At 68.3% G+C, this 222,560-nt stretch carries 208 protein-coding genes and 3 tRNA genes (1 of these 211 only partly in view); 86 read left to right on the top strand and 125 right to left on the bottom strand.

The features are described 5' to 3' along the window. The 5 genes from ABNQ40_RS13240 to deoA all read left to right on the top strand — a co-directional run. Window positions 1-162 carry the final stretch of an ABC transporter permease gene (locus tag ABNQ40_RS13240; RefSeq protein WP_109048150.1) on the top strand. Its footprint begins 813 nt before the window's first position, so 162 of the gene's 975 nt are visible here — the last part of the coding sequence; the start codon falls outside the window, past its left edge; its stop codon occupies window positions 160-162. A 4-nt stretch (window positions 163-166) separates the two neighbouring features. Continuing rightward, a complete protein-coding gene (cdd, locus tag ABNQ40_RS13245; RefSeq protein WP_109048149.1) occupies window positions 167-586 on the top strand; it encodes a cytidine deaminase in 420 nt (139 codons plus the stop codon). A 15-nt stretch (window positions 587-601) separates the two neighbouring features. Beyond that, entirely contained in the window at window positions 602-1,435 is an 834-nt protein-coding gene (locus ABNQ40_RS13250; RefSeq protein ID WP_109048148.1) for a purine-nucleoside phosphorylase, read from the top strand. Between the two features lie 83 nt (window positions 1,436-1,518). Next, the gene (gene deoC, locus ABNQ40_RS13255) at window positions 1,519-2,259 is read left to right on the top strand and encodes a deoxyribose-phosphate aldolase (RefSeq protein WP_391347431.1); all 741 of its coding nucleotides are present in this window, start codon (window positions 1,519-1,521) and stop codon (window positions 2,257-2,259) included. A 3-nt stretch (window positions 2,260-2,262) separates the two neighbouring features. Continuing rightward, window positions 2,263-3,582: a thymidine phosphorylase gene (gene deoA, locus ABNQ40_RS13260; protein WP_109048146.1), complete on the top strand. Its 1,320-nt coding sequence runs from the start codon at window positions 2,263-2,265 to the stop codon at window positions 3,580-3,582. 208 nt (window positions 3,583-3,790) lie between these two features. On the opposite strand, the gene ABNQ40_RS13265 is transcribed toward deoA, so the two are convergent. After that, complete coding sequence (locus ABNQ40_RS13265; RefSeq protein ID WP_109048145.1) at window positions 3,791-4,984, bottom strand: nicotinate phosphoribosyltransferase; 1,194 nt, start codon at window positions 4,982-4,984, stop codon at window positions 3,791-3,793. A gap of 432 nt (window positions 4,985-5,416) precedes the next feature. Here ABNQ40_RS13265 and ABNQ40_RS13270 point away from each other — a divergent pair, with 432 nt between their 5' ends. The 4 genes from ABNQ40_RS13270 to ABNQ40_RS13285 all read left to right on the top strand — a co-directional run bounded on the left by ABNQ40_RS13270 (window position 5,417) and on the right by ABNQ40_RS13285 (window position 9,204). After that, complete coding sequence (locus ABNQ40_RS13270) at window positions 5,417-5,911, top strand: flagellar basal body-associated FliL family protein (protein WP_247879584.1); 495 nt, start codon at window positions 5,417-5,419, stop codon at window positions 5,909-5,911. A 118-nt stretch (window positions 5,912-6,029) separates the two neighbouring features. Beyond that, window positions 6,030-7,397 (top strand): glutathione-disulfide reductase, encoded by a 1,368-nt coding sequence (gene gor, locus ABNQ40_RS13275; protein ID WP_109490735.1) that lies wholly within the window; start codon window positions 6,030-6,032, stop codon window positions 7,395-7,397. A gap of 152 nt (window positions 7,398-7,549) precedes the next feature. Continuing rightward, window positions 7,550-8,032, top strand: coding sequence for a hypothetical protein (locus ABNQ40_RS13280; protein ID WP_109048143.1), 483 nt, complete (start codon window positions 7,550-7,552; stop codon window positions 8,030-8,032). A 275-nt stretch (window positions 8,033-8,307) separates the two neighbouring features. Next, complete coding sequence (locus ABNQ40_RS13285; protein WP_109048142.1) at window positions 8,308-9,204, top strand: manganese catalase family protein; 897 nt, start codon at window positions 8,308-8,310, stop codon at window positions 9,202-9,204. Window positions 9,205-9,253: 49 nt separating this feature from the next. On the opposite strand, the gene ABNQ40_RS13290 is transcribed toward ABNQ40_RS13285, so the two are convergent. Then, the gene (locus ABNQ40_RS13290) at window positions 9,254-10,618 is read right to left on the bottom strand and encodes an AmpG family muropeptide MFS transporter (RefSeq protein WP_109048141.1); all 1,365 of its coding nucleotides are present in this window, start codon (window positions 10,616-10,618) and stop codon (window positions 9,254-9,256) included. 320 nt (window positions 10,619-10,938) lie between these two features. Here ABNQ40_RS13290 and ABNQ40_RS13295 point away from each other — a divergent pair, with 320 nt between their 5' ends. Next, on the top strand, window positions 10,939-12,330 hold the full coding sequence (locus ABNQ40_RS13295) for a class II 3-deoxy-7-phosphoheptulonate synthase (protein WP_109048140.1): 1,392 nt from the start codon (window positions 10,939-10,941) through the stop codon (window positions 12,328-12,330). A gap of 78 nt (window positions 12,331-12,408) precedes the next feature. Here ABNQ40_RS13295 and ABNQ40_RS13300 read toward each other — a convergent pair whose 3' ends face one another. The 7 genes from ABNQ40_RS13300 to ABNQ40_RS13330 are packed head-to-tail and all read right to left on the bottom strand — an operon-like array spanning window position 12,409 to window position 19,302. Beyond that, complete coding sequence (locus ABNQ40_RS13300; RefSeq protein WP_109048139.1) at window positions 12,409-13,470, bottom strand: ABC transporter substrate-binding protein; 1,062 nt, start codon at window positions 13,468-13,470, stop codon at window positions 12,409-12,411. 46 nt (window positions 13,471-13,516) lie between these two features. After that, window positions 13,517-14,635, bottom strand: a complete 1,119-nt coding sequence (locus ABNQ40_RS13305) for an FAD-binding oxidoreductase (RefSeq protein WP_109048138.1) — start codon at window positions 14,633-14,635, stop codon at window positions 13,517-13,519. Continuing rightward, window positions 14,635-16,176 (bottom strand): FAD-dependent oxidoreductase, encoded by a 1,542-nt coding sequence (locus ABNQ40_RS13310; RefSeq protein ID WP_391346827.1) that lies wholly within the window; start codon window positions 16,174-16,176, stop codon window positions 14,635-14,637. Before ABNQ40_RS13310 ends, ABNQ40_RS13305 begins: the two co-directional genes overlap by 1 nt. Beyond that, window positions 16,173-16,463 (bottom strand): (2Fe-2S)-binding protein, encoded by a 291-nt coding sequence (locus ABNQ40_RS13315; RefSeq protein ID WP_109050150.1) that lies wholly within the window; start codon window positions 16,461-16,463, stop codon window positions 16,173-16,175. The genes ABNQ40_RS13310 and ABNQ40_RS13315 overlap by 4 nt, the downstream gene beginning before the upstream one ends. Window positions 16,464-16,503: 40 nt before the next feature. After that, window positions 16,504-17,298: an ABC transporter permease gene (locus ABNQ40_RS13320; RefSeq protein WP_109050149.1), complete on the bottom strand. Its 795-nt coding sequence runs from the start codon at window positions 17,296-17,298 to the stop codon at window positions 16,504-16,506. A gap of 7 nt (window positions 17,299-17,305) precedes the next feature. Beyond that, a complete protein-coding gene (locus ABNQ40_RS13325; protein WP_109050148.1) occupies window positions 17,306-18,211 on the bottom strand; it encodes an ABC transporter permease in 906 nt (301 codons plus the stop codon). Beyond that, window positions 18,208-19,302, bottom strand: a complete 1,095-nt coding sequence (locus ABNQ40_RS13330; protein WP_109050147.1) for an ABC transporter ATP-binding protein — start codon at window positions 19,300-19,302, stop codon at window positions 18,208-18,210. The genes ABNQ40_RS13325 and ABNQ40_RS13330 overlap by 4 nt, the downstream gene beginning before the upstream one ends. Before the next feature lie 189 nt (window positions 19,303-19,491). Between ABNQ40_RS13330 and ABNQ40_RS13335 the strand changes: the two genes are divergently transcribed. From ABNQ40_RS13335 to ABNQ40_RS13365, 7 genes are all read left to right on the top strand, one after another. Continuing rightward, a complete protein-coding gene (locus ABNQ40_RS13335) occupies window positions 19,492-20,379 on the top strand; it encodes an IclR family transcriptional regulator (RefSeq protein ID WP_247879819.1) in 888 nt (295 codons plus the stop codon). After that, window positions 20,376-20,555 carry a DUF2256 domain-containing protein gene (locus ABNQ40_RS13340; RefSeq protein WP_109050146.1) on the top strand — a complete coding sequence of 60 codons (180 nt, stop codon included), beginning with the start codon at window positions 20,376-20,378 and terminating at the stop codon, window positions 20,553-20,555. Before ABNQ40_RS13335 ends, ABNQ40_RS13340 begins: the two co-directional genes overlap by 4 nt. 317 nt (window positions 20,556-20,872) lie before the next feature. Beyond that, window positions 20,873-21,868, top strand: a complete 996-nt coding sequence (locus tag ABNQ40_RS13345; RefSeq protein ID WP_109050145.1) for a BMP family protein — start codon at window positions 20,873-20,875, stop codon at window positions 21,866-21,868. Window positions 21,869-21,885: 17 nt separating this feature from the next. Then, on the top strand, window positions 21,886-23,454 hold the full coding sequence (locus ABNQ40_RS13350; RefSeq protein WP_109050144.1) for an ABC transporter ATP-binding protein: 1,569 nt from the start codon (window positions 21,886-21,888) through the stop codon (window positions 23,452-23,454). Further along, on the top strand, window positions 23,444-24,493 hold the full coding sequence (locus tag ABNQ40_RS13355) for an ABC transporter permease (protein ID WP_109050143.1): 1,050 nt from the start codon (window positions 23,444-23,446) through the stop codon (window positions 24,491-24,493). The genes ABNQ40_RS13350 and ABNQ40_RS13355 overlap by 11 nt, the downstream gene beginning before the upstream one ends. A 6-nt stretch (window positions 24,494-24,499) precedes the next feature. Beyond that, window positions 24,500-25,423, top strand: coding sequence for an ABC transporter permease (locus tag ABNQ40_RS13360; RefSeq protein WP_109050142.1), 924 nt, complete (start codon window positions 24,500-24,502; stop codon window positions 25,421-25,423). Beyond that, on the top strand, window positions 25,423-26,703 hold the full coding sequence (locus tag ABNQ40_RS13365; RefSeq protein ID WP_109050141.1) for an amidohydrolase family protein: 1,281 nt from the start codon (window positions 25,423-25,425) through the stop codon (window positions 26,701-26,703). Before ABNQ40_RS13360 ends, ABNQ40_RS13365 begins: the two co-directional genes overlap by 1 nt. 63 nt (window positions 26,704-26,766) lie before the next feature. Here ABNQ40_RS13365 and hisC read toward each other — a convergent pair whose 3' ends face one another. Then, complete coding sequence (hisC, locus tag ABNQ40_RS13370; protein ID WP_109050140.1) at window positions 26,767-27,858, bottom strand: histidinol-phosphate transaminase; 1,092 nt, start codon at window positions 27,856-27,858, stop codon at window positions 26,767-26,769. A gap of 151 nt (window positions 27,859-28,009) precedes the next feature. Next, window positions 28,010-28,906, bottom strand: coding sequence for a chorismate mutase (gene pheA / locus ABNQ40_RS13375; protein WP_098737531.1), 897 nt, complete (start codon window positions 28,904-28,906; stop codon window positions 28,010-28,012). A 177-nt stretch (window positions 28,907-29,083) separates the two neighbouring features. Here pheA and ABNQ40_RS13380 point away from each other — a divergent pair, with 177 nt between their 5' ends. The 4 genes from ABNQ40_RS13380 to ABNQ40_RS13395 all read left to right on the top strand — a co-directional run bounded on the left by ABNQ40_RS13380 (window position 29,084) and on the right by ABNQ40_RS13395 (window position 31,956). After that, entirely contained in the window at window positions 29,084-30,304 is a 1,221-nt protein-coding gene (locus ABNQ40_RS13380) for a homoserine O-acetyltransferase (RefSeq protein WP_391346837.1), read from the top strand. 26 nt (window positions 30,305-30,330) lie between these two features. Beyond that, complete coding sequence (gene metW / locus ABNQ40_RS13385; RefSeq protein ID WP_109050138.1) at window positions 30,331-30,939, top strand: methionine biosynthesis protein MetW; 609 nt, start codon at window positions 30,331-30,333, stop codon at window positions 30,937-30,939. A gap of 76 nt (window positions 30,940-31,015) precedes the next feature. After that, entirely contained in the window at window positions 31,016-31,285 is a 270-nt protein-coding gene (locus ABNQ40_RS13390) for a DUF3072 domain-containing protein (RefSeq protein WP_109050137.1), read from the top strand. A gap of 74 nt (window positions 31,286-31,359) precedes the next feature. Beyond that, window positions 31,360-31,956, top strand: a complete 597-nt coding sequence (locus ABNQ40_RS13395; RefSeq protein ID WP_109050136.1) for a PRC-barrel domain-containing protein — start codon at window positions 31,360-31,362, stop codon at window positions 31,954-31,956. Between the two features lie 4 nt (window positions 31,957-31,960). Here ABNQ40_RS13395 and ABNQ40_RS13400 read toward each other — a convergent pair whose 3' ends face one another. From ABNQ40_RS13400 to ABNQ40_RS13410, 3 genes are all read right to left on the bottom strand, one after another. After that, window positions 31,961-33,376 carry an MFS transporter gene (locus tag ABNQ40_RS13400; protein WP_247879818.1) on the bottom strand — a complete coding sequence of 472 codons (1,416 nt, stop codon included), beginning with the start codon at window positions 33,374-33,376 and terminating at the stop codon, window positions 31,961-31,963. A gap of 136 nt (window positions 33,377-33,512) precedes the next feature. Beyond that, a complete protein-coding gene (cueR, locus tag ABNQ40_RS13405) occupies window positions 33,513-33,899 on the bottom strand; it encodes a Cu(I)-responsive transcriptional regulator (protein ID WP_109050134.1) in 387 nt (128 codons plus the stop codon). 8 nt (window positions 33,900-33,907) lie between these two features. After that, window positions 33,908-36,361, bottom strand: a complete 2,454-nt coding sequence (locus ABNQ40_RS13410) for a heavy metal translocating P-type ATPase (RefSeq protein ID WP_109050133.1) — start codon at window positions 36,359-36,361, stop codon at window positions 33,908-33,910. A gap of 163 nt (window positions 36,362-36,524) precedes the next feature. Between ABNQ40_RS13410 and ABNQ40_RS13415 the strand changes: the two genes are divergently transcribed. Together ABNQ40_RS13415 and ABNQ40_RS13420 are read left to right on the top strand one after the other, a co-directional pair. Beyond that, window positions 36,525-37,085 (top strand): hypothetical protein, encoded by a 561-nt coding sequence (locus tag ABNQ40_RS13415; protein ID WP_109050132.1) that lies wholly within the window; start codon window positions 36,525-36,527, stop codon window positions 37,083-37,085. A 99-nt stretch (window positions 37,086-37,184) separates the two neighbouring features. Continuing rightward, entirely contained in the window at window positions 37,185-37,829 is a 645-nt protein-coding gene (locus ABNQ40_RS13420; protein ID WP_109050131.1) for a trimeric intracellular cation channel family protein, read from the top strand. Between the two features lie 138 nt (window positions 37,830-37,967). Here the strand turns inward: ABNQ40_RS13420 and ABNQ40_RS13425 are convergent, their stop codons facing one another. Continuing rightward, window positions 37,968-39,230 (bottom strand): ABC transporter substrate-binding protein, encoded by a 1,263-nt coding sequence (locus tag ABNQ40_RS13425; protein ID WP_109050130.1) that lies wholly within the window; start codon window positions 39,228-39,230, stop codon window positions 37,968-37,970. A gap of 154 nt (window positions 39,231-39,384) precedes the next feature. Here ABNQ40_RS13425 and ABNQ40_RS13430 point away from each other — a divergent pair, with 154 nt between their 5' ends. The 3 genes from ABNQ40_RS13430 to ABNQ40_RS13440 all read left to right on the top strand — a co-directional run bounded on the left by ABNQ40_RS13430 (window position 39,385) and on the right by ABNQ40_RS13440 (window position 42,314). After that, window positions 39,385-40,839, top strand: a complete 1,455-nt coding sequence (locus tag ABNQ40_RS13430; RefSeq protein ID WP_109050129.1) for a tetratricopeptide repeat protein — start codon at window positions 39,385-39,387, stop codon at window positions 40,837-40,839. 98 nt (window positions 40,840-40,937) lie between these two features. Next, window positions 40,938-41,726, top strand: a complete 789-nt coding sequence (locus ABNQ40_RS13435) for a metallophosphoesterase family protein (protein WP_109050128.1) — start codon at window positions 40,938-40,940, stop codon at window positions 41,724-41,726. Between the two features lie 171 nt (window positions 41,727-41,897). Continuing rightward, window positions 41,898-42,314: a carboxymuconolactone decarboxylase family protein gene (locus ABNQ40_RS13440; protein ID WP_158282115.1), complete on the top strand. Its 417-nt coding sequence runs from the start codon at window positions 41,898-41,900 to the stop codon at window positions 42,312-42,314. 73 nt (window positions 42,315-42,387) lie between these two features. Here the strand turns inward: ABNQ40_RS13440 and ABNQ40_RS13445 are convergent. The 3 genes from ABNQ40_RS13445 to ABNQ40_RS13455 all read right to left on the bottom strand — a co-directional run bounded on the left by ABNQ40_RS13445 (window position 42,388) and on the right by ABNQ40_RS13455 (window position 43,939). Next, window positions 42,388-42,464: transfer RNA gene (locus ABNQ40_RS13445), tRNA-Pro, on the bottom strand. Window positions 42,465-42,698: 234 nt separating this feature from the next. Continuing rightward, window positions 42,699-42,775: transfer RNA gene (locus ABNQ40_RS13450), tRNA-Pro, on the bottom strand. A 147-nt stretch (window positions 42,776-42,922) separates the two neighbouring features. Then, window positions 42,923-43,939, bottom strand: a complete 1,017-nt coding sequence (locus ABNQ40_RS13455; protein WP_109490959.1) for a polyprenyl synthetase family protein — start codon at window positions 43,937-43,939, stop codon at window positions 42,923-42,925. 117 nt (window positions 43,940-44,056) lie between these two features. Between ABNQ40_RS13455 and ABNQ40_RS13460 the strand changes: the two genes are divergently transcribed. The 3 genes from ABNQ40_RS13460 to ABNQ40_RS13470 are packed head-to-tail and all read left to right on the top strand — an operon-like array spanning window position 44,057 to window position 45,993. Further along, window positions 44,057-44,263 carry a DUF2007 domain-containing protein gene (locus tag ABNQ40_RS13460; RefSeq protein ID WP_109050126.1) on the top strand — a complete coding sequence of 69 codons (207 nt, stop codon included), beginning with the start codon at window positions 44,057-44,059 and terminating at the stop codon, window positions 44,261-44,263. 44 nt (window positions 44,264-44,307) lie between these two features. After that, entirely contained in the window at window positions 44,308-45,042 is a 735-nt protein-coding gene (locus ABNQ40_RS13465; protein ID WP_391346846.1) for a tRNA1(Val) (adenine(37)-N6)-methyltransferase, read from the top strand. Between the two features lie 60 nt (window positions 45,043-45,102). Continuing rightward, window positions 45,103-45,993 carry a S49 family peptidase gene (locus tag ABNQ40_RS13470; RefSeq protein WP_109050124.1) on the top strand — a complete coding sequence of 297 codons (891 nt, stop codon included), beginning with the start codon at window positions 45,103-45,105 and terminating at the stop codon, window positions 45,991-45,993. Window positions 45,994-46,006: 13 nt separating this feature from the next. On the opposite strand, the gene oxlT (ABNQ40_RS13475) is transcribed toward ABNQ40_RS13470, so the two are convergent. After that, a complete protein-coding gene (oxlT, locus tag ABNQ40_RS13475; RefSeq protein WP_109050123.1) occupies window positions 46,007-47,302 on the bottom strand; it encodes an oxalate/formate MFS antiporter in 1,296 nt (431 codons plus the stop codon). 386 nt (window positions 47,303-47,688) lie between these two features. Between oxlT (ABNQ40_RS13475) and ABNQ40_RS13480 the strand changes: the two genes are divergently transcribed. Beyond that, a complete protein-coding gene (locus tag ABNQ40_RS13480; RefSeq protein ID WP_109050122.1) occupies window positions 47,689-47,904 on the top strand; it encodes a hypothetical protein in 216 nt (71 codons plus the stop codon). Between the two features lie 38 nt (window positions 47,905-47,942). Here the strand turns inward: ABNQ40_RS13480 and ABNQ40_RS13485 are convergent, their stop codons facing one another. The 8 genes from ABNQ40_RS13485 to ABNQ40_RS13520 form a co-directional block, all read right to left on the bottom strand. Then, window positions 47,943-48,350, bottom strand: a complete 408-nt coding sequence (locus tag ABNQ40_RS13485; protein ID WP_109050121.1) for a hypothetical protein — start codon at window positions 48,348-48,350, stop codon at window positions 47,943-47,945. A 194-nt stretch (window positions 48,351-48,544) separates the two neighbouring features. Continuing rightward, window positions 48,545-49,033, bottom strand: a complete 489-nt coding sequence (locus ABNQ40_RS13490; RefSeq protein ID WP_109050120.1) for a YajQ family cyclic di-GMP-binding protein — start codon at window positions 49,031-49,033, stop codon at window positions 48,545-48,547. Between the two features lie 141 nt (window positions 49,034-49,174). Continuing rightward, window positions 49,175-49,897 carry a hypothetical protein gene (locus ABNQ40_RS13495; RefSeq protein WP_109050119.1) on the bottom strand — a complete coding sequence of 241 codons (723 nt, stop codon included), beginning with the start codon at window positions 49,895-49,897 and terminating at the stop codon, window positions 49,175-49,177. A 131-nt stretch (window positions 49,898-50,028) separates the two neighbouring features. After that, window positions 50,029-51,054, bottom strand: coding sequence for a peptide ABC transporter ATP-binding protein (locus ABNQ40_RS13500; RefSeq protein WP_247879816.1), 1,026 nt, complete (start codon window positions 51,052-51,054; stop codon window positions 50,029-50,031). Next, complete coding sequence (locus tag ABNQ40_RS13505; RefSeq protein WP_109050118.1) at window positions 51,054-52,043, bottom strand: ABC transporter ATP-binding protein; 990 nt, start codon at window positions 52,041-52,043, stop codon at window positions 51,054-51,056. The genes ABNQ40_RS13500 and ABNQ40_RS13505 overlap by 1 nt, the downstream gene beginning before the upstream one ends. Window positions 52,044-52,047: 4 nt before the next feature. Next, window positions 52,048-52,971, bottom strand: a complete 924-nt coding sequence (locus ABNQ40_RS13510; RefSeq protein WP_109050117.1) for an ABC transporter permease subunit — start codon at window positions 52,969-52,971, stop codon at window positions 52,048-52,050. A gap of 9 nt (window positions 52,972-52,980) precedes the next feature. Continuing rightward, window positions 52,981-53,991 carry an ABC transporter permease subunit gene (locus tag ABNQ40_RS13515; RefSeq protein ID WP_109050116.1) on the bottom strand — a complete coding sequence of 337 codons (1,011 nt, stop codon included), beginning with the start codon at window positions 53,989-53,991 and terminating at the stop codon, window positions 52,981-52,983. Window positions 53,992-54,212: 221 nt separating this feature from the next. Beyond that, on the bottom strand, window positions 54,213-55,811 hold the full coding sequence (locus ABNQ40_RS13520; RefSeq protein ID WP_109050115.1) for an ABC transporter substrate-binding protein: 1,599 nt from the start codon (window positions 55,809-55,811) through the stop codon (window positions 54,213-54,215). A gap of 398 nt (window positions 55,812-56,209) precedes the next feature. On the opposite strand from ABNQ40_RS13520, the gene ABNQ40_RS13525 reads away from it, so the two are divergent. Next, window positions 56,210-57,160, top strand: a complete 951-nt coding sequence (locus ABNQ40_RS13525; protein ID WP_247879815.1) for a DMT family transporter — start codon at window positions 56,210-56,212, stop codon at window positions 57,158-57,160. A gap of 97 nt (window positions 57,161-57,257) precedes the next feature. Continuing rightward, window positions 57,258-58,121 carry a ChbG/HpnK family deacetylase gene (locus ABNQ40_RS13530; protein WP_109490957.1) on the top strand — a complete coding sequence of 288 codons (864 nt, stop codon included), beginning with the start codon at window positions 57,258-57,260 and terminating at the stop codon, window positions 58,119-58,121. A gap of 5 nt (window positions 58,122-58,126) precedes the next feature. Here ABNQ40_RS13530 and ABNQ40_RS13535 read toward each other — a convergent pair whose 3' ends face one another. Together ABNQ40_RS13535 and ABNQ40_RS13540 are read right to left on the bottom strand one after the other, a co-directional pair. Continuing rightward, entirely contained in the window at window positions 58,127-59,761 is a 1,635-nt protein-coding gene (locus ABNQ40_RS13535) for an AMP-binding protein (protein WP_109490956.1), read from the bottom strand. Window positions 59,762-60,116: 355 nt separating this feature from the next. Then, a complete protein-coding gene (locus tag ABNQ40_RS13540; RefSeq protein ID WP_109050113.1) occupies window positions 60,117-60,620 on the bottom strand; it encodes a hypothetical protein in 504 nt (167 codons plus the stop codon). Between the two features lie 946 nt (window positions 60,621-61,566). Here ABNQ40_RS13540 and ABNQ40_RS13545 point away from each other — a divergent pair. Next, window positions 61,567-62,370: a response regulator gene (locus ABNQ40_RS13545; protein WP_109050112.1), complete on the top strand. Its 804-nt coding sequence runs from the start codon at window positions 61,567-61,569 to the stop codon at window positions 62,368-62,370. 28 nt (window positions 62,371-62,398) lie between these two features. Here ABNQ40_RS13545 and purU read toward each other — a convergent pair whose 3' ends face one another. Continuing rightward, a complete protein-coding gene (purU, locus tag ABNQ40_RS13550; RefSeq protein ID WP_109050111.1) occupies window positions 62,399-63,265 on the bottom strand; it encodes a formyltetrahydrofolate deformylase in 867 nt (288 codons plus the stop codon). 223 nt (window positions 63,266-63,488) lie between these two features. Between purU and ABNQ40_RS13555 the strand changes: the two genes are divergently transcribed. Beyond that, window positions 63,489-63,875 carry a hypothetical protein gene (locus ABNQ40_RS13555; protein ID WP_109050110.1) on the top strand — a complete coding sequence of 129 codons (387 nt, stop codon included), beginning with the start codon at window positions 63,489-63,491 and terminating at the stop codon, window positions 63,873-63,875. A 334-nt stretch (window positions 63,876-64,209) separates the two neighbouring features. Here the strand turns inward: ABNQ40_RS13555 and ABNQ40_RS13560 are convergent, their stop codons facing one another. Next, window positions 64,210-64,377 (bottom strand): hypothetical protein, encoded by a 168-nt coding sequence (locus ABNQ40_RS13560; RefSeq protein ID WP_199235334.1) that lies wholly within the window; start codon window positions 64,375-64,377, stop codon window positions 64,210-64,212. Between the two features lie 257 nt (window positions 64,378-64,634). On the opposite strand from ABNQ40_RS13560, the gene ABNQ40_RS13565 reads away from it, so the two are divergent. The 3 genes from ABNQ40_RS13565 to ABNQ40_RS13575 all read left to right on the top strand — a co-directional run bounded on the left by ABNQ40_RS13565 (window position 64,635) and on the right by ABNQ40_RS13575 (window position 67,772). Next, window positions 64,635-65,477: an N-acetylmuramoyl-L-alanine amidase gene (locus ABNQ40_RS13565; RefSeq protein ID WP_109050108.1), complete on the top strand. Its 843-nt coding sequence runs from the start codon at window positions 64,635-64,637 to the stop codon at window positions 65,475-65,477. A gap of 108 nt (window positions 65,478-65,585) precedes the next feature. Beyond that, window positions 65,586-66,305: a BON domain-containing protein gene (locus ABNQ40_RS13570; RefSeq protein WP_391346859.1), complete on the top strand. Its 720-nt coding sequence runs from the start codon at window positions 65,586-65,588 to the stop codon at window positions 66,303-66,305. A gap of 12 nt (window positions 66,306-66,317) precedes the next feature. Next, the gene (locus ABNQ40_RS13575; protein ID WP_391346862.1) at window positions 66,318-67,772 is read left to right on the top strand and encodes a hypothetical protein; all 1,455 of its coding nucleotides are present in this window, start codon (window positions 66,318-66,320) and stop codon (window positions 67,770-67,772) included. 18 nt (window positions 67,773-67,790) lie between these two features. On the opposite strand, the gene ABNQ40_RS13580 is transcribed toward ABNQ40_RS13575, so the two are convergent. From ABNQ40_RS13580 to ABNQ40_RS13610, 7 genes are all read right to left on the bottom strand, one after another. After that, window positions 67,791-68,789 (bottom strand): NAD(P)H-quinone oxidoreductase, encoded by a 999-nt coding sequence (locus ABNQ40_RS13580; RefSeq protein ID WP_391346864.1) that lies wholly within the window; start codon window positions 68,787-68,789, stop codon window positions 67,791-67,793. A 423-nt stretch (window positions 68,790-69,212) separates the two neighbouring features. After that, complete coding sequence (locus tag ABNQ40_RS13585) at window positions 69,213-70,130, bottom strand: IclR family transcriptional regulator (RefSeq protein WP_109050104.1); 918 nt, start codon at window positions 70,128-70,130, stop codon at window positions 69,213-69,215. A 124-nt stretch (window positions 70,131-70,254) separates the two neighbouring features. Next, on the bottom strand, window positions 70,255-71,130 hold the full coding sequence (sucD, locus tag ABNQ40_RS13590; protein WP_391346867.1) for a succinate--CoA ligase subunit alpha: 876 nt from the start codon (window positions 71,128-71,130) through the stop codon (window positions 70,255-70,257). 1 nt (window position 71,131) lies between these two features. Beyond that, a complete protein-coding gene (gene sucC / locus ABNQ40_RS13595) occupies window positions 71,132-72,331 on the bottom strand; it encodes an ADP-forming succinate--CoA ligase subunit beta (RefSeq protein WP_391346869.1) in 1,200 nt (399 codons plus the stop codon). A gap of 259 nt (window positions 72,332-72,590) precedes the next feature. Beyond that, window positions 72,591-73,865, bottom strand: coding sequence for a formyl-CoA transferase (gene frc / locus ABNQ40_RS13600; RefSeq protein WP_391346871.1), 1,275 nt, complete (start codon window positions 73,863-73,865; stop codon window positions 72,591-72,593). 45 nt (window positions 73,866-73,910) lie between these two features. After that, entirely contained in the window at window positions 73,911-75,674 is a 1,764-nt protein-coding gene (gene oxc, locus ABNQ40_RS13605; protein ID WP_391346873.1) for an oxalyl-CoA decarboxylase, read from the bottom strand. Between the two features lie 43 nt (window positions 75,675-75,717). After that, entirely contained in the window at window positions 75,718-76,407 is a 690-nt protein-coding gene (locus ABNQ40_RS13610; protein WP_085083968.1) for a GntR family transcriptional regulator, read from the bottom strand. A gap of 293 nt (window positions 76,408-76,700) precedes the next feature. Between ABNQ40_RS13610 and ABNQ40_RS13615 the strand changes: the two genes are divergently transcribed. Beyond that, a complete protein-coding gene (locus ABNQ40_RS13615; RefSeq protein WP_109048362.1) occupies window positions 76,701-77,534 on the top strand; it encodes an IclR family transcriptional regulator in 834 nt (277 codons plus the stop codon). 53 nt (window positions 77,535-77,587) lie between these two features. On the opposite strand, the gene ABNQ40_RS13620 is transcribed toward ABNQ40_RS13615, so the two are convergent. Together ABNQ40_RS13620 and ABNQ40_RS13625 are read right to left on the bottom strand one after the other, a co-directional pair. After that, on the bottom strand, window positions 77,588-79,303 hold the full coding sequence (locus ABNQ40_RS13620; protein ID WP_109048361.1) for a PAS domain-containing methyl-accepting chemotaxis protein: 1,716 nt from the start codon (window positions 79,301-79,303) through the stop codon (window positions 77,588-77,590). Between the two features lie 214 nt (window positions 79,304-79,517). Beyond that, the gene (locus ABNQ40_RS13625; protein ID WP_109048360.1) at window positions 79,518-80,438 is read right to left on the bottom strand and encodes a LysR family transcriptional regulator; all 921 of its coding nucleotides are present in this window, start codon (window positions 80,436-80,438) and stop codon (window positions 79,518-79,520) included. A 263-nt stretch (window positions 80,439-80,701) separates the two neighbouring features. On the opposite strand from ABNQ40_RS13625, the gene ABNQ40_RS13630 reads away from it, so the two are divergent. Then, window positions 80,702-81,538, top strand: a complete 837-nt coding sequence (locus ABNQ40_RS13630) for a hypothetical protein (protein WP_199235245.1) — start codon at window positions 80,702-80,704, stop codon at window positions 81,536-81,538. Window positions 81,539-81,620: 82 nt separating this feature from the next. Here the strand turns inward: ABNQ40_RS13630 and gcl are convergent, their stop codons facing one another. Further along, window positions 81,621-83,390, bottom strand: coding sequence for a glyoxylate carboligase (gene gcl, locus ABNQ40_RS13635; RefSeq protein WP_109048359.1), 1,770 nt, complete (start codon window positions 83,388-83,390; stop codon window positions 81,621-81,623). Window positions 83,391-83,513: 123 nt separating this feature from the next. After that, window positions 83,514-83,864, bottom strand: a complete 351-nt coding sequence (gene uraH, locus ABNQ40_RS13640; protein WP_109048358.1) for a hydroxyisourate hydrolase — start codon at window positions 83,862-83,864, stop codon at window positions 83,514-83,516. Window positions 83,865-84,052: 188 nt separating this feature from the next. On the opposite strand from uraH, the gene puuE reads away from it, so the two are divergent. Continuing rightward, window positions 84,053-84,970, top strand: coding sequence for an allantoinase PuuE (gene puuE / locus ABNQ40_RS13645; protein ID WP_109048357.1), 918 nt, complete (start codon window positions 84,053-84,055; stop codon window positions 84,968-84,970). Between the two features lie 11 nt (window positions 84,971-84,981). After that, the gene (gene uraD, locus ABNQ40_RS13650) at window positions 84,982-85,491 is read left to right on the top strand and encodes a 2-oxo-4-hydroxy-4-carboxy-5-ureidoimidazoline decarboxylase (protein WP_109048356.1); all 510 of its coding nucleotides are present in this window, start codon (window positions 84,982-84,984) and stop codon (window positions 85,489-85,491) included. Window positions 85,492-85,586: 95 nt separating this feature from the next. Here the strand turns inward: uraD and ABNQ40_RS13655 are convergent, their stop codons facing one another. From ABNQ40_RS13655 to oxlT (ABNQ40_RS13685), 7 genes are all read right to left on the bottom strand, one after another. Then, window positions 85,587-86,981: an NAD(P)(+) transhydrogenase (Re/Si-specific) subunit beta gene (locus ABNQ40_RS13655; RefSeq protein WP_391346878.1), complete on the bottom strand. Its 1,395-nt coding sequence runs from the start codon at window positions 86,979-86,981 to the stop codon at window positions 85,587-85,589. Between the two features lie 4 nt (window positions 86,982-86,985). Continuing rightward, the gene (locus ABNQ40_RS13660; RefSeq protein ID WP_391346880.1) at window positions 86,986-87,420 is read right to left on the bottom strand and encodes an NAD(P) transhydrogenase subunit alpha; all 435 of its coding nucleotides are present in this window, start codon (window positions 87,418-87,420) and stop codon (window positions 86,986-86,988) included. A 13-nt stretch (window positions 87,421-87,433) separates the two neighbouring features. Continuing rightward, the gene (locus ABNQ40_RS13665; RefSeq protein WP_391346883.1) at window positions 87,434-88,615 is read right to left on the bottom strand and encodes a Re/Si-specific NAD(P)(+) transhydrogenase subunit alpha; all 1,182 of its coding nucleotides are present in this window, start codon (window positions 88,613-88,615) and stop codon (window positions 87,434-87,436) included. A gap of 154 nt (window positions 88,616-88,769) precedes the next feature. Beyond that, window positions 88,770-89,267 carry a CBS domain-containing protein gene (locus ABNQ40_RS13670; protein ID WP_109046923.1) on the bottom strand — a complete coding sequence of 166 codons (498 nt, stop codon included), beginning with the start codon at window positions 89,265-89,267 and terminating at the stop codon, window positions 88,770-88,772. A 103-nt stretch (window positions 89,268-89,370) separates the two neighbouring features. Beyond that, window positions 89,371-90,399: a 2-dehydropantoate 2-reductase gene (locus tag ABNQ40_RS13675; RefSeq protein WP_109046922.1), complete on the bottom strand. Its 1,029-nt coding sequence runs from the start codon at window positions 90,397-90,399 to the stop codon at window positions 89,371-89,373. A 226-nt stretch (window positions 90,400-90,625) separates the two neighbouring features. Further along, window positions 90,626-91,369, bottom strand: a complete 744-nt coding sequence (locus ABNQ40_RS13680) for a sulfite exporter TauE/SafE family protein (protein WP_109046921.1) — start codon at window positions 91,367-91,369, stop codon at window positions 90,626-90,628. A 286-nt stretch (window positions 91,370-91,655) separates the two neighbouring features. After that, entirely contained in the window at window positions 91,656-92,960 is a 1,305-nt protein-coding gene (gene oxlT / locus ABNQ40_RS13685) for an oxalate/formate MFS antiporter (protein ID WP_098737469.1), read from the bottom strand. A 476-nt stretch (window positions 92,961-93,436) separates the two neighbouring features. Here oxlT (ABNQ40_RS13685) and ABNQ40_RS13690 point away from each other — a divergent pair, with 476 nt between their 5' ends. After that, window positions 93,437-93,880, top strand: coding sequence for a GNAT family N-acetyltransferase (locus tag ABNQ40_RS13690; protein ID WP_085084000.1), 444 nt, complete (start codon window positions 93,437-93,439; stop codon window positions 93,878-93,880). 86 nt (window positions 93,881-93,966) lie between these two features. On the opposite strand, the gene ABNQ40_RS13695 is transcribed toward ABNQ40_RS13690, so the two are convergent. Next, window positions 93,967-94,188: a hypothetical protein gene (locus ABNQ40_RS13695; RefSeq protein WP_098737466.1), complete on the bottom strand. Its 222-nt coding sequence runs from the start codon at window positions 94,186-94,188 to the stop codon at window positions 93,967-93,969. A 429-nt stretch (window positions 94,189-94,617) separates the two neighbouring features. On the opposite strand from ABNQ40_RS13695, the gene ABNQ40_RS13700 reads away from it, so the two are divergent. Together ABNQ40_RS13700 and ABNQ40_RS13705 are read left to right on the top strand one after the other, a co-directional pair. After that, complete coding sequence (locus ABNQ40_RS13700) at window positions 94,618-95,073, top strand: CBS domain-containing protein (RefSeq protein ID WP_109046920.1); 456 nt, start codon at window positions 94,618-94,620, stop codon at window positions 95,071-95,073. 99 nt (window positions 95,074-95,172) lie between these two features. Further along, a complete protein-coding gene (locus ABNQ40_RS13705; protein WP_109046919.1) occupies window positions 95,173-96,102 on the top strand; it encodes a histone deacetylase family protein in 930 nt (309 codons plus the stop codon). Between the two features lie 52 nt (window positions 96,103-96,154). On the opposite strand, the gene ABNQ40_RS13710 is transcribed toward ABNQ40_RS13705, so the two are convergent. From ABNQ40_RS13710 to ABNQ40_RS13720, 3 genes are all read right to left on the bottom strand, one after another. Continuing rightward, the gene (locus tag ABNQ40_RS13710) at window positions 96,155-97,873 is read right to left on the bottom strand and encodes a pyruvate, phosphate dikinase (RefSeq protein ID WP_109046918.1); all 1,719 of its coding nucleotides are present in this window, start codon (window positions 97,871-97,873) and stop codon (window positions 96,155-96,157) included. Continuing rightward, a complete protein-coding gene (locus ABNQ40_RS13715) occupies window positions 97,870-98,436 on the bottom strand; it encodes an NAD(P)-binding domain-containing protein (RefSeq protein ID WP_109046917.1) in 567 nt (188 codons plus the stop codon). The genes ABNQ40_RS13710 and ABNQ40_RS13715 overlap by 4 nt, the downstream gene beginning before the upstream one ends. Window positions 98,437-98,590: 154 nt before the next feature. Beyond that, a complete protein-coding gene (locus ABNQ40_RS13720) occupies window positions 98,591-99,409 on the bottom strand; it encodes an NUDIX hydrolase (RefSeq protein WP_109046916.1) in 819 nt (272 codons plus the stop codon). A gap of 200 nt (window positions 99,410-99,609) precedes the next feature. Between ABNQ40_RS13720 and pyk the strand changes: the two genes are divergently transcribed. After that, entirely contained in the window at window positions 99,610-101,076 is a 1,467-nt protein-coding gene (gene pyk, locus ABNQ40_RS13725) for a pyruvate kinase (RefSeq protein ID WP_109046915.1), read from the top strand. A gap of 73 nt (window positions 101,077-101,149) precedes the next feature. Here the strand turns inward: pyk and ABNQ40_RS13730 are convergent, their stop codons facing one another. Beyond that, window positions 101,150-101,839 (bottom strand): GntR family transcriptional regulator, encoded by a 690-nt coding sequence (locus ABNQ40_RS13730; protein ID WP_098737452.1) that lies wholly within the window; start codon window positions 101,837-101,839, stop codon window positions 101,150-101,152. A gap of 154 nt (window positions 101,840-101,993) precedes the next feature. Further along, entirely contained in the window at window positions 101,994-102,644 is a 651-nt protein-coding gene (locus ABNQ40_RS13735) for a thiamine phosphate synthase (RefSeq protein ID WP_109046914.1), read from the bottom strand. Between the two features lie 390 nt (window positions 102,645-103,034). On the opposite strand from ABNQ40_RS13735, the gene oxlT (ABNQ40_RS13740) reads away from it, so the two are divergent. Beyond that, window positions 103,035-104,342 carry an oxalate/formate MFS antiporter gene (gene oxlT, locus ABNQ40_RS13740; RefSeq protein ID WP_109046913.1) on the top strand — a complete coding sequence of 436 codons (1,308 nt, stop codon included), beginning with the start codon at window positions 103,035-103,037 and terminating at the stop codon, window positions 104,340-104,342. A gap of 82 nt (window positions 104,343-104,424) precedes the next feature. Here oxlT (ABNQ40_RS13740) and ABNQ40_RS13745 read toward each other — a convergent pair whose 3' ends face one another. The 4 genes from ABNQ40_RS13745 to ABNQ40_RS13760 all read right to left on the bottom strand — a co-directional run bounded on the left by ABNQ40_RS13745 (window position 104,425) and on the right by ABNQ40_RS13760 (window position 106,613). Then, on the bottom strand, window positions 104,425-104,835 hold the full coding sequence (locus ABNQ40_RS13745; RefSeq protein ID WP_109046912.1) for a flagellar basal body-associated FliL family protein: 411 nt from the start codon (window positions 104,833-104,835) through the stop codon (window positions 104,425-104,427). Between the two features lie 203 nt (window positions 104,836-105,038). After that, window positions 105,039-105,947 (bottom strand): pantoate--beta-alanine ligase, encoded by a 909-nt coding sequence (gene panC, locus ABNQ40_RS13750; RefSeq protein ID WP_109046911.1) that lies wholly within the window; start codon window positions 105,945-105,947, stop codon window positions 105,039-105,041. Between the two features lie 209 nt (window positions 105,948-106,156). Then, on the bottom strand, window positions 106,157-106,321 hold the full coding sequence (locus ABNQ40_RS13755; protein ID WP_098737443.1) for a sugar tyrosine-protein kinase: 165 nt from the start codon (window positions 106,319-106,321) through the stop codon (window positions 106,157-106,159). A 217-nt stretch (window positions 106,322-106,538) separates the two neighbouring features. Continuing rightward, window positions 106,539-106,613, bottom strand: a tRNA-Val gene (locus ABNQ40_RS13760). Between the two features lie 331 nt (window positions 106,614-106,944). Here ABNQ40_RS13760 and ABNQ40_RS13765 point away from each other — a divergent pair. Further along, window positions 106,945-107,712 carry a DUF3108 domain-containing protein gene (locus ABNQ40_RS13765; protein ID WP_391346896.1) on the top strand — a complete coding sequence of 256 codons (768 nt, stop codon included), beginning with the start codon at window positions 106,945-106,947 and terminating at the stop codon, window positions 107,710-107,712. On the opposite strand, the gene ABNQ40_RS13770 is transcribed toward ABNQ40_RS13765, so the two are convergent. Then, a complete protein-coding gene (locus ABNQ40_RS13770) occupies window positions 107,657-107,923 on the bottom strand; it encodes a hypothetical protein (protein WP_109046909.1) in 267 nt (88 codons plus the stop codon). The genes ABNQ40_RS13765 and ABNQ40_RS13770 overlap by 56 nt on opposite strands. 502 nt (window positions 107,924-108,425) lie before the next feature. Here ABNQ40_RS13770 and ABNQ40_RS13775 point away from each other — a divergent pair. From ABNQ40_RS13775 to glmS, 3 genes are all read left to right on the top strand, one after another. Further along, a complete protein-coding gene (locus ABNQ40_RS13775; protein ID WP_146255354.1) occupies window positions 108,426-108,836 on the top strand; it encodes a hypothetical protein in 411 nt (136 codons plus the stop codon). Between the two features lie 810 nt (window positions 108,837-109,646). After that, window positions 109,647-110,999: a bifunctional UDP-N-acetylglucosamine diphosphorylase/glucosamine-1-phosphate N-acetyltransferase GlmU gene (gene glmU / locus ABNQ40_RS13780; protein ID WP_391346898.1), complete on the top strand. Its 1,353-nt coding sequence runs from the start codon at window positions 109,647-109,649 to the stop codon at window positions 110,997-110,999. 65 nt (window positions 111,000-111,064) lie between these two features. Next, window positions 111,065-112,891 (top strand): glutamine--fructose-6-phosphate transaminase (isomerizing), encoded by a 1,827-nt coding sequence (gene glmS / locus ABNQ40_RS13785; protein ID WP_377810993.1) that lies wholly within the window; start codon window positions 111,065-111,067, stop codon window positions 112,889-112,891. Between the two features lie 273 nt (window positions 112,892-113,164). Here the strand turns inward: glmS and ABNQ40_RS13790 are convergent, their stop codons facing one another. The 9 genes from ABNQ40_RS13790 to ABNQ40_RS13830 all read right to left on the bottom strand — a co-directional run bounded on the left by ABNQ40_RS13790 (window position 113,165) and on the right by ABNQ40_RS13830 (window position 121,178). Continuing rightward, window positions 113,165-113,773 (bottom strand): phosphatase PAP2 family protein, encoded by a 609-nt coding sequence (locus tag ABNQ40_RS13790; RefSeq protein WP_391346902.1) that lies wholly within the window; start codon window positions 113,771-113,773, stop codon window positions 113,165-113,167. A 496-nt stretch (window positions 113,774-114,269) separates the two neighbouring features. Next, window positions 114,270-115,364: a LacI family DNA-binding transcriptional regulator gene (locus ABNQ40_RS13795; RefSeq protein ID WP_391346905.1), complete on the bottom strand. Its 1,095-nt coding sequence runs from the start codon at window positions 115,362-115,364 to the stop codon at window positions 114,270-114,272. Window positions 115,365-115,405: 41 nt separating this feature from the next. After that, entirely contained in the window at window positions 115,406-116,440 is a 1,035-nt protein-coding gene (locus tag ABNQ40_RS13800) for a succinylglutamate desuccinylase/aspartoacylase family protein (RefSeq protein WP_391346907.1), read from the bottom strand. 105 nt (window positions 116,441-116,545) lie between these two features. Beyond that, window positions 116,546-116,890 (bottom strand): RidA family protein, encoded by a 345-nt coding sequence (locus tag ABNQ40_RS13805; RefSeq protein ID WP_109046903.1) that lies wholly within the window; start codon window positions 116,888-116,890, stop codon window positions 116,546-116,548. Between the two features lie 33 nt (window positions 116,891-116,923). Further along, window positions 116,924-117,727 carry a transporter substrate-binding domain-containing protein gene (locus tag ABNQ40_RS13810; RefSeq protein WP_109046902.1) on the bottom strand — a complete coding sequence of 268 codons (804 nt, stop codon included), beginning with the start codon at window positions 117,725-117,727 and terminating at the stop codon, window positions 116,924-116,926. A gap of 95 nt (window positions 117,728-117,822) precedes the next feature. Next, window positions 117,823-118,551, bottom strand: a complete 729-nt coding sequence (locus tag ABNQ40_RS13815) for an amino acid ABC transporter ATP-binding protein (RefSeq protein WP_109046901.1) — start codon at window positions 118,549-118,551, stop codon at window positions 117,823-117,825. After that, a complete protein-coding gene (locus ABNQ40_RS13820; RefSeq protein WP_109046900.1) occupies window positions 118,538-119,188 on the bottom strand; it encodes an amino acid ABC transporter permease in 651 nt (216 codons plus the stop codon). The genes ABNQ40_RS13815 and ABNQ40_RS13820 overlap by 14 nt, the downstream gene beginning before the upstream one ends. 14 nt (window positions 119,189-119,202) lie before the next feature. Further along, on the bottom strand, window positions 119,203-119,871 hold the full coding sequence (locus ABNQ40_RS13825) for an amino acid ABC transporter permease (RefSeq protein WP_109046899.1): 669 nt from the start codon (window positions 119,869-119,871) through the stop codon (window positions 119,203-119,205). A gap of 20 nt (window positions 119,872-119,891) precedes the next feature. Further along, window positions 119,892-121,178 (bottom strand): alanine racemase, encoded by a 1,287-nt coding sequence (locus ABNQ40_RS13830; protein ID WP_391346913.1) that lies wholly within the window; start codon window positions 121,176-121,178, stop codon window positions 119,892-119,894. Between the two features lie 188 nt (window positions 121,179-121,366). Here ABNQ40_RS13830 and ABNQ40_RS13835 point away from each other — a divergent pair, with 188 nt between their 5' ends. After that, window positions 121,367-122,164 carry a phosphodiesterase gene (locus tag ABNQ40_RS13835; protein WP_391346916.1) on the top strand — a complete coding sequence of 266 codons (798 nt, stop codon included), beginning with the start codon at window positions 121,367-121,369 and terminating at the stop codon, window positions 122,162-122,164. Between the two features lie 13 nt (window positions 122,165-122,177). Here ABNQ40_RS13835 and ABNQ40_RS13840 read toward each other — a convergent pair whose 3' ends face one another. Then, window positions 122,178-124,595 carry a PAS domain S-box protein gene (locus ABNQ40_RS13840; RefSeq protein ID WP_391346918.1) on the bottom strand — a complete coding sequence of 806 codons (2,418 nt, stop codon included), beginning with the start codon at window positions 124,593-124,595 and terminating at the stop codon, window positions 122,178-122,180. Between the two features lie 324 nt (window positions 124,596-124,919). Further along, a complete protein-coding gene (locus ABNQ40_RS13845; protein ID WP_391346921.1) occupies window positions 124,920-125,201 on the bottom strand; it encodes a DUF4167 domain-containing protein in 282 nt (93 codons plus the stop codon). Window positions 125,202-125,407: 206 nt separating this feature from the next. Here ABNQ40_RS13845 and ABNQ40_RS13850 point away from each other — a divergent pair, with 206 nt between their 5' ends. From ABNQ40_RS13850 to ABNQ40_RS13865, 4 genes are all read left to right on the top strand, one after another. Then, a complete protein-coding gene (locus tag ABNQ40_RS13850) occupies window positions 125,408-126,403 on the top strand; it encodes a LysR family transcriptional regulator (protein WP_109046941.1) in 996 nt (331 codons plus the stop codon). A gap of 207 nt (window positions 126,404-126,610) precedes the next feature. Continuing rightward, window positions 126,611-127,606 carry an HlyD family secretion protein gene (locus tag ABNQ40_RS13855; protein ID WP_109046894.1) on the top strand — a complete coding sequence of 332 codons (996 nt, stop codon included), beginning with the start codon at window positions 126,611-126,613 and terminating at the stop codon, window positions 127,604-127,606. A 1-nt stretch (window position 127,607) separates the two neighbouring features. Then, window positions 127,608-128,834: an ABC transporter permease gene (locus ABNQ40_RS13860; protein ID WP_391346923.1), complete on the top strand. Its 1,227-nt coding sequence runs from the start codon at window positions 127,608-127,610 to the stop codon at window positions 128,832-128,834. Continuing rightward, window positions 128,831-130,012: an ABC transporter permease gene (locus ABNQ40_RS13865; RefSeq protein WP_109046892.1), complete on the top strand. Its 1,182-nt coding sequence runs from the start codon at window positions 128,831-128,833 to the stop codon at window positions 130,010-130,012. The genes ABNQ40_RS13860 and ABNQ40_RS13865 overlap by 4 nt, the downstream gene beginning before the upstream one ends. Here the strand turns inward: ABNQ40_RS13865 and ABNQ40_RS13870 are convergent. The 22 genes from ABNQ40_RS13870 to ABNQ40_RS13975 form a co-directional block, all read right to left on the bottom strand. Then, a complete protein-coding gene (locus ABNQ40_RS13870; protein WP_109046891.1) occupies window positions 129,991-131,757 on the bottom strand; it encodes a nitric oxide reductase activation protein NorD in 1,767 nt (588 codons plus the stop codon). The genes ABNQ40_RS13865 and ABNQ40_RS13870 overlap by 22 nt on opposite strands. A 41-nt stretch (window positions 131,758-131,798) precedes the next feature. Continuing rightward, window positions 131,799-132,599 (bottom strand): CbbQ/NirQ/NorQ/GpvN family protein, encoded by an 801-nt coding sequence (locus ABNQ40_RS13875; RefSeq protein ID WP_109046890.1) that lies wholly within the window; start codon window positions 132,597-132,599, stop codon window positions 131,799-131,801. A gap of 84 nt (window positions 132,600-132,683) precedes the next feature. Continuing rightward, window positions 132,684-133,724, bottom strand: coding sequence for an aliphatic amidase (locus ABNQ40_RS13880; RefSeq protein WP_109046889.1), 1,041 nt, complete (start codon window positions 133,722-133,724; stop codon window positions 132,684-132,686). A gap of 116 nt (window positions 133,725-133,840) precedes the next feature. Next, window positions 133,841-134,536: an urea ABC transporter ATP-binding subunit UrtE gene (gene urtE / locus ABNQ40_RS13885; protein ID WP_391346927.1), complete on the bottom strand. Its 696-nt coding sequence runs from the start codon at window positions 134,534-134,536 to the stop codon at window positions 133,841-133,843. Continuing rightward, the gene (urtD, locus tag ABNQ40_RS13890; RefSeq protein WP_391346930.1) at window positions 134,529-135,278 is read right to left on the bottom strand and encodes an urea ABC transporter ATP-binding protein UrtD; all 750 of its coding nucleotides are present in this window, start codon (window positions 135,276-135,278) and stop codon (window positions 134,529-134,531) included. The genes urtE and urtD overlap by 8 nt, the downstream gene beginning before the upstream one ends. Before the next feature lie 14 nt (window positions 135,279-135,292). After that, window positions 135,293-136,564, bottom strand: coding sequence for an urea ABC transporter permease subunit UrtC (urtC, locus tag ABNQ40_RS13895; RefSeq protein WP_391346933.1), 1,272 nt, complete (start codon window positions 136,562-136,564; stop codon window positions 135,293-135,295). A gap of 14 nt (window positions 136,565-136,578) precedes the next feature. Beyond that, a complete protein-coding gene (gene urtB, locus ABNQ40_RS13900; RefSeq protein ID WP_109046886.1) occupies window positions 136,579-137,448 on the bottom strand; it encodes an urea ABC transporter permease subunit UrtB in 870 nt (289 codons plus the stop codon). Window positions 137,449-137,503: 55 nt separating this feature from the next. Continuing rightward, a complete protein-coding gene (locus tag ABNQ40_RS13905) occupies window positions 137,504-138,751 on the bottom strand; it encodes a transporter substrate-binding protein (protein WP_109046885.1) in 1,248 nt (415 codons plus the stop codon). A gap of 540 nt (window positions 138,752-139,291) precedes the next feature. Then, window positions 139,292-139,897, bottom strand: coding sequence for an ANTAR domain-containing response regulator (locus ABNQ40_RS13910; RefSeq protein ID WP_109046884.1), 606 nt, complete (start codon window positions 139,895-139,897; stop codon window positions 139,292-139,294). Window positions 139,898-139,919: 22 nt separating this feature from the next. Continuing rightward, entirely contained in the window at window positions 139,920-141,089 is a 1,170-nt protein-coding gene (locus ABNQ40_RS13915; protein ID WP_109046939.1) for a transporter substrate-binding domain-containing protein, read from the bottom strand. A 298-nt stretch (window positions 141,090-141,387) separates the two neighbouring features. Continuing rightward, a complete protein-coding gene (locus ABNQ40_RS13920; RefSeq protein ID WP_109046883.1) occupies window positions 141,388-141,930 on the bottom strand; it encodes a histidine phosphatase family protein in 543 nt (180 codons plus the stop codon). Beyond that, window positions 141,924-142,616 carry a phosphoglycolate phosphatase gene (gene gph, locus ABNQ40_RS13925; protein ID WP_109046882.1) on the bottom strand — a complete coding sequence of 231 codons (693 nt, stop codon included), beginning with the start codon at window positions 142,614-142,616 and terminating at the stop codon, window positions 141,924-141,926. The genes ABNQ40_RS13920 and gph overlap by 7 nt, the downstream gene beginning before the upstream one ends. Window positions 142,617-142,628: 12 nt before the next feature. Next, a complete protein-coding gene (locus ABNQ40_RS13930) occupies window positions 142,629-143,747 on the bottom strand; it encodes an ABC transporter ATP-binding protein (RefSeq protein WP_109046881.1) in 1,119 nt (372 codons plus the stop codon). A 14-nt stretch (window positions 143,748-143,761) separates the two neighbouring features. Beyond that, window positions 143,762-145,474 carry an iron ABC transporter permease gene (locus tag ABNQ40_RS13935; RefSeq protein ID WP_109046880.1) on the bottom strand — a complete coding sequence of 571 codons (1,713 nt, stop codon included), beginning with the start codon at window positions 145,472-145,474 and terminating at the stop codon, window positions 143,762-143,764. 87 nt (window positions 145,475-145,561) lie between these two features. Next, window positions 145,562-146,929 carry an extracellular solute-binding protein gene (locus tag ABNQ40_RS13940; protein WP_109046879.1) on the bottom strand — a complete coding sequence of 456 codons (1,368 nt, stop codon included), beginning with the start codon at window positions 146,927-146,929 and terminating at the stop codon, window positions 145,562-145,564. Window positions 146,930-147,093: 164 nt separating this feature from the next. Further along, complete coding sequence (locus ABNQ40_RS13945) at window positions 147,094-148,449, bottom strand: sigma-54 dependent transcriptional regulator (RefSeq protein ID WP_109046878.1); 1,356 nt, start codon at window positions 148,447-148,449, stop codon at window positions 147,094-147,096. A gap of 11 nt (window positions 148,450-148,460) precedes the next feature. Next, complete coding sequence (locus tag ABNQ40_RS13950) at window positions 148,461-150,965, bottom strand: ATP-binding protein (protein WP_247879425.1); 2,505 nt, start codon at window positions 150,963-150,965, stop codon at window positions 148,461-148,463. Beyond that, complete coding sequence (locus ABNQ40_RS13955; RefSeq protein WP_109046877.1) at window positions 150,962-152,389, bottom strand: ABC transporter substrate-binding protein; 1,428 nt, start codon at window positions 152,387-152,389, stop codon at window positions 150,962-150,964. The genes ABNQ40_RS13950 and ABNQ40_RS13955 overlap by 4 nt, the downstream gene beginning before the upstream one ends. A 100-nt stretch (window positions 152,390-152,489) precedes the next feature. Continuing rightward, window positions 152,490-152,990, bottom strand: a complete 501-nt coding sequence (locus ABNQ40_RS13960; RefSeq protein WP_109046876.1) for a thioesterase family protein — start codon at window positions 152,988-152,990, stop codon at window positions 152,490-152,492. Continuing rightward, window positions 152,987-154,492, bottom strand: coding sequence for a malonyl-CoA synthase (locus ABNQ40_RS13965; RefSeq protein ID WP_109046875.1), 1,506 nt, complete (start codon window positions 154,490-154,492; stop codon window positions 152,987-152,989). The genes ABNQ40_RS13960 and ABNQ40_RS13965 overlap by 4 nt, the downstream gene beginning before the upstream one ends. Before the next feature lie 54 nt (window positions 154,493-154,546). Further along, window positions 154,547-155,458, bottom strand: a complete 912-nt coding sequence (locus ABNQ40_RS13970; protein WP_391346943.1) for a LysR substrate-binding domain-containing protein — start codon at window positions 155,456-155,458, stop codon at window positions 154,547-154,549. A 137-nt stretch (window positions 155,459-155,595) separates the two neighbouring features. Next, window positions 155,596-156,798, bottom strand: coding sequence for a CaiB/BaiF CoA-transferase family protein (locus ABNQ40_RS13975; RefSeq protein ID WP_247879424.1), 1,203 nt, complete (start codon window positions 156,796-156,798; stop codon window positions 155,596-155,598). A gap of 431 nt (window positions 156,799-157,229) precedes the next feature. Between ABNQ40_RS13975 and ABNQ40_RS13980 the strand changes: the two genes are divergently transcribed. The 8 genes from ABNQ40_RS13980 (at window position 157,230) to ABNQ40_RS14015 (ending at window position 165,003) form a co-directional block, all read left to right on the top strand. Next, entirely contained in the window at window positions 157,230-158,399 is a 1,170-nt protein-coding gene (locus ABNQ40_RS13980) for an acetyl-CoA acetyltransferase (RefSeq protein ID WP_109046873.1), read from the top strand. 8 nt (window positions 158,400-158,407) lie between these two features. Then, entirely contained in the window at window positions 158,408-158,839 is a 432-nt protein-coding gene (locus ABNQ40_RS13985; RefSeq protein ID WP_109046872.1) for a Zn-ribbon domain-containing OB-fold protein, read from the top strand. Next, window positions 158,836-159,297, top strand: coding sequence for a MaoC/PaaZ C-terminal domain-containing protein (locus tag ABNQ40_RS13990; protein ID WP_109046871.1), 462 nt, complete (start codon window positions 158,836-158,838; stop codon window positions 159,295-159,297). Before ABNQ40_RS13985 ends, ABNQ40_RS13990 begins: the two co-directional genes overlap by 4 nt. Continuing rightward, window positions 159,294-160,052: an SDR family oxidoreductase gene (locus tag ABNQ40_RS13995; protein ID WP_199235180.1), complete on the top strand. Its 759-nt coding sequence runs from the start codon at window positions 159,294-159,296 to the stop codon at window positions 160,050-160,052. The genes ABNQ40_RS13990 and ABNQ40_RS13995 overlap by 4 nt, the downstream gene beginning before the upstream one ends. Before the next feature lie 60 nt (window positions 160,053-160,112). Beyond that, complete coding sequence (locus tag ABNQ40_RS14000) at window positions 160,113-161,168, top strand: extracellular solute-binding protein (RefSeq protein WP_109046869.1); 1,056 nt, start codon at window positions 160,113-160,115, stop codon at window positions 161,166-161,168. 117 nt (window positions 161,169-161,285) lie between these two features. Further along, window positions 161,286-163,052, top strand: coding sequence for an iron ABC transporter permease (locus ABNQ40_RS14005; protein WP_199235179.1), 1,767 nt, complete (start codon window positions 161,286-161,288; stop codon window positions 163,050-163,052). Beyond that, window positions 163,049-164,116 (top strand): ABC transporter ATP-binding protein, encoded by a 1,068-nt coding sequence (locus tag ABNQ40_RS14010; RefSeq protein ID WP_109046868.1) that lies wholly within the window; start codon window positions 163,049-163,051, stop codon window positions 164,114-164,116. The genes ABNQ40_RS14005 and ABNQ40_RS14010 overlap by 4 nt, the downstream gene beginning before the upstream one ends. Before the next feature lie 53 nt (window positions 164,117-164,169). Beyond that, the gene (locus tag ABNQ40_RS14015) at window positions 164,170-165,003 is read left to right on the top strand and encodes an enoyl-CoA hydratase (RefSeq protein WP_109046867.1); all 834 of its coding nucleotides are present in this window, start codon (window positions 164,170-164,172) and stop codon (window positions 165,001-165,003) included. A 21-nt stretch (window positions 165,004-165,024) separates the two neighbouring features. Here ABNQ40_RS14015 and ABNQ40_RS14020 read toward each other — a convergent pair whose 3' ends face one another. Then, a complete protein-coding gene (locus ABNQ40_RS14020) occupies window positions 165,025-165,960 on the bottom strand; it encodes an AraC family transcriptional regulator (protein WP_109046866.1) in 936 nt (311 codons plus the stop codon). 97 nt (window positions 165,961-166,057) lie between these two features. On the opposite strand from ABNQ40_RS14020, the gene ABNQ40_RS14025 reads away from it, so the two are divergent. Further along, window positions 166,058-166,807 carry an SDR family oxidoreductase gene (locus ABNQ40_RS14025; RefSeq protein WP_109046865.1) on the top strand — a complete coding sequence of 250 codons (750 nt, stop codon included), beginning with the start codon at window positions 166,058-166,060 and terminating at the stop codon, window positions 166,805-166,807. Window positions 166,808-166,947: 140 nt separating this feature from the next. Then, window positions 166,948-167,430 (top strand): hypothetical protein, encoded by a 483-nt coding sequence (locus ABNQ40_RS14030; protein WP_146255353.1) that lies wholly within the window; start codon window positions 166,948-166,950, stop codon window positions 167,428-167,430. Window positions 167,431-167,467: 37 nt separating this feature from the next. On the opposite strand, the gene ABNQ40_RS14035 is transcribed toward ABNQ40_RS14030, so the two are convergent. From ABNQ40_RS14035 to ABNQ40_RS14045, 3 genes are read right to left on the bottom strand one after another with little or no spacing between them, the layout of a single operon-like run. Next, window positions 167,468-168,352 (bottom strand): efflux RND transporter periplasmic adaptor subunit, encoded by an 885-nt coding sequence (locus ABNQ40_RS14035; protein WP_109046863.1) that lies wholly within the window; start codon window positions 168,350-168,352, stop codon window positions 167,468-167,470. Further along, on the bottom strand, window positions 168,349-168,564 hold the full coding sequence (locus tag ABNQ40_RS14040; RefSeq protein WP_109046862.1) for a DUF1656 domain-containing protein: 216 nt from the start codon (window positions 168,562-168,564) through the stop codon (window positions 168,349-168,351). Before ABNQ40_RS14040 ends, ABNQ40_RS14035 begins: the two co-directional genes overlap by 4 nt. Next, window positions 168,561-170,741, bottom strand: coding sequence for an FUSC family protein (locus tag ABNQ40_RS14045; RefSeq protein ID WP_109046861.1), 2,181 nt, complete (start codon window positions 170,739-170,741; stop codon window positions 168,561-168,563). The genes ABNQ40_RS14040 and ABNQ40_RS14045 overlap by 4 nt, the downstream gene beginning before the upstream one ends. 108 nt (window positions 170,742-170,849) lie before the next feature. Between ABNQ40_RS14045 and ABNQ40_RS14050 the strand changes: the two genes are divergently transcribed. Next, entirely contained in the window at window positions 170,850-171,659 is an 810-nt protein-coding gene (locus tag ABNQ40_RS14050) for a helix-turn-helix domain-containing protein (protein WP_109046935.1), read from the top strand. A 45-nt stretch (window positions 171,660-171,704) separates the two neighbouring features. Here the strand turns inward: ABNQ40_RS14050 and ABNQ40_RS14055 are convergent, their stop codons facing one another. The 4 genes from ABNQ40_RS14055 to ABNQ40_RS14070 form a co-directional block, all read right to left on the bottom strand. Continuing rightward, entirely contained in the window at window positions 171,705-173,135 is a 1,431-nt protein-coding gene (locus ABNQ40_RS14055; RefSeq protein WP_109046860.1) for an MATE family efflux transporter, read from the bottom strand. 129 nt (window positions 173,136-173,264) lie between these two features. Beyond that, a complete protein-coding gene (locus ABNQ40_RS14060; RefSeq protein ID WP_109046859.1) occupies window positions 173,265-174,071 on the bottom strand; it encodes an aspartate/glutamate racemase family protein in 807 nt (268 codons plus the stop codon). A 76-nt stretch (window positions 174,072-174,147) separates the two neighbouring features. Further along, the gene (locus ABNQ40_RS14065) at window positions 174,148-175,395 is read right to left on the bottom strand and encodes a D-amino acid dehydrogenase (RefSeq protein WP_109046858.1); all 1,248 of its coding nucleotides are present in this window, start codon (window positions 175,393-175,395) and stop codon (window positions 174,148-174,150) included. A 40-nt stretch (window positions 175,396-175,435) separates the two neighbouring features. After that, window positions 175,436-175,786: a RidA family protein gene (locus tag ABNQ40_RS14070; RefSeq protein ID WP_109046857.1), complete on the bottom strand. Its 351-nt coding sequence runs from the start codon at window positions 175,784-175,786 to the stop codon at window positions 175,436-175,438. Window positions 175,787-176,038: 252 nt separating this feature from the next. On the opposite strand from ABNQ40_RS14070, the gene ABNQ40_RS14075 reads away from it, so the two are divergent. The 7 genes from ABNQ40_RS14075 to ABNQ40_RS14105 all read left to right on the top strand — a co-directional run bounded on the left by ABNQ40_RS14075 (window position 176,039) and on the right by ABNQ40_RS14105 (window position 185,179). Then, window positions 176,039-177,172: an ABC transporter substrate-binding protein gene (locus tag ABNQ40_RS14075; RefSeq protein ID WP_199235178.1), complete on the top strand. Its 1,134-nt coding sequence runs from the start codon at window positions 176,039-176,041 to the stop codon at window positions 177,170-177,172. Between the two features lie 92 nt (window positions 177,173-177,264). After that, the gene (locus ABNQ40_RS14080; protein ID WP_158285493.1) at window positions 177,265-178,182 is read left to right on the top strand and encodes a branched-chain amino acid ABC transporter permease; all 918 of its coding nucleotides are present in this window, start codon (window positions 177,265-177,267) and stop codon (window positions 178,180-178,182) included. Then, on the top strand, window positions 178,175-179,074 hold the full coding sequence (locus tag ABNQ40_RS14085; RefSeq protein ID WP_109046855.1) for a branched-chain amino acid ABC transporter permease: 900 nt from the start codon (window positions 178,175-178,177) through the stop codon (window positions 179,072-179,074). The genes ABNQ40_RS14080 and ABNQ40_RS14085 overlap by 8 nt, the downstream gene beginning before the upstream one ends. After that, entirely contained in the window at window positions 179,058-179,891 is an 834-nt protein-coding gene (locus ABNQ40_RS14090) for an ABC transporter ATP-binding protein (protein WP_109046854.1), read from the top strand. Before ABNQ40_RS14085 ends, ABNQ40_RS14090 begins: the two co-directional genes overlap by 17 nt. Further along, complete coding sequence (locus ABNQ40_RS14095) at window positions 179,888-180,613, top strand: ABC transporter ATP-binding protein (protein WP_109046853.1); 726 nt, start codon at window positions 179,888-179,890, stop codon at window positions 180,611-180,613. The genes ABNQ40_RS14090 and ABNQ40_RS14095 overlap by 4 nt, the downstream gene beginning before the upstream one ends. Window positions 180,614-180,790: 177 nt before the next feature. Further along, a complete protein-coding gene (locus tag ABNQ40_RS14100) occupies window positions 180,791-181,537 on the top strand; it encodes a GntR family transcriptional regulator (protein ID WP_109046852.1) in 747 nt (248 codons plus the stop codon). Window positions 181,538-181,666: 129 nt separating this feature from the next. Beyond that, window positions 181,667-185,179, top strand: a complete 3,513-nt coding sequence (locus ABNQ40_RS14105) for an indolepyruvate ferredoxin oxidoreductase family protein (RefSeq protein WP_247879423.1) — start codon at window positions 181,667-181,669, stop codon at window positions 185,177-185,179. A gap of 21 nt (window positions 185,180-185,200) precedes the next feature. On the opposite strand, the gene ABNQ40_RS14110 is transcribed toward ABNQ40_RS14105, so the two are convergent. The 3 genes from ABNQ40_RS14110 to ABNQ40_RS14120 all read right to left on the bottom strand — a co-directional run bounded on the left by ABNQ40_RS14110 (window position 185,201) and on the right by ABNQ40_RS14120 (window position 189,774). Next, window positions 185,201-185,881 carry a GntR family transcriptional regulator gene (locus ABNQ40_RS14110; RefSeq protein ID WP_247879422.1) on the bottom strand — a complete coding sequence of 227 codons (681 nt, stop codon included), beginning with the start codon at window positions 185,879-185,881 and terminating at the stop codon, window positions 185,201-185,203. Window positions 185,882-186,012: 131 nt separating this feature from the next. Next, window positions 186,013-186,741: an amino acid ABC transporter ATP-binding protein gene (locus ABNQ40_RS14115; RefSeq protein WP_109046850.1), complete on the bottom strand. Its 729-nt coding sequence runs from the start codon at window positions 186,739-186,741 to the stop codon at window positions 186,013-186,015. Between the two features lie 63 nt (window positions 186,742-186,804). Next, a complete protein-coding gene (locus ABNQ40_RS14120; protein ID WP_109046849.1) occupies window positions 186,805-189,774 on the bottom strand; it encodes an FAD-dependent oxidoreductase in 2,970 nt (989 codons plus the stop codon). Window positions 189,775-189,911: 137 nt separating this feature from the next. Between ABNQ40_RS14120 and dapA the strand changes: the two genes are divergently transcribed. The 6 genes from dapA (at window position 189,912) to ABNQ40_RS14150 (ending at window position 195,118) form a co-directional block, all read left to right on the top strand. After that, a complete protein-coding gene (dapA, locus tag ABNQ40_RS14125; RefSeq protein WP_109046848.1) occupies window positions 189,912-190,805 on the top strand; it encodes a 4-hydroxy-tetrahydrodipicolinate synthase in 894 nt (297 codons plus the stop codon). Window positions 190,806-190,852: 47 nt separating this feature from the next. After that, window positions 190,853-191,680 carry an ABC transporter substrate-binding protein gene (locus ABNQ40_RS14130; RefSeq protein WP_109046847.1) on the top strand — a complete coding sequence of 276 codons (828 nt, stop codon included), beginning with the start codon at window positions 190,853-190,855 and terminating at the stop codon, window positions 191,678-191,680. A gap of 75 nt (window positions 191,681-191,755) precedes the next feature. Continuing rightward, window positions 191,756-192,451, top strand: coding sequence for an amino acid ABC transporter permease (locus tag ABNQ40_RS14135; RefSeq protein ID WP_098737327.1), 696 nt, complete (start codon window positions 191,756-191,758; stop codon window positions 192,449-192,451). Between the two features lie 13 nt (window positions 192,452-192,464). Further along, the gene (locus ABNQ40_RS14140) at window positions 192,465-193,166 is read left to right on the top strand and encodes a GntR family transcriptional regulator (protein WP_109046846.1); all 702 of its coding nucleotides are present in this window, start codon (window positions 192,465-192,467) and stop codon (window positions 193,164-193,166) included. 63 nt (window positions 193,167-193,229) lie between these two features. Then, window positions 193,230-194,654 (top strand): dihydropyrimidinase, encoded by a 1,425-nt coding sequence (hydA, locus tag ABNQ40_RS14145; RefSeq protein WP_109046845.1) that lies wholly within the window; start codon window positions 193,230-193,232, stop codon window positions 194,652-194,654. A gap of 47 nt (window positions 194,655-194,701) precedes the next feature. After that, the gene (locus ABNQ40_RS14150; protein ID WP_098737321.1) at window positions 194,702-195,118 is read left to right on the top strand and encodes a DUF3830 family protein; all 417 of its coding nucleotides are present in this window, start codon (window positions 194,702-194,704) and stop codon (window positions 195,116-195,118) included. Between the two features lie 86 nt (window positions 195,119-195,204). On the opposite strand, the gene ABNQ40_RS14155 is transcribed toward ABNQ40_RS14150, so the two are convergent. The 6 genes from ABNQ40_RS14155 to ABNQ40_RS14180 form a co-directional block, all read right to left on the bottom strand. Beyond that, the gene (locus ABNQ40_RS14155; RefSeq protein ID WP_109046844.1) at window positions 195,205-196,881 is read right to left on the bottom strand and encodes an ABC transporter ATP-binding protein; all 1,677 of its coding nucleotides are present in this window, start codon (window positions 196,879-196,881) and stop codon (window positions 195,205-195,207) included. A gap of 1 nt (window position 196,882) precedes the next feature. Further along, window positions 196,883-197,701: an ABC transporter permease gene (locus ABNQ40_RS14160; protein WP_109046843.1), complete on the bottom strand. Its 819-nt coding sequence runs from the start codon at window positions 197,699-197,701 to the stop codon at window positions 196,883-196,885. Then, window positions 197,698-198,642 carry an ABC transporter permease gene (locus tag ABNQ40_RS14165; protein WP_199235177.1) on the bottom strand — a complete coding sequence of 315 codons (945 nt, stop codon included), beginning with the start codon at window positions 198,640-198,642 and terminating at the stop codon, window positions 197,698-197,700. The genes ABNQ40_RS14160 and ABNQ40_RS14165 overlap by 4 nt, the downstream gene beginning before the upstream one ends. Window positions 198,643-198,709: 67 nt before the next feature. Next, window positions 198,710-200,260, bottom strand: coding sequence for an ABC transporter substrate-binding protein (locus tag ABNQ40_RS14170; RefSeq protein WP_109046841.1), 1,551 nt, complete (start codon window positions 200,258-200,260; stop codon window positions 198,710-198,712). Between the two features lie 69 nt (window positions 200,261-200,329). Further along, the gene (gene ggt, locus ABNQ40_RS14175) at window positions 200,330-201,976 is read right to left on the bottom strand and encodes a gamma-glutamyltransferase (protein WP_109046932.1); all 1,647 of its coding nucleotides are present in this window, start codon (window positions 201,974-201,976) and stop codon (window positions 200,330-200,332) included. A 29-nt stretch (window positions 201,977-202,005) separates the two neighbouring features. Further along, the gene (locus ABNQ40_RS14180) at window positions 202,006-202,908 is read right to left on the bottom strand and encodes a S9 family peptidase (RefSeq protein WP_247879420.1); all 903 of its coding nucleotides are present in this window, start codon (window positions 202,906-202,908) and stop codon (window positions 202,006-202,008) included. 278 nt (window positions 202,909-203,186) lie between these two features. Between ABNQ40_RS14180 and ABNQ40_RS14185 the strand changes: the two genes are divergently transcribed. Then, a complete protein-coding gene (locus tag ABNQ40_RS14185) occupies window positions 203,187-203,840 on the top strand; it encodes a GntR family transcriptional regulator (protein WP_199235175.1) in 654 nt (217 codons plus the stop codon). Between the two features lie 137 nt (window positions 203,841-203,977). Here ABNQ40_RS14185 and ABNQ40_RS14190 read toward each other — a convergent pair whose 3' ends face one another. Beyond that, window positions 203,978-204,403, bottom strand: a complete 426-nt coding sequence (locus tag ABNQ40_RS14190) for a DUF427 domain-containing protein (RefSeq protein WP_199235174.1) — start codon at window positions 204,401-204,403, stop codon at window positions 203,978-203,980. Between the two features lie 173 nt (window positions 204,404-204,576). Between ABNQ40_RS14190 and ABNQ40_RS14195 the strand changes: the two genes are divergently transcribed. Beyond that, window positions 204,577-205,227 carry an exonuclease domain-containing protein gene (locus ABNQ40_RS14195; RefSeq protein WP_247879419.1) on the top strand — a complete coding sequence of 217 codons (651 nt, stop codon included), beginning with the start codon at window positions 204,577-204,579 and terminating at the stop codon, window positions 205,225-205,227. 284 nt (window positions 205,228-205,511) lie between these two features. Here the strand turns inward: ABNQ40_RS14195 and ABNQ40_RS14200 are convergent, their stop codons facing one another. The 8 genes from ABNQ40_RS14200 to ABNQ40_RS14235 form a co-directional block, all read right to left on the bottom strand. Beyond that, the gene (locus ABNQ40_RS14200; RefSeq protein ID WP_391347434.1) at window positions 205,512-206,597 is read right to left on the bottom strand and encodes an EAL domain-containing protein; all 1,086 of its coding nucleotides are present in this window, start codon (window positions 206,595-206,597) and stop codon (window positions 205,512-205,514) included. Further along, the gene (locus tag ABNQ40_RS14205) at window positions 206,482-207,291 is read right to left on the bottom strand and encodes a hypothetical protein (RefSeq protein WP_247879418.1); all 810 of its coding nucleotides are present in this window, start codon (window positions 207,289-207,291) and stop codon (window positions 206,482-206,484) included. The genes ABNQ40_RS14200 and ABNQ40_RS14205 overlap by 116 nt, the downstream gene beginning before the upstream one ends. Window positions 207,292-207,318: 27 nt before the next feature. Next, window positions 207,319-209,082, bottom strand: coding sequence for a methyl-accepting chemotaxis protein (locus ABNQ40_RS14210; RefSeq protein WP_247879417.1), 1,764 nt, complete (start codon window positions 209,080-209,082; stop codon window positions 207,319-207,321). Beyond that, on the bottom strand, window positions 209,079-209,360 hold the full coding sequence (locus ABNQ40_RS14215; protein WP_247879416.1) for a DoxX family membrane protein: 282 nt from the start codon (window positions 209,358-209,360) through the stop codon (window positions 209,079-209,081). Before ABNQ40_RS14215 ends, ABNQ40_RS14210 begins: the two co-directional genes overlap by 4 nt. A gap of 81 nt (window positions 209,361-209,441) precedes the next feature. After that, window positions 209,442-210,278, bottom strand: coding sequence for a DNA-binding domain-containing protein (locus ABNQ40_RS14220; RefSeq protein WP_109046837.1), 837 nt, complete (start codon window positions 210,276-210,278; stop codon window positions 209,442-209,444). Beyond that, window positions 210,268-211,185, bottom strand: coding sequence for a DUF692 domain-containing protein (locus ABNQ40_RS14225; protein WP_109046836.1), 918 nt, complete (start codon window positions 211,183-211,185; stop codon window positions 210,268-210,270). Before ABNQ40_RS14225 ends, ABNQ40_RS14220 begins: the two co-directional genes overlap by 11 nt. Window positions 211,186-211,189: 4 nt before the next feature. Next, the gene (locus ABNQ40_RS14230; RefSeq protein ID WP_109046835.1) at window positions 211,190-211,516 is read right to left on the bottom strand and encodes a DUF2282 domain-containing protein; all 327 of its coding nucleotides are present in this window, start codon (window positions 211,514-211,516) and stop codon (window positions 211,190-211,192) included. Between the two features lie 53 nt (window positions 211,517-211,569). Beyond that, window positions 211,570-212,232 carry a peroxiredoxin-like family protein gene (locus ABNQ40_RS14235; protein ID WP_247879415.1) on the bottom strand — a complete coding sequence of 221 codons (663 nt, stop codon included), beginning with the start codon at window positions 212,230-212,232 and terminating at the stop codon, window positions 211,570-211,572. 143 nt (window positions 212,233-212,375) lie between these two features. Here ABNQ40_RS14235 and ABNQ40_RS14240 point away from each other — a divergent pair, with 143 nt between their 5' ends. Continuing rightward, on the top strand, window positions 212,376-213,314 hold the full coding sequence (locus ABNQ40_RS14240) for a LysR family transcriptional regulator (protein WP_109046833.1): 939 nt from the start codon (window positions 212,376-212,378) through the stop codon (window positions 213,312-213,314). Between the two features lie 54 nt (window positions 213,315-213,368). On the opposite strand, the gene ABNQ40_RS14245 is transcribed toward ABNQ40_RS14240, so the two are convergent. The 3 genes from ABNQ40_RS14245 to ABNQ40_RS14255 all read right to left on the bottom strand — a co-directional run bounded on the left by ABNQ40_RS14245 (window position 213,369) and on the right by ABNQ40_RS14255 (window position 215,848). Next, on the bottom strand, window positions 213,369-214,175 hold the full coding sequence (locus ABNQ40_RS14245) for an SDR family oxidoreductase (RefSeq protein ID WP_109046832.1): 807 nt from the start codon (window positions 214,173-214,175) through the stop codon (window positions 213,369-213,371). Window positions 214,176-214,247: 72 nt separating this feature from the next. Then, complete coding sequence (locus ABNQ40_RS14250) at window positions 214,248-214,808, bottom strand: carboxymuconolactone decarboxylase family protein (RefSeq protein ID WP_109046831.1); 561 nt, start codon at window positions 214,806-214,808, stop codon at window positions 214,248-214,250. Between the two features lie 92 nt (window positions 214,809-214,900). Continuing rightward, the gene (locus ABNQ40_RS14255) at window positions 214,901-215,848 is read right to left on the bottom strand and encodes a LysR family transcriptional regulator (RefSeq protein ID WP_109046830.1); all 948 of its coding nucleotides are present in this window, start codon (window positions 215,846-215,848) and stop codon (window positions 214,901-214,903) included. Between the two features lie 223 nt (window positions 215,849-216,071). Here ABNQ40_RS14255 and ABNQ40_RS14260 point away from each other — a divergent pair, with 223 nt between their 5' ends. Beyond that, window positions 216,072-216,749, top strand: a complete 678-nt coding sequence (locus tag ABNQ40_RS14260; protein WP_109046829.1) for a peroxiredoxin-like family protein — start codon at window positions 216,072-216,074, stop codon at window positions 216,747-216,749. A gap of 73 nt (window positions 216,750-216,822) precedes the next feature. Here ABNQ40_RS14260 and ABNQ40_RS14265 read toward each other — a convergent pair whose 3' ends face one another. The 3 genes from ABNQ40_RS14265 to ABNQ40_RS14275 all read right to left on the bottom strand — a co-directional run bounded on the left by ABNQ40_RS14265 (window position 216,823) and on the right by ABNQ40_RS14275 (window position 218,808). Then, window positions 216,823-217,458, bottom strand: coding sequence for an NrsF family protein (locus tag ABNQ40_RS14265; protein ID WP_109046828.1), 636 nt, complete (start codon window positions 217,456-217,458; stop codon window positions 216,823-216,825). Beyond that, a complete protein-coding gene (locus ABNQ40_RS14270; protein WP_391347435.1) occupies window positions 217,455-217,973 on the bottom strand; it encodes a sigma-70 family RNA polymerase sigma factor in 519 nt (172 codons plus the stop codon). Before ABNQ40_RS14270 ends, ABNQ40_RS14265 begins: the two co-directional genes overlap by 4 nt. 361 nt (window positions 217,974-218,334) lie before the next feature. Continuing rightward, window positions 218,335-218,808 (bottom strand): PRC-barrel domain-containing protein, encoded by a 474-nt coding sequence (locus tag ABNQ40_RS14275; RefSeq protein ID WP_158285492.1) that lies wholly within the window; start codon window positions 218,806-218,808, stop codon window positions 218,335-218,337. 131 nt (window positions 218,809-218,939) lie between these two features. Here ABNQ40_RS14275 and ABNQ40_RS14280 point away from each other — a divergent pair, with 131 nt between their 5' ends. The 3 genes from ABNQ40_RS14280 to ABNQ40_RS14290 are packed head-to-tail and all read left to right on the top strand — an operon-like array spanning window position 218,940 to window position 222,439. Next, window positions 218,940-219,593, top strand: a complete 654-nt coding sequence (locus ABNQ40_RS14280) for a cytochrome b/b6 domain-containing protein (protein WP_199235172.1) — start codon at window positions 218,940-218,942, stop codon at window positions 219,591-219,593. A gap of 12 nt (window positions 219,594-219,605) precedes the next feature. Next, complete coding sequence (locus tag ABNQ40_RS14285; protein WP_109046928.1) at window positions 219,606-220,397, top strand: molybdopterin-dependent oxidoreductase; 792 nt, start codon at window positions 219,606-219,608, stop codon at window positions 220,395-220,397. A gap of 23 nt (window positions 220,398-220,420) precedes the next feature. Next, window positions 220,421-222,439 (top strand): hypothetical protein, encoded by a 2,019-nt coding sequence (locus tag ABNQ40_RS14290; protein WP_158285491.1) that lies wholly within the window; start codon window positions 220,421-220,423, stop codon window positions 222,437-222,439. Window positions 222,440-222,560 lie beyond the last annotated feature (121 nt).

The raw sequence follows: 222,560 nt of genomic DNA on the forward strand, positions 1-222,560 counted from the left end.
CAGGTCCGCCTCCAGGGTGTTGTCCTGCCGGGCATCGGCGTCATCCCGGTGCAGTTCATCCAGATGCTGCCCTATGTGCTGACCGTCCTGCTGCTGGCCGGCTTCGTCGGCAAGGCCATCGCTCCCAAGGCGAGCGGCATCCCCTATGTGAAGGAACGCTGAGCCGATGGCCGACACCGCAGAGCTGCCGCAGCTGATCGAAGCGGCCCGCGCCGCGCGCGAGAATGCCCACGCCCCCTATTCCAAATTCAAGGTGGGTGCGGCGATCCTCGGCGACTCCGGCCGCATCTTCGCCGGCTGCAATGTGGAAAATGCGGCCTACCCGCAGGGGCAATGCGCGGAATCGAGCGCCATCGGAGCCATGGTCACCGCCGGCGACCGCCGCATCCGCGCCATCGTCGTGATGGGCGGCGAGGCGGGGGCCGAGGAGATCTGCACCCCCTGCGGCGGCTGCCGCCAGCGCATCCGCGAATTCGCGGCACCGGACACGCCGATCCACATCTGCGACCCTGCCGGCCTGCGGCGGAGCTTTCCGCTGGAAACCCTGTTGCCCGAATCGTTCGGCCCCACCAATTTAGCCTTCTGAGCGGAGTTTCCCGACATGACCGCAGCCCGCGCCGCCGCGGACATCCTTCACCGTGCCTCCGGCCATCGGCCGCGGGTCGGCATCGTGCTGGGCTCCGGCCTGGGCGGCATCGCCGACCGCATCGCCAACGCGGTCGTTATCCCCTACACCGACATCGCCGGTTTCCCGATCCCCAGCGTGTCCGGCCATGCCGGGCGGCTCGTCGTGGGGCAGCTCGGCGGCGTCGAGGTCGCCTGCATGCAGGGCCGCGTCCATGCCTATGAGGGCAACGGCTTCGATGCGTTGAAGACCGCGGTGCGGGCGCTGAAGCTGGCCGGCTGCGACACGCTGGTGCTGACCGCCGCCGTCGGCTCGCTGCGGCTGGAGGTCGGACCCGGCCGGCTGATGGCGATCAGCGACCATTTGAACCTGCTGGGCAGCAACCCGCTGACCGGTCCCAACGACGAGGCCTTCGGCGAGCGCTTCCCCAGCATGACCGACGCCTGGAATCCGGAGCTGCGCAGCCTGCTGAAGGACGTCGCCGCCGGCCTGTCCATCGATCTGGCGGAAGGCGTCTATGCCGCCTATCCCGGCCCGTCCTTCGAGACGCCGGCCGAGGTGCGGATGATGAAGCTGCTGGGCGCCGACGCGGTCGGCATGTCCACCGTTCCCGAATGCATTATCGCGCGCCATTGCGGCCTGCGGGTCGTCGGCTGCGCCGTTGTCACCAATCTGGGCGTCGGGCTCGGCGACGGGCCGGTCGACCATCACCAGACCCTGACCGCCGCCTCGGCGGCAGCCGCCGACCTGGAGCGCCTGCTGGTCGGCTTCCTCGAACGCCTGCATGAGAAGGACGGGTCCCGGTCATGAAACTGTCTGCCGACCTGCAAAGCGCGCTGGACGCCAGCGCCAACGCCCCGTCCGACGCCGATCTGGCGCGCCGTGCCGTGGGCATGCTCGACCTCACCAGCCTGAACGGCGACGACAGCGACCGGGTGGTGCAGGATCTCTGCGCCCGCGCCGTCACGCCCGTGGGGCCGGTCGCCGCGGTCTGCGTCTGGCCGCGCTTCGTCCCCACCGCGCGCAAGGCGCTGGACGGCACGCCGGTGAAGATCGCCACCGTGGTCAATTTCCCGACCGGCGAGGCCGACGCCGCCTCGGTGGCGGCGGAAACCCGGCGGGCCATCGCCGACGGGGCGGACGAGATCGACGTGGTGCTGCCCTACAAGGCCTTCATCGACGGCGCGCGCACCCAGCCGATGAATGTCGTGAAGGCCTGCCGCGAAGCCTGCGGCGACAAGGTGCTGCTGAAGGTGATCCTGGAATCGGGCGCCTTCCCCGATGCCGACCTGCTGGCCTGGGCCTCGCGCGACGCCATCGCTGCCGGCGCCGATTTCCTGAAAACCTCCACCGGCAAGACGCAGCCGGCCGCGACCCTGCCCGCTGCGGCGGTGATGCTCGACAGCATCTATGAATCGGGCAAGAAGGTCGGCTTCAAGGCGTCCGGCGGCATCCGCGACGCGGCGGAGGCGGCACGCTATCTGGCGCTGGCCGACCATATCCTGGGGGATGGCTGGGCCACGCCGCAGACCTTCCGCTTCGGGGCCTCCAGCCTGCTCGACGCGCTGCTGACGGCGGCCGGCCACGGGGAGCGGGAAGGCGAACGCGAGCCGGCCCCGGCAGGAGGGTACTGAGGCATGCTTCCGCAGGAAATCGTCCGCGCCAAGCGCGACGGCCAGCCGCTCGACGCCGCCACCATCCAGGACTTCGTCCGCGGCATCACCGACGGCCGCGTGTCGGAAGCCCAAGCGTCGGCCTTCGCCATGGCCGTCTTCTTCCGCGGCATGAGCCTGGACGAACGGGTGGCGCTGACCCGCGCCATGCGCGATTCGGGCACGGTGATGGAGTGGAAATCGCTGGACCTGCCCGGCCCGGTGATCGACAAGCATTCCACGGGGGGCGTCGGCGACAAGGTCAGCCTGATCCTGGCACCGATGCTGGCCGCCTGCGGCGGTTTCGTGCCGATGGTGTCGGGGCGCGGGTTGGGCCACACCGGCGGCACGCTCGACAAGTTCGAGAGCATCCCGGGCTACCGCGCCAAGCCCGACAACGAACTGCTGCGCCGGGTGGTGAAGGAGGTCGGCTGCGCCGTGATCGGCGCCACCGACGACATCGCCCCGGCCGACAAGCGGCTCTACGCCATCCGCGACGTGACGGCGACGGTGGAATCGCTCGACCTCATCACCGCCTCGATCCTGTCGAAGAAGCTGGCGGCCGGGCTGGATGCCCTGGTGATGGACGTGAAGTTCGGCAGCGGCGCCTTCATGCAGCGCTTCGAAGATGCCGAGGCGCTGGCCGACAGCATCGTCACGGTGTCGAAGGGAGCCGGCCTGCCGGCGGTGGCCCTGCTGACCGACATGAACGAGGTGCTGGGCCGCAGCGCCGGCAACGCGCTGGAAATGCGCGAATGCCTCGCCATCCTGCGTGGCGAGCCGGCCGAACCGCGGCTCTACGAGGTGACCGCGGCGCTGGCCGCCGAACTGCTGGCGCTGGCCGGGCTGGCGCCGGACGCCGCGGCGGGCCGCGTCCTGGCCGACCGCTCCATCGCCAGCGGTGAAGCGGCGGAACGCTTCGCCCGCATGGTGGCGGCGCTGGGCGGGCCGGCCGACCTGCTGGAACAGCCCGACCGCCATCTGGAAAGCGCGCCCATCGTCCGCCCGCTGTTCGCCGAACGGGCCGGCTTCGTCGGCGCCATCGACACCCGCGGTGTCGGCATGGCGGTGGTGGCGCTGGGCGGCGGCCGGACCAAAACGACCGATGCCATCGACTTCGCCGTCGGCTTCGACGAGGTGGCCGGGTTGGGCGACGCGGTGGGACCGGGCGACCGTCCGCTGGCGATCCTGCACGCCCGCAGCGAGGCCCAGGCCGACGAGGCGGAGCGCCGCCTGCGCGCGTCGATCACGGTGACGGACACCGCGCCGCTCCGCGGGCCGCTGATCGCGAAGCGTCTGGGGTGAGAGGCGCTTAACCCCTTCTCCCCCCCCCTGCTCTCGCGCAAACTTCGTTTGCGCTGACGCGACAGGCGGACCTGTGGTCCGCCGAAAGCGGGGAGAAGGTCGGGATGAGGGGGTTCGGCGTAGCCGAAGAGATCCTCGAAGCGGAGCCCCCTCACCCTAACCCTCTCCCCGGGGGGGAGAGGGGATCAAGTGCGGGAAAGGTCGGAGCCTACCGCCGGAACAGGAACTCGCGGCCGACCTTCACGCGGCGCTCGCCGTCATACTCGATGATGTCGGCGGTCGCGTAGGTCTCGGTCCAGCGTTCGGGCAGGTAGCTGCCGGTGCCGATGATGTCCACCGGCGCGTTGGCTTCCGCCATCAACCGGCACTTGGCCGGGCCGAAGCCGCTGCTGGCGACGATCTTCACCGCCGGGAAACCGGCATCGTCCAGCCTTTCGCGAACGTAGTGGATCGCCGCCGCCGACACGCCGGTGCCGATCAGGTAGCGCAGCTGCGTCTCATCGCGATAGCCGCGGATGGCGTGCGGCGCATGGCGCTCCAGAACGGCATAGGAGCCGGGAGGGTCTAGCCCCTCGACGAACCGGCCGCCGGGGGTGTCGAGCCGCAGCGACAGCTTGCCCTGGGCGGCCAGCTGCGGGAAACGGCGGCAGACCTCCAGCCCGTCGGTGATCTCGCGGCCGAAATAATCGACCAGGACGGTCAGGCCCAGGTCGGGGAAGGTCTCGTGGAACATCTCCGCCGCGCGCACGGTCGATCCGGCATAGCCGATCAGGGCGTGCGGCATGGTGCCCATGCCCTTCTCCTGACCGAAATAGGGGGCGGTGGCGTCGGTGGCATTGCCGATGAAGCCCTTGGCGCCGACCTTGCGCTTGGCGCGATCTGACCCGACGGAGGCGGCATAGGCCATCATCTCCGCCATCTCCGTCCCGGCGCAGTGGCGGGCATCCATGGCAAGAAAAGCGACCTTCGGCAGGTCGGCGCACATGGTGAAGGCGTTGTAGGCGGCGACGCTGGCCGGGCCCAGCTTCTGCAGCAGAATCGTCTCGCAATCGACCAGATGGTAGAAGGAGCCGGTGATGTACATGATCGGCTCGCCGGCGCCGACCCATTTGCCTTCGGGGTAGTTCAGCTCGATCTGGAAGCTTGTGTTGCGTTCACGCGCCACCGACTCCAGCCACTCCACCGCAAGGCGCGGGGCGCAGACCACGGGACGCCGCATGAAGATGGCGTAGGTCACGGTCTTGTCGCCGAACTTGCCCACCGCTTCCTTCGTGCGGCGGAAATAGGTGTCCGTCCAGTCGGGAACCGAGGCGGAGGGCGGGAGAAGAGCCGTCGGCCCCTGTCGGGCCTTCCGGCTGCCGGCCGCTTGGTTGCCAGCTGAACGGTTGTCGGTGTCGCTCATACCCGTCACCCTCGCCTTTCGCCCCAGTCTGCACATGCGTCTGCACATGGTTCCACGCATCGGTCTGCGCATGGCGTTGCAGTGCTTCGTCGTCATGGTCCGGCCCCCGGACAGGGCAGCCGGCCGGTTGTGTTGGTATCCCAGCATTATACGTCCCGGCCGGACGGGGGAAGAGGCTTCCCATCCGGCCAACCCGTGGTGGATGGCTGCGTTGCATTTTCTGCGGGAAGCAGGATTGCGGCCGTCACTGAATACATCGACTGCCGCCGAAGGCTACACCGCAAGTCCGCAGTCGAAATCCGGCCGTCCTTCGACAATCAAAGGAAAAATCCACTAAAATACCTTTATTTGACCTACCACTTCCGCGCTTTTAAGGTTTCACGCACCGGTTCGTCGGCAACATCCAGGCAGAGCGGAATGAGCAAGGCAGCAATGTCCGCGGAATTGGAATTCGCCGAATCCAACCGGAGCGGCCTGCCCTCCTTCGATGGCACCGGGAACCGGATCGTCCTGGCCTTGCTGGGGCTGATGCTTGCCTTCGCCGGCGCCGGGGTCGGCGGTGTGCTGCTGCTGCGTCCGGCCCCAGCCCAGGGCGCCCATCCCCCGGCACGGGTCGAGGTTTCGCCGGCCGTCTATGCCGCCCTGCCCACCCTGACGATCACGCTGAACGACGGCCGCCGCCTGCAGGAATTGCGGCTGCGCGCCGTACTGGAATTCGATCCGGCGACCCCGATGGAGGCGGTAACACCCCACTTGGCGCGCATCGCCGATGCCATGGGCCGGCGCCTGCTGGAGGTCGATCCGGCCGAACTGCGCGGGGCCGACGGGCAGGTCTATATCAAGGACGCGCTGCGCTACGTCGCCAACAAGACCATGCGCCCGCTGAAGCTTCGACAAGTCCTGATCCAGGACATGCTGCTGCGCTGAGGGCGCGCTTCCCAACGCCACGCACCTCCCCGTATGCTGCCGATCCACATTCGACGGTCCCCAACCGTTCGGGAGAACCGTCTGTAGGATCAGGGTCCAGTTGCGGAAGGAGACGGCCGTGGCCGAGTTCGATTTCGACCTCTTCACCATCGGGGCGGGGTCCGGCGGCGTCGCCGCCAGCCGGCGCGCTGCGTCCTATGGCGCCAAGGTGGCGATCTGCGAGGGCAGCCGCGTCGGCGGCACCTGTGTGATCCGCGGCTGCGTGCCGAAGAAGCTGCTGGTCTACGCCGCCCAGTTCCGCGACGGTTTCGACGACTCCGCCGGCTATGGCTGGAGCGCGCCCATGCCGTCCTTCGACTGGGAAACGCTGATCGCGCGCAAGGACAGCGAGATCGACCGGCTGAACGGCATCTACATCAACATGCTGAAGAACTCCGGCGTCACCCTGTATGAGGGGTTTGGCCGGATCGTCGACCGCCATACCGTGGAGGTCGACGGCAAGCGCTACACCGCCCGCAACATCCTGATCGCCACCGGCGGCTGGCCGACGCTGCCGCAGGTGGAGGGGATGGAGCATGCCGCGACCTCCAACGAGGCGCTGCATCTGGAAACGCTTCCCCATTCCGTCCTGATCGTCGGCGGCGGCTACATCGCGGTGGAGTTCGCCAGCATCTTCCGCGGTCTGGGCGCGGAGGTGACGCTGATGATCCGCGGCGACGATCTGCTGAACGGCTTCGACGACGACATCCGTGTCGCCCTGGCGCAGGAAATGCGCAAGCGCGGCATCAACATCATCTCGCGCTGCAAGCCGGCGAAGCTGGAAAAGGGTCCCGGCGGCTATACCCTGACCGACCATATGGGCCGTGAGCATTCCGCCGGTCTGGTGATGGCCGCCACCGGCCGCCGCCCGAACACGAAGAATCTGGGCCTGGAAGAGATCGGCATCGCCCTGGACGAGGCCGGCGCGATCCCGGTCGACCAGTGGTCGCGCACCTCCGTCGACAACATCTATGCCATTGGCGACGTCACCGACCGCATGGCGCTGACCCCCATCGCCATCGCCGAGGGCCGCGCCCTGGCCGAGACGCTGTTCAACGACAATCCGATGCACATCGGTTACGACAATGTGCCGACCGGCGTGTTCTCCCTGCCGCCGCTGGGCACCGTCGGCCTGACCGAGATGCAGGCACGTGCGAAATATCCGAAGGTCGACATCTACAAGGCCGGCTTCCGCCCGATGAAGCACACCCTGTCCGGCCGCGACGAGCGGGTGCTGATGAAGCTGGTGGTGGACGGTGAAAGCCAGCGGGTACTGGGCTGCCACATGATGGGCATGGATGCGCCCGAGATGATGCAGGCCCTGGCAATCGCGCTGAACTGCGGTGCCACCAAGCGCGATTTCGACCGCACCATCGCGCTCCATCCCTCCACTGCGGAAGAGTTCGTGCTGATGCGCGAGAAGGCGGAGCCGGAAAAGAAAATCTGAGCGCACAGTCCTGCCGCAACGGGGACCATGGGTGGAATCCTCCGCTCATGGTCCCGTTGCATGCCAATAAGGACCGGAAATCCCTGGACCTTCGCCGATTGTGGTACCTACCATGGCGGCACGAACAATTTTCCCAGGGAATGGCTCCAAACATGCGTGGAATTTTTGCAGCGGCTGCCTGCATTGCGGCGCTCGCCTCGGTCGGCGCGGCTCATGCTCAGACCAAGATCGGCGTCTGGGACGTCAAGATCGACAAGGACTGCGCCATCACGCAGGAGTGGAAGACGGATTCGAAGGACACCGCGACCATTGCCCTGGCCTATACCAACAAGGGCCAGGCGATGGTTCTGATCTTCGGCGATTCCGCCTGGAAGCTGAAGGAGAAGGAAGATCTCTCGATTTCCCTGTCGGTCGACAAGAAGTGGGGCGACAAGGTTCCGGGCGCCGCCATCGACAAGACGATGGCCGTCGTCGGCATCCCGGCGACCTCCAAGGCGATCGATGCCCTGATGAACGGCCGCGAGCTTTACATGGAGATCGACGGCAAGGGCGACGATTACGCCTACACCTACTATCTCGACGACACCCGCAAGGCGATCTCGGCCCTGGAAGCCTGCCGCGCCCAGGCGCAGTAAGCTCCCGGCACTCGGCAGTACTTATCGATAAAGGCGCCCACCCGGATGTGAAAAACCGGGTGGGCGCCGTTGTTCCAGAGCCACCTTCTATACGGAAGGCAGTCCTTCCTGCCGCCGCTGTGATCCATCCGGCATAGCACTCCGAAACAGGCATTCTTCCTGGAACGCTTCTAAAAATCCTTGGTTGAGGACGTGAAGCGATCCGGTCCGGACCCGGTCGCACCGATCCGCGGCCCCCGCAAGGCGGGCCATCTGACCCAGGAGGAATTCCTCGAATGTTCATGCACAACAAAAAGCTCATGTACACGGTCCGCGTGTCCGAGCCGAATCCGGTGCTCGCCAGCCTGATGCTTGAACAGTTCGGCGGCCCGCAGGGCGAGCTGGCCGCGGCCATGCGCTATTTCACCCAGGGTCTGGCCGATGAGGATCCGGGCCGCAAGGATCTACTGATCGACATCGCGACCGAGGAATTGAGCCACCTCGAGATCATCGGCTCCATCGTCGCCATGCTGACCAAGGGCGCCAAGGGCAAGCTGGCCGAGGGGGCGGAGTCGACCGCCGACCTGTACGCCAACATCACCCAGGGCAATGGCAGCCACACCCTGTCGCTGCTGTATGGCGGCGGTCCGGCCCTGGTGAATTCGGCCGGGCAGCTGTGGACCGGCGGCTATATCGACAGCATCGGCGAACCGACGGCCGATCTGCGCTCCAACGTCGCGGCGGAAGCGCGCGCGAAGATCATCTATGAGCGCCTGATCAACGTCACCGACGATCCGGGCGTGAAGGATGCGCTGGGCTTCCTGATGACCCGCGAGATCGCCCACCAGAAGAGCTTCGAGAAGGCGCTCTACGCCATCGACAACAACTTCCCGCCGGGCAAGCTGCCGGGCAAGCCGGAATACACCGACAAGTATTACAACACCAGCCAGGGCGAAGGCGACATGCGCGGCCCCTGGAACCAGGGCGCCCAGTGGGAGTTCGTGGACGTCAAGATGGGCGACGCCCCGGTCAATGGCGGCGACGGCAACCCGACGGTCAAGCTCGCCGCCTCGGAACTGGCGGCGGTCAATGCCGTGGCCGCCCGCACGATGTCCAAGCCGGATTCCGATCCGACCACCGGTGCCGACCTGGGCGCCGGGCCGGGCGCCGGCAAGACCAAGACGACCACCTGAGGCTAATGGCGGGGGCTGATAACACGCTCCTCCAGACAAGCCGTCCCCGTCATTGCGCGGGGACGGCGGCCTCTTCCTCGCGCCTGTGCAGGCCCATCAGCCAGATCAGCAGGCACAGGGCCGGAATGGCGCCGGCCATCGACAGCAGGAAAAAGCTGACCCAGTCCATCCGCTCCGCCAGCCAGCCCGACGAGGCGCCGAACAGGTCGCCGCCCAGCTTGTACAGGCTGGACAGCAGCGCATACTGGGTCGCCGTGTAGGCGACGTTGCACAGGCTGGACAGGTAGGCGACGAAGGCCGAGGTCGCGATACCGCCGCAGACATTCTCCACCGCCACGGTGACCGCCAGCATCGACACGTCGTTGCCGCTCCAGGCCAGAACGACGTAGCCGAAGTTCGACACCATCTGCAGGATGCCGCCGACCATCAGGCCGCGCAGGACGCCGACCTTTCCCACCAGCAGGCCGCCCAGCAGACCGCCGGCGATGGTCGCCCACAGGCCGAACAGCTTGCTGACGTTGGCGATCTCCACCTTGGTGAAGCCCAGGCTGATGTAGAAGGTCGAGGACATCTGGCCGGCCAGCACCTCCCCCAGCTTGTAGCTGGCGATGAAGGCCAGGATGACCACCCAGCCGCGCCGCTCCATGAACTGGGCGAAGGGCGCCACCACCGCACCGTAGATCCAGGCGAGAAGCACGGCGCCGCGGCCCGACAGATGCGGCCGGTGGCCCAGCCATTCGGCGATCAGTCTCTCTCGGGCGTTCGGCGGCGGTTCCTTCGGTTCACGGCACAGCAGGACGGTCGCCATGCCGACCAGGACCAGCCCGGCCATCACCTCGTAGGCCGTGCGCCAGCCGTGGAACTCGGCGATGTAGAGGGCGCCCGCCCCGGCCGCCATCATGCCGAAGCGATAGCCCAGCACCAGCACCGCGGCACCGGCGGCCTGCTGGTTTTCCTCCAGCACCTCGACGCGATAGGCATCGACCACGATGTCCTGGCTGGCGGAGCAGAAGGCGACCAGCACCGCGCACATCGCGGTCCACCACAGATCCTGCCCCGGATCGGTGCCGCCCAGCCCGAGCAATGCCGCGATCAGCGCCGCCTGCGCCGTCAGCGTCCAGCCGCGCCGCCGCCCGAACAGCCGGGTCATCACCGGCAGGCGCAACCGGTCGATCAGCGGCGCCCACAGGAATTTCAGCGCATAGGGCATGGTGACCAGCGCGAACAGGCCGATGTTGGTCCGGCTGACGCCCTGCTCGGTCAGCCAGACATTCAGCGTGGCGCCGGTCAGCGCCAGCGGCAGCCCTTCGGAGAAACCGAGGAACAGGATCGCCAGCACGCGCGGGTCGCGGTAGACCGCCAGGGCCTGCCCCCAGGAGGACAGGCGCGTTGTCCGCCAGGATGTCGGTTTCACCGGGGAGGCTCCTCTAGGGGGTGGTCCATCGCCCCCGATGTATAAAGGCCGCAGGCATCCGCCGCCAGCAGCCCCTGCTGATCTAGCCCCTGCCCATCGGGCAAGAGCGCGAGGGCCTGACGAGAACTTCCTTTCATCTGAAATCACCCCCGGTGGCAGACGACCTATGCCCACGGCACAGCATTGCCGGCAAGGGAGCCGAAACTATGGAAAAGTTTCCGCGAGTCGCGCTATAGAGTACCTCCCACGGGGTTCGCCGCCGGCCGTTCGCCGCCCGCCCGGCCCCCGTTCCGCAATCGTCAAGGAAGAGCAGGCGCGTCATGGTCGAGCGTTGGACACCCGCCAGTTGGAGGACGAAACCGGCGAAGCAGTTGCCGACTTATCCCGACCTGTCCAAGGTCGAGGCGGTCGAACAGCGCCTGTCCTCCTATCCGCCGCTCGTCTTCGCCGGCGAGGCCCGCCGGCTGAAGGCCAAGCTGGCCGATGCCGCCGCCGGCCAGGCCTTCCTGCTGCAGGGCGGCGACTGCGCCGAGAGCTTCGCCGAGTTCCATCCCAACAACATCCGCGACACCTTCCGCGTCCTGCTGCAGATGGCCGTGGTGCTGACCTTCGGCGCCTCGATCCCGGTCATCAAGGTGGGCCGCATGGCCGGCCAGTTCGCCAAGCCGCGCTCGGCCGACATGGAGGCCATCGACGGGGTGGAACTGCCGTCCTACCGCGGCGACATCGTCAACGGCTTCGACTTCACCAGCGATGCCCGCGTTCCCGACCCGGAGCGCATGATGCAGGCCTACACCCAGGCCGCCGCGACGCTGAACCTGCTGCGAGCCTTCGCCCAGGGCGGCTATGCCGACCTGCACAAGGTCCATCAGTGGACGCTGAGCTTCGTCGAGAAGTCGCCGGCCGGGGAGCATTTCCAGGAGCTGGCCACCCGCCTGGACGAGACGCTGGCCTTCATGGCCGCCTGCGGCATCACCGCGGAGACCACCCCGCAGATTCGCGAGACCGACTTCTTCACCAGCCATGAGGCGCTGCTGCTGCCGTTCGAGCAGGCGCTGACCCGCGTCGACAGCACCACCGGCGACTGGTACGACGTGTCGGCCCACATGCTGTGGATCGGCGACCGCACCCGCCAGCCCGACGGCGCCCATGTCGAATTCCTGCGCGGGGTGAAGAACCCCATCGGGCTGAAGTGCGGCCCGACCACCGACCCGGACGAGCTGATCCGCCTGATCGACATCCTGAACCCGACCAACGAGGCCGGGCGCCTGACGCTGATCGTGCGCATGGGCTCCGACAAGGTGGCGGAGAAGTTCCCGCCGCTGCTGCGCAAGGTCCAACGCGAAGGCCGCACGGTGGTGTGGTCCTGCGACCCGATGCACGGCAACACGATCAAGTCGACCACCGGCTACAAGACCCGTCCCGTCGAGCGGGTTCTGGCCGAGGCTAGAGGCTTCTTCGAGGTGCATCAGGCCGAGGGCACCCATGCCGGCGGCGTGCATTTCGAGCTGACCGGCCAGGACGTGACGGAGTGCACGGGCGGCGCCCAGGCGATCACCGATCACAATCTGGCTCTGCGCTACCACACCGCCTGCGATCCGCGCCTGAACGCCAGCCAGTCTCTGGAACTGGCGTTCCTGCTGTCGGAAAAGCTGAAGGAAGGCCGCCAGTCCCGCGAGGCCCGGCGCCGCGCCGCGGTGGCTGCCGAATAAGGCATCCGCCGAAGAGGTCCGGTCAAAAGAGAAGGGGGCGTTTCCGCCCCCTTTTCCATGTCCCGGTTATTGCCGGCGTTACCGTTCGATTTCCTTGTTCCAGCGCTGGTTCCAGTCCGGGCGCTTCTCGTTGATGACGTCCCAGTCCACCGTGACGGCGTTCTTCATGTAGCCCTGGAACTTGTTCATCTCGTCGGCGACATCGACCGGCGCGGTGACCTTGGTGTTGGACGGGATCTGCGCGCCGTACTGCAGGGCGGCGAGCTGCGCCTCCGGCCCGAGCAGATAGGCGGCCAGCTTCTGCGCGGCCTCGTTGTCCGGGTTCTTGGCGACGACGCACTCGCCGACCATCAGCACGACCGAGCCTTCCTTGGGCTGGGCGTATTCCACCGGAATGCCCTTGGCCTTCAGGCTGCCGACGCCGGTCGGGGTCAGCGGGAAGATGGCCGCCTCGTTGGTCTGCACCATCTCGGCGATCTTGGCGGAGCTGGGGATGTATTCCAGCACGTTCGGGCCGATGGTCTTGCGCCAGGTGGTGAAGCCCGGATCGACGTTGGCCTCGGTGCCGCCCTTGATGCGGTTGTACATCAGGAAGGCGTGCAGGCCGAAGGAGCTGCTGGCGGCCGACTGGACGACGATCTTGCCTTTGTACTTGGGATCGGCCAGATCCATCCAACTGGTCGGCGGCGCCCAGCCCTTCTCGTCGAACATCGCCTTGTTATAGGCGAGACCGGTCATGCCCATGTTGACGCCGACCGCCATGTCGCCCTTCAGGCGCGCGGACTGGTAGACGTCGTTCAGCACCGGCGAGCTGTCCATCTTCTGGCACAGGCCCATGCCGATGGCGCGGTACATCAGCCCGTCGTCGAGGAAGACGACGTGCATCTGCGGATTGTCCTTCTGGGCCTGCAGCTTGGCCAGGATGTCGGACGAGGTGCCGGGGACAACCACCACCTTGATGCCGGTCGCCTTCTCGAAGGCGGGGAAGACGTTCTCGGTGTAGGTCTTCTCCATCGTGCCGCCATTCATGCCGATGTAGACCGTCTTGGTCTGTGCGGCGGCGGGGGTGGAGAGGGCGGCGGCGGCCGTGATGGCAACCGTGGCGAGACCGGTGAGCGACAGGGAACGCAAGGTGGGCATGCACGTCCTCCAATGAGCCAAGGGGAGAAGACTGGGGGGTGGGATCTTAAGCGGTCGGTGTGAAGCGGTCGATGCGGAAGGGCTCCAGCGGCATCGGCGTCTCGCCGGTCGTGACCAGTTCCGCCAGCGTCTGACCGACGCCGGGGCCGATCTGGAAGCCGGCACCGGAGAAGCCGAAGGCGTGGAACAGGCCGGGCGTGGTGCGGCTGGGGCCGACGATCGGGTTGCGGTCGGGCGTATAGCCCTCCACCCCGGTCCAGCAGCGGATGACGTGGGCATGGCGCAGTTGGGGAAACAGCTCCGCCGCGTCGCGCATCAGCGTCAGCACGGCGTCGCGCTGCGGCCGGGCGCGGTCGGCGTCCAGCGCGAAGCCGCGTCCGCCACCGACCACCATATTGCCGCGCGGCACCTGCCGGCCATAGACGCCGCCGCCCTCTACCCCGATGTTGACGTCGAGGAAACGGGGCAGCGGCTCCGTCACCGCCATGTTGGGATGGAGCGATTCCAGCGGCACCGGCTCGCCGAAGGCTTCCGCCACCCGCCAGGACCAGGCACCGGCGGTGTTCAGCAGGAAGCGGGCGCGCACCTCCAGAGCGTCGCCGCTGAGCAGGACGAAGCGGTCGCCGTCCTTCTCGACCCGGTCGACCGGCGTCTGTTCGCGCACCACCGCACCCAGCCTGGCCGCCGCGCGGGCGAAGGCGGGGGAGACGAGGCGCGGGTTGGCGTGGCCGTCCTCGGGACAGAGCGATCCGCCGATGGCGCGGTCGCCCAGCGCCGGCCAACGGCGGCGGAACTCCTCGCCGGTGACGATCTCCAGCCCGAGGCCGAAGCCCTGGGTGCGCTCGCGGTAGTCGATCAGGGACGCAAGGTCGGGTTCGCTGCGCGCCAGCTTCAGATGACCGGAGCGGATGTATTCGGCATCGGTGCCCAGCAGTTCCGGCAGCCGGCCCCAGATGGCATGGGCACGCTGCGACAGCGGCAACTGCTCCAGCGGGCGGCCCTGCCGGCGCACGCCGCCGAAATTGACGCCGCTCGCCTTGGCGCCGCACCAGTCGCGCTCCAGCAGCGTCACCGACAGGCCGGCCTGCCGCAGGAACAGCGCCGCCGACCCGCCGACGATCCCGCCGCCGACGATGGCGACATCGCACTCGATCCGTTCCCGCATCACGCGACCTCCCTGCCGCTAGAGCCCTCTCCCCCCCGGGGAGAGGGTTGGGTGAGGGGGACGCGCGGCGGAGTGCTTGTGGCGGGATGGGACGTTGCGGATACCCGACCGGATCCTCGCGATGCATCCCCCTCACCCTGACCCTCTCCCCGGGGGGGAGAGGGGATGATCGTCGCAATGGGAAGCGGCTTGATCGGCGGCTGCGCCCGCAGGCGCCCCACCCCGTCGGGACCGGTGCCGAGCGTGCGAGCCAGCAGCTCCGCCGTGGTGGCGCTGCACATGCGGCCCTGGCAGCGGCCCATGCCGGCACGGGTCAGCGCCTTGGCGCGGTTCATCTCGCGGGCCTGTCCGTTGCGGGCGACCTCGCGCACCGTACCGGCGGTGATGCCTTCGCAGCGGCAGATCATCGTGTCGTCGGCAATCGCGTCGGCCCAGTCCGCCGGGAAGGGGAAGGCGGCCGACAGGCTGCGGCGGAAGGCGGCGATGCGGGCGAGCCGGCCGTCCAGTTCCTTGACCCGCGCGGCCTCGACCGGCCGGCCGAGATCTTCCAGCAGGGCCAGCGCCGCGCGCTCCCCCGCCAGTTCCGCCGCATCGGCACCGGAAATGCCGCTGCCGTCGCCGGCGAGATAGACGCCGGGAACCGAGCTGCGCCCCGCCCCGTCCCGCTCCGGCAGCCAGGCCCGGTCGGCCTCGTCGAAGCGGAAGCGGCAGCCGGCGAGGTCGGCCAGTTGGGTCTCCGACCGCAGGCCAAGCCCGAAGGCGATAGCGTCGCACGCGGTGCGCCGTTCCTGCCCGCGGGCATCGCGCCAGACCAGCGCATCGACCCGCTCCGCCCCGTCCGCACGCACCGGGCGCACGCCGTTGTGGATCGGCACGCCGTGGGCGCGCAGCCAGCCGACGAACAGCAGCCCCTTCGCCAGCGTTGCCGGGTCGCGCAGCATGCCGGCGGTGGCGCGGGCCTGGGCGGCGAAGGGCGTGGTGTCGAACACCCCTGCCACCTCGACCCCGGCCTTCAGATACTGGTAGGCGACCAGATAGAGCAGAGGCCCGGTGCCGAGGAAGGCCACCCGACGGCCGACGGCGCAGCCCTGGAACTTCAGCGCCACCTGCGACCCGCCGAGCGTGAAGACGCCGGGCAGCGTCCAGCCGGGGAAGGGCAGAACGCGGTCGGTGGCGCCCGTCGCCAGGATCAGATGGCTGAAGGGCAAGGCCTCGCTGGCCCCATCGCTCAGCAGATCGAGCGCCCCGGCCTCGCAGTTCCACACCAGCGTGCGCGGACGGTAATCGACCCGGTCGCGGATCGCTGCCATGGCACGGTGGACCGCGTCGGCCTTGCCGGCCTCGAACCCGTAAAGCGCGCTTTTCGGCCGGGTGAAGCCGGCCCCGGACAGGATTTCCGGTGGCTGGCGGTAGATCTGGCCGCCCCAGCGTGCCGCCTCGTCGACCACCACCGGGCACAGGCCGGCGGCGACCAGCCGCTCTGCCGCACGGATGCCGGCCGGGCCGGCACCGACGATCACGGGGGGGAGAACCTCTTTCACGAATTCCACTCCCCGCCGCTCAGCAGGCGCATGCCGTCGGTGATGAAAGTGCCGCAGCCGCGCAGCCGCTCGCCCTCCTCCGTCCGCACCCAGCAATCCTGACAGGCGCCCATCATGCAAAAGCCGGCGCGCGGGGTGTCGGCGAATTCCGTCCGGCGTAGCCGGTCGCCATTGGTGAGCATGGCCGTCAGGATGGTGTCGCCCTCGAGCGCCTCCACCGGACGCCCGTCGAGGGTGAAGCGGACCACGCGCCGGCCCTGTTCGGCCACACGCTGCAGCAAAGCCATGATGACTGGTCTCCGAAGAGAGGACGGCCGGAGCGGACGCTCAGTGCTGGCCGACCAGGATGCGGTCCAACCCATAGACACGGTCGAGCAGAAGCACGGCGACCGCGGTGATGCCGATGATCAGCGCCGACACCGCCGCCATCATCGGGTCGATGGATTCGGTGGCGTACATGTACATCCGCACCGGCAGCGTCACCGTGGACGGCGAGGTGATGAAGATGGACATGGTCAGCTCGTCGAAGCTGTTGATGAAGGCGATCAGCCAGCCGCCGGTGACGCCGGGCAGGATCATCGGCAGGGTGACGCGGCGGAACACGGTCGCCTCGCTGGCGCCCAGCGAGAAGGCGGCCTGCTCCACGCTGCGGTCGAAGCCGGAGATGGCGGCGATCAGCAGCCGCATGACATAGGGGGTGACGATCACCATGTGCGCCGCCACCAGCCAGCCGAAGCTGCCCGCGGCGCCGACGACGGCGAACAGCCGCAGCATGGCGACGCCCAGCACCAGATGCGGGATGATCAGCGGCGACAGGAACAGCGCATTGAGGAAGCCGCGGCCGGGAAATTCGTAGCGCGTGATGGCGAGCGAGGCGGGAACCGCCAGCGCCACCGCCAGCGTCGCCGACAGCACGGCGAGCCACAGGCTGTTCCAGAAGGACTGGACGAAGTCCGGGTGATGGAACACCGCCTCGAACCAGCGCAGCGAAAAACCCCTGGTCGGCAGCGACAGCGTGTTTTCCGGCGTGAAGGCGACGAGGCAGACGATCACCAGCGGCGCCAGCATGAAGATGACGACCAATGCGTGGAAGAACAGGGCGACGGGTCCGTTGCGGGTCATGGCGTCTTCACCCCAGCCGGCGGCGGTAGTGGCCTTCCACCATGCGGTGGTAGGTCAGCATGATGATCAGGTTGGCGGCGAGCAGGATGACGGCGACCGCCGCCCCCATCGGCCAGTTCAGGTCGCTCAGATACTGGTCGTAGACCACGGTCGCGACCATCTTCAGCCGCCGCCCGCCGAGCAGGCCGGGGATGGCGAAAGCGCTGGCACTGAGACCGAAGACGATCAGGCTTCCCGACAGGATGCCGGGCAGGATCTGCGGCGCCACCACGCGGACGATGGCCGTGGCGCGCGAGGCGCCGAAGGAGAGTGCCGCCTGCTCCACCGCCGGGTCCAGCTTCTGCAAGGAGGTCCAGACCGGGATGACCATGAAGGGCAGCATGACGTGGACCAGCGCCACGACCACCGTGCCCTCGCTGTAGAGCAGCTTCATCCGGCCGATGCCGAGCGCGATCAGCGCCCCGTTGACCGGCCCTTCCGGCCCCAGCAGCATGCTCCAGCCGAAGGCGCGGACGACGACCGACACCAGCAGCGGCGCCAGGATCACCAGCAGGAAGATCGACCGCCAGGGGTTGCTCATCCGGCTGAGGATGTAGGCTTCCGGCACGCCGATCACCACGCAGATGGCGGTCGCCAGCGCCGAGATTCGGAAGGTGCGCAGGAAGATTTCCAGGTAATACTCGTCGGTCACCACCGCCAGATAATGCTCCAGCGTGAAGCCCCCGGTGCGCCCGGTCGCATAGTCGAACTGGTTGAAGGACAGGAGCGCCGTCAGGAACAGCGGGGTCAGCACCAGCGCCGCGAACAGCAGAGCAGCCGGCCCCGACAGGAACAGCGGAGCGGTTGGGAACCGGCGTACCGGCGTCTCGTCGCCCGGCGAGGCCGGGGCGGCATCGGGAAGGGTGGCACTCATCCCGTCACCTCAAGCGCGACGTCCGGGGCCTCCGCCATGGCGCCGCGATGGACGCGCACGACCGACGGCGACCATTCCAGCCCGACCGGGGCACCCTGCTCCGCCGGGGTGGAGCCGTCATTCGGCGTCACCACCATCAGCGTGCCGAGCGGCCCGTCGATGTGATAGAGCCACTGGCTGCCCAGGAAGAAGCGGTCGGCGACACGGCCGGTCAGCAGCCCGCCCGACGGCGCGGTCAGGTGCAGCTTCTCCGGCCGGATGCACAGCGTCACCGTCTCGCCCACCGACAGGCCGGCGGTTTCCACCGGTACGGCGATGCCGGCCAGCGACACCGTGGCGCCGGCGCCGGTCGCGGTGACGACCTTGCCCGGCAGCAGGTTGGTCTTGCCGACGAAGCGGGAGATGAACTCCGTCTCCGGATGCTCGTAGATGCGGTAGGGCTGGTCGATCTGAGTGATGCGTCCGGCCTCCATCACCACGACGCGGTCGCTGATCGAGAAGGCTTCCGCCTGATCGTGGGTGACCATGACGGTGGTGGTGCCGACCTTGCGCTGAATCTCGCGCAGCTCAAACTGCATCGCCTCGCGCAGCTTGGCGTCCAGGTTCGACAGCGGCTCGTCCAGCAGCAGGACCGGCGGGCGGATGACAAGCGCGCGCGCCAGCGCCACGCGCTGCCGCTGGCCGCCCGACAGCTCGCGCGGGTAGCGCTTGGCATAGGGCGAGAGATGGACCAGCGACAGCGCCTCTTCCACCCGCGGCTTGCGCTCGCCCCTGGGCACGCGCTGCATCTCCAGGCCGAAGCTGACATTGTCGAACACGGTCATGTGCGGGAACAGCGCGTAGCTCTGGAACACGATGCCCAGCCCGCGGCTGTTCGCCTTGGCCCGCGTGATGTCGCGCCCATCCAGCCGGATGGTGCCGGCCGACGGTTCGACAAAACCGGCGATCATCTGAAGGGTCGTGGTCTTGCCGCAGCCCGAAGGCCCGAGCAGGGAGACGAACTCGCCCTTCTCCACCGACAGCGAGACGTCGCCGACCGCGGTCATCGGGCCGTAACGCTTGGTGATGCTTTTCAATTCGAGGAACGACACGGGGGGAATTCTCCCTCTTGCGACAATTGGCCTCGGTCTCCGGGCCTCACCTGTTGCCCCGATGGTTCCGCCGCACCCCCGGTCGCGTCAATCCGCTTTTTCCACCAACAGAAAAGATTTTGCAAAAGCTTCCGATATACGGAATAGATGGGGCAGCCAACATCACCGATTTTCAGAACGGAGCCCAACATGAGCGCCGACCTCCGCCGCAGGGCAAAAGACAGTGCGGGTGTCGAGAGTGCCGGTGCGGAAAATGCCGGCAACGACGAGGTGGGTAGCAAATCCAGCTTGCAGCGCGGGCTGGCGATCCTGCGCCTGCTGGCGTCCTCCAACGAGGCGGGGGCCCGGCTGACCGACATTTCCCGCGCGCTCGACCTCACCCCGCCGACCGTCCACCGCCTGCTGAAGATCCTGGTGGAAGAGGGGATGGCGGAAGCGGACAAGGCGACCAAGCGCTACCGGCTGGGCATCGACCTGTTCGGGCTGGCGGCGCAAGCCGGCAATCCGAACAACCTGCGCGACATCTGCCGGCCGATCCTGCTGCGCCTCTCGGCGACGCTGCGCGACACCATCTTCCTGCTGGTGCGCAGCGGCTTCGACGCGGTGTGCCTGGACCGCAGCGAGGGGCCCTTCCCCATCCGCTCTTTCACCGGCGACATCGGCGGCCGGGTGACTCTGGGCGTCGGCCAGGGCAGCCTCGCCATCATGGCCTTCCTCCATGCGGAGGAGCGCGAGGAGGTCATCCGCTTCAACCTGCCGCGCATGCAGGGCGTCGGCATCATCGACGAGGTCTATCTGCGCACGGAGATCGCGCGGGTCCGCGATCTCGGCTATGCCAGCCGGTCAACCGGCCTCTTGCCGGGCATGTCCGGCGTGGCGGTTCCGGTGCTGGATCGCGACGGCTATGCCGTGGCGGCGCTCAGCGTCGGCACGATCAGCGAGCGTCTGAACGAGGAACGGCTGCCGGTGGTGGTCGACATTCTGAAACGCGAATCCGCCGCGATCAGCCGCCAGTTGAACCCCTTCGACCCCGTCCTGCGCCGTCCCGCCGCGATTCTGGGAGGCGGCCCGGCATGAAGGGCGTGAAGAAGGCCGACCTGCCGACCAAGACCTGCCCGGTCTGCAACCGCCCTTTCACTTGGCGGAAGAAATGGGAGCAGGTGTGGGACGAGGTGAAATACTGCTCCGACCGCTGCCGCGGAGACGCCCGCAAGCGCGAGGGGAAGCGGGAGGGCGACGTGCTGCGATCCTGACCGGATCGTCAGGAAGAATTGCCCTTTATTCAATCACATGCCAGCATTCTGAACAGCCAGGGGCGTCTGCCTGCGAGATGGGCGGCACTCCTGGCGGATGGCATTTCCGTTGCATTCAAAATTGCGGCCGCACGGGTCCATGGATTTACGGGCACATTCCCGAGTATTCATGACTCCGGCAGCTCGGCCATACTGCCGCCGGCGGCGGCGGCCAACGATACGCGACCAACGATACTCAGCGACGAAGGGGACTCATGATGTCGGTTCGGGGGATGGGGGATCGGGCGATGAACGTCTTTGGGAAGGCGGCCGGGGGTATGACGCGCCGTGCGGTGCTGTGCGGCGTCGCCGCGGTTGCCTTCGCGGCGGCAGCCGGCGGTTCCCTGCCGGCATTCGCGGACGGCAAGGTGAAGGTCGCCGGCATCTACACCGTGCCGATCGAGCAGCAGTGGGTCAGCCGCATCCATGTTGCGCTGAAGGCCGCAGCCGACCGCGGCGACATCGAGTATGTCTGGGCCGAGTCGGTCGCCAACACCGATTATGAGCGCGTGATGCGCCAGTATGCCGAGGCCGGCCAGCAGCTGGTCTTCGGCGAGGTGTTCGGGGTGGAGCGCGCCGCCCGCGCCGTCGCCAAGGACTACCCGAAGACCGCCTTCGTCATGGGTTCCAGCTTCAAGCCGCAGGAACCCAACTTTTCGGTCTTCGACAACTACATCCAGGAGCCGGCCTACCTGTCCGGCATGGTCGCCGGCGGCATGACCAAGTCGAACGTCATCGGCATGGTCGGCGGCTACCCGATCCCCGAGGTGAACCGCCTGATGAACGCCTTCATGGAAGGCGCCAAGGAGGTCAACCCGCAGGTCAAGTTCTCGGTCAGCTTCATCGGCTCCTGGTTCGACCCGCCCAAGGCCAAGGAAGCCGCCTTCGCCATGATCGACCGCGGCGCCGACGTGATGTACGCCGAGCGCTTCGGCGTGTCCGACGCGGCCAAGGAGCGCAAGGTGCTCGCCATCGGCAACGTCATCGACACCCAGCCGCAGTATCCCGACACCGTCGTCGCCAGCGCGCTGTGGCACATGGAGCCGTCGGTGGAGCGCGCCATCGCCGCGGTGAAGGCCGGCAGCTACAAGGCCGAGGATTACGGCCCCTACAGCATGATGGCGCACAAGGGCTCCAGCCTCGCCCCGCTCGGCACCTTCGAGTCGAAGATTCCCGACGCCATCAAGGCGAAGGTGAAGGAACGCGAGCAACAGATCCGCGACGGCAAGTTCACCGTGAAGGTCAACGACGCCGAGCCGAAGTCGACGATGTGACGCCCGGCGCATCCGCAATGTCATCACCCGTGAAAGGCGGGCCGGAGGTCGTCCTCCGGCTCGCCGGCATTTCCAAGCGGTTCGGTCCGCTGCTCGCCAACGACAGCATCTCGCTGACGCTCCGCGCCGGCGAGGTGCTCGCCCTGCTTGGCGAGAACGGCGCCGGCAAGACGACCCTGATGAACATCCTCTTCGGCCATTACGTCGCCGACGAGGGGACCATCGAGGCGTTTGGCCGTCCCCTGCCGCCGGGCTCTCCCCGCGCGGCGCTTGAGGCCGGCATCGGCATGGTCCACCAGCATTTCACGCTGGCGGACAATCTGTCGGTGCTGGACAACATCGCCGTCGGCACCGAATCGCTGTGGCGCTGGCGCTCCGACCGGGGCGCCGCCCGCCGCCGTCTGCTCGACCTGTCCCAGCGCTTCGGGCTGGAGGTGCGGCCGGACGCGCCGGTCGGCGAGCTGTCGGTCGGCGAGCGCCAGCGGGCGGAGATCCTGAAGGCGCTCTACCGCGACGCCCGCATCCTGATCCTCGACGAGCCGACCGCGGTGCTGACGCCGCAGGAATCGGCCGGGCTGTTCGAAACGCTGCGCCGGCTGACCGCCGACGGGCTCGCCGTCGTCTTCATCAGTCACAAGATGAACGAGGTCTTCGCCGCCAGCGACACCGTCGCCGTTCTGCGCGCCGGCAAGCTGGTCGCCACCCACGCCACCGCCTCCACCGACCGCGCCAAGCTGGCCGAGCTGATGGTCGGCCGCAGCGTCAAGCCGCCGGCCCCCGCCCCACTCTCTCCCGGCGAGCCTGTGCTGGAACTGGCGGGCGTCACGGTGGCCTCCGGCCATGGACGTCCGCTGCTGGACGGAGTCGATCTGACGGTGCGCCGCCATCAGGTGGTCGGCATCGCTGGCGTGTCCGGCAACGGCCAGACCGCACTGGCCGAGCTGGTCAGCGGGCTGATCCGCCCCGACTCCGGCAAACTGTCCCTGAAGGGCAGCGTGGTCGAACATGGCGACCCGGCCGACATGGTCCGGCGCGGCGTCGCCCGCATTCCAGAGGACCGGCACAGCGCCGGTCTCGTCGGCGCCATGGCGGTGTGGGAGAACCTGATCGCCGAGCGCTATCACGACTCATCCTTCTCCCGCTTCGGGGTGCTGCGGCGGGGGGCGGCACGGGCCTACGCCCGCGAGGTGATCGAGGAGTTCGACGTCCGCTGCCCCGGTCCCGATGCCCGCACGCAGCTGCTGTCGGGCGGCAACATGCAGAAGCTGATCCTGGGCCGCACGCTGGCCCACGGACCGGACCTGATCCTGGCTAGCCAGCCGACACGCGGGCTCGACATCGGTGCCGTGTCCTACGTCCACAGCCGGCTGCTCGACGCCCGCGCCGCCGGAGCCGGCGTCCTGCTGATCTCCGAGGATCTGGACGAGATCCTGGCGCTGGCCGACTGCGTCACCGTCGCCTATCACGGCCGCCTCACCCCCCTTCTGCCGCATGACCGGGTGTCGGTCAGCCAGCTCGGCCTGCTGATGGCCGGGCATTGGGACGTTTTGCGCGACATCCTGCCGGAGACTGTTGATGCGGCTTGAACCGCGCACCGATACCCCGCTCGCCCTGCGGCTGCTGGCGCCGATTGGCGCCGTCGTGGCGGCGCTGGCGCTCTGCGCCCTGCTGGTCGCCTGGACCGGCGCCCCGGTGCTGCGCGCCTACGGCCTGCTGTTCGAGGGCGCCGCCGGCTCCCGCTTCGCCCTGACCGAGACGCTGACCCGAGCCACCCCGCTGATCCTGACCGGGCTGGCTGCCGCCGTCGCTTTCCGCGCCAAGCTGTGGAACATCGGGGCGGAGGGGCAGCTCTACATGGGCGCGCTGGCCGCCGTGGTGGTGGGCGGCGGCATGCTCGACCTGCCGGCCTGGGCGCTGATCCCGGTGGTGATGATCGCCGGCATGGCGGCGGGCGGCGTCACCCTGCTCGGCCCCGCCGTGCTGAAGGTCCGCTTCGGCGTTGACGAGGTGGTGACCACCCTGCTGCTGAACTTCGTCGTGCTGCTGCTGGTGTCGCTGCTGCTGGAAGGGGCCTTGAAGGACCCGATGGGCATGGGCTGGCCGCAGTCGGCCCCGGTCGCCGAGGCGGCGGAGCTGCCCAAGCTGGTGGCGCGCACCCGTCTGCATGCCGGGCTCGCCATCGCGCTCGGCCTGTCGGTGCTGCTGTGGCTGATCGACACCCGCACCATCTGGGGCTACGAGAACCGGGCGGTCGGCGCCAACCCGCGCGCCGCCGCTTTTGCCGGCATGCCGGTGACTAGGGTGATGCTGCGCACCGCCCTGCTGTCGGGCGGGCTGGCCGGGCTGGCCGGCGCAGCGGAGGTCTGCGGGCTGAAAGGCTACCTGACGCTCGACCTGTCACCGGGCTTCGGCTACAGCGGCATTGTCGTCGCCATGCTGGCCCAACTGCATCCCATCGGGGTGGTCGGGGCCGCGCTGTTCATCGCCGGCATCTTCGTCGGCGCCGACGCCATGAGCCGGGCCATGCCGGTTCCCAACTACATCGCCGACGTCCTGGTCGCCACCAGCCTGCTCTGCATGCTCGTCGCCGGGCTGCTGGCACGCTACCGGCTGCGGCGGGGGTAAGGGGTCATGGATTTCCTGTCGATCATCCTCGACATCCTGCTGTCGGCCGCCTTCTGGACCGCGGTGCTGCGCATCGCCACCCCCTATGTGCTGGGCACGCTGGGCGAGCTGGTGTGCGAGCGGGCCGGCGTGCTGAACCTCGGCATCGAAGGCATCATGACGCTGGGCGCCATGGCCGGCTGGATGGCGGTCTACCAGGGGGCCGACCTGTGGACCGGCGTGCTGGCTGCCGCCGCCTGCGGCGCGCTGCTCGGCCTGCTGCATGCGGCGCTGACCGTGCCGCTCGGCCTGTCGCAGCATGTGACGGGCATCGGCGTAACCCTGCTCGGCACCAGCCTGTCCTACTTCGTCTACCGCCTCGTCCTGCCGCAGGCCAGCACCCCGCCGACCGTCGAGCCGTTCCAGCCACTGGCCCTGCCGGGCGCCCTGGCCCAGACTCCGCTGACCTACCTCGCCTTCCTGCTGGTCGCGGTCGTCGCCTATGTGCTGTACCGCACGCCGGTCGGGCTGGCGGTGCGGATGGTCGGCGAGAATCCGGCCGCCGCCGAGGCGCAGGGGCTGAACGTCACCGCCATCCGCATCGGTGCCGTGGTGGCGGGCAGCGCGCTGATGGCGCTGGCCGGCGCCTTCCTGACCCTGTCGGCCTTCAACGCCTTCTTCTTCAACATGGTCAACGGGCGCGGCTGGATCTGCATCGCGCTGGTTGTCTTCGCGTCATGGCGGCCGGGCAAGGCTCTGCTGGGTGCCCTGCTGTTCGCGGTCTTCGACGCGCTGCAACTGCGGTTGCAGCAGGCGAGCGGCGGCGTCCTGCCCTATCAGCTGTTCCTGATGATGCCCTATCTGCTGAGCATCCTGGCGCTGGTGCTGGTGGCCCGCCGGGCCTCCTACCCGCGCGCCCTGATGATCCCGTACCGCAAAGGAGAACGCTGATGTTCGATCTGATCCTGCGCCGCGCCACCCTGCCGGATGGCCGCAGCGGCATCGACATCGGCATCCGCGACGGCCGCATCGCCGCGGTCGAAGCCAATCTGGCCGGCGAGGCGGCTGGCGAGATCGACGCCACCGGCCGGCTGGTCAGCCCGCCCTTCGTCGATTCCCACTTCCACATGGACAGCACGCTCAGCTACGGCCTGCCGAGGGTGAACCAGAGCGGCACCCTGCTGGAGGGCATCGCACTGTGGGGCGAGCTGAAGCCGCAGCTGGTGCAGGAAGCCATCGTCGAGCGGGCGCTCGCCTACTGCGACTGGGCGGTCGGGCGCGGCCTGCTGGCGATCCGCAGCCATGTCGATGTCTGCGATCCGCGCCTGCTGGCGGTGGAAGCGTTGCTGGACGTCAAGAAGCGCGTCGCGCCCTATCTCGATTTGCAGTTGGTCGCCTTCCCGCAGGACGGCGTCCTGCGCTCGGCCGGCACCGAGGAGCTGCTGCGGCGGGCGCTGGACATGGGCGTCGACGTGGTCGGCGGCATCCCGCATTTCGAGCGCACCATGGCCGATGGCGCGGCTTCCGTCCGGCTGCTCTGCGAGATCGCGGCGGAGCGCGGGCTGCTGGTCGACATGCATTGCGACGAGAGCGACGATCCGCTGTCCCGCCATGTCGAGACACTGGCCTACGAGACGCAGCGGCTGGGTCTGCATGGCCGGGTGACGGGGTCGCACCTGACCTCCATGCATTCCATGGACAATTACTACGTCTCCAAGCTGATCCCGCTGATGGCGGAGGCGCGGCTGGGAGTCATCGCCAACCCGCTGATCAACATCGTCCTCCAGGGCCGCCACGACACCTATCCCAAGCGCCGCGGCATGACCCGCGTGCCGGAACTGATGGCCGCCGGGCTGACCGTCGCCTTCGGCCATGACTGCGTGATGGACCCCTGGTATCCGCTGGGCTCCGGCGACATGCTGGAGGTGGCGCATATGGGCCTGCATGTCGGCCAGATGACCGGCCAGGACGGCATCAGGGCCGCTTTCGACGCGGTGACGGTGAACCCTGCCAAGCTGCTGCATCTGGACGGCTACGGGCTGGAGCCCGGCTGCAACGCCGATCTGGTGGTGCTCCAGGCCGGCAACCCGGTGGAGGCGATCCGCACCCGCGCCGCCCGCCTGTTCGTGCTGCGCCGCGGCCGGATCGTCAGCCGCTGCGAACCGGTGCAGGCGAAGCTCGACCTGCCGGGCCGGCCGGAAACGGTCGATTTCCTGTTGAAACGGGGCTGAGGCAAACATGAAAAAGCCCGCCGGAGCAGCCGTTCCGGCGGGCTTTTCTCTGTCGGGAAGCCGTTACGCCTTCAGGAAGTCCCGCAGCGCGTCGGCCACCGCGTGCATTTCCTGCTCGGTGCCGATGGTGACGCGCAGGCAGCTCGGCAGGCCGTAGGACGGCATCTGGCGGACCAGGATGCCGCGGGCCTTCAGGAACTGGCGGGCGGCCTCGGCGTTGTCCTTGCCGGCGGGCTGGCCCTTGAAATCGACCAGCACGAAGTTGGTCACGCTGGGATGCACCGTCAGGCCGAGTTCCCGCACGGTGGCGGAGAACCACTCGCGCCACTGCTCATTGTGGCGGCGGGAGCGGTCGAGGAACTCGGCATCCTCCACCGCGGCGACGCCGGCGACATGGGCGGCGTTCGACACGTTGAAGGGACCGCGCACCCGGTTCAGCACGTCGACGATCCCGGCCGGACCGTAGCACCAGCCGATGCGCAGCGAGCCCAGCGCGAAGATCTTCGAGAAGGTGCGGGTCATCACCACGTTGGGGAACCGCTCCACCAGTTCCTCGCCGGCGGTGTAGTCGTCCTTGTTCATGTATTCGGCATAGGCCGCGTCGATGACCAGGATGACGTCCGGCGGCAGGCCGGCATGCAGCCGCGCCACCTCCGACGCCGGCAGATAGGTGCCGGTCGGGTTGTTCGGGTTGGCGAGGAAGACCAGACGGGTGCGCGGGGTGACGCGGGCCAGCAGGTTGTCGACGCTGGCGGTCAGCCCGTCCTCGGGCGCCGTCACCGGGGTGGCGCCGACCGACTTGGCGCCGATCGGGTACATCAGGAAGCCGTACTGCGAATACAGCACCTCGTCGCCCGGCCCGGCATAGGAGCGGATCAGCAGGCTGATGATCTCGTCCGACCCGGCACCGCAGACGATGCGGTCGGCATCCAGGTTGAAGCGCTTGGCGATGGCGCCGCGCAGCGCCGCCGAGCCGCCGTCCGGATAGCGGTGCAGGGTTCCGGCCGCCGCCGCATAGGCCTCCATCGCCTTCGGGCTCGGCCCAAGCGCCCCTTCGTTGGAGGCGAGGCGGATATGACCTTGATGCTCGCCGCCGACATAGGCGGCGATGTCGAGAATCCCCGGACGCGGCTGCGGGCCGTTCGGCTGGGTCATGGTCTGCTTACCTTCCGACGATGGTGGATGGGCGGTTCATGGATGGGGTGGAACAGGATGGAACAGTGCCGATGGCACTGTTCCATCGTTTCACGGAGGGCCGGCAGGATAAGGCAGGAGCCGCCCCGGCGGCTCGCCTCATTCGCGCACATCAGCCCAGAGCGAGCGGCACGGCATAGCCGCCGACGACATTGACCCGCACCGGGATGTCGCCGGAGCGTTCCAGCAGCTTGGCGAGGCGGGGGTCGCCCTGGCCGACGAAGTCGGCGATCTCGACCAGATGGACCGACGGGCCGCCGCCGCTCATCCCGGTGGCATGGCCGGCCGGATGCCAGGTGCAGAAGCCGACCGGCGGCAGGCCGCAGGCCTCCAGCGAATCCTTCAGACGGCCGCGGCTGAGGTCGCCGCCGATCTCGATGCTGAGCAGGGTGCGGTCGTCGCCGGTCGGCTCGTGCGGGACGGCGGCGATGGCGAGCGCGTCACGGTTCTCGCCGCGGGCATTGCCGCGCCCGCCGAAGGGCAGACGCGCCACCACCTGCGGCCGGCCGGCGTCGGCCGACACCAGGAAGCGCCACCAGGGATCCGAATCGTCCTCGGCCGGATAGGGCACCACGGCGACGGTCGCCGTCCCTTCCGACACGGCGCGGAGCGCTGCGGCCGGGGTGTTGACGGCGGTCATCGGCACGAAGCCGCCGAAATGGTCGCGCGCCACGTCCCAGAAACCGCGGCGGTCCTCCGGCGCATAGACGGCGACGGCGAAGGGGCCCTGCATGCGGGTGAAGGCGGTGATCATCTCCCGCCAGATGCGGACGACGACCTGGGCGGGGAAGGTGCCGGCATGGCGGGCCATCAGGCGGCGCAGGATCGTCGCCTCGCGCGCCGGGCGGAGGAAGACGGGCTGGGCGCCGGTTTCGGCCGCGCCATTGCCCTTGGCCGCCCCGATGCGCTCCACCACGGCGGCGCGGCGCATCAGCAGGTCGTGGATCGCGTCGTCGATCTGGTCGATTTCGCGGCGCAAATCGTCGAGCGGGGTCCGGGCGGAAGCCATGGGTCAAAAAACCATCGAATGCAGAGCCGGTTAGTAGTAGTCCGCATGCGTCCTGAAATCAAAGAAAACATTGACACTCCGAAGGCCGGCTTCGTAGCTATACGCTCCCGTTCCGCCACAGCTCCCTGACGGTCTCCATCAAGACGCCGTAAGGCTTCCGACAAGGCACGAAACGAGATGTCCGCGGCCCTCGACAGCTCCGCCCCCAATGCCCCCGCCTCCGCCCCCGCCTCCAATGAACAGGTCATGCCGGGCAAGCGCGTGCGTCTGGCGGTCGACCGGCCGATGCGGCTGGACAGCGGGGTGGAGATCGGCGGCTTCCAGATCGCCTACCAGACCTACGGCACGCTGAACGCCGACAAGTCCAACGCGATCTTCATCTGCCACGCCCTGACCGGCGACCATTTCGTGGTGGAGAGGCATCCGGTCACCGGCAAGCCCGGCTGGTGGGAGATGCTGGTCGGCCCCGGCAAGCCGGTGGACACCGACCGCTATTTCGTTATCTGCTCCAACGTGCTGGGCGGCTGCCTGGGCAGCACCGGGCCGAAAGACGTCGATCCCGCCACCGGCCAGCCCTATGGCCTGTCCTTCCCGGTGGTGACCATCGGCGACATGGTGCGGGCGCAGAAGCTGCTGGTCGAGCATCTCGGCATCGAGAAGCTGTTCTGCGTCATCGGCGGCTCGATGGGCGGCATGCAGGTGCTGCAATGGGCGGTCGCCTATCCCGAATCGGTGTTCGCCGCGGTGCCCATCGCCACCGCCGCCCGCCATTCGGCGCAGAACATCGCCTTCCACGAGGTCGGGCGTCAGGCGATCATGGCCGACCCGGAATGGCGGGGCGGCAACTATCTGCTGGAAGGCACCAGGCCGGAGGCCGGTCTGGCCGTCGCCCGCATGGCGGCCCACATCACCTACCTGTCGGAAACGGCCCTGCACCGCAAGTTCGGCCGCAATTTGCAGGACCGCAAGGCGATCACCTACGGCTTCGACGCCGATTTCCAGGTGGAAAGCTACCTGCGCTACCAGGGGGCGGCCTTCGTCGAGCGGTTCGACGCCAACTCCTACCTCTACATCACGCGGGCGATGGATTATTTCGACCTCGCCGCCGATGCCGGGGGCACGCTGGCCAACGCCTTCCGGCCGGGGGGCAAGACCACGCCGGTGCGCTTCTGCCTTGCCAGCTTCTCCAGCGACTGGCTGTTCCCGACCTCGGAATCGCGGGCCATCGTGCATGCGCTGAACGCCGTCGCCGGAAATGTCAGCTTCGTCGAGATCGAGACCGACAAGGGCCACGACGCCTTCCTGCTGGACGAGCCGGAGTTCCATCAGGTCATCCACGGCTTCCTGGAGGGCTGCGCCGAGCATCGCGGCCTGTCCGTCCGCCGCCGCGCGCGCTGAGTGGGATTGGGACTGGACGACCGACCATGCTGGACATTCGCGACGACCTGAAGCTGATCGCCGAGATGGTGGAGCCGAACAGCCGCGTGCTGGACGTCGGCTGCGGCGACGGCGCCCTGCTGGATTACCTGTCCCATACCAAGAATGTCGACGGGCGCGGCATCGAACTCAGCATGGACGGCGTGCGCCAGTGCGTGGCGCACGGGCTGTCGGTGATCCAGGGCGATGCCGAGACCGACCTGAAGGACTATCCGGCGGAAGCCTTCGATTACGTCATCCTGGGCCAGACGCTTCAGGCGATGAAGCAGCCGCGCGACGTGCTGGAGATGCTGTGCCGCATCGGCCGGCGCGCCATCGTGTCGGTGCCGAATTTCGGCTATTGGCGCGTCCGCATGCAGCTGATGCTGACCGGCCGCATGCCGGTGACGGAAAAGCTGGGCTACCAGTGGTGGGAAACGCCCAACATCCATTTCTGCACGCTGCGCGACTTCGTCGTGCTAACGGAGGAGATGGGCATCACCATCGAGCAGACGCGGATCATCAACCGCGCCGGCCGGGTGACCAGCCACGCCCATTCCGGCTTCGCCAACCTGCTGGGCGAGCAGGGCGTCTTCCTGCTGCGGCGGAACGGCTGAGGTTTTCGGGCTGAGGCGGGAACCTCCCGCCTTCAGGATTGTTCATGGTACGTTCCTTTTTGATGAGGTACGGATCATGACGACCAAGCACACCGCCGATAATCACGCAGCCGACCGGCACGACCATGCCGGCCACGAGAATCCGAAGACCGGCGACGATCATTCCAACCGCGATAAGAACCCCGACGACTGGACCACCGGCGACGAGCCGATGACCGGCGCCCAGGCCTCGTACCTGAAGACGCTGAGCGAAGAGGCCGGCGAGTCCTTCGATGACGGCCTGACCAAGGCGGAAGCGTCCAAGCGCATCGACGCGCTTCAGGACAAGACCGGGCGCGGTAAATAAGTCAGGCGGCAACCTGCGGGCATGTTCCGCTGTTAACCAGGGCGATACCGAATCCGAACGGAAGGGTCGCCCTCATGCTCCGCCCCCTCATGCTTGTTCCGGCCGCGGCGCTGCTGCTGACCGGCACCGCCTTTGCCCAGACTGCGCCGGGCGTCGCCACCTCGCCGCCGCTGATGACCGCGCCGCGGCCGGACGACCAGCCGGCGACCGGACAGATCACGTCCCCACCGGGGGTCAGCGGCGAAGCGCCGTCGCATGAGGTGCAGAATCCCGCAGCACCGGTGACGGAGCCGGCGACGGGACCGGTGACGGGCGCGCAGGGCTCGTCGCCGCCGGTGGCGGCACTGCCTTCCGCCGCGCTCAATCCCGAGCAGGCGCGGGCGATGGTGGGGACGGAGCTGCGCACCCGCGACGGGCAGATGGCCGGCCGCATCCTCGACTTCACCATGGACCGCAGCGGCGACCGGGTCGACCGCATCGTGGTGGCGCCGAACGAGGTGCTGGGGCTGGGCGAGAAGCTGGTGGCGCTGCCGGCCGGCACGCTCGCCAACGGTCCAGACGGGCCGATGCTGGACATCGGGCAGGCCGACCTCGACAAGGCGCCGACCTTCGCCTATGGCGACGAGCCGACGCTGACCCGGCCGGAAAGCCAGCAGCCCGCCAACCAGTAGGCCCTCAGGCGGCCGGGCGGCGGCGGAAGATGCCGGTCAGGCAGGCGACGAGGCACAGCCCGGCGCCCAGCCACAGCACCACGACGCTGCCGTCCGCCTTGCCGATGGCGGTGAAGACCAGTCCCACCGTGGCGGCGCCCAGCGTCTGGCCGAGCAGACGGCCGGTCGCCTGGATGCCGCTGGCGCCGCCGCTGCGCTCCTTCGGCGCGCTGCTGACCAGCACCTTGTTGTTCGGCGTTTGGAACAGGCCGAAGCCGAAGCCGGCCAGCGCCATCCGCCAGACCACGTCCAGCGTCGACGGGTCGGACGGCAGCAGAGCCATCAGGGCAAGACCGGCGGCGAAGGCCAGCAGGCCCGCCGCCGCCAGCCGCGTCGGCTCGTAGCGGTCAGCCAGCCGGCCGGAGATCGGGGCGACCAGCGCCACCACCAGCGGCCAGGGCGTCATCAGCAGGCCGGATTCGGTCAGCGACCGGTTCAGCACATCTTCGAAGAAGAAGGGCATCGCAACGAAGACGATGTTCTGCGCAGCGAAGGAGCAGACCGAGGTCACCACCGTCAGGGCGAAGACCGGGCGGCGCAGCAGATCCACCGGCAGCAGCGGTGCCGCCTGCGCCAGCTCGCGCCGCACCAGCGTCGCACCGAGCGCCAGGGCCGCCAGCAGTTCCGCCGCCACCAGCCAGTAGGGCTGGCTGCCGTCCACCCCCTTGAAACCGACGATCAGCAGGCCGAGCGTGCCGGCGTTCAGCGCGGCGCTCAGCCAGTCGAAGCGGTGACCGGCCGGGTTCGACGCCGGCATCGCCCGCGCCGCCACCGCCAGAGCCGCCAGCCCCAGCGGCACATTGACGGCGAACAGCCAGGGCCAGGAGGCCACCGACAGGATCAGCGCCGCAAGGCTGGGCCCCGCCGCGGAGGATACCGCGACGATCATCGCGTTGTAGCCGACGCCGCGGCCGAGATGGGTGGAGGGGTAAATGTGACGGACGAGCGCCAGATTGACGCTCATGATTCCGGCGCCGCCGATGCCCTGCACCACGCGGGCGGCTGTCAGCACCGGCAGGTTCGGCGACAGCGCGCAGGCCAGCGACGCCACGGTGAAGAGCGCGAGCCCGAACCAGTAGACCTTGCGGTAACCGATGATGTCGCCCAGCGATGCGAACGGGAACAGCGAGACGGTGACCGCCAGCTGATAGGCATTGACCACCCAGATCGCGCTGGCGGCATCGACCGCGAACTCGCGCTGGATGGTCGGCAGGGCGATGTTGGCGACCACCCCGTCCAGCACCGCCATGATCAGCGCGACGGTCATCGCCGTCATCGCCCAGTAGCGCTGCGGGATCGGCAGTCCGTCGGACGCCGCCACGGGCGGCTTGCGGGTTGCGGATTGGGCGGGGGCGAGAGGCTGGACGGGGAGATCTGGCATGATGGCGATCAGCATAGAGTCCGATCCACTCTGCGCGGTCGCAGCAATTTCGCATGAAAGCATTGCGGAGACCGGGCGTGCAGGTGGGTCTATGTCCGCCCGGAACTCCTCTCCCGCCCTGGGAGAGGGAAGCTCCTTACGACGCCAAGTCCTTCAAAATCGGGCAGTCCGGCCGCTCGTCGCCGTGGCAGGCGTCCGCCAGCTCGTGCAGCGTGTCGCGCATCGCCTGCAATTCGGCGATCTTCGCCTCCAGCTCGTCGATGTGCTGGAGCGCGATCCGCTTGACCTCCGAACTGCACCGCGAGCGGTCCTGCCACAGCCCGACCAGCTTCTGGATGCGCTCGATCCCGAAGCCCAGCGTGCGCGCCCGCTTGACGAAGCGCAGCACATTCACGTCGCGGTCGCTGTAGACGCGATAGCCCGACGCCGTCCGCCCGGCCTCCGGGATCAGGCCGATGGATTCGTAATAGCGGATCAGCTTGGCGTTGACGCCCGACGCCTTGGCGGCGTCGCCGATGGTCATGCCGTCTCTCATTGCAAATCCCCAGTCTTCGGCTCATTTTGGGGCGGCGTCCAGCCCCGCAGGGTCAGGGCGTTCACCACCACGCTGACCGAACTCAGCGCCATCGCCGCTCCCGCCAGCACCGGGCTGAGGTTGCCCGACGCGGCCAGCGGGATGCCGATCACATTGTAGGCGAAGGCCCAGAACAGCCCCTGGCGGATCTTCGCATAGGTCCGGCGCGACACGTCGATGGAACCGGCGACCAGACGCGGGTCGCCGCGCATCAGGGTGACGCCGGCGCTGTGCATCGCCACGTCGGTGCCGGTCGCCATGGCGATGCCGACATCGGCGGCGGCCAGCGCCGGGGCGTCGTTGATGCCGTCCCCGACCATGCCGACGACTTTGCCCTCCCCCTTCAGGGTCGCGACCACGGCGGCCTTGTCGCCCGGCAGAACCTCGGCGAACACCCGTTCGATGCCCAGCGCCGCCGCGACCGAGCGGGCGGCCCCCTGGCCGTCGCCGGTCACCATCACCGGCTCCACTCCCTGTGCCTTCAGCGAGGCGATGGCGGTGACGGCACTCTCCTTCACCGTGTCGCCGAAGGCTACGAGGCCGAGCAGGCGCGGCGTCTCACCGACCTCGATCAGCCAGGACAGGGTGCGTCCGCTCGCCGACAGTTCCTCCGCCTGCGCGGCGAGAGCACCCGGCTGCAAACCGGCCTCCGCCACCGCGCGGGCATTGCCGAGTTGCAGGCGCCGTCCCGCCACCGTGCCGGCAACGCCGCGGCCGGCCAGCGCGCGGAAATCGCCCGCCGATCCCGGCGCCAAGCCGGCGGCGGCGGCGCGGTCGCGCAGCGCATGGGCGAGCGGATGCTCGCTGCCGGCCTGGAGGGCGGCGGCAAGGCGCAGCAGGGTTTCGCCGTCGGTGCCGTCTGCGGGGATCAGGTCGGTGACGCGCGGCTTGCCTTCGGTCAGCGTGCCGGTCTTGTCGAAGGCGACGGCGGTCAGGGCATGGGCGCGCTCCAGCGCCTCGGCGTCCTTGATGAGAATGCCGTGGCGGGCGGCGACGCCGGTGCCGACCATGATCGCGGTCGGTGTCGCCAGACCGAGCGCGCAGGGGCAGGCGATGACCAGCACCGACACCGCGGTGACGATGGCCACCTCCAGATCGCCGCCGACGATCCACCAGCCGGCAAGCGTCAATGCCGCCACCGCCAGAACCGCCGGGACGAACACGGCGCTGACCCGGTCGACCAGCCGCTGGATCGGCGCCTTCGACGCCTGGGCGCCCTCCACCATGCGGACGATCTGCGCCAGCATGGTCTCGGTGCCGACCGCCGTGGTCTCCACCACCAGCAGGCCGTCGCCGTTGATCGAGCCGCCGGTGACGCGGGCACCCGGCTCCTTGTCGACCGGCAGGCTCTCGCCGGTCAGCATCGATTCGTCGACGCCGCCGCTGCCCTCGACCACCCGGCCGTCGACCGGCACCCGCTCGCCGGGGCGGACCACCACATGGTCGCCGACACGGACGCGCTCCACCGGCACCTCGGTCTCGACGCCATCGCGGCGCAGACGGGCGGTCGCCGGGCGCAAATCCATCAATGCGCGGATCGCCGCCGCGGTCTGGCCCTTGGCCCGCGCCTCCAGCCATTTGCCGAACAGCACGAAGGTGATCAGCACCGACGAGGCTTCGAAATAGAGATGCGGTTCGTGCCCCGGATGCGCCGTCAGCATCAAATAGAGGCTGAGCCCCCAGGCCGCCGAGGTGCCGAGCGCCACCAGCAGATCCATGTTGCCGGCCCCCGCCCGCACAGCGTTCCAGCCGGCGCGGTAGAAGCGCGCGCCGAGCCAGAACTGCACGACGCTGGCAAGCACCAGCTGGACCGGACCCGGCAGCATCCAGTCGGCCCCGAACAGGTCGCCGGCCATGCCGGCCAGCAGCGGCAGCGACAGCGCCGCGGCGATCAGCACATGGTGCAGCTCGCGCCGGCTGCGGTCGGCCCGCAGCTCCTCCTCCGCCTGCTCGCCGCCTTGAGTGACCGGGACCGCGCCATAGCCGACCTTCTCCACCGCGGCGACCAGATCGGCGGTGTCCAGGCTGCCGGCGAAGGCGACGACATGGGCGCGCTCGGTCGCCAGATTGACCGACGCCGAGTCGACACCGGGCAGCCGGTTCAGCGCCTTTTCCACCCGGCCGGAGCACGAGGCGCAGGTCATGCCGGTGACCGACAAATCGAACTCGCGCCGTTCGGCATGGAAGCCGGCGGCCTCGACGGCTTGCGCCGCGGCCCTGGCGTCGGGCGGACCGGCGAAGCTCAGCCGCGCCCGCTCCGTCGCCAGATTGACCGACACGGCGGTGACGCCCGGCACCCGGCCCAGCGCCTTTTCCACCCGGCGGACGCAGGAGGCGCAGGTCATGCCCGACACGCCGATGTCGAGATCGGCGGTGGCTGTGGGGCTGCTGCTGTGCTGGGTCGTGGTCATGCCGGTTCTCCTTCGATTCCGCTCGGCATGACGGGATATGGGGCTTCCAGCGACTGGAAGGTCAAGGGGCGGATCGCCGCAGATTTGCCGGTCCCTGAACAAAAGTCCGACCGGGGCGTTCGTCTCCTGACCGCTTTGCAACTTGCCCGAAGGGACCAGCCCCTTGACCCGCCTGACCATCGCCGAGGCGCAGAGCCGCGTTTCCCACATGCTGACCCATGACGTGGTGGAGGATCTGCGGGCCGTCGAGTATGAGACGCCGCCGCTGGCCGATGCCCCTTCCGCCACGCCGCTGAGCGAACTGCGGCGGGCGGAGGTCAGCTTCAGCCACGCCCCGGGCTCGCCCGACTGCCTCTATCGCATCGGCGCCTTCGGCGATTCGCTGCTGATGCGGCTTCAACTGAATGTCCGGCGCTTCGTCGCGCTCTATCAGGTGCCGGTGAAGGACCCCATCGACAGCAACACCATCGCCCCGCATTTCGAACGCTGGGCCATCGGCGCCGGCCATGCCGGCTGGACCATCGGCTGGCGCGACGGCGTCGATCCCTGGAAACAGGATCTGCGGGTGGTGGAGACCTATTGCTATGCCATGCTGCCGGAAGACTTCCTCGACGAGCCGCTGACCCAGCTCTACTGGCGCACCGACCTGTTGCAGATGACCCGCGCCTTCATGCTGGAGGCGCGGCGGATGGGCATCCGGCTGTCGGTGCCCGACACGGTGTAGCGGAGGTTTCGAAACGGAGGTTTCGCTTGGCGCGGCCGGGGCGGCTGTGCTCAATCGGTATGCAAACACCCTCCGCAGAGCCCGACCAAGAGCCCGCCCATGCCGCCGCTTCCCATTCCGATGCCGACCGACCTCTCCGCCCTGCTGACGGTGATGGATTTCATCGGCGTGTTCGTCTTCGGGCTCAGCGGCGGCACGCTGGCGGTGCGCAAGCGGCTGGACCTGTTCGGGGTGATGGTGCTGTCGCTGGCGGCGGCGCTGGCCGGCGGCGTGGTGCGCGACCTGCTGATCGGCGCGCTGCCGCCCGCCAGCCTGCGCGACGACAGCTATCTGATGGTGGCGCTGGCCGCCGGGCTGACCGCCTTCCTGTTCCATGGCCCGATCAACCGTCTGGGCAAGCCGGTGATGGTGCTGGACGCCGCCGGCCTCGGGCTGTTCACCGTCGCCGGCTGCGGCAAGGCTCTGGCCTTTGGGCTGAGCCCGCTGCCGGCCGCCCTCCTGGGGGTGATGACCGCCTGCGGCGGCGGAGCGATGCGCGATTTGCTGGTGGCGGAGGTGCCGCGGGTGCTGCGCGAGGAGATCTACGCCATGGCGTCGCTGCTGGGGGCGGCGGTGGTGATCGCCGGCAACCGCCTGGACCTGCCGCCGGTGCCGGTCGCGGTGGTCGGCGCGCTCGCCGTCTTCGCGCTTCGCGTGGTCAGCGTGCTGCGCAACTGGAGCGCCCCGCGGGCACCGGGGAGTTGAGAGACGCATTTGCCCGAATCCCCCTCTCCCCCCCGGGGAGAGGGTCGGGGTGAGGGGGATCCGCTTCGAGGATCTTTTCGGCTACGCCGAACCCCCTCATCCTAACCTTCTCCCCAGGGGGGAGAAGGGATAATCACCTTACGCCCGCTTGCCCCAGCCCGGCATCGGGAACACCGGGTCGGCTTCCGCCGACGCCTTCGGCAGCACCACGGTCGGGCGCAGCTTGTGGTTCTGGATGCAGGCGGAGATCAGGTTGGTGTTCTGGCCCTTGTCGTCGAAGGTGATCGCCGGGCCGACCATCAGCTTGTCCGACAGGTTGGTCTGGCGCAGGGCCGCCAGCATCGCCGACGCTTCCGCCGTGCCGGCGCGCTTGAAGGCGTCGGCGGCGATCAGGATCGCCTCGAAGGTGAAGGCGACGTTGAAGGCATAGCCCTCGAACCGGTCGTTCGGGAACTGCTTCTTGAAAGCCGCCTCGACCCGCTTGGTCATCGCCGCCTTGGGGTCGTACCAAGGCAGGTTGGTGATGGCGTAGTCGGCGTACTTGCCCAACACCTTGTAGAACTGCTCGTCATAGAGGCCGGGCGAACCGGGGGAGACGATGCCCTTGGGCTCCCAGCGCTGCTTCACCATCTCGCGCACCATCATGATGGCGTCGTTGGCGCGGGTGGTGACGATGGCAAGTTCGGCCCCGGTGCCCTTGGCCTTCGCCACCTCGACCGCCAGATCCTGTGCCTTGGGATCGTAGGAGATCGACTCCACGATCTGGAACGGCATGTCCAGCTTGGGGAACAGCGCGTCGATGGCGGCCTTGTTCGCCATGCCGAAGGTGTCGTTGGCGTGCAGGAACACGGCCGTCTTCGGGGTGGTGCCGGTGGCGGCGAACAGCTCCTTCATCAGCGACATCCCGTTCGACACCAGCATGGTGGAGGTCGGGAAGTTGCGGAAGACGGTCTTGTAGCCCTGCTCGGTCAGCTTGTCGGCGGCGGCGATGTTCATCACCAGCGGCACGCCGCGCTGTTCGCAGACCTGGGCGGCGGCGGCGGTCTGGCCGCTGTCGAAGGCGCCGACGATGACATGGGCGCCGTCGTTGATCAGCTTTTCCGTGCGCGAACGGGCGACGTCGGCGTTCGATTCGGTGTCGGCCGACAACACCTCGACCTTGTAGCCGAGTTCGGACAGCACCGCAGGCGCGATGTCGGCGCCGCGCTGGCAGGCCTGACCGGCTTGGGCCAGCAGGCCGGAACGCGGCAGCAGCACGCCGACCTTCAGCGTGGTGTCCTGCGCGAAGACTGGCGCACGGCCGAAGCCGGCCAGCACGCCGCCGGCGATGGCGGCCTGCCCCAACGTGCGGCGGGAAAGGGCGAGTCCTCCGGTGGAACGGTTCTTATGGTCGTTGGTCATGATGCTGCGGGGGCCTTTTTTGGCTGGACGCACTGCGGATCGGGTCCGCTCTGATCGACCGAAGAGTTCACCGCGTCCCCCCTCCGTGTCAAAGTGGAATCGCCGAAGCCCTTCGTTTCGCAATGGCCTTCGTTTCGCAATGGATTGAAAACACATGCCCGCCAGCGGCCGGACCGTCACCCTCGACGAAGCGCTCGCCATTGCGCTCGACCACCTCAAATCCGGCCGGCTTGCCGAGGGTGAGGACCTGTACGCCCTCATCCTCGATGCCGATCCCGGCAACGCCGAGGCGTTGCACCGGATGGGCTTCATCGCCGGCCGACGGGGCGACATGGAGCGCGCGCTGGACCTGCTGACCCGCTCGGTGGAGCGGGCGCCGGATGCCGACGCGCTGTTCAACCTCGGCACCATCCATCACCGCGCGTTGAGGACGGAGGAGGCCATCGTCACCTACCGCCGGTCCCTGGCGCTGCGCCCCGATTTTCCCGACTGCGAATATCATCTGAGCGAAGCCTTGCAAGGCGCCGGACGGCTCGACGAAGCGCTGGCGGCGCTGGACATGCTGCTGGGCCGCCACCCCCATTTCCCCGCCGGCTGGCGCCAGCATGGCGACATCGCGGCCGATCTGGGCCGCCCCGGCGCCGCGGTGCATTTCTACGAGATGGCGCTGGCGCTGAACCCCGCCGACGAGCAGTCGCAGGAGAGGGTGGCGGTGCAGGAGGCCGCCTTCCGCACCCGGCAGACGGCGATGGCGGCGCGGCTGCCGGACGGGCGGCACGACCTGCGCGACACCACTATCCTGATCCCCTTCCGCGCCGACAGCGACGACCGCAAGCGCAACCTGCGCTGGATCGCCGGTTTCCTGCTGAAGCATGTCGACGCCACCCTGCTGATCGGCGAGGACAAGGACGGGCCGAGCGACCTGTCCGACGCGCTCGGCCCCGATCTCGCCGCCCGCTGCCGCCATCTGCACCTGCGCGGCAACGACACGCCCTTCACCCACAAGGCACACCTGATCAACCGCATGGTCGAGGCGGCGGAAACCCCCATCGTCGCCCTGCACGACACCGACATCGTGGTAGACCCGGTTCAATATGCGCTGGCGCGCGACCGGGTGCGTCAGGGGGGCGGGCTGGTGTTTCCCTACAATGGACTGTTCTTCCGGATCATGGGGCAAGAGGTTCAGCGCTTCGGCTATACGCTGTCGGCTGCCCCGTTGAATGTGGTCTGTCCGCGTTTTTCGCTGATTCACCGCAACTCTCCCGGCGGCAGCGCCTTCTTCGACCGGGAACGGCTGCTGGCCAATGGCGGCTACAACGAAGCCTTCCTGTCCTGGGGATACGAGGATGACGAGATCGTCGAACGCTTCGTCCGGCTGGGCCTGAGCGTGGAGCGGGTGCCCGGTCCGCTCTATCACCTGGAACATGCGCGGCCGGCGAACTCGTCGGAACAGAATCCGTTCTTCGCGGCCAACCGGGCGGAGCTGGACCGCGTGTGTGCCGCCGACAGCGGTGCTTTGCGGGCCGACATCGCCGCCGGACGGCTGCGCCGGCCGCTGCTGTCGTCGCGTGACCTTGCCACCCCTCCGCTATCCCCTCGAACGGCGTGAATGCGGTGCAACAGAAGAAGCCCCCTTCGCCCCCTTGAAGAGCCGGCGGCCCGGACACAGCTGAGTGGGTGCACTGTGACAAAATCGAGAACTGCCGCGTGTTGAGCTTGGCACGGAAACTGTGGGCTGACGCCACGTCGGGCGCTTCCTCGGCCGGGCGGACGGGACCGGCAACGGTGCCGCGCGGCATGCGCGTCTATGCGGTCGGCGACATCCATGGCCGGCTCGACCTGCTGGACCAGATGCTGGGTCAGATCGCCCGCGATGCCGATCAGGCGCCGAACCTGCTGAAATACCTCGTCTTCCTCGGCGATTACGTCGACCGCGGCCCGGATTCGCGGCTGGTGATCGAACGGCTGGCCTGCGGGCTGCCGCCGGCCTTCGGCGCCGTGTTCCTGCGCGGCAACCACGAGGACACGATGCTGGGCTTCCTGTCGGACCTGCGCGTTGCCCCCGGCTGGCTGACCTATGGCGGCGACGCGACCCTGGAAAGCTACGGCATCCCGGCCCCCGACCCCGATGCACCAGTGGAGCATCTGCAACAGGCGCAGCTGATGCTGAACAGCCTGCTGCCCGCCCATCACCGCGCTTTCCTGACGGGCCTGCGCAACCATCTGACCATCGGCGACTACCATTTCGTCCATGCCGGCGTCCGCCCCGGCGTGCCGCTCGACCGGCAGGAGGACCAGGACCGGCTGTGGATCCGCGAAGCCTTCCTGGCGTCGCGCGCCGACCATGGCAAAATGGTCGTCCATGGCCACACCATCGCGCCGGAACCGGAACTGCTGCCCAACCGCATCGGCATCGACACCGGCGCCTACGCCACCAACCGCCTGACCGCCCTGGTGCTGGAAGGGACGGAGCGGCGGTTCCTGTGCACGGTGTGAGAAGGCGTCTGGCCGGAATTGGGGGACTCGGCGCCGGGGCAATGGCTAAAAAGCACATCTGCCCCAATGGAAACGTCCAGCCGGTGTTTCACGGCGCATAATAGCCGGCTTCGACGCGAGTGTGCCCGCGCATCCCGCGGCACGCCCACGCCTCACCTCAGGGAGGGGCACATGGATCGCCAAGCGGATCGCCAAGCCGTATACCAGGAAATCACGGACATCTTCGGGCTGGTTCCATCCTTCTTCAAGGAACTGCCCGACACCACCATCGAAGCCGAATGGCGCCTTTTCAAGGCCGTGCAGGTCGATGACGGGCCGATCCCCCAGAAATACCGCGAACTGATCGGTCTGGGGATTGCCGCCGTCATGAAGTGCCGGTACTGCGCCTTCTATCATACGGCACTCGCCAAGCTGTTCGGCGCGACGCAGGACGAGATCGAGGCCGCCGTTCATTACGCGAAGTCCAGCGCGGGCTGGAGCGCCTACCTCAATGGCATGCAGGTGGATTACGACACCTTCACACGGGAGGTCGATCAGGCCTGCGACCATGTGCGGAGCCAGATGTCGCAGCAGCAGCGCGCCGCCTGACGAGGCAGCCAATACGGCACCAGCCCTGAAACGACGAAAGGCTTCCGGATCACTCCGGAAGCCTTTGTCTTTATGGTCGGAGAGAGAGGATTCGAACCTCCGGCCCCTGCCTCCCGAAAGCAGTGCTCTACCAGGCTGAGCTACTCTCCGGTCCTGTCACCGCCGGCCGGTCACTCTTAAGTGCGCCGCCCGTCGGTGGAGCGGGTGTATAAACGGTTCCGGCCGGCGACGCAATGCAAAGTCACAGCCCGCCCGCTGCATTTTTGCCATGCTGTTTTGTAGGGGCATTCGATCAGGCTGTTCCGCCCTACCGGACGGCAGCCCTGAAACGACGAAGGGCTCCCGGATTTCTCCGGAAGCCCTTTTCGTAGACAATCGTCTTTATGGTCGGAGAGAGAGGATTCGAACCTCCGGCCCCTGCCTCCCGAAAGCAGTGCTCTACCAGGCTGAGCTACTCTCCGGTCCTGTCACCGTCGGCCGGTCACTTGTGTGTGCGCCGTCCGCCGGTGGAGGGGGTGTATAAACGGTCCGGACCGGGGGCGCAACGCAAAAAAATGCGTCATCGTCAAAAAGATCCGGACCGTCGATCCACCCTCTCCGCAGCCTTGTCAGAAATCGCGATCGATCACGAAATCAATGACTTCCAGCAACGCCTGCTTGACCGGCCCGTCGGCGAACAGGCCCAGGCTGTCGCGGGCGATGGAGCCGTAATGGCGCGCACGTTCCACCGTGTCCTTCAGGGCGTTGTGGCGGGCCATCAGCGCCTGGGCACGCTCCAGGTCGCCGTCCTTCTGGTCCAGCTCCTCCATCACCCGGCGCCAGAAGGCGCGTTCCTCGTCGTTGCCGCGGCGGAAGGCCAGCACGACCGGCAGGGTGATCTTGCCCTCGCGGAAATCGTCGCCGACCGTCTTGCCCAGCTTCGCCTGCAAGGCCGAGTAGTCCAGCACGTCGTCGACCAGCTGGAAGGCGATGCCGAGATTCATGCCGTAGTCGTAGAGCGCCATCTCCTCCGCCTGCGGGCGGTTGGCGACGACGGCGCCGACGCGGCAGGCGGCGGCGAACAGTTCGGCCGTCTTGCCCTTGATGACCTCGAGATAGGCCTGCTCGCTGGTCTCGGTGTCGTTGGTGGTGCGGAGCTGCAGCACCTCGCCTTCGGCGATGATGGCGGACGCGCCGGACAGGATGCGCAGCACGTCGAGCGACTGCACCTCCACCATCATCTCGAAGGCACGGGAGAACAGGAAATCGCCGACCAGCACGCTGGCCTTGTTGCCGAACACCGCGTTGGCCGAGGCCATGCCGCGGCGCAGGTCGCTCTCGTCGACCACGTCGTCGTGCAGCAGGGTCGCGCTGTGGATGAACTCCACCACCGCGGCCAGCAACCGGTGATGCTCCCCCTGGTAGCCGCACAGGTTGGCGGCCGCCAACGTCAGCACCGGTCGCAGGCGCTTGCCGCCGGCGGCGATCAGATAGCCCGCCAGCTGGGGAATCATCTCGACCTGCGACTGCATGCGGTCGAGGATGATCTGGTTGACGGCGCTGAGGTCCTCGGCCACCAAAGCGGTCAGGTCGTCGAGCGGGGTAGACTTGCGCCGTTTCGGCTCGAAGTTGGTCACGACCGCCAAGGTCGACTCCACGGATGATTGACGCCAGAATTTGCGCTAGGGAGCATAACGGCCTAGGCTCTTCGGTCAAGTCCGCAGGGGGCCGTTATTTCGAGACGCCCGTCCTTTCGAGAAACCATGACCGAACTTCTGCGCACCACCGATCCCGTCCGCCTGTCCTGGCTGGTCGCCCTGCTTGCCGATGCCGGGATCGAGGCCGTCGTGCTGGACAGCTACACCAGCATCCTCGAAGGGTCCATCGGTGCCATTCCCCGGCGGCTGATGGTCGATACGGAAGACGCCGCACAGGCAGTCCGCATCCTGCGCGAGGCCGGCGAAGCGTGACCGGCACGATCATTCCGGCTTCGGAACAAAGCGTCGAAGCGCCAGTGAATTCACCCGTGGATTTCCTGCTGAACGGCCGGGTCAGGCTGCTCCAGCCTGAGGGCGGCTATCGCGCCGCCATCGATCCGGTCTTCCTCGCCGCGATCACCGACGCCGGCGACGGCGAGCGGGTTCTGGATGTCGGCACCGGCACCGGAGCTGCGGCACTGTGCCTCGCCGTCCGGGTGCCGGGGGCGGCGGTGGTCGGGCTGGAGCAGCGGGCCGATGCCTGCGCCTTCGCCCGCCGCAATGCCGCGCTCAGCGGTGTTGCGGAGCGGGTGACGGTGGTGGAAGGCGACCTGCTGGCCCCGCCGGACGCGCTCGGCAGCGCCGGATTCGACCGGGTGATGATGAATCCGCCCTATCTGAAGGCGGGGGCCGCCAGCGTCCCGCCCGACGGCTGGAAGGCCGCCGCGAATGTGGAAGGGGCAGCGCAGCTGGCCGACTGGGTGCGCTTCGCCGGCTGCATGCTGAAGCCGCGCGGCACCCTGACCATGGTCCACCGCGCCGACCGGATCGAGGACATCCTGCACGCGCTGCGCGGCCGGTTCGGCAGCCTGGTCCTGGTGCCGCTGTGGCCCAAGCCCGGGGTGGAGGCCAAGCGTCTGCTGCTGGTCGCCCGCAAGGGCGGCAGGGCGCCGGCCCGCCTGACCGCCGGCCTGACGGTGCACAAGGCCGAAGGTGGCTACAGCCCGGAGGCGGAGCGGGTGCTGAGGGACGCCGAAGCGTTGGCGTTCTAGCCGATTTTTAGCGGGGGCGGAGCCTTTCAATCGGGAGACTTCAATCCCATCTCTGCCGGCATGAGCCTGAAATCCCTCCTCGCCAAACTCCCCTTCGGCCCCTGGCGCAAGGCCGGGCCGCTGGTGTCCGTCGTCCGCCTGACCGGGGTCATCGGCCAGGGCGGTCCGCTCCGCTCCGGCCTGACACTGGCGGGCGTCGCCCCGCTGCTGGAGCGCGCCTTCGCGCCCAAGGACCAGAAGGCGGTGGCGCTGATCGTCAACTCGCCGGGCGGGTCGCCGGTGCAGTCGGCGCTGATCGCCAAGCGGATCCGCGATCTGGCGGAAGAGAAGAAGGTGCCGGTCTTCGCCTTCTGCGAGGATGCCGCGGCCTCGGGCGGCTACTGGCTGGCCTGCGCGGCGGACGAGATCTGGGCCGACGAAAGCTCCATCGTCGGCTCCATCGGCGTGGTGTCGTCCGGCTTCGGGCTGCATGGGCTGATCGAGCGCCACGGCATCGAACGGCGCCTCTACACCGCCGGCGACAAGAAGGTGCTGCTCGACCCCTTCTCGCCGGAGCGGGAGGACGGGGTCGCCCATCTGAAGGCCCTCCAGGCCGACGTGCACGAGGCATTCAAGGCGATGGTGCGCACCCGCCGCGGCACCCGCCTGACCGGACCGGAGGAGGAACTGTTCTCCGGCGCCTTCTGGGCCGGGCGGAGGGCGCTGGCGCTCGGGCTGATCGACGGGCTGGGCGACCTCCGCTCGGTCATGCGCGGGCGCTTCGGCGAGAAGGTGCGGCTGCGCATGGTGCAGCAGGAAGGCGGCATGCTGCGGCGGCTGCGGCTGCGCGCCGGATACGGCAACGCCCCGGCCTTGGAGGCCGGGGCGCATGAGGCCTTCGCCGATGCCCTGGTCGCGGCCGCCCGCACCTCTCTTGACGATTGGGCGGCCTGGGCGAAGCTGGGGCGTTGAGGAGAACCCGCCGTCAGCGCTCGGCGGTGACCGGTGCCGCCTGAAGCCCGTAATCGTCGGCCTGGATGAAGGCCGCGCGCAGTGGCTTCAGGACGAACAATGCCAGCACCGCGGCGACCAGATTGAAGCTGGCGGCGATGTAGAACACGGCGTGCCACCCGAAATGGCTGGCGATGATGCTGCTGAGCGGGACCAGCAGCGCCGCCGTGCCCTTGGCGGTGTAGAGCATGCCGGCGTTGGTCGCCGCGAACTTCGAGCCGAAGGTGTCGCCGGCGGTGGCCGGGAACAGGCTGTAGATCTCGCCGAAGACGCAGAAGAACATCGCGGTGAAGATCACGAACATCACCGGGTTGCGGCCGAGCTGCGTCACCAGGACGATGGCGAGCGCCGCGATGCCGAAGGCGATGAACATGGTGTTCTCGCGGCCGATGCGGTCCGACACCCAGCCGAAGAAGGGCCGGCCGGCGCCGTCGAGGATCCGGTCGATGGAGATCGCCAGCGTCAGCGCCGGCAGGACGAGGCCGAACATGTTGATCGGCGAATCGGCGACGTGGAAGTCATGGGCGATGGGCGCGATCTGGGCCGCCGCCATCAGGCCGCCGGACGCCACCATCACGAACATGACGTAGAGCAGCCAGAAGACCGGGGTGCGGATGACGCGGGACGGCGGATGGTCGATTTTGGTCTGGGCAAGCCCGCTCTTGCGCACCGGGCCGCTCGACTTCGGCGCCTTGCGCAGGAAGAAGGACAGCACGAAGATCACCACGCCCTGCCCGATGCCGAAGACCAGGAAGGCCTGCTCGTAGCCTTGGGAGGCGATCATGTTGGCGATGGGGATGACCGTGGCGCCGGCACCGGCGCCGAAGCCGGCGGCAGTGACGCCCGCGGCCAGACCGCGCTGCTGCGGGAACCATTTCAGCGCGTTGCCGACGCAGGTGCCATAGACGCAGCCGGCGCCGATGCCGGAGATCACCGCCGCGGTGTAGAGCATCGGCAGCGAGGTGGCCTGGCTGTCGATCACCCAGGAGCCGCCGACCAGCAGGCTGCCGACCAGCACCACCACCTGCGGGCCGTAGCGGTCGACGAACCAGCCCTCGACCGGGACCAGCCAGGTTTCGGTGAAGACGAAGATGGAAAAGGCGATCTGGATGGCCGCGCGTCCCCAGCCATGCTTGGCATCGATGGGATCGACGAACAGCGTCCAGCCATATTGCAGGTTCGCGATCATCGCCATGCACAGCAGGCCGACGCTGAGCTGGAACCATTTGTTGTGCAGAAGACCGCGGTCTTCGGTCGTCTCTGTGGTCATGCCCCAAAGTCCCGTTGAGCGTGGGGGCGCAGGATCGGCGGGGTGTGGCTGTCCGCTGTGGCGGGCCACCCGCATCGCACCGCGTCGAGCGCCGTTCGGACATGACTGTGCGCCTCAACAATCCGTATCCCAAATACCGGATACCGAATGCGTTATTCTTTTCCACATCGTGGAATGCGTTGAAAAGTCTCGCTTTTTCACGTTGGCAGGCATGCACCGATTGCTTGCCTTGCGAACAGAACTGTCAAGGCAGAGCCATGCGGCGCACACATATTTGAAATACGGTATCTGGTATACATAATATCTTGTTGCGGTGCGGCGGCAGGCGCATGATCCGGTCATGTTCAACGGCGCTGACGAGCCGCGCCGCAGCCAGGGGAAATCGCATGATGTCCAGCATCCTGACCCGCCTGTTCGCCGGTTCCGCCACTCTGGCCACCGCCGGCTTCGCCCCTGCGGGAGTCGACTTTCCCGCGTCGTTCCCGCACGTCGCTCTGCCGGATCTGTTCGCCGGTTTCCGCACCCGCCACGGCGGCGGCAAGCGCAAGCCGGAATCGCCGGACGTCGCGCTGTCCTGGGCCGAGTTCGGCCGGGGGTTCTGATGGGTGGGCTGAGCGGTTCTTTCCGAACGCGGCCCGGATCAGGCCGCTGAGTTCTGCGTCAGCAGGGTGGTCAGCCAGCGGAAATTGGCACCGTTGCCGGTCTGGATGGCGCTTTCCACCACCTGCATCGCGGTCGCGGGGTCCTGCGGGTCGGGCACCGGGGATGCGGGGTCCATGCCGGCCCCGCCCTGCCCGTCCTCCTGCGCGAACAGGGTGACGGCGCCGACGCCGAGGCGCACGGAGGGCTGGGCGTTCGGCACCACTCCCGTGCCGCCGGCACCGGAGGCGTCGCCCTCCCCGACCCCGTTCAGGGTTTCCAGCATCGCTGCGAACTGGCCGGCCAGCGCACCCGCCTGCCTGGACGCGGACGTCCCTTTGCGCTCCAGGACGTCTTCCGCCCTGATGCGCATGGCTTGCGTGGCCTCGCTGTTGGCCATCATCGACATGGGACGATCCCCGGCGGTTTGTGGCGAACCGCAGGAGCACACGCAAAAATCACGCCATCAACACAACCGGCGATTCACAAGGGCCGGCACCGCCCCTGCGACGATTTGACCGGCAAAAATTTCCCAGCCGCCCGGCAGAAGATTCCCAGCCGCCCGGCAAGGCTTGCCGGGCCGGGGCTGGTCTGACGGCTCCCTCAGTCGCGGAAGTTCTGGTACTGCAACGGCTGCTCGATGCCCATCCGCTTGACCAGGGCGATGGCGTCCTGCAGGTCGTCGCGCTTCTTGCCCGTCACCCGCAGCTCGTCGCCCTGGATCGAGACCTGGACCTTCATCTTGCTGTCCTTGATCCCTTTGACGATGGTCTTCGCCAGATCCTGCGCGATTCCCTGCTTGATCGTCACGGTGTGGCGCAGGGCATCGCCCGCGGCGCGCTGCGGCTGCGCGGTGAAGTCCAGCGCCGCGGCATCGAGCTTGCGGCGGGTCACATAGACGCGCAGCAGTTCCTGCATCTGCGCCAGCTTCGGCGCGTCGTCGGCCAGCAGAACGATCTCGTTCTCGGTCCGCTCCACCGTGCATTTGGAGCCCTTGAAGTCGAACCGGGTTTCGATCTCGCGGCGGACACCGGCGAGGGCGTTGTCGATCTCGTGGACGTCCGTCTCGGACACGATGTCGAACGACGGCATGGCGGCACTCTCCCTGATAGGACTGCTGAGAAACGAATCGGGCCAACCGTAAAGAAGACGGCCGCCGCACTCAACAGCCGCTTTGCCCCCTGTGTTTCAGCGTTAGGCGTTTCAGCGTTGGACGTTTCAGCGCCGGGCGCTTCACCGGACGGGCGGATGGAACGGCAGGGCGATTTCCCGCAGCTCCTTGCCCGGCAGCAACAGGGTCGCCACCGCCCGGTCCGGCTCGAACCGCCAACTGCGGGTGTCCTTCAGGTCGGGGCCATCGCACTCCGCCGCCAGATCGGGCCCGAGCGCCGTCCGGCAGGCGGAGATCGCAGCAGCCAGCCAGGAGCCGGTGCCGAACATCTGCGCCGGTGTCGGCACCTGCCTGCGCGCAAGATCGACCGTCAGCGCCGCCGCATAGCGAAAGCCGTTGCCCTGCACCCCCTCGCCGAGGAACTGGACCGACAGCAGACCGGGGGCGGTGACATAAACATCCGCGCTCAGCGCCAGTTCCGCCTCGATCCCCTCCGGCAGGTCGGCCGAGCTTTCGCGGAACGAGCCGGTTTCGCCCTCGACGAAATGGCGCACCGTCTCGTTGAAGAAGGCGGCTCCGGGCGTGGCCGGGTCGGCGATCTCCGGCCGCTCGGCCCGGATATGGAGGCGGCTGCCCGGCTTCCCTTCGGTCTGCCGAACCATGCGCAGCCGTTCGCCGTGCGCCGCATCGGCGGCACTGAGCGCCGGTGTCGAACAGATCAGCCTTTCCTCCGCCGCCCCTTTTCCGGCGCGGGCCTGAGCGCAGTCGAAGCTGGCCGCGGCAGCCGGAGCGGCAAGGCCGAACAGGACCGGCAGGCAGAAGGCGGCAAGGCGGCGGAGGGCCATGGTGCGGACTCCATCGCAGGGAGAGGCCGCATCAGTGGAGCAAAGATAGCCCGGCCGCCGCAAGGGAGGCCGGGCTAATCGTCAGCGCAATCCGTCAGCGCAATCCGTCAGGGCAAGTGTCCTGCCGCCGGTCAGTCCATCTGTTCGGCGTAGTGACAGGCCACCAGCCGCTCGTCGACGGTGCGCAGCGGCGGAACCTCCGCGGAGCAGCGCTCGGTGGCGAAGGGGCAGCGCTTGTGGAAGGAGCAACCGGGCGGCGGGTTCAGCGGCGACGGCAGCTCGCCCTTCGGCACCACACGGTCGAGGCGGAGATCCGGGTTCACCCGCGGCGTCGCCGCCAGCAGGATGCGGGTGTAGGGATGGCGCGGACGGCTGAACACCACGTCCTTGGCGCCATGCTCCACCGGCTTGCCCAGATACATCACCATCAGCGAGTCAGCGATGTGGCGCACCACGCTGAGATCGTGGGAGATGAACAGGTAGGCGAGGTTCAGCTCTTCCTGCAGATCCATCATCAGGTTCAGCACCTGCGCCTGGATCGACACGTCGAGCGCCGACACCGGCTCGTCGGCGACGACGACGCGCGGGCTCAGCATCAGCGCGCGGGCGATGGCGATGCGCTGGCGCTGGCCGCCGGAGAACATGTGCGGATAGCGGTCGACCTGATCGGGGCGCAGGCCCACCTTCCCCATCATGGCAACCGCGCGGTCGCGCCGCTCGTGCTTGTCCATGGCGGTGTTGATGACCAGCGGCTCGGTCAGGATGGAGCCGACCGTCTTGCGCGGGTTCAGCGAGCCGTAGGGATTCTGGAAGACCATCTGCACCGTGCGGCGCAGTTCCTTCATCTCCGCGGCACTGCGCCCGACGACCTCGCGGCCGTCATAGAGCAGTTCGCCCGAGCTGGGCGGCTCGATCATGGTGACGGAACGGGCCAGCGTCGACTTGCCGCAGCCCGACTCGCCGACCACCGCCAGCGTCTTGCCGGCCTGGAGGCGGAAGGACACGCCGTCCAGCGCCTTCACCGTCGCCATCGGCTTGAAGGCGCCGCGCTTGACCGCATAGTGCTTGCGCAGGTCGCGGGCTTCCAGCACGACCGAATTGCCGGCCGAGGCCTCGAAGATGTGGGGTCCGTTCTGGGGTTCGGTCTCGATGCTCATCACAGCGCCTCCCCGGCGGCGAGATCGCCGTCCGGCAGCGGGTAGAAACAGCGCGCGCGCCCGTCGTCCACATCGAACAGCGCCGGGCGTTCGGCACGGCAACGCGCGTCGGCAAAGCGGCAGCGTGGGCTGAACAGGCAGCCGGCCGGCCGGTCGGAGATTCCCGGCACCATGCCGGGAATCGTCGGCAGCCGGCGCTTGCCGAGCGCCCGCTCCGGCAGCGCATCCAGCAGGGCGCCGGTGTAGGGGTGGCGCGGCCGTTCGAACAGGGACTGGACCGGGCGCGTTTCCGCCACCTGGCCGGCATACATGACGACGACGCGCTGGGCCGTCTCCGCCACCACGCCCATGTCGTGGGTGATCAGGATCAGCGCCATGCCGCGTTCGCGCTGGAGCTGGACCAGCAGGTCGAGGATCTGCTTCTGGATGGTGACGTCCAGCGCCGTCGTCGGCTCGTCCGCCACCAGCAGGCGCGGGTTGCAGGCGATGGCGATGGCGATCATCACGCGCTGGTTCATGCCGCCCGACAGCTGGTGCGGGAAGGCCGCCAGGCGGGTTTCCGGCGCCGGGATGCCGACCTGCTCCAGCAGCGCGATGGCGCGGTTGCGCAGCGCCTTGCCGGACAGCCCCTCATGCACGCGCAGGGTCTCCATGATCTGGAAACCGACGGTGAAGCAGGGGTTCAGGCTGGTCATCGGCTCCTGGAAGACCATGGCGACGTCCTTGCCGGTGATCTTCCGGCGCTGGGCGGCGGGCATGGTCAGCAGGTCCCGGCCGCCGAACATCATCCGGTCGGCGACGACGCGGCCGTTGGAGCCGAGAAGCCCCATCACCGCCAGCGACGTGACGGACTTGCCGGAGCCGGATTCGCCGACGATGCCGACGACCTCGCCTTCGTCCACGGTCAGGTCGATGCCATCCACCGCGCGGAAGGTGCCGGCGCGGGTGGTGAACTCGACCGACAGGTTCTTGATGTCGAGAAGAGGCATGAGGTCAACGCTTCAGCTTGGGGTCGAGCGCGTCGCGAAGACCGTCGCCCAACAGATTGAAGGCCAGCACCGTCACCAGGATGGCGATGCCGGGCCAGGTCACGACCCAGGGGGCGCGCTGGAGGAACTGGAGCGAGGAGGCCAGCATGGTGCCCCATTCCGGCGTCGGCGGCTGCGCGCCGAGACCGAGGAAGCCCAGCGCCGCGGCGTCGAGAATGGCGGTGGAGAAGCCCAGCGTCGCCTGCACGATCAGCGGGGCGACGCAGTTGGGCAGAACCACGATCAGCATCAGGCGCAGCGGCCCGGCCCCGGCAACGCGCGAGGCGACGACATAGTCCTTGTTCACCTCGGCCAGCACGGCGGCGCGGGTCAGGCGGGCATAGTGCGGGATCACCACCACCGACACCGCCAGCATGGCGTTCACCAGCCCCGGCCCGAGGATGGCGGCCACCACCACCGCCAGCAGCAGGGACGGCAGCGCCAGCAGGATGTCCATGGCGCGCATGATCAGCACGTCGGCCATGCCGCCGAAGAAGCCGGCGACCAGCCCCAGCCCCAGCCCGACGGCCAGCGACAGGGTGACGACGATCAGGCCGATCATCATCGACAGCCGCGCGCCGTACATCAGGCGGGACATCATGTCGCGGCCGATGTCGTCGGTGCCCAGGATGTAGCTCCAGCTTCCGCCCTCCTGCCAGACCGGCGGGGTCAGGATGGCGTCGCGGTACTGGATGTCGGGATTGTGCGGGGCGATGACCCCGGCGAAGATGGCGATCAGCGCGATCAGCGCGATCACCACCAGACCGCCGAGCGCGCCCTTGTTCTGCTTGAAGTGATACCAGAACTCGGTCAGCGGGTGCGGCGGGCGCGACACGGCGATCGGTTCCGGGACGGCGGGCTCTGGATTGGTCGAGAGTTCAGCGGACATGGATTGGCCTCACCGCGCGTGACGGATGCGGGGGTTGAGGACGCCGTAAAGCACGTCCACCAGCAGATTGACCAGAATCACCGAGGTGGCGATCAGCAGGACGCCGCCCTGCAGGGCCGGATAGTCGCGGCGGTTGATCGATTCGATCAGCCATTTGCCGACGCCCGGCCAGGAGAAGATGGTCTCGGTCAGGATGGCGCCGCCCAGCAGCGTGCCGACCTGCAAGCCGATGACGGTCACCACCGGGATCAGCGCGTTGCGCAGCGCATGCATGCCGATGACCCTGCCGCTGTCCAGACCCTTGGCGCGGGCGGTGCGAATGTAATCCTCGCCCAGCACCTCCAGCATGGCCGAGCGCGTCATGCGCGCCACCACGGCCAGCGGCACGGTGCCGAGCACGATGGTCGGCAGGATCAGGTGCGACAGAGCCGAGCGGAACGCCTCGTAATCGCCGGCCATCAGCGTGTCGATCAGCATGAAGCCGGTCACCGGCTCCACGTAATAGACCAGATCCAGGCGCCCCGAAACCGGGGTCCAGCCCAGTGCGACCGAGAAGAACAGGATCAGCAGCAGGCCCCACCAGAAGATCGGCATGGAATAACCGGTCAGGCTGGCGCCCATCACGCCGTGGTCGAACAGCGACCCGCGCTTGACCGCCGCCAGGATGCCGGCCGGCAGGCCCACCAGCGTCGCGAACAGCATGGCGCACAGCGCCAGTTCGAGCGTCGCCGGGAACAGGGTGATGAATTCGCTCAGCACCGAATTGTGGGTGACCAGCGAGAGACCGAAATCACCGGACAGCACGTTGCCGACATAATCGAGGAACTGTTGCCAGAGCGATTGGTCGAGACCCAGTTCATGGCGGAGGGCGGCCAGCCGTTCGGGCGCGATACCCCGTTCGCCGACGCGCACCTCGATGGGGTCGCCGGGAACCAGCCGGATCAGGATGAAGGTCAGAAAGGTGATGCCGAGAAAAGTCGGAATCACCAAGCTTACCCGCGTCAGGATGAAGCGAAGCATCGACGGGTACTCGTTTTTTAAAACTACGGTGAAAACTGGAACGGAGCGCTGACTTGGCAACGCCCCGTTCCATCAGGGGCACCTGCCCCCACTCCGGCCCGCCCCCGCTTGCGCAGGTACGGGAATAGCCTTGGTTTCAAAGGATCGGAGGCGCGGAAATCCACGCCTCCGATCCCATACTCTCCTCGTCGCACCCCCTTTTTGCGGGGACGCGTCGCGCATCACTTCAGGTCGACGCCTTCGAAGCGATGGACGCCGAACGGGTCCATCTTGTAGCCGACGACGTTCTTGGCGAGACCCATGTAAACCACCGAATGGGCGATGGTGTACCACGGGGCCTCTTCCTTGAAGATGACCTGCGCCTGCTCGTACAGCTTGGTGCGCGCGGCGATGTCGGTGGTGCGCTTGGCCTGGACGACGAGGTCGTCGAACTCCTTGTTGCACCACTTCGACAGGTTGTTGCCGCCCGGACGCGCAGCCTCGCAACCCAGCAGGGTGTAGAGGAAGTTGTCCGGATCGCCGTTGTCGCCGGTCCAGCCGAGCATGCCCATCTGGTGCTCGCCCTGCTGCATCCGCTTGCGGTACTCACCCCACTCGTACTGCACGATCTTCGCCTTGATGCCGACCTTGGCCAGATCGGCCTGCATCATCTCGGCGACGCGCTTGGCGTTGGGGTTGTACGGGCGCTGCACCGGCATCGCCCACAGGTCGGTCTCGAAGCCGTTGGGATAACCCGCGTCGGCGAGCAGCTTCTTGGCGCGCTCGACGTCGTAGGGATAATCCTCGATGGCGTCGTTGTACGACCACATGGTCGGCGGAATCGGGTTCTTGGCCGGGACGCCGGCGGCCTGATAGACCGCGGCGACGGTCGCCTTCTTGTCGAGCGCCATGCTGACGGCGCGGCGGACGCGCACGTCGTCGAACGGCTTCTTCGTCACGTTGAAGGAGACGTAACCGACGTTCAGGCCTTCCTGCTCCTGAACGACGATGGAGGTGTCCTTCTTCATGCCGTCGATGTCGGCCGGATTCGGATACGGCATGATCTGGCATTCGTTGGCCTTCAGCTTGGCCAGACGAACCGCCGCATCGGGCGTGATCGCGAAGACGAGGTTGTCGAGCGGCTGCTTGCCGCCCCAATACTGCTCGAACGCCTTGTACCGGATGACGGCGTCCTTCTGGTAGGCGACGAACTGGAAGGGACCGGTGCCGACCGGAACCTGGTCCAGCTTCTCCGGCGTGCCCTTCTTCAGCAGCATCGCACCGTATTCGGCCGACATGATCGGGGCGAACGGCATGGCGAGGTTGGCCAGGAACGGCGCCTCGACCGCGTTCAGCGTGAACTTGACCGTCAGGTCGTCAACCTTCTCGATCGACTTCAACAGCTTGGGCATCGCCATGTCGTTGAAGTAATCGTAGGCGCCGCCGGAGATCTTGTGGAAGGGATGATCCGGCTTCCACTGGCGCTCGAACGAGAAGATCACGTCGTCGGCGTTGGCGTCGCGGGTCGGCTTGAAATCGCCGACACTGTGCCACTTGGCACCGGCACGCAGCTTGAAGGTGTAGACCAGCCCATCGTCGGAGATGGTCCAGGATTCCGCCAGGCCGGGAACGACCTTGGTGCCGCCATGCTCGAACTGGACGAGATTGTTGTAGACCGGAAGGGCAACGTCGAAGCTGGTGCCGGTCGTGTTCAACATGGGGTTGAAGTTTTCGGGGCTACCCTCGGAGCAATAAACAAGGGTCTTCGCCGCCTGGGCCGGCGCCGACAGCGCCAGCGCCGCGGCCATACCAAGCCCGGCACCCAGCAGGATGCGCTTCATTCGTCTTGCCTCCCGATTCCGATTGGAGCGTATGGAAATTTGCCAGAACGCCTTTGGAAATGCGTCGCCATTTGGCGCGTGCCCAAGGCGCCTGTCAACGCCTACATGCATACGTGGCTATACCGTGGCGCAGAGCACAATTCGTGGCGCCAATACGTCCGTATGGATACATTTTCGCCCCCGAAAACGAAACAGTTGCAAAGCCAACCATCCGGTTGACCGAACCGGCAGCTTCCTACCCCGGCGAATCAGGCCTACCGGGTGTGCCGCCGGGGAAATGCTCGCAGCCGATGGAGGCGGTCGGCTGCCATGCGCACCCGCCGTGAAGTCCGGCGGCGAACCCCATGCTAGGCTGGGTTGCACCTGTTATGAAACCATTTTTCGGATACCGGTCCGGCATGCCCTTTCCGCTTCTGCCGTCCTCCCTGCGGTCTGGACCGCTGGCCGCCTACAGCCTCTACATCGTCGGGTCCGCGCTGCTGGCCTCCAACCCCGTGGTCGGGCGGGCGGCGGCGCATGTGGTGCCGCCGATCGGGCTGGCCTTCTGGCGCTGGCTGATCGCCTTCCTGATCGTGCTGCCCTTCGCCCTGCCGGGCCTGCTGGCCCACCGCGGCCAGTTGAAGGCGCAATGGCGGCGCTATCTGCTGCTGGGCGTGCTGGGTCAGGGGATTTCGGGGGCCATCGTCTATTACGGGCTGGAGCGGACCAGCGCCACCAACGCCAGCCTGATCTATGCCACCAGCCCGGCGATGATCCTGGCGCTGGCCGCGGTCTGGCTGGGCGACGCCATCCGTCCGCGGCAGATCCTCGGCATCCTGCTGGCGATGGCCGGCGTGCTGGTGATCCTGACCCGCGGCGACCTGGAGGCTTTGCGGCACCTGTCCTTCAATGGCGGCGACCTGCTGGTGCTGACCGGGGCGGTGTCCTGGTCGGTCTACACCATCCTGCTGCGGCAATCGGGCACACCCCTGCCGGTGGTCACCGCCTTCGCCGCCAATGCGCTGGCCGGCGTGCTGGTGCTGGCGCCCTTCTATGCGTGGGAGACGGTGGCGGTGCGGCCGGTCCCCTTTTCCGTCTCCACCGTCCTGTCGATCGTCGCCGTGGCGCTGTTCGCCTCGGTGCTGGCGCTGCTCGCCTATCAGAAGACCATCGTGATGATGGGTGCGGCCCGCGCCTCCACCGCGCTGTACGTGTCGCCGCTGTGGGCGGCGCTGGCCTCCTGGGCGATGCTGTCCGAGCCGTTGCAGGGCTTCCATCTGATGGGCGTGCTTCTGGTGCTGCCCGGCGTGATGCTCGCCACCCTGCAAGCCCGCAAGCCGGCGGCGGAACCGGCGGGCAAAGCGGCCTGAGCGGCATGCCAGCCGGTATCGCTTGCCGGTATCGCTTGATCGCCACGGGCCGCCCTCCCATCTTGGCCGGACCTTCGCCACCCGCATCCGTCCGGCCATGACCGATACCGCACCCACCCCCTTGCTGCTCTGCGCCGACGATTACGGGCTGGCGCCCGGCGTCAACGCCGCCATCCGCGACCTGATCGCCCAGGGCCGGCTGACCGCCACTTCGGTCATGAGCCTCTGCCCGCACTGGCGCAGCGGGGCGGATGCGTTGCGCGCGTTGAAGGACAAGGCCGACGTCGGGCTGCATTTCACCCTGACCGACCAGCCGCCGCTGGGGCCGATGCCGACGCTGGCGCCGGACGGACGGCTGCCGCCGCTGGGACGGCTGATGGGCTGGGCCTATCGCGGGAAGCTGAACAGCCCGGCGGCAAAGGCGGAAATCCGTGACGAACTGTCGCGCCAGATCGCCGCCTTCGCCGACGCCTGGGGTGCCCCGCCCGACTATATCGACGGCCACCAGCACATCCACCAGCTGCCGGTCGTCCGCGATGCGGTGGCGGAGGCGCTGGCTTCCCTGCCCGGCGCTTATGTCCGCCTGTGCGGCGAGCCGGTGACGGCGGTGCTGCGCCGGGGCGTGGCGGTGCCGAAGACGCTGCTGATCGGCGGGCTGGGCGGCGGGCTGAGGCGCATGGTGCGGGACCGCGGCATCCCGGCCAACGACCGCTTCGCCGGTGTCTACGACTTTGCCGGCAGCCGCCCCTTCGCCGACCTGATGTCCCGTTTTCTGGACGGGATCGGCGGCCGGACGCTGGTGATGGTCCACCCCGGCCTGCCCGACGAGGAATTGCGCCGCGTCGACACGCTGGTCGAGCTGCGACGCGCCGAATACGACTATCTGCGCGGGCCGGAGTTCGTCGCCCTGCTGGAGGCGCGCAACATCCGGCTGACCCGCTTCGCCGGCTTCTCCCGGTAGAAGCGCTACTCCGCCTCGTCCGGCTGCCAGGCGCGGCGGCGCAGCTTGAAGCGCTGGACCTTGCCGGTTTCCGTCCGCGGCAGGGCGTCGAGGAATTCCACCGCGCGGGGGTATTTGTAGGGCGCGATGTGCTCCTTGACGAAGCTTTGCAGCTCCTCCGCCAGACGCTCGTCGGGACGGACGTCGTCGCGCAGGACGACGAAGGCCTTGGGAATGGTTCCGCGCACGGGGTCGGGCGCGGCGATCACCGCGCACTCCTGCACCGCATCGTGGCTCAGCAGGATGTTCTCGACCTCCAGCCCGGAGATCTTGTATCCGGCTGAGACGATCAGGTCGTCGGTGCGGGCGTGGTACCAGAAGAAGCCGTCCTCATCGACGTGGAAGGCGTCGCCGGTCAGGTTCCAGCCCTGCTGGACATAGCTTTCCTGCCGCGGATCGTCGAGATAGAGGCAGCCGGTCGCACCGCGCACCGCCAGCCGGCCGACCTGACCGGGGGGAAGCCGGCGGAACTGGTCGTCCACCACCATCGCCTCATAGCCCGGCACCGGCTTGCCGGTGGAGCCCGGCCGCACATTGCCGGGCACGGCATGCAGCACCGCGTTCAGCAGCTCGGTGGTGCCCAGGCTGTCGAGGATCTCCAGGCCGGTGGCGTCGCGCCAGCCCTCGAAGGTCTGCTGCGGCAGCGGCTCTCCGGCCGAGATGCACAGGCGCAGGCCGGACAGCCCCTTCGCCAGCGCCGGGTCGGCGGCCATGCGGCCGATCATGCCGCGATAGACGGTCGGCACGGTGAACATCACCGTCGCCTTGTGACGAGTGGCGGCCTCGATCAGCCGGTCGGCGGTCCCGCGCTCCAGCAGGATCACCGAGGCGCCGATGCGCAGCGGGAACAGCAGCAGCCCGCCCAGCCCGTAGGCGAAGGCCAGCGTCGGCGAGCCGCAGAAGACATCCTCGGCCGTCGTCCCCAACACGGAGCGCGGCGACAGGTCGGAGATCGCCAGCAGATGGCGGTGCAAATGGGCGGCGGCCTTCGGCGTGCCGGTGGTGCCGGAGGTGAAGGCGATCAGCGCGACATCGTCCTGCGCCGTGTCGGCGGCCTCGAAGCCCGGCGGCTTGGTGGCGATGCGGTGTTCCAGCTCGCCGTCGCGGAAGCCGACGATGCGCAGCGACGGCAGCGCCGCCTCTTCCAGATCGTCGAGGAAATGCGTGTCGCACAGCGCCATGTCGATGGAGGCACGCTTCAGCACGTCGGCCAGCTCGGGCGCGCGCAGCAGCGGCATGGTCGGCACCAGCACCCCGCCGGCCTTGATCACCGCCAGCCAGCAGGCGGCCAGCATCGGCGTGTTGGGGCCGCGCAGCAGGACGCGGTTGCCGGTGACCATCCCGTAATCCTCGGTCAGGACGCGGGCGATGCGGTCGACGGTATCGCGCATCCGGCCATAGCTCCAGACCTCGCCATCGCCGCCGATCAGGCAGGGACGTCCGTCCCAGCCGCGCTCGCGCCAGCCGTCGATCAGGACGGATACGGCGTTAAGGCGCTGCGGGTACTGGAGTTCGGGACGGTCGAGGATCAGGTCGGGGCGCTGCGACGGCGCCGGCAGCCGGTCACGGGTGAAGCTGTCCAAATGTCCGGATGGCATCATGCGCTGCGTCATCTCCCCCCGTTGCAGGGCGGGAAGAACGGGGCCGGCGTGATCGGTGGGCGGACCCGGCCGCCACACGCGCGGTTCAGACACGGCCATGCCATCGGCCGGCGCGAATGCGCATCCCTTCATGGGCAATGCTCCATCTCCCCCCGCAGAGGACGCATGAACACGCCTCCGTCTTATCTTTTATGATCCGACTATAGTGCCAGGGGGAGCAAGTGAGCCATGCAACGAACGAATGGTGGGTGCACCATCAATCGCCATTCGTGCCGGGACAAGTGACTGAAAAGGCCGGTTTTTCGTTGGTAAGACGCATGATTTGGAACGAAAGTACGGGTCGGCGTACCGATCGTCAGCCGTTCTGCAGGTAAAGATCGATCTCGCCCTGCTCCATCACGTGGGCGGTGCCGTGGATGATGCCGTTGGCGATCTGGATGATGCGGTGGATCATCGCGACGGAGGTCTGGCAGTCCATCCGCAGCTTGTCGGGATCGCCGCTGTCGATGTCGGTGCCGATCCGCTCCAGCGTGTGGGCGATCACCTGATGGGCCTGGGCGATGGTGTCCTCGAAAGGACGGAGGAACTTGGACGGCACATGGCCGTAGGCCTCGATCGCCAGTTCCTTGTCGGAAAAGCCGCTGTCGCGGAAATGCTCGGCATAGCTCTTGGGCTGCCAGATGCGGCATTCCTCCAGCATGTCCGGCATGTCCGGGATCATCTCGATCAGCATCACGATTTCGTTGAAGTGATTGAGATAGTCGGTCGCCAGCAGCGTCTTCTCGGAAATGTTCGTGCCGCGCACGCGCTCCCGCCACCGGGCGAAGTCGGCCAGCTCATCCGGCGAAATGCCATCCATCAGGGACCGATCCAACTCTTGGTCTTCCATGCACAAACCCGGACCCGATGCGGCAGCCCACGCGATACCCCGGCCGACAAGTCCGCCGGCCTTGAAACGGCAGGGCGCGCCCAAAGACGCCATGCCCCAACCGTGTGCCGATGTCCTTAACGTTGGATTAAACGCGTTGCAAGTGCCGGCTTGTGAAAGTCCCCGATTGACAGAAGCGAAGCGGCGACATGGCCGTTATCTTGACAGATAAAAGTTCGCCGCCGGCGCCACCCGCGTGATGTCGCGGCGGCGCCCGGCGGCGATTAGGATTGGCGGTTCAGGGAGGAATCACACCATGCCAAGTCCAACACCGCCGCTGACGGTTGGTTCCCGAGCAGGACAGTCGGCGATTCGAATCGCTGCCTTGGCCGAAAAGAAAAACGCGCCGGCCTGGGGGTTGGCCGGCGCGCACGAGGATCGGGAACACTCGCCTCGCCCTCGCACGGCAGCGGAAAGACCGATGCTGGAGGGCAAAGACAGAGTAGGCTTGTAAGCCTTTCCGAACGGTTAAGTCCGCCCCTCCGGCATCCCTTATGCCATGCCGGTCATAGGCCGCCCGCAAGGCCCGGCGGGCGGCATCCGGCCTTGCTTCATATTATGCATACTGAGTAATCCGTTGTCGGTATCTCGAATAAATCTTTCGGGTTCACTCCCGTTAGGCCGCGGACTGCGCCATATGAACTCCACCGCTGCAGCTCGGGATGAGTCAGTCTGCTGATCGAAGCAGCGGCGATGGCGTCGTGATCTTCGGCAGGGCCGCCTAGGCGGTCCGGTCGCCGGATTTCAGCGCCGGACATGCGGACCGGGAACAGGCGCCCGGGAGAGATCGAGTTGCACCGGCCGTATCCGGGGTTTCGGAAACGGCACATCGGGTGGATGCCAGGAACACGCGCCGCAGAAAGGCACGGGGAGAGAGATGGAGCAGTACACCGGTCACTTCATGCAGCATTTGCCCTACCTGCGCCGCTACGCCCGCGCGCTGACCGGGACGAACGGGCGGGGGGACGCCTTGGTGACCCGCACCCTGGAATGGTACCTGGAGGCGGACGAGGCGGAGAGCGGCCGTGGCGACGACACGTCGCGCGGCACACTCTATCGCCATCTGCACAAACTGCAGGACGAGGACGGCTCGCCCCCGGCGGTCGCGCCCTATCATCCGGTGGAATCGGCGCTGATGACGCTGGCGGAGACCGACCGGCGGCTCTACCTGCTGGTCAACCTGGAGGATCTGCCGGTCGGCGAAGCCGCCGCCGTTCTGGGCCTTGCCCCGGAAGACGCGGTGGAACGGCTGACCCACGCCCGCGAGCGCGTCCGTGCCCGGCTGACCGCCACCATCCTGATCGTCGAGGACGACGCCATCATCGCCTACGATCTGGCGGAGACGGTGCGCGGCATGGGTCACATCGTCTGCGGCAACGCGGCGACGATGGACGAGGCGCTGTCGCTGGCGGCCGAGCACCGGCCGACGCTGGCCCTGATGGACATCCGGCTGGCCGACGGCGACAACGGGCTGGAAGTGGCGCGCGAGCTGCGGGCCCGCCGGTTCCTGCCGGTGATCTTCGTCACCGCCTTCCCGGACGATCTGGCCAAGCACGGGCTGGAGCATCTGGGCCCGGTGATTCCGAAGCCCTTCACCCGCGACCAGATCGAACAGGCGATCACGCGGGCCGTGTTCATGCCGCAGCCGGAAGATGCCCGCGAGACGGCGCAGCCCCATTGAGGGGCGGCGCTGCTTCACTCGGGAGGTTTTAGCGGAAGACCACCGTCTTGTTGCCGTTCAGCAGCACACGATGCTCCACGTGGTAGCGGACGGCACGGGCCAGCACGATGTTCTCGATGTCACGCCCGATGGCCACCAGGTCGTCGGGCGTCATCGTATGGTCGACACGCTCCGCCTCCTGCTCGATGATCGGGCCTTCGTCGAGGTTGGACGTGACATAGTGCGCGGTGGCGCCGATCAGCTTCACGCCGCGGGCATGGGCCTGATGGTAGGGCTTGGCGCCCTTGAAGCTGGGCAGGAAGCTGTGGTGGATGTTGATCACCCGACCGGCCATCCGCTCGCACAGCGCGCCGGACAGCACCTGCATGTAGCGAGCGAGCACCACGAGGTCGATTTTCTCCTCGTCGACGATCTCCAGCAGGCGGGCTTCCTGCTGCGCCTTGTTGTCGGAGCCGACCGGCAGATGGTGGAACGGGATATTGTGCCACGCCGCCAGCTGATAGAAATCGCGGTGGTTGGAGACGATGGCCGGAATCTCGATCGGCAGATAGCCGGTGCGGTAGCGGTACAGCAGGTCGTTCAGGCAGTGGCCGAACTTCGACACCATGATCAGCACGCGCGGGCGGCGCCGGGCGTCGTGGATCTTCCAGGTCATGCCGAAGCGCTCGGCCACCTGCGCCGCGAAGTCGGCCTCCAGCAGCGCCTTGCCGGGCCCGGCCGGGTTGCCGTTGAAGCTGACGCGCATGAAGAACAGCCCGGAGATGCGGTCGCCGAACTGCGCGCTGTCGATGATGTTGCAGCTCCGCTCCGCCAGGAAGCCGGACACCGCGAAGACGATGCCGACGGTGTCGGGGCAGGAAACGGTGAGGATATAGTCGGAGCCGGTCTCAGACATCGCGCGTCCACCATGACGTAACAGCAAGAAAAGGGGGAAGCTTCCCTAGCACGAACGCCGCGATGTTGCACCCGCTTCATGAGCGACTGTGCACATGGCTGTGCCGTCCGGCGCGATTGTCCCCGATGCCGGACAGTCCACGCCGCTCTGGCATCGGCCGGCCGGCGGTGCGACAATCGGCGACGGCGGCCGGACCGGCCGGCGGAGGAAGACGGAGTCACCCATGGCATCCGGCGGCAAGATCATCGGTGAATACACCAAGGGCAAGGTCGACAAGCTGATGACGGCGGATGCCGCCGACAGCAGCCGCAGCCAGCGCATCCGCCATTTCCTGGAAAACATGGACGCCGCGATCCTGGAGGCCAACTGCGAGGTCATCGGACGCGAATTGCCGAACCTCAACCGCGACTCCTTCCTGCGCATGGCGGTGCGGGTGGCGGATCTGCGCGCCGACTATATCCGTGCCGGCCTGAAGATGTCGGAGTCCCGGCATCCGGACGCTGCCGCCGTCGCGGACCTCGCCCGCCTGCGCGCGGCCTACGAGCAGATGCTGGCGGTGTACGAGGCCGCGGAGCGGGTGATCGAACGCGGATACGCCAAGCTGGGATGAGGCGCTAACTTACAGGTTAGATTGCGTCGACGCCGAGCCCGTCCCAGATCGGCCGTCATCCCCGCGAAGGCGGGGATCCAGAGTTTTCCAAGCGACGCCAATGGGTAAGCCTGGATCCCCGCCTTCGCGGGGATGACGGAAAGCTCCAGTGGTTTCAAAGGCTTAGCGTCGCTTGAAGACCCTGTGCAGACCATAGCCGGGAAGAGGGGCATCCCCGGAAACAAAAATCCCCTTCCCCGCGATCCTGCGGAGAAGGGGGCGCGACCCATCGGTCACGAAAATTCAGTGGCGACCCACCCAAAAGACCCCGGTCGGCCAAAGCCGACGGCCGGGGTCAAACGTCGTGGAAATGTTCCAACTCACGACGCAGGCTGGTGGCCTCCTGTTGCAGGCCGACGATCCGGCGGACGTCAGGACTCTGCTGCTGTTCCTCGCGTTCGAGCTTGTCCTCGATATCGCGCTGCTCTTGCCGGATGATGTTGAACAGTGCTTTCCTCAACATCGACACCTCCCGAGCTGATCGCTAAAATTTTAGCGCTTTTTCAATTCGCCATCAAGCAACCAATGACCTCTGTCGAATCCTCGGCACGTCAAGTCTGCCCCGGTTACCGAATGCCCACAAATATTCAGAAACGGTAATCTGGCCGGCCTTGACAATACTTTTGCGCCGCCGCATTGGTTAATGATTCAGGCTAGATGAACGGATGGCACGGCTTGGGGCCGATGCCTTTCCTCCTTTGCAGCACGGTATTTTTGGCCATGGATCGACGACAGCTGCTTGGGCTCGGACTCAGCAAGCTTTGGTTAACCGCCTTCGGCGGCGCCGGTCTGGCGCTGGCCCAGCCTTTGGGTTCGGGCAGCGCCGAGGCGTCAGGCCGACGGCCCGACCGCAAACCGGCCAGCGGCACTTCGTCGCGGTCGCGGCTTGTGATGCTCGATCCCGGCCATGGCGGCAACGATCCCGGCGCCATCGGCACCCGCGGCACTTTCGAGAAGGAGGTGACGCTGGACATCGCGCGCGACGTGGCGCGCATCCTGGCCGAGCGGCATGGCGTCGCCGTCAGGCTGACGCGGCGCGACGACCGCTTCCTGGCGCTGGACGACCGGGTTGCGCTGACGCGCGAGGCCGGGGCCGACCTGTTCGTGTCGATCCACGCCGACAGCGCCCCCAATGCCGATGCCCGCGGCCTGTCCGCCTACATCCTGTCGGAAAAGGCATCGGACTCCTTCGCCTCCCGCCTCGCCCAGCAGGAGAACCAGGCCGACCGCTTCGGCAAGCCGGGGGCGGTCGGCGGCGGCCGGATCGTCAAGGACATCCTGATGGACCTGACGGCGCGCCACACCCGCCATGCCTCGCTGGCCGCCCGCCAGATTCTGGTGGAGGGGGCGGGCAAGGAGTTGCGCCTGCTCGAAAACCCGATGCGCGCGGCCAATTTCGCGGTGCTGAAGGCGCCGGACGTGCCGTCGGTGCTGGTGGAAACCGGTTTCCTCTCCAACCCCAGGGACGAGGAAATCCTGCGCGACGCGACCGCCCGGCGGGTGGTTTCCCGCGTCCTGGCCCGTGAAATCGCCGGCGTGCTTTCCAGCCCAGCTTTCGCCTGATTTCACACCGAAACTGCATGAGGCGCTGCGGCCGATTTTCTGCCGCGGCCGCTCCTTCGCAATCGCAGCGACTGCAACATCCGTGCATCACATCGGGACAAAGTGACGATGACTGGTGAAAGCCTCGAATTTCCCCATTGCAAAGACCGTTCCGCCGTGACTTTTTCCGGCCGCACGCCGATTCCGCCCGGCGCTGGCCATGCAGGCGAAAGGAGGCACACTGTGACGGGTTCGAGCCGCCTTTGGACAGTCTTCGCACTCGCCTGCACCGCCGGTGTTTCGCTGGCCGGCTGCGGGCCGCTGGTGCTGGGCGCCGCGGGCGGGACCGCCGTCGTGGCGACGCAGGAGCGCGGCTTCGGCGGCTTCGTCAGCGACACCGAGATCCGCGCCCGCATCAATTCGCTGTGGCTGCAGCATTCCATCGACCTGACCAACCGCATCGGGCTGACCGTCGATCAGGGCCGCGTGCTGCTGACCGGCCGCGCCGCCGACGCGCAGATGCGGCTCGACGCGGTGCGCCTCGCCTGGCAGGCGCAGGGCGTGAAGGAAGTCATCAACGAAATCCAGATCGACAACGGGTCCAGCATCGTGGACACCGCGCGCGACACCTGGATTTCGACCCAGATCCGCAGCCGCATCACGTTCGATGCGGATATTCATAGCCAGAACTACAGCATCGATACCGTCGATGGCGTTGTCTATCTGATGGGTGTCGCCAGCTCGCAGGAAGAGCTGGACCGCGCGCTCCAGCACGCCCGTTCGGTGCCCAACGTCCAACGCGTCGTCAGCTACGTCCGTCTGCTCCCAAACCCAAACATCCAGGGTTGAACCCCGACCGCCATGGCCTCCGCCCTATCCCGTGTCCTCGCCGTTCTCCGCACCGCCGCCGTCGCCGCAGCCCTGAGCCTGCCGGCGGTGTTCGCGGCCGGTCCCGTTCCGGCGCAGGACGCGGTGGCACTGGACAATGTGGCGCAGGATGGGGCGAAACAGACCGTGCTGGCGCAGGATCAGGACGGCGGCGGGGCGGACAACCCGGCCGCCGGCACCCCCGGCCCGGCCAACCGCCTGTTCGTCCAGGCCTTGCAGCTGATCCGGCAGGCCGACAACACCTATGACGTCGCCGAGGAGGGCCGCCTGCTGAAGGAGGCGGACAAGCTGTTCAACGACATCGTGACGAAGTATCCCGACAGCCCGCTGGCGGTGCAACTCGTCACCAACCAGTTCGTCGGCGATTTCGATTTCTACGAATTCCGCTCGCGCATCCGTGCGCTGGTCTGCAACGATGCGCTGAACAGCCTGTGCTTCCTCCACCGCATCGGCGAGATGCTGCCGCCGGTGGAGACGCCGATCAACGCGGCGCGCTGGGACTGGCTGTCGCTGGCCGTCGCCTACCAGCAGTTGGGCGACGTCGGCCGCGCCAAGGAGATCATGGCGCCCTTCGTCAGCGCGGTCCGCCGCGGCGGCGTCGCCGACAGCTCCGGCCAGGATCTGTTCGTCGCCCGCGCCCTGTCGCTGATGGGGCAGACGCCGCTGGCGCTCGACATCACCCGGCAGATCAACGACTGCTCGACCCGCATCTACAACCTCGCCGACATCGCCAAGGCGGCGGCGTGGCGTGGCGACGGCGGCCTGACCAACGCGCTGGCCGACGAGGCCAAGAGCTATGCCTCCAGCCACAATTGCGCCTGGGAGCTGGGGCTGGTCGCCCAGACGCTGCTGCGCGCCGGCAAGGAGGCGCAGGCCCGCACCCTGTTCCTGAACACGGTCGAGACGCAGTTCTCGAAGTTCAAGGAAACCCGCGGCGACTGCTGCCCGCCGGAACTGGCGGTGGCGGCAGCCGACATCGGCGAGCCGAAGCTGGCGCTGGGCCTGCTCAGCACCGTGCAGGACGAAAACCCGTGGACCATCCCGGCGGTGCTGGGGCGGCTCGCCAAGCGCGGCGAGGCGGGCATGGCTGTCGCCTACGCCGATCAGGTGGCGGACATCGACACCCGCGGCGAGGCTTTTGCAGAGCTGATCGAAGCAGCGATGAAGCGCGGCGAGCCGGCCGTCGCCAACGATCTGATGAACCGCCTGAACAAGCTGGTGGACGAGGCCGCCGGCCGCCGCCCCGGCCTGCTGGCGCAACGGGCCAAGGCGGAGAAGGTCTTCTACAACGACGACCGCTGGCGCCGGACCTTCCAGCTGGCGATCAACGCGGCGGAGAAGGCCAGCAACTTCGTCCGCCGCGACATCGGCGCCCCGCTGCTGGCCGCGCTGGTCCGCATCGAGACCGGGCTGCCGATGCTGGATTGACCTGAAGAGAGTTTCAGTTCACCCCACCGCCAGCACCAGCTTGCCGACATGCTGGTTGCTCTCCATCAGCCGGTGGGCGTCGGCGGCGTTGGCAAGCGGGAAGACCTCGTGGACGACTGGCTTGACCTTGCCGGCGGCCACCAACGGCCAGACGCGGGCTTTCAGCTGCTCAGCCACCGCCTGCTTGTAGGCGACCGGGCGGGCGCGCAGGGTCGAACCGGTCAGCACCAGCCGCTTGGTCATCACCGGGAAGAAGTTCACATTGGCCGTCGCCCCGCGAACGAAGCCGATGCAGACATAGCGGCCCTCGACCGCCAGCGCGTCGATGCTGCGGGCGACGTAATCGCCGCCAACGATGTCCAGCACCACATTGACGCCGGCCCCGCCGGTCGCCTCCCTGACCACAGCGACGAAATCCTCCTCGGCATAGTCGATGGCGCGTTCGGCGCCGAGCCGGACACAGGCGGCGCATTTCTCGGCGCCGCGGGCGGTGGCGAAAACCCGAGCGCCAAAGGCGGCCCCCAGCTGGATCGCCGTGGTGCCGATGCCCGACGTGCCGCCATGGACCAGCAGCGCCTCGCCGGGCTGGAGCGCGCCGCGCTCGAACACGTTCGACCAGACGGTGAAGAAGGTCTCCGGCAGGGCCGCCGCCTCGGCCATCGACAGGCCGTCGGGGATCGGCAGGCACTGCGCCGCCGGCACGACACAGAACTCGGCATAGCCGCCGCCGGCCAGCAGGGCGCAGACGGGATCGCCGATGCGCCAGCCCTCCACTCCCTCGCCCAGCGCATCGACGGTGCCGGCGACCTCCAGGCCGGGGATGTCGGTGATGCCCGGCGGCGGGTTGTACTTGCCGAGCCGCTGGAGCACGTCCGGCCGGTTGACGCCGGCTGCCTGGACGGCGATGCGGATCTCACCGGGCGCCGGATCGGGAACCGGGCGGCGCGCCGGGACCAGCACCTCCGGCTTGCCGGGCTGGCTCACCTCGATTGCCGTCATCTGTCTGGATTCTGCCATGCGGATCGCTCCCCTGCCCTGTTCTGGTGATAGGTCTGGGGGCACTGTGTCGTTGCGGCGGACGGCCAGTCCACGCGGCGATGGATCCGATTTCGCCCTGCGGAAAAGTCAAAAAAATGGCCGTGCTGCACACAGCACGGCCAGTCTCCGAGAGAAGCGCGAACATGCAAAACAACACATCCGCCCGATGAGAAAGGAACGCCTTTCCCGAGACAGACAATCGCACGGGCAACGCCGATTTTCCCGAGAAAAAAGACGCTTTTCCATTCCGTGGAAACGGTTTTTTTCTCAAGAAAAAGGGCCGCATCCCGTGAGGAATGCGGCCCGAAGTGCGCCAGGGAGGAATGCCAACGTGCACCACCTGCCGTCAGCTCTTGGCGTTCTTTTGCTTTATGCGTCTCTTTGTCCCTTGTGGGGAACGGGTCAGTTGGGAACCGGCACGCGGCCGCCCAACTCCTGCGTCACCGCCGCGGCGGCGCGCTTGACCATTTCGCCCAGGGCGCGCAGCCGCGCGTCCTCGATGCGCCGGCTGGAGCCGGACAGCGACAGGGCGCCCATCACACGGGAATTCTCGTCGAAGATCGGAGCGGCGACACAGCGCAGGCCGGACACCCGCTCCTCCTGGTCCAGGGCATAGCCGCGGGTGCGGACCAGCGTCAGGTCGCGGTACAGCGCCGGCAGCGACGACAGGGTGCTGCGGGTGAACTGGCGCATGCCGCGCTGGGTCACGATGGTCTGCACCTTGGTCTCGGGCATGCCGGCCAAGAGCGCCTTGCCGACGGCGGAGCAGTGCAGCAGCGTGCGGTCGGTCTGCGGCACCGCGACCTGGGCGGCGCGGGGGCCGCCGACGCGGGCCAGATAGAGCGCCTCGCCATTCTCCTCGACCGCCAGATTGACGATCTCGCTGCTCTCCTCCATCAGGCGGCGCATGCGGGGACGGGCGACATCGACCAGATTGCGGGTCTTCAGGAAATTGGCGCCGGTCATGTAGGCCTGGACGCCGACCACCCAGCCGCGCGCGCTCTGGTCGAAGCGCACATAGCGCTCGTACTGCAGGGTCGTCAGCAGGCGGTGGGTGGTGGAGGGCGACAGGTTCGCGGCCTCCGACAGCTCGGTCAACGTCATCGGACCGTCGTTGGAGCCGAGGATCGTCAGGATGTTCAGCGCGCGGCACAGCGACTGGACCACCTGGCCGCGCTCGGCCTTGGCCTCCTTGCCGTTGTCGTTCTTCACCCGCGGCGTCTCGATGATCGCGGTCTTGATGATGGCCGCGGCGCCCTCGCTGGGGTCGTCGTGGATGATGCGGCGGGCCAGGATGCTGTTTTGGGCTTGCGCTTTCATGTCCCATCTCCCTCGGGGTCCGGCGCGTTGGTTGCGCCTGTCTGTTGCGGCTGATGGCGTGAGTGACAGAAGGCTTGGCTAAGGCCGCGGGACCGTCGCGGACGGCGGTCCCGCGGGGGAACGATCAACCTTTGAAAATCGCCTGCATGGTGGAGCCCAGGCTGGCGGGGCTGTCGGCGACGGCGATGCCGACCGACTTCATGAAGTCGATCTTGAAGTCGGCGGTGTCGTTGCCGCCGGAGATCACCGCGCCGGCATGGCCCATGCGGCGTCCCGGAGGAGCCGTGCGGCCGGCGATGAAGCCGACGACCGGCTTCTTGGTGCCCGAGGCCTTGATGAACTCGGCGCCGCGGACTTCGGCGTCGCCGCCGATCTCGCCGATCATGATGATGCCCTCGGTCTCCGGGTCCTTCACGAACAGCTCCAGGCTGTCGACGAAGTTGGTGCCGTTGACCGGGTCGCCGCCGATGCCGATGCAGGTGGTCTGGCCCAGACCGGCCGCCGTGGTCTGCGCCACCGCCTCATAGGTCAGCGTGCCGGAGCGCGAGACGATGCCGATCTTGCCGCGCTTGTGGATGTGGCCCGGCATGATGCCGATCTTGCACTCGTCCGGCGTGATGATGCCGGGGCAGTTCGGGCCGATCAGGCGGGTGGCGGAACCGGCCAGCGCGCGCTTGACGCGGACCATGTCCAGCACCGGGATGCCCTCGGTGATGCAGACCACCAGCGGGATCTCGGCGTCGATGGCTTCCAGGATCGCGTCCGCGGCAAACGGCGGCGGCACGTAGATCACGGAGGCGTTGGCGCCCGTCTTCTCGACCGCCTCGGCGACGGTGTCGAAGATCGGCAGGTCGAGGTGCTTGGCCCCGCCTTTACCCGGCGTGACGCCGCCGACCATCTTGGTGCCGTAGGCGATGGCCTGTTCGGAGTGGAAGGTGCCCTGGGCTCCGGTGAAGCCCTGGCAGATCACCTTCGTGTTCTTATCGACGAGAACAGCCATGTTACGCGGCCTCCTTCTTCACGGCGGCGACGATCTTCTTGGCTGCGTCGTCCAGATTGTCGGCGGACAGGATCGGCAGGCCGGATTCGGCCAGGATCTTCTTGCCGAGCGCCACGTTGGTGCCTTCCAGGCGCACCACCAGCGGAACATGCAGCTTCACGTCGCGGGCCGCGGCGACCACGCCTTCGGCGATCACGTCGCAGCGCATGATGCCGCCGAAGATGTTGACCAGGATGCCTTCGACCGCGCTGTCGGACAGGATCAGCTTGAAGGCCGCGGTGACGCGCTCCTTGGTGGCGCCGCCGCCGACGTCGAGGAAGTTGGCCGGCTCGGCACCGTACAGCTTGATGATGTCCATGGTGGCCATCGCCAGACCGGCGCCGTTGACCATGCAGCCGATGTTGCCGTCGAGCTTGACGTAGTTCAGCTCGTGCTTGGCAGCTTCGATCTCCGCCGGGTCCTCTTCCGCCTCGTCGCGCAGGGCGGCGACGTCCTTGTGACGGAACAGCGCGTTGTCGTCGAAGCTCATCTTGGCGTCGAGCGCCAGGATGTCGCCCGAGCCGGTGACGATCAGCGGGTTGATCTCGACGATGGCGCAGTCCAGATCCACGAAGGCCTTGTAGGCGGCCTGGATGAACTTGGCGGCGGCGCCGACCTGCTTGCCTTCCAGCCCCAGCGCGAAGGCGACCTTGCGGGTGTGGTAGCCCTGGATGCCGGTGGCCGGGTCGACCGCGACCTTGACGATCTTCTCCGGCGTGTTGTGGGCGACCTCTTCGATCTCCATGCCGCCTTCGGTCGAGGCGATGATGGTGACGCGGCCAGTTCCACGGTCGGTCAGCAGGCCGAGATACAGCTCGCGCTTGATGTCAGCGCCTTCCTCGACATAGAGGCGCTTGACCTCCTTGCCGGCCGGGCCGGTCTGCTTGGTCACGAGGACGCGATTGAGCATCTCGGCGGCGTTGGAGGCGACCTCCTCGACCGACTTGACGACGCGGACGCCGCCCTTGCCGCCCGGATTGTCCTGGAACCGGCCGGCGCCGCGGCCACCGGCATGGATCTGCGACTTCACCACCCAGACCGGACCGCCGAGTTCGCGGGCGACCGATGCAGCCTCTTCCGGGGTGAAGGCCACGCCGCCGCGCGGAACGGCGACGCCGTACCCCCGCAGCAGATCCTTGGCCTGATATTCGTGAATGTTCATGGTTTTCGTCTCTGTCCCAGTCGGGAATTGTCTTTTGGAGACCGCGGAGAGCCGGAAATTCTTCGGCTGACGGGCGGCGGATTTTTAAAAATCCGGGCTTCGGCTCCCGCTTCGGCTCTTGAGCGACCGGGAAGGGGACGGTCGGGGAGAGGGAAAGCGGGGGTTTTTAAAAATCGGCAGGCTATTCAAACATCGGATGCCGGCCTCCCCCCGCCCTCTCCCGCCGAAGCGGGGAGGGTCGGGGAGGAGACGGAGACTGTTACTCCGCCGCCAGCCTCTCCACGACGCCGATGGCGCCGCTGTCGCGGATGTCGACGATCTCACGCTCGTTGAAACCCAGGACGTCGCGCAGGATTTCGTCGGTGTGCTCGCCCAGCAGGGGGGAGCGGGTGACTTCCGTCGGGCTGTCCGACAGCTTGATCGGGTTGCCGACCGTCAGGTAGCTGCCGCGGGTCGGATGCTCCACCTCGACCAGCGTGCCGGTCTCGTAGAGCGACTTGTCCTCGGCGATTTCCTTCATCGACAGGATCGGGCCGCAGGGAATGTCGTATTTGTTGAGAAGGTCCATGACCTCGAACTTGGTCAGGGTCTTGGTCCACTCCTCGACGGTGCCGAAGATCTGCATCAGACGCGGCAGGCGGGCCACCGGGGTGGCGTAGTCGGGATCGGTGATCCACTCTTCCTTGCCGATGACCTTGCAGATCGACTTCCAGACGGGAGCCTGGGCGATGAAGTAGATGTAGGCGTTGGGATCGGTCTCCCAGCCCTTGCACTTCAGGATCCAGCCCGGCTGGCCGCCGCCCGACGCGTTGCCGGCACGCGGCACCGTGTCGCCGAACTCGCCGTTCGGGTATTGCGGGTATTCCTTCATCGGACCGTTGGCCAGACGTTGCTGGTCGCGCAGCTTGACGCGGCACAGGTTCAGCACGGCGTCCTGCATGGCGGCCAGCACCTTCTGGCCGCGGCCGGTCTCCCGGCGCTGGTAGAGCGCGGTGACGATGCCGAGCGCCAGATGCAGGCCGGTGCCGCTGTCGCCGATCTGGGCGCCGGTGACCATGGGCGGGCCGTCGTCGAAACCGGTGGTCGAGGCCGCACCGCCCGCACATTGGGCGACGTTCTCGTACACCTTGCAGTTCTCGAACGGCCCGGGCCCGAAGCCCTTCACCGACGCGACGATCATCGCGGGGTTCAGTTCCTGGATACGCTCCCAGGTGAACCCCATGCGATCGAGCACGCCGGGGGCGAAGTTTTCGACCATCACGTCGCAGGTCTTGATCAGCGCCTCCAGCACCTCCTTGCCCTTGGGCGTCTTGGTGTCGAGGGTGATGGACCGCTTGTTGTGGTTCAGCATGGTGAAATACAGGCTGTCGGCGTCCGGCAGGTCGCGCAGCTGGCTGCGGGTGATGTCACCCTCGCCCGGCCGTTCGACCTTGATGACGTCGGCGCCGAACCAGGCGAGCAACTGGGTGCAGGTCGGTCCCGACTGAACATGTGTGAAGTCGAGAATCCGCACGCCCTGAAGTGCCTTGCCCATGTATTTCTCCCCCTGCTTCTTAAGTCGTGTCGGTCGGCGTTTGTTTTAGGACGGCATCTTGCGGACCGAGCTGGTCGGATTGAGGCTGCCGATGTTGCCGCTTTCGGTGCCGGCGGCCGGGTCGATGACGGCGTTGATCAGGGTCGGACGGCCGCTGTCCATCGCCTCGTTGACCGCGCGGTACAGCTCGTCCGGGTTGGTGACGTGGACGCCGACGCCGCCGAAGGCTTCCATCATCTTGTCGTAACGCGAGCCGGGGACGAAGACCATCGGCGACGGGTCGTTCCCGCCGGTCGGGTTGACGTCGGTCCCGCGATAGATGCCGTTGTTGTTGAAGATGACGATGCAGACCGGCAGGTTGTAGCGGCAGATCGTCTCCACCTCCATGCCGGAGAAGCCGAAGGCGCTGTCTCCCTCGACGGCCAGAACCGGCTTGCCGCTCTCCACCGCCGCGGCCACGGCGTAGCCCATGCCGACGCCCATCACGCCCCAGGTGCCGACGTCGAGGCGCTTGCGCGGCTCGTACATGTCGATGATGCCGCGGGCCAGATCGAGGGTGTTGGCGCCCTCGTTGACCAGCAGGGCGTCCGGACGCTCCTTGATGATGCGGCGCAGGGCGCCCAGCGCACCGTGGAAGTTCATCGGCGACGCGTTGCTCATCAGCTTCGGCGCCATCTTGGCGACGTTCTGCTCACGCTTGGCGGCGACGGTGGCCATCCAGTCGGTCGGCGGGGTCAGGCCGCCGTCGATGCCCTTCAGCATCACTTCCATGACCGACGCGATGTCGCCGACCAGCGGGGCATGGATTTCGACGTTGCTGTCCATCTCCCGCGGCTCGATGTCGACCTGGATGAACTTCTTGGAGCCGGGCTTGCCCCAGGTCTTGCCCTTGCCGTGCGACAGCAGCCAGTTCAGCCGCGCGCCGACCAGCATGACCACGTCGGCTTCCTGCAGAACCAGAGAGCGGGCGGCACCGGCCGACTGCGGATGGGTGTCGGGCAGCAGGCCCTTGGCCATGCTCATCTGCAGGAAGGGGATGCCGCTCTTCTCGACGAAGGAGCGGATCGTCTCATCGGCCTGGGCATAGGCGGCGCCCTTGCCGAAGATCACCAGCGGACGCTTGGCGCCCTTCAGCAGGTCGAGCGCGCGGTTGACCGCCTCGGCCGACGGATACTGCGCCGGGGTCGGATCGACCACCTTGACCAGCGACTTCGCACCTTCCGCGGCGTCCATCACCTGCGAGAACAGCTTGGCCGGCAGGTCGAGATAGACGCCGCCCGGACGGCCCGACACGGCGGCGCGGATGGCGCGCGCCACGCCGATGCCGATGTCCTGGGCGTGCAGGATGCGGAAGGCGGCCTTGCACAGCGGCTTGGCGATGGCCAGCTGGTCCATCTCCTCATAGTCGCCCTGCTGGAGATCGACGACCTCACGCTCCGACGAGCCGCTGATCAGGATCATCGGGAAGCAGTTGGTGGTGGCGTTCGCCAGCGCGGTCAGGCCGTTCAGGAAGCCCGGCGCCGACACCGTCATGCAGACGCCCGGCTTCTTCGTCATGAAACCGGCGATGGCGGCGGCGTTGCCGGCATTCTGTTCGTGGCGGAACGAGACGACGCGCATGCCCTCGGCCTGCGCCATGCGCAGCAGGTCGGAGATCGGAATGCCGGGGACGACGTACAGGTTGTTGATGTCGTTGAGCTTGAGCGCGTCGATGACGAGCTGGAAGCCGTCGGTCAGCGCCGGCGCGTCTTCGACAACAGATGCTTCCGTGGCCTGGTTCTTAGTGATCGTTGCAGCCGCAGTAGACATATGGGTGACTCCTCCCCGAGGCTCCAAAAAGGTTCAAAGTTGGTTAGTCGAGGAAGGCGCAATGCCGTTCCACGTACTGTGCGAGACCGAGCGTGTGTTCCCGGACGCGGCGTTCCGCGAGATCGGCATCGCGGGCGGCAAGCGCCTCGATGATGTCCCGATGCTCGTGGATGGACTGGTCGGCACGGTCGCCGAGGCCCATCGTCGCGCGGCGGATCGCACGCATATGGATGAAGAAGCGGTCGGTCAGGTCCGAGATCAGAGCGGAGCCCGAAGCCTGGACGATGCTTTGATGAAAGACGATGTTGGCGTCCGAATACTCGGCGACATGTTCCGCCAATTCGGCCTTCGTGTATTTGTCGAACGCGGCGTGCAGGAGTTCCAGCTTCTCCGTGGTGGCGTTTTCGACGAACAGGCGTGCCGCCATGCCTTCCAGGGCGGCACACACCGTGATCATCTCCACCAGTTCGGCCTTCGTCTTGCGCACCACGAAGATCCCGCGCCGCGGTTGGGAGCGGATGAACCCCTCCTGTTCCAGCAGCGCCATCGCCTCGCGCACCGGGGTGCGGCTGACACCCAACGCCTCGCACAGACGGCGTTCGTCCAACCTGATCTCGTTGCTCTGGCCATAGATGTTCATCTGCGTGATGGCCTGTCGCAGCGATTGGTAGGCCTTGGCCTTGAAGCTCATCCCCTGTTCGAGGGGTTCGACACTGAATCTTTCCCGGTTCATCACGTTTCCGACCCTTTGCGCGCCGACGCCATCGGCGCCGCTTGTTGTCGTGAGCGTTGTTCGTGCGAGCGTTCGGACGATCGCCCTGGCCCTTGGTACTGAGTGGCGCGTCGTTTTTGAATTATCGATACGGTATACCAGATGCCAGACACCCGCAAGGCCAATTGCGGGCACCTCGAACTATTTCTGCTGCCGACGGAGTTGCGGCCAGTTCTGTTCGATTTCTCTGGCTATTGCGCGGTAATCGCCCTAATTTGGCCCTTCAGGATCGCTCATAGCGAAGGAACCCGCGCATGGCCGAAACCCAGCAACTGGCCGGGGCCGCAGACAAGACACCCTCCGGCGCGGCGGAAGAGGCGTCGGATCCGAACTTCATGACCTCGCTGGCGCGCGGATTGTCGGTGATTCGCGCCTTCACCGAGCGCGAGCCGAACCTGACCATCGCCGACATCGCCAAGATCACTGGCCTGCCGCGGGCGGCGGCGCGGCGTTGCCTGCTGACGCTGATGCAGCTGGGCTATGCCGGGTCGGACGGCCGGACCTTCCATCTGAAGCCGAAGATCCTGGCGCTGGGCTATTCCTTCCTGTCGTCGGCTCCGCTGGCGACGATTCTCGACCCGCTGATCGAGCAGGTCAGCGGGGCGGTGCAGGAATCCTGCTCCGCCGCCGTCCTGGACGAGGACGACGTGGTCTATATCGCCCGTGCGGCGACCAAGCGGATCATGTCGGTCGGGCTGAATGTCGGCAGCCGCCTGCCGGCCTACTGCACCTCGATGGGGCGGGTCCTGCTGGCGGCGCTGCCGGAGGCGGAGCTGGACGCCTATCTGGCGCGGGTGCCGCTGAAGCCCTTCACCGAACGGACCATCACCGCGCCCGACGCGCTGAAGCGCGAGCTGGAACGGGTGCGCGACCGCGGCTTCTCGCTGGTCGACCAGGAGCTGGAGCTGGGGCTGCGCTCCATCGCCGTGCCGATCAGCACCGCCGCCGGCGGGGTGGTGGCGGCGATGAACATCAGCGCCCAGGCCGCCCGCGTCACCTGCCCGGAGATGGAGGTGCAGTTCCTGCCCCACCTGCACCGCGCGTCGGAGGAGGCGCGCGTGCTTCTGGTGCGCTCGCGCGGGGTGTGAGGCCGGCTGTCCGGACCGGCCCGCCCGTCACTCCGCCACGTCATTGCGCCCCGTTATTGCGCTTTGATCAGCATCTCTTGCAGATTGCGGTTGATCGCCTCGACGCCGTTCCGGGCTTCCCGCATGTTCGACACGACGCCGTCGCTGAGCGACATCTGTTCCTCGGCACCGGCGGCAACCCCATGGACGGTCGATTTCACGCTGTCGACCGACCGGGCGATGCCGCCCAGCGCCTCCACGACCTGACGGACGACCTCCTGCATGGCGACGATCTCGACGCCGATCCGCTCGGTGGCGCCGGAGGTCTGTTCGGCCAGCGACTTGACCTCGGTCGCCACGACCGCGAAGCCGCGGCCGGCCTCGCCCGCCCGCGCCGCCTCGATGGTGGCGTTCAGCGACAGCAGTTTGATCTGCGAAGCGATGGCGTCGATGAATTTGGCGACGCCGTCCATCGCCGCCGCGGCCTCGTTCAGCCGGCCGGTGGCGCTGTCAGCGGCGGAGGTCCGGCGGTCGATCTCGTCCACCACCTTGCGCGATGCCAGGATGTCGGTTGAGATTTGGGTCGCGGACCCGCACATCCGTTCGACGGCGTCGCCGACGTCGGCCACCTTCTGGACGGTCTGCTTGGAAAACTCGATGGCTTCCAGACGCGACAGGATCATATCGGTAACGTTGGTGGCGAACTTCACCACCTTCAGCACCTCTCCCGCATCGGACAGGACGGGATTGTAACTGGCGTTGATCCAGATGTCGGACCCGTTCCTGGCCCGGCGGCGGTAGAGCGAAGTGTGGAATTTCCCGCTGCGCAGGATGTCCCAGAACTGGCTGTATTCGGCGCTGGCCTGCTGTTCCGGCGATACGAACAGGCGATGATTCTGCCCGACCACCTCGTCCAGCCGGTATCCCATCGCCTTCAGGAAATTGTCGTTGGCGTCGAGAATCGTGCCGTCAGGCTTGAAATGGATCACCGCCTGCGACCGGTTGATCGCTTCGATCTGGGCACGGAAGTCGGCGTTGCGAACCCGCTGCTCGGTCACGTCGGTGGCGAACTTCACGATCTTCCACGGCTTTCCGGTCGGGTCGAGGATCGGCGTATAGGTCGCCTGGATCCAGACCTGCGCGCCGCTCTTGGTCAGGCGCCGGAATTCGCCGCTTTGATGCTCGCCCCGGCCAAGCTTCTCCCAGAACGCGCTGTAGGCCGGATCGGAGACATCCACGCCATCGAGGAATACCTTGTGATGCTGCCCCCGCACCTCCTCCGGCCGGTAGCCCATCAAATCGAGGAAGCGCCGGTTGGCTGTCAGGATGGTGCCGTCCAGCGCGAACTCGATCACCGCCTGCGACCGGTCGATGGCGGCGAGCTTGCCGTTGGCATCGGCCTCCTTCAGCTTTGCCTCGGTGATATCGGTGGCGAATTTCACCACGCCGACCGGCCGGCTGCCGGCGCCGAGGATAGGGTTGTAGGTGGCGCGCAGCCAGATTTCCCGGCCCGACTTGGTGACCCGCCGGAACACGGCCGATTGGAAGCGGCCCGCCCGCAGTTCGCCCCAGAAATCGCAGTAGCCCGTGCTCTTCGCATAGTCGGGATCGACGAACATGCTGTGCGGACGCCCCTTCACCTCCTCCAGGCTATAGCCCATCGCCTCCAGGAAATTCCTGTTCGCATCCACCACCGTGCTGTCCATTGCGAATTCGATGACGGCCTGTGACCGGTCGAGAGCCTCCAGCTTGGCCCGCTCGCAGCTTACACCCTTGGTGAACAGAAACATGGAGTCCTCCCTTCCTCGCGCCGCGCCGGACGGATGCGGAAGGGCCATGGCTTCCCATTTTACCGCTTCATTCCCGATGCGAGCCACGAATGGGATCGTCTTCGGAAACAAAGTATCCCAGCGGCACGGCCTCTGCATACGACAGCGCCATGCAGGATAGGCAAAGCATCCAAGTCAGTCAGTCGGGATTATCCCTAGGATTTGGCACAGCCGATCATAGGATCGTCTCTGGAGATATTCCCAGCAGTGCCGACTTGATCTTCGGCACCATATGGTCGGCAAAAGCCCGCACCTTGGCTGGAACCAGCGCGCGATGGGGATAGAGCACGGCCAACGTCACCGGCTCCGGCGGAAAATCGGGCAGGACCGGCACCAGGGCGCCGCTGGCCAGATGCTCCGCCACCTCCCACAGCGGCTTCATGGCGATCCCCCGCCCGTCGAGCGCCCAGCCGGTCAGCACATCACCGTCGTCGGCATCGAAGCGGCCCGACACCGGCAGCTTCACCGGCTCGCCGCCCTCCAGCACGCTCCATTGATATTGCTGGGTGCCGGGAAAGCGCAGAAGCAGGCAGTTGTGGCCGGACAGGTCCGCCGGCCTTTCCGGCCGTCCGCGCTCCGACAGGTAGGAGGGGGCGGCCACCAGCACGCGGCGCACGTCGGCGATCTTGCGCACGACGAAGCTGGAGTCCTTCAGCGCCGCCATGCGCACCGCCACGTCGACCGCCTCGCGCAGCAGGTCGAGCAGATGGTCGGACAGGCGCAGCCGCACCTCCACCAGCGGGTGGGCGGCGCAGAAGTCCGGCACCAGCGGCGCCAGGATGCGACGGCCGAAGCCCAAGGGCGCCGTCACCCGCACGCTGCCCGACGGTACGCCGGACCCGGCGGCGATGCTGCTGTGCGCCCGCTCCACCGCTTCCAGAACCTCCAGGCAGCTCTGGTAGAAATCCATGCCGGTTTCGGTCGCCTGCAACTGCCGCGTCGTGCGGTTCAGCAGCCGGACGCCGAGATGGGTTTCCAGCTGCTGGATGCGGTGGCTGACCATCGCCGGCGACATGCGCAGGTTCCGCCCGGCGGCCGACAGGCTGCCCAGTTCGACGACGCGGACGAAGATGCGCATGTTCTCAAGCAACGCCATGCTCGCGCGGACTCCCTGGCAGACGATTGGGTCGGACCGGTGGGTTTACGGATCGGGACGGACGCTAGCACGCCTCACCCGCCGCTGGGAATTTGCCACTCCCGTTCGGAGCGTTGCAGTGCAAAAACCCATCCGTCCGGCGATCCAGGCGGAGATATGTACGGATGCCCGTCCGGCCGGCCGTCCCGCAGCGGCCTATCTTCAACGGAAGGTCGCGCGCCTTGCGGCCTTTGACAACGCAAGCGATCAGTCGGGAGGGCAGCATGTTCGAGGGCGATCAGTCCGGCAAATACGGCGGCGGGCGTGGCGATGGTCATGGACACGACCATGGACACGGGCACCATGGCGGTCATGGCAACGGCTGGGGACACGGCCATCATGGAGGTGGAGGCGGGAATGGTGACGGCGGCGACGCCTATGAGGGCCTGTATGTCGTCGATGTCCAGGGCACCATCGACCAACCTTTCCCGTTCCTGGATGAAGACGTGCAGACCGGCGATCCATTCCGGATCACCATCGCCATGAATTTCGACGACCCGGTGACCGGCACGGACGGCACCACCTACCGCCGCTATTTTAACGACCAGCCCAACCAGTTCCTGCTGTCCGCCCGGGTCGGCGACACGGAGATCGAGCATGTCGTCCAGGCCAGCGTCCTGCCCAACGACGGAACGACGCTGGTGGTGGGTGACGGTACCCTCTATCGCGAGTTCGTGAACGACCCGGAACCGCCGCGCACACCGGAGGATTTCCTCGCCGTCATCGCCCCGGGCACCTCGACCGACCCGGCGAACGGACAGGAGGTGTGGCTGCGGGCGCAGATCTATCTGAATGACCCAGCCGGCACGCTGGTCGACAGCTTGAACCTGGAGGATGAAGCGACCTTCATCCCGGTGGAAGGCGGACAGGCAGTGGCCCTTTTCGGCCGCTTCCGTGAAGGGCCGGTGAATTTCGACGCCGACATCTCCGCCATTCCAACATCGGTAACGTTGAACGGCATTGACCCGGCGGCGGTCTTTTCGGCGGAAAGCCTGGCGGCGATCGGCTACCCGCTCGACACCGGTGTCGGCAGCGGGTCCGGCTGCTTCGCCATCGCTTGAGCGGTGGGGCTTGAGCGGGCGGACCATGAAAATGCGAAAGGCGCGCCGCCGGGCGCGCCTTCCGTTCGAGAGGACCGGTCGGTCAGACCAGAACGGTTTCGCTCTCGTCCACAGGCAGGTCCAGCGTCTCCTCGAACTCGGTGACGCTGTCGATGTCGGCACCCATGGAGATGTTGGTCACCCGCTCCAGCACCAGCTCGACGACGACCGGCACCTGATACTGGTCCATCCAGGCCTGGGCCTGGGTGAAGGCCTCCTGGATGCGGTCGGGTTCGGTGACGCGGATCGCCTTGCAGCCAAGCCCTTCGGCCACCGCGACATGGTCGACGCCATAGACGCCGATCTCCGGCGCGTTGATGTTCTCGAAGGACAGCTGCACCTGGAAGTCCATCTGGAAGGCGCGCTGCGCCTGCCGGATCAGGCCGAGATAGGCGTTGTTCACCAGCACATGGATGTAGGGCAGCTTGTGCTGGGCGCCGACCGCCAGCTCCTCGATCATGAACTGGAAGTCGTAGTCGCCGGACAGCGCGACGATGCGCCGCTTCGGATCGGCCACCCGGACGCCGAGCGCCGCCGGCAGGGTCCAGCCCAGCGGGCCGGCCTGGCCGCAGTTGATCCAGTGGCGCGGCTTGTAGACGTGCAGGAACTGCGCGCCGGCGATCTGCGACAGGCCGATGGTGGTGACGTAGGTGGTGTCCTGGCCGAAGGCGCTGTTCATCTCCTGATAGACGCGCTGCGGCTTCATCGGCACCTGATCGAAGTCGCTGCGGCGGTGCATCGACCGCTTGCGGCCCTGGCAGTCCTTGACCCAGCCGCCGAGATCCTTGAAGCGCCCCTCGGCCTTCCACTCCTTGGCGACCTCGATGAACAGGTCGAGCGCGGCGCCGGCATCCGACACGATGCCGAGGTCGGGCATGAAGACGCGGCCGATCTGGGTCGGCTCGATGTCGACATGCACGAACTTGCGGCCCTTGGTGTAGACCTCGACCGAGCCGGTGTGGCGGTTGGCCCAGCGGTTGCCGATGCCCAGCACGAAGTCGGACTTCAGCATCGTCGCGTTGCCGTAGCGGTGGGCGGTCTGCAAGCCCACCATGCCGGCCATCAGCGGATGGTCGTCGGCGATGGTGCCCCAGCCCATCAGCGTCGGGATCACCGGCACGCCGAGCAGCTCGGCGAACTCCACCAGCTTGTCGGAGGCGTCGGCGTTGACGATGCCGCCGCCGGCCACGACCAGCGGACGTTCCGCCGCCGCGAACATCGCCAGCGCCTTCTCGACCTGGGCACGGGTGGCCGCGGGCTTGTAGACCGCCAGCGGCTCGTAGGTCTCGTCGTCGAATTCGATCTCCGCCATCTGGACGTCGATGGGCAGGTCGATCAGCACCGGGCCGGGACGGCCGCTGCGCATCAGGTGGAAGGCCTGCTGGAAGACGTAGGGCACCTGCGCCGGCTCCAGCACGGTCACTGCCCATTTGGCCACCGGCTTGGCGATGTCGGCGATGTTGATCGCCTGGAAATCCTCCTTGTGCAGGCGGGCACGCGGCGCCTGTCCGGTGATGCACAGGATCGGGATCGAGTCCGCAATCGCCGAATAGAGGCCGGTGATCATATCGGTGCCGGCCGGGCCGGAGGTGCCGATGCACACGCCGATGTTGCCGGCATTGGCCCGCGTGTAGCCTTCGGCCATGTGCGAGGCGCCCTCGACATGGCGGGCCAGCACATGGCGCATCGTGCCGCGCCGCTGCATCGCCGCATAGAAGGGGTTGATCGCGGCGCCCGGGACGCCGAAGCAGACGTCGATGCCCTCCCGCTCCAGCACCCGCACCGCCGCTTCCGCCGCCGTCATTCTCGCCATCGCTCGACTCCTCACCAAACGCGATTGTTGCTGAAGACAGCTAAGCGCGCGGATGGTGGGTACGGCAAATCAACGGGTTGCCTTTTCCACAGGCTGGAAAGCGGTGCCGAATGGGGAGGAGCCTCAGCTGCCGCGATACGTCGAATAGGCCCAAGGCGAAACCAGCAGCGGCACATGGTAATGCTGGGACGCGTCCTTGATGCCGAAGCGCAGCGGCACCTCGTCGATGAAGTCCGGGCCATCCCCCAAGATCACGCCGACACGGCGGAAATAGTCGCCGGCCAGGAACAGCAGTTCATAGCGGCCGGTCTTGAAGTCCTCGCCCTGGAGCGCCGGGGCGTCGAGCCGGCCGTCGGCATTCGTTGTGAACTCGCCGAGAACGGCGCCGGTGTCGAGCGAGGTCAGGCGGATGCGCATGCCCGGCGCCGGACGGCCGGCGGCGATGTCGAGGACGTGGGTGGTCAGGCGGCCCATGGGTGCGGTCTCCGCGACGGTGCGAGTTCGGACCCACAGCTTAAGCGCATCCGCCCTGCCCTGCCCACCCGTCCAGATCCGGAAACTGTCTTCGGCCGCCGGAAGACAATCGGCCGGTTGAACCCCCTGCCGCCAATGGCTTAGCGTAGGTTCCGCTTCGACCGCAGCGCGAAAAGGGCGAGACGACGATGACCGGCACCGCTTATCCCCGCGACATGATCGGCTATGGCGCCACCCCGCCGCAGGCCAACTGGCCGGGCGGCGCCCGGGTGGCGGTGCAGTTCGTCATCAATTACGAGGAGGGCGGCGAGAACTGCGTCCTTCACGGGGACGCCGCATCGGAGGCCTTCCTGTCGGAGATCGTCGGCGCGCAGCCGATCCCCGGCGCCCGCCACATGAACATGGAGTCGATCTACGAATACGGCTCCCGCGCCGGCTTCTGGCGGCTGCACCGCCTGTTCACCGAGCGCAACCTGCCGGTCACCGTCTATGGCGTCGCCATGGCGCTGGAGCGCAATCCGGAGGTGGTCGCCGCCATGAAGGCCGCCGGCTGGGAGATCGCCACCCATGGCTGGCGCTGGATCGACTACCAGCATCTGCCGGCGGAGGTGGAGCGCGAGCACATGCTGCGCGCCATCGAGGTCCACACCCGCGTGACCGGCTCCCGGCCGCTCGGCTGGTATCTCGGCCGGTGCAGCCCGAACACCTGGCGGCTGGTCGCCGAGGAGGGCGGCTTCCTCTACAACGCCGATTCCTACGCCGACGATCTGCCCTATTGGGACGACAGCCATGGCCGGCCGCAGCTGATCGTGCCCTACACGCTCGACGCCAACGACATGCGTTTCGCGACCAACCAGGGCTTCAACAGCGGCGACCAGTTCTTCGCCTACCTGAAGGACAGCTTCGACACCCTCTATGCCGAGGGCGAGACGGCGCCGAAGATGATGTCCATCGGCCTGCATTGCCGTCTGGTCGGGCGTCCCGGTCGCGCGGCGGCGCTGGCCCGTTTCCTCGACTATGTGCGCGGCCATGACAAGGCGTGGGTGGCGACGCGGCTCGACATCGCCCGCCACTGGATCGCCGAACACCCCTACACCGCGAAGTGAGAGCGCAGCAGATGCCCTACAGCCTGGACGACCTGAACCGGATGGACCGCGCCGAATTCGTCGCGGCGCTGGGTGCCGTGTTCGAGGACAGCCCCTGGGTGGCCGACGCCGCCTGGGACAAGCGCCCCTTCGCCGATGCCACGGCCTTGCGCGCGGCGATGACCGGCATCGTCCGCGCGGCGGGGACGGAACGGCAGCGCGCCCTGATCCTGTCCCACCCCGACCTTGCCGACCGCGCCAGCCGCCCGGCCAACCTGACCGCCTTCTCGCAGACCGAACAGGCCAGGGCCGGCCTGAACGAACTGACCGAGGCGGAGGCCCAGGAGCAGCGCGACCTGAACCGCGCCTACCGCGAGCGCTTCGGCTTCCCCTTCATCATGGCGGTGCGCTTCAGCAGCAAGCAGGAGATCCTGGCGGCGATGCGCGAGCGCGTGGCGAACGAGCCGGAGGTGGAGTTCGGCCGGGCGTTGGAGGAGATCTACAAGATCGCCGGCTTCCGGCTGGACGATCTGGTGAAGTGACACCCCCTCTCCGCCCCCGGGGAGAGGGATTCTCCAAAAACGAAAAAAGCGCGCCGCCCCAGCCGGAGCGGCGCGCTTTCTTTTAACAGCAGTCGTTACGCTTCCATCGCCTTGACGACCTCTTCGGTGACCTTCTTGGCATCACCGAACAGCATCATGGTGTTGGGGCGGAAGAACAGCTCGTTCTCGACACCGGCGTAACCGGCGGCCATGCCGCGCTTGATGAAGAACACCGTCTTGGCTTTCTCCACATCGAGGATCGGCATGCCGTAGATGGCGCTCGTCGGGTCGGTCTTGGCCGCCGGGTTGGTCACGTCGTTGGCGCCGATGACGAAGGCGACATCCACCGTACCGAAGTCGCGGTTGATGTCCTCCAGTTCGAACACCTCGTCGTAGGGTACGTTGGCCTCGGCCAGCAGCACGTTCATGTGACCGGGCATGCGGCCCGCCACCGGGTGGATGGCGTACTTCACATCCACGCCCTCATGCTTCAGGCTGTCGGCCATCTCACGCAGAGCATGCTGGGCCTGGGCCACCGCCATGCCGTAGCCCGGCACCACGATCACCGACTGGGCGTTCTTCATGATGTAGGCGGCGTCCTCGGCCGAGCCGGCCTTGACCGAACCCTGCGGACCCTTGGCAGGGCCGCCGGCCGCGGCACTCTCGCCGCCAAAGCCGCCGAGGATGACGTTGAAGATCGAGCGGTTCATGCCCTTGCACATGATGTAGGACAGGATGGCGCCCGAGGAGCCCACCAGCGCGCCGGTGATGATCAGCAGGTTGTTCTGAAGCGTGAAGCCGATGCCGCAGGCCGCCCAGCCGGAGTAGCTGTTCAGCATCGAGATGACCACCGGCATGTCGGCGCCACCGATCGGCAGGATCAGCAGGAAGCCCAGCGCCAGCGCCACGACGACGATCAGCCACATCGCGGCGTCGGCGTTCGACTGCACCAGCCAGATGATCAGGATGACGGTCAGCACGCCGAGCGCCGCGTTCAGCGGATGCTGCATCGGGAAGACCAGCGGCTTGCCGGTGACCAGACCCTGGAGCTTGGCGAAGGCGACGATGGAGCCGGTGAAGGTGATCGCACCGACCGCGGTGCCCAGCGCCATCTCGATCAGCGAGCCCTTGGCGATGGCGCCGCGGAGGCCGATGCCGTAGGCCTCCGGCGAATAGAAAGCGGCGAGCGCCACGAAGACGGCGGCCAGACCGACCAGCGAGTGGAAGGCGGCGACCAGCTGTGGCAGCGCCGTCATCTCGATCTTCTTGGCGACGACGTAGCCGATGGCACCGCCGATGGCGATGCCGAGCACGATCATCCAATAGGACTGGACGATGGGCGAGGCCAGCGTGGTCAGGATGGCGATGGTCATGCCGACCATGCCGTAGATGTTGCCCTGGCGCGAGGTCTCCGGGCTGGACAGCCCGCGCAGCGCCATGATGAAGCAGATGGAAGCAACGAGATAGAGAAGGGCCGACAAGGTTTCCATGGTCTTACTTGCCCTTCTTCTTGAACATGGAGAGCATGCGCTGGGTCACGAGGAAGCCGCCGAAGATATTGACGGATGCCAGGATGACGGCGAGGAAGCCGAGGACCTTGGAGAAGCCCCCATCGCCAAAGATTGGGCCGGCCGGGCCGGCGGCGACCAGCGCGCCGACGATGATGACCGACGACACGGCGTTGGTGACGGCCATCAGCGGCGAATGCAGGGCCGGGGTGACGCGCCAGACGACGTAATAGCCGACGAAGCAGGCCAGCACGAGCACCGTCAAACCGGTGACGAAGAAGCTGCCGTGGCTGGCCGCCTCGGTCACCGGGACCGGCGACAGCTGCGCCACCTGCACGGCCAGCGCATCGACCTGATTGGTCAGGGCCGCCAGGGTCTGGCGGAACGCGGCGATGTTGCTTGCGGGATCCGGGTGTTCCATGGGATCCGCCTCCTCACGCGGGTTGCGCTTCGCGGGCGTCCGCGAAGGCAGGATGCACGATGGCGCCGTCGCGGGTCAGCGCGATGGCCTTGACGATCTCGTCGTCCCAGTTGACGACGATGCCCGTCTCCCCAGAGTCTTTTGGGCCGTGCAGCGACGTCAGCAGCGCCAGCAGGTTCTTGGCGTACAAGAGCGAGGCGCTCTCGGCGATGCGGCTGGCGTAGTTGGCATGGCCGACGATCTTCACGCCGTTGGCCGTGGTCACCACCTCGCCCAGCTTGGCGCCCTCGACGTTGCCGCCCTGCTCCACCGCCAGATCGATGATCACCGAGCCCGGCTTCATCGACGCCACATGCTCCGCCGTCACCAGGATCGGTGCCTTGCGGCCGGGGATCAGCGCGGTGGTGATGACCAGGTCCTGCTTCTTGATGTGCTCGGCGACCAAGGCGGCCTGCTGGCGCTTGTAGTCGTCCGACATCTCCTTGGCGTAGCCGCCGGCGGTCTCAGCCTGCTTGAACTCGTCGTTCTCCACCGCGACGAAGCTGCCACCCAGCGACTGCACCTGCTCCTTCACCGCCGGGCGCACATCGGTGGCCGAGACGATGGCGCCGAGGCGCTTGGCGGTGGCGATGGCCTGGAGGCCGGCGACGCCGACGCCCATGATGAAGGCGCGGGCCGGCGGCACGGTGCCGGCGGCGGTCATCATCATCGGGAAGGCGCGGCCGTATTCCGAGGCGGCATCGACGACGGCCTTGTAGCCGGCGAGGTTGGCCTGGGAGGACAGCACGTCCATGACCTGGGCGCGGGTGATGCGCGGCATGAACTCCATGGCGAAGGCGTTCACGCCGACATCGGCGTAGGCCTTCACATGGTCGCGGCTGTTGTAGGGATTGAGGATGGCGAACAGCAGCGTGCCCTTGGCCATCAGCGCCAGTTCGTCCTCACCGCCCTCGGAAGCGATCAGCGGCCTCTGCACCTTCAGGACGATGTCGGCATCGGCCAGCGCCGAAGCCTGGTCGGCGGCGATGGCGGCCCCCGCCGCCTCATAGGCTGCATCGGTGATGCTGGAACCGAGGCCGGCCCCGCTCTCCACCACCACGTCCAGACCGAGGGCTTTGAATTTCTTGACGGTTTCGGGAGACGCGGCGACGCGGCGCTCGCCCGGGCGGCGCTCCCTGGGTATCGCGATCTTCATGTCGTTTGCTTTCGAAGGCCGGCCTTGGCGGCGGGCAATAATCGGCCCACCCCTTGGTCAAGGCTCCCGGTCAGGGCCGGATCAGGGCGGGCAAGCGCCGAAGCGGCAACTCAGGTGGGGCAGTGGACATGCGCCGGCCCCACCCACACAGCACTCACTGGTTGGCAACGACCGGGAAGTCCCAGCCCTCGGCGGCCGTGGCGGCGGCTGTCGCAGCAGCCGTGGCAGCGGCCACCGGAACGCCATCGGCAGACAGCTCTTCCAACTGTCGGCGGATCAGGTCGCGGACGCTGACGACGCCGACCAGGGTGGAGCCTTCCAGGACCGGGACATGGCGGATGCCATGTTCGTCCATCAGGCTCAGCACATGACGCACGGAGTCCGACGGGCTGCAGCAATAGGGGTCGCGCGTCATCAGCGCCGAAACCGCCTGCTCCAGGATGGCGGGACCGCGGTCGACCAGGGCGCGGACGACATCGCGTTCGGAAATGACGCCGACCACCGTGTTGCCTTCGGTGCGGCAGACGTCCTTGACCACCAGCGCGCCGGTGTTCTCCGCCTTCATCAGGCGCAGCGCGGTGGAGACCGTTTCGTTGATGCGCACCATGCCGATGCGCGTGCCCTTCTTGCGGAGAATGTCCTCGACCTTCATGACGCTCCACCCCCCTTGAGGCGGCCGGCGCGCACCCTGTCCGGGTTTGCGCCGGCCGCGTCGCCTGACTTGTTTTGCCTTGGGCTTGCCTATTGGGGCTTGCCTACTGGGCCGCCACCGCTTCCGGAGTGCGGGCGGGAGCGGCGGACTGCGGCCGGCTGTAGCAGCCGGCGGTCTCGCCGCGCTGCTTCACCAGCGCCAGCACCACGTCGATGGTCGGCGTCGGCACGCCCACCATGCGGCCCATCTCCTGCACCACCGACAGCAGCGGATCGATCTCCATCGGCCGGCCGCGCTCCAGATCCTGGAGCATCGAGGTCTTGTGCGCGCCCACCGCGGCGGCGCCGTTGATGCGGCGCTCCACATCGACGCGGAAATGGACACCCAGCTTGTCGCCGATGTCCTTGGCCTCCAGCATCATCGCCTTGGCGACGGCGCGGGTGTCGGCATCGCCGCAGATGACCTCCAGCGTGCCGTGGGTCAGCGCGCTGATCGGGTTGAAGCAGAGGTTGCCCCACAGCTTCAGCCAGATCTCGTCGCGGATGCGGTCCAGCACCGGGGCGCGCAGGCCGCCGGCCTCCATCGCCTTCGACAGGGCGACGACGCGGTCCGACTTCGACCCGTCCGGCTCGCCGAGAGAGAATTTGTCGCCATAGACATGCTGGATGACGCCCGGCTCCACCACCTCGGTCGCCGGATAGACGACGCAGCCGATGGCGCGCTGCGGACCCAGCCCGTTCCACTGGACCGAACCCGGATCGACGGTTTCCAGTGTGCGGCCGTCGAACTCGCCGCCGGTGCCGTAGAAATACCAATAGGGAATGCCGTTGACCGCGGTGACGACGGCGGTGTCGTCACCGAGAAGCGGTTGCATCGCAGGCACGACACCGGGGACGGAGTGGGCCTTCAACGCGACGATCACATAATCCTGCGGGCCGAGTTCGGCCGGGTTGTCGGTGCAGCGGGGGTGGACGACGGTCTTCTCCTCCCCCATCAGCAAGGTGACGCCGTTTTCGCGCATCGCCGCCAGATGCGCGCCACGCGCCACCAGGCTGACTTCGGCACCTGCCTGATGCAGGCGAACGCCGAGGTAGCCGCCGATGGCCCCGGATCCGTAGATGCAGATCTTCATGCCGGATTCCCCTCTCCCCCGATTTCACTTTTTGAATGCTGTGGGGCTGGACGACGCCAGCCTGCCCGCACCGGCCGCATCCATCGGCTGACCGGTCGCTTTGCAGCGGCATCCAACAGTCTGTCGCGCAAACTGTGTCTGGAGTTTGGTATACCACATACCGTATGTCAATGCGGAATGTGGGGGCACGGTTGAGATTGCGGACGCCGGATACACCCCGTTCGGATCAGGCTCCCTTCGCGAAAAAGTACAGGGTCAGCACCGCTCCGATGATGACCACCAAGGTCTTCAAAAGCTTGGGATCGACCCGCTTCGCACCGATGGCGCCGGCATAGCCGCCGGCCACCGCCGCCAGGGCCATCGCCACGGTTTCCGGCCAGGACACCGCGCCGGCGACGATGAAGGTGCCGACCGCCGCCGCGTTCATCAGCATCGCCAGCAGAAGCCGCAGCCCGTTCATGGCGTGGATGTCGCGCAGCCCGAACAGGGTCAGCGCCGCCAGCATCAGGAAGCCGATGCCGCCGCCGAAATAGCCGCCATAGATCGAGATCAGGAACTGCACCACCAGCACGCTGCGTCCGCCCAGCCGCAGCCTGGACACGATGCCCGGCGCATAGGCGCCGATGGCGAACACGGCTGTCGCGAACAGCAGAAGCCAGGGCACGAAGCGGGCGAAGGTCGCGTTCGGCGTCACCAGCAGAAGCAGCGCGCCCACCAGCCCGCCGACGAGGCTGAGCGCGGCGAAGACCGGCACATTCACCTGGCCGCCGGCGGCGATCTCCCGCCGGTAGGCCCAGCTGCTGGCCGCCTGCCCCGGAAACAGTGCCACGGTGCTGGAGGCGTTGGCGGCCACCGGCGGCACCCCGGCGAACAGCAGGGCCGGAAAGGTGATGAAGGCGCCACCCCCGGCGACGGCGTTGAGCGCGCCGGAACAGAAGGCCGCCAGCATCAGGACAAGCATATCCAACATGACCGACCCACCCCTTTCGATCCGTGTTGACGGCACCAGCCGTATTCTGTATACAGAATATCAGTCTCCGAGCGTTCTCTGCCCGGACCTGTCAGTCGGGGGGCGCGGGTCGTGAATGCGGTTCACGGCCGGCCTCCCAAAACGCGACAAACCGACACCGGGACCAATGCGGTGGTCCCGATGCCGGTTTGTCGTTTTTCCGGCGGCAACTGTTCCGCCCTTATTGAGAGTTCCGGCTGGCCCCCCGGTCAACGGGAACTCTCTCGGCGGACGTTCCGCGGTGCTTTCAGTCGGCGCCCTCGGCCGCCAGCTTGCCGACCGGCTGGGTGGTGTCCTCGGCGATCTGGCGGGCACGCATCGGCTTCAGGACGAACAGGGCCATGAAGGCGGCGATGGCGTTGACCGCGGCAGCGAAGAAGAACACTGCCTGCCAGCTGCCGGTCGAAGACACGATCACGTTGGCGAAGGGAACGACCAGCGACGCGGTGCCCTTGGCGGTGTAGAGCAGGCCGGCGTTGGTGGTGGCGAACTTCGACCCGAAGCTGTCGGCGCAGCAGGACGGGAACAGGCTGTAGATCTCGCCCCAGGCAAAGAACACCAGACCGGTCAGGACGACGAAGGCGACCGGGTGCTGGCCCCACTGGTTCAGCGCCAGGATGCCGACCGCTTCGATGGCGAAGGCGACGAACATCGTGTTTTCACGGCCGATATGGTCGGACACCCAGCCGAAGAACGGACGGGTCACGCCGTTCAGCACGCGGTCGATGGTCAGCGCGAAGGTCAGCGCCGGCAGGGTCAGGCCCATGATGCTGACGGGCATGCCGTCGAGGTGGAAGTCCTTGGCGATCGGGCCGAGCTGGGCGGTGGCCATCAGACCGCCGGCGGCGACCATGACGAACATCAGGTACATCACCCAGAAGACCGGCGACTTCAGCGTCTCCTGCGGGGTGTAGTTGCGGCGGCTCTGAGCGATGTTGCTCTTGGTCTTCGGCAGCAGGGCCGGGTCGGCTTCCTTCAGGAACCAGGCCAGCGCGAAGACGATCAGGCCCTGGCCCAGACCGAACACCAGGAAGGTCTGCTCGAAGCCGGAGGTCTGGATCATGTTGGCGATCGGAACGACCGTCAGGGCGGAACCGGCGCCGAAGCCGGCGGCGGTCAGGCCGGCGGCCAGGCCGCGGCGATCCGGGAACCACTTCAGCGCGTTGCCGACGCAGGTGCCGTACACGGCGCCGGCACCGACACCGCCAACGGCCGCACCGATGTAGAGCAGCGCCAGCGAGTCGGCGAACGAATTGATGACCCAGGCCAGGGCGCACAGGATGCCACCGACCACGACGACGATGCGGGGACCGAACTTGTCGACGAACCAGCCCTCGACCGGCACCAGCCAGGTTTCGGTCACGACGAAAATGGTGAAGGCGATCTGAATGGCGGCACGGCCCCAATGATACTTTTCATCGATGGGGTTGACGAACAGCGTCCAGCCATATTGCAGGTTCGCAATCATCGACATACAGATCACGCCGATGACCAACTGCATCCAGCGGCCGCCGAGCGGTGCTCCCTGCGCCTCCGAATTCGTATGCTGCATCTTCTATCTCCTCCTAGGAAGCGGTTCTCTGCCGATTCGGGCGTCGCTTCTGTTTTGATGCTTTAGGCGTTTTCTTTGGGTGTCTTCTGAGATGCTTCGGAATTTGATGCTGTTGTTTGCTGTGAGTGGCAGCGCGGCGGGGATGCGGCCCCGGGGCGCTTCACTGCTGTGGGAGGCGGGTTTTCGCCCCCCGCCAAATCGGTGCGGTCCTGATCCGATCTGGAATTATCAATATGGTATACCAGATGCCGAATGCCGTGCAAGCGATTAGTGGAAGGCACGAACTGTTTCCGCAGGCTGCATTCGCCCTGTTGCGGGGCCTACGCCCGGCCATTGGTTTTCCGGCACGCGGAAAGTGTGGCAGGCCAGCTTTTGACCGGACAATCTACTGGCATATGGTATGCCAGTGCCGGGGACGTACCGTCGGCGCCGGCGCCCATCCGGGCAGAACCCATATTGATAAGGAGTCGACCGCCATGGACCAGCAGCAGAACATCGAGATCGTCGTGGCGCGTGACGATGCCGATATCGCCGCCAGCTACCCGATCATGAAGGAGCTGCGGACCCACATGACCGACCCCGAAGCCTACCGCGCGCAGATCCGCCGCCAGATGGACGACGGCTACAACCTCGCCCTGCTGCGGCTGGACGGCGAGATCGCCGGTTGCGGCGGCTTCCGCGTCCACGAGACGCTGTCGCGCGGCCGCTATATGTATGTCGAGGATCTGGTCACCAGCTCCGCCAAGCGCTCCTACGGGCTGGGCGACAAGCTGTTCGACTGGCTGGCCGGCGAGGCGCGGGAGCGCGGCTGCGCCCAGATGGAGATCATCTCCGGCATCCAGCGCGGCGAAGCCCACCGCTTCTACCACCGCAAGCGGATGACCATCAAAAGCTTCCAGCTGGTGCTGCCGCTCGCCTGACCGGGTGGAAATACCGAAGGCGAAAACGAAAAAGACGGCCCCGGGAGGCCGTCTTTCTCACGATGACAGGAAGGAAGAGCCACGGATCAGAAGGCGCGCGGGAAGCTCGCCCAGGCCGGACCCGGCGGCAGTTCGTCTTCCGGCTCCTTGAGATCGGCTTCGGTCGGGTTGGCGAGGCGAAGCGGCGCGGAGGAGAAATCGCGCTGCGACTTGCCCGCGTTGGCGATCTGCATCGACAGAATATAATGGACCGTGCCGCCGAAGACGGACAGCACAAGCGCCAGAACCAGCATTTCCAACATGTTCATCGCTCCAGTGTCTCGGTGGGGTGCTTTTTTTGTTTGATCGGCTTCGGCGTGACAGTTCCGTTATGACGCGATGCAGCAATTGGTTCAAGTTTTTTGGTATACAAGGTACATGATGCCGGACATGCGCATACCGCATGCCTTAGCTCATTTGCATGCATAACAAACATATCGCATTACGAACAGTATGGCTGTGCTGCATTGGTATCATGAGCCAACAGGGCGAGGTCCGTTGCGCTGCACCATCGTATGAGGCGGCCCGAAAAATTAGGGCCGCCGCCAACATTGGCCATCGAAATTGTTTGATTGGCGTACAGTATTTGGCATACCATATTCAAAGCACGACGCCCGGCCGGGCGCCCTGCCGGCCCTGAAGACGGGCCGCCCCACAGATGGCTTTCCCGCCAGCCGCAGCCGATCAGGAGTCCCGCCATGAAGGTCGAACACATCCTGCGCACCAAGCAAGCCCGCGTCGTCGCCGTGCGGACCAATGCGACGGTCGCCGACGCCATCCGCCTGATGAAGGCGGAGAACATCAGCGCCCTGGTCGTCAAGGACGTCTGCCGCACCGAAGGCAACACACTGGCCGGCGTCCTGTCGGAGCGCGACATCGTGCACGCCCTGCTGGAACGCGGCAGCTCGCTGATGGCGATGCCGGTGTCGCAGCTGATGACCCGCCAGCCGGTAACCTGCGCCCCGTCCGACAGCGTGCGGCAGGCCTTGCAACTGATGGAGCAGCACCACATCCGCCATCTTCCGGTTCTGGAGGACGGACATCTGGTCGGCGTCGTCAGCGCCCGCGACTTCACCCGGCTGCAATTGCAGGAGCTGGACGGCACGGTCACCGGGGTCGCGGAACCGCCGGCCGCCGCCACTTACGCCCACTGATCCGTCCCACCCGGCCGCCCCATCCGGGCCGCCCCACCCGACTGCGGCGCCGCCGGCACATCCAGTCCGGCGGCGCCTTTGCCATGGGAGTGCCCCTCTGTGACCACCCTGATCTTCACCCATCACGACTGCTTCGCGCATGACACCGGACCCGGCCATCCGGAGGCGCCGGAACGGCTGGCCGTGGTGTGGCAGGTGCTCGATCGGCCGGAGTTCCGCGATTTGGAGCGCCGGTCCGCGCCCGAAGCGGATGTGGAACAGCTGTCGCGCGTCCATGAGCGCTCTTACGTCGATGCGGTCCTGGCCGCGGTCCCGACCGACGGCTATCAGCGGCTGGACGGCGACACGCTGCTGTCGCCGGGGTCGCGCGGTGCGATCCTGCGCGCGGCCGGGTCGGTCTGCGCCGCGGTCGACGCCGTGCTGGCCGGCGGGGCGACCAACGCCTTCTGCGCGGTACGCCCCTGCGGCCACCATGCCGAACCCGCCCGCGCCATGGGATTCTGCGTCTTCAACAACATCGCCGTCGGAGCGGAGCATGCCCGCAAGATCCATGGGCTGACCCGTGTCGCGGTGGTCGATTTCGACGTGCATCACGGCAACGGCACCCAGGCGATGTTCGCCGACGACCCCAACCTGTTCTTCGCCTCGACCCACCAGTCGCCGCTCTATCCCGGCACCGGCAATTCCTGGGAGCGCGGCGTCGACGGCAACATCCTGAATCTGCCGCTTGAGCCCTACAGCGGCTCCGTCGAGTTCCGCCAGGCGGTGGAGCGCGTCATCCTGCCGGCGCTGGAGGCGTTCCAGCCGGAACTGCTGCTGATCTCCGCCGGTTTCGACGCCCACAAGCGCGATCCGCTGGCGCAGCTCGGCCTCACCAACGAGGATTTCGAATGGGTGACGCGCAAGCTGGTCGAGCTTGCCGACCGCGTCTGCGGCGGCCGGGTGGTGTCGGCGCTGGAGGGCGGCTATGACGCCACCGGTCTGGCGGAAGGCTGCGCCGCCCATCTGACGGCGCTGATGCGCGCCTAAAAGGGGGGCTATCAAGGGGGGGGCGTTCCCTCCCCTCTCGATCCCCTTCCCCTCAATCCGTCGCCAGCCCCACCCCGCACTCGCGCGCCCACTCCAGCAGCCGGGCGGTCGCGCCGTCCGGCGCCGGCCGCTGCAACGGGGCCGCCCCCAGAACCACGGCGCCATTGCTGCCGTCGATGGTCAGCAGGTCGCCGGTTCGGACGGTCACATCGCCGACCCGCATCGCCCCATCCTCGACATCGATGCGGAGCATGCGGGCGCCGCAGACGCAGGGCCGGCCCATGCCGCGGGCCACCGTGGCGGCGTGGCTGGTGAAGCCGCCGCGGGCGGTGACGATTCCGACGGCGGCGTGCATGCCGTGGATGTCCTCCGGCGAGGTTTCCGGCCGGCACAGGATCACCGGCGCCCCGCCGCGCGCCAGCCGCACCGCGTCGTCGGTGGTGAAGGCGGCCCGGCCGGTGGCCGCACCGGGCGAGGCCGGCAGGCCGGTGGCGATGGCCGCCGCCAGCGCGTCGGCCGTCAGGGTCGGGCGCAGCAGTTCGTCCAGCGCCTGCGGATCGACGCGGCGCACCGCCTCGTCGCGGGTGACGATCCCCTCCTCCGCCAGATCGACGGCGATGCGGACCGCCGCCTCGGACGACCGCTTGCCGCTGCGCGATTGCAGTATGAACAGGCGCCCGCCCTCCACCGTGAACTCGATGTCCTGCATGTCGGCGAAGGCACGCTCCAGCCGCTCCGCCACCGCGCACAGCTCGGCATAGACGGCCGGCAGGCGGCGCTCCATCGAACGGTCGGCGTTGGGTTCGCCAGAGTTGAGTTGTCCGGCGCTCAGCGGGTCGGGGTCGCAGGTGCCGGACACCACGTCCTCGCCCTGGGCGTCGGCAAGGAACTCGCCGCACAGGCCGGGCACGCCGGTGGAGGGGTCGCGGGTGAACAGCACGCCGGTGCCCGAATCCGGCCCGCGGTTGCCGAACACCATCGCCTGGACCGTCACCGCCGTTCCCAGATCCTCCGGAACGTCGTGCAGGGCGCGGAACGCCACCGCCCGCGGGTTCATCCAGGAGCGGAACACCGCCGCCACCGCCTGCCGCAGCTGCTCGGCGGGATCCTGGGGGAACGGCCGGCCGCAGCGGGTTTCCACCAGCCGCAGGAAGGACGGAAGCAGGCTGCGCCAGTCCTCCGCCGTCAGGTCGCCGTCGCGCTGGAGCGCCCGCTCCTCCTTGTGCTCGTCCAGCAGCGCCTCGAACCGGTGGCCGGGCACGCCCATCACCACGCAGCCGAAGGACTGGACCAAGCGGCGATAGCAGTCATAGGCGAAGCGCGCGTCGCCCGATGTCGCCGCCAGCCCTTCGACGCTGCGGTCGTTGAGACCGAGATTGAGGATGCTGTCCATCATGCCGGGCATCGACACCGCGGCGCCGGAGCGGACCGACAGCAGCAGCGGACGCCCGGCATCGCCGAAACGCCCCCCGGCCTGCCGTTCCAGCGCCAGGATGGCGCCGTCGATCCGCTCGATCAGGCCGGCCGGCAGCGCATCCTGCGCCCCCAGCCCGCGCCCGGCCTCCGCGGCGATGACGAAGCCCGGCGGCACCGGGATGCCCAGCGCCGCCATCTCCACCAGACGCGCGCCCTTGTTGCCCAGCCGCCCGACATCGGCCCGGCCATCGCCAAGCCCGGCCCAGAAGGGAACGATCACGTCCGGTACGGCCGCCAGGAGGACAGCGGCCGGATGGCGGAGCGGGGCGATGTCGGGAGCGGTCAGGCTGTTCATGATGCACTCAACATGGGTTCGGCCGGCCCGTCGAAGGCCATCAGACGCAGCAGCCGGTGCAGTCCATCCGGATCGTCGTTCTTCCTGTCCGCAGTCCGGGCAAGATGCGCCCGCTGCCCGTCGCCGGGTCCGCCGGCACGGACGACGCCGTCGCTAAACAGCCGCAGCAGCGGTTCGGCCCGCGCGCAGGCCGCATCGCTGCCGCCGAGATCGATGGTAAAGCCGGGAGCGAGTGGCGCATCGGCCGCCAGGACCCCCATGCCGGACAGCCGCGCGGCGTTGGCCGAAGCCTCGGACGGCGGGATGCGGGACAGGTCGATCACCAGCGTGCCCGGCGGCAGGGCGCCGGCAAAGCCGTCATTGGCGAAACGGGCGTCGCCGAACAGGGCGGCCTCGACCGCGCGGACATCGGGCAACAGCATCATCACGACGTCGCATATCCCGGCCTGGTCACGGAACGCGCTGCGGCCATGGCGGTCGTGGTGCAGCCGGTGCCCGGCCTGCCGCAGCCTTTCCATGATCGCATCGGCCATCTCCCCGTTTCCGACGAACCCGACATCCATTGCGCGATCCTCCTGCTTCCGCCCCCGCCGCCGTTTCCCTCAGCGGGATCCGGCGCCCTGCGTCAGTCTGGAGATTGATTGCGCATTCCGCGTCGCACAATAGCACCATCGCGCAATTTTCACATCGCGGAAACCCGTCCCGACTTACCTAATCTTACCCAAGCCTAACATGTTCGGCCGGGGTCTCCAGTGGCGAAAAGCCGCAGTCCTCCGGAATGCGGAGCACGGGACCGGACGGGGTTTCCACCAGCTGCGGCACGATCGGCGGCGGGATTCCCTGTCCGGGGCCCCATCCGGGACAGGCAAGGGCCATCGCCGCCGCCCTGTCGGCACAGCCCGCCAGCCGCAGCAGGGTCATCCGGGTGGCGTAGACCAGCCGCCGCTGTCCGGCCCCGGCCTCCGCCAGAAGGCGGCGCGGGCTTGCCCACAGGGTGCCGACCGCCTCTTCGCCGTCGCAGACCGGTTGCTGTCCCTCCGGTGCCGGGGCCAGATAGAACAGCGTGTCGAAGCGGCGCGGCAGCATCTCCGGTGTCACCCAGCGCGCCAGCGGCGCCATCCGGTCGAGGGCGGGAACAGCGCCCGCCCGCGCCAGCGCCGCGGCGAATCCCTCCCCCGCCGCCAGCGCGCGGCGCAGCTCGTCGAGGGTACCGGGCGCAAGGGGATCGCGGCACAGCAGCACGCCGCATTCCTCCGCGCACTCCCGCAAGGCGGCGACGCGGTGGGCCAGATCGGCCGGCGGGTCTCCATCCGGCCTGAGACGGCGCCAGAGGCTGTGCCAATGCGGATCATGGTCCATCGCCTCCATCCGCCCGCCGGGGAAGACGGTGGCGCCGGGGGCGAAACGCAGGGCGGCGTGGCGTTCCATCACCAGCAGTTCCAGCCCGTCAGGCCCAGCGGACGGCACATCCCGCATCAGGATCAGCGTGGCGGCGGGATGGGCTGGAACGGGGCTTTGCGGCGCGGTCTCGGGCATGCCCCAGTGTCGCCGACAGGCGGGCCGGCTGTCCATGTGCCGCGGGTGGAACCACTCTCACGATGCGGAATAAGGATCGGGCGCCGTTTGACCGTCCGGCCTAGGACTTCCAGCATCGGGCCAACACCGAACCCCAACTCATCATCGTTCGCCAGTCCCGCCCCTTTTTGCAAAGGGCCGGGCGGAGGAAGGCTGTCGTCATGCCGTTTCACCGCAGCACAAAGATCGTCGCCACGCTGGGTCCCGCCAGCTCGTCGGAAAGCCAGATCACGGCGCTCGCCCGGGCGGGCGTGAATGTCTTCCGCCTGAACGCCAGCCACGGCACCCAGGCCGAACATGCGGAGCGCTTCGCCCGCATCCGTGCCGCCGAAAAGACCGTTGGCCGGCCGATCGGCGTCCTGCTCGACCTCCAGGGGCCGAAGCTGCGGGTCGGCACCTTCGGCTTCGGGCCGGTGGATCTCGCCATCGGCGACCGTTTCCGCCTGGATCTCGACCGCCGGCCGGGCGACAGCCGCCGCGTCTGCCTGCCCCATCCGGAGGTTTTCGCCAGCCTGGAAGCCGGCCTGGACCTGCTGCTGAACGACGGCCGCATCCGGCTGCGCGTTCTGGACTGCGGCCCCGACTTCGCGGAGACCGAGGTGGTGGCCGGCGGCACCCTGTCCGACCGCAAGGGCGTCAATGTGCCGGGTGCGGCACTCGCCCTGAGTGCCTTGTCGGAGAAGGACCGCAGCGACCTCGCCTTCGGGCTCGACCTCGGGATGGACTGGATCGGCCTCAGCTTCGTCCAGCGGCCGGAGGACATCCTGGAAGCGCGCGAGCTGATCGGCAACCGGGCGCATGTGATGACCAAGATCGAGAAGCCGGCAGCATTGCCGACGCTCGACCGCATCATCGAACTGTCCGACGCGGTGATGGTGGCGCGCGGCGACCTCGGCGTCGAACTGCCGCCGGAGGATGTGCCGGGCCTGCAGAAGAAGATGATCCGGCTCAGCCGCGCCATGGGCAAGCCGGTGATCGTCGCCACCCAGATGCTGGAATCCATGGTGTCGGAGCCGACCCCGACCCGGGCCGAGGCGTCCGACGTCGCCAACGCCGTCTATGACGGGGCCGATGCGGTGATGCTGAGTGCGGAGTCCGCCTCCGGCCGCTATCCGGTGGAGGCGGTGGCGATGATGGAGCGCATCGTCCGCCGGGTGGAGGGCGACCCGCTCTACCGCCGCATCATGGATGCCGACCATCCCAGCCCGGAGGCGACGGCCCCCGACGCGCTGACCGCCGCGGCGCGACAGGTCGCGGAAACCATCAGCGCCGCCGCCATCGTCACCTACACCACCACCGGCTCGACCACGCTGCGCGCCTCGCGCGAGCGGCCCAGCGTGCCGATCCTCGGCCTCAGCGCCAACGAGGCGACGGCGCGGCGGCTGTCGCTGGCCTGGGGCGTCCATGCCGTGCTGACCGACGACGTGGCGAATTTCTCGGAGATGGTCGGCCGTGCGCTGACGGCGGCGGCGGAGACCGGCATCGGCAAGTCCGGCCAGTCGCTGGTGGTCACCGCCGGCGTTCCCTTCGGAACACCGGGCAAGACCAATTCCCTGCGGGTGGTGACCATCGACGGCGACGATGTGCCGAAGCTGGAGACGGCGCAGAGGGAGGCGGCGACGGTCTGAGTCCTGGCTGCGGTCAGGGCGGCGGGAACCGCCCTGGCCTGCTCCTCACTCCCAAACACTCATTCCCGGACATTCACTCCAGAAAATCGCAGTGCTTCTCCACATGCGCGGCCAGACCCATGGTGTGCTCGCGCACCAGCCGTTCGGCGAGGTTGGCGTCGCGGTCCTCCAGGGCCTTGATGATGGCGCGGTGGTCGTGGATGGAGCGCTCGGCCCGGTCCTCCTGGCCGATGGTCAGCTTGCGGATCGCCCGCATGTGGATGAACAGGTTGTCGGTGACGTCCTGGATCAGCTTCGATCCGCTCAGCTGGATGATGCTCTTGTGGAAGGCGATGTTGGCGTCGGAATATTCGCCGACATGGTCCTTCGGGCTGCGCTGCTCGAAGCTGCCGAACAGGTCCCACAGCTTGTGGATCTCGGCGGCCGGGGCATGTTCGGCGGCCATGCGGGCGGCCATGCTCTCCAGCGCGGCCCAGACCTGGATCATCTCGACGATCTCGGTCTTGGTCTTGCGGACGACGAAGATGCCGCGGCGCGGCTGAAGGCGGATGAAGCCTTCCTGCTCCAGCAGGGTCAGCGCCTCGCGGATCGGGGTGCGGCTGACGCCGAGCTTGTCGCTGAGCTGCCGCTCGTCCAGCCGGATCTCGCGGTCATGGTCGTAGATGTCCATCTCCGTGATCGCCTGCTTCAGCGCGTGATAGACCTGACTGCGGAAGGTGGTTCCGGTGTCGAGGGGCTGGACGTTGAGAGCGGGAAAGGTCATGGAGTGGATGTCCTCATGTCTCGCCGGACGTTGCGGCGCCGCCAGGCGGGTCCCCGGTTCGGGACCTTCGGCGTTTTCGTATCCTACATACCAGATGCATGCAAGGCGCTGAAATGTCCAGGGGGACAGGCGTGAAGCGCGCCGACGGCCGGCTTCAGCGCGGCAGATCGGCCCCCGCCGGCGCCAGCGCCGCCAGCAGAGGCTTCAGCGCCTGCGCATCGCGCATCGCCAGCCCCATCACCGCAATGCCCGCGGCCCCGGCCGCCCGGCATCCGGCCACCGCATCCGCCCGGTCGAGACCGCCCAGCCCGATCACCGCCATGCTGCATCGCCCCCCGATATCCACCCATCGCCGCAGGCCCGCCTCGCCCAGGCAAGGCCCGTAGCCCGGCTTGCTGGCGGAGGGGAAAACCGGTGAGACGGTCACGTAATCGACCTGCCCGGCCGCCCGCTCCATCGCCGCCGCACCGTCCGAGTCGTGGAGCGACAGCCCGATCAGTGCCCCGGCCCCCAGCAGCGCACGCGCCGCCGCCGGATCGCCGCCGGCGGGCAGATGCACCCCGTCCACGCCGGCCGCAGCGGCCAGCGCCGGGTCGCCATGCAGGGTGATGCGGGCTCCCCACGGACGGGCGCACGCAATCAATGCGCGAGCCAGATCCAGCCTTTCCCTTTCGGGCAAATCCTTGTCCCGCAAGGAAAGCCAACGCACGCCGCAGGCGAACAGACGCTCCGCCACCTGCGGCAGCGGCCGGTCGGCCAGCCTGCGGTCGGTGATCGCCAGCAGCGGCGGCTCAGGCAATGACATGGGATGTAAGGCGGGGCGTGAAATGGGACCGCGTCCTTCGGTTGGGCCGGTCATCATCGCAGGGCCCGTCTCTTTCGGCCAGTCCCGGGACGGTCATTTTCCCATCCTGCGGAAATCCAGCGGATACAAATCGACAATCCGCATGACCGTTGTCCGTCCGGCAAATGGTTCGTATTGACATCATCCGTCAAACTGATGATCGTAGAGGCGGGCATGGGGCATTTGGCATGCCAGCAACCCCAAGTTGGTGGTGGAGAGCCTCAGCCCGTCGCCTTTTTTCCGGACCGGACATGAAACCAACAACGCGGCCACACGGGAGCCCGAGGTCCGGCAATCCGAACGAAACATGTCGCCGAACAGAACATGTCGGGTGCAATGGGGAGGAAGGACATGGTGCGTGACACGCACGGCAATACGGCCCAGGTCGCACCCTGGGGCGGGCGCTGGATGCAGTTGGCCATCGGCATCGTCTGCATGTCGATGATCGCCAACCTGCAATATGGCTGGACCCTGTTCGTCGAGCCGATCGACGACAAGCATGGCTGGGGCCGCACCGCGATCCAGGTGGCCTTCACCATCTTCATCGTCACCGAAACCTGGCTGGTGCCGGTCGAGGGCTGGTTCGTCGACAGGTTCGGTCCGCGCATCGTCGTGCTGGTGGGCGGCGCGCTGTGCGCCCTGTCCTGGGCCTTGAACGCGGTGGCGGATTCGCTGACCCTGCTCTATCTCGCCGCGGTGATCGGCGGCATCGGCGCCGGCGGTGTCTATGGCACCTGCGTCGGCAATGCGCTGAAATGGTTCCCCGACCGCCGCGGGCTGGCCGCCGGCCTGACCGCCGCCGGCTTCGGCGCCGGCTCCGCCCTCACCGTCGTGCCGATCGCCACCATGATCGAGACCTCCGGTTTCGAGAACACCTTCATGACCTTCGGGCTGGGCCAGGGGATGGTCATCCTGGTGCTGGCTTGGTTCATGGCCGACCCCCCGAAGCACGGCTATGGGCAGGCGCGCGGCGGCACCGCCCCGCAGCGCCGCCATTACACCCCGCAGGAGATGCTGCGGACGCCGGTCTTCTGGATCATGTACGGCATGTTCACCATGGTCGCCGCCGGCGGTCTGATGGTGACGGCCCAGCTCGGCCCCATCGCCACCGACATGGGGCTGATCGACGCCCCGGTCAGCATCCTGGGCCTGACCCTGCCGGCGCTGACCTTCGCACTGTCCATCGACCGGGTGATGAACGGCATCACGCGGCCCTTCTTCGGCTGGGTGTCCGACCATATCGGGCGCGAGAACACCATGTTCATCGCCTTCACCATCGAGGCGGTGGGCGTGATGGCGCTCAGCGCATACGGTGCCGACCCGGTCGCCTTCGTCATCCTGACCGGTCTGGTGTTCTTCGCCTGGGGCGAGATCTTCAGCCTGTTCCCGGCCTGCTGCGGCGACACCTTCGGGTCGCGCTTCGCCGCCACCAACGCCGGGCTGCTCTACACCGCCAAGGGCGTCGCCGCGCTGCTGGTGCCCGTCGGCAACCTGATGGTCGAGGCGACCGGGAGCTGGCAGACCGTCTTCTACAGCGTCGCCATCGTCAACGCGCTGGCCGCCTTCCTCGCCCTATTCGTCCTGAAGCCGCTGCGCGCCCGCTATGTCGCGGCGGCCACCAGCGCCGCCCCGCGCCTGACCACCCGGCTGGCCGACTGAGAACCAAGGCGCAGTTGCAAGAGCCGCCCGGTCTCCACCGTAGACAGTCCGTGGGGGCCGGGCGGCCTCTTTTGGAAGCGTGCTACCTGACCACCATCCGGTCGAGCAGGATTTCCCTCACCCGCACGCCGCGCAGTTCGCGGTCGAGGACCCCGGCAATCGTGCTCTTCATCAGCATCGCCCCGTCGGCCCCGGTCAGCTGCTGCGGGTCGAGTTGGCGCAGGCGGTCGGACAGCCGGTCGGTGATGCGGGGGACATAGGGGTCGGCCACCTTGCCGTCCACCGACGGGTCGATCTCCAGCAGCACCTTGACGTCCACCATCCGGGCATCGTTGCCGCCCAGGCTGAAGGTCATCAGCGGCAGCGCCGCGTATTTCTTGTCGGGTCCCAGCTGTGTCTGGGAGGCCGGGGGGCGGTTGCGGGTGGCGACCAAAGCGGCGGTGGCCCCCAACGCCGCCAGCACCAGCAGCAGGCCGGTCAGAAGGATTGGCATCAGGGAAACCGTTTCCCCCTGCCGGTTGCGACGAACGAGCCGCAAAGTGGCCTTTCCGCCCCCATCGCGGGGGCCACGAAACCCATCGGGGATCCTGCCTATCCGGGAATGCTAGGCGCACAACAAATGCCGGTCAAATGCCGATCATGCCGGCCACTGCCAATGTTCAGGCTCCCAATGTTGGGGCACCAATCTTCGTCCGTTCAGCCGGCGGGGATCACCGGCACATTGTCGATCAGCCGGGCCTTGCCCATCCAGGCGGCGGCCAGCAGGCGGGCGGGCCGGGTGACGGCGCTCACCGGCTCCAGCGTTTCGGCGTCGCGCAGTTCGACATAATCGATGGTGCCGAAGCCGGCCTCGGCAATGCGGCCACGGATGCCGGTCAGCGCGCCATCGACCTCCGCCCCTCCCGCCAGCGCGGCGGCGGCGGCGGTCAGCGCCCGGTTCAGTTCGGGCGCGCGGGCACGCTCGTCGGCACTGAGATAGGCGTTGCGCGAGGACATGGCGAGCCCGTCGGCCTCGCGCACCGTCGGCAGCCCCTCGACCCGGACGGGAATGTCGAGGTCGCGGGTGAAGCGGCGGATCACCATCAGCTGCTGGTAATCCTTCTCGCCGAACACCGCCACGTCGGGCAGGGCCTGGAGGAACAGCTTGGTCACCACCAGCGCCACGCCGCCGAACATCTGCGGCCGGAAGGTCCCGCACAGTCCCTCCGCCGGACCGCCGACCGAAATGGCGGTGGCGAAGCCCTGCGGATACATGGCGCGCACGGTCGGCGCATAGAGCGCGTGGCAGCCGGCCGAGGCCAGCTTGGCGGCATCGCCGCCTTCATCGCGCGGGTAGCGGTCGAAATCCTCGTGCGGGGCGAACTGGGTCGGGTTGACGAAGACGCTGGCGACCACCCGGTCGGCCAGTTCGCGACCGCGCCGGATGAGGTCCAGATGGCCGTCATGCAGGGCGCCCATGGTCGGCACCAGTGCGACGGTCAACCCCTCCCGGCGCCAGGCGGCGACCTGGGACCGCAGATCCTCGACCGTCCGCAGGATCGGCAGAGTGCCGGCGGACAGGGTGCCGATCGGATTGGAAGACGACGGGGCGGCGGTCGGTGTCATGGCGTCGGTCCTTGGCACAGCGAAACGGGCGCTGGATACCCCGACGGACCGTTCCTGTCCAGAAAAGCTTTCCGCAGGACAGACTGTTGCCGAACCGTCATGGTTCGGCACCCGCGGCGGAGAGGGCGACCTCCCTCTCCGCCGCGGTTTCGGATTGGCGCTCGCCTATCGCAACTTGACGATCAGCGCTTGGCCATCAGGCTTGCCCATCAACGCTTGAAGGTGATGCCGACGAGATAGGCCAGGTTCGCCCAGGCCAGCAGCGTCGCCAGCAGCGCGGTGAAAGACGGCACCAGAATCACCGAACCGATGATGACGGCCAGGACGGCGACCAGAAGGGCGAGAGACAGCAAAGCGATACGGGTATCGTCCATGTGAGTTGGCTTTCCGAAGCGGGTGACAGGAATGATGCCCTGTCTAGCCCATTGCAGCGCAAAAGGGGCTGATCTGCGTCAATCGACCGCGGGATCGTCGGTCACATAAGAATTTTGCGATGTTGGCTGTTCCGGTTCGCACCTGCGCGCGCAATTCCCGTCGGGCAGGGGCGGAAAGCAAAAAAGGCTCCGGACAATCGTCCGAAGCCTTTTTTAATGGTGGGCGCGACAGGGATTGAACCTGTGACCCTTCGCGTGTGAAGCGAATGCTCTCCCGCTGAGCTACGCGCCCTAACCGTGAAACTCTGTACCGAACTCTTTTGCGTCGCGACCGTCTTTCGTCGGCCCCGCCGCTGCGGTGGGCGGGTTTCTACGGCCTTCCCCACCGGGTGTCAAGCGTCAGATTCATCCCCATCTTAAAAAAGATTGCCCACCTGAAACGATGCCTCCGAAATCACACCCCCGAAACGATGCGACGACCGCAGGAGCTTTGGACCGTGCCCCAGCCCAGCCCCCGCCGCCTTCCCCGCCATCTCCCCCGCCCGGTCCGGACAGCCCTGATTGCGGCCTGCCTTTCCCTGCCCCTGCTTCCCCTGGCAACGGCCGTAGTGTCGGCGGAGCCGGTGAAGGCGACCTATCGGGTCTTCGTCGGCGGGGTGACCGCGCTGGATGTGAATGCGACGCTGGACGTGGCCGGCGACCGTTACCGCATCGCCGTGTCGGCGGTAACCGGCGGCACCATCGGCCGGCTGTTCAGCTGGCGCACCGACTCCGAGAGCGACGGCCATGTCCGCGGCGACGATCTGCGGCCGGACAGCCACCGCCAGACCAGCCTGCTGCGCGGCGAACCGCGCAACGTCACGCTGACCTACGGACCGCAGGGCGACGTCTCCACCAGCGTCACGCCGCCGGCGGACAAGGACGACCGCGAGCCGGTGCCGCCGGACTTGCAGCGCGGCACGCTGGATCCGCTGACCGCCGTGCTCGACCTGCTGTTCGCGGTGGGGGCGAACGAGGGCTGCGACCGGTCGCTGCCGGTGTTCGACGGCCGCCGCCGCTACGACATGGTGTTCAGCGAGGTGGGGCGGCGGATCGTCGACCCGTCGCGCTACTCGATCTTCTCCGGCGTCGCCCAGCAATGCCGGGTGAGCTACAAGCCGGTGGCCGGCTATGCCCGGTCATCGTCGGGCGGCCGCTTCTGGCAACGGAACAATCCTGCCGACCGGCCGCCGGTCAATCTGTGGCTGGCTCCGGTCGCCGCCGGCTCTCCGCCGCTGCCCGTCCGGCTGGAGACGGACAGCGATTTCGGCAGCGTGGTGGTCCATCTGACCGGCGTCACGCCGCCAGCGGCAGACCGCCGGGCCGGAGCCTCGCCGCAGACTGTGCGCTGACCGCGGCAGCCGGCCCGGCCGGTTCCGTTGTGGAGCGGGTGTCCAGGATCAGGTCGGACAGCGCGATGCCGGCCCGCCGCGCCGCGCCGCTCAGCGCCGTGGCCGACGGCCAGAGGAAACAGCCTTCCAGCTCGAGCATCCTGCCGTCCAGCAACGCCGCAAAGCCGCCCAGTTTGCCCATATGAACGATCCGAGCCATGCGAGAGGCCATGGTGGAGTTCCTTCCCATCGGCTGCCGCCGTGACGCTGGTCGGACGGCCGCGAAGCACGCCGCCGTCCGACCCGCACCCGGCAGGTTTTTGATTGATTGTCGTGCCTGCCGGCTGCGGCCAACGTCAGCAGCAGGACGGTGAAAGCCAGCGAGCCGGCCGTCAGGGCATCGTCCTGCATCATGGCGCGTCCTCCCCCGGATCGGCGTCCCGTCGCCCGGCAGCGCCGGATCGACCCTTGCCAGTCTAGGGGCTTTGCGGTTCCGGCACGCGGGTCCTGAGGGATACCCCTTCCGTTCAAAGGGATAGTATCGGCGCATGTATCCCTCGGTATCGGGACACGGATCGCCTCTGTGTCGGTGAGCGGCACGACCTGAACCTACTGACGGTTGAACCCATCACAGGTTAATGACAAAATTGAGACCGCGTGCAATGTCGCACCAGCCCACGAGTTACCGTCTCTGGAAATGTTCCGGACCACTCACGGCTGGAGGGCATCGCACAGTGCCGGCGATCAAAGGGAACACTGTCGTTGTGTTGGAGCAGAACGCGGTTCTGCGCCTTGGCATCGAAGCATTGCTGGAGTCCTGGGGATGCCAAGTCGTTGCCGGCGACAACCTGGATGACATCATTGCAGACACTAGGGCAGACAATCTCCGTCCGACGGTGTTGCTTCTTCCTCCGACGAACGGCCAGGAGACCGGCGACCAGCTGGCCAGCCGCTTCGAAGCCGAAATCGGCTATCCCCTGCCATGGATTGGCATCACGGGAGACTCCAGCCTTCTCCAACGCTGGAAAGCCGGCGCCTTCAGCGGAATCCTGCTGGAAATGCCTTGCTCGCCCGAGACGCTCCGGGCTGCCCTGCTCAAGGCACTGCGGCAGAAGGACGGATCTTCCGGCCACCCTACAGCCTGAAAACCACCTGCACCGGGCATCGCGATATTCGGCCCTTGGTGCAGGACCGACCCCAGACAGCCCGCCTGACCGCGCCCCCCGGCTCCGGTCAGGTTTCCGGCTGCGCCCTGCATGGCGCCCCCGGCCAGATGTCATCGGACCTCGCCAGCTGGACGGCGGGATGACTATGACGGCTCTGCGATCCAGGTTACTCAGAAAAAGACCGGTAGCCGGCTGTGGGTACCGTGACGCGCGGACCTAAAGGCCGAATTGACGCAGGGGAAGCGAAACGCTACTTCGGTGACAATACTGTTCAACTCCGCGCCCGAACGGCCCCGGGACAGACTAGGATTTGGCGGCGCCCTGATCTTGGAAAGAAAAGATTAGCCGGAACCGAAAGGAAAAATTTCCATGACCTGTGAAAGACATCATCCTCTCTACCGGCAGAATTCGGCCGTCCTGCCCTGGAGATCGCGGCCGTCATCGGATACATGTCACTGAAAGATCCCGAGCCCCATCAGGCCGGGCAGACCGGCGGGAACGGGTGACCGCAGCCATCGCCAAGCGGCAAGACGACAGACGGAAACCACAAGAAATTGAGCGGGCAACCTATTGGAAACATTCATTTATTGCAGATTGAAACAAAAGTTGACTTGGGCTTCCATGCTGTGCTGTGGCACACCACTCTCGGAAATGCGGATGGTGCGGTGCCCACTCCCGTAGAAGCGCCGTCCTGTCCAGCAGTGATGTCTTAACGTTTACCGGCTCAACTACGGCGCCTTCATCGACCGGCTTTCCCTTCCACTTCAAGGCTCGACCAGGAACATCACCATGGCCCATCGTCCGCTCGCCTGCGTGATCCTCGCCGCCGGCAAGGGCACGCGCATGAAATCCGATCTGCCCAAGGTGTTGCACCGGGTTGCCGGCCGGCCGATGGTCGGGCATGTGCTGGCCGCGGTGAAGACGCTCGACCCCGACCATGTCGTGGTCGTGGTCGGCCCCGGCATGGACAGCGTGGCCGCCGCCGTCGCCCCTTACCCCACCGCGGTCCAGCACGAGCAGCGCGGCACCGCCGACGCCGTGCGCGCCGCCTTCGGCCTGCTGGAGGGCTTCACCGGCGACGTCATCGTGCTGTACGGCGACACGCCGCTGGTCACGCCGGACACGCTGCGCGCGCTGGTGCAGGCGCGCCGGCAGGCGGCCGACCCGGCCGTGGTGGTGCTGGGCATGCGCCCCGACGATCCCGGCGCCTATGGCCGCCTGATCCTGAACGCCCGCGGCGGGCTGGAGAAGATCGTCGAATATCTCGACGCCAGCGAGGAGGAGCGCACGGTCGCCCTGTGCAACGCCGGCCTGATGGCGTTCGACGGCGCGCACATGTTCGACCTGATCGGCAGCGTCGGCAACGAAAACGCCAAGTCCGAATATTACCTGACCGACGTGGTCCAGATCGCGCGCCGCGCCGGCATGGCCTGCGCCGTGGTGGAGGCCGCCCCGGCCGAGGTGGTCGGCGTCAATTCCCGCGCCGAGCTGGCGGAGGTGGAGAAGCTGCTGCAACGCCGCCTGCGCAAGGCCGCGATGGACAACGGCGCCACGCTGATCGACCCCGACAGCATTTTCCTCAGCGTCGACACCCGGCTCGGCCGCGACGTGGTGGTCGGCCCCGGCTGCTTCTTCGGCGCCGGGGTGACGGTCGGCGACCGGGTGGAGATCAAGTCCTACTGCCATCTGGAAGGCGTCCGCATCGACAGCGGCGCCGTCATCGGCCCCTATGCCCGGCTGCGCCCGGGGGCGGAGATCGGCCCGGACGCCCACATCGGCAATTTCGTCGAGGTGAAGAACGCGGTGATCGAGGCCGGGGCCAAGGCCAACCACCTGACCTACATCGGCGACGCCCGGGTCGGAGCCAAGGCCAACATCGGCGCCGGCACCATCACCTGCAATTACGACGGCTTCTCCAAGAGCCGGACGGAGATCGGCGCCGGCGCCTTCATCGGCTCGAACAGCGCGCTGGTCGCGCCGGTCGTCATCGGCGACGGCGCCATCGTCGGCGCCGGCAGTGTGGTGACGATGGCGGTGGAGGCCGACGCGCTGGTGGTCGCCCGCGGCAACCAGAAGGCGTACGCCGGCTGGGCAAAGCGTTTTCGCGAACGGAAGCAAAACGAGAAAGCAAAAAAGGCGTAGGATCGGTCCGGGATCCGTTTCTCTCCGGCTCGTCAGCCGGCACCTTTTTCAGGAGCATCAGGTCCATGTGCGGCATCATCGGCATCAACGGCATCCACGACGCGTCCCCCCGGTTGGTGGAGGGCCTGCGCCGGCTCGAATACCGCGGCTATGACAGCGCGGGCGTCGCCACCCTGGTGAACGGCCATATCGAGCGCCGCCGCGCCGAGGGCAAGCTGGCCAACCTGGACATGAAGCTGCGCGACCAGCCGCTGTCCGGGACGGTCGGCATCGGCCACACCCGCTGGGCCACCCATGGCGGCCCGACGGAGAACAACGCCCACCCGCACGCCACCAAGCGTGTCGCCGTCGTCCACAACGGCATCATCGAGAATTACCAGGAGCTGAAGGACGAGCTGACCGGCCACGGCTACGTCTTCGAAAGCGCCACGGACACCGAGGTGATCGTCCACCTCGTCACCTACTACTTGGACCAGCAGGGCATGACCCCGGTCCAGGCCTCTGCCGCCGCCTTCAAGCGCTTCACCGGCGCCTTCTCCCTGGTGCTGATCTTCGCCGGCGAGCATGAGCTGATGATCGGCGCCCGCCACGGCACGCCGCTGGCCGTCGGCTATGGCGACGGCGAGATGTATCTGGCGTCGGACGCCTTCGCGCTGGCGCCGCTGACCAACCGCATCTGCTATCTGGAGGACGGCGACTGGGTCGAGGTCAGCCGCACCGCCGCCATCGTCCACGATGCCGCCGACACGGTGGTGGAGCGTCCGGTGAAGACCACCGCGGTGTCCGGCGCCCTGATCGGCAAGGACGGCTACCGCCACTACATGCTCAAGGAAATCTACGAGCAGCCGCAGGTCATCGGCGACACGCTGAACGCCTACATCAACCCGGAGACTGGTACCTTCACCCTGCCGGACTTCCCCTTCGATCTGGCCGGCGCGTCGAAGCTGACCATCGTCGCCTGCGGCACCGCCTATTACGCCGGCTTCGTCGCCAAATACTGGTTCGAGACGCTGGCCCGCATCCCGGTCGAGGTCGACATCGCGTCGGAGTTCCGCTACCGCGAGGCGCCGCTGCCGCCGGGCGGCATCGCCCTGTTCATCTCGCAGTCGGGCGAGACGCTGGATACGCTGGAAGCCCTGCGTTACTGCAAGCGGCAGGGCCAGAAGATCCTGTCGATCGTCAACGCCCCGGAAAGCACCATCGCCCGGGAATCCGACGCGGTGCTCTATACCATGGCGGGGCCGGAGATCGGCGTCGCCTCGACCAAGGCCTTCACCACCCAGCTGACCACGCTGGCCTGCCTTGCCGTCACCGTCGGCCGCGCCCGCGGCGCCATCGACCAGGAGCGGATGCAGCAGATCGCCCACGCGCTCCGCGAAGTTCCGGCCCGCGCCGCCGACGTGCTAGCCCATGACGAGCGGCTGAAGGAGCTGGCGCAGGAGGTGTCCGAGGCCCGCGACGTGCTGTATCTCGGCCGCGGCGCCATGTATCCGCTGGCCCTGGAAGGTGCGTTGAAGCTGAAGGAAATCAGCTACATCCACGCCGAGGGCTATGCCGCCGGCGAACTGAAGCACGGCCCCATCGCGCTGATCGACGACAATGTCCCGGTGATCGTGCTGGTGCCGTCCGACGCCCTGTTCGAAAAGGTCGTGTCGAACGTGCAGGAGGTCTGTGCGCGGTCAGGCAAGGTGCTGCTGCTGGCCGACCGGAAGGGCATCGACAAGCTGAAGGACAAGGTCCGCTGGTCGGTCGAGCTGCCTGCCTGCGACCCGCTGGTCGCCCCGCTGCTCTACGCCATCCCGGTGCAGCTGCTGGCCTATCACACGGCCGTGCTGAAGGGCACCGACGTGGACCAGCCGCGCAATCTGGCCAAGAGCGTGACGGTGGAGTAAGCGGGGCATTCTCCGTGGACAAATTGTCTACGCATGCGTGAGCTTTGCAGTGCCCCTGTGGGGGCCTTTCCTCACCTGAGGAAACGCTTCCACGAAGGCGCGCTCGGCTGGTTGGGATGATCCCCGTTTCCCGCACAGCTTGGCGACATCGCCAGGCTCGGCTCGGGTTCGAGCCATGCTGCCGATGTCCGGGGCTTCGCCGCGGAGCGCGGCCGGTCGGCAAGGGTCCGGCTCCCGATCCAGGCGGTTCGGAAGCACGACCCCGTCATGCCCTCACTTGCGGTCCAGCGGGAACAGGGCGGCGGGCAGATGCAGCAGCCGCACCGCTCCCTCGTAAAGCCGGACGATGGCCGGCGTCAGCACGCCATCGACGATGGGACGCGCCGGAATGACCAGCAGGGAAGCGGTGGCGGAGACCAGTAGCGCACCCGCCATGTCCAGGGGAAAGTGAACGCCAAGATAGATGCGCGCCCACGCGACGCCCATCCCGAAGGCCATCATCCCCCAGCCCAGCCGCTGCCAGGACCCTCGCAGCAGCAGGCTGATCCCGATCGTCCACATGAAGGTCGCATGGTCGCTGGGGAAGGATGAATCCGCGGCATGCGGAATCAGCTGATGCCCCAACCCGATCATGAAGGGGCGCGGATGATGCCAGAGCGCGCCAATCGCCGCGTTGACCAGCGCCGCCGTCAGCAGGGCGCAGCCAGCACCGACCAGGACGGCGCGTCCGTCCTGCCGTCCCCACACCCACAGCGCCGCGACCAGGGCCGCGACCAGTACCACCACGTCGTCCGCCAGAAAACGCGCCAGCATGAGAAGCCCGGCCGGCGGATCGGGCGGAGCGTTCAGCAGAAGGAACAGATGTTGGTTGAGAGCTTCCATAAGCGGGGTCCGATCGTTTCGATTCTATGACAGCCAGGGCAGACAGATAGGCCGTGGCGCCTGCGCCTGCCTGGGCGCGAATGGCCAGAACCGGGGCGTTCGGCTGAGTCCGGGAGAGCGATGAGGATAGCGAACGCTCCAATCGCCCCCCGATGAAGACGGTCCTCATGGCGCGGCGGGCACGTCGGCGCGCAGCCCGGCGGTCCGCTGCCGACCCCGGCGCTCCAAGCCGATCTCCATGGATTTGCAGCGTGGCCCTGCCCGGAAAATTCCGGCTTCAAATTCCAGCCTCACGGGCGGAAATTCAGCACCGGCCGAACGTCAATCGATCCACGGCCCCGTTTGGCCGGTGTTCGCGCTCCGAAGCACCAGCACCGTTGCGGGACCGGGGCTCAACCGGCCGGTACGCCGGCCAATCGTATTCCCCGGCAATCGCGCGCAGCAGGCCATGAGCGACAGCTCCGGCGGAGCCGTTGGTCATGATCACGGACCCGTCTCAGCTGCTCCCGCGATGGGTCAGCGTCAGTTCGACGGCACGGATCGGCTCCGGCGGCATGTCTCCGCGCATCCGTTGCAGGATCATCGATCCGGCCTGCCGGCCGAGGTCGCGGCTGTCGATGCCGATGGTGGTCAGGCCGGGCGGCAACTCCTCGGCCACGTCGTTGTGGCCGAAGCCGAGGATGGCGACGTCGTCGGGCAGGCGCATGCCCAGCCGGCGCGCCTCCAGAAGCGCGCCGGTCGCCAGCAGGTCGTTGGCGCAGAACACCGCCTCGACCGCCGCGTTGCGGGACAGCAGCTCGGCGAGCGCGCGGCGGCCGTCGACCATGCTGGTCACCCGGTCGACGGACAGCTCGGCGACGATGTCGAGCCCGGCGGCGCGGGCACCCTCGCGGAAGCCGGTGAGGCGCAGGGCGCCGCGGCCGCTGCGCCGGCCGATGAAGGCGACGCGGCGATAGCCCCGTCCGGCAAAATGCTCCGCCGCCAGACGGCCGCCGTCGATGTTGGAGAAACCGACCAGCATGTCGATGGGGTCGCGGGGATAGGCCCAGGTCTCCATGATCGGAATGCCGAGCGCCCGCAACGCCCGCCGGTTCTCCTCGATCTCGATGACGCCGGTGAACATGACCGCCGCCGGCCGCATCTCGCGCAGCGACTGGATCATCGTCGTCTCCTTGGCGTAGGAGTAAGAGGTCTGCCCGATCATCAGCTGGTAGCCCTGCGGCTCCAGCACCTCGCCGCAACCCTGCACGGCAAGGCAGAACTGCTGGCTTTGCAGGTTGGAGACGAAGGCGGCGACGATGTTCGACTGACCCGACCGCAGGGCGCGGGCATGCGGATTGGTGGCGTAGCCGGTGCGCTCGACGATCTCCAGGATCTTCCGGCGCTTGGCCTCGGCCACCTTCTCCGGCTGGCGCAGGGCGCGCGAGACAGTGATCGGCGACACCCCGGCCAGCCGGGCGATCTCGACGATGCGCGTCGGAGCCGCCCCCCCGGCTGCGTCCCCGTCCGCCGACGGCGCCGGGTCCGCCGCCCGGAGGCGGAGGACGTCGTCGATGGTCGGCGGACGCTTCGCCGCGCTGCTCTCACTCATGTCGCCCGTCTCCTTGGCCGCCTGTCCCTGCGATGCCCCGGTCAGGCCGCGCGCCCCAGGATGCCCGCCTCCTCCACCGGACGGGCCACCTGGATCAGGCAGTCGCCGGTCTCGCTGTCGCTGTGCAGGCGCCGCGAGATGACGATGCCCGCCTCCTGGAAGCGCAGCTCCTCCTCCGGCTGGTCGAGCCGCATCAGGTCGTGGAACCAGCCGGCGAGATCGCCGGCGGCGACCCGCGCCCCGACATCGACCGCCGGTTCGAACCAGCCGCGCCGCAGCGCGTAGATCGCCTGCCGGTGGCTGTCAAGCTGAAGCAGTTGCATCGGCGCCGGAACCGGTGCCGGAACCGAGAGAACCGGCGCATCGGTCAACCCGATGGCGATCAGCAGATTGTCGATGGCGCGGGCGGTGTAGGCCATGGTCTCCGGCGTCACCGTGCCGCCGCCGCCGAACTCGCCGCTGATGCCGATGACGCCGGCCCGTGCGGCGGCGGCCATCGAGGTCGGTGCCGTGGCGCCGTTCTCCGCCACGAAGCCGTATGGCATGCCCAGCGCCCGCATCAGCTCCAGCGCGCGGCCGAGCCGGTCGGGCGTGCCCTGCCGTTCGATCAGGGCACAGGGCAGGTGAGCCATCGAGGTGCCGCCGGAATGGATGTCGAACACCACGTCATGGCGCGGGAACAGCTCATGCTCGAGGAAATGCGCCAGCCGGAAGGTCGGGGTGCCGGCGGGGTCGCCGGGGAAGGCGCGGTTGAGGTTGCCCTCGTCCAGCGGCGACCGGCGCCGCGCCGCCATCACCGCCGGCGCGTTGGCCGCCGGCAGGATCGTCACCTCGCCACGGATGCGCGCGGGATCGAGGCGGCGGAACAGCCGGCCCAGCAGCAGTTCGCCTTCATATTCGTCGCCGTGGTTGCCCGCCATCAGCAGCACGCGCGGGCCCGTTCCGTTGCGCACGCGGCAGACCGGGACCTTCACCTGATAATAGGGGGAGCGGTCCACCGAGAACGGGATGCTGAGGAAATCCAGCGACTTGCCGTCGGCGGCGAAATCGAGCGCGTGGTAGAGGCCAGTGTGCATTCCAAAAACCTTCTGGCGGAGGGGCGCCTTGGCAGCGGTTGCCGTCAGCAATTGCGCGGGCATCAGTTGCCCGGCGCCATCCTCCGGTTCACCGAGGAAGCGCGCTTACAGGGCGGCGAGCGCCGTCATCTCGACGCGCAGGTCGGGATCGGCCAGCCGCGCCTCGGTGCAGGCGCGGGCCGGCGGGTTGGCCGGGTCGATCCAGGCATCGTAGACCTCGTTCATGGCGTCGAAGTCGGTGATGTGCGGCAGGAAGACGTTGACGGCGACCAGCTTGGACTTGTCGCTGCCGGCCTCTTCCAGCAGGGCGTCGATCTTGGCCAGCACGTCGCGGGTCTGCTCATGGATGGAGCCGGTGCGGTTGTTGGCGACCTGACCCGCGATGTGGACCATGCCCTGGCAGACGACGGCCTGGCTCATGCGCGAACCGACCTGGAACCTGGTGATCATCGAAAGACCCTCTCTTGGATGCCGAACGGCAGGTTACATCTGCGGAAGCGTCTGCTTTTCCTTGAACCACGTCATCTGAAGGGCGCCCAGCTTGCCGTTCAGGCGGTTGTAGAACAGGAAGGTGTTGATCCAGTTGACCAGATCCTGCTCGCCGTGGCGGACGGCCACATGGGCCGGCGACTGGCGGATCAGGAACTTCAGCTCGACTTCCTTGCCGGGATTGTCCTGCGCGACCTTCAGCGCGATGGCGCTGTTCTCGGCAAAGGTGTCGACCTGACCGGCCAGATAGGCGGCGATGGCGCCGGGGGTGTCCTCGAAGCGCACCAGCTTGGCGCCGGGGGCGTTGTCGGTCAGCCAGATGTCGAGCGTCGAGCCCTTGGCGACGCCGATGCTGCGGCCCTTCAGCCCGTCGGGATCGCTGGCGGTCGCCATCGACTTCGGCCCGTAGACGCCGAGATTGACCGCGGCATAGGGCTGGGTGAAGGTCACCTGCTGGGCGCGCTCGGGCGTGGCGCCGGCGGCGGCGATCAGCACGTCGACCTTGTTGGCGAGCAGGCTGGGAATGCGGTTGGCGCCGGTCACCTGCACCAGATCCAGCTTCACGCCCATGTCGGCGGCCATCAGCTTCGCCAGATCGATGTCGAGGCCGGCGGCTTCGCCCTTGGCGTCCTTGAAGCCCCAGGGGGCGGCATCCATCAGCACGCCGACGCGCAGCTTGCCGGCCGACAGCACGTTCTGCAGGGCATCCGCCTTGGCGGCGGACGGCAGGGCGGCGGCGGAGAGCGCGACGGTGGCGCAGACCGCCACGGCGGCGGCGAGAGTCCGGAAGAGTCTCAAGACATTGCTCCTCTGTTCTGGTGGTTTCTGTTCTGGTCGTTGTCCGGTCCTCGCGAGGAACCGGTGAATGGCTCGGCGGATGGCTCGGCCACGCCTCAGCGGACGGAGGCGATGAAGCTCTGCAGTTCGGGGGTGCGCGGGTTGGCGAAGAGCTCGGCCGGCGGCCCCTCTTCCCAGACGCGGCCCTGGTGCATGAAGACGATCTTGGAGGCGACGTTGCGGGCGAAGCCCATCTCGTGGGTGACCAGCACCATGGTCATGCCCTGGCGCGCCATGTCCTCCATCACCTTCAGCACCTCGCCGACCAGCTCGGGATCGAGCGCCGAGGTCACCTCGTCGAACAGCATCAGGTGCGGGCGCATGGCGAGGCAGCGGGCGATGGCGACGCGCTGCTGCTGCCCGCCGGACAGCTGGGCCGGATAGGAGTCGATCTTGTCGGCCAGCCCGACGCGCTCCAGCACGTCCAGCGCCAGCGCCCGGCCGTCGGCCTTGGCGATCCGCTTGTTGAGGACCGGGGCCAGCGTGATGTTGCGTTCTACCGTCATGTGCGGGAACAGGTTGAAGGCTTGGAAGACGATGCCGACGCGCTGGCGGAAGTCGCGCAGGTTCGGCATGTCGGTGCGCACCGGCTGGCCTTCCACCGTGATCTCGCCGCCGTCGATGCGCTCCAGCGCGTTGATGCAGCGGAGCAGGGTCGATTTGCCGGAGCCCGACTTGCCGATGATGGTGACGATCTCGCCTTCCTTGATGTCGAGCGACACCCCCTTGAGCACCTGGGTCGACCCATAGCTCTTGGTAACGTTTCGGATGTCAACGAGCGCCATTGAGACGGACCTCCAGGGAACGGGCCCACAGGGTGAGCGGCAGGCAGGCGGCGAAGTAGATCGCCGCGACGATCGAGTAGACCAGCAGGGGCTGGAAGGTGGCGGCGCTGACCAGCTGGCCGGCGCGGGCGAGTTCGACGAAGCCGACGATGGAGGCCAGCGAGGTCCCCTTGATCAGCTGGACGAGGAAGCCGACGGTCGGCGGCAGCGCCATGCGGAAGGCCTGCGGCGCGATGACGTAGCGGAACTGGTGCCAGGTCGACAGGCCGAGGCAGGCGGCGGCCTCCCACTGCTCGTGCTTCACCGCCTCGATGCCGCCGCGCCAGATCTCGCCGAGGAAGGAGGCGGTGTAGACGGTCATGGCGATGCCGACGGCGACCAGCGGCGGCATCTCGATGCCGAGGAAGACCGGCATGCCGAAATAGAAGAACATCAGCAGGCCGAGCAGCGGCACGCCCTGCACCAGTTGCAGGAAGGCGGTGGCGGTCCAGCGCAGCGCGCGGCTGGCGCTGGTCCGCATCAGGGCGAGCAGCAGCGCCAGCGGCGCGCCGAAGCCGAGCGCGATGAGGACGAGGACGGCCGTCCATTGCAGGGCGCTGAGCAGCGACAGCAGGTCGCCGAGGGAGAAGGAACGCATGGCCGGTGTCTCCGTCAGCGCCGAACCGGCCAGCGGAAGGCGAGGTGCCCCACCGCGGCGAACAGCAGTTTGAAGGTCATCACCAGGGCGAAGTAGATGCCGCAGATCACGGCATAGACCTCGAAGCTGCGGTAGGTGCGCGTCTCGATGAAGCCGCCGGTGTGGAACAGCTCCTCCGCCGAGATCTGCGAGGCCAGCGAGGTGCCGAGCAGCAGCAGGACGAACTGGCTGGTGAAGGCGGGATAGACGCTGCGCAGGGCGGGCGGCAGCACGATGTAGCGGAACACCTGCCAGCGCGAGAGCCCCAGGCACTGGCCCGCTTCCACTTGGCTGCCGGGGATGGCGTCGAGCCCGGCGCGGACGATCTCGGTGCAATAGGCGCCGAAATAGAGGCCGAGTGCGATGGACGCCGCCTCGAAGGCCCCCATCCGCAGGCCGAAGCCCGGCAGCACGAAGAAGACCACGAACAGCTGGATCAGCGACGGCGTGTTGCGGATCAGCTCGACATAGCCGCGGATCGCCCAGCGCACCGGGCGCGGCCCGCTGCGCACCGCCGCCGCCGCGGCGACACCGATGGCGGTGCCGATGGCCGCGGCAACCAGGGTCAGCAGCAGCGTGTGCAGCGTGCCGTCGATCAGCTGGTCCTGATAGCGCCAGAGCTGCTGGAAATTCAATGTCTGCATGGGGATCTGGCCGCCTCGGGTCAGCCGAAGAAGGTGCGGTAGGCGCGGCTCACCCGCCCGTCGGCATCGAGGCCGAACAGCACCCTCCAGCGGTCGATGCAGGTGCAGGGATGCGAGATGCCGAACTCGACGATGTCGCCGACAGCGAGCTCCTGGCCGGCCGGCACGGCGACGAAGGCGTGCTGGTCGTTCAGCCGGGTGACCCGCAGCCCGTCCGCGGGCAGCGCCACGCCGTCGCGGTGGATCCGCAGGGGGCGGGGAAGATCCTGGTCGAAGGAGGAATCGCGCATGCCGAAGCCGCAGATCGCCAGCCCCGGCTCCGGCCGGGTCAGCACCTCCGCCCACAGGCGCAGGGCCGGGCGGAAATCGGCGGCCGTGGCGCCGCCGCAGGCGAAGCCCTGCCGGGCGTCGAGCGCGCCGAGCGCGCGTTCGTAGGTGCCATGGTCGTGGAAGAAGATGGCGCCGCTGCGCAGCACCAGCGTGGCGTTGCCGTCGGCCTTCGCGACCGGCGCCAGCGCGGCGACCACCATGTCGAAGAAGGCCGATCCGCCGGCGGTGAGCAGCAGCGGCCGCTCCGGCGCCAGCGCCCGCACCAGGGCGAAGGCCTCCGCCGTCCGCTCCATCAGGGCGGCGATGTTGGCGGCGGTCTGGGCCGGGTCGGAGGTCGCGACCGCCCCCTCATAGGTGGCGACGCCGTCCAGCACCAGCAGGCCGGGATGCTCGCGGACCGCGGCGAGGATCGCGTCCACCGCCGCGCGGTCGCGGGCGCCGCCACGGCCGGCGCCGACCTCGACCAGCACCGCCAGCGGGCGTCCAGCGGCCTCGGCAGCCGCGGCCAGCGTCGCGACCGCCGCCGGGGAGTCGGCGAAGGCGCGCAGGTCGGCGTCGGGGTGGGCGGCGAGCAACGTGCCCAGCCGCTTGCCGCTGGCGATGCCGCCGATCTCGTTGCCGAGGATCAGCCGGGTCACGCCGGCGCGCAGCAGCACGGCGGCCTGCTGCAGATTGGCGACGGTGGCGCCCCAGGCCCCGGCCTCCACCAGTGCGGAGGCGATCTGCGGCGCCATCGGCGTCTTGGCATGGGGGGCGAGCGCCACGCCGTGCTGGCGCGCATAGGCAAGGATCAGGTCGCGGTTGGCGGCGAAGGCGTCCTCGTCGAGCGTCAGGACCGGCAGCGCCATGTCGCCGGCAGCCGGCCGCCAGCCCTGGGCGCCGACATCGCGCAGCCGCAGCGGCGCCGTCCCCGGCGGCACCCCACGGATGCTGTCGTCCAAACTGCTGTCGAGCAGGGCATCGAGAAACATGCTCATGGGCGGCAATCCTGATCAGCCTGATGGGGACGAAGCGTCGAACGTCCGATGACAACGTTATCATATCGCCGCATCGGTGCAATGACAACGTTGTCATCGCATCTTGAAAAAGAATCCGGCTCATCGGGTTTTGAAAAACAGTCACGCCCCCTCTAGGCTGGTCCGAACCACGACCGGGGACCGCCGCCTTGCTGATCGCCCATCTCTCCGATCCCCACATCCGCCCGCAGGGCGAGCTGTACCAGGGACTGGTCGACTCCAACGCGATGTTCGACGCCGCCGTTCGTCACCTGAACGCGCTCGATCCGGCACCCGACCTTGTGATCGTCACCGGCGATATCGTCGACCGCGGCACCGCGGCCGAATATGAGCGGGCGCGCGCCGCTCTGCGGTCCATTCGCCAGCCGGTCCTGCTGCTGCCCGGCAATCACGATGACCGGGACGCCTTCCGGACGGCCTTCTCCGATCACTCCTACCTGCCGGCAACGGGGCCTCTCCACTTCGCCGTGGACGACAAGGGGCCGCTGCGCATCGTCGGGCTCGACGTGACGGTTCCCGGCGACCATCACGGGGACGCCACGGAGGAGGCCTGCGCCTGGCTCGCGGCGCGCCTGTCGGAGGAGCCGGAGCGACCGACGCTCGTCATGCTGCATCAGCCGCCCCTAGAAAGCGGCATCGCCTGCATCGACGCGTACAACTGCCGCAACGGCATGGGTCTGGCGGCGGTGCTGGCCACCCATCCCCAGGTCGAGCGGCTTCTGTGCGGGCATGTCCACCGCTTCATGCTGGCCCGCTTCGCCGGGACGGTGCTGGTCACGGCCCCCAGCACGACGACGGCCATCGCGCTGCGGCTCGCACCGGATGCCGAGCCGGCCTCCTACGTCGAGCCGCCGGCCTTCCTGCTTCACCGCTGGCAAGAGGGCGCGGGGCTGGTCACCCACCTCGTGCCCGTCGGCGACTTTCCCGGCCCCCTGCCGTTCTTTTGAGAGAGAGCGTGCTCTAAAGCCTCGCGCTCCGGTCGATCTCCTGCCGCAGGGTCAACGCCAGATCCTCGATCCGGTAGGGCTTCGACAGCACCGGGAAGCCATTCAGCCCGGCCCGGTCCTCGCTGTAGCCGGTGGTCAGAACCACCGCCAGCCGGGGCAGCAGGGCCCGCGCCGCCGCCGCCAGGGCCGGGCCGTCGATCTCGCCCGGCATCACCACGTCGCTGAACAGCAGGTCCGGCCTTTCCCCGTCCCGCAACAGGCGCAACGCCTCTTCCCCGTTCGCGGCGCGGCTGACCCGATACCCCATTTCCTCCAGGGCCGCGACGATCACCAGCGCCACCACCGGGTCGTCTTCGACCAGCAGCACGCTGGCGCCGCCGCCATCGACCACGGGCCGCTGGGCATCGACCGCCGCCGCGGGCATCGTCTCGGCGCGCGGCAGCAGCAGCGTCACACTGGTGCCCTGCCCCTCCACGCTGTCGACGGTCGCGATCCCGCCGGATTGCCGGCAGAAGCCGTAGACCTGCGCCAGCCCCAGCCCGGTGCCCTGGCCCACTGCCTTGGTGGTGAAGAAGGGTTCGAAGATCCGCTCCAGCGTTGTCGGCGCCATGCCATGGCCGCTGTCCCGCACCCAGATCCGCAAGAAGGAGCCGTGCAGGCCATGCTCGCCGCACTGCTCGACGTTGCCGGCACCGATCAGCAGATGGCCGGCTCCGGCGATGGCGTCGCGGGCGTTGGTGGCGAGGTTCAGGATCGCCAGTTCGAACTGCACCGGATCGGCCAACGCCGGCCACAACCCGCTTTCCAGATCGAACTCCAGCCGGATGTCGGCACGCAGCGCCCGGTCAAGGAAACTGCGCATCCCCAGCAGGCGGTCACGGACGTCGAAGGCTTCGGGTTCGAGGTTCTGACGGCGCGAGAAGGCCATCAGCTGCCGGATCATGCTGGCCCCGCGGTCCACCGCCTGATGGCCCGAATCCAGAACCTTCTGCACCCCGGCGACATGGCCGGCGCGCCGCCCGACCAGTTGCAGGCAACCCGACATCGCCTGGAGCAGATTGTTGAAATCATGCGCCATGCCGCCGGTCAGCTGGCCGACCGCCTCCATCTTCTGCGATTGCCGCAGCGTCTCCTCGGCCTGCATCAGCTCGGCCGTGCGCTCGGCGACGCGCTGCTCCAGGGTGTCGTTGAGGGCGCGCAGCTCCGCAATCGCCCGGTCGCGCTCCGCTATGATCGTGCGCCGCTCCTCGACGTCGATCAGCACGCCGGGAAAGCCAAGCGGCGTCCCGTCGGCGCCGTGATCGACCCGGCCGTTGGCCTCGATCCAGTAATAGCGCCCGTCATGCCGGCGGACGCGGTACTGGTGGGCATAACGGCCGCCCCGCGCGATTGCCTCGCCGATCGCCTCGGCCAGACCGGCCCGGTCGTCCGGATGCACGGTCTCGACCACCTGCGCCAGGCTGATACCGTCGCGTCCGAGCGCCGGGTCGAGCCCGAAGGCCTTGGCGAACGCCTCGTCGATGGTGAAGCGGTCGGTCGCGATGTCCCAGAACCATGTGCCGATGATCGCGCCGGCGGACAGGGCCAGCTGGACCCGTTCGGCATCGGTGCGGGCGGTCTCGAGGGCTCGCTTGCGATGATCGATGTCTTCGAGCATCGCGATGGCGCCGGTGACCTGTCCGGCGCCGTCCGTCAGCGGCACGCTGCTGACGGCGAACCAGCGCTCGGTTCCATCCGACTTTCTGTGGAGGAATTCGATGCCCGGAGAGACCAGCTCGCCGCGCAGGGCCCGTGCGGTGGGATAGCGGCTGGGCGGAAGGCGCTCTCCCCGCTCGTCGAAGGAGCACCACCGGTCGGCGTCCTCCGGCTTCGTCATTCTGGAGGGGATGGGTTGATCGGGCAGGAGTTCGCGATAAGACGGGCTGGACAACAGCGCCCGCCCATCGGCGTCGAACAGGCACACCGCGACCGGAAGATGCTGGAGGAGCGTGGAGAAGCGGTTGCCAGCCTCGGTGCGGGCGGCAACCTCCTGCTCCAGCGCCACGTTGCGCGCCCGCAGCTCGGCCTCGACCGCGTCGCGCTGCCGGGCCGCGATGACCCCTGCCGTCGTTTCCGTCGCGATGTCGAGCATGCCGACGACCCGTCCGCCGTCGCGCAACGGGCTGTAGGCGAAGGTCCACCACGTGTCCTCCTCGCAGCCGTTGCGGGTCATCACGAGGTGCATGTCGGTGACGCTGACCGCCTCGCCCTCCAGCACACGCGCGATGAGCGGGCCGATCATGTCCCACACCTCGGACCAGACGGCGGCAATCGGCCGCCCCTGCGCCGCCGGGTGGCGCTTGCCCAGAAAGGGAACATAGGCGGCGTTGTAGAGCAGGGTCTGCTCGGGTCCCCAGGTCGCGCACATGGCGAACGGGGACGCGAGCATCATCGTGAAGATCGCTTCGAGGGCGGGGCTCCAACCCTCACGCGGCCCGAGCGGGGTTGCGCTCCAATCGCACGCCTCGAGGTCCGGCAGGTGGGTGCTCATACGCTCGCTGACCCTCTGCCCTGCCTGCGCGATTGGCTCTCAGCCGGCCGTCGTCCTGCACCGGCTTGACGTTCGGGAGCTGGTGGGACCGGAACAGTCTTCCGTTGATGCATACCCGCTTATAAACGGCGGAAACAGTCCAGACAAGGCCGGTTCACGTCCCAGGGAAGAACCACCCCGGCCGGGCGGACACTTCCCCGCCGCCGCTTTCACGACAGCCCGGCTTCAATCCTGGCCACGCGAGACGCGAAACCAATGCTCGGCGTACTGCCGGCAGAGTTCCGCTTCCACACTGTCGCCCGTACGTTCGGCATCGGTGGCGCGGGCGAGCCACTGGGTCTGCTTTTGCACCGCCGATCCGTTCACACGGGCGGGTGCCGGCCGGACCCCGGTCGATGCGCCGGTGTTGGAGCGGGACTTGCTGAAGTTCGGTCGCGGCACTGGTACGCGGGGCCTGGAGGGTGGCATGGGTCTTACGGACTTCCTTTGAGGAGACGGGAGGGGCATCCTCCGATCCGGCAGAGTCTACGCTCCCCATCGCCGCGATGCGCGGAAATTCTGTAGCGCCGTGCCGCCCTTTGACGGACAGCCATATTCGCGTCAGCATGCGGACCGGCGGCGATGTGTGGCGGTGCGAAGCGACCGGACCCGGCGCACCCTCTCAACCGCCCCCTCAACCGTCCCCCTCAACCGACATGGATGGGACCGACGCCGTGCCGATCCGCAGACTGGACCTGAATCTCCTTCGGGTGTTCGAAGCCGTCATGCAGCATCGCAGCGTGATCGGCGCCAGCAGGGAATTGCGGATCACGCCCTCGGCGGTCAGCCACGCGCTCGCCCGGCTGCGTCAGTCGCTGGAGGACGATCTGTTCGTCCCCGGCACTTCCGGGATGGAACCGACCGCCCGCGCCCTCCAGCTATCGTCCGGCATCGCCGATGGCCTGGGACGGATCGCCGACGCGATGAGCACGAAGGCCTTCATCCCGTCGGAGGCGGTGCGGACCTTCCGCATCGCCGCAACCGACTATGCGGCGGTGATCGTCCTGCCGCGCGTCGTCGCGCGGATCGCTCCCCTCGCGCCGCAGATCGATCTGCGGGTGTTTCCTCTCAACCGCATGGACGTCGTCCGACACCTCGACGACGGCCGGGTCGATTTCGTGATCGGCTGGTTTGCCGACCTGCCGGACCGCATGCGCCGCACCACGCTTCTCCAGGAATCGGAAGCCGTGGTGGTCCGCCGCGGACATCCGCTGACCGCCGGGCCGGTGACGCGGGAACGCCTGTTCGAGTTTCCCCACGTCGTCGTGGAGTTGACCGGCAGCGAAGAGGGGGCGACCGACGGGTTCATCGACGACCGCGGCGTATCCCGACGGGTCTGGGTCGAACGGCTGATCCTCGAAGCGGCCGACAGCGACAAGGGCCTGACCGGGCGGGTGGCCGTCTCGGTCCCGCACTATGCCGCCGTCCCTCCGTTGCTGCAGGTCAGCGACATGGTGGCGACCCTGCCGAGGCTCCTGGCCATCCGGGCCGTGGAACAGTCAGGCCTGGCGATTCTCGACCTTCCCTATGAACCGCAGCGGGTGAACCTGGACATGATCCGGCACCAGCGTGCCGAGCGTGACCCCGGCGCCTGCTGGCTGATCCGGCAGATTGCCGCCGCGATGGCCGACCCGGACACACTGAACGTCGTTCATCATGGCGCTGTATAAACTTCATTTGCCGAATCTGGAAATTTCAAAGTAGTTATTCCACACCGGAACCGCCTCTTCATTATTGAAGCCGGAATATGGTCGTCAGCCATCAATGAATGACGGCGATGCATTGCCGCGGGCTCGCGCTGTATTCTCACCGAATACAAAAGCCCATTGAACACACAAGGAAACGGGACCGGCGTCGCGTCCGGGGCAGGTTGGGGGATGACCGGAATGAGGGCTCTTCGCTGGATGATCGGAGGTGCCGCCATCGCAGCGCTCGGCACGACCCTGTGGTTTTCGACACGGCCGCCGCCGCTGACCGTCCAGGGGGAGGTGTCGGCCGACCGGGTCGACATCAGCCCCCGCGTTTCCGGCCGCGTCGCCAGATTGGGCGCCGATACCGGGGACAAGGTGACGCACGGGACGGTGCTGGTCGAGCTGGAAAGCCCGCAGCTGGTGGCGGCGCTGTCCGCCGCCCAGGCGGCGCTCGGCGTGGCCAGGGCCGACCTCGACCGGGTCAACAGCACGCGGGCCGAGACCATCACCGCCAGACGGGCCGATCTGGCCTCGGCGGAGGCCGACGTCACCCTCTATCAGGACAATTACGGCCGGCAGGCCCAGCTCATCCGCTCGGGCAACACCCCGCAGGCCCGGCTCGACGAGGCGGCGCGCAATCTGGAGGCCGCCGTCCGCAAACGTGAATCGGCAGAGGCCGCCCTGCATCTCGCGGTCACCGGCGCCAGCCCGGAGGAGCGCGCCCTCGCCGCCGCACAGGTCAAGCAGGCGGAGGCCGCCCTCCGCCAGCGGTCCGTCGACGTGGAGGAGCTGGTCGTCCGCGCGCCGATGGATGGCCAGATCACCACCAGGGTGGCCGAGCCGGGCGAGAATTTCAGCGCCGGCGCGCCGCTCTTCTCCATGGTGGACATCGCGCACCCCTGGTTCACCTTCAACCTGCGCGAAGATCTGCTGACCGGGCTCAGCGTCGGCGCCGGCTTCCGGGTCACCGTTCCCGCCCTCAGGTCGGCGGAGATCGGGTCGAAGGAGATCCCGGTGCGGGTGACGACGATCAACGTCCAGGGACAATACGCGACATGGCGGGCGACCCGCGCCACCGGCGATTTCGATCTGCGGACCTTCGAGGTCCGGGCCGTCCCGGCCGAGCCGGTGGAAGGACTGCGGCCGGGAATGAGCGCCATCTGGGTCCGGCAGGGGCATTGAGATGCGGCCCCGCACTGGGTTGCGTCCCGGCTTCCTCCTGGTCTTCCAGCGTGAACTGGTCTGGCTGCGCCGGCGCCGTCCCGGTCTGCTGGTGCTGGTGACCCTTCTGCCGCTTGGCCTGATGGGGCTGCTGACGGCGATTTTCAGCGCCGGCCTCGCCACCCGCCTGCCGGTCGCCGTGCTCGACCTCGACGGGTCCGACCTGTCGCGCACTATCGTCCGCACCGTCGACGCCACGCCCGATGTCGCAGTGGCGCAGCGCGTCGCCGATCTTGCCGAAGGGCGCCGGCTGATTCTGTCCGGCGCCGTCCACGGGCTGCTGATGATCCCGCGCGATCTGGAACGGGACGTGAAGGCCGCCCGGCGGCCGGAGGTCGTCTTCTTCTACAACACCCAGACGCTGACCTCCGGCAACCTCGTCCTGCGCGGCATCAACAATGCCGTACCGACGGTGGCGGCCGGCATCCGCCTGTCGTTGCGCACGGCCCAGGGCCAGCCGACGGATGCCGCCCAGGCCTCGCTGGCACCGATCCCGGTGCAGGTCCACGGCCTGTTCAACCCGACCCTGAATTACGCCCATTTCCTGCTGGCGGCCCTGTTGCCCAGCCTGCTTCAGGTGGTGGTGGTCGTGGCATCCGCCTGTTCGGTGGGATTGGATGTCGAGACGCGGCACCGGCTGGCGATCCTGCGCAGGCTTGGCGGCGGCCTGTGGCCGGCCATGGCGGGAAAAGTCCTGCCCTACACGATCCTGTCCGTGATGGTTCTGGGCCTCGCCGACTCCGTCCTGTTCGGCCTGCTCGATCTGCCGTTGCGCGGCCAGCGGGGGATTCTGCTCCTCGCGGGCATCCTGTTCCTGCTGGCCTGCCAGCTGCTCGGCATCCTGCTGGCGCTGCTCCTGCGCTCCACCGCGATGGCGGTCAGCATCGGGACGCTGCTGACCGCGCCGGCCTTCGGCTTCATGGGCATCGGCTTTCCGCGCCTCGGCATGGGCGGTTTCGCCCAGGGTTATGGGGCGTTGCTGCCGGGAACCTGGTACCTGACGGCACGGATCGACCAGACCGTCCGCGGCACGCCGTCCGACCTGTCCTGGCCGCCGGTGCTGGTCCTCGCCGCTTTCGTGATCGGGCTGGCCGGGCTGACCGCGTGGCGGCTGGAGGGGCTGCGTGCCCGGCGCCGGCGGGCGGGCACCGGGCACAGTGTCCCGGTTCACGAGGGGAAGGCGTCATGAGAGCGGTCCTCGCCGTGTTCCGCCACGAACTTCGCCGCATCTTCACCCTGCGCCCGGTCTTTTCCGTGTTCATCCTGGCGGCGGCGATCTATGCCGTGTTCTATCCGCAGCCCTACCTCACCGAGGCGCTGCGCAACGTCCCCATCGTCGTGGTGGACCGCGACGGGACAAGCAGCAGCCGGGAGATGGTCCGCCGGCTCGACGCGACCTCCGACGTCAGTGTCGCCCTGGTGCTGCCCGACCTCCCCAGCGCCCAGCGCGCCGTCTATGAACGCACGGTGTCGGGCATCCTGCTGATCCCCGGGAATTTCGAGCGCGACCTGCTGCATGGGCGGCCCTCTCCGGTCGCTTTCTATGCGGACGCCAGCTATTTCCTGATCTATCAGCGGATCGCCGGGGCCGTCTCGGCAGTGGCAAGGACGCTCGGGTCGGAGGTCGAAAGCGCGCGGCTGGTCGCTGCCGGCGTCGATCCGGCCCTGGCCGGCGCCGTCGTCGACCCGATGCCGCTGACGGCGGTGCCGCTGTTCAATCCGCAGGGAGGCTATGCGACCTATCTGCTGCCGGCGGCCTTCGTCCTGATCCTGCAACAGCTCCTGCTGATCGGAACCGGCCTGCTCGGCACCATCCCCGACCCTGGCCCGGACCCCGGCCCGGACCCTGACTGGCCGAGGGCGGGGCCGCTGGCGACGGTGACCGGCAAATACATGGCCTATCTGGTGCCGGCGGCCCTGATCCTGCCCTTCTACCTGATCGCCCTGCCCTATCTGTACGGCATCCCGCGCCTGGGCTCGCCCGCGACCGTTCTCCTCTTCGCGCTGCCGTTCGTCCTCGCCGTCTGCGGCCTTGGCCTAATCGCCCCGGCGGTCTTCCGCACCCCGCTCGCGGTCCAGCTCGCCACCGCGGCGGTCGGGTTGCCCTTTTTCTTCCTGGCGGGCTTTTCCTGGCCGCAGGAATCGATGCCGGACGCCGTTCGTCTGGTCGCCCGGCTGTTGCCCAGCACATCGGCAATCGACGGGCTCGTCCGCGTGGCCCAGCTCGGGGCGCCCCTCTCCGAGGTTGCCGAACCCTTCCTGACGCTGTGGGCCCTGGCCGGACTCTATGGCGCAATCGCCGTTGCGCTCGCAGCCCGGCGTGGAGCCCCCGCCCCTCGGCCCGGTCACGTCGACAGGCGCAGATAGAAGGTCGGCAGCACCTCCGGCAGCTTTTCGGCGCGATCGATCACCATGACGTTGCGCGCCCCGAACATCCGGGTCAGGTAATCGCGGCCCTGCGGATCGAGCCCGATCACGAAACAGTCGATCCCCCGCGCCGCCAGCCCCAGCACGGCGCGGCGGGCGTCGTCCAGCAGATAGCGGCGGTCGGCGACGTCGATGTCCGACGGCTCGCCGTCGGTCACCACCAGCAGCAGCCGGCGGTGGGTCGCCTGCCGTTCCAGCAGCCGGCCGGCATGGCGCAGCGCGGTGCCGAGCCGGGTGGACAGACCGGCCTTCAGCCCGGCCAGCCGCCCTTTGGCCGCGGCATCGTAAGGCTGGCGGAACGCCTTGATCCGGTAATAGCTGACATCCTGCCGCCCGTTGGAGCGGAAGGCATAGATGGCGAAGGGATCGCCCAGTTCGTCCAGCGCCTGGGCGAACAGCGCCGCGGCCTCCCGCTCCACCGACAGCACGCTGCGCCCGCCCCCGGCAACCGGATCGCCGGTGGAGGCGGACACGTCGAGCAGCAGCAGGACCGAGAGGTCGCGGTTGCGGCGGACCAGCAGTTCATGCACCCGCGGATCGGGAGCCTCGCCGCGGCGGTGGCTGACCATCGCGTCGATGCAGGCGTCCAGATCCATCCGGTCGCCCTCCGGCTGGCGGCGCAGCCGCACCGGCCGGCTGACCTTGGCCGAGCGGACCAGCGCGGTCAGCCGGTCGGCGGTTGCCTGATGACGCTCGACGATGCGGGCGATGGCGGCAGGGTCGCCGGGCTCGGTCCGCCGTTCGTTCAGCACGACCCAGTCGGGACGGTCGATGCCGACGCGGTAGTCCCATTCCGGGTAGCGCAGCGGCGGGGCGGTGATCTCCTCCTCCCCCACCGCGCGGGCGGGCACATCGGTGGCGGACAGCCGCGCCGGGGTGGCGCCCTCCCCCACCTGATCGTCGGGCCGGCCGTGGTCGCGCTCCTGCTGTTCGGTACGGAAGGCCTCGAACACCGTCTCGGCATCGCTGGGCGGGGTCGGCGGCGCCTCGCCATGGTCCCACAGGCCGAGGTTGTCGTCGCGGTAGGCCGGCTCGACGACATGGTCCTTGGCGTTGAACTGCACCCGCATCTGACCGAGATCGTTGCCCAGCAGCCCGCCGATCCGGCGGCTGAGCGCCGGGCTGTCCCACTCGGCCTCCGCCTCGAAGAACAGCCGCCTGCCCTTGGCGACCCAGGCATCGTCGTCGCGATAGTCGGGGTCGATCAGCGCGCGGGCCAGCCGCGCCATCAGGGCGGGCGCGGTGCCGGCGCCGTCCGGCTCGGCGACGTGGAAGGGCCGCCAGACCCGCAGCAGGCCTGGATGCTCGCGCATCGCCAGCTGCTCGACCCGGGCATCCTCGATCAGCGAGACGAGCGCCAGCTGCAACGGCTTCAGCCCGGCGGCGGGAAAGCGCGGGCCGGAGAAGCGCAGATGCGCACCGGCATGGACCAGGGCGGCGCGGAACAGCGCGCCGGAGCGGCGGCCATCGACGCCGCGGAAGGTTCCGGGCATCCAGATCAGCCCGTCCGACAGGCTGACCCGCCGCGGCGGGTTGCCGGCGGCATCCGGCCTGGCATGGCGGATCGGCACCCGCAACCGCCACAGCGCGACCAGATAGGCGACCAGCCGGCGCTCGACGGAGGAAAAGGCGGTGTCGGCGGGAAACTGGTCCGCGGGAAATTGACGCGACTGGTCGTCGGGCATCTGATCTCCGGTCTTGGTCTCTCTCTCCAACGAGGGACGTCTCAGGCAATCGCCGCCGACACGGCGGCGGAGAAGGCGTCCCGCACGTCGGCGTCGTCGGTGATCGGCAGGACCAGCGCGATCCGGCAGGCGGTCTCCAGCGGGATTCCCTGTGCGACCAGCCGGCCGGCATGGATCAGCATGCGGGTGGACACCCCTTCCTGAAGCCCATGGCCCTTCAGGTTGCGCGAGCTTGCGGCGATGCGGACCAGCAGGGCCGCGGTGCCGGCGGCGACGCCCGATTCATGGGCGACGATCTCCGCCTCCACCGCAGCGTCGGGATAGCCGAACTCGATGGCGGCGAAGCGCTGCTTGGTCGATTCCTTCAGATCCTTCAGGACGCTCTGGTAGCCGGGGTTGTAGGAGATCACCAGCTGGAAGTCCGGATGCGCCTGGACCAGCTCGTTGCGCTTCTCCAGCGGCAGGATGCGGCGGGCGTCGGTCAGCGGGTGGATGACGACGGTGGTGTCCTGGCGGGCTTCGACGATCTCGTCGAGATAGCAGATGGCGCCGTGCCGCACCGCCTGGGTCAGCGGCCCGTCGTGCCAGACCGTGCCGCCGGGATCGAGCAGGAAGCGCCCGACCAGATCCGACGCGGTCATGTCCTCGTGGCAGGCCACCGTCACCAGCGGCCGGCCGAGCCGCCATGCCATATGCTCGATGAAGCGGGTCTTGCCGCAGCCGGTTGGGCCCTTCAGCATCATCGGCATGCGCGCCGCATAGGCGGCCTCGAACAGGGCCACCTCCCCGGCGACCGGCCGGTAATAGGGCTCCTCCGGAATCCGGTGTGCATCCAGCGCCATCGGCGCGTCTCCTTATGATTGGTCCCGCTTCGGAGAGAGGCGGCGGGCGTCTCCCGACACCCGCCGCGACGTCTGCCCGGCCCCTCAACGATGCAGGGCGGTTCCCGGGTTGGGGATGCCGTCGATTGGGCATTCCTCGGTGCCGACGGTGCCGCGGGTCATCGCCTCGACCCGCGCGCGGGTGCCTTCCGGATCGTTGATCCAGTCATGGTAGAAGCTGTAGGCGCAGGCCGCCTCGCCCTTCGAATCCTCGCCGGAGTTGATCTTGCCGGTGTAGCCGCGGTGGACCAGCTTGAAGAGGTGGTTCTGCGACTGCATGTTCTTGCGCGCGTCGCGGATCAGCGAGGTGGAGAGCTGGGCGTACTGGATGCCGTTCTCCTCGGTGCCGCACTCGCCCAGCGTACGGCCGTCGAAGCCGATGATGGCGGAATGGCCGAAGTAGGAATAGACCCCGTCGAAGCCGGCGGCGTTTGCCACAGCGACGTACGTGTTGTTGGCCCAGGCCATCGCCTTGGACATGATGACCTGCTGTTCCTTGGCCGGATACATGTAGCCCTGGCAGCGGACGATCAGTTCGGCGCCCTTCATGGCGCAGTCGCGCCAGATCTCCGGATAATTGCCGTCGTCGCAGATGATCAGGCTGATCTTCAGCCCCTTCGGCCCTTCGGTGACGAAGGTGCAGTTGCCGGGATACCAGCCCTCGATGGGCACCCACGGCATGATCTTGCGGTATTTCTGAACGATCTCGCCCTTGTCGTTCATCAGGATCAGCGTGTTGTAGGGCGCCTTGTGCGGGTGCTCCTCATGCCGCTCGCCGGTCAGGGAGAAGACGCCCCAGACCCTGGCCTTGCGGCAGGCGTCGGCGAAGATCTCCGTCTCGTCGCCGGGGATGGTCGAGGCCGTTTCGTACATCTCCTTGGAATCGTACATGATCCCGTGGGTCGAATATTCCGGGAAGATCACCAGATCCATGCCCGGCAGGCCGACCTTCATGCCCTGGACCATCTCCGCGATTTTGCGGGCGTTGTCGAGGACTTCGGCCTTCGTGTGCAGGCGCGGCATCTTGTAGTTCACGACCGCGACGCCGACGGTGTCCTTGCTGCTGGAAATATCGCCGTGCAACATGGTGCATTCCCTTTCTGGTCTGTGGATCGATAAGGAGGGGGCGTTCCGTCCCGGCGCGAGGCTGGACGGCGAACCCGTGTGTGGGGGGTTGAGAGAGACGGGACCGGAGCTGCGGCCTAGACCGCCATGTGCCGGTGCACCAGATCGTCGGTCAGGCTCTCCGTCGGCCCGTGGGCAGCGACGCGCCCCTTGTCGAGCATCAGGAAGAGGTCGGAGGCCTGCCGGGCAAACCTCACATTCTGTTCCACCAGCACGACGGTGATGCCGTACTGGCGGTTCAGGGTCATGATCACGTTTTGAATCTGTTCGACGATGTTGGGCTGGATGCCCTCGGTCGGTTCGTCCAGCAGCAGGACCTGCGGATTTGCCGCCAGCGCCCGCGCGATCGCCAGCTGCTGCTGCTGCCCGCCGGACAGGTCGCCGCCCTTCCGGTTCAGGTTGTCCCGCAGGTAGGGGAACATCTCGAACACCAGGGGCGGGATCTCGCGCCTCCCGTCCGGGCGGGCGAAGCTGCCCATCAGGATGTTCTCGCGGATGGTGAATTTGCCGACGATGCCGCGTCCCTGCGGCACATAGCCGATGCCGAGGCCGGCGCGGCGGTGGGTCGGCTCGCTGCGGATGTCGCTGCCGCCCAGCCCGATCCGGCCGGTGACCCTGTCGGTCAGCCCCATGACGGTGCGCATCAGCGTGGTCTTCCCCACCCCGTTGCGGCCCAGCACGCCGAGCAGGCTGCCCCTGGGCACCGCGAAGCTGACATTCTGCAACACCGGGCTGCTGCCGTAGAAGGAATAGACGTCGGTCATGTCAAGCATGGGAGATGCCCCCGCTTCCAAGATAGGCCTCGCGCACCTTGGGATCGTTCTCCACCTGCCGGATCGATCCTTCGGACAGGCGCTTGCCCTGGTGCAGCACGGTGATGGTCCCGGCGATCTCGCGGACGAAGCCCATGTCGTGCTCGACCACGATCAGCGTGTGCCGGCCGCGCAGCCGCTGGAAGATGCGCGAGGTCTTGCCGGTCTCCTGGATGGTCATGCCGGCGGTCGGCTCGTCCATCAGGATCAGGGCGCTGTCCTGGACCAGCAGCATGGCGATCTCCAGCCATTGCGTCTGGCCGTGCGACAGGAAGGCGGCCCTGGTGTCCAGCTCGTCGGCCAGTTCGACGATCTCCAGCACCTCGGCGATGCGCCGGTCGAGGCGGAGGCCGGGGAACAGGCGGATCGTCCGGGCCGGGCCGGGGTGCCGGGACTTCGCCACCTCCAGATTTTCGCGCACCGTCAGTTCCTTGAACACGCTGGGCACCTGGAACTTGCGCCCCACCCCGTGGCGGGCGCGCCGGTATTCCGGCGCACTGGTGATGTCCTGCCCGTCGAGCAGGATGCGCCCGCCGGTCGGCTGGGTGCGGCCGCAGATCAGGTCCAGGGTGGTGGACTTGCCGGCCCCGTTGGCCCCCAGCAGGCAGCGCAGTTCGCCGCGCTCGACCGCCAGATCCAGGCCGTTGACCGCCTTGAAGCCGTCGAAGCTGACTTCCAGCCCGTGGAGTTCGAGATAGGCCATGGGGATCGTCTCCTTCAGCTCGGCGTGCGGCCGGCATGCGGCGCCTCGGAAAGGGCGGCGGCACGGGCGGCGGCAAGGGCGGCATCCGCCTTGGGACGGGACGGTCGGGTCAGGCGGTCCGACAGGATGCCGATCAGGCTCGACAAGCCGTTGGGCAGGAAGACCACGACCAGGATGAACATGCCGCCGAGGATCAGCTGCCAGGTGTCGAGGAAGCTCTCGGACAGGCTGCCCTGCATGAAGTTGACCAGGATGGCGCCGATGGCGGCCCCCAGGAGCGAGCCGCGCCCGCCGACCGCCGCCCAGATCACCATCGACAGGCTGAGCGGCACCCCCATGAAGGTGGGCGAGGCGAATTCCAGCACCATGGCGTAGAGCATGCCCGCCAGCCCGGCCATGCCGGCCGACACCGCGAAGGCGAGCGACTGGTAGGCGGCGACGTCGTAGCCGAAGAAGCGGACCCGGTCGGCGTCGTTGCGGATGGCCTGGAGGATCAGCCCGGCCTTGCTGCGGGTGAAGGCGAGGCCGAGCAGCAGGCAAAGCGACAGCGCCCCGGCGGACAGATAGTAGAAGGCCGGGCTGTAGGGATCGAAGGTGACGCTGCCGGCCTCCAGCCACGCCAGATCGGTGATGCCGTTGAAGCCGCCGGTGTAGGCCTGCTGGTCGATGAACAGCAAATTGACCACCGCCAGCATGGCGAGCGTGATGATGGCGACATAGACCCCGGCGATCCGGGCCCGGAACATGAAGGATCCCAGCAGCAGAGCCACCACCACCGGGGCCAGGATGCCGGCCGCCACCGCGAACAGGCTGGAATGGAAGGGCTGCCAGAACCAGGGCAGGTGGTCGAGGTTGTTCCACACCATGAAGTCCGGCAGCCCGGCCGACCCGGTGTGGACCGGGCTGGTCTTCAGCTTCAGATGCATGGCGATGGTATAGGCGCCGATGCCGAAGCTGACCCCCTGCCCCAGGTTGAGGATACCGGCATAGCCCCAGCTCAGGGCCAGCGCGGCCGCGGCGAGGCCGAGCGCCAGATAGCGGGCGAACTTGTTCAGGAGGAAGGCGTCGGTGACGAAACTGGGAACCGCCAGGATGACGGCACAGAACAGCAGATAGGCGGCGAGCTGGGCATAGGGCTTGCTGCGCGACAGGGTCGATTTCGACATGAGCGGGCTCCGGGCGACGGGACCGACCGGGGAACCGGCCCGGTTTTGAAGATCGGGTTGGCTGAGGTTTGCTTGGCCGAGGCTGGCCGGCTGGTCGTCGGGGAACTGGACGCTGGTCATCGCCTTGGCCCTCCTCACCGGCGCCGCTGATCGACGAACAGGCCCTGCGGACGGAAGCGGACCAGGACCACCACCGCCAGGAAGACCAGCGCCTTTGCCAGCGTGTCGTTCAGCAGGAAGGCGATGCCGGCGGTGCCGCTGCCGAGCAGGCCGGAACTGACCACCGTGCCGATCAGGCTGCCGACGCCGCCGACCACCACCACCATGAAGGCATCGACCACGAAATTGGTGCCCATGTCCGGCGCCACGCTCTTGATCGGCGCCACCAGCGCCCCGGCCAGCCCGGCGAGGCCGGAGCCGAAGGCGAAGGTCAGGCTGTAGACCCTGGCGCTGTTGATGCCGTAGCAGCTGGCCATCTCGCGGTTCTGGGTGACGGCGCGCAGCTTCATGCCGAACTCGGTCCGCTGGATGACGAACCAGGTCAGCGCCAGCAGGGCGGCGGTCAGCGCCAGGATGAACAGGCGGTAGCTGGGGATGCCGACCCCGGCGATATCGATGCTGCCGGACAGGAATTCCGGCGTCTGGACATAGCGCAGCTCGGCCCCGGCGGACAGGCGCACCGCCTGTTGCAGCATGATGCCGATGCCCCAGGTCGCCAGGATGGTGTCGAGCGGCCGGTGGTAGAGGAAGCGGACTACCGTGCTCTCGACCACCCAGCCGGCCGCCGCCACCATGAAGAACACCAGCAGCAGGCAGGGGATCAGCGGCAGGCCGAACTGCGACTGGAGGAACCAGGTGCCGTAGGCGCCCAGCATGACGAACTCGCCATGGGCGAGGTTGATGACGCCCATCGCGCCATAGATGATCGCAAGCCCGAGCGCCACCAGCAGCAGGATCGACGCGATGCTGAGCCCGGTGAAGAGTTGACCGAAGAAAATATCCATAAGCCCCTCCGACGGGGACGGCGTCGGGCGACGCCCTCCCCTGCCCGTTCATTGCTCAAGCACCCTTGAGGCCGTCCTTGGTGCAGCTCTGGCCCGGATAGGCCCAGTAGGGTTCCGGCTTCACCCAATCCGACGATTGCTGGATGACCTTGAACTGGCCGTCGGCCTGGGCCTGGCCGATCTTCGGCCACAGGTAGCAGTGCAGGTTGTCGCCATCGACCTTCACCTTGCCCTGCGGCGCCATGATCTCCAGCCCCGCCGTGGCGTCGCGGACGGCGATGGGGCTGATGTCGCCCTTGCCGATTTTCTCCACCGCCTTGCGGAACAGGTGCATCTGGAAGTACGCCGCCTCCGACACGAAGTGCGTCACCGACTCCTTGCCGAAGCGCTTCCGGTAATTCTCGACGAAGACCTCGTTCTCCTTGGACTGGTGGCCCATGAAGTATGGCGCGGAGGTGAAGTGGCCGGCGGCATACTCGCCACCCATCGCCGCGATCTCCACCTCCGACGTGGTCAGGCTCGCCATCGGCATTTTGTCCGGGTTGAACCCCGCCGCCTTGTACTGCTTGTGCAGCGCGATCACGCTGTCGCCGACCACGGTGGAGAAGATCACGTCCGGCTTGGTCTCGCGGAATTTGTTCAGCACCGAGCCGAATTCAGAATGGCCGAGCGGCACATACTCCTCGCCGACCACCTCGCCGCCCAACTCCTTCAGCAGGATCTTGCAGACGTTGTTCTCTTCCTTGGGATAGATGTAGTTGGAGCCGATCAGGTAGAATTTCTTGCCGAAATTCTTGACCAGCCAGGGAATGAACTCCTTCTGCTGCTGGTTGGGCACCGCCCCGGTGTACATGACGTTCTTCGAGCATTCGCGGCCCTCGTAGAGCGTCGGATACCAGTAGAGGTTCTTGCGCTTCTCGAAGACCGGCAGCACCGCCTTGCGCGATGCGGAAGTGTAGGAACCGAAGACGCTGACGCACTTGTCGTTCAGCACCAGCTTGTTGGCCTTGTCGGCGAAGGTGGCGGGGTCGGAGGCCGGATCCTCGACGACCGCGGTCAGCTTCATCCCGTTGATGCCGCCGGCGGCGTTGATCTCGTCGATGGCCATCAGGGTGGCGTTGTGCATCGACTTCTCGACGACCGCGGTGGTGCCGGTCAGCGAGAAGAGGACGCCGACCTTGATCTCGCCGCTCGCCGCCCAGGCGGCGCCGCTGTCCTTGATCCAGATGTGCGGAAAGCCGACCGATCCGGCCACCCCGGCGACAGCCGTCGATTTCAGAAAATTACGCCGTGTGAAGGTCATGACGTGTTTCCTCCTCGTTTTCCTGTTCTTGGCAGGTCTTCGGCACGGACAGGAGAGCGCACAAAAAAAGCCCCACCCAGGCCGGCGGCCTGCTGGGGCTTCATTGCCTCGGCACAACTCCCGGCGTCATCGGCGGGGGTGTGCCTGGTGCGGTCTCAAGTCGTGTCAGCTGATTTTAAAATATTCAACGAATGATGGCGCTGACCACGCATCAGTGTTCTTGCCTGCGCCGAATGGCTCGGGCACCGGATAAAAGAAATCGTTCCGCGACAAGAAAAACGTCGCGCCGATCCTAAAAGAGCGAATGGTCAGACTTATCCCTGCACAAACCCATCCATTGGCGTCCCTCGCATCTGTGGTGCCGGAGTGCGCGTCGGTACGTCGGGTTCAAACACAAAAAAAGCCCCGGCAAGGCTGTTACACCTTCAGGGGCTTCATCGCCTGCCCGTCGATCCGACATCATTGGCGGACGCGGGCGATTTGCTTCGCTTGCTTAGTAAGATGCACAGTGCGCCGCCTCACCGTCAATATCAAAATTGGTCAGCGAGTCGGATTTTCCGCCATCAGCATTTCGCTGGCGTCGATGATGGCGGCGGCGACCGCCTCGATGGTCGTCCGCCGGGCCATGGCGCGTTCGCGGATGAAGCGGTAGGCCTCCTCCTCGGTGATCCGCCGCTGCTCGATCAGGATCGCCTTGGCCTTGCTGACCTTCTTGATGCCGTCCAGCCGCTGCTCGACCTTCTGGAGGCGCTTGCGCATGCCGCGCTCGCCCTCCGCGGCGCGGTGGGCCATGAACATGGTGGTCAGCAGGCCGAAGGCGCGGATCGGCTTGCTGACGAAGCCGCGCACCCCGTAATCGACCAGGGCCTTCAGCACGGTCGGGCTCTCATAGTCGAGCACGGCGACGATGGGCGGCCCGTCGTCGGCGGTGGACCAGGACAGCCGTCCCTGTCCCGACAGCAGTTGGGTCATGTCGAGGAAGATCAGATCGACGCCGCTGGGGCGGTCCTTGGGCGGCGGCCATTCGGACCGGGCCTGGCAGCCGATGCGGTGGAGCTGGCGCAGCAGCTCCTCCGCCTCGGCGTCCTGCGGGTGGATGACCACCACGCGAAAGGAGCGGATATCGCGGAGCAGGTTGATCGACATGCGGCGTTCGCCCCGTTTGCAGTCAGACCGTGGCCTGCCGCCGCCAGCGGATGTCCGCCTCGTCGGCAGCGTTGTGATCCACCAGATACGGATCGGGCTTCATCGCCACCGGCGAGTCCGCGACGATCTCGAACCGGCCATCCGCATCGACCCGGCCGACGCGCGGCCACAGGTAGGTGTGGTTGTTGTCGGGATCGATCCGCACCCGCCCCTGGGGCGCATCGAACTCCTGCCCGAAGATGGCGTCGCGCAGCCGGTCGGTGTCCATGCAGTTGGCGATGCGCAGGGCCTGGGCGAACAGATGGACCTGGAAATAGGCGGCCTCGCACGACGCGTTGGTCCGCTCATGCTCCCCGAACCGCTCGCGGTAGCGGGCGACGAAACGGCGGTTGGCCTCGCTGTCGATGGAATCGAAATAGGGGGCGGCGGTGACATGCCCGCGCGAGGCGGCGACGCCGATGTCGCTGATTTCCGCCTCGCTGGTGGTCAGGCTGGCAATCGGCATTCGCGCCGGATCGAACCCGGCCTCGGCATAGGCGTGGTAGAGATGGGCGGTGGCGGCGCCGACCACCGTGGAGAAGATGAAGTCCGGCTGCTTGCGCCGGATGTCGCGGATGACCGGGGCGAACGCCTTCTGCGTCGCATTCAGCGGCAGGTATTTCTCGGCGAGGATCTTGCCCGACCGCTGGAGCACCAGCTCCCGCATGATCCGGCTGGATTCATAGGGATAGATGTAGTCCGACCCCACCATATAGACGCGGCTGCCATATTCCCGCGTCAGATAGTCGGCCAGCTGCCGGCCGTTCTGGTTGGGGGCGGCGCCGGTGTAGATGACGTTGCGCGAGCATTCGAAGCCCTCATAGAGGGTCGAATAGAGCAGCAGCCCGTTGCGCCGCTCCACCACCGGCAGGATCGCCTTGCGCGTGCTCGACATGTAGCAGCCGAACAGGACGCTGACCCGCTCCTCGGTCATCAGCCGCTCGGCGAGCGCCGCGAACAGCGCCGGATCGGATTGCGGATCCCGGACGACCGGCAGGATTTCCCGGCCGTTGACCCCGCCGCCGGCATTGATCTCCTCGATCGCCATCAGCGTGCCCTGGAGCTGGGTGCGTTCGATTCCCGCCGTGACCCCGGTCTGCGAGAACAGCACGCCGACTCTCCACGGTTCACCGTTCTTGGGGGTACAATCCATCTGCATCCACCTCTTCGTCACGCTCGCAGCCGCAATCCGCACCCAGGCCAACCAATCGCCAACCGCTGGCGATCCAGTTGAAAAACAAACAAAAAAAGCCCCAATCAGGGCGGTCGGCCCGGATTGGAGCGCCATTGCTCCGGCCCGCTCCGTCACGTCGGGACCCCTGCTGAAACCCAGCCGCGGCCCCCTGGCGTGACGTCGGACAGATATGGACTTGCATACTATGACAAGGCCGGATTGTTTGGCGACTCCTGTTTTGCGCGGCATCGGCTCACAGGGCCGCTCACACGGTCGCTCACAGGGCCGCCACCCCCTCGCGCGTCAGGGTGACGGGCGATGCGTTGGGCGGCCACAGCAGGTCGGACTCGACCCCCATCCAGCGGCAGAGCACCGGCCAGGTGCCAGCATGGGCGACGATCAGCAGCGGGCCGCCGTCGCCGGGCACCGGCAGCCCGTCGAGCGCCGCGGTGACGCGGATGCGGAAGCCGGTCAGGCTTTCGCCGTTCGGCACCTCCTCCCGCAGCAGGTCGGCCGGGATGGCGCCGCCTTCGAGATCGCCCCAGCGCCGTTCCTCCAGCCCGGCCACGGGGATCACCGGAACGCCCAGCGCCTCCGCCAGGATGCCCGCCGTCTCCAGAGCCCGGCGCTGCGGGCTGCTGTGGACCGCCGCCACCGGCTGCCCGCTGGCGAGCAAGCTGGCGGCGCGCAGGCTCGCGGCGGCCTCCCGCGCCTGCGCCCGGCCCCGCTCGGTCAGCGCCACGTCCTTCGAGCCGGCGAGCCAGCCGCCGAGATTGCTCTCCGTCTCGCCGTGCCGGCAGAAGATCACCGACCTCAGCATGACAGCCGTTCCGCCAGTTCGGCGAAGCCGCCGAGGATGCCGTCATGCGGCAGGCCGTCGAGCGGGACGCGGGCATAGCCGTAGGGAACCACCAGCACCCGCGCCACCCCGGCGGCACGGGCTGCGGCCACGTCATGCTCGTTGTCGCCGACGAAGACGGTTTCCGCCGGTTCGACCCCCAGCCGCTCCAGCAGCCCCAGCACCGGTTCCGGCGACGGCTTGCGGGACGGATAGCTGTCGCCGCCGACCACCGCGGCGAAGCGGCCGGCGATGCCCAGATCGTCGAGCAGCCGCAGGGTGGCCGCCATCGGCTTGTTGGTGCAGACGCCGAGCCGCAGCCCGGCCTCCGCCAGCCGGCCAAGCGTTTCGGCGACGCCGGGGTAGAGCGTGCTGTGGGCGCTGGGGTCGGCCCCGTAGATCGCCAGAAAGCGTTCGAGGCAGCGGGCGGCCTCGTCCGGAGCCGGAACCCCGCCGGTGGCGGCCAGCACCCGTTCCACCAGCTTGGGCGCTCCATCGCCGACGAAGGAGCGCACCGCCGCCAGATCGACCGGCGGGCGCCCCAGCTCGGCGAGCAGGGCGTTCGAGGCATGCATCAGGTCGGCCACGCTGTCCACCAGCGTGCCGTCGAGGTCGAAGGCGACGGCGCGGATGGCGGGGCGGTTGAGGCTGTCGGCGGTATCGGTCACGATTGCGGCACCTTACTGGCGAAGGAAGCGGGCCTTGTCGGCCGCGAGGTCGAGGATGATCGGGGCATCCGGGGGGAGCAGAGCATCGCCCGCCTGATGCGGCGCGTCCACCTGAACCAGCTGTCCGCCGACATCCACCGCATAGCGGATGGAGGCGCCGAGGAACTCGCGGTGGCGGACGGTGCCGGTCAGCCGGGAGTGTCCGGGCACCGGCGGCTGGCCGTCGGCACGGATGGCGAGGTTCTGCGGCCGGAACATCAACTTGCCGCCGGTTTCCGCACCCGCCTCCGCCGGTAGCGCCACCGGGGTGAAGCCGGTGCCGACGAAGGCGCGGCCCCCGGCCCCGTCGTCCCGCACCGCGCCGTCCAGCACGTTGGCAGTGCCGAGGAAACCGGCGACGAACAGGTTTGCCGGATGGTCGTAGAGATCCTGCGGGGTGCCGACCTGCTGCACCCGCCCGTCCTCCATCACCGCGATGCGGTCGCAGATGGTGTTGGCCTCCTCCTGGTCGTGGGTGACGAAGATGGTGGTCAGGCCGAGCTTGCGCTGGAGGCTCAGCAGCTCCTGGCGCATCTGCACGCGCAGCTTGGCGTCGAGGTTCGAGAGCGGCTCGTCGAGCAGCAGGATCTTCGGCTCGATCACCACGGTGCGGGCCAGCGCCACGCGCTGCTGCTGGCCGCCCGACAGCTGGGAGGGGCGGCGGTCGGCCAGATGCTTCAGCCCGACCAGTTCCAGCGCGGCATCCACCCGGCGCTCGATCTCGGCGCGGGGGACGCGGCGCTCCTCCAGCCCGAAGGCGACGTTGCGGCGCACGGTCATGTGCGGCCACAAGGCGTAGCTCTGGAACACCATGCCGACGTCGCGCCGGTGCGGCGGCAGGCCGGAGATGTCGCGCCCGCCGATGCGGACCTCGCCGCGCTGGGCGGTGTTGAAGCCGGCGATCAGCCGCAGCAGCGTGGTCTTGCCGCAGCCCGAAGGGCCGAGGAAGGCGAAGAACTCACCGGGCTTGATGGCGAGGTTCACGTCCTTCAGCACATGGTTGCTGCCGTAGGACAGATTGACGCCCTCGATGTCGACGCCGACGCTCTCGATCTGGGCGGCGAGCGCTGCCGGGGAAAACTGGTGGTTCATGACGATGGTTTCCCTCAGTGGTCCTGGCCGCGGTCGCGGCGGCCGCGCTCGATGACGACGTGCGACAGGTAGGTGCCAAGCCCGACGATGATGACGGCGAAGATGCCCAGCGCCGCCCCCGGACCGCGCCCGGCCGCCGACTGCATGTAGACGTAGAGGCCGTAGGCCAGCGGCGCGTCGCTCTGCGAATGCACCAGCATGATGGTCGCCGACAGCTCGACCGCCGCGGTGGCGAAGCTGGTGACGAAGCCGGCCAGGATGCCGCCGGACATCAGCGGAACGACGATGCGCCCGACGGTGCGCAGCTTGGTGGCGCCGAGATTCTCGGCCGCCTCCTCCAGCGAGGAGCTGACCTGCTGCAGGGCGGCGGTGCAGGCGCGCAGCGCATAGGGCAGGCGGCGGATCGCCAGCGCGAAGACCAGGATCAGCCAGAAGTTGGACAGCGGCTGGCCGGTGAAGGGCATCGGCACCCCGTAGAAGCTGCGCAGATAGCCGATGCCCAGCACGACGCCCGGCACCGCCAGCGCCGCCATCGCGATGTAGTCCAGCCATTGCCGGCCCGGCAGCTTGGTGCGCAGGACCAGATAGGCGATGGCCGTGCCGATCACCACGTCGAGCAGCGCCGCCAGCGAGGCGTAGAGCAGCGTGTTGGTGATGTACTGCCCGCTCTCGGAGAAGACGGTGTGGTAGTGCTTCAGCGTGAAGGCATCGGGCAGCGGGCTGAAGGACCAGATGGTGGCGAAGGACAAGAGGCCGAGCCCGACATGCGGCGCCAGCACCAGCACCAGGATCAGCAGCACGATGCCGTAGGCCGCCACCATCTCCAGCGGCTTCAGGCGCCGCCTGGCCAGACCGCCGCCGCCGCGCTGCACGGTGGCGTAGTCCTTGCCGCGCATCGCCAGCGCCGACACCCAGAGGGCCAGCAGCGAGCAGGCGATCAGCACGACCGAGATGACGTAGCCCATCGGGTCGGCGATGCCGATGGAGGAGATGCGCAGGTAGGCCTGCGGCGCCAGCATGTCGTTGACGTTCAGCAGCAGCGGCGTGCCGAGATCGTCGAACACCTTGATGAAGACCAGCGAGGCGCCGGCGACGTAGCCCGGCATCGCCAGCGGAAAGACGATGCGGCGGAACAGGCGGAAGCCGTGGCAGCCGAGATTCTGCGCCGATTCCTCCATCGCCCGGTCGATGTTCTTCAGGCTGGCCGACAGGTTGATCAGGATGAAGGGGAAATAATGGATGCTCTGGACGAAGATGACGCCGTTCAGCCCCTCCATGAAGGGGATCGAGAAACCGAAATGGTCGCGCAGCAGCAGGTTGACCGAGCCGTTGCGCCCGAACAGCAGCTGCATCGCCACCGCGCCGATGAAGGGTGGCATGATCAGCGGGATGATGCCCAGGCTCTGGATCAGCACCGAGCCGCGGAACTCGAAGCGCGTGGTCAGGTAGGCGAGCGGCAGCGCCAGCAGGCTCGCCACCACCACCGACATCGCCGAGACGTAGAAGGAGTTCCCGAACGACCGCATGAACAGGTCGTTCTGGAAGAAGTCGGCGAAGTTCACCAGGGTGAAGGCGCCGGTCGTCTTGTCCTGGAAGGCGACGAAGATGACCTGGACGACCGGAACGACCAGGAACAGCAGCAGGAATGCGGCGATCAGCAGCGCGGCCAGCGCCGGCCCCGGCCGCACGCGCGCGATGCGGTCGCGCGTGAGCGCAAGTGACGTCATGGAAAGGCCTGTCGGCTGAGGAGAAAGGAGGGGGCGCGACCGGCGCGTCCCCCTAGGCTCGACGCAACCAGCGTCAGCGCAACGACATCAACGCGCCAGGGCAGCCGCCTCGTCGGCCTTCTTGCGGGCGTTGGCGTAGTTCTCCTTGGCGAAGGCGGCCCACTTCTGCTCGACCTGCGCCTGGCGCTCCGGCACCGCGTCCTTGGCCGACTTGCGCTCCACCGTGAACGCGCCGGCCAGCTGCGGGTCGGCGGCCTGCTCCGCCGTCACCGGCATGGCGGCGACGAGGTCGCGCGCCTCGCCCAGCAGGGCCTTGGCCTTGTCGTTCGGCTTCTTGGCGAGCGCCGCCTCGGCCTTGTGGATGGCCTGGGTCGCCGCCTTGAGGTCATCGAGCTGGAAGGTGACGAGCTGGTCGAACAGCGCGTCCACCACATTGTAACGGGCCTGCGAGACGTTGACGTCGAAGTTCACCTGCGCGCCCAGCGACTTGTCCTTGAACGGGTTGGGGTAGCCGGCGGGCGCCTTCTCATAGGTGACCGGGTTGACCGGCAGGCGGCGGATCGCCGGTTCCAGCAGAACCTCCTGCCCCTTGGGCGACAGCAGGAAATCGACGAAGCCCTCGGCGGCGGCCTTGTTGGGGGCGTTCTTCACAACGCCGACATTGGCCGGGACGATGGTGGTGACGGTCGGATAGACGAACTCGACCGGGAAGCCCGAGGCCTGCGACGACAGCGCGAAGAAGTCGATGACGATGCCGACGCCGAAGGCGCCGGAGTTCACCCCGTCCGGCACGCCGAAGCTGCGCTCGGTGATGGTGCGGTAGTTGCCGGCCATCTCCTTGTTGGTGCGCCAGCCCTTCTCCCAGCCCTCGCCCTGGAGGATCGTCTCGATGGTCAGGTGCGTCGTGCCGGAGCGCGACGGGGCGGAGATCGCGACATGGTCGTAATAGGCCGGCTTGGTCAGGTCGGCCCATTCCTTGGGGATCGGCAGGTCGTTGGCCTTCATGTAGCGGCTGTTCCACATGATGCCGTAGCCGGACGCGGCGAAGCCGGCATACATGCCCTCGGGATCGTTGACCGGATAGGCGCCGACCTTCTCGGGAATGCCGTCCACCTTGGGCTTGTAGGGCTGGAGCAGCCCGGCGCCCTTCAGCACCTCGAAGGCATCGGGGGCCGACGCCCAGAACAGGTCGACGCCGTTGTTGGACGCGGTTTCCTGGAGATACTTCACGCCCGCGTTGGTGTTGCGGTTCAGGATCTCGACCGTGACCTTGGGGTTGGCCTTCTGGTAGGCCTGCTGGAAGGCGGTCGTCATGTCCTTCGGGAAGGACGTGACGATGACCAGCTTGCCGCTGGCATCCTGGGCGAAGGCGGCGGTGCCGGACAGCAGCAGGACGGCCAGGGCGGCGGCGGCGTTGCGCAGGTTGCGTGTGACGGTGCGCGAGGTGCGAAGCATGGGTGTTGTCCCTCCCTTGATGTCTTATGCTCGCCACTTCAGCAATCGGCGTGCCAGATGGTCAGCCCTTGCACGCTCTGGCTTCGCGCCGCATCGATGGGTCAGGACGGGAACATCGCCCGGCTTGCCTGGGTAATGCGGGGAACATCCCCGCGCCCATTTGTTCACTCCTCCGTGAAATCGTCCCGGCTCAAGCCATGGTGGCGCATCTTCAGGTAGAGCGTCTTGCGGGTGATCCCCAGCCGCTCCGCCGTCTCGCCGACCCGGCCGCCGCAGCGGGCCAGCGCGTCCTCGATCAGCTGCTTCTCGACGCGGTCGAGCCGGTCGGCCAGCGGCTCGATCTCCGCCGATCCGGCCATTCCGGCAGTGCCGGCGGTGACGCCGACCGGTGCCAGCCCGTCGCCCAGCCCGAGCGCCACCCGCTCGGCGACGTTGCGCAGCTCGCGGACATTGCCGGGCCAGCCATGGGCGGCGAGGCGCGCCAGCATGGCGGGGTCGAGCGGCGGCGGGGCCCGGCGTGACCGCGCCAGAGCCGCGTCGAGGAAATGGCGGAACAGCAGGGCCACGTCGCCGCGCCGTTCGCGCAAGGGCGGCAGCGGCACGGTGACGACGTTCAGGCGGTAATAGAGATCCTCGCGGAACTTCCCCTCCGCCGCCAGCCGCAGCAAATCCACCTTGGTCGCCGCCACCACCCGCAGATCCAGCGGGATCGTCCGGTTGCCGCCGATCCGCTCGATCGCCCGCTCCTGCAACACCCGCAGCAGCTTGACCTGGAGATGCATCGGCATGCTCTCGATCTCGTCGAGGAACAGGGTACCGCCGGCCGCATATTCCAGCTTGCCGATGCGCCGCGCCTGCGCCCCGGTGAAGGCGCCCGGCTCATGCCCGAACAGCTCGCTCTCGATGATGGTGTCGGGCATGGCGCCGCAGTTCAGCGCCACGAAATTGCCGCCACGCCGCCGGCCGCCCTCATGCAGGCTGCGGGCGACCAGCTCCTTCCCCGTCCCGGTCTCGCCGAACAGCAGCACGTCGACCTCGGCGTCGGCGAGGTTCGCCACGGCTGCCCGCAGATGCTCGATGGCCGGCGAACGGCCGATGATCCGCCCCTCCGGCCCGCCTTCCGCCAGCTGCGCCCGCAGGCGGCGGTTCTCCAGCACCAGCCCGCGATGGGCGAGCGCGCGCCGCACCACCTCGACCAGATGGTCGGGCTCGGCCGGCTTCTCGATGAAGTCGTAGGCGCCCTCGCGGACCGCGCGCATCGCCATGGCGATGTCGCCATGGCCGGTGACCAGCACCACCGGCACCTCGGCATCCGCCGCGCGCACCCGCTCCAGCAGGGCGAAGCCGTCCATCCCCGGCATGCGCACGTCGGTCACCACCACGCCGGGCCAGGAGGCGCCGAGCCGGGCCAGCCCCGCCTCCGGCTCCGTCACCGCCTCGACGGCGAAGCCCTCCAGCTCCAGCGTCTGGCGGCTGGAATCGAGCACTTCCGGGTCGTCGTCGATCAGCAGGACAGTCATGGCAGAGACTTTCACGCGCGGGTCAAGGTGAGGACGAAGGCCGTTCCATCGGGGCCGCTCTCGGCCACCGACAGCACGCCGCCGAAGTCGCGGACGATGTTGTAGGAGATCGACAGGCCGAGACCCAGCCCCGTCCCCACCGGCTTGGTGGTGAAGAAGGGATCGAAGATCTGACCGACCGGATCGGCGGCGATGCCGGAGCCGCTGTCGCGCACCTCGATACGGACGGTGTCCTCCTCCCCCTCCACCGCCTCGGCGCGGATCAGGATGCGGCGCACCGCCGCGCCGGCCACGGCGTCCAGCGCGTTGCTCAGCAGATTGACCAGCACCTGTTCCAGCCGCACCTCCTCGGCGCGAACCCGCAAGGGCGTGCCGGAGGCGGGATCGGCATCCGGCAGCGCCAGCTCGACCGCGACCGCCTCCTCGCGCAGGCGGTTGCCGAACAGCGACAAAGCGCCCTGGATCACCGGCCCCAGTTCCACAGCACCCAGCCGGCTGTCGGGACGGCGGGCGAAGCGCTTCAGATGGTTGGTGATGTTCGCCATGCGGGCCGTCAGGTCGGCGATCTTGCCGAGATTGCCCTCGGCCTCCTCCACCCGGCCCAGCCCGATCAGCTTGCGCCCGTTGTGGGCGTAGGACCGGATGGCGGCGAGCGGCTGGTTCAGCTCGTGACCGACCCCGGCGGCGAGCTGGCCGAGCGCCGCCAGCTTGCCGGCCTGCACCAGCTCCGCCTGCGCCTCGCGCAGGTCGCGTTCGGTGCGCTGGTGTTCGGCGATGGCGCGCTCCAGCCGGTCGTTGGTGGCGCGCAGGTCGGTGGTGCGCTCCTGCACCGTGCGCTCCAGCACATGCTGGGCCTCCAGCCGCTCGGTCATGTCGGTGAGCGTGACGATGAACCGCTGCCGCTGGCGCCGCCAGAAGGGACGGACACCGACCTGCACCGGAACCGCGCCGCCGTCCGGCCGGCGCCCGGTCGCCAGGATGGACAGGGTGGGCGCCGGACCGTCGCCCCCAGCGGGCATCTGGGCGTGTGGCACCTGGGCGAAGAAGGCCGCGACGCGGGCGGCACCTTCCGCATCCAGACGGTCGGCGAGCCGCCCGGCGTCCTTTCCCTCTCCGGCCCCGTCCCGGCCGCCGGGCGGCGGCGCGATCAGCGCGGCGGCGAGCGGATTGACGAACTCGATCACGCCCTGCGCGTCGGTGATCGCCAGCCCGGCCTGGGCATTGTCGATGATCGCCTGGGCGTTCGCCTCCTCCACCGCGATGGCGGTGTCGCGGAAGACCAGCAGCGCCGCCGCCATGTCCGACAGCTCGTCGCCGCCGCCGAGCGGAATGTCGGCCTTGAGGTCGCCGGCGGCGATGGCGCGGGCGGCATCGCCCAGCCGGGTCAGCCGGGAGATCAGGTTACGGTTGACGTAGAGCCAGGCCACCAGCACCGCCACCAGCAGGCTGACCAGCGCACTCGCCAGCAGGGCGGAACGGCCGAACGCCACCGCCCCGGCGGAGCGGGCGGCGGCGGCGCGGGAATCCTGCTCCACCGCCTGGACCTGCCGGGCGATCAGCCCGTTCAGCCGGGCGACGATGTCGCGGTTCTCCGCCAGCAGGGACTGTCCGCGCGCCGCCGTCTCCAGCTCCTCCCGGCGCAGCGCCGGCACGCTGCCGTCGGCCCCGCGCGCGAGGTCGAGAAGCTGGCCCACCAGCTGCCGCAACGAGACGCCGTCCGCCCAGCCGGCCAGCGCCGTCAGGTCGCGTTGCAGCCGGTCGGCGGTCTCGTCCAGGAAGCCGGCATTGTCGTCGAGCAGCTCCGCCGTGGCGAGCGTCGCCGCCCGCGCGACCAGCCCGACCGCAAGGTTTCCGTTGGCGCCGATCTGCAACAGCGCCTCGCTGCGCCGGTTCTCCTCGCGCAGGATGCGGACGGCATCGGCCGACGGCTTTCCGCTCTCCACCGAGGCGAGCGCGCTCTGGATGTTGAAGCGGGCGTCGGCGACCAGCGGATCGATCTCGTCGAGGAAATCGGCATGCAGCCAGCGCAGCCGCTCGATGGCCTCCTGGTTCCGGCGGGCGAGCGCCAGCCTTTGGCGCACCGTGCCGTCCAGCGCCGTCAGATTGCGGCCGAGCGAGTCCACCACCGGGCGCAGGCCGGGAACGCCGCCCTCAATGGCGTCGGTCAGCGCCCTCAGGGTGGTCAGGCGGCGGCCGAGCGCGTCGCGGATCGCGTCCATCTCGTCCTCGGTCCGGCTGCCGGCCAGGATGGGGGCGGTGGCGATAATGGCGCCGCCCTCCTCCGCCAGCTTGGCGGCGACGCCCAGGGCCGGCAGGTGGCTTTCGGCGAACTCGTCCAGCGTGCCGCCCAACCGGTCGTAGGACAGCCAGCCGAGCGCGCAGGCCACCACCGACAAGGTGGCCACCGCGACGAAGGCGAGGAACAGCCGGGCACGGATGCCGAAGCGCGACCTGCCCGTACCGTTGCCCGGCCGGGCCGACAAGCCACCGGAGGAGGGCGTCGCCAGCGCGCTCACGGCCAGACCCCTTCGCCGGCCGCGGCGCGCAGGATCACCAGCGCGCGTTCCGCTGCCGACAGCGCCGTTTCCAGCCGGTCCTGCGAGAAGGCGCGCCAGTCCTCCTCCAGCTCGCCCTGCCGGGCGGACACCGGCATGCCGCGCGCCGGCCGGCGCAGGGCGGTGGAGAAGGCCGGGTCGATGGCCTGGGCGGCATCGACCGGAACCGCCGTCGCCGCCTCGCGGGCCGTGCGCAGCAGGTCGCGCGCGGTCGGATCGGGCGTGGCCGCGAGACGGCTCTCGCCCTGATGGATCAGGTGCCAGACACGGTTGAGCGTCTTCACGCGGAAGGTGATCAATTCGTCGAACAGCAGGTTGACCAGCTCATAGCGGCGGCCGGACAAAGCGCGGTCGAAGAGGAACAGGTCGTCGCCGGTCTCCCGCGCGTAAGGGGCCGGATAGCCGGCGGGGGCGGCGGCGTAGGCGTCGGGGCGCACCGGCAGGCGCCCGATGTCGGGGCGCAGCATCAGGGTCTGCCCGGCCGGCGACAGCAGGAAATCGATGAACAGGCTCGCTCCCGCCGGATTGGGGGCGCTGCGCAGGATCGCCACGCTGGCCGGCAGGAACACGCCGTCGGCCGGATAGGCAAAGCGCAGATTGCCGTTTTCCGGTGTGGTGTCGCCCTGCTCCCTGCCCTCGCGCGGCCCGGACTCCTGCCTCGTCCCCTGCCCCAGGAAATCGATGGCCAGCCCGATGCCGAAGCGCCCCTTGCCGACGCCCTCCACCACGCCATAGCTGCGCGCCGTCACGGTCGCCAGATTGCCGGCGATCTCCAGCCATGTCGCCCAGCCGCGCTCCCAGCCATGGAGTTGCAGAACCGTCTCCACCATCAGATGCATCGTGCCGGAGCGCGACGGCGAGGTGATGCCGAGATGCCGGGCATAGCCGGGCCGGCGCAGATCCTCCCAGCGGCGCGGGGCGGCGATGCCATGGCGGTCCAGATAGGACTGGTCCCAGATCAGCCCATATCCCGACAGCGCGAAGCCGAGATACAGGCCGTCGGGGTCGTCGATGGGCTGGTTGCCGACGGTCGCCGGGGCGCCGGTCGGACGCGGCGCCACGGGCGCCAGCAGCTTGGCGGCCTTCAGCACCTCGAAGGCATCGGGGGCCGAGGCCCAGAAGATGTCGACGTCCTTCGCCACGCGATCCTGCAGCTGGGTGATCGCCGCGGTCGTTTTGGTGTTGATCACATGCAGGCGTTGGTCGGGATAAGCCTGCTCGAATGCGTCGCGCACCGGCTCGTAGAAGGCGGCGGGAAAGGAGGTCAGGACGGTGATCGCCTCCGCCCCGCCCGGCAGCTCCTGGCCGGAAGCCCCGGCCCCCGGCAGCAGCAGGAAAACGCCCGCCAGTGCTCGCACCACCCAAACACCAAGACGACCGACCATGCTGCGTCCACCGACAACGACTTCCCAATGCGGGACAGCTTGCATGCGGCAGTATTGTTTTGATAGCCAGCAAAATTCCGGCCGATACTGGAGTCCGGTCTCAGCCCCGGCAGGTCAGCCGGCGCCGGTGACCGGCCGGCAGCGGCAGCGCGCCATGGACAGCCGCCAGGTCGCGCAGCCGCTCGGCCACCGGCGGTTCGAACGGGACGACCCGCCGCGTCGTCAGATCGGCATGGACGGACAGCTGCTCCATCGTCGCGGCCAGCGTGCCGTCGTCGGCGCGGCGCAGCTCCATCAGACTGACGAGACGCTTGGCGTCGGCCTCCAGCAGCCGCAGCGCCAGCGTCAGCGGCGTGCCGGCGGTCAGCTCCCGCTTGTAGCTGACCGCGACGTCGACCACGAACAGACCCTTCCGGGTCTCGCCGGTGTAGGTCTCCCCCAGCCCCCAGCGCTCCTGGAGGGCATAGCCGACCTCGTCGAACAGGGCGACATAGCGCGCCATGTTCATGTGGCCGTAGAGGTCGATCCACTCCTCCGCGACCCGCAACGGTCCGGAGGTCAGGATTTCGGTGGGAAGGGGCGGCAGGGCGGGACCGCTCATCCGAACACCCCCGCGTGGGTATCGCGAAGCTGCGCCTTCTGCACCTTGCCCATGCTGTTGCGCGGCAGCTCGTCCACCACCACCACGCGCTTGGGCTGCTTGTAGCGGGCGAGCCGGTCCTTCAGGGCGGCGGCGACGGTGGCCTCGGTGACCGGTGCGGTGCCGTCCGCAACCACGACGGCGACGACGGCCTCGCCGAAATCGGGATGGGGGATGCCGATCACGGCGCTTTCCAGCACGCCGGGCAGCTCGTCGATCTCGCCCTCGACCTCCTTGGGATAGACGTTGAAGCCGCCGCTGATGATCAGGTCCTTGCCGCGCCCGACGATGTGGACATAGCCCCGCCCGTCGATACGGCCGAGGTCGCCGGTGATGAAGAAGCCGTCCGGCCGGAACTCCGCCGCCGTCTTCTCCGGCATGCGCCAGTAGCCCTTGAAGACGTTGGGGCCGCGCACCTCGATGGCGCCGATGGCGTCACCCGGCAGCGGCGCGCCGGTTGCCGGGTCGGCGATGCGCAGCCCGACGCCCGGCAGCGGGAAGCCGACGGTGCCGGCCACGCGGTCGCCGTCATAGGGGTTGGAGGTCAGCATGCCGGTCTCGGTCATGCCGTAGCGCTCCAGGATGCGGTGGCCGGTGCGCTCCTCCCAGGCGCGGTGGGTCTCGGCCAGCAGCGGGGCGGAGCCGGAGACGAACAGCCGGATCGACCGGCACGCCGCTGGCGTCAGCCCCTCCTGGCCGAGCAGGCGGGTGTAGAAGGTCGGCACCCCCATCATCACCGTGGCGGCCGGCAGCCGGGCCAGCACGTCGGCCGGGTCGAAGCGCGGCAGCAGGATCATCGAGGCGCCGGATAGCAGCACGAGGTTGCAGGCGACGAACAGCCCGTGGGTGTGGAAGATCGGCAGGGCGTGCAGCAGCACGTCGTCCGGCCCGAAGCGCCATTCGGCCTGGAGCACCCGCGCGTTGGACAGCAGGTTCTCCTGCGTCAGCATCGCCCCCTTCGATCGCCCGGTGGTGCCCGAGGTGTAGAGGATGGCGGCCAGATCGTCGGGCCCGCGCGCGACGGTGGCGAACTCCTCCGGCTGTCCGGCCGCCGCCTCGGTCAGGCTGCCCTGCCCGCGCGCGTCCAGCGTGCGCACCGGGACGGTCCCGGCCAGCGCCACCGTGGCGTCGAGACGCGCCGGGTCGCAGACCACCAGGGCCGGTTCGGCGTCGCCGACGAAATAGCCCAGCTCCGCCGGGGTGTAGGCGGTGTTCAGCGGCAGATAGACCATCCCGGCCCGCAGGCAGGCGAGGTAGAGCACCAGCGCCTCGACCGACTTCTCGACCTGCACGGCGACGCGGTCGCCGGGACGCACGCCCGCGGCAGCCAGCGCGTTCGCCATGCGGCCGGTGGCGGCGCGCAGATCGCCATGGGTCAGACGCCCGCCGTCCGCCGTCTCGATGGCAAGGCGGGCCGGGTCGGTGGCCGGGTTCAGCAGATGGTCGAACAAGGTATCGGGCATGGTCGGGTTCCGCGATGGCCGGGAGCCGGACGGCGCCGCCCCGGATGGTGGAAATCAGGAGATCGAATCAGCCTCCGACGGCGGGAACACGTCACGCAGCCATTGCCGGATCGCGGCGATGACCGGCGTGTTCCATTTCTGCGCCGGGGCGATGAGGTAATAGCCGCCGATGGTGACGTCGCTGCGCACCATCTCCACCAGTTCGCCGCTGGCGAGGGTGTCGATGACCAGCAGGTCGCTGACCAGCGCCACCCCGCGCCCGAGCCGGGCGGCCTCGATGGTCAGATGGGCCTGCCACAGGCGGGGACCGCGCAGCCGCGGCAGGTCGCCGACGCCGGCCTCCTCCAGCCACGCCTCCCACATGCCGGTGGACTGCTCGTGGATCAGCGGCAGCCCGACCAGATCGGCGGGGGTCCGCACGTCAGGATAGCGCGCCTTGAACTCCGGGCTGGCGATGGCGAGGATGCGCGGCTTGGCGAACATCTCGGCGCGCAGCCCCTCGGCGACGGTGGCGGCGCCATCCTCCAGATACATGATCTCGACATCGGTCTCGCCGCGGCTGAAGTCGGGACGGGCGGAGGTCGGTTGCAGGATCACCTCGCGCCCGGCCATCGCCGCCTCCAAATCCGGCAGGCGGCCGAGCAGGCGGCGCGAGGCAAGACCGGCGAGGCAGCAGATGTGCACCGCCTCGATCCCGCCGTTGCGCAGCTCGTTGCTGGCGTCGGCGATCAGATCGAAGGCGCGGTGCATCTGGGCGGCGAAGCGGGTGCCCTCGCGGGTCAGGGACAGGCCCCGCCCCGATTTGGCCACCAGCTTGACGCCGACGGACTGCTCCAGGTTCTGGATGTGGCGGGACACCACGGTGTGCGACACCGCCAGCTCGTCGGCGGCGGCGCGCACGGTGCCCAGCCGGGCGAAGACGTCGAAGGCGCGAAGCGCGAGAAGCGGAGGAAGGCGGCGCGCCATGCGGGGCTGGGTCATCGGGACGGTGTAAGGCGGGACGGTGTGAGATGGGTCGGATCCGATGCCATCATGAAGCATTTTCGCCAGCACCGCACGCGCGCCGTTTCCGGCCATTTCCTTCGGCACGCGCCCGTCCGTCATCACACCACCGCGGCGGTGCGCAGCGCCTCGATGTCGGCGGCGGCGAAGCCCAGCTCGGCCAGAATGGCGTCGGTGTGCTCGCCCAGCCGCGGCGCCGGGGCCTCGGCCGCCAGCGGAGCGCCCTGCATGTGGATCGGCACGGCGGCGAAGCGCTTGCCGGAGTTCGGCGGCACCTCCACCACCATGCCGCGGTGGACCACCTGCGGGTCGACCAGCGCGTCGGCCACGCTGTTGATCGGGCTGGACGGCACGTCGGCCGCCTCCAGCCGCTCCAGCCACTCGTCGCGGGTGCGGCCGGCGAAGACCGGAACGAGCAGCGGCTCAAGCTCGGCATGGTGGGCGTTGCGCAGGGATCCGGTGAGGAAGCGCGGGTCGGCGAGCAGATGTTGCAGCCCCATGGCGCCGACCAGCCGCTCCCACTGCTCGTTGGTGTCGACGCAGACGGCGATGGGCTTGTCGGCGGTGGGGAAGGACTGGAAGGGGGCGATCAGCGGATGGCGGCTGCCCAGCGCGCGCGGCACGTCGCCGGCATTGAGGTAGCGGGCGATGGCGTTCTCCATCAAGGCCAGCTGGCAATCCAGCATCGCCACGTCGATGAAGCTGCCCTCCCCGGTGGCGGCCCGCTTCTGCAAGGCCGACAGGATGCCGATGGTGGCGAACAGGCTCGACCCGATGTCGCCGATGGAGGCGCCGACGCGGGCCGGCTGGCCGCCGGGCTCGCCGGTGATGCTCATCATGCCGGACATCGCCTGGGCCACCACGTCGAAGCAGGGCCGGTGGCGGTAGGGGCCGTCCTGCCCGAAGCCGGAGATCGAGGCGTAAACCAGCTTCGGGTTAACCGGCTTCAGGTCGTCGTAGCCCAGCCCCAGCCGGTCCATCGTCCCGGCCCGGTTGTTCTCCACCAGCACGTCGCTGGTGGCGACGATGCGCCTGAAGATCTCCTTTCCCTTTTCCTCCTTCAAGTTGAGCGTAAGGCTCCGCTTGTTGCGGTTGACGCTCATGAAGTAAATGCTCTCGTCGTCGCTGAAGGGGGCGATGACGCGGGTGAAATCGCCCCTGCCCGGACGCTCGATCTTGATGACGTCGGCGCCCAGCGCGCCGAGCAGCCAGGTGCTGTAGGGGCCGGCCAACATGTGGGTGAGATCGACAACGCGCACGCCGGCCAGCGGGCCGTCCCGGCGTTGGGTTTCCGTGTTGGTCATGAGCGGTCCTTCGGGGCTGCCGGGCATCGGTGGTCCGGGCTGGAGATGGCCGCGCCGCAAGGCGCCGGCAGGGGTTTGGACGGGAAAGGCATGCCCAAAGGCTTGCGCCGCGGCGCTCCGAAAACAATCGCTTAGTTTGGCCCAATCCGGTGCAGCAAACGCACCGGACGGCCGCCGGTCATTGGTGCGCCCCATGCACCGGAGCGCGCACTTTTTTCTGCTTGTGACACGGAGGGTGTCCGGTATTCTCGATCTTGCCGGGAGCGCACCGGCGGCGATCGAGTTCTATGATGGATGCCGGGACATCTTCGCGTTCCCCGTGCCGCCCCGTCGCCTCGTCTTCCAATACTTGTTCGATGGACCCCTCTTTGCACGCCGACGCCCCACCGCCGGCGCCAGGGCTCCTGCAACCGTGAAAGGACGACCAGCGCGTGAAGCACCTTTCGGGCAAGACCGCCATCGTCGGCGCCTATGAGTCCCCCCGCCGGGACGCGCCGCGCGTCCATCCCTTCGCCCTCCAGATGGAGTGCATCCTGGGCGCGCTCGACGACGCCGGGCTGACGCTGACGGATGTGGACGGGCTTTGCGCGGCGTCCGGCGACTGGGCCGAGGGCGGCGGCACGATGGACGTCATCGAGCTGGCCGAGTATATCGGCATCCAGCCGACCTATGTGAACAGCACCGATGTCGGCGGCTGTTCCTATATCCTGCAGGCCGGTCAGGCCGCCGCCGCCATCGCCACCGGGCTGGCCGAGGTGGTGGTCATCAGCTATGCCGCCTGCCCGCGCTGGTGGCCGCTCTCCACCCCCTCCTTCGACCCCTTCGTCTTCCCGGCCGGGCCGGGCCAGTACGAGATTCCCTATGCGCCGACGCTGATCTCCACCTACGGGCTGTTCGCCCGCCGCCACATGGACCTCTATGGCACCACGCCGGAGCAGCTCGCCCAGGTGGCGGTGACCTTCCGCGAGCACGCCGCCGCCAACCCCCAGGCCCGGCTGCGCAAGCCGATCACGGTGGACGACGTGCTGGCCTCGCCGATGATCGCCTCGCCGCTGCACCGGTTGGACTGCTGCGTCGTCACCGACGGCGGCGGCGCGGTGGTGATGACCAGCCGGGAGCGGGCGCGCGATTTGAAGCGCCGCCCGGTCTATCTGGCCGGCTATGGCGCCGCCGTCGCCCGGACCCAGAACAGCCAGATCCCCGACGACCTGACGACGCCCGCCGCCCTGTCCGGCCCGCGCGCCTTCGCCATGGCCGGGATGACCCCCGCCGACATCGACGTGGCGCAGATCTACGACGCCTTCACCATCACGCCGATGCTGGCGCTGGAGGATCTGGGCTTCTGCGGACGCGGCGAGAGCGGCGCCTTTGTCGAGGCCGGCAATCTGGCGGCCGATGGCGGCAGCCTGCCGACCAACACCGACGGCGGCGGCCTGTCCTCCAACCATCCGGGCAAGCGCGGCATCTTCACCCTGATCGAGAGCGTCCGCCAGCTGCGCGGCGACGCCCCGGGCATCCAGGTGCCGGACGCCAAGGTCGCGCTGGCCCACGGGCTGGGCGGCACCTTCTGCTCCGCCGCCACCGCCATCCTCGCCGTGTAGGTGATGCCATGACCGCCATGACCGTTCTGCCGATCCCCGACGAGACTTCGGCCCCCTTCTGGGAGGCGGCGCGCGAGGGACGCTTCCTGATCCAGCGCTGCCCGGAGACCGGCCAGTACCAGTGGTACCCGCGCGCCCACTCCATCCACGCCCCCCACGCCACCCCGGACTGGGTCGAGGCGAGCGGGCGCGGCGAACTGCTCTCCTACTCCGTCGTCCATCGCGGCAACAGCCGCGGCGATCCCTACACCTGCGCGCTGGTCCGGCTGGAGGAAGGCGTCACCGTCTTCTCGCGGGTCGAGGGCATCGCCGAAGGCGATCTTCGCGCCGGCCTGCCGCTGGCCGTCGCCTTCCACCGCCTGGACGAGACCATCAGCCTGCCGGTTTTCCGGCCCCCCGTTTCCCGGCCCCCCGGCGACGCATCAGGGAGCGACGCATGACCGAGACCATCCACCTCGACGACATCGAACCGGGCGCCCGCGCGCTGTCCAGCCGCGTCACCGTGACCGAGGCGCACATCGTCTGGTTCGCCGGGCTGACCGGCGACTTCAACCCGCTGCACATGGACGCCGAGGCGGCCAGGGCGAACGGCTTCGGCCGCACCATCGCCCACGGCATGCTGACCCATTCGATGAGCACCGGCCTGCGCTCCGCCATCGACGACTGGGCGATCCTGGCTTTCCTGGAGACCCGCCGCCGCTTCGTCGGTCCGGTCTTCGCCGGAGACACCATCCAGTACGAGGCGGAAGTGCTGGAGGTCCGCCCCAGCGCGTCGAAGCCCGACCGCGGCATCGTCCGCGTCGGCATCACCGTCCGCAACCAGACGGGCGGCACGGTGCAGGAGGGGGAGGATGTCTTCTCCATCGCGCGTCAGGTCAAGGGGCAGGTGACGGCATGAGCATGCAGGACCGTTTGAAGGGGCGCACGGCCTTCGTGACCGGCGGCGGCGGCGGCATCGGCCGCGCGGTGTGCGGGCGGCTGGCGGCCGAGGGCGCTGCCGTCATCGTCGCCGACATCGGGCTGGAACCGGCCGAGCGGGTCGCCGCGGACTTGCGCGACGGCGGCGCCGACGCCTTCGCCGTACAGCTCGACGTGGCCGACCGGGCGAGCTGGGAGGCGGCCGTCGCCGCCCTGCCCGAGCCGTTCCGCGCCGTCGACATCCTGGTCAACGTCGCCGGCATCGTCCGCGACCGCTCGCTCGTGAAGATGAGCGACGCGGACTGGAGCGCCGTCCTCGACGTCAACCTGCGCGGCACGTGGCTCGGCTGTCAGACCGCCTTCAGGCTGGTCGGCGACCGCGGCTGGGGCCGCGTCGTCAACATCGCCTCCACCGCCATGCTCGGCACCTTCGGGCAGGCCAACTACTCGGCCTCCAAGGCCGGCGTGGTCGGGCTGACGCGGACGGCGGCGCTGGAAGGCGCCCGGCGCGGCATCCTGGTCAACGCCGTCGCCCCCGGCGTGGTCGAGACCAGCATCGTCGAGGGCGTGCCGGAGGCGATCCGCGCGCAATGGGTCGGCAAGACCCCCATTGGCCGCCTCGGCAAGCCGGAGGAGATCGCCTCCATCGTCGCATTCCTGGCGTCGGACGATGCCTCCTACATCACCGGCCAGACCATCGTCGCCGACGGCGGCGCCACCACCGGCGACTACTGAGCACGAAGACCAACGAAGCCGAAAACGGCATCCACGCAACACCGAACAGGGACGACGAACATGACGGACATCTCTCGCCGCGGGCTTCTGAAGACGGGTGGACTGGCCGGGGCGGCGCTGCTGTCCGGCGGCCTCGCCGGAACCGGCTTCGCCCGGCTGGCGGCAGCACAAGACGATCCGCTCTACGCCGCCGCCCGCAAGGAAGGCGCGCTGACGCTCTATTGGGGCTCCTACGAGCAGCAGACGATGGAGGCGATCCGCGACGCCTTCAAGGCGAAGTATCCGGGCATCGAGGTCCAGCTTCTCCGCCAGGCCTCGCAGACCGTCTACACCCGCCTGCGGCTGGAATTGCAGAACGGCGTCGCCGAGTGCGATTCCCTGGGCACCACCAACCTGCTGCACTACACCGAGCTGAAGAAGATCGGCGCGCTCGCCGCCTACGATCCGCCCGACGCGGCCATGCTGCCCACCGCCTTCAAGGGGCTGGACAAGGATGCCATGTACCATGTCGGCGCCATCAGCCTGACCAGCATCAACTACGCGCCGGGCAAGGTTTCCGCCCCGCCGGCGAGCTGGACGGCGCTGCTGGAGGACCAGTGGAAGGGCAAGATCACCACCGGCAGCCCCGCCTTCTCTGGCGACGTGGCGAGCTGGGTGGTCGCCATCCGCCGCAAGTACGGCGACGACTACCTGCGCCGCTTCGGCCAGCAGAAGCCGAAGGTCGGCCAGTCCAACGTCGACACCGTCACCGACATCCTGGCCGGCGAGCGCGTCGTCGGCTCCGGCGCGCCCTTCAGCTACACGCTGACCCAGAAGGCGGCGGGCAACCCCATCGACGTCAGCGTGCCGACCGACGACGCCATCCTCAACCTCGGCCTGACCGGCATCCCGGTGAAGGCGCCCCACCCCAACGCCGCCCGGCTGTTCACCAACTTCCTCTATTCCAGGGAGGTCTCCGACATCCTGTCGAAGAACTACTGGCCGACGCTGCGCACCGACGTGGCCTGGGCCGAGGGCCGCTCGCTGGACCAGTTGAAATGGTACCGCAACAGCGGCGACGACCTCGCCGCCGAAGTGGCCGAGGGCATCGCCAAGTGGAAGGAGCTGGTGCGCTAACCTCCCCGAAAGGTTCCAAATCCCGGACCGGCGGCGGTTGCCACCCGGCCGCAGGTTCGGGAACACTTCATCATGCTGGGCCGCAGGGCCCATCCCTGGCAACGGGAGGCGGACCCAATGGGGGTCATTTCAACCAGTTCCCGCGACGCCGAATCCCGTCCCGTCATGGCGCGGGTGCCGCTCGTCAAGGCGGCGGTCCTCGGTGCCGTCATCCTTCTCCTGGCGCTGCTGGTGGTCCAGCCCTTCGGCTGGGTGCTGTTCAACAGCCTGCACGACGACGCGACCGGCGCCTGGACCCTGAACAACTACGCCCGCGTCGTCCAGTCGGCCGAGCTGATCGAACCGCTGGTCAATTCCCTGATCCTGGCCGCCGCCACGGCGCTGATCGCGGTCGGCATCGGCGTGCCGCTGGCCTGGCTGGTGTCGCGCACCGACCTGCCGTTCCGCCGCACCATCCGCGTCCTGACGCTGACCGCCTTCGTCACCCCGTCCTTCATCGGCGCCACCGGCTGGATCCTGCTGGCCGCGCCCAACTCGGGCTGGCTCAACACCGCGTGGCGCTGGCTGGCCGGCGCGGATGCCGGGGCGCCGCTGAACATCTATTCGATGGCCGGCGCCATCTTCGTCTGCGGCATCTACACCGTCCCCTACAGCTTCACCATGGTGTCGAGCGCGCTCGACGAGATGGCGGTGGAGCTGGAGGACGCGGCGACGACGCTCGGCTGCGGGGTGCTCCGGACGATGGTCAGCATCACCATCCCGCTGGCCGCACCGGCGGTGATCGCCAGCTTCATCCTGTCCTTCATCCAGGGTCTGACGCTGTTCGGCGTCCCGGCCTTCCTGCTGACGCCGACCGGCATTCCGGTGGTCACCACCAAGCTGGCCGAGTTCTACCAGCTCTTCCCGCCGGAGATTTATCTGGCCGCCGCCTACTGCATGCCGCTGCTGCTGGTCACCGGCGCCCTGTTCTGGATGCGCCGCCGCTATCTCGGCCGCAAGCAGTACGTCACCATCTCCGGCAAGACGCGCGCCGGGCGGCAGATCCGGCTCGGCGGCTGGCGCTGGCCCGCGCTGTTCCTCGCCCTGCTGATGCCGCTGCTGTCGGTCTTCCTGCCCTACGCCGCCCTGCTGCTGGTGTCGCTGACCCGCGCCTGGGGCCAGGGGCTGAGCTGGGAGAACCTGTCGCTATACTGGTACTGGTGGGCGATCTTCGGCAATTCGGAAACCCACACCGCCATCGTCAACTCGCTGGTCTATTCGACGCTGGGGGCGACGCTGTGCGTGGCGCTCGGCACACTGGTCGCCTACATCGTCGAACGGCGGCTGATGGTCGGCGCCTCCCTGCTGGGGGCGGTGGCGACGGTGCCCATCGTCATCCCCGGCATCGTCCTGTCGGTCGGCTTCTTCGCCGCCTACACCCGCGCGCCCCTCAACCTCTACGGCACGCCGCTGCTGCTGATCGCCGCCTTCGCCGCCACCTTCCTGCCGATCGCCTATTCCCATGGCGGGTCGATCCTGAAGGGCATCGGGCCGGAGCTGGAGCGCGCCGCCCGCAGCCTGGGCGCCGGCGAGGCGCGGACCTTCCTGTCCATCACCCTGCCGCTGATGGGCGGCGGGCTGGTGTCGGGCTGGTTCCTGGTCTTCATCCCGATCATCCGCGAGCTGTCGGTCGCCGTCTTCCTGATCACGCCGAAGACCAACGTGATGACCACGCTGATCTACAACGCCAAGGACGGCGGCAATTACGAAGCCGTCTGCGCGATGAGCGTCCTTCTCCTCCTGATCACGCTGTTCCTCGTGGCGGTCGCCCGCCCGCTCGCCGGGTTGACCGGCGCGCGGCGCACCTCCCGCAAGACCGCCACGGCGGCCGGAGTTCCCTCATGAGCGGCATCCGCATCACCAATCTGCGCAAGTCCTTCGGCAGCTACACCGCGCTGCGGGGCATCGACCTCCAGGTTCCCAACGGCACGCTGCTGGCGCTGCTGGGACCGTCGGGCTGCGGGAAATCGACCACCCTGCAATTGCTGGCCGGCTTCGAGGCCCCGACCGAGGGCGAGATCTGGGCCGACGACGTGCTGCTCTCCTCGCCGCGCGGGGTGCTGCCGCCGGAGCGGCGCGGCATCTCGCTGGTCTTCCAGAACTACGCGGTCTGGCCGCACAAGACGGTGGCCGAGAATGTCGCCTTCGGGCTCAGCATCCGCCGCCTGCCCAAGGCCGAGATCGCCGAGCGGCTGACCCGCGCGCTGCGCACCGTCCGGCTGGAGAGCCTGCGCGACCGTTATCCGTCCGAACTGTCGGGCGGCCAGCAGCAGCGCGTCGCGCTGGCCCGTGCGCTGGTGGTGGAGCCCTCCATCCTGCTTCTCGACGAGCCGCTGTCCAACCTCGACGCCCATCTGCGCGAGGAGATGCGCTTCGAGATCCGGCAGGTCCACGACCTTCTGGGCATCACCACCGTCTATGTCACCCACGACCAGTCGGAGGCGCTGGTCACCGCCGACCGCATCGCCGTGATGAAGGCGGGGGCGGTCCAGCAGTTCGGCACGCCCGAGGATGTGTTCGAGCGGCCGGCCAACGCCTTCGTCGCCCGCTTCATCGGCTCGAACAACGAGCTGCCCGGCACCGGCGAGGGCGAAGGCAGCATCCGCATCGGCGACCGCGTGCTGACCGCTCCGGACCGCAGCGGGGTGGCGCGCGGCGGCTCCGTCTCGCTCTGCGTGCGCCCCTCCAAGGTGCGGCTGGACGATGACGGCGGCCTGTCCTGCAACAGCCTGCCCGGCACGATCGTCCGCTCCGCCTATCTCGGCGAGCATCGTGACGTGCTGGTCGACATCGGCGAGGGACGGACGATCCGCGCCTTCGTGCCGCCGGAGCGGCGTTACGGACCAGGAGCGGTGACGACGGTCCATCTCCCCATCGACGCCTGCCAGATCCTGGCCCCCTCCGCCTGACGGCCTTCCCCCTGGCGGCGTTTCCCGACCGCCTTTCAAGGATATTCTCGATCATGACCGATCCGACGATCGGCGCCCCGACGGGCGCCGCCCCCGATACTGTCCCCGAAATCCTGACGGAGCGGCGCGGCGCGGTGGAATGGGTGATCTTCAACCGTCCGCGTGCCCGCAACGCCATCACCCCCTGGATGGAGGACCGGCTGATCGAGATCTGCCGGGCGGTGGATGCCGATCCCGGCGTGAAGGCGCTTGTCCTGACCGGTGCGGCCGGCGACAAGCCGGCCTTCATGGCCGGGGCCGATCTGTCCTGCCTGCAAAGCGTCTCCTCGCCCGAGGATTTCGCCATCCTGGAAACCCGCGCCGAAGCGGCGGCGATGGCCTTGGAGGCGGTGCGCGTGCCGACGGTCGCCGTTCTCTCGGGCCCCTGCATCGGCGAGGGGGCGCTGCTGGCCTCCAGCTGCGACGTGCGCATCGCATCGCCGTCGGTGCGCTTCGGCTTCCCCATCGCCCGCACGGTGGGGAACTGCCTGAGCGTCAAGAATCTGGCGAGGCTGTCGATGCTGCTCGGCACCGCGCGGACGCGGGAGATGATCTTCAGCGCCCGCCTGCTGGTCGCGGCCGATCTGGCGGCGGCCGGGGCGGTGCGCACCGTCGTCGCCGGCGAGGAGGAGCTGACCGCCCATGGACAGCAAGTTGCCGAGGAGTTGGCCGCGCTGGCCCCCCTGACCCTTTGGGCGACGCGCGAGGGGCTGCGCCGGCTGCGCGACCACAGCCTACCGCGGGACATCGACGGCGACCTGCTGCGCCGCTGCTACTTGTCGGCCGACTATCAGGAAGGCATCGCCGCGTTCCTGGACAAGCGCCCCCCGGTCTGGAGCGGAAACTGAGGATCGTGCGGATTTGAAAAATCAGCGCCAATCCTTCGCAGACGCCGGGCCTTCGCCGGTCTCGGCCAACCGTGAGTAGCGTGCCGGCGAAACGCCCTGGAAGCGCGTGAAGGCGACGGTGAACGTGTTGGCCGAGCTGTAGCCGACACGCTCCGCAACCTCCTCGACCCCGAATTCGCTGTCCCGCAAAAGCTGTTTGGCCAGCGCCATGCGCCAGGAGAGCAGATACTCCATCGGCGCTACGCCGACGACCCGGTCGAAGCGGGCAAAGAAGGCGGATCTCGACATCCCCGCTTCGGCGGCGAGTTCCGCCACCGTCCAGCTGCGGCCCGGCTCGGCGTGCATCGCGCCCAACGCGTCGGCCAGCCGCGGATCCGCAAGCCCGCGCGCCAGGCCCGGTGCGCCCTCCACACTGCCGGCGCAGCGGAACGCTTCGATCAGCAGCACCTCCAGCAACCGCTCCAGGACGAGGTCGCGGGCCGACCTGCGCGCCTGCGATTCATCGCTGACGAGCTGCATCACCGTCAGAAGACGGGGTTCGCCCCGGACGATCACCGTGCGGGGCAGCAGGGGCACCAGAAGCGGGGCGTCGGGTGAGCCGAAAACGCAGTGCCCGACCTGCATGCGCAAATCCGGAGACCCTTCCGCACATCCGGCCCGGAATTGACCGGGCCCGATCTCCGCCGGCCTTTCGAACACACCGGGCGGCGGCGGCACCGGACTCTCGTTGATGAGTTCCTGCATGGCCGGGACCATGACGAAATCCCCGGCTTCGAGCATCGTCAGCGTGTGGCCGTTCACCATCATCCGGCATTTGCCTTCCAGGATCGCGCAATAGAACGGCTCTCCGGTGCCCTCGCGCCGGATGCGCCAGGAGCCGGCACATTCCACGAATTTTGAAAACCGCGCGGCGGGTTTCAGGAGACTGACGACTTCGGCAAGCGGATCGACGCGCAAATCAGGACCATCTGCGTAGAAATGAGGACGCTCAACCGTATACCGTCCTGCCCCCTCTGGCTAGCATACAGGCCGCACCCATGAAACGAGGCCTCTCATGTCCACCATCCTCATCACCGGCTGCTCATCCGGCTTCGGCCTTGAGACCGTCCGGCTCTTCCTCGACCGCGGCTGGACTGTCGTCGCGACGACGCGCAGCGGGCGCGCGGATATGCTGCCCGCGTCCGAGCGTCTGCGCGTCCTGCCGCTCGACATCACCGACCGGAGCAGCATCGATCGGGTGATCGGCGATGCCGGTCCAATCGACGTGCTGGTCAACAATGCCGGTTTCGGCGCACCCGTCCCGGTGGAGCTGACGAGCCCGGAAACGGCGAAGTCCCTCTTCGAGACCAACACGCTCGGCACGCTGGCGATGCTCCAGGCCGCACTGCCGCAGTTCCGCGAACGCCGTGCCGGCGTGGTGATCAACGTCACCTCGGCCGCCCTCCTCAAGCCGCTGCCGCTGATCGGCGTCTATCGCGCGAGCAAGGCCGCGGTGGATGCGTACACCGAATCCCTGGCGGTCGAACTGGAGCCCTTCGGCATCCGGGTGCATCTGGTGATGCCCGGCCGTTCGCCCGAAACGAAGTTCGGCGACAGCGCGCGCCGGCATCTGCGCGGCCTCGACGACCCCGATTACCAGCCGCTGATCGAGCGCATGCTGACGGGAATGCGCAACAGCGCGGGTCCGGTGACCCATGCCGGGGATGTCGCCCAGGCGATCTGGCGCACCGCGACCGATCCCTCGGCGCCCCTGCGCATCCCCGCAGGCGCCGATGCCGAAGCATGGATGGCCGAGGCCGACTGAACTCCGGAACACCGCGAAGCCGAGGGTGGCTGCGCGGAACCGCCGCTTTACGGTCGGGGGCCGGGCCGCCCCAGGAAGCTTGCAAGGCCGGAACGGCGATGGCTGAATCGATGGTCGGTCAATCGTGGGAGGAGATGCGGATGGACGGGGCGCAAGTCATGCCGGTGTCGCTGTCTCCGCCCACCGATCCGGCCATCCGCTGGGCCGGTCGCCTGCTCGCCATGGTGGGCGAGCTTCACAAGGTCGGGTACCAGCGCCTCAGGATCGCGCCCGGCATGGCCCCGTCCGGATGCCATTGGCGCTGCCACGTCACGCCGGCGGGCAATGTGGCCCCGAACGGGTGGGAGCCGCTCGATTGGAGCCGGCAGGTCGCCAGCTACAGCACGGGCCAGAAGGACCGCTATTTCGGATGGGAGGATTCGGCGCAGGATTCCGCCCGCCATCTCGCCGCGAAGTTCGTCGAGCGGTTTCCCGGGATCGCCCGCGACGGCCAGGGTGCGGATTGGGCCTATGCCGGCTGGTATGTCGCCATGCTGGGGGGCGCCGAGCATGGCACCTTTCCGGTCTTCTTCGCCGATTACCCGGTCGAAATCGCCCGCGGCCGGCTGCCCCCGCCGCCTTGAGCGGCGCAACGTCCGACGCGACATCCGACGCGGCCGGTCACGGCGCGTCGGCAGCGGTTGCGGACCCGATGGCGACGGTCGCCGTCATGCCCGCCGCCAGTTCGACGCCGGGCGGCACCCGGTCGATGTGGATGCGCACCGGTATGCGCTGGGCGAGGCGGACCCAGCTGAAGGTCGGCTCGACGTTCGGCAGGCCGAGGTGGCCGGGCGTTCCGTTGCTGTCCTCGATGCCGCGGCCGATGCTTTCGACATGGCCGGACAGCGGTTCGTCGAAGCCCATCAGCATGATCTGCGCCGGGCTGCCGACACGGATCCGCCGCAGCTTCGTTTCCTCGAAATAGCTTGTGATCCAGAAGCTGGTGGCGTCGAGGATGGCGATCTTCGTCACGCCGGCCGTGGCATAGTCGCCGGGCCGCAGCCGCAGATTGGTGACATACCCGTCGACCGGCGCCCGGATCGTCGCCCGCGCGAGGTTGAGCTTGGCGAGATCGAGCGCCGCCACCGCGCCGTCATAGGTCGCCGCCGCCTGTGCTGCGGCACCGGCCGTCTGCTGCACATCCTCCTGCGAGATGACCTCGCGGAGCTGGCTTCGCCGCCGCGCCGCCGCCTGCCGGACAAGCATGTCCTGGCGCCGGGCTTCGGCCTCGGCCTGTGCGGACGCCACCGCGAGCGAAAACCGCTTGGCGTCGATGGCATAGAGGACATCGCCCCGATGCACATACTGGTTGTCGGCGACGGAGACGGCGCCCACGGTCCCGGAGACCTCCGGCGCGATCTGGACCACCTCCGCGCTCACCCGGGCATCCCGCGTCCACGGCGTCTGCTCGTAACGGTTCCACACCTGCAACGCCACGACAGCGGCAGCCGTGCCGAAGCAAAGGGTCAGGGCATAGCGCCCGAGCAGGGACAGCACAGCTTTCATTGGAATGTTCCGCTGGAGGGCAGAGCCTGCAAAAGCAGGCCGTAGAGGAGGGCGAAGGTGGCGAGTTCGACGAGCGGCCGGCTGGCGGTCAGGCGGAAGAGCCCCGCAGCCGCGAAGAGGCGGACCAGCGCGACGGTGCCGGCGAGCGCCGCCAGGGCAAGCACCAGCAGACCGGGGAGGAAGACGCCCCCGAAATCGAGATCGAGGATCATCGGTCGTTCTCCCGGTCGTTCTCCCAAGTCGCCGCACCGCCCGGACCGAGGGCGAACCGGAGGTCGATGAGCAGGTCGAGCAGCAGAGCACGGTCGGCAATCGGGCCATCGGCAGTCGGGCCGTCTGCAATCGGACCTTTGGCAATCCGCGCCGTCAGCGCTTCGATGCGCCGGTGCAGTGCCGTGGCATCGGAAGGTCCCGCCCGGTATCCGGGGCCGAAGCGCAGGGCAATCGCGGTGAGAAGCTCGAACCCGTCATAAGCGATCTCCCCGTCACTGGCGCCGTCATTGCCGTCGAGATGCCGGATCGCCCGATGAAGCCGGCCGGCGGCGTGACCGACGCGGAGATGGTGCAGGGTGTCGTCGAGCACATCCGGGTGGGATGCCCCGGACAGCCCGAGCCTCGGCAGCAGCAGCGCCGTCCGGTCGATCATCAGGCTCGTCCAGAGCGCCTCGTCGGGTGCGCCGCCCAGGGCCCGCCGCCTGACATCCCGCCGGTTCAGCCGAAGCAGCCGGCCGATTGCCGCATCGACCGGGATGGTCTGGAACAGGCTCATGCTGACGACCGCAAATCCTGTTGCCGCGAACAGCGCGACGACGCTGTTGAGCGACCCGGCGAAGTCGCCGGCATAGGTGGCGCCCAGTCCCGACAGGATCGGGATCGTCAAAGTGATGCCGAGCGCCATGTAGGTCGTCGGCGGCCGGGCTTGCAGCGAGCCGGCGACCAGGAAGGCCGGCGCGAGCACCGCGGCGAGACCGGCGAAATCCGTCACGCGGGGCAGGATGGCGAAGCCGTAGACCAGACTGACCGCCACCCCGACGACCGAGCCGGTCATGTATTTGACGACATTCGGCGCCGGCGTGTCGACATTGCCGAACAGGGCACAGCAGACGCCCAGGATCGACACCGCCAGCCCGCCCTCCGGCCAGGCCGACCAGATCCAGAACGCACAGCCGATGACGATGCCGGCGACCGCGCCCAGCGCGCTCCAGGCGGCCATCCAGGGGTCGCGGTGATAGACATAGCCCGTCGCGCGCCCGGCGCGGCGGTGCGATGCGGCGTCCGGCAGCATGGTGGCGGCAATGGCGGTCCGGGCGCTGCTCCGTCCGACGATCCGTCCGAGCCGGTCGCACTCGTGAAGCAGGCCGATCATCTCGGCGAGGTGGCCGGCGAGGTTGGCTGCGAGCCTGTCGCCGGCCGTTACGGCCTCCGCGGCAATGCGTGTCCGCAGCGTCCGGGCGCGGTCGATCAGCCGGATCGCGACGGCATCCCGCCCGGCCGCATCGGCGGTTGCGAGCCAATGCCCCGCCTCCTCCAGCAGCGTGGCCAGTTCGTCGGGCAGCTCGTTGGGCAGCCCGTGGCCTCCGCTGCGCAGCGCATGGATGCGGTCCCCGACCTCCGTCGCGAGCGGCAGCAGCCGCGCAAGCCGGTCATGGATCAGGTGCAGCGTCTCCAGGCTCGGCGTCACCGGGACCGGATCGTAGGGCAGATGACCGGCCAGCCCTTGCAGGGCGAGCAGATCGCCGGCGAGCCGGTCGCGGTCGCGGCGGATCTCCTGCCCGGAGCTTCCGCGGAGCGCATCGCCCGCCAGCCGGCGGGCGTCCCGCAGCGTCGCCGACAGCTTGGCGGTGAACTGGCCGGTCATGCGCTTCGGCAGGACGAAGCGATGGACCAGGACGGCGCAGAGGATGCCGATGGAGATCTCCTGGACCCGCACCGACGCCGTATCGAAGATGGCGGCGGGATTGAACACGCCGGGAAAGCCGATCAGGCTGGCGGTGTAGCCGGACAGAACGAAGGCGTAGGCCCGCGCGGTGCGGTCGAGCAGCGAGAGATAGAGGCACAGGCCGATCCAGCCGGCGAGGACCACGCTGCAGACAAGCGGATCGTTCACGAAACAGGGGATGATCGCCACGGTCGCCGCCGCACCGACAATCGTGCCCGCGAAGCGGTAGACGCCGCGGCTGAGCGACGCGCCGGCCGAGGTCTGCGAAACGATGTAGACGGTGACGATGGCCCAGGAGGGTTTCGGCACCCCTGCGCGCAGCGCGATGTAATAGGCCAGCATCGCCGCGGCGAAGCTTTTCGCCGAGAAGAGCAGCGCGTCCGCATCCGTCCGCAGGAACGCGATCCCGGTGGCCGTCAGAAGCCGGTTCGAAGGAGAGTTGGTTCTCATGCCCCCGAGTATCGGCGCGTTGCGCGCTCAGATAAATTAGGTATCCTGTCAAAAAATCACTGAATCATGCCAAAACCGATCATGCCAAAACCGATCATGCCGAATGCGATGTCCGGGTCACGGTCCGCCGTTTCCGTCTTCGATCCCGATCTTGCGGACCGGCCTGCCGTCGCACGCCTGCTCGACTTCGCGGACTACGAAGCGGAAGTGCCGGTGCATGTACATCGGCGGGGACAGCTGATTCTGGCGCTGCATGGCGCCGTCACCTGCACCGCGGACGACGAGATCTGGATCGTGCCGCCCGATTGCGGCGTGTGGATTCCGGGCGGCATGCCGCACAGCGTCAGAACGACGGCGAATGCCCGGCTCAGCTACCTGTTCGTCGAGCCGGGAGCGGCAAACCTGCCCGAGGTCTGCTGCACCCTGTCGATCTCTCCGCTGGTGCGGGAACTGGTCAACCGGCTGACCGGCGAGGTTCTGGACTATCTGCCCGACAGCCATGCCGCCCGCATTGCACGGGTGACGCTGGACGAGCTGGCCGGAATGCCGCGCGAACACTTCAACCTGCCCATCTCCAACGATCCGAAGATCCGGGCGATTGCCGACGCCCTGACGCTCGAACCGTCCGACCGCAGCACCTTGGGGGACTGGGCTAGGCGCGTCGCGATGAGCGAGAGGTCGCTGGCCCGTCTGATGCTCCGCGAGACCGGCCTGACCTTCGGGCGCTGGCGGCAGCAGCTTCACCTTGTCGTGGCGCTTCGCGAACTGGCCGGCGGGGCCGCGGTGCAGACGGTGGCGGACACGCTCGGCTACGAGTCGGTCAACGCCTTCATCACGATGTTCAAGAAGGCCCTGGGAAGCACGCCGGCACAATATTTCACCCAACGCAGGGCAAGGCTGTCGGCCTTGTCGCGATAGCTGAGCCGACGTGCGGGAAAGTGTGGATGTCGCCCGGCTGCCGCCTTACGGCCGATTGATCTGCACGGCCAGTGCGACCGCCGCCTTGCCGGACAGCGGAACGTCGGCCGGCACCGCCACGGCCTCCGGTGCCGGGCCGCCTCCGCTCCGGCCGAGCCGCCCGGTCACCCGGAACGCCACCAGGACCGCCGCGATACCGAACAGCACCGATCCCGCGGCCTGTCCGATCAGCACCCCCGGCGCCCCGCCCAGCCAACCGCCAACCGCAACGAACGGTATGGTCCCCAGCGTCGCCCTGCCCCAGTTGAACCCGGTCGCCAGCAGGGGAAAGCCCAGATTGTTGAACGCGGCGTTGCCGACGAACAGGAAGCCGACGAACAGGAACCCGCCGGCCACTGCGGTGCAGAACAGGCGGACCAGATCGGCCGACACGCCCTCGGCGGAAAAGGCGCTCACCACCAGATCGCGGGCAAGGAACAGACCCAGCCAGACCGCCAGCACCCAGACGACGATCAGCACCAGGCTGGCCCGCAGGGTCGCCCGCACCCGGTCGGGGCGGCCGGCACCCAGATTCTGCGCCAGGATCGGGCCGACTGCGCCGGTCAGGGCGAAGATGGTGCCGAAGGCGACCGGAACCATGCGGTCGACGATGGCCGCCCCGGCGATGGCCGCATCGCCGAAACGCGCCATGCTGGTGGTGACATAGACGCCGGCGACCGGGGTGGCGAGATTGGTGAGGACCGCCGGACCGGCGATGCCGGCCAGGGTCCCGGCATCCTTCATCAGGCCGGTCCAGCCCGGGGCGGCGAGCAGCCGGTGCACCCGCGCCACGCCGTGCCAGCCGACGGCGGCGAGCAGGCAGCGCGACAGCACGACCGTCACCGCCGCACCGGTCAGGTCCAGCCGCAGGCCGAAGATCAGGATCGGGTTCAGCGCCGCGGTGAACAGCGCCGCATAGAGCGTGACGGTCATGGCGCGGCGCGCATCGCCCTGCGCCCGCAGCATCGCCGAACAGCCCATGCCGAGGCCGAGCAGCGGCAGGGTCGGCGACAGGATGGTCAGATAGCCGACGGCAAGATCCTTAGTGGCTCCCCTGGCACCTAACAGATCCATCGCCGGTCCCAGCAGCGGCAGGGTCAGCAGGCCGACCGCTGCGGCGACCAGTGCGGTGAGAATCAGGCTGGATCCCGCCAGCCTCGCCGCCTCCACGCGCCGGCCGCCGCCGATGGCGCATGCGACCAGCGCTCCGGCGCCGATCGACAGCCCGATGCACAGCGACGATTGCAGGAACAGGACGGTGCCGGCGAAGCCCACCGCCGCCGCCAGTTCCCGTTCGCCCAGCAGTGAAATGTAGAACAGGTTCAGCAGATCGACAGCGAACACCGCGATCAACCCGACCGAGCCGGTGGCGGTCATCACCATCACATGGCGCATCGGCGAACCGGTGGTGAAGCGGCCTGCGGCGGTTTCGGCCATTGCAGCGGTCTCCTCTTGGGCGGCCCTGGGATGGCGACCTCTGGGGTCAGAGATTGGTTCGCCGCCTTTCCCATCAAGCCGTCCCTGGCCACACTGCCGCAAGCGGAGACCGCCGGCGCACCGCCTTGTCTAGCGCAGCGGGGTGCGGAACAGCCTCCCCCGGCCCTCCAGCACATCCGTGACGCCGGCAAGGCGCAGGCTGTGCCACGCCAGCGCATGGTTGCTCGACGTGACCGGCTTGCCGGTGCGCGTCTCCAAGGCATCGACCGCCTCGGCGACACGCAGGCTGGTGCAGGAAACGAAAACGGCGTCCACCTCCGGATGGGCGGCGGCCTGCGCCACCGCCGCGGCGATGGAGTCCGGGGCGATGCGGGCCGCGATGGTATCGTCGGGCTCGTCGAAGATCGCCAGCACCGGCACCTCGTAACCGGCCTTCACGAAGTAATCGCGCATCGCTTCGCCGACACGGCGCTGGTAGGGCGCGACGAGACCGATGCGCCGCGCGCCGAGGGACCCGAGCGCGGCATCCACCGCCTCGACCGGTGTGGTGGTGGCGATGCCCGGCCGCGCCTCGCGGATGCGCTCGCGGACGCGCTCGGGGCCGATCACCATGCTGCCCGACGTGCAGCCGAAGGCGACGACATCCAGCTCCAGCCCGGGCAGGATCAGGCGGGTCGTCGGTGCGATGTCCTGCTCCATCCGCGCCAGCGTTTCCGGCGCGATCTCCTTGTCGTTCCACAGGCGCGCGTTGTAGACGGCGATCCCCGGCTCCCCGAGCAGGAAGCGCCACTCATGCTCGATGGTCTGGTCGGTGGCGAGCACCAGAAGCCCGATGGCGGCGCGGGCGGCGAGGCCGCCATCGGTCGCGAAGGGAAGCACCAGGGTGGCGGCCGGGGAACCGGCGCCATCCTCGGCGACGGTGACGTTGGTATCCATGTCGGGGGTTCTCCCAGTATCGCTGAGGAGTGGCGCGGACGCACCGGCACGGGCTGTGACTCCGCCCGCGCGCCTGTCAGTGGACGGCCTGCATGCCGTCGAGCGGGATGGCCGGGGTGCGGCCGGCGATCAGGTCGGCGGTGATGCGGGCCGACCCGCAGGACATGGTCCAGCCCATGTGGCCGTGTCCGGTGTTGAGGAACAGGTTGCGCTGGCGCCCGCGGCCGAAGATCGGCGTTCCCTCCGGCGTCATCGGCCGCAAGCCCGCCCAATAGCTGGGCCGGCTGTAGTCGGCCGCATCCGGGAACAGATCGCGCGCCGCCGCCAGCATGGCCTGGAAGTCGGCCGGGCTGTGGCGCTTGTCGTAGCCGGCGAAATCGGCGGTCGCGGTGATGCGCAGCCGGTCGCCCATCGGCGCGTAGGCGACGAGATTCTCCTCGTCCACCCCGCCGATCCGCGGCGTGTTGTTGCGCCCGGCCACCGGCACGGTGACCGAATAGCCCTTGATCGGATAGATCGGCAGCGACAGGCCGAGCGGCTTCGCCAGCGCCGCGCTCTGGCAGCCCATCGCCAGCACATAGGCGTCGGCGGTGAGCGTGCCCTTGTCGGTGACCAGCCCGGTCACCTCGCCGGCGGCGGTCTCGACGCCGCGGATCGTCGTGCCGTAGAGGAAGCGGACGCCCCGCTCCGCGCACCAGTCCGCGAGGTTGCGGGTGAACAGCCGGGCGTCGCCGCTCTCGTCGGACGGGGCGTAGATGCCGCCGACGATGCGGTCCTTGGTGGCCGACAGCGCCGGGTCGATGGCGGCGGCGCGGTCGCGGTCGACCACCTCCAGCGGCAGGCCGTTGTCGGTCAGGATCCTCATCTTGGCGACACCGGCGTCGAAGGCCGCCGGGCTGCGGTAGAGGTAGAGCAGCCCGCCCTTGGCGCCGTCGAAGGCGACCCCGGTGTCCTCGACCACCTGATGCAGCATGTCCTGCGAATAGAGGCTGAGCCGCACCTTGCGGGCGGTGTTGACCGCCACCCGGTCCGACCGGCAGTTGCCGAGGAACTTCAGCGACCAGGCCCACAGCGCCGGATCCAGCCGCAGCCGGAAGCGCAGTGCCTGATCGTTGCGCCACAGCGACTTCAGCAGGATCCTCGGCGCCTTCGGCGACGCCCAGGTGTAGGCGTGCCCCGGCGCCACCAGCCCCGCATTGGCGAAGCTGGTCTCGTCGGCGGCGCCGTCATGCCGCTCGACGACGGTGACTTCGTGTCCGTCCTTGAGAAGGCAGTAGGCCGTCGTCACGCCGACGACCCCGCTGCCCATCACGATGACCTTCATGAACGCCTCCTTGGCATGAACGCCTCCCTGGCCTGAGCGGTCACAGCGCCGCGGTCACCTGGATTTCCACGGTGAATTGCAGGGCGGCGAGCCTGGCCTCGACGCAGGCGCGCACCGGCGTGTTGCCCGGCGCCACCCAGGCGTCCCACACCCCGTTCATCTCGGCGAAGCCGGCGATGTCGGCGAGCCAGATGGTAGCGGTCAGCAGCTTCGTTTTGTCGGTGCCGGCGGCGGCCAGCAGCTCGTCGATCCTGCCGAGGATGTCGGTGGTCTGCTCGGCCACCGAAGCGCCCGGCGCCCGCAGCGCCACCACGCCCGCCGTGCAGACCACACCGCCATGGACGACGGCCTGGCTCATGCGCGGACCGACCTCGATACGCTGGATGCTCATGCTTGTCTCCCGGAAAGCCGGCGGACCAGAAATCGGCGCCGCCTGTCTAAAACACGATACGTAACTGTATACAGAATAGTCCACAGAATTTTTTAGATGCTGCACTGCCTAAGAATTGGGCCTGATTTCTGTGCATCTGCACAAATGCTGGCATCATCAACAAATCCGTTGACGCCCCCTTGCGGACGACGATACGCTTAAGTGTATACAGATTGTCATTCAGCTTAACATTCACCGGCAGGGAGATGTGCGATGGCGAGGATGAACGGCATGACGCGGCGCTCGGCGGGGGGCGCGCTGCTGGGCGCGGTGGCGCTGGCGATGCTGGGCGGCGGTGCGGCGCGGGCGCAGGACACGGTGACGCTCGGTGCGGTCCTGCCGCTGAGCGGGGCCAGCGCCACCATCGGCGAGGACCAGCGCCGCGGCATCGAACTGGCGGTGGAGAAAATCAACGCCGACGGCGGCGTGCTCGGCCGCAAGCTGGCGGTGGCGGTTGAGGATTCCGGCGGCCGGGCGCAGAGCGCCATCGATGCGGCACGCAAGCTGGTGTCGGTGTCGAAGACCCCGGTGGTGATCGGCGAATATTCCTCGGGCAACACCATCCCGGTCGGCCAGTATCTCCAGCGCGAGGGGATCGTCCACATCAACCCCGGCTCATCCTCGCCGGCGATCAAGACCATCGGCGACCGCTCCTTCAGCACCATCGGGCTGGACGACGTCGCCGGGAAGTTCACCGCCCAGGAGGTCTACGGGATGGGGCACCGCAAGGCGGTCTTCCTCGCCCCCAACAACGCCTACGGCCAGGGTGTCTATGCCGAGACCAAGGCGGCCTTCGAGGCGCTGGGCGGCCAGATCGTCGCCAACCTGCTCTTCACCGAGGGGCAGTCGAACTACCGGCGCGAGTTGCAGCGCATCGCCGCCGCCAAGCCCGACGTCATCATCTATTCCGGCTACGGCCAGGAGGCGGCGACGATCAACCGCGAGGCCTTCGAGCTGGGCCTGTCGAAGACCCCCTGGTTCGGCATCTACCTGTCGATGTGCACCGCCGACTCCCGGCCGGAGACGGTCGAGGGCCAGATGGGCATGGAGGTCAACTATGTCGGCCCCGACGGCGCCTGGTACCGCGACGCCTACAAGAAGAAGTTCGGCAAGGAGTTCGCCACCACCTTCAGCGGCTACACCTACGACGCCGTGATGATGGCCGCCACCGCGATCAACAAGGCCGGCAGCACCGAACCCGCAAAAATCCGCGAGGCGCTCGCCGCGCTCGGCGACTATGCCGGCGCCACCGGGCCCATCGCCTTCGACGCCCAGGGCCAGCGCAAGACCCAGCCCTACATCGTCGTCTCCTACAAAGGCGGCGAGTTGAAGACGGCCGCCAAGTAGGCCCCGCCGCCCCAGATCGGACCTCCCGCATGCGAAGGGTTCCCCGGCCGCCCGGCCGGGGGCCCTGCCCCGCCCGACCGGAGACACGTCCTGTGATCCAGATACTGCCAATTCTCCAAATTCTGATCGACACCCTGATCCGGACGAGCGACCTCGCCCTGATCGCGCTCGGCCTCAACCTGTCCTACGGCGTCAGCCGCTTCCCCAACGTCGCCCATGTCGAGATGGCCCCGCTGGGTGCTGCCGTGGCGCTGGCGGTGGCCGCCCTGTTTCCCGGCGGCGGGCTGGTCGGCGCCGCCATCGCCGGGGCGCTCGCCGCCGGGCTGGCGGCGATGCTGCTGCACCGCTTCGCCTTCGAACGGCTCGCCGGCGTCGGTCCGGCCAGCGCGCTGATCGGCTCGCTCGCCATCGCCATGATGCTGCGCGCCGGCCTGCAGGCGGTCTTCGGCACCCGGCCGCAGCAGTTCGACACGCCGCTGACCCCGCCGCATGATTTCTGGGGCGCCATCCTGTCGGATCTCCAAATCACGGCAATCGTCATCACCGCCGTCTGCCTGATCGGTTTCTTCGCCATGTTGCGGCTGACCCCGCTAGGGCGCTCGATCCGCGCCATCGCCGCCAATCCGGCGCTGGCCACCGCGTCGGGCATCGACGCCCGCCGCGTCACGCTGGTCACCGTCTTCCTCGGCGGCACGCTGGCCGGCATCGGCGGCATCCTGCTGGCGCTGGTCACCCAGCTCGACATCGGCATGGGGCAGATGCTGCTGCTGCCGGTCTTCGCCGCCGCCATCGTCGGCGGGCTCGGCAGCCTGCCGGGCGCGGTGATGGGCGCCTTCGCCATCGCGCTCGCCGAGACGCTGGTGATGCGCATCGATTTCGGCCTGTTGGCCGGCGAGGGGCCGCGCTATCTGCCGCTCGGCTACCTGACGGGCATCGGCTTCGCGCTCATCGTCGTCACCCTCGTGTACCGCCCGGAAGGGCTGCTGAGCCGGGGAGGCCGCCGTGCTTGAGTTCTGCCTGCATGTGCTGATCATGTCGGCGATCTTCGGGATCGCCGCGGTCAGTCTCAACCTCCAGGCCGGCACCGGCGGCCTGCTGAATTTCGGCCAGATCGCCCTGTTCGGCATCGGCGCCTACGCGGTCGCCATCCTGACCCGCGCCGGGCTGCCCTGGCCGGCCGCCCTGCTCGCCGGCATGGGCGCCGCGGCACTCGGCGGTTTCGCCATCGGCCGTCTCGGCCGCGACCTCGCCGCCGAATATTGGGCGCTGGCGACGCTGGCGGTCGCCGAGCTGGTGCGGCTGGTCGCCCTCAACGAGGACTGGCTGACCGGCGGTCCCCAGGGCATCGGCGGCATCGGCGGACTGTTCCCCGGCCTCGACGGCGTGGCGCGCGCGCTTGCCACCCTGGCGCTGGCGGCTCTGCTGCTGCTCGGCACCGCGCTGGTGGCGCGGCGGCTCGGGGAAACCCAGTTCGGCCGCGTGCTGCGGCTGATGCGGGAGAATCCCGACCTCGCCACCGCGCTCGGCCATGACATCGTCGCCTGCAAGGTCAAGGTTCTGGCCATCGGCGGAGCGATGGCCGGGCTGGCCGGCGGGCTCTACACCCTCTACCTCGCCTTCATCGGGCCGGACCAGCTGCTGCCCTTCGAGACCTTCCTGATCTGGACGATGGTGGTGCTCGGCGGGCTCGGCAACGTGGCGGGGGCGGTGGTCGGCGCCCTGCTGGTCACCGCGCTCTATGCCGGCATTCCCTTCCTGAAGGATGTCGTCGCCCTTCCGTCCGACCTGACCGGCAGCCTGCGCGTCTTCGCCATCGGCTCGATCGTGCTGGCCGTCCTGATGCTGAAACCCCAGGGGCTGGTCCCCGAACGGCTGCGGAGGCACCATGCTCAGCGCCCATGACGTCACCCGCAGCTTCGGCGGGCTGACCGCGGTCAACCATGTCAGCCTGGAGATCGGGCCCCGCGAGATCGTCGGTCTGGTCGGCCCCAACGGCTCTGGCAAGACCACCCTGCTCAACCTGCTGAGCGGCTTCCTCGCCCCGACCAGCGGCGAGATCCGCTTCGACGGCACCGCGGTCCGCGCGCGGCGCGCCTGGCAACCGAGCCGGCTCGGCCTGCGCCGCACCTTCCAGCTTCCCAAGCTGCCGGCCCGCATGTCGGTGCTGGAGGTGATGCTGGCCGGCGGACTGCTGCCGGCCGGCGCCTCGCCCTGGCGCTCGCTGCTGATGCCGGGCAGGGTGCGGCGCGAGGAGGCGGCCTTCATCGGCAAGGCGATGGGACTGCTGGCCGAGGTCGACCTCGCCGGCCTTGCCGACCACCCGGCCGGCGGCCTGTCGGGCGGCCAGCAGAAGCTGCTCGGGCTGGCGGTGGCGCTGATGGACGACCCGGCGGTGCTGCTGCTCGACGAGCCGACGGCCGGCGTCAACCCGTCGCTGCGCCGGCGCATGGCCGATCATCTGCGCCGCATCCGCGAGGGCGGCACCGCGCTGGTCATCGTCGAGCACGACATGGGCTTCATCGGCGACCTGTGCGACCGCTGCCTCGCGCTGGACAAGGGGGCGGTGATCGCCAACTGCCGCCCCGACGAGCTGAGCGGCAACCAGCAGGTGGTCGAAGCCTATCTCGGCCGCCGCCGCCCCGGCGTCCCGCTGCGGATCGTCGCCGGTGGTGCGGTTGGGGGGGCGGTCGACATCAGGACCAATGGAGCCAGAGCATGACGCTTTCCGTGCACGAGGTGCGCGCCGGCTACGTGCCGGACGCCGACATCCTGAACAGCCTGTCGATCACGGTGCAGCCGGGGGAGATCGTCACCATCCTCGGCCCCAACGGGTCGGGCAAATCGACCCTGCTGAAGACCGTCGTCGGCCAGCTCCGCCCGCGCGCCGGCCGGGTGGTCGCCGACGGCCGCGACCTCGCCGGCATCCCGGTGCACCGGCGGATCCGCGACTGCGGCGTCGCCTATGTGCCGCAGCTCGACAACATCTTCGGGCCGCTGACCATCCGCGAGAACCTGGAGCTGGGCGGTCAGTTCGTCGCGCCGGCCGCCCGCAGGGCCCGGCTGGAACAGCTGCTGGAGCATTACCCGAATCTCGGCCGCAAGGCCGGGGCGCGGGCCGACAGCCTGTCGGGCGGCGAGCGGCAGATGCTGGCGCTGGCCCGCGCGCTGATGCCGGGGCCGCGCCACCTGCTGCTCGACGAGCCGTCGGCCGGCCTGTCGCCGCTGATGATGGACGAGCTGTTCGCCCACATCCGCCGCATCCGCGACCGCGAGGGCGTCTCGGTCCTGATGGTCGAACAGAACGCGGCGGAATCGCTGGAGGTCTCCGACCGCGCCTATGTGCTGGTGATGGGGCGGGTCCACCGCGAGGGCACCGCCCGCGAGATCCTGGAGGACGAAACGGTCGGCCAGCTCTATCTGGGGGCCGGGCCGGTGCATTGACCCTCCCTGTCCCGCCGAAATGGTCGCAGTTGTGTATACTGGCCTGCATATTCCACCAATGCTATGGTCCCGCGCGACGCGCCGGAACGGTGCGTCGCCGGGCACTCCATCGCCGGAACCCGGCATCGGCATTCGGGTGTTGTCCCACCGGCACCGCAGGAAGCACATAGGACGATCATGGCGGGAACCCCGCGCAAGAAGACCATCAAGGCGGCTCCTAAGGCAGCTCCCAAGGCGGCGCCCGCGCCGCGCGCCGCCGACAGCGTCAACCGCGTCTATGCCGCGATCCAGCGCATGGCGGTGAATTTCGAATTCCGGCCGGAACAGCGGATCAACGAGGTGGAGCTGGCCGCCACCCTGGGCGTCAGCCGGACCCCGGTGCGCGAGGCGCTGAACCGGCTGGTGATCGAAGGACTGATCACGCTGGTGCCCAACAAGGGCTTCTACTGCCGCCCCTTCGACGCCGAGCAGATCATCGGCCTGTTCGAGGTGCGGGCGTCGCTGGAACGGCTGAGCGTCGAACTCGCCGCCGAGCGCGCCAGCGACGTCCGCATCGCCGAATTGATGGATTTCTGGAACGGCGTGCGGGCGAACCGCGCGGCGATGGACGCCGAGGAGCTGACCAGCCGCGACGAGGAGTTCCACATCCGCATCGCCGCGATGGGCGGCAATCCGGAGCTGGTCCGCATGCTGGAGAGCATCAACGCGCGGATCCGCTTCGTCCGCCGCATCGAGATCGAGAACCCGCTGCGCCGCACCACCACCTTCGACGAGCATCTGGCGATTGCCGAGGCGTTGAAGGCGCGCGACCGCGGCCGCGCGGTGGCCTGCATGTCGGACCATATCGGCATCAGCGTGGCCGACGCGGTGTCCGCCATGAAGGAAGGGCTTGCGCGCATCTACATGGGCCGCATGGCCAGCTGAACCGGCCCGGACAGCGGCAGGATCCGCTGCGGGAATGCCGTTTCCAGTACCGGCTCCAGAACCGCCGTTGACCCTCGCCGCAAAGTGTGTACACTTCAGAACACACAATGACACCGAGGGAGGACGCACATGCCGGACGGCGTGGCGATGACGGGCGCGGTGACCCTGGACGACAAGTATCTGGCCGAGCATGGCCGCGTGTTCCTGAACGGCACGCAGGCCCTGGTGCGGATGGCGCTGCTCCAGAAACGGCGCGACCGTGCCGCCGGCCTGCGCACCGCCGGACTGGTGAGCGGCTACCGCGGCTCGCCGCTCGGCACCATCGACATGGAATTGGGCCGGGTGCGGAGCTTCCTGGACGCCCACGACATCCGCTTCGTTCCCGGCGTCAACGAGGATCTGGCCGCCACCGCGCTCTGGGGCAGCCAGCAGATCCATCTGCAGGACCAGCCGGACTGGGACGGCGTCTTCGGCCTTTGGTACGGCAAGGGGCCGGGGGTGGACCGCACCGGCGACGCCTTCCGCCACGCCAACCTTGCCGGTTCGGCCGGGCGGGGCGGCGTGCTTGTCCTGGCCGGCGACGACCACACCTGCAAATCCTCGACGACCTCGCACCAGAGCGAATATGCGCTGGTCGATGCGATGATGCCGATCCTGAGCCCGTCCGGCATCCCGGAGATGATCGAATACGGGCTGCATGGCTGGGCGCTGTCGCGCCTGTCGGGCTGCTGGACCGCCATGAAGGTGACGGCCGACCTGACCGACCGCAGCGTCTCGATGACCCTCGACCCGGCCCTCCCCGTCATCCGGCCGCCGACGGATCTCGTCCTGCCGCCCGGCGGCCTCAACATCCGCTGGCCGGACAGCCCGCAGGAGCAGGAGGCCCGCCTGCACCTGCACAAGATCCCGGCGGCGCTGGCCTATGTCCGCGCCAACGGCCTGAACCGCGTGGCCCTGGGAAGCGGCAGCGGCGCGCGCTTCGGCATCGTCACCGCCGGCAAGGCCTATCTCGACGTCCGGCAGGCCCTGGCGGAACTCGGCATCGACGAGGACCGGGCGGCGGCGCTCGGCATCGCCGTCTTCAAGGTGGCGGTGCCCTGGCCGCTGGAACCGGACAGCCTGCGCAGCTTCGCCGCCGGCCTCGACGAGATCCTGGTGGTGGAGGAAAAGCGGCCGCTGATCGAGGGCCAGATCAAGGACATCCTCTACGGCCTGCCGGCGGATCGGCGCCCGCGCGTCACCGGCAAGCATGACGAGTCCGGCGCGCCCCTGCTGCGCTCCCACGACGAGCTGTCGGTCGCCGAGATCGCCACGGCCATCGCACGGCGCCTCGCCCGCTGCGGCGTGGAGGTGGACGCCGACGCGCTTGGCCGCCTTGAAAACAACACCGCCCCCGGCCCCCGCCCCGGCGGCCCGGTTGCCAGGCGCACGCCCTATTTCTGCTCCGGCTGCCCGCACAACAGCTCGACCAAGGTACCGGAGGGCTCGCGGGCCCATGCCGGGATCGGCTGCCACTGGATGTCGCAGGCGATGGACCGCGACACCGCCACCTACACCCATATGGGGGCGGAAGGCGCCAACTGGGTCGGGCTGGCGCCCTTCGTGCCGACCCGCCACATCTTCCAGAACATCGGCGACGGCACCTATTTCCATTCCGGTCTGCTCGCCATCCGCGCGGCGGTCGCCGGCGGCGTCAACATCACCTACAAGATCCTGTTCAACGACGCCGTCGCCATGACCGGCGGCCAGTCCCACGACGGCCAGCTCACCCCGCAGGCCATCGCCTGGCAGGTGCGCGCCGAGGGGGTGCAGCGCATCGCATTGGTCAGCGACGAGCCGGAGAAGTACGGCCTGTCCTCCGGCCTGCCGCCCTACGTCACCATCCATCACCGCGACGATCTCGACGCCGTGCAGCGCGAGTTCCGCGAGGTGCCGGGCGTGTCGGCGCTGATCTACGACCAGACCTGCGCCGCCGAGAAGCGCCGCCGCCGCAAGCGCGGCAAGCTGCCCGACCCCGGTCGCCGCGTCGTCATCAACGAGCGGGTCTGCGAAGGCTGCGGCGACTGCTCGACCCAGTCGAACTGCCTGTCGGTGGTGCCGGTCGACACCGAGTTCGGGACGAAACGGACGATCGACCAGTCCTCCTGCAACAAGGACTTCTCCTGCCTGTCGGGCTTCTGCCCGTCCTTCGTGACGGTGGAGGGCGGCACGCTGCGCAAGGCGCGCCCGGCCGCCGCCCCGGCGCCCGACGCCGATGCCAACTCAGGAGCCGACGCCCTGCCCGATCCGGTGGCACCGCCGCTCGACCGACCCTACCGCCTTCTCGTCACCGGGGTCGGCGGCACCGGGGTGGTGACCATCGGCGCGATCCTCGGCATGGCCGCGCATCTGGAAGGGCTGGCCTGCTCGATCCTCGACCAGACCGGCATGGCGCAGAAGGGCGGTGCGGTGATGTCGCACATCGTCCTGGCGCGTCGGGCCGACCAAATCCATGCCGCCCGCATCGCCCCCGGCGGCGCCGATGCCGTGCTCGGCTGCGATCTGCTGGTCGCGGCCGGCGAAGACGGGCTGAGCCGCATGCAGGCCGGCCGTACCCGCGCGGTGCTCAACCGGCATGAGACCGTCACCGGCGCCTTCACCCGCAATCCGGAAGAGCGGCTGCCGTTGCCGCTGCTGGTTCGCCGGGTCGCCGACGCCTGCGGCGGCCCGACGGCGGTCGATGCGCTGGACGCCACCGCCATCGCCACCGCGCTGTTCGGCGACGCGATCATGGCGAACCTCTTCCTGCTCGGCTACGCGTGGCAGAAGGGGCTGATTCCGCTGTCCGCCGCGGCCATCGACACGGCCATCGTCCTGAATGGCACCGGGGTTGCCGGCAACCGGTCGGCATTCGCCTGGGGACGCCGCGCGGCTGCCGATCCCGGCGCGCTCGCGGCGGCGCACCCGGCCAAGCCTTCAAGCGTGGCCGCTCCGCCACCCGACGATCTCGACGGACTGATCGCCCGGCGGGTCGAACAGCTGACCGCCTACCAGAACGCGGCTTATGCCGAGCGCTACCGCCTGCTGGTCGACCGGGTCCGCCGGGCCGAGACGGCGGCGGTGCCGGGCAGCAGCCGGCTGGCCGCGGCGGTGGCCCGGTCCTTCTACAAGGCGATGGCCTACAAGGACGAGTACGAGGTCGCCCGCCTCTATACCGACGGCGCCTTCCTCGCCCAGCTGGCCGGGCAGTTCGAGCCCGGCTTCCGCCTGCGCTTCCATCTGGCTCCGCCCCTGCTTGCGGGACGCGACGAGCGGACAGGCCACTTGAAGAAGAGTGCCTATGGCCCCTGGATGCTGCCCGTGTTCAAGGTGCTGGCGAAACTCAAAGGACTGCGCGGAACGCCGCTCGATCCGTTCGGGCGCACCGCGGAGCGCCGGGCGGAACGCCGGCTGATCGGGGATTACGAACGAGCCATCGCGGAAATGCTGGCCGGTCTCACCCCGGAAAAGCTGGATTTGGCCGTGCGGATCGCCGGCGTCCCGGACCGGATCCGCGGCTATGGACATGTGAAGGACAAGGCCATGGCCCAGGCGGAGGCGGATTTGCGCGACTGGCCGGCGCAGTTCCGCTCCACGACGCCGCAGCGTCTGGCAGCGGAGTGAGCGGCTGAGTGAACGGAGACGTCAGCTCTTGGCGATCTCGCCCAGCACATCCTTGGCGAGGCTGCGGATGTGCCGCTCCATGGCGGCCCTGGCCTCCGCCGGGTCACCGCTCTCCAGCGCGGCGATGACGTCGAGATGCTCGTCGCAGTCAGGACGGATGCGCGATGGCAGGCCGGACAGCTCGAACAGACGCGTCGTCACCCGCAGGTCGCGGATGATCTGCGCCAGCACCGCGTTGCCGGACGCCTCGGCGATCAGGGTGTGCAGCTCCTCGTCGGCCGCCCAATGATCCTCGAAGCGGATCTTGGGCTCGTCGCGCAGCCGCAGCATTTCGGCCTTCATCGCCTGCAAGCGGACCGGATCGACCCTGGAGGCGGCGGCGGCGATGGCCTCCCCCTCCAGGATCTCGCGCAGCCGCATGCTCTGGAAATATTCGCGGTTGGAGACCTCGCGCACCCGGTAGGGGCGGTTGAACTCCTTGCGGATCAACCCTTCGCTCGCCAGCCGCACCAGCGCCTCGCGGATCGGCGTGCGCGAGATGCTGAGCGCGGTGGCCAGCCGGTCTTCGACGATCACCTCGCCGCTCGGGATGCGGCGGTCGAGGATCATCTCCAGGATGGTGCGGTAGGCCATGCTGGCCAGATTCACGCCGGCCAGATTTGCACCTGCTGCGGCCGGCGTCGCGGCTTTGGAATCGTCCATGTCCATGCTCATACCAAGTCCTGCCACCTGACGCTGATCTTCCCCTAACAAAGCAGACGAACCGTTGTCCTGCAAAGGTTCTGATCGGCCTGACCGTGGGGATAGGGGGCGGCGCCGCATCCAGGCCGAGATCAGTGCTGCAAAATCTTGGCGAGGAACTGGGCGGCGCGCTCCGAGCGCTGGGTCTCGAAGAACTCGGTCTTGGTGCAGTCCTCGATGATGCTGCCATGGTCCATGAAGATCACCCGGTGGGCGACCTTGCGGGCGAAGCCCATCTCGTGGGTGACGCAGATCATCGTCATGCCCTCGTTCGCCAGCTCGACCATCACGTCGAGCACCTCGTTGATCATCTCCGGATCGAGCGCCGAGGTCGGCTCGTCGAACAGGATGGCGATGGGGTCCATCGCCAGGGCGCGGGCGATGGCGACGCGCTGCTGCTGGCCGCCGGACAGCTGGCCGGGGAACTTGTGCGCCTGGGTCGCCAGCCCGACGCGCGCCAGCAGCGCCTCGCCCTTCGCCTCGGCCTCCGCGGTCTGGCGGCCCAGCACCTTGCGTTGCGACAGGGTCAGGTTCTGCATGATGGTCAGGTGGGGGAACAGCTCGAAATTCTGGAACACCATGCCGACGCGGGCGCGCAGCGCCGACATTTTGGTGCCCGGCGCGCCGACATCCATGCCGTCCACCTGGATGCGGCCCGACTGGAAGGGTTCCAGCCCGTTGACGCATTTGATCAGCGTCGACTTGCCCGACCCGGAGGGGCCGCAGACCACCACCACCTCGCCCTTCCGCACGGTGGTCGTGCAGTCCTTCAGGACCTGGAAGGTGCCGTAGTTCTTGCTGACATTCTCGATGGCGATCATGGGGACTTCTCTTGGCGATGGGCGGCGCCATGGCGCCGGGCGTTGAATGGATGAGGAAACGGTTCAGCCGAACCGGTCGATCAGGAAAGGCGTCGGGTCGATGTCGGTGCGGCCGTCGAGCAGCAGGTCGGCGGTCATGCGAGCGACGACCGGCGCCAGCGTGAAGCCGTTGGATGTCACCGTGTTGAAGAAGCCCGGCAACCCCGGCACCGGGCCGAGGATCGGTGCACCGTCGATGTTGATGTTCATCGCCGCCCAGGCGCGCACCACATGCAGCCCGGCGATCTGCGGCAGCACATGGCGGGCGACCCACAGATTGCCCTCGATGCTGGAGCGCGACACCGTGTTGAAGCGGCGCGCCGGATCGAAGACGGCGGTCCAGGCGCCGCCGATGATCAGCCCGCCGGTGACCGCCTGCTTCAGGCTGAGATGGCGGTCAGCATGGGCGACCAGCTGGCCGACCAGCTTGGGCGCCGGCTCGGTGACGATCATCTGCAAGGGCGCGCTGTGCACCGGCACGTCGATGCCGACCAGCCGCCCGGTCTCGCGCGCCCACGGGCCGCTGGCGTTGACGATCTGTTTGGCGCGGATGCGGCAGCGCGAGGTCTCGACCCGCCAGCCGCCGCCCTCGACGGACGGCAGTGCGGCGATGCCCGTGACATTCACCCCGCGCAGGAAGCGGGCGCCCTGGCGGCGCGCCTGCTCCAGCACCGCATAGGTGGCGCGCAGCGGGTTGATCTTGCCCTCCTGCGGGGCGTATTCGGCACCGATCAGCCCGTCCGACAAGGCGGGGGCGAGCCGGCGCAGCTCGGCCGCGTCGATGATGGCGTTCTCGACGCCGTAGCGCCGCTCCAGCGCCGCCTTGGCGCGCAGGAACTCCATGCCGGCCGGGCTGTCCGCCACCATCAGCCCGCCGGTGACCGCCAACTCGAAGTCGGCCCCGCAGGCCGTCTCCAGTTCCCGCCACAGCGCGATGGAGCGCGGGCCGAGCGTCAGCGTCGCCGCCGCCGGCCCGCCGCCCGCCTCGGCCTTGGCGCCGAAGTCGAAGGACAGCAGCTGGACATGTAGGCTGCCGGCATTGGCGCCTGACGCCTGCAAATTGGTGTCGCCGCGCTCGACCACCAGCACGTCGCGCCCGGCCTGGGTCAGGTAGTAGGCGAGGCAGGAGCCGACCACGCCGCCGCCGACGATCAGGATCTCGGCCTCCTGGTCGGGCAGCGGGCCGTCCTCCAGCGGGCGGGCGAGGTTGGGGGTGATGGCGCGCTGGTGGCCGCCCCATTCCGGCTTTTCGAAGGCGAAGGCCCCGGCCGGCGTCGGCTTGGCCGGCAGGCGCGGCGCCAGATACTGCTCGGGCGCCCGCTTCCTGCCGGTCGTCTGCTCCAGCAGCAGGGCGGCGGTGGCGGCGCAGTAGCGGCCCTGGCAGCGCCCCATGCCGAGCCGGGTGTTGCGCTTCAGCGCCGCGAGGCTGTCATGGCCGGCGGCGATCTCGGCGCGGATCCGGCCGAAGGTGACCTCCTCGCAGCGGCACAGCATCGCCTCGTCGGGCACGGTGTCGAGCCGCGGCGGCGGCGCCCGGTAGATCGACCACAGCGCCGCCTGGAACCCCTCGGCCCGCCGCAGGTCGGCCAGCGCCCGCCGGCTCTCCTCCGGGTCGCTGTCGGTCAGGCCGAGCTGGGTGGCGGCGGCGATGCCGGCGAGGCGTCCGCGCGCCTGCGCCACCGTCGACCCGCCGAGATCGACACCGTCGCCGACGGCGAAGACCCCCGCCACGCTGGTGGCACCGTCCACCGCGATCTCGGTGGCGAGATAGCCGAGATGGCGGTCTTCGACCAGCCGGTGGGCGCAGCCGAGCGCGCGGGCGATCTCGGTCGAGGGGATGAAGCCGTAGCCCAGGCACAGCGCGTCGGCGGCGACGGTGACCGCCTCGCCCAGCCGGGAAGCGCCGTCGGCGCCGAGCGGGGCGTAACGCACCCGCTCCAGCCGCCCCTCTCCTTCCGCTGCCCCCTCTGCCGCAACGATGCCGTGCCCCCACAGCACCGGCACCCCGGCACGTCGCAGCCTCAGCAGATAGCGGGCGCCGTCGCCGATCAGGCCGGGGGCGGCGCGCAGCGCGGTCAGCATCTCCCGCCACTGGGGGGGCGACGGGCGCGGCGCGCTCTCCAGCACGGCGGCCACGTCAACGCCTCCCTCCACCAGTTCGCAGGCCAGCTGCAGGTTGAGCGGACCGTTGCCGGCGATCACCACCCGGCGGCCGGGCGCCACGCGGTAGGCGCGCGCCAGGGTCTGCCCGGCCCCGGTCGTCATCACGCCGGGCCGCGTCCAGCCCTCGAAAGGCGCCGGCCGCTCATAGGCGCCGCCGGCGATCACCAGCCGGCGCGGCCGGTAGACGGTCTCCCGCCCGGCAACGACCGCGACCACCTCGTCGGGGGCATGGGCGCCCCACACCGTCGCCTCCTGGACGATGGCGGCGCCGGCCGCCTTCGCCGCGTCGAGCAGGGCGAGGCCGGCGCGGAACTGGCGGTCGGTCGGCCGGTCGGCGCGGTGCGAGGGGGCGAGCGGCTTGAAATACTGCCCACCGCTCTGCGGCCGCTCATCCAGCACCACCACGTCGGCACCGCGCCGCGCCGCCGCTTCGGCCGCCGCCAGACCGGCCGGGCCGGCGCCGATCACCAGCACATCGACCGCCCGCTCCTCCGGCGCGTCGCCCACCGGCGGCGGCACCAGCGGGGCCAGCGGATCCTCCGGCGTGCCGGCCGGCGGCTGCGAGCGGATGGTCTGGCCGTCGGCCACCTTGGTCAGACAGGCGCGCTGGCTCGCCTTGCCGTCCACCGTCACCAGACATTCGAAGCAGGCGCCCATGCCGCAATAGAGGCCGCGCCGCCCGCCGTCGCGGCTGTGGCGGTAGGCGGCGACGCCGTGCGCCGCCAGGGCCGCCGCCACCGTCTCCCCGGCCAGCGCGGGAATCCGCTCGCCGTCATAGGTGATCTCGATGGGGGCGCCGTTGCGGCGGACGCTTGGATGTTCGAGGCGCATGGGCGGTCGGCTTTGTCCGGATGCGGTGGAAAGCGCTTTTCGAGGCTGCGTCAATTAGCGCTGGATTCCTGTATACAGGTAGTATACGAGTAGTATTTAGGCAAGGTCAAAAATTAGGCAGGAGCTTGGGGGAACCCATGACGGCATTGCGCGGCACCTACACGGTCCTCATCACCCCCTTCACCGCCGATGGCGGCGCGGTGGATGTTCCGGCCTTGAAGAAGCTGGTGAACTGGCAGATCGAGCAGGGCATCCACGGGCTGATCCCGCTCGGCAGCACCGGCGAGTTCCTGTCGATGACCCCGGAGGAGCGGGCCCAGGTCATCGAGATCTGCGTGACCGAGGCGGCGGGCCGCGTGCCCGTGCTGATCGGCACCGGCGCCGAATGGACGCGCGACGCCGTCGCGCTGGCCAAGGAGGCGGAAAGCATGGGCGCCGACGGGGTGATGGTGATCCCGCCCTATTACAGCTCGCCGACGCCCGACGAGCTGTTCGAGCATTACCGCCGCATCGGCGAGGCGATCTCGCTGCCGGTGATGATCTACAACAACCCGGCGACCGCCAACGTCGACCTCACCCCGCCCATCGTCGCGCGGCTCAGCGAGATCGACAACGTCCTCTACATCAAGGAATCGACGCTGGAGGTGACGCGGGTCCGCGACATCATCGAGCTGTGCGGCGACCGCATGACGGTGTTCGCCGGCATCCTCGGCTACGAATCCTTCTGGCTCGGCGCCCAGGGCTGGGTCGCGGTCTGCTCCAACCTGATCCCGCGCGATTCGGCCCGCCTGTTCGAGCTGGTGGCCGACCATGGCGACAAGGAGCAGGCGCTGGCGCTCTACAAGAAGATGCTGCCCATCGTCCGCTGGGTCGGCGGCCACCGCTACGTCGCCGCCTCCAAGACCGGGCTGGGCATGATGGGGCTGCCGGTCGGCGACCCCCGCGCGCCGCGCCTGCCGCTGCCGGAGGCCGACGCCGAGGCCCTGCGCGCCGATCTGGCGGCCTACGGCCTGATCGACTCCCTCGCCTGACCGCTTCGCCCGATTCCGAGATCCGAACACCAGAAAAGGGATTTACGATGACCATTCGCACGCTGCTGATCGCCGCCGGCCTGACCCTGTTCGCCCTTCCTGCTGTTGCCCAGACTGCCTGCAAGCCGGCGGTCGCCGATTCCGAGCTGGTCAAGCCCGGCACGCTGGTGATGTCGACCAACCCGACCCTGCCGCCGATGCAGTTCGTCGACAGCAGCGGCCAGCTGAAGGGCATGCGCATCACGCTGGGCAACGAGATCGCCAAGCGCCTGTGCCTGACGCCGGAATATGTCCGCATCGAGTTCTCGGCGATGATCCCCGGCCTCCAGGCCGGCCGCTGGGACCTGATCAACACCGGCATCTTCTGGACCGAGGAACGGGCCAAGATGATGCCGATGATCAATTATGAATCGCAGGCGATCAGCATCTCGGTGACCAAGGGCAACCCACTGAAGATCGCCAAGCCGGAGGATCTGTCGGGTCGTCCGGTCGGTGTCGAGCTGGGCGGCTTCGAGGAGCGCAAGCTGCGCGAACTCGACAAGATGGTGGTTGCCAAGGGTCTGAAGCCCATCGAGATCAAGACCTTCGACAATTTCGCCACGGCCTATCAGGCGCTGCGCGCCGGCCAGACCGAGGCGTCGGTTGCCATCGACCCGACGGCGGCCGAATACGCCAAGCGCGGCGATTTCGAGCGCGCCCTGCACGGCCTGTTCCCGACCCCGGTCGCCCTGGCGATGAAGAGCAAGACGCTGAGCGAGGCCGTGGTCGGCGTCCTCAACGACATGCAGAAGGACGGCTCGTACAAGACGCTGATGGAAGAATACGGCCTGCTGCCCAACGACGGCGCCTTCAAGGTCAACGGCCCCGGCATGTGAGACGGGAAACGCGGGCGGCGGCGGGCATGTCCCCGCCGCCGCCCGCGCATCGGACAAGAGTGAAAGGGTGACGGAATGACCAGCGGCTGGAACTGGGACGGTTTCTTCGAGTACCTGTTCAACGGGTACCTGTTCAGCGGAGCGATCACCACCCTGTGGCTGACGCTGGCGGGCATCGCCGGCGGCCTCGTGCTCGGCTGCGTGCTGGCGCTGCTGCGGCTGTCGCCCTATCGCTGGGTCGCACGGGTGGCGCAGACCTACATCTGGGTGTTCCGCGGCACCCCGCTGCTGGTCCAGCTCATCATCATCTACACCGGCCTGCCGCAGATCGGCATCAAGCTGTCGGTGACGGAATCGGCGCTGATCGGCCTGATCCTCAACGAGGCCGCCTATCTGGCCGAGATCATCCGCGGCGGCATCCTCGGCGTCGCCGCCGGGCAGAGCAACGCCGGCCGCGCGCTCGGCCTGAATTCGGCCCAGGTGATGGCCTACATCGTGCTGCCGCAGGCCGTCCGCATCATCATTCCGGCGCTGGGCAACAGCGTGAACGGGCTGCTGAAGACGACCTCGGTGACCTCCGTCATCTCGATGGAGGAGCTGCTGCGCAGCACCCAGCTGCTCATCCAGGAGCGCTTCATGGTGCTGGAGCTGTTCACGGTCGCCGCGCTCTATTATCTGCTGATGACCTCGCTGTGGGACATCGTCCAGCGCCGCATCGAGCGTCATTTCGGCCGCGCCTACCGCAACATCGCCATCGTCGACGGCCAGTGAAGGGCGCTCTGCCATGAGTCCTCCCCTCCCCCCGGCCCCCTCCCCGGCCCTCCCGCCATCCTCCCGGACCGCCAATCTCGGCGACCGCGCCTTCGGGCACCTGCGCGAGCTGATCCTCAGCCGCGAGATCCCCGGTGGCGCCGAAGTGCCGGAGGGGCGGCTGGCCGAGCGGCTGAACGTGTCGCGCACGCCGATGCGCGAGGCGCTGGTCCGGCTGGTCGGCGAGGGGCTGCTGGAGCGCACCAGTGAGCGCAGCTACCGCGTCCGCATCGTCTCGGCCCGCGAGTTCTTCGAATGCATGCAGATGCGCGAGCTGCTGGAGTGCCACGCCATCGAAACCGCGGTGCCGCTGGTCGGCGACGCCGATCTGGCCGAGCTGCGGCGCGGGCTCGACGCGCTGGAGGGCGGCGAGGACGACATGCAGCACTGGCTCTACGACAACCATTTCCACAGCTTCTTCGCCCGTGTCAGCGGCAACGCGACGCTGGCCGAGACCATCACGCGCATGCGGGTGGTCGCCCGGCTGTTCCGCATCTCCAGCAGTTTCCACCGCAAGGGCGAGATCGACACGGAGCACCGGGCGGTGCTGGACGCGGTGGAGCGGCGCGACGCCGCCGCCGCCAAGGCCGCCATGCTGGCGCATCTGCGCAACCTCCAGGACGACGCCCGCCGCGCCATCGCCGCCGAGGCCAATCCGGGCGGCTATTTCCTGTAATCCCGGTTTTTTTGTGATCCCGGCAACCGCAAGACCCGTCCTTCGGGACCGAGGGAGAGTTCCATGCCGCAGTTCGACACCGTAATCCGCAACGGCACGCTGGCCACCGCGTCCGACGTGTTCGCAGCCGACCTCGGCGTGATCGGCGGCCGCATCGCCGCCATCGGCGCCGGGCTCGGGCCGGGCGCCCGCGAGATCGATGCCACCGGCAGGCTGGTGATGCCCGGCGGCGTCGACGGCCATTGCCACCTCGACCAGCCGACCAGCGACGGCTCGCAGTCGGCCGACGATTTCGAGACCGGCACGCGCTCGGCTGCCTGCGGCGGCACCACGACGGTCATCCCCTTCGCCTGCCAGTTCAAGGGCCAGTCGCTGCGCGACGCGGTGACCGACTACCACCGCCGGGCCGACGGCAAGGCGGTGATCGACTATGCCTTCCACCTCATCGTCAGCGACCCGACCGACCAGCTGCTCGGCCAGGACCTGCCGGCGCTGATCCATGACGGCTACACGTCGTTCAAGATCTACATGACCTACGACGACATGAAGCTCAACGACCGGCAGGTGCTGGAACTGCTCAGCGTCGCCCGGCGCGACGGCGCCATGGCGATGATCCATGCCGAGAACGCCGACTTCATCGGCTGGCTGACCGACAAGCTGCTCGCCGCCGGCCACACCGCGCCGCGCTACCACGCCGATTCCCGGCCGATGCTGGTGGAGCGCGAGGCGACCCACCGCGCCATCGCCATGGCCGAGCTGGCCGACGTGCCGATCCTGATCGTCCATGTCTCCGGCCGCGAGGCCATCGAGCAGATCCATTGGGCGCAGGGCCGCGGCATGCGCATCTACGCCGAGACCTGCCCGCAATACATGGTGCTGACCGAACACGACCTGCACGGCCACGGCATGGAGGGGGCCAAGTGCATCTGCTCTCCGCCGCCGCGCGACAAGGCCAACCAGGCGGCGGTCTGGGACGCGCTGGCCGGCGGCACCTTCCACATCGTGTCGTCCGACCACGCGCCCTTCCGCTACCAGGACCCCAAGGGCAAGATGCTGCATGGCGCCGACACGCCCTTCAACTGGATCCCCAACGGCGTGCCGGGCATCGAGACGCGGCTGCCGATCCTGTTCTCGGAGGGGGTGAAGAAGGGCCGCATCAGCCTCCAGCGCTTCGTCGAGCTGTCTTCGACCAATCCGGCCAAGATGTACGGCCTGCACCCGTGCAAGGGCAGCCTCGCCATCGGGGCCGACGCCGACATCGTCATCTACGATCCGGACCGCAAGGTGACCATCACCAACGCCATGCTGCACCACAATGTCGACTACACCCCCTACGAGGGGCTGGAGGTGACCGGCTGGCCGGAGACCGTGCTGTCGCGCGGCGAGGTGGTGGTGGTGGGCGGGACCTGCGTGGCGCAGCCCGGCCGCGGCGCCTTCCTGCGCTGCGACACGCCGGATCTGGCACGGCCGAAGGTCGGCGCCGCCTGAAAAGACGACTGCCCTTTCCTGAATTTCAGACACGAGGATCACCGACCATGGACGCCCTGACTATCACCGCCGGCCCCTTCACCTTCGGCGCCCGCTTCGAGACGGCCGCCGCGCCGAAGACCTGCGCCAAGTTCCGCAGCCTGCTGCCCTACGAAGGCCAGATCGTCCATGTCCGCTGGAGCGGCGAAGGGGTGTGGATTCCGCTGGGCGACACCGATTTCGGCCTCGGTTACGAGAACCACACCAGCCACCCGGCGCCGGGCCAGTTCATCCTCTATCCCGGCGGCATCAGCGAGACCGAGATCCTGCTGGCCTATGGCGGCGTCCAGTTCTCCAGCAAGATGGGCCAGCTCGCCGGCAACCACTTCATCACCATCACCGACGGGCTGGAGAATCTGGCGGAACTCGGCAAGCGCACCCTGTGGCAGGGCGCGCAGCCGATCCGCTTCGAACTGGCCCGCTGACGCGGCAGAGGACATTGACGGTCGGAACGACCTCGGCAGCCGGGCCTGGGCGGTGACGGTGCCGCGGTCCGTTTCCGGCCCGTCCGTCAGGACGGGACGGGCTCCGGAGCCACGTCGTCGAACCGCCATTTGAGCCGCACGCCCCCCTCGCCCGTCGGCGCCAGCGCCGGAATGGCGGAGAGCAGCCGCCGCGTGTAGGCATGGGACGGACGGTCGAAGACGGTGTCGCGGTCTCCCTGTTCGACGATGCGACCGTCCTGCATGACAACGACCCGGTCGGCGATCTGTTCGACCACACCGAGGTCGTGGCTGATGAACAGGCAGGAAAAGCCGTGCCGCGCCTGGAGGTCGGCGAACAGCTCCAGCACCTGGGCGCGCACCGTCACGTCGAGGGCGGAGACCGGCTCGTCGGCGATGACAAAAGCCGGACGGCGGACCACCGCGCGGGCGATGGCGACGCGCTGGCGCTGGCCGCCCGACAGCTCGTGCGGGTAGCGGTCGGCAAAAGGTCCGGCGAGGCCGACTTCCGACAGCACCTCGGCCACCCGGTCGGCCTTCTCGCCCCGGCCCATGGCTGGCACGGTGCGCAGGGCCTCGCCGACCAGCGCGCCGATGGTCATCCGCGGGTCGAGCGAGGAATAGGGGTCCTGGAAGACCATCTGGCAGTTGCGGCGGTAATCGGCCCATCCCGGACCGCCCGCCCCGATCGGCCGGCCGGCATAGCGGATGGTCCCGCCGCTGGAGGGCAGCAGCCCGGCGATGGCGCGGCCCAGCGTCGTCTTGCCCGAGCCCGAGCCGCCGACCAGCGCAACCACCTCCCGCGGCATGATCGACAGCGACAGGCCGTGCAGCGCGCGCTTGCCCGCCTCCTTGCGGAACAGGCCGCGGCGGCCGCCATACTCGACGACGAGGTCCCGGACCTCGATGATCGGCGTTGCGGCGGGCGGAATGGGCCGCGCCGGCAGGCGGCGCGGCATCGCCGACAGAAGGGCTCGGGTGTAGGGGTGCTGCGGCGCGCGCAGCAGCTCGTCGCTGCGCCCCTGCTCGACGATCTCGCCCTTGCGCATGACGATGATGCGGTCGGTGTAGCGCGCGACCATCGACAGGTCGTGGCTGATCATCAGCACCGCGGTCCCGTGCGCCCGCGTCAGCCCGACCATCAGTTCGAGAACGTCGCGCTGAACCACGGCATCGAGCGCCGTCGTCGGCTCGTCGGCGATCAGCAGCGCCGGCTGGAGGAGCATGACCGAGGCCAGCATGATCCGCTGGCGCATGCCGCCCGAGAACTGGTGCGGGTAGGAGGCGAGCGACCCGTTGGGATCGGCGATGCCGACCCGCCGCAGCATGTCGAGCACCAGGGCGCGCCGCCCGTCGGCGGACAGCGTGCGCTGGTGCACGGCCAGCCCCTCCTCCAGCTGCCGGCCGATGGTCATCGACGGGTTGAGGGAGGTCATCGGCTCCTGGAAGACCATGCCGATGCGGCCGCCACGCAGGTCGCGCAGGTCCTTCGGCGACAGGCCGGCGAGGTCGCGGCCCTCGAAGCGGATGGTGCCGGCGGTGCGGCGGATCGCCGGCGGCTGGAGCGCCATGATCGAGCGCGCGGCCAGCGTCTTGCCGCTGCCGGATTCGCCGACGATGCCGACGATCTCGCCCGGCGCCACCGCGAAGCTGACGCCGCGGACGACCTCCGTACCGGTGGCTGCGACGCTGAGGCTCAGAGTCTCCACGTCGAGAAGGGCGCCGGAAGAAATGATGTCGGTCATGTCAGGAGGCCCCTCTCATGCGCGGATCGAGCCTGTCGCGCAGCGCGTCGCCCAGCAGGTTGATGCCAAGCAGGGTCAGGGAGATGCAGAAGCCGGGGAAGATGGCGAGCCAGACCGCCTGGGCGATGAAGGGCCGGCTTGCCGCCAGCATGTTGCCCCAGGTCGGCGCCGGCGGCGGCACGCCCAGCCCAAGGAAGCTGAGCGCGCTTTCGGCCAGCAGCACCCAGCCGAACATCGACGTGGCCAGCACGATCATCGGCCCGACGCAGTTCGGCAGGATGTGGCGCAGGACGGTGTAGAGTTCCGAGTTCCCCATCACACGCGAGGCCTCGACGAACTCGCGCTCGCGCAGCGACAGCACCGTCCCGCGCACGATGCGGGCGACCGAGGGGGTGTAGGCGAGGCCGAGGGCGACGATGATCCCGGAGCTGTTGGCGCCGGCCACCGTCAGCAGGCCGAGCGCCAGCAGGATCGCCGGAAAGGCCAGAAGGGCGTCGTTGAACGCCATCAGGATGCGGTCGGTCCAGCCGCGCACATAGCCGGAGACCAGGCCGACCGCGGTGCCGAGCAGGCCGGCCGCCGCGACCGTGGACAGGCTGATCAGCATGCTGGTCGCCGCCGCCGCCATCAGGCGGCTCAGCACGTCGCGGCCGAACTCGTCTGTGCCCAGCCAGTGGGCGGCCCCCGGCGGAGCCAGCCGGCCGACGAAATCGATCTTGAGCGGGTCGTAGGGAGTCCAGACCGCGCCCAGCACCGCCCCGACGACGACCGTGCCGATGATCGCGCCGCCGAGGACGACGTTGAGGGAAAGCCGTTTCATTCCGCGGTCACCCTGGGATCGAAGAGCGGATAGAGCAGATCGACCACGAGGTTCACGGCCACGTAGACGAAGGCGACGAACAGCAGGCAGCCCTGGATGACCGGATAATCGCGCGCGAAGATCGCGTCGACGAGCAGACGGCCGAGCCCCGGAATGGTGAAGACCGTCTCGACCACCGCGATGCCGCCCAGCAGGTTGCCGAGCACCAGCCCGATCAGCGTCCAGGTCGGCCCGAAGGCGTTCTTGAAGGCATGCCGCCACAGCACGGCGGATTCGGACAGCCCCTTGGCGCGGGCATGGGTGATGTAGTCGAGACGCAGCACCTCCAGCGTGCTGGCGCGGGACATGCGGATCAGCACCCCCATCTCGTGCAGGAACAGGGTCATCACCGGCATGACGATGTAGAGCAGGGCCGCTCCCGGATCCTCGGAGAAGGACACGTAGCCGACGACGGGAAGCCAGTTGAGCTGCAGGCCGAGGAAGAGCAGCAGCAGCAGGCCGAGCCAGAAGGTCGGGATCGAATAGAGCAACGTCGCCGTTCCGACCAGGAACAGGTCGGTGGCGGTGTTCTGGCGCCACGCGGCGATCATGCCGGCCGGCACCGCGAACAGGCTGGCCAACAGCACGGCGATGAGAACGACACGCGCGCTGATCCAGAAGCGGTCAAGCACCAGCGGCAGGACCGGCTGGTTGGAGGTGATGGATGTGCCGAGGTCACCGTGCAGCACGTTGCCGAACCAGATGCCGAACTGGACCGGCAGGCTCCGGTCGAGGCCCAGCCGCTCATGCAGGTCGGCGAGGCTGGCCGGGGTCGCGAGATCGCCGAGCATCAGTGCGGCGGGATCGCCCGGTATGAGGCGGATCAGCACGAAGACCGTCACCGCCATGATCAGCAGCGTCGGCACCGCCATGGCGATCCTTTTGAACACGAAATGCAGCACACCCGTCTCCTCTGCGCGGCGGGACCCTGCTACCGGGACTCCCGCGACCTCACCCATGCGCGGACGATCAGTTCCCGACCACCCTGGCGCCCCAGACGCGCGCCTTGCCTTCCCACGGGTCGGCTCCTTGGACACGCTTGGTGTGGGCCCAGGCTTCCTGGCCGTTGGAGAAGATGATCAGCGGAGTCGCCTCCATCTGCCGCTTGTGCAGCTCATCGAAGATCGCCTGGCGCTGCGCCTCGTCGGAGATGGTGGACACCTTCGTGATCAGGTCCTGCACCGCGGGATCGTCCCAGATCTTGCGCGGCTGGCTGTCCTTGGGGCCCGAGAACTGCTCATAGCTCAGTGCCGGGTCGAGGCGCCCGGAATAGGAGAAGGACATCATCTGGTAATTGCCGGTGTTGTAGCGGTCGAGCTGCGTCACCCATTCGAGCACTTCGATCTGGGCGTTGATGCCGACCGCCTGCATCATCGCCTGGGCGATCACCGCTGCGTTGAAGCTGGGGACATGGACGCGCTTGTTGGCGATGATCCTGATGGGCTCGCCCTTGTAGCCGGCCTCCTTGAGCAGCGCCTTCGCCTTGGCCGGGTCGTAGGTGTAGCCCTTGGCCTGGACGGCGTCGTAGTAGGCGGAGGTGACGGGAACGCCGGAATTGTTCGGCTTGCCCTCGCCATTCGTCACGGCGGCCACCAGCTGCGGGATGTCGAGCGAGGCGGCGATCGCCTGACGCAGCTTGACGTTGCCAAGCAGCGGGTCACGCGTCTGGAACAGGAAGGTGTGCTTGGTGGTGGACGGGTAGAAGCCGGCCTCGACCGTCTTGGTCTTGTTCAGCTCCGGCACGTCGGTTTCCAGCACCTGGGCCACGTCCACCGCGCCGGAGGCCAGCGCCGCCTTGGCGGTGGAGGCGTCGGGAACCACCAGGAACTTCACCGAGGCGAGCGCCGTGCGCTTGGCCCCGACCATGCCGTCGGGCTTGTCGCCCGGCGGCGACTGATAGCCGTCGAAGCGAGCGACCGTCACATACTCGCCGCGACGCCATTCGCCGAAGCGGAAGGGGCCGGTGCCGACCGGCTTGTCCCAGCTGCCGTCGGGCTTCAGCGAGTCCTTGTGGAGGATGGCGGTGCCGCCGCAGTCGGTGCGGGCCAGGGCGTCGAGGAACAGCGCGCTGGCGTGATCGAGCGTCATGGTGACGGTGCGGTCGTCCGGCGCCTCGACCTTCTCGACCTTCAGGCCGTTCCGCCCGTCGAAGTCGGAGCGGCAGCGCCAGTCCGTCTTCGGATCCATATAGCGGTTCCAGCTCCACAGCACGTCCGCCGAAGTCAGCGGAGCGCCGTTGTGGAAGGTCACGCCCTGGCGCAGGCGGAAGCTGTAGGTCTTGCCGTCGTCCGACCGGTCGACCGATTCCGCAAGCAGCGGTGCCACCGAGCCGTTTGCGCGGTAGCCCACCAGCCCCTCGACCATGTGCAGGACGACGGCGTCGGTGTTGTCGTCCCGGTTCACGCCCGGATTGGTGCTGCGGATGTCGGCGTTCAGCGCGACGGTGATGCTCTGGGCGGAGGCGGTCGCCGCTCCAGCCGCCAGCGCCGTGCCCAACAGGGCTGCCAGGAACCTCGTCATCGACCTACCCCTCTGTTCATGCGTCATTGTCGTTGAACGCCGGCCTGTTTGCCGGCCGGCGCGTAAAGGCTAGGAACCACCTGCCGCCGGCCCGGCAGCCCCGGGCGGCGGACGCACGCGGATCGCCATGCCGTCCCGCTGCGGATCGGCGCCACCGCTGCAGACCCCGCCGTCGATGCGGATGCCGTGCAGGGCGGCGAAGGCATAGCTCTGCCATGACCGCTTCACCGCATAACCCTGCTCCGTCAGCGCATCGGTGACCGAGCGGCGGATGCGGTTCGACACGTCGATGGTGTTGGAGACCGCCATGACGCGCGGGGCGCTGACCGCCTCCAGCATCGGCATGCCGAAGTCGATCACGTTCATGATGCCCTGCGCCATAGCCGGGGCGATGTAGCTGCCGCCCGGCGCCCCCATCACCACGAAAGGCCGGTCGCCCTTGAAGACGATGGTCGGCGCCGCGGAGCTGGCGCGCCGCTTGCCCGGCGCGATGGAGCCGGCGCGCCCCGGCCGCGGGTCGAAGCGGGCCATGGTCCCGTTGTACATGAAGCCGAGACCGTCGGTGATGGCGCCCGACGGGCTGCCCAGCGTGTGCGTCAGGGCGACGGCATTGCCCTGGGCATCCACCACCGAGATGTGGGTGGTGTCGCGGCTGGATTTGTCGAGCCGCGAGACCTCCGCCCGGTTGCCGGCGCGGATGTCCTCGGCCAGCGCCCCGCAATAATCCTTGGCGATCAGCCGGTCCACCGGGACCTCCACATAGGCCGGGTCGCCCATGTGCCTGTCCTTGTCCACCGTCATCCGCTTCATCGCCTCGGCGAGCAGGCGGACATGTTCGGCCGAACCATGCTCCAGCGCGCCGATGTCGAAATTCTCCAGGATGTGGAGAAGCTGGAGCATCGGGAAGCCGCTGGCCGGCGGCGGGCTGGTCGAGATGCGGTGCCCGCGATACTCGCCCCAGACCGGCGCCGCGGTCGAGACCTCGTAGGCGGCGAGATCGTCGAGACCGATCAGCCCGCCATGCGCCGCCATGTCGGCGGCGATCTCCTCCGCAATCTCGCCGCGGTAGAACAGGTCGGGTCCGCCCGCCGCGATCCGCTCCAGCGTCCGCGTCAGGTCGGGGCTGAGGACGAGATCGCCGGGGCGCTTCACCGTCCCGTCGGGCCGGAAATAGATGTCCCGGCCGGTGCGGCTGTGGCGCAGCTTGTCGATGGTGTCGACCTCGCCGCTGCCGCTCTGGTCGAGCGACCAGTACCAGTGGACATGGGGCCGGACCATGAAGCCGCGCCTGGCCTGGGCGATGGCCGGGGCCATCACGTCGGCCCAGTCGAAGGTCCCGTAGCGGCCGAGCGCCTCGGCATAGCCCTTCAGGCTGCCCGGCGTGCAGACGGCGAGATGGCCGATCTCGCTGATGCCGCCTTCGAGCAGGAAGCCGAAGCCGTCGCGCGTCTGGCCGAGCAGCAGGTCGGTCCACATGTCGGGCCGGGCGGCGAGCGGGGCGCGGGCGTAGAATTCCAGGATGTCGTGGACGCCGCGTCCCGGCATGTAGACCTGCATCGAGCCGAAGCCGCCGATGCCCGACATCTGGGGATCGACGACTCCCTGGACGAAGGCGCAGGCGATGGCCGCGTCGACGGCGTTGCCGCCGCGCTCCAGCACCTCCGCCCCGGCTTCCGCCGCCTCGGGCTGCGGGGCGACGATCATCGCGTCCCCGATCCGCTCTGCCACCATGATCGGCCCTCCTCTCAGCCCCTGGCCGCGCGGCGGCGCTTCAACATGTCGGCGAAGAAGTCCTGGACATGGCCGACCACCTTGTTGCCGTCATGCGGGACGTTGGGGACCAGATCGAAGCGGACCTGCATGCCGGCGGCCTCGAAGGAGCGGCGCAGGCTGTCGAGCCGCTCCGGCCGGGTGCGGCCCGCGTCGTTGGCGCCGGGCATCCAATGACGGCCGCCCTCGCGGTGGGTGATTTCCCAGGTCTCCAGATCGGCGGCGCCGACCACCATCTGGACCGGAACCGACGCCATGGCCGTAGGATCGGCCTCGATGCCGAAGCGCGCCTTCATGTCGCGCACGCCGACCCACCAGTCGCGAGTCGGGTCGAGCAGCGTCACCGACCCCGGCGCGCCGATGGAGACGGCCCACAGCCGCTGCGGCCGCAGAAGGAAGAAGCGGTTGGCGAAATGCCCGCCGCCGGAATAGCCGAACAGGGCGAAGCGGGAGACGTTGAAGCCGTAGCGCTCCCCGACCTCGTCGACGATCGACAACAGCACATCGTCGTACCGGATGTCGGCTTCCTGCATGTACTTGAAGCCATCGCGGTTGCCGTCGCCGCGCACCCCCACCGGGAACAGCGGGCAGAGGATGGCGCAGTTGTTCCAGCGGCCGAAGTCGGCGAAGGCGTCGCGGTAGGCCATGAAGGCGCGGCCGGTCCCGTGCATCACCACCGCAAGGTCCGGGGCGACGCCCTCGACCGGCGGCGGAACGTAGAGGCAGTAGGAAAAGCGCGGATCGTGCCGGCTGGCGAACACCGTGGTGTGGCCGAGGTCGTAGATTTGCCGGCCGCGGTCCTGCGGGACGCCGGCATCGGCACCGGCACCTGCCTGGGCACCGGCGGGACCGCCCGGAGGCGCGTCGAGGAGAGTCATCGCGGTTCCAATTGGTGTAGAAATTGGCGCCAAAATTGGTTACACATTGCCGGCGCGTTGGCAAGGGGGCAATTCCGTTTTTCCGATGATCGGTGGGCACAGCGTTCCGCCGGTCCGGATGGAACGAGGTGGCGAGTGGATTCCGATGGAGGGGAAATTCCCGGACATCCGTTGCCGCCTGCGCGGGGCCGCCTTACGATACGGCGCGCCGGCTCCGGTGCCGTCTTCGGCGCCGCCGGAGCGATGGTTCAGACAGAATGCGAGGTCACCTGCGTCCCATGAGCGTCAAAGCGGATCCCGCCACCGGCAGCCTCGTCGACCGCATGGCGCGCGACATCCAGGCCGGCGTCTTCGCGCCGGGAATGTGGCTGAAGCAGATCGACCTGGAAAACCGCTACGAGGCCAAACGGATGGAGGTGAGGCGCGCGCTCGACCAGCTCGCGCTCAAGCGGCTGGTGCGGCATGTGCCGAACCGGGGCTACCATGTCCACACTCCCGACGACCGCCAGGCCGAGGAGGTGCGCGAGGTCCGGCTGATCCTGGAGACGGCGGCGGCGGGCAGCGTGGTCGCCAATGCGACCGCCGCCGACATCGCGGCGCTTCGTGCGCTCGCGCAGCGCTTCGCCGACCTCATCCTGGAAGGGACGCTGCTCGACCTCTACGAGGCCAACATCGCCTTCCACGCCAAGCTCCTGGCGCTCGGCTCCAACCGCGAACTGATCAACATCGTCTGGGAATTGCGGGGGCGCGGCCCCTCGGCTCCGGTCACGCAATGGAAGACCCGCGCCCGCATCGAGCAGTCGAGCCGCGAACATTTCCACATGGTCGAAGCCATCGCGGCCGGCGACGCCGGCGCGCTGCGCCGGCTGACCGCCGACCATATCCTGCAGACGGAGGAGCGCCAGCCGACGCAGGGAGACGGCGGCGCGTGATCGGGACAATCGCGTTTGAGAACATGTTTGTAGCCGGGGCATACGGGCCGGTGCGGAACGGCGGCCAACACGGTCTGGACAGAAGCTGGCACTGACCGGACCGACTTTGCGGAAAGCGATTCTTCCGCCGGCTGCCGCTATGTGGCCGCGTGCTCTTCGATGCTATCGACGCGCTCCGGATAAAACGCCAAATGTTCGCGGATGGCGGCCACGGCGGGATAGGGAGTCTCGTAGGTCCAGACAGCGTTGACCGCGACGCGATCACCCACGCGCAGGCTGTAGTAAGTGGCATCGCCCTTGTAAGGGCAATGCGTCGTGTGCGCCGTGCGCTCGAAGGCCGTCATGTCGGCATCCGCGCGGGGAATATAGTGGACCACGGGCAACTTCGCCTCCGTCAGCGTCAGGGCGCGTGCCGTGTCGGCGACCACCCGGCCGGCGAAGACGACACGGATCCGATTCGGGTTGGGGATGATCGTGATGGGATGCTCGGGGCCGGGAATCTTCACAGCGATACTCCTTGCTCGCCAGTGGTCGCGCCGGTCATGGCGCAGCCATCGTGCCATATACCAGCGACTCTTGATCGCGACCCGTCAGGATCAAGAGCGTCAGCGGCAGGAGCCGGCCGCTTGTGACCGTGGTGTCGCACATCGGCGGCCGGTGCTTTCGCCATGCTACTCTGGGCGGCATGACGGAGCGTTGTCCCTGTTTCACATCCGTGCCACAGGCGGCTCCACCGATGAAAGAATGGATCTCAATGAGCATGCAGCCATGGGAAGGACGTGACCGGCTGGTCGCGATCGACATCGAGACGACCGGACGGCGCCTGCCGAGCCTCCAGGACATCCGTAAGGCGCCCAAGGGCCTGCGTCAGCCCGGCATCATCATCGAAATCGGGTGTCTCGAACTCGTCCGCGAGGGCGATGGCTGGAGGAAAGCGCGCAGTTGGGAGGCGCGGGTCAACCCCGACGCCCCTCTCCATCCCGACGCCATCAAGGTGCACGGCATCAAGCCCGCCGACCTGAAGGCGGCGCCCCGCTTCCCCGAGGTGGCCGACGCGCTTCTCGCCTTTCTGGGCGAGGATCTTCTGGTGGCCCATGCCTATGAGAACGAGATGGACTTCCTGAACTACGAGTTCGCGCGCTGCGGACGCGCCGCATGGGGTGCCGACACGTTCCCGGCGGACCGGTTCATCTGTACCAAGGAGATGTCGCACGCGGCCTTCCCCGGTGCTTCCGGCTCGCTCGATGCGCTGTGTGATCGGCTGTGGCTCGACCGGAGTGATCGCTTCGCCCACCATGGCGCGCTGCTCGACGCAGACCTGACGGCTGACGCCTTCGTCAAAATGGCATTGGGAGATACCGGCCCGCGCGACGCCGTGTACGAGTGAGGCACAGCGCCGGGCATCCGGATATCGTGCCGCGCGCCCCTGACGGGCGGAAGGCGTCAAGGTCGCGTATCGGGCCGGCTTGCGCTGAACGGGGCGCTGTCACGTGATCGGTGGCGGCGCGCCTGTCGCGGCATTGTCTTGCTCGGATGCCGCCGCTCTCGTATGCCCGCCACCAATTGGCTGGCCGCGACCGCAGCGCCGTGACGCAGTCGGCGGATGCCAGGTTCTTCGCAGGCCGGTTCAGTTCGCGTGACAATGCCTCCGTTGCGGTTCGGATGGACCAATCAAGGTCGGCCGGCGGCAAGCAGCAGCGCTTCGGCGTCGGCCACGGACAGCGGGCGGGCGAACAGGCAGCCTTGAGCATAGTCGCAGCCGATCCGGGTCAGGACCGCCCGCTCCTCTTCGGTCTCGACCCCTTCGGCGACGACCTCCAGCCCGATGCGGTGGGCCAGCTCGACGATGCCGCGCAGCAGCGATTCCTGCCTGGGATCGCTGCCGAGCGCGCTGACGAAGCTCTTGTCGATCTTCATGATATCGAAGGGCAGGCTGCCGAGGTGCGACAGCGAGGAATAGCCGGTGCCGAAATCATCCATGCACAGCGCCACGCCCAACGCATGAAAGCGTTCCAGGATGGCGCGGGCCTGATCATGGTCGGCGACGGTCATGCTCTCCGTCACCTTGACCTTCAATCCGTCGGCACGGCCGCCGGCCAGAAACGCCAGCATGTCGTCGACATAGCGTTCGTCCCACATCTGGCGGGCCGACAGGTTGACGTTGACGGTCAGGGCGGCACCCCCGGCCATCCGGCGCCAGCGACCGAGCTGCTCCACCGCCCGTTCCAGCACATGGCGGCCGAGAGGCAGGATCTGGCCGGTCTCCTCGGCGATCGGGATGAACTGGGCCGGGCTGACCGGACCGAGGTCGGGGTGGCGCCAGCGCACCAGCGCCTCGAACCCGGTGAGCCGGTCGTCGGGATGGACGTGGGCCAGCAGGGCGGCGAGGCCGGGATCGCCGTCGTCGGCCGGCAGATGGAGCATCTGGCGCAGGCGGGCCGACAGGTAGAAGTCTCCGCTCTCCAGGTCCCAGTCCCACAGCCCGTCGTTGGTCGCGGCGGCGGCCATGGCATAGCGGCGCTCGCTCTCGCCCAACCGGCGTGTCTTCTCCTCGATGGCGGCGAACAGATCCCGCAGGGCGGTCCGGCTGTCCTCCAGGCTGCGGCCGAGCAGACCCAGCTCATCCCGCCGGAAGCTCGCTTCACGCCGCCGGCCCCAGCCCTGGAACGGGCGGTCGAGATCGCGGCGGGCCAGACGGCGGGCGTCCTCCACCAGACGGCCGAGCGGGCCGACGATGCGGCTGCGGGTGAACCACACGGCGGTCCCGGCCAACGCCAGGACCAGCACGGCGATGACGCCGCCGACCGCCATCAGCCGTTGCAGGGCCTCGATGTCGGTCAGGGTGGCGGCCGGTCAGCCGCGCACGCTGCGCACTCAAATGGCTGTTCAGCGCCGCCAGCCCTTTGACCGCGTCGCGGCGGCAGGCGTCGAACGCCTCCGCCGGGATGGCCGCCGCCGGATCCTCCATCTGCACCTGGATGGCGTTGAGAAAGGCGGCGATGGCGGCGATGGCCCGCGCCTCGTCCTCGCCGGGGGTGACGATGTCGCGGTAGATCGCAAGATTGGCCCGCGACAGCGCCAGAGCGCGGTCCAGCGCCGCATGGTCGCCTGCCGCATGGCCTGCCGTGCCGGCCTGCGCGCCCTCGCGGAAATGGTCGATGACGCCGCCCAGGCCGAGATGCCCGCGGACCTCCGACAGCGCGTCCGACCTGGTGGCGGCCTGCAGGTCGTAATCGCGCCAGCCGTCGGCCACCCTGTCCATGCCCTGCATCAGTTGCAGCCCGACCGCCAGCATCACGGCCAGACAGACGACCAGGGCCGCCGCCAGCAGCAGCGCCGAGCGGGCGATGGTCAGGGTCCGGCGGCCCGTTCCGGAGCCGCTTCCGGGGCCTGCCCTGTCATGCATGGCACCGGGCAGGGCTCCGGACTCTTCACTGACGATGTCGGTCACCCCGGTCTTCCCTCCACCCTCTGGAAATCACGCGCGCAACGCCTGGGAGAAGCTGTGCGCCGCCCCTTCCAGCCGCTTGGTCTCGCTGCCCAGCGATTGTGCGGAGGAGAACATGCTTTCCGCAACCATTCCGGCCTGTTCGGCTGCCTGCGCAACCTCGGAAATCGCGGCGCTGACCGCGCCGGCCGCACCGGCGGTCTCCTGGATGTTGCGGGCGATCTCGCGCGTCGCCTCGTCCTGCTGGGTGACGGCGTCGGCAATCTCCTGCGCCATGCGGCAGACCTGCCCCAGGCTGCCGCCGATGCCCTGGATGGCGTCGACCGCGCCGTCGGTGGCGCTGCGGATCGTCGCGATCTGCTGGGTGATGTCCTCGGTCGCCCGGGCGGTCTGGTTGGCGAGGTTCTTCACCTCCTGCGCCACCACGGCGAAGCCCTTGCCGGCCTCCCCCGCCCGTGCCGCCTCGATGGTGGCGTTCAGCGCCAGAAGGTTGGTCTGGCTGGCGATGGCGTTGATCAGCCCGACCACCTCGCCGATGCGCTGCACCGCCTCGGCGAGGCTGGCGACGGTGGCGGAGGACCGGTCGGCCTGTTCGACCGCCGCCGTGGTCATGGCGACCGAGCCCTGCACCCGCTGGCCGATCCCGGCGATGGAGGCCGACAGCTCCTCGGTGGCGGCGGCGACCGCCTGGACCGTTCCGGCGGTGCGGGCGGCGGCGGCAGAGACCTCCTGCGTGCTGCCGATGGTCCGGCTGGAGGAGGAGGCCAGATCCTGCCCGGTGCGGTGAAGCGTGCCGGCCCGCCCGGCCAGCGCGGCGGCCAGCGAGCCGATCTCCGCCTCGAAGGAACGGAGATTGCGTTCCAGCGCCTCCTGGCGCCGGCGGGCCTCTTCGGCTTCGGCGCGTTCACGGTCCCCGGCGGCGCGCAGCCGGACCAGCCCGTCGCGGAACACCTCGACGGTGCCGGCCATGGCGCCGATCTCGTCGCGGCGGCCGACCAGCGGCACGGCGCTGTCCAGATCGCCGCCGGCCAGACGCTGCATAGAGGCGGCAAGCCGGGCCAGCGGACGGACGATGCGATGATGGGTGAACCACAGGAACAGGCTGGCGATGGCGACCAGCAGCACCAGCGCCACACTGCCGCCGATCAGGACCGTGCCGGTCAGGCCGGCGATGCCCTGGCGGTTGGCCTCGCCGAGAGCGGCGCGCGCCCGCGTCAGCTCGCCGTTCAGCGTCCGCATCGCCGCCACCGCCGGCGCAGTGTCGAGTGCCGCGGTGCGGGCCAGCCGGTCGAGCGGGGTGTGCGCCGCCACCGCGGCCTCCGCCTCCGTCAGTTTGCTGTCCATTTGCGCCATCGCCGCGGCGATGCTGTCGAGGGCCTTTTCCTCCGCCACGCTCAGCTCGCCGGCATAGCGGTAGACCTCCAGATTGGCGGCAGCGGATTTCAGGCTCTGCCGGACGTCGGCGGCGCGGGCGGGATCGCCGCTCAGCAGATAGTCGCCGAAACGGTGGATCACCCCGCCGAAGCCCAGCGCGCCGCGCAGGTCGGACAGGGCGTCGGCCTTGGCCGCGGCGCCCAGGTCGTAGGCGTTCCAGCGCTCGTCGACCTGCCGGATGCCCTGCACGGTGACGAGGCTGACCGCCAGCACCAGCGCCAGCACGGCGACCAGCCCGGACGACAGCAGCCAGCCGAGCCGGGCGATCCGCCGGTGGGCGGAGAGCGGAAACCTGTTCTGGTGGCTGTTCTGGTGGCTGTTCTGGTGGCTGCTCTGGTGGCTGTTCTCGACGGCGGTCATTGACGGTCTCCCATCCGGCGGCGGCTGAGGTGAAGGAGCCAGCGGTCGACCGACAGCCGTCCGCCGCCGCGAACGATCAGGCCGGCGAGCAGCAGCATCCAGAAACAGTGCTGCGGGTTGCTGAAGGCCGGGTTTGCCGTACCCAGCACGAACTGGATCGTCAGCGCCATCGCCAGCAGCGGCAGCGCCGCCAGCCGCGTCGCCAGACCCAGCACCAGCAGGACCGGCATGGTCAGCTCGGTGGCGGCGGCCAGCAGGGCGGCGATATCCGGCGGCATGATCGCGGAGGTCCGGCAGCCGGGCGAGCCGGGCGGGGTGCTGCGCCCAGGAAGGCGTCCGGGGACTTGCGGGCGATGACGTCATGGGTCGTTCCCTTCGCGTCCGGTGAGGGAGGGGCGCCGGTCCAGCGCGAAGCCGGCCAGCAGCCGGTTCTGCAACAGCAGCGCCAGCAGGGATTGGAGGTTGGCGCCGGCGGCGGCCTCGTCCGCGGTGGCCTCGTCCGCAGTGGCCTCGTCCAGGGTGGCGCCGGCCAGCAGCCCGGCGGCGAGCGCGCCGTCGGCCGCGGTCAGCCGGGTGCAGCGCACCTCGCCTTCGCCGCAACCGTCTCCGTCGCCGGGGACGCGGCCGATCAGGACCGCTTCCGGCAGGGGCGCCGGTGTGGCGTCGGCATCCTTCCACAGCGCATGGATGTTCCAGCCCGACCGCACCAGCCGCAGCGAGGGGTGCGGTGCCAGCCGCAGGGAGCCCGCCTGGTCCGGCGGGATGGCGGCGAGCCGGGCGAGGTCGAGCGGTTCGGCGTCGGCGGCGAACAGCGCCTCGTGCATCGCCCAGTCGAGCCGGGCGAGGTCGGGCGCCCAAGCCGGGATTTCGGCGGCCGGTTCCGGGTCGGCAAGCCAATCGGCGAAGCCGGCGCCGTAGCTCCACAGCATTGGCAGGCGGGGCGGCGCCTCCGCCGCGAAACGGCAGGCGAGCATGGTGAAGGGCTGCTCGCCCAATTGTTTGGATAGCGCCCGGCGCAGAGTGGGGTGGGCATGACCGAGAACGGCGACCAGCGACCCCATCACCGTGTTGCGGTAGACCGCCAGCCGCCCGGCCGGCAAATCCGGGCGCAGGGCCGCGGCGACCGCCGGATCGCCGCGCAGCAGATAGGCGGCGAAGTCGCGCTGAAAACCAGCAAGTTTCGCGTCAGCCGGCACAATGGTCCTCCACGATCCTGGCCGGCATTTCGACAGGCCGCATCCGGGCATCGAGCAGCCGCTGCGCCCTGCCCGCCTCGGCCAGCAGACCGTCGAGCGGCGGCAGGTCGTTGTCCCATTCGACCAGCACCGGCCGTGGCCCGATGCGGTCCAGCACCTCGGCACAGAGCGCCATCACAGGCTCGCCGACCGTGCTGCCATGGTCGTCGATCAGCAACTCCTCGCCGCCGAGTGTCACGCGGGCATGACCGGCCAGATGCAGTTCACCGACCGCCTCGGCCGGGATGGCGTCGAGCCACGCCGTCGGATCGAAGCCGAGATTGACCGACGAGACGTAGAGGTTGTTGACGTCGAGCAGCAGGCCGCAGCCGGTGCGGGCGGCCAGTTCCGCCAGGAATTCGGCTTCGGGAATGGCGCTGTCGGCGAAGGCGAGGCAGGCCGCCGGATTCTCGACCAGGATGCGCCGGCCGAAAGCGTCCTGGGCGTGGTCGATGTTGCGGCGGACCCGGTCCAGGCTGTCCTCGGTGTAGGGCAGCGGCAGCAGGTCGTTGAGGTAGGTGGCGTCGGTGACGCTCCAGGACAGATGTTCGGAGATCAGCCCCGGCTCCAGCCGGTCGTAGAGGGCGCGCAGCCGCATCAGATGGTCGGGGTCGAGACCGCCGGCACTGCCCAGCGACAGGCCGACGCCGTGGCAGCTTACGGCCATGTCGCGGCGGACCCGCAAAATGCCGGCAAGACGCGGCCCGCCGGGAACCAGATAGTTTTCCGGATGGATCTCGACCCAGGGGATGGGACAGGGGATGGGACAGCCGGCCGCGACGAACGCCTCCCGATGCGGCTCGCGCAGGCCGATGCCGGCGGCGACCGGCACCGGCCGGGGGAGCGTGGAGGGCGCCGCCGCGGCCATCGCCTCAGCCCTTCTTCTTCGTGTTGGCGCCGTCGAACGGCTTCAGCGATCCCATTTCCTCGGCACAGGTGCCGGCCTTCACCAGCTTCCAGTCGCCGCCGTCAAAGGTCAGGTTGCTGTTGCCGGCGCAGGAATGCAGGCCCTTGGCATGGGCGCAGCCATTCTCGCCCGGCTTGGAGATGCCATAGCATTTCTCCATGTTGGACTGCGCGGCGGCCGGGCCGGCCATCAGGGCCAGGGCACCGGTAAGCGCACCGGCCAGGGCGCCGGCGATCGGGAGCAGGGCCAACGTCTTCGCGGGGGTCTTCGCGGGGGTCTTGGTGGCGGTCATGGTCGTGCTCCTCCGTTGCGGGATGACTGGGGTTTTGAAAAGGTGAGCGCCGGTCAGGACGCCGGGACGCGGTCGTGCAGCAGATCGACGAGCGCCTGCGGCTCCGGGCGTTGGGTGAAGTCGGCGTCGATGGCGGCGAAGCGCACGACGCCGCTTGGCGACAGCAGGTAGGTCGCCGGGATCGGCAGCTGCCAGGGCTCTCCGGGCGGACGGCCCTGGCGGGCGTTGAGGTCGAGGCCGCGGTCGCGGTAGAGGTCCCGCAGCTCGTCCGGCACACGGAAGACGAGGCCGTAGCTGCGGGCCACCATCGCCCCCTGGTCGGACAGGATGTCGAAATCCAGCGCGTTGCGCTCCGCCAGCGTCAGGCTGTGGTCGGGCAATTCGGGCGACACCGCCACCAGCCGGGTGCCCCCGGCGGTCAATTGCGGCAGCGCCAGCTGCATGGCCCTGAGCTGGGCGCAACAATAGGGACACCATTCGCCGCGATAGAACAGCAGGATGACCGGCCCCCGTTCCAGCGTCTCGTAGAGGGAGACCGTGCGGCCCAGATGGTTCGGCAGGGCGAAGTCGGGGGCCTGAAGTCCGGGGCGCAACGCCCCCAGCTCGACCCCGCGCGCCTTCAGATCGGCGACCACCCGGTCCATCATCGCAAGCACCCCCGGCAGGGTTTTCCCGGTCTGCGCCCGGATGCTGCGGAGTTGGCGTTGAAGACGCATCGGGCATTTCCCTGTCGGCGTGTCCGTTGCCCCGATCCTGTCAAAAGCCGGATTTGCGAAACATAAGGGGACACGCACAATATCTTTGCGCAGAATGCAAGAATGCGCCTGGGGACATGATATGGCAGGGTGCGGAGGACGGCATGGACCGGCTGGATGATCTGACGGTGCTGGTCGAGGTGGTGGACTGCGGCAGCCTGTCTGCGGCGGCGGAGCGTCTGGGTCTCTCCGCGTCGGCGATCAGCCGGCGCATCGCCCAGATGGAGAACCGGCTGGGCACCCGCCTGCTGGCGCGCACGACGCGGCGGATCGCGCTGACCGACGCCGGCGCCACCTTCTGCCTGCGGGCCCGCGCCATCCTGGCGGCGTTGGACGAAGCGGAACAGTCGCTGACCGAGATGGGCGAGGAGCCGCGCGGCACCTTGCGCATCACCATGCCGGTGCTGTTCGGGCAGATGCGGGTGGCGCCGCTGCTAGCCTCGTATCTGCGCCGTTACCCCGGCGTGTCGCTGGAGGTCAGCCTGAACGACCGCGTGCAACGGCTGGTCGAGGAGGGGTTCGATCTGGCGATCCGCGCCGGACGGCTGGCCGACTCCAACCTGATCGCCCGCCGGCTGCGGCCGTTGCGCCGCCATGTGGTGGCCAGTCCGGACTATCTGGAGCGGCGTGGCGTACCACAGTCGCCGGCCGATCTCGTCCGTCATGAGTGCCTGACGCTGCTGTCGGGTTCCGGACGGACGGAATGGGAGTTCATGGTCGGCGAGCGGCGCGAGATCCTGCGGCCGTCCGGCAGTTTCCAGGCCGACAGCCTGTGGCTGCTGCGCCATGCCGCGGTGGGCGGGCTGGGGCTGGCGCGGCTGGCCGACTTCATCGTCGAGGAGGACATCCGCGCCGGCCGCCTCGTCCCGCTCCTGTCCGAACTGGAGGTGACGGACGAGGCCATCCATGTCGTCTACCCGGCGACCCGCCACATCTCGCCGAAGGTGCGCAGCTTCATCGAGCATCTGCTCACCGGATTGAACAAACCGGAATCAGCCGACCTGCCGGAATCAGCCGACCTGATCGACACCTCCAGCGCTTGAGACTGCAACAGGCCGGGGAGCAGCCTGAGCGCCACCCCCGCTGCCGATCCTCACCTACAGGGCGGCATGCCCCTTCACTGCCACCTCAAGGCGGGCCTTGAGGTCGAGGAAGCGCGCATCGATGGCCAGCGGGTCGTCCCGGTTGAGCGCGATCATCGCTGCCCGTGCTTCGCCGCCGCGGATCACCTCCAGCGCCTCCGCTTCGACCCCTGCCACGATGGCCGCGGCCACGGCTTCCGCGCTCTCTCGGCTGAAGCCCAACTCCGGGCCGGCAGTGTTCGACGCCATCATCGGGGTGTCCGTGGCGCTGGGATAAACGGTCAGTACATGGACGCCCTCGCCTTTCAGTTCACGGCGCAAGGCCTCGCCGAATCGTGCCAGACCGGCCTTGGCGCCGGCATAAGTGGCGTAGAATGGCGCGCCGACGAGCCCCAGGCCCGACGAAACATTCACGACCATCCCCTCGCCGCTGGTGCGCAGCGCTGGAAGAGCGGCCCGCGTCAGCAGGATCGGTGCGATCAGATCGACGGCGATCATCGCAAGAATGTCTTCTTCCGCGACATGCTCCAGCCGCCCGGCACGGACGCCGCCGGCGTTGTTGACCAGGATGTCGAGCCCGCCCAATGCGCCGAGCGCCTGGTCGAGCGTCTGCCGACGCCCCTCGGTGGTGGCGACGTCGGCCACGATGCCGCTCACCGACGTTCCAGCCTTCCGCAAGGCATCGACCGCGGCAGCCAACCGGTCGGGGCGCCGGCCGGTGATGGCAAGGGCCACCCCCTTCTCGCCGAGCGCCTGGGCAGCAGCAAAGCCGATGCCGCTGGAGCCGCCGGTGATCAGCGCGCGTTTCCCAGAGAGAATCATGTCAGCTCCGTATGGATCGATTGTGGGAATGGGACCTGTCGGCTGGGGACAGGAACAGCGCTGTGCCTCATGTCAGGCGACGGCGGGCTTGCTCCACTCGTTGCCCTTCATGAAGGCGTCGAGCGGCGTGTGGGTGATGTGGTTGGTGTAGTTGCTCATCACCTTGGTGGCGACGCCAAGCACCACCTCCAGCACGTTGCGGCGGGTGAAGCCGGCGGCCAGGAAGGCATCGACGTCCGCGTCGGCGACCCAGCCGCGATTGCGCACCACGAGCGTGGCGAAGCGGTGCAGCGCCTCCAGCCGGGCGTCGGGCAGTTCGCTGCCGGCGCGCAGCGCGGCGATCACGTCCTCGCCCATCTTCTGCATCCGGGCGAGCGTGGTGTGGCCGGCCATGCAGTAGCGGCACTCGTTCTCGAAATTGGCGGTCAGATAGACGACCTGCTGCTCATGCGTGGTGAGCGTGGTCTTGGAGAACAGGTCCCACAGCGCCGTGTAGCCGGCCAGCAGTTCCGGCGATTCCGCCATATAGGACTGCAGGTTGGGCACGAAGCCGAAAGCGGCCTTCACGCCCTCGAAAATCGGCTTTGCTGCATCCGGGGCGGTGTCGAGGGTGTGGCTGGTGAACTGGGTCATGGTGGCGGTTCCTTGTTCCGTCGGTTGCGTTCGACAGGTCGGACCCTGACCCATTGCAGGGGCGGCGCGTAGGCGGGCTGCGCGACTAATGCCTATGCCTCCTGGGAATGATCCTGCTGGGACTGGCGTCCACCCAAGTCCGCATCCTCAACCGGCGCGCCATCTCCATTCACAATCCCCGCGACGAACTCCGCAAAGGCGCGCGCCTTGGTGCTGGCCAGCCGCCCGGTGGGAAACACCGCCCACAGGTCGATCGGCGGCAGCGTCCAGTCTTCCAGCACGCGCCGCACCGACCCGTCGGCAAGCTCGGGACCGAACATCCAGTCGGACGCGACCGCCAGCCCCAGATCGGCCAGAACCGCCGCCCGGATCCCTTCCGCCGCGCTGACCCGCAGGCGGCCGCGCACCACGACCGACGCTTCGGTCCCGCCCTGCCGGAATGCCCAGCCGTTGCTGAGCTGGCTATAGACCACCGCATCATGATCGGCGAGATCGGCCGGGGTCCGCGGCACGCCCGCGCGGGCAAGATAGGCGGGCGTCGCCACGACCGAGCGGCCACCGCTGGCAATCCGACGCGCCACCGCCGTCGAATCCGACAGCGTGCCCATGCGCAGCGCGACGTCGATCCCCTCGGAAACCAGATCGATCACCCGGTCGTCCAGGATCACCTCCATGTCCAGGTCCGGATGGCGGCTCAGGAATTCGGGCAGGCGCGGCACGATCAGCAGCCGGGCGAAGGTGGTCGCGGCGGAGATGCGCAGCCGGCCCGACAGCCCGGCACCGGCGCCCCGCGCCTCCAGTTCCGCTTCATCGGCCTCCCGGATGGCGAGCCGGGCGCGCTCATAAAAGCGCAGCCCCGCTTCGGTGGGCGTCAGGCCATGCGTCGACCGCAGCAGCAGGCGCACCTGCAGCCGCTCCTCCAGCTGCGCGATTGTCTTGGAGATGGCCGGCTGCCCCACCCCCAACTGCCGGGCGGCGCCCGAGAAGGAGCCGGTCTCCACCACCCGCACGAAGCTGGCCATCGCCTGCAATCGGTCCATCGTTATTCCTGACAGGAATTCCCGTTATCGCTCCGGCCGGTCTGCCGCCCGGAGATTGGAATGGCGATAACTCTCCCATCGGCGGCGACGCTGCAAGGGAAGACCGCGAAGGGCTGGGGAGCCGTCAACGAGATCGTGCCCGCCGGCCAGCAGCTCGCCCGCTCCACCACCGCGAACGGTCGATCCGCATTTCCCTTCATTCCCTACGACGACGGAGATTCCCATGTCGCTCCAGGACAGGCTCGACGCCTTCAAGGCCGATTTCCAGGCGGGCAAGCCGCCCTACAATGTCCCCCGCCCGGTGATCGAGACGATGCACCGCGCCACCGCCGAACTGATCGCCTCGGACGCCGCCGGCCGTGCGCTCAAGGCCGGGGACAAGGCCCCCGCCTTCACGTTGAACGACCCCGACGGCAAGGCGGTGTCGTCCGCCGCCCTGCTGGCGGAGGGGCCGCTGGTGGTCAGCTTCTACCGCGGCGTCTGGTGCCCCTACTGCAACATGGAACTCCAGGCATTGCAGGCGGCGCTCCCCACCTTCCAATCGCTCGGAGCAAACCTGCTCGCCATTTCGCCGCAGACGGCCCCGAACAGCCGCAAGTCGGTGCGCCAGAACGCGCTCGGCTTCCCGATCCTGTCGGATCCGCACAACGACGTCGCCGCCGCGTTCGGCCTGCGCTTTGCGCTGCCCGATTATCTGGTCGAACTCTACAAGGGGCTGAAGAACGACCTGCCGGCATTCAACGGCGACCCGAGCTGGACCCTGCCGATGCCGGCCCGCTTCGTCATCGGCCAGGACGGCACGATCCTCTACGCCGAGGTCAATCCGGACTACACCCGCCGCCCCGAACCCGAGGACATGCTGCCGGCCCTGCGCGGCGCCAGCCGGACGGTGGCCGTGTGATCTCCGGCGATCGCAACCTCGTCCTTTAAGCGACGAAACAAGCCGGGTGCCTGCGCAGAACCGCCATTGCGGTTCACCATTTCAGGAACCGACGTCCGGCGAGACAGCCCGCAACCCCCATGACGAGGATGGCGGCGGAATACCAAGCCGCCACGAAAAGCGGGCTGTCGTCGGGGCAGTGCATCGCATAGAAGGTGGCTGCGATGCCGCCCGCTGCCAGACCGGCGAACCCGCCCGCCAGCCCCGGCCGTTCCGGAGCGCCGCGCCGCATCACGCCGATCAGGAGGGCAAGCGGCCCAATGGCCATCAGAGGGATCAGGATCAGGCAGAAGCCGGCGTTGGAACCGACGAGGCGCGACTGCCAAAGGTTCGCCGGGACCTGATGAAGCTCCAACGCGACCGCAGCCGCCAGGAGGACCGGAACGGCGCCAAGCACCAGCCGCCAACCGCCAGCCGCCATTCCCGGCCGGCTCAGGCGCAGGGCGACGCCCAGGGCACCCAGGGCCAACGGCATCGTCGCGACAAACTTGAACAGGAAACTTGCGCTCTCCGCCGCCCGTCCGATGTCCGGGCGGACCCCGATCACGGCGAGGAAGATGGCGCCGGCAACGAGAATGCCCAACAGGGTCGCCGTCAGGAAGGCCGTACCGAAGCCGAAACGCGGCGGCGGGTCGAGCGCCAGCCGGTCGATCAAATCCTCCGTCCTCATGTCGACTGGATCCGGCACAGCTGCGCCAGGGACTTCAGCGCCCGGTGCAGCGCGACGCGCACTGCGCCCTCGGTCATCTTGAAGCGGTTGGCCGTTTCGCGGATGCTGTCGCCATCGATCGAGATCGAGCGGACGATGTCCTGCTGGCGCCGCTTCAGGGTGGCCAGATGGCTGTCGATGTCCAGCTGCACCAAGCCCCCGGCCTGCTCCTCGGCCGCTAACGTATCCATGACGTCCTCGATCGGCACATTCGTCCGCCGGCCCCGCCGGCGCAGCGCATCGATGATCTTATTGCGGACGATCGCCCCGATCCAGGGACCGATCGGCCGTGACGAATCCCAACTCCCACGCTTGAGATGGATCGCCAGCAGAACCTCCTGCACGATGTCCTCAGTCTCGCTGTCCGGCGCCCCCAATGCCCGGCAGCGTGACCGCGCCATCGCCCGCAGGTGCGGAGTGATGCAAAGCAGGAACTGGCGGTAGGCAGCGGAATCGCCGGCGAGCGCCATACGCATCAGCTCCGCCCATTCTTGCTCCAATCCCTGGTCCCACATGCTCCTCCCCCGGTCCGGATGCGATGGCGGTCAGGCCGAGGCTTCATTCTATTGCACCCGGTCCGAATCGCGAAATCACCGTCGGTCACAAAGGCGTGATCGGCAAAAAGCCGGCCGGCGTGGCCATCCGGCGTCCCGCGTCCCTCGTCCATGTGTTTCGCCCGCGCAAACTTTGTAACGAACCCGTGCTTCGCTGCGTAAGGACCTGAAGGGGGATAGTCCCGGCCATGATGGACCGGTCTCCCCACCCCAGGGAACGCGGAGATCGGGAATGCCGACCGGAAACATCCATGGCGCACGGCGCAACGGGGAACGCCTGTCCTCAACGGCGGGAGATGGCGATGCGGATGATGTCGTCATCGGCGATCACGGCGCCGTCCGCCTCTTTCCAGTTGGGAAGCGAGGGGAAATCCTTCCTGGGGATGTCCAGGACATTCAGGTGCCGCGCGAGGATCGCCACCGTCTCGATGGGGATGCCGACCAGACGCCCACCGTGGCCGAACCAGTCGTCGCACCGCGACACCAGCACGATCCTGCCGTTCTGCATCCGAACCACCTCCGTCACATGGCCAAGCGTACGATCGTCCTCGTCGAGCAGCGGAAGTCCGCGCAGATCGCCGACCCGGACTTTCTGCGGGAAGCGCCGCTTCATCCGCTCCTCCGGCGTCGAGCTGTCAGCCTCGGGCAGCGTCTGGGTGTGGGCTCCTCCCTCCGCTCGCTTGGGCTTGGCATCGTCGGCATGGGCCGGGCTTCGGATCAGGCCCGGAGTCATCGCAGCGAGAAAAAGGACAGTCATGGTGGATCGCATGATGATGCCTCATGGAAAACCGGAAGATTTGAACAAAGAAATAGACCAACCACTGATAAACGTCAATATTTGACTTATGTGGTAAAATAATTCAGATGTAAATAAGGAGATTGTCGAAAATGAAATCTTCCAAATTCATGCATCCGCTTGCGGTTAGGCTGATGCATTGGACGAACGCGGCGGCGATGATCGTCATGATCATGAGCGGATGGAAGATCTACAACGACGAGGTTCTGTTCGGCTTTCTGCATTTCCCCGAGGAGATCGTGCTGGGCATATGGGCGCAGCACGCCCTGCAATGGCATTTCCTGGGCATGTGGATCCTGGTGCTGAACGGGCTCGCCTATCTGACCTACGGCATCCTGTCCGGCCGGTTCCGCCGGCTGTTCTTGCCCATATCTCCGCGTGAACTGGTCCGTGAGGCCGTGGCCGCCTTGAGATTCCGGCTCAAGCACGCCGACCTCACGCACTACAACGCCGTCCAGAAGAGTCTCTATGTCGGCGTGATCCTCGTGGTGGCGCTTCAGGTCGTTTCCGGCCTCGCCATCTGGAAGCCGGTGCAATTCTCTTTCCTCGTGTCGCTCTTCTACGGCTTCCAGGGTGCGCGTCTGGCCCATTTCGCCGGAATGACGGCCATCGTGCTGTTCGTCCTGGTCCATGTCTCGCTGGCGATCCTGGTGCCGCGGACCCTTCTCGGCATGCTGACCGGAGGGCCGCGCCTCGATGCCGGCCGGGAGATGCCGGTGACGCCCTCCCAAGCCTCGAACCCGTGACGGATGCCGACCATGCCTTTGCGCCGCCCGTTCACTTCGCTCTTCCGGCCGCAACACGGACCGGACCAAAGCGTCCTCACCGAACACCGCGAGCTCATCGAGACGATCGGCCGCCGCAAGCTGCTGCGCGGCACCCTCAGCCTCGGCGCCCTGACGATGCTGACCGGCTGCAACGTCTCCGACCGCGATGCCGTCCAAACCGTTCTCCGGGCAGTGTCCGGCTTCAACGACGGGGTCCAGGCCCTGCTGTTCGACCCGAACAAGCTGGCACCGACCTATGCCGCGTCCCAGGTCGTGAAGCCGCCGCGCTTCAACGCCTATTACGAGATCGAGGACCTGAAACCGGTCGACATCGGCGGCTGGAACCTGGAGCTGAGCGGCCTGATCGCCGACAAGCGGCCCTGGAGCCTGGAGCGGATCTACGCCCTGCCGGAACAGGAAGAAATCATCAAGCACATCTGCGTCGAGGGCTGGGATTACATCGGCCAGTGGTCGGGGCCCAACCTCCGGGATTTCCTCACAAGAGTGGGGGCGGACCTGAGCGCCAGATACGTCGTCTTCCACGGGAACGACGATTACATGGAGAGCATCGACATGCCCTCGGCTCTGCACCCCCAGACCATCCTGGCCACCAAATACGCGGGCGAGCCGATCACCGATCCCTTCGGCTTTCCTCTGCGCCTGCGCACGGCGGTGAAGCTCGGCTTCAAGAACCCGAAATGGATCCGTGCCATCGAGGTCACCAACAGCTACTCACCCGGTTTCTGGGAGAAGCAGGGCTTCAACTGGTTCAGCGGCCTTTGACCATGCCGGAAGCCGGATAAACCGTGCCTTCGCTGTCCCTCGCCGCCCTCTGCATCGCGACCGGCCTTGTCCTGTGGATGGCCAGCGGCTACGCGCTCGCGCGGTCGCTGGCGTTCGACCGTGCCGTCGCCTTGGCGCTGGCGCCTGTCCTGGGTTGGGCGGTGCAGAACGCCCTGGCCCTGATGATCTCGCTCGTCGTCGGATTCTCGCCGGTTGCGACCGTCGGCGCCATGGCTCTGATCTGTGCGGCCGGGCTCCTGAGCGTCCGTCGAGGTGGGAGCGGGAGCGACCATCGCATTCCGCTCCTCACCCTGTTGGTCTGTCTCGCCGCCGCCGTCATGGCGACCGGACCGGCGCTTGCTGTGCTGCCGAAATTCACCGGCGACGGTGTCGCCGTGGCGCCGGCACTCTTCGATCACGCGAAGATCGCGCTGATCGACCAGATCGTCCGGGAGGGCGTTCCGCCGGTCAACCCCGTTTATGGCGGGGCGGAGGCGCCGGCCGGGGTCGCCTACTACTATCTCTGGCAGTTCGGCGCCGCACAGCTTGCCCAACTCACCGGTGCGACCGGCTGGGAGGCCGACGCGGCGGCAAGCTGGCTGACGGCCTTCTCGACCCTGCTGCTGATGGCCGGGCTTGCCCGTCACTTCAGCGGCAGCAGCCTCGCCCCCTTCCTCGCGATCGGCCTCAGCGGCCTGGGTTCGCTGCGGCCGGTCCTGGTCGCAATGGTCGGTGAGGAGACGCTCGCACACTGGCTCCAGCCTGCCACCGGGCTCGCCGGATGGCTGTTCCAGACGAGTTGGAGCCCGCACCATGTCCAGGCCGCGGGCTGCGTCGTGGTGGCGGTGATGACCATGGTCCGGCTCGCCCGGCGGCCGGGAGCGCTCGCGACCGTCACCCTGGCGCTGCTGGCGGCGGCGGCCTACCAGAGTTCGATCTGGGTCGGCGGCGTGGTCTTCGTCCTGGCCGCCGCCGGATGCGCTCTTTTCCTGGCACGCTCCCGCCCGGCCGGCTCCCGCCCGGCCGGCGGGGTGGGGACCTTCCTCCTGCTCGGCGGCATCGCGGCGGTCGTCGCTGTCGCCATCGCCTTCCCGCTGCTTGTCGAGCAGTATCGCAGCGCCGTCGCCCGGGGTGGCGGCCGTCTCATCACCATCGATCCCTTCGAAGTGCTGGGCCCTGCCTTGCCCCAACCGCTCGGCCGGGTGCTCGACGTGCCGGCCTACTGGCTGGTGCTGCTGGTCGTCGAGTTTCCGCTCGTCTATCTCGCGGGGGCCATCGCTCTCGCGCGGATGGCGGCACGGCCGGACGCTCGGCCGGATGGGCCGCCGGATGGGCTGCTCATCCGCGCCCTCGCCATCCTGACGGCAGCCAGCCTCGGCGCGGGCTGGCTGCTCGTCAGCACAACCGGTGTGAACAACGATCTCGGCTGGCGCGCCGTGCTGCCCGGCCTGATGGTGCTGACGGTCGCCGCCGGGGCCGGGCTGGCCCGCTGCGTGGAGCGGCGTGCGGCGCTCCCCCTGGTTCTGGCGATGGCCGCCGCGACGGCGACACTGCCCGACGGGCTGCGCCTCGCCGCCGAGAATCTGGTGGGCAGGCCCTCCTCCTCGGCCGCCGCGTTCGCACAGTCGCCGGCCCTGTGGCAGGCGGTCCGGCGCCATGCGCCGCCCGACGCACGGGTCGCCAGCAACCCCGCCCTGTTCGCCGACATGACGCCCTGGCCGGTGAACCTGTCCTGGGCGCTGTTCGCCGACCGCCGCTCCTGCTTCGCCGGGAACGAACTGGCCATTGCCTTCGCTGCCCTGCCGTCCGAGCGGCGGGCGGCCATCGCCGAACAGTTCCGGCGGGTTTTCGCCGGTGACGGGACGCCGGACGATATCCAGGCGCTCGCGCGGATCCATCGCTGCGACGTGGTGGTGGTCACGGTCTTCGACGGCGCCTGGAGCCGTGACCCCTTCGCCGCAAGCCCCTTCTACCGCCTCGCCGAAGCCGAACCCGGCCTGTGGCGGATCTACAGTGCCGGCCCCCGGATGGCAGGCAACTGAACACGACCCCGAAATAAATCCGACCGGGCTGTAACGACAGGCCGCCAACCACCGTATCCCCCCATAAGTCACCCGTTTCGCCCACGATCACCCCCATCGGCGACCACCGGAGCAACATCCT

Source organism: Azospirillum sp. A23 (assembly GCF_042938965.1).
In the GTDB taxonomy this organism is placed as follows: domain Bacteria; phylum Pseudomonadota; class Alphaproteobacteria; order Azospirillales; family Azospirillaceae; genus Azospirillum; species Azospirillum melinis.

What these genes read in the sequence shown, in the direction of transcription:
- cdd (WP_109048149.1), top strand. Translation starts at nt 167, where the DNA reads ATGGCCGACACCGCAGAGCTGCCGCAGCTGATCGAAGCGGCCCGCGCC.
- ABNQ40_RS13250 (WP_109048148.1), top strand. Translation starts at nt 602, where the DNA reads ATGACCGCAGCCCGCGCCGCCGCGGACATCCTTCACCGTGCCTCCGGC.
- deoC (WP_391347431.1), top strand. Translation starts at nt 1,519, where the DNA reads ATGCTCGACCTCACCAGCCTGAACGGCGACGACAGCGACCGGGTGGTG.
- deoA (WP_109048146.1), top strand. Translation starts at nt 2,263, where the DNA reads ATGCTTCCGCAGGAAATCGTCCGCGCCAAGCGCGACGGCCAGCCGCTC.
- ABNQ40_RS13265 (WP_109048145.1), bottom strand. Translation starts at nt 4,984, where the DNA reads ATGAGCGACACCGACAACCGTTCAGCTGGCAACCAAGCGGCCGGCAGC.
- ABNQ40_RS13270 (WP_247879584.1), top strand. Translation starts at nt 5,417, where the DNA reads ATGTCCGCGGAATTGGAATTCGCCGAATCCAACCGGAGCGGCCTGCCC.
- ABNQ40_RS13280 (WP_109048143.1), top strand. Translation starts at nt 7,550, where the DNA reads ATGCGTGGAATTTTTGCAGCGGCTGCCTGCATTGCGGCGCTCGCCTCG.
- ABNQ40_RS13285 (WP_109048142.1), top strand. Translation starts at nt 8,308, where the DNA reads ATGTTCATGCACAACAAAAAGCTCATGTACACGGTCCGCGTGTCCGAG.
- ABNQ40_RS13295 (WP_109048140.1), top strand. Translation starts at nt 10,939, where the DNA reads ATGGTCGAGCGTTGGACACCCGCCAGTTGGAGGACGAAACCGGCGAAG.
- ABNQ40_RS13300 (WP_109048139.1), bottom strand. Translation starts at nt 13,470, where the DNA reads ATGCCCACCTTGCGTTCCCTGTCGCTCACCGGTCTCGCCACGGTTGCC.
- ABNQ40_RS13305 (WP_109048138.1), bottom strand. Translation starts at nt 14,635, where the DNA reads ATGCGGGAACGGATCGAGTGCGATGTCGCCATCGTCGGCGGCGGGATC.
- ABNQ40_RS13315 (WP_109050150.1), bottom strand. Translation starts at nt 16,463, where the DNA reads ATGGCTTTGCTGCAGCGTGTGGCCGAACAGGGCCGGCGCGTGGTCCGC.
- ABNQ40_RS13320 (WP_109050149.1), bottom strand. Translation starts at nt 17,298, where the DNA reads ATGACCCGCAACGGACCCGTCGCCCTGTTCTTCCACGCATTGGTCGTC.
- ABNQ40_RS13325 (WP_109050148.1), bottom strand. Translation starts at nt 18,211, where the DNA reads ATGAGTGCCACCCTTCCCGATGCCGCCCCGGCCTCGCCGGGCGACGAG.
- ABNQ40_RS13335 (WP_247879819.1), top strand. Translation starts at nt 19,492, where the DNA reads ATGAGCGCCGACCTCCGCCGCAGGGCAAAAGACAGTGCGGGTGTCGAG.
- ABNQ40_RS13340 (WP_109050146.1), top strand. Translation starts at nt 20,376, where the DNA reads ATGAAGGGCGTGAAGAAGGCCGACCTGCCGACCAAGACCTGCCCGGTC.
- ABNQ40_RS13345 (WP_109050145.1), top strand. Translation starts at nt 20,873, where the DNA reads ATGACGCGCCGTGCGGTGCTGTGCGGCGTCGCCGCGGTTGCCTTCGCG.
- ABNQ40_RS13350 (WP_109050144.1), top strand. Translation starts at nt 21,886, where the DNA reads ATGTCATCACCCGTGAAAGGCGGGCCGGAGGTCGTCCTCCGGCTCGCC.
- ABNQ40_RS13355 (WP_109050143.1), top strand. Translation starts at nt 23,444, where the DNA reads ATGCGGCTTGAACCGCGCACCGATACCCCGCTCGCCCTGCGGCTGCTG.
- ABNQ40_RS13360 (WP_109050142.1), top strand. Translation starts at nt 24,500, where the DNA reads ATGGATTTCCTGTCGATCATCCTCGACATCCTGCTGTCGGCCGCCTTC.
- ABNQ40_RS13365 (WP_109050141.1), top strand. Translation starts at nt 25,423, where the DNA reads ATGTTCGATCTGATCCTGCGCCGCGCCACCCTGCCGGATGGCCGCAGC.
- hisC (WP_109050140.1), bottom strand. Translation starts at nt 27,858, where the DNA reads ATGACCCAGCCGAACGGCCCGCAGCCGCGTCCGGGGATTCTCGACATC.
- pheA (WP_098737531.1), bottom strand. Translation starts at nt 28,906, where the DNA reads ATGGCTTCCGCCCGGACCCCGCTCGACGATTTGCGCCGCGAAATCGAC.
- ABNQ40_RS13380 (WP_391346837.1), top strand. Translation starts at nt 29,084, where the DNA reads ATGTCCGCGGCCCTCGACAGCTCCGCCCCCAATGCCCCCGCCTCCGCC.
- metW (WP_109050138.1), top strand. Translation starts at nt 30,331, where the DNA reads ATGCTGGACATTCGCGACGACCTGAAGCTGATCGCCGAGATGGTGGAG.
- ABNQ40_RS13390 (WP_109050137.1), top strand. Translation starts at nt 31,016, where the DNA reads ATGACGACCAAGCACACCGCCGATAATCACGCAGCCGACCGGCACGAC.
- ABNQ40_RS13395 (WP_109050136.1), top strand. Translation starts at nt 31,360, where the DNA reads ATGCTCCGCCCCCTCATGCTTGTTCCGGCCGCGGCGCTGCTGCTGACC.
- ABNQ40_RS13400 (WP_247879818.1), bottom strand. Translation starts at nt 33,376, where the DNA reads ATGCCAGATCTCCCCGTCCAGCCTCTCGCCCCCGCCCAATCCGCAACC.
- cueR (WP_109050134.1), bottom strand. Translation starts at nt 33,899, where the DNA reads ATGACCATCGGCGACGCCGCCAAGGCGTCGGGCGTCAACGCCAAGCTG.
- ABNQ40_RS13410 (WP_109050133.1), bottom strand. Translation starts at nt 36,361, where the DNA reads ATGACCACGACCCAGCACAGCAGCAGCCCCACAGCCACCGCCGATCTC.
- ABNQ40_RS13420 (WP_109050131.1), top strand. Translation starts at nt 37,185, where the DNA reads ATGCCGCCGCTTCCCATTCCGATGCCGACCGACCTCTCCGCCCTGCTG.
- ABNQ40_RS13425 (WP_109050130.1), bottom strand. Translation starts at nt 39,230, where the DNA reads ATGACCAACGACCATAAGAACCGTTCCACCGGAGGACTCGCCCTTTCC.
- ABNQ40_RS13430 (WP_109050129.1), top strand. Translation starts at nt 39,385, where the DNA reads ATGCCCGCCAGCGGCCGGACCGTCACCCTCGACGAAGCGCTCGCCATT.
- ABNQ40_RS13440 (WP_158282115.1), top strand. Translation starts at nt 41,898, where the DNA reads ATGGATCGCCAAGCGGATCGCCAAGCCGTATACCAGGAAATCACGGAC.
- ABNQ40_RS13460 (WP_109050126.1), top strand. Translation starts at nt 44,057, where the DNA reads ATGACCGAACTTCTGCGCACCACCGATCCCGTCCGCCTGTCCTGGCTG.
- ABNQ40_RS13470 (WP_109050124.1), top strand. Translation starts at nt 45,103, where the DNA reads ATGAGCCTGAAATCCCTCCTCGCCAAACTCCCCTTCGGCCCCTGGCGC.
- oxlT (WP_109050123.1), bottom strand. Translation starts at nt 47,302, where the DNA reads ATGACCACAGAGACGACCGAAGACCGCGGTCTTCTGCACAACAAATGG.
- ABNQ40_RS13480 (WP_109050122.1), top strand. Translation starts at nt 47,689, where the DNA reads ATGATGTCCAGCATCCTGACCCGCCTGTTCGCCGGTTCCGCCACTCTG.
- ABNQ40_RS13485 (WP_109050121.1), bottom strand. Translation starts at nt 48,350, where the DNA reads ATGTCGATGATGGCCAACAGCGAGGCCACGCAAGCCATGCGCATCAGG.
- ABNQ40_RS13490 (WP_109050120.1), bottom strand. Translation starts at nt 49,033, where the DNA reads ATGCCGTCGTTCGACATCGTGTCCGAGACGGACGTCCACGAGATCGAC.
- ABNQ40_RS13495 (WP_109050119.1), bottom strand. Translation starts at nt 49,897, where the DNA reads ATGGCCCTCCGCCGCCTTGCCGCCTTCTGCCTGCCGGTCCTGTTCGGC.
- ABNQ40_RS13500 (WP_247879816.1), bottom strand. Translation starts at nt 51,054, where the DNA reads ATGAGCATCGAGACCGAACCCCAGAACGGACCCCACATCTTCGAGGCC.
- ABNQ40_RS13505 (WP_109050118.1), bottom strand. Translation starts at nt 52,043, where the DNA reads ATGCCTCTTCTCGACATCAAGAACCTGTCGGTCGAGTTCACCACCCGC.
- ABNQ40_RS13510 (WP_109050117.1), bottom strand. Translation starts at nt 52,971, where the DNA reads ATGTCCGCTGAACTCTCGACCAATCCAGAGCCCGCCGTCCCGGAACCG.
- ABNQ40_RS13515 (WP_109050116.1), bottom strand. Translation starts at nt 53,991, where the DNA reads ATGCTTCGCTTCATCCTGACGCGGGTAAGCTTGGTGATTCCGACTTTT.
- ABNQ40_RS13520 (WP_109050115.1), bottom strand. Translation starts at nt 55,811, where the DNA reads ATGAAGCGCATCCTGCTGGGTGCCGGGCTTGGTATGGCCGCGGCGCTG.
- ABNQ40_RS13525 (WP_247879815.1), top strand. Translation starts at nt 56,210, where the DNA reads ATGCCCTTTCCGCTTCTGCCGTCCTCCCTGCGGTCTGGACCGCTGGCC.
- ABNQ40_RS13530 (WP_109490957.1), top strand. Translation starts at nt 57,258, where the DNA reads ATGACCGATACCGCACCCACCCCCTTGCTGCTCTGCGCCGACGATTAC.
- ABNQ40_RS13535 (WP_109490956.1), bottom strand. Translation starts at nt 59,761, where the DNA reads ATGATGCCATCCGGACATTTGGACAGCTTCACCCGTGACCGGCTGCCG.
- ABNQ40_RS13540 (WP_109050113.1), bottom strand. Translation starts at nt 60,620, where the DNA reads ATGGATGGCATTTCGCCGGATGAGCTGGCCGACTTCGCCCGGTGGCGG.
- ABNQ40_RS13545 (WP_109050112.1), top strand. Translation starts at nt 61,567, where the DNA reads ATGGAGCAGTACACCGGTCACTTCATGCAGCATTTGCCCTACCTGCGC.
- purU (WP_109050111.1), bottom strand. Translation starts at nt 63,265, where the DNA reads ATGTCTGAGACCGGCTCCGACTATATCCTCACCGTTTCCTGCCCCGAC.
- ABNQ40_RS13555 (WP_109050110.1), top strand. Translation starts at nt 63,489, where the DNA reads ATGGCATCCGGCGGCAAGATCATCGGTGAATACACCAAGGGCAAGGTC.
- ABNQ40_RS13560 (WP_199235334.1), bottom strand. Translation starts at nt 64,377, where the DNA reads ATGTTGAGGAAAGCACTGTTCAACATCATCCGGCAAGAGCAGCGCGAT.
- ABNQ40_RS13565 (WP_109050108.1), top strand. Translation starts at nt 64,635, where the DNA reads ATGGATCGACGACAGCTGCTTGGGCTCGGACTCAGCAAGCTTTGGTTA.
- ABNQ40_RS13570 (WP_391346859.1), top strand. Translation starts at nt 65,586, where the DNA reads ATGACTGGTGAAAGCCTCGAATTTCCCCATTGCAAAGACCGTTCCGCC.
- ABNQ40_RS13575 (WP_391346862.1), top strand. Translation starts at nt 66,318, where the DNA reads ATGGCCTCCGCCCTATCCCGTGTCCTCGCCGTTCTCCGCACCGCCGCC.
- ABNQ40_RS13580 (WP_391346864.1), bottom strand. Translation starts at nt 68,789, where the DNA reads ATGGCAGAATCCAGACAGATGACGGCAATCGAGGTGAGCCAGCCCGGC.
- ABNQ40_RS13585 (WP_109050104.1), bottom strand. Translation starts at nt 70,130, where the DNA reads ATGAAAGCGCAAGCCCAAAACAGCATCCTGGCCCGCCGCATCATCCAC.
- sucD (WP_391346867.1), bottom strand. Translation starts at nt 71,130, where the DNA reads ATGGCTGTTCTCGTCGATAAGAACACGAAGGTGATCTGCCAGGGCTTC.
- sucC (WP_391346869.1), bottom strand. Translation starts at nt 72,331, where the DNA reads ATGAACATTCACGAATATCAGGCCAAGGATCTGCTGCGGGGGTACGGC.
- frc (WP_391346871.1), bottom strand. Translation starts at nt 73,865, where the DNA reads ATGGGCAAGGCACTTCAGGGCGTGCGGATTCTCGACTTCACACATGTT.
- oxc (WP_391346873.1), bottom strand. Translation starts at nt 75,674, where the DNA reads ATGTCTACTGCGGCTGCAACGATCACTAAGAACCAGGCCACGGAAGCA.
- ABNQ40_RS13610 (WP_085083968.1), bottom strand. Translation starts at nt 76,407, where the DNA reads ATGAACCGGGAAAGATTCAGTGTCGAACCCCTCGAACAGGGGATGAGC.
- ABNQ40_RS13615 (WP_109048362.1), top strand. Translation starts at nt 76,701, where the DNA reads ATGGCCGAAACCCAGCAACTGGCCGGGGCCGCAGACAAGACACCCTCC.
- ABNQ40_RS13620 (WP_109048361.1), bottom strand. Translation starts at nt 79,303, where the DNA reads ATGTTTCTGTTCACCAAGGGTGTAAGCTGCGAGCGGGCCAAGCTGGAG.
- ABNQ40_RS13625 (WP_109048360.1), bottom strand. Translation starts at nt 80,438, where the DNA reads ATGGCGTTGCTTGAGAACATGCGCATCTTCGTCCGCGTCGTCGAACTG.
- ABNQ40_RS13630 (WP_199235245.1), top strand. Translation starts at nt 80,702, where the DNA reads ATGTTCGAGGGCGATCAGTCCGGCAAATACGGCGGCGGGCGTGGCGAT.
- gcl (WP_109048359.1), bottom strand. Translation starts at nt 83,390, where the DNA reads ATGGCGAGAATGACGGCGGCGGAAGCGGCGGTGCGGGTGCTGGAGCGG.
- uraH (WP_109048358.1), bottom strand. Translation starts at nt 83,864, where the DNA reads ATGGGCCGCCTGACCACCCACGTCCTCGACATCGCCGCCGGCCGTCCG.
- puuE (WP_109048357.1), top strand. Translation starts at nt 84,053, where the DNA reads ATGACCGGCACCGCTTATCCCCGCGACATGATCGGCTATGGCGCCACC.
- uraD (WP_109048356.1), top strand. Translation starts at nt 84,982, where the DNA reads ATGCCCTACAGCCTGGACGACCTGAACCGGATGGACCGCGCCGAATTC.
- ABNQ40_RS13655 (WP_391346878.1), bottom strand. Translation starts at nt 86,981, where the DNA reads ATGGAAACCTTGTCGGCCCTTCTCTATCTCGTTGCTTCCATCTGCTTC.
- ABNQ40_RS13660 (WP_391346880.1), bottom strand. Translation starts at nt 87,420, where the DNA reads ATGGAACACCCGGATCCCGCAAGCAACATCGCCGCGTTCCGCCAGACC.
- ABNQ40_RS13665 (WP_391346883.1), bottom strand. Translation starts at nt 88,615, where the DNA reads ATGAAGATCGCGATACCCAGGGAGCGCCGCCCGGGCGAGCGCCGCGTC.
- ABNQ40_RS13670 (WP_109046923.1), bottom strand. Translation starts at nt 89,267, where the DNA reads ATGAAGGTCGAGGACATTCTCCGCAAGAAGGGCACGCGCATCGGCATG.
- ABNQ40_RS13675 (WP_109046922.1), bottom strand. Translation starts at nt 90,399, where the DNA reads ATGAAGATCTGCATCTACGGATCCGGGGCCATCGGCGGCTACCTCGGC.
- ABNQ40_RS13680 (WP_109046921.1), bottom strand. Translation starts at nt 91,369, where the DNA reads ATGTTGGATATGCTTGTCCTGATGCTGGCGGCCTTCTGTTCCGGCGCG.
- oxlT (WP_098737469.1), bottom strand. Translation starts at nt 92,960, where the DNA reads ATGCAGCATACGAATTCGGAGGCGCAGGGAGCACCGCTCGGCGGCCGC.
- ABNQ40_RS13690 (WP_085084000.1), top strand. Translation starts at nt 93,437, where the DNA reads ATGGACCAGCAGCAGAACATCGAGATCGTCGTGGCGCGTGACGATGCC.
- ABNQ40_RS13695 (WP_098737466.1), bottom strand. Translation starts at nt 94,188, where the DNA reads ATGAACATGTTGGAAATGCTGGTTCTGGCGCTTGTGCTGTCCGTCTTC.
- ABNQ40_RS13700 (WP_109046920.1), top strand. Translation starts at nt 94,618, where the DNA reads ATGAAGGTCGAACACATCCTGCGCACCAAGCAAGCCCGCGTCGTCGCC.
- ABNQ40_RS13710 (WP_109046918.1), bottom strand. Translation starts at nt 97,873, where the DNA reads ATGAACAGCCTGACCGCTCCCGACATCGCCCCGCTCCGCCATCCGGCC.
- ABNQ40_RS13715 (WP_109046917.1), bottom strand. Translation starts at nt 98,436, where the DNA reads ATGGATGTCGGGTTCGTCGGAAACGGGGAGATGGCCGATGCGATCATG.
- ABNQ40_RS13720 (WP_109046916.1), bottom strand. Translation starts at nt 99,409, where the DNA reads ATGCCCGAGACCGCGCCGCAAAGCCCCGTTCCAGCCCATCCCGCCGCC.
- pyk (WP_109046915.1), top strand. Translation starts at nt 99,610, where the DNA reads ATGCCGTTTCACCGCAGCACAAAGATCGTCGCCACGCTGGGTCCCGCC.
- ABNQ40_RS13730 (WP_098737452.1), bottom strand. Translation starts at nt 101,839, where the DNA reads ATGACCTTTCCCGCTCTCAACGTCCAGCCCCTCGACACCGGAACCACC.
- ABNQ40_RS13735 (WP_109046914.1), bottom strand. Translation starts at nt 102,644, where the DNA reads ATGTCATTGCCTGAGCCGCCGCTGCTGGCGATCACCGACCGCAGGCTG.
- oxlT (WP_109046913.1), top strand. Translation starts at nt 103,035, where the DNA reads ATGGTGCGTGACACGCACGGCAATACGGCCCAGGTCGCACCCTGGGGC.
- ABNQ40_RS13745 (WP_109046912.1), bottom strand. Translation starts at nt 104,835, where the DNA reads ATGCCAATCCTTCTGACCGGCCTGCTGCTGGTGCTGGCGGCGTTGGGG.
- panC (WP_109046911.1), bottom strand. Translation starts at nt 105,947, where the DNA reads ATGACACCGACCGCCGCCCCGTCGTCTTCCAATCCGATCGGCACCCTG.
- ABNQ40_RS13755 (WP_098737443.1), bottom strand. Translation starts at nt 106,321, where the DNA reads ATGGACGATACCCGTATCGCTTTGCTGTCTCTCGCCCTTCTGGTCGCC.
- ABNQ40_RS13770 (WP_109046909.1), bottom strand. Translation starts at nt 107,923, where the DNA reads ATGGCCTCTCGCATGGCTCGGATCGTTCATATGGGCAAACTGGGCGGC.
- glmU (WP_391346898.1), top strand. Translation starts at nt 109,647, where the DNA reads ATGGCCCATCGTCCGCTCGCCTGCGTGATCCTCGCCGCCGGCAAGGGC.
- glmS (WP_377810993.1), top strand. Translation starts at nt 111,065, where the DNA reads ATGTGCGGCATCATCGGCATCAACGGCATCCACGACGCGTCCCCCCGG.
- ABNQ40_RS13790 (WP_391346902.1), bottom strand. Translation starts at nt 113,773, where the DNA reads ATGGAAGCTCTCAACCAACATCTGTTCCTTCTGCTGAACGCTCCGCCC.
- ABNQ40_RS13795 (WP_391346905.1), bottom strand. Translation starts at nt 115,364, where the DNA reads ATGAGTGAGAGCAGCGCGGCGAAGCGTCCGCCGACCATCGACGACGTC.
- ABNQ40_RS13800 (WP_391346907.1), bottom strand. Translation starts at nt 116,440, where the DNA reads ATGCACACTGGCCTCTACCACGCGCTCGATTTCGCCGCCGACGGCAAG.
- ABNQ40_RS13805 (WP_109046903.1), bottom strand. Translation starts at nt 116,890, where the DNA reads ATGATCACCAGGTTCCAGGTCGGTTCGCGCATGAGCCAGGCCGTCGTC.
- ABNQ40_RS13815 (WP_109046901.1), bottom strand. Translation starts at nt 118,551, where the DNA reads ATGGCGCTCGTTGACATCCGAAACGTTACCAAGAGCTATGGGTCGACC.
- ABNQ40_RS13820 (WP_109046900.1), bottom strand. Translation starts at nt 119,188, where the DNA reads ATGCGTTCCTTCTCCCTCGGCGACCTGCTGTCGCTGCTCAGCGCCCTG.
- ABNQ40_RS13825 (WP_109046899.1), bottom strand. Translation starts at nt 119,871, where the DNA reads ATGCAGACATTGAATTTCCAGCAGCTCTGGCGCTATCAGGACCAGCTG.
- ABNQ40_RS13830 (WP_391346913.1), bottom strand. Translation starts at nt 121,178, where the DNA reads ATGAGCATGTTTCTCGATGCCCTGCTCGACAGCAGTTTGGACGACAGC.
- ABNQ40_RS13840 (WP_391346918.1), bottom strand. Translation starts at nt 124,595, where the DNA reads ATGATGCTCGCGTCCCCGTTCGCCATGTGCGCGACCTGGGGACCCGAG.
- ABNQ40_RS13845 (WP_391346921.1), bottom strand. Translation starts at nt 125,201, where the DNA reads ATGCCCCTCCCGTCTCCTCAAAGGAAGTCCGTAAGACCCATGCCACCC.
- ABNQ40_RS13855 (WP_109046894.1), top strand. Translation starts at nt 126,611, where the DNA reads ATGACCGGAATGAGGGCTCTTCGCTGGATGATCGGAGGTGCCGCCATC.
- ABNQ40_RS13860 (WP_391346923.1), top strand. Translation starts at nt 127,608, where the DNA reads ATGCGGCCCCGCACTGGGTTGCGTCCCGGCTTCCTCCTGGTCTTCCAG.
- ABNQ40_RS13865 (WP_109046892.1), top strand. Translation starts at nt 128,831, where the DNA reads ATGAGAGCGGTCCTCGCCGTGTTCCGCCACGAACTTCGCCGCATCTTC.
- ABNQ40_RS13870 (WP_109046891.1), bottom strand. Translation starts at nt 131,757, where the DNA reads ATGCCCGACGACCAGTCGCGTCAATTTCCCGCGGACCAGTTTCCCGCC.
- ABNQ40_RS13875 (WP_109046890.1), bottom strand. Translation starts at nt 132,599, where the DNA reads ATGGCGCTGGATGCACACCGGATTCCGGAGGAGCCCTATTACCGGCCG.
- ABNQ40_RS13880 (WP_109046889.1), bottom strand. Translation starts at nt 133,724, where the DNA reads ATGTTGCACGGCGATATTTCCAGCAGCAAGGACACCGTCGGCGTCGCG.
- urtE (WP_391346927.1), bottom strand. Translation starts at nt 134,536, where the DNA reads ATGCTTGACATGACCGACGTCTATTCCTTCTACGGCAGCAGCCCGGTG.
- urtD (WP_391346930.1), bottom strand. Translation starts at nt 135,278, where the DNA reads ATGGCCTATCTCGAACTCCACGGGCTGGAAGTCAGCTTCGACGGCTTC.
- urtC (WP_391346933.1), bottom strand. Translation starts at nt 136,564, where the DNA reads ATGACCAGCGTCCAGTTCCCCGACGACCAGCCGGCCAGCCTCGGCCAA.
- urtB (WP_109046886.1), bottom strand. Translation starts at nt 137,448, where the DNA reads ATGGATATTTTCTTCGGTCAACTCTTCACCGGGCTCAGCATCGCGTCG.
- ABNQ40_RS13905 (WP_109046885.1), bottom strand. Translation starts at nt 138,751, where the DNA reads ATGACCTTCACACGGCGTAATTTTCTGAAATCGACGGCTGTCGCCGGG.
- ABNQ40_RS13910 (WP_109046884.1), bottom strand. Translation starts at nt 139,897, where the DNA reads ATGTCGATCAACCTGCTCCGCGATATCCGCTCCTTTCGCGTGGTGGTC.
- ABNQ40_RS13915 (WP_109046939.1), bottom strand. Translation starts at nt 141,089, where the DNA reads ATGGATTGTACCCCCAAGAACGGTGAACCGTGGAGAGTCGGCGTGCTG.
- ABNQ40_RS13920 (WP_109046883.1), bottom strand. Translation starts at nt 141,930, where the DNA reads ATGCTGAGGTCGGTGATCTTCTGCCGGCACGGCGAGACGGAGAGCAAT.
- ABNQ40_RS13930 (WP_109046881.1), bottom strand. Translation starts at nt 143,747, where the DNA reads ATGAACCACCAGTTTTCCCCGGCAGCGCTCGCCGCCCAGATCGAGAGC.
- ABNQ40_RS13935 (WP_109046880.1), bottom strand. Translation starts at nt 145,474, where the DNA reads ATGACGTCACTTGCGCTCACGCGCGACCGCATCGCGCGCGTGCGGCCG.
- ABNQ40_RS13940 (WP_109046879.1), bottom strand. Translation starts at nt 146,929, where the DNA reads ATGCTTCGCACCTCGCGCACCGTCACACGCAACCTGCGCAACGCCGCC.
- ABNQ40_RS13945 (WP_109046878.1), bottom strand. Translation starts at nt 148,449, where the DNA reads ATGACTGTCCTGCTGATCGACGACGACCCGGAAGTGCTCGATTCCAGC.
- ABNQ40_RS13955 (WP_109046877.1), bottom strand. Translation starts at nt 152,389, where the DNA reads ATGGTCGGTCGTCTTGGTGTTTGGGTGGTGCGAGCACTGGCGGGCGTT.
- ABNQ40_RS13960 (WP_109046876.1), bottom strand. Translation starts at nt 152,990, where the DNA reads ATGAGCGGTCCCGCCCTGCCGCCCCTTCCCACCGAAATCCTGACCTCC.
- ABNQ40_RS13965 (WP_109046875.1), bottom strand. Translation starts at nt 154,492, where the DNA reads ATGCCCGATACCTTGTTCGACCATCTGCTGAACCCGGCCACCGACCCG.
- ABNQ40_RS13970 (WP_391346943.1), bottom strand. Translation starts at nt 155,458, where the DNA reads ATGGCGCGCCGCCTTCCTCCGCTTCTCGCGCTTCGCGCCTTCGACGTC.
- ABNQ40_RS13975 (WP_247879424.1), bottom strand. Translation starts at nt 156,798, where the DNA reads ATGACCAACACGGAAACCCAACGCCGGGACGGCCCGCTGGCCGGCGTG.
- ABNQ40_RS13985 (WP_109046872.1), top strand. Translation starts at nt 158,408, where the DNA reads ATGACCGCCATGACCGTTCTGCCGATCCCCGACGAGACTTCGGCCCCC.
- ABNQ40_RS13990 (WP_109046871.1), top strand. Translation starts at nt 158,836, where the DNA reads ATGACCGAGACCATCCACCTCGACGACATCGAACCGGGCGCCCGCGCG.
- ABNQ40_RS13995 (WP_199235180.1), top strand. Translation starts at nt 159,294, where the DNA reads ATGAGCATGCAGGACCGTTTGAAGGGGCGCACGGCCTTCGTGACCGGC.
- ABNQ40_RS14000 (WP_109046869.1), top strand. Translation starts at nt 160,113, where the DNA reads ATGACGGACATCTCTCGCCGCGGGCTTCTGAAGACGGGTGGACTGGCC.
- ABNQ40_RS14005 (WP_199235179.1), top strand. Translation starts at nt 161,286, where the DNA reads ATGGGGGTCATTTCAACCAGTTCCCGCGACGCCGAATCCCGTCCCGTC.
- ABNQ40_RS14010 (WP_109046868.1), top strand. Translation starts at nt 163,049, where the DNA reads ATGAGCGGCATCCGCATCACCAATCTGCGCAAGTCCTTCGGCAGCTAC.
- ABNQ40_RS14015 (WP_109046867.1), top strand. Translation starts at nt 164,170, where the DNA reads ATGACCGATCCGACGATCGGCGCCCCGACGGGCGCCGCCCCCGATACT.
- ABNQ40_RS14025 (WP_109046865.1), top strand. Translation starts at nt 166,058, where the DNA reads ATGTCCACCATCCTCATCACCGGCTGCTCATCCGGCTTCGGCCTTGAG.
- ABNQ40_RS14030 (WP_146255353.1), top strand. Translation starts at nt 166,948, where the DNA reads ATGGACGGGGCGCAAGTCATGCCGGTGTCGCTGTCTCCGCCCACCGAT.
- ABNQ40_RS14035 (WP_109046863.1), bottom strand. Translation starts at nt 168,352, where the DNA reads ATGAAAGCTGTGCTGTCCCTGCTCGGGCGCTATGCCCTGACCCTTTGC.
- ABNQ40_RS14040 (WP_109046862.1), bottom strand. Translation starts at nt 168,564, where the DNA reads ATGATCCTCGATCTCGATTTCGGGGGCGTCTTCCTCCCCGGTCTGCTG.
- ABNQ40_RS14045 (WP_109046861.1), bottom strand. Translation starts at nt 170,741, where the DNA reads ATGAGAACCAACTCTCCTTCGAACCGGCTTCTGACGGCCACCGGGATC.
- ABNQ40_RS14050 (WP_109046935.1), top strand. Translation starts at nt 170,850, where the DNA reads ATGTCCGGGTCACGGTCCGCCGTTTCCGTCTTCGATCCCGATCTTGCG.
- ABNQ40_RS14055 (WP_109046860.1), bottom strand. Translation starts at nt 173,135, where the DNA reads ATGGCCGAAACCGCCGCAGGCCGCTTCACCACCGGTTCGCCGATGCGC.
- ABNQ40_RS14060 (WP_109046859.1), bottom strand. Translation starts at nt 174,071, where the DNA reads ATGGATACCAACGTCACCGTCGCCGAGGATGGCGCCGGTTCCCCGGCC.
- ABNQ40_RS14065 (WP_109046858.1), bottom strand. Translation starts at nt 175,395, where the DNA reads ATGAAGGTCATCGTGATGGGCAGCGGGGTCGTCGGCGTGACGACGGCC.
- ABNQ40_RS14070 (WP_109046857.1), bottom strand. Translation starts at nt 175,786, where the DNA reads ATGAGCATCCAGCGTATCGAGGTCGGTCCGCGCATGAGCCAGGCCGTC.
- ABNQ40_RS14075 (WP_199235178.1), top strand. Translation starts at nt 176,039, where the DNA reads ATGGCGAGGATGAACGGCATGACGCGGCGCTCGGCGGGGGGCGCGCTG.
- ABNQ40_RS14090 (WP_109046854.1), top strand. Translation starts at nt 179,058, where the DNA reads ATGCTCAGCGCCCATGACGTCACCCGCAGCTTCGGCGGGCTGACCGCG.
- ABNQ40_RS14095 (WP_109046853.1), top strand. Translation starts at nt 179,888, where the DNA reads ATGACGCTTTCCGTGCACGAGGTGCGCGCCGGCTACGTGCCGGACGCC.
- ABNQ40_RS14100 (WP_109046852.1), top strand. Translation starts at nt 180,791, where the DNA reads ATGGCGGGAACCCCGCGCAAGAAGACCATCAAGGCGGCTCCTAAGGCA.
- ABNQ40_RS14105 (WP_247879423.1), top strand. Translation starts at nt 181,667, where the DNA reads ATGCCGGACGGCGTGGCGATGACGGGCGCGGTGACCCTGGACGACAAG.
- ABNQ40_RS14110 (WP_247879422.1), bottom strand. Translation starts at nt 185,881, where the DNA reads ATGGACGATTCCAAAGCCGCGACGCCGGCCGCAGCAGGTGCAAATCTG.
- ABNQ40_RS14115 (WP_109046850.1), bottom strand. Translation starts at nt 186,741, where the DNA reads ATGATCGCCATCGAGAATGTCAGCAAGAACTACGGCACCTTCCAGGTC.
- ABNQ40_RS14120 (WP_109046849.1), bottom strand. Translation starts at nt 189,774, where the DNA reads ATGCGCCTCGAACATCCAAGCGTCCGCCGCAACGGCGCCCCCATCGAG.
- dapA (WP_109046848.1), top strand. Translation starts at nt 189,912, where the DNA reads ATGACGGCATTGCGCGGCACCTACACGGTCCTCATCACCCCCTTCACC.
- ABNQ40_RS14130 (WP_109046847.1), top strand. Translation starts at nt 190,853, where the DNA reads ATGACCATTCGCACGCTGCTGATCGCCGCCGGCCTGACCCTGTTCGCC.
- ABNQ40_RS14135 (WP_098737327.1), top strand. Translation starts at nt 191,756, where the DNA reads ATGACCAGCGGCTGGAACTGGGACGGTTTCTTCGAGTACCTGTTCAAC.
- ABNQ40_RS14140 (WP_109046846.1), top strand. Translation starts at nt 192,465, where the DNA reads ATGAGTCCTCCCCTCCCCCCGGCCCCCTCCCCGGCCCTCCCGCCATCC.
- hydA (WP_109046845.1), top strand. Translation starts at nt 193,230, where the DNA reads ATGCCGCAGTTCGACACCGTAATCCGCAACGGCACGCTGGCCACCGCG.
- ABNQ40_RS14150 (WP_098737321.1), top strand. Translation starts at nt 194,702, where the DNA reads ATGGACGCCCTGACTATCACCGCCGGCCCCTTCACCTTCGGCGCCCGC.
- ABNQ40_RS14155 (WP_109046844.1), bottom strand. Translation starts at nt 196,881, where the DNA reads ATGACCGACATCATTTCTTCCGGCGCCCTTCTCGACGTGGAGACTCTG.
- ABNQ40_RS14160 (WP_109046843.1), bottom strand. Translation starts at nt 197,701, where the DNA reads ATGAAACGGCTTTCCCTCAACGTCGTCCTCGGCGGCGCGATCATCGGC.
- ABNQ40_RS14170 (WP_109046841.1), bottom strand. Translation starts at nt 200,260, where the DNA reads ATGACGAGGTTCCTGGCAGCCCTGTTGGGCACGGCGCTGGCGGCTGGA.
- ABNQ40_RS14180 (WP_247879420.1), bottom strand. Translation starts at nt 202,908, where the DNA reads ATGACTCTCCTCGACGCGCCTCCGGGCGGTCCCGCCGGTGCCCAGGCA.
- ABNQ40_RS14185 (WP_199235175.1), top strand. Translation starts at nt 203,187, where the DNA reads ATGAGCGTCAAAGCGGATCCCGCCACCGGCAGCCTCGTCGACCGCATG.
- ABNQ40_RS14190 (WP_199235174.1), bottom strand. Translation starts at nt 204,403, where the DNA reads ATGGCACGATGGCTGCGCCATGACCGGCGCGACCACTGGCGAGCAAGG.
- ABNQ40_RS14195 (WP_247879419.1), top strand. Translation starts at nt 204,577, where the DNA reads ATGAAAGAATGGATCTCAATGAGCATGCAGCCATGGGAAGGACGTGAC.
- ABNQ40_RS14210 (WP_247879417.1), bottom strand. Translation starts at nt 209,082, where the DNA reads ATGACCGCCGTCGAGAACAGCCACCAGAGCAGCCACCAGAACAGCCAC.
- ABNQ40_RS14215 (WP_247879416.1), bottom strand. Translation starts at nt 209,360, where the DNA reads ATGCCGCCGGATATCGCCGCCCTGCTGGCCGCCGCCACCGAGCTGACC.
- ABNQ40_RS14225 (WP_109046836.1), bottom strand. Translation starts at nt 211,185, where the DNA reads ATGGCCGCGGCGGCGCCCTCCACGCTCCCCCGGCCGGTGCCGGTCGCC.
- ABNQ40_RS14230 (WP_109046835.1), bottom strand. Translation starts at nt 211,516, where the DNA reads ATGACCGCCACCAAGACCCCCGCGAAGACCCCCGCGAAGACGTTGGCC.
- ABNQ40_RS14235 (WP_247879415.1), bottom strand. Translation starts at nt 212,232, where the DNA reads ATGCGTCTTCAACGCCAACTCCGCAGCATCCGGGCGCAGACCGGGAAA.
- ABNQ40_RS14240 (WP_109046833.1), top strand. Translation starts at nt 212,376, where the DNA reads ATGGACCGGCTGGATGATCTGACGGTGCTGGTCGAGGTGGTGGACTGC.
- ABNQ40_RS14245 (WP_109046832.1), bottom strand. Translation starts at nt 214,175, where the DNA reads ATGATTCTCTCTGGGAAACGCGCGCTGATCACCGGCGGCTCCAGCGGC.
- ABNQ40_RS14250 (WP_109046831.1), bottom strand. Translation starts at nt 214,808, where the DNA reads ATGACCCAGTTCACCAGCCACACCCTCGACACCGCCCCGGATGCAGCA.
- ABNQ40_RS14255 (WP_109046830.1), bottom strand. Translation starts at nt 215,848, where the DNA reads ATGGACCGATTGCAGGCGATGGCCAGCTTCGTGCGGGTGGTGGAGACC.
- ABNQ40_RS14260 (WP_109046829.1), top strand. Translation starts at nt 216,072, where the DNA reads ATGTCGCTCCAGGACAGGCTCGACGCCTTCAAGGCCGATTTCCAGGCG.
- ABNQ40_RS14265 (WP_109046828.1), bottom strand. Translation starts at nt 217,458, where the DNA reads ATGAGGACGGAGGATTTGATCGACCGGCTGGCGCTCGACCCGCCGCCG.
- ABNQ40_RS14270 (WP_391347435.1), bottom strand. Translation starts at nt 217,973, where the DNA reads ATGCGTATGGCGCTCGCCGGCGATTCCGCTGCCTACCGCCAGTTCCTG.
- ABNQ40_RS14275 (WP_158285492.1), bottom strand. Translation starts at nt 218,808, where the DNA reads ATGACTGTCCTTTTTCTCGCTGCGATGACTCCGGGCCTGATCCGAAGC.
- ABNQ40_RS14280 (WP_199235172.1), top strand. Translation starts at nt 218,940, where the DNA reads ATGAAATCTTCCAAATTCATGCATCCGCTTGCGGTTAGGCTGATGCAT.
- ABNQ40_RS14285 (WP_109046928.1), top strand. Translation starts at nt 219,606, where the DNA reads ATGCCTTTGCGCCGCCCGTTCACTTCGCTCTTCCGGCCGCAACACGGA.